Source organism: Acidovorax sp. ACV01, assembly GCF_014851495.1.
Classification (GTDB): Bacteria; Pseudomonadota; Gammaproteobacteria; order Burkholderiales; family Burkholderiaceae_C; genus Acidovorax; species Acidovorax radicis.
Genome location: NZ_JACUZT010000001.1, coordinates 453,322 through 684,007, shown reverse-complemented (window position 1 = coordinate 684,007; position 230,686 = coordinate 453,322). Strand labels below are relative to the sequence as shown.

Genomic DNA, 230,686 nt, shown 5'->3' with positions numbered 1-230,686 from the left:
GCTTTTACGAACAGTCGGCCCAGGTACTGGGGATGACGCCCAGCCACTACCGTGCAGGCGGTGCGGCGCAGGACATCCGGTTTGCCATTGGCCAGTGCTCGCTGGGTGCCATCTTGGTGGCGCAAAGCGACCGGGGCATCTGCGCGATCTTGCTGGGGGACGATGCCGACACCCTGGCGCGCGACCTGCAGGACCGGTTTGCGCACGCCAACCTGATCGGCGGCGATGCCGCGTTTGAAGCCCTGGTGGCGCAGGTGGTGGCGTTTGTCGAGGCCCCGGGCCTGGGGCTGAACCTGCCGCTGGATGTGCGCGGCACGGTGTTTCAGCAGCGGGTGTGGCAGGCGCTGCAAACCATTCCCCCGGGGCAGACCGCCAGCTATGCCGAGGTGGCCCAGCGCATCGGCGCGCCCACCGCCGTGCGGGCCGTGGCGCAGGCCTGTGCGGCCAATGCGCTGGCGGTGGCCATTCCCTGCCACAGGGTGGTGAAAAGCGATGGTGCGCTGTCGGGCTACCGTTGGGGCGTGGAGCGCAAACGTGCGCTGCTGACGCGTGAAGCCGCGCCAGAGCCCGCACAACCGCTGGCGGAGAAGGTGGCATGAGCGCTGTCCCGCTGTCCCACCAGCCCGGTCTGAAGAACGACGACTGGGCGCAGCGTGCGGCTGCCATCGACTGGTCAACAACCACCGAGGCCCTGCGCCAGCAAGGCAACGCGGTACTGCCGCAACTGCTCAGCGCCACCGAATGCGCCGCGCTGGCCCGCCTGTACGGCAACACGGATGAGAGCACCTTCCGCAGCCGCGTGGTGATGCAGCGCCACGGATTCGGCCAGGGCGAATACCGGTACTTCAGCTACCCCCTGCCCAGCCTGGTCGCCGGGCTGCGCGAGACGCTGTACCCGCACCTGGCGCCCATCGCCAACCAGTGGAACACGGCCATGGGCATCGATGTGCGCTACCCCACGCACCATGCCGACTTCATCGCCCGCTGCCACGCCGCAGGCCAGGTGCGCCCCACCCCGCTGCTGCTGCAGTACGCCGCTGGCGACTACAACTGCCTGCACCAGGACCTGTATGGCGAGCATGTGTTCCCGCTGCAGGTGGCGATTCTGCTGTCGGAGCCAGGGCGCGACTTCACCGGCGGTGAGTTCGTGCTGACCGAGCAGCGCCCGCGCATGCAGTCGCGGGCCGAGGTGGTGCCACTGCAGCGCGGTGACGCCGTGGTGTTTGCCGTACACCACCGTCCCGTTCAAGGCACACGTGGGCCCTACCGCGTGCAGATGCGCCATGGCGTGAGCCGTTTGCGCAGCGGGCAGCGGCACACGCTGGGCGTGATCTTTCACGATGCTGAATGATGTTCCCCCTGTGCCGCTTCGCGCCTTCCCCTCCGGGGACGCCAGTGGCGACGGCTGCGGGCAACACTGCCGCCATGGATTGCCACCTTTATGAGCCTCAGTCTTTTCGACGATCCACCCCAACCCATTCAGCCGCCAGAAGTGCTGGAGCCCGGCGCCATGGTGCTGCGCGGTTTTGCGCTCGCGCAGGCGGCCGACCTGCTTGCGGCTGTGCAGCAGGTCACGGCCCAGGCGCCCTTCAGGCACCTCATCACGCCCGGTGGCCTGCGCATGTCGGTGACCATGACCAACTGCGGAAAATTGGGTTGGGTCAGCGACCGCAGCGGCTACCGCTACGACCCCACCGACCCCGACAGCGGCCAGCCCTGGCCAGCCATGCCACCGCTGTTTCGCCAGATGGCGCTTGATGCTGCTGCGGCAGCAGGCTTCCCTGGCTTTGCGCCCGATGCCTGCCTGGTCAACCGCTATGCGCCCGGCACCCGGCTGTCGCTGCACCAGGACCGGGACGAGGGCAACTATGCGCACCCCATCGTGTCCGTGTCGCTGGGCATTCCGGCCGTGTTCCTGTGGGGCGGTGCCCAGCGGGCCGACAAGGCACGGCGCATTGCGCTGGTGCACGGCGATGTGGTGGTGTGGGGCGGCCCGGCACGGCTGCGGTTTCACGGCGTGCTGCCCTTGCCCGAAGGCGCGCACCCGCTGACAGGCGCGCACCGCATCAACCTCACGTTTCGCAAGGCGGGCTAAGAACCTGTTCAAAATCTTTTCGGGGATCGCATTGGAGTGCCATCGTGATGGACGTGGATGCTTCGGATGCGCCGCATGGGCTCGTGCCCATGCAAGCAGCCGGGGCTTCCAATCGCCCGATTTCACTCCAACCCTTCGGGCAAGTGCCTTGTCGGGCGGTCTGCTGTGTTGCGACGCTTGCCAATAGCCGAGCTATTGGCTGCACCCCGCGCCTTGCATCCCATCCCGGCAAGGCACTTGTGCGGCCCTGAAAAGATCTGGAACAGGTTCTAAGGGCGGTGAACTTCAGCGGATGGGGTAGCCCGTCCAGCCGCCGATGGACGCCAGCATGCGGTCGGCCTCCGCGCGCCCTTGCAGGTCCTGGGCGATGGTGATCTTTTTGCCGTTGCGCAGTGCAGCCTCGATGCGGAAATACACCTGGCGCCGGCCATTGGTCTCCACCGCGTAGCTCTCCACCACGTTCAGCCGGGCGATGTCGTGTGCGGGGACCTGGTGCCATTGCAGCATCAGGCCCAGCAGGCGCCGCTCGGTGCGCAGGCCGCCGTGGTCCAGCCGCACCCGCAGGCTGTTGGCCAGCGCATAAAAGCTGCTGATCAGCACCGCCCCACCCATGCCCCCAAAAAGCAGTCGGAACAGCCAGGGCGCCACATCCACCTGGGCCTCCTGTTCCCAGGGCACGAGCAGGCCCACGGCCAGAAACACACACCCGACCAACCCCAGGGCCAGCTTGAGCCCCCACCACCGCCCCGCCGGAAAATACATCTGCACGCCACCGGGAATGCGTTCCACCTTGCCGGGTGTGCCCCCAGCCACGGTGCGCTGCGGCGACGTTTTTCGCCCTGCCCGCGACGGCGCCCGCAGCAGGTGCACCAGCATGCCCACGCCAAAGCCACCAAACACCACCACAAACACCATCTGGAATGCCAGCAGGCCGGGCCGCAAGCTGCGGTCGATCACGGCCTCTGCGGGGTTGGAGGCACTCACCCAGATGGGCACCGGCTGCCCGTTCTGCAGCGCATGTTCCAGCCGCTCACCCAGCGCCTCCTGAAAGTCCCCCAGATTGTCCCCACCACTGCCGATGGCTACGCGGTCGCCTTCGTACTCGCGGCCCGCCACTTGGTACCGGTAGCGCGCCGTGACGTGATACGTGGTGGACTTGCTGCTGCGGCTTGTGTTGAGCTGCGCAGAGACCAGAGTAGCCTGCGCCGGTTGCCAGAACTGCATGCGCGACCAGTCGTACAAGGTGGGCAACACGCCCAGCAGTAGCATGCCCACGCCCACCGCGGCAAAGGGCAGTGCAAACAGGCCGAACCACCACGAGCCCGCCCGCTTGCGGTCCGAGCCAGAGGCAACAGGGGTTTCGTTGCGGGTGTTTTTGGAGGTGTTTCTTGCCATCGTTTTAATGGGTGGGTGCCATTGCGCTGAACCCGGCTGAACGGCCAACTCGGGCCACCTTATCTTGGCGGACTGGCAGGCAGACGAGGTTGCAGCCAGATTCTGCTGCGCACATTTCGCCTGTGCAATCCCTGGCACGATCCATGTTTTGAAGATAAATTTGGCCTCCAGCGCTTGTTGGATAAGCGCCATTAGCTACCAAAAATGTAGCATAACTCCACCATGTTGCACGCACCAGGTGGATGCCGGACATTGCGGTGTTTGCCAAAATGTCGCCATGGCACAACCCCATCCCGCTGCAACACCGCCCTCGGCGCCCTCGCCCCTGCCGGCCCGCCCCCCACGCTTTTGGCTCATGAAGTCGGAACCCGAGGAGTGCTCCATCGACGACGCCTTGTCTGCCCCGGGCGCCACCGTGCCCTGGACCGGTGTGCGCAACTACCAGGCCCGCAACTTCATGCGCGACGGCATGCAGGTGGGTGATGGCGTGCTGTTCTACCACTCCAGCTGCCCCGAACCAGGCATTGTCGGCATTGCGCGTGTGGCCAGCGGCACGCGGGCCGACCCCACGCAGTTTGACCCTGCGTCGCCGTACTACGACCCCAAATCTCCCGCCGACACACCCCGCTGGCTGCTGCTGGATGTGCAGGCGCAGCGCAAGACGCGGGTGGTCGGCCTGGCGGAGCTGCGGGAACACGCGGATCTGGCGCAGATGCGGGTGCTGCAGCGCGGAAACCGCCTGTCGATCACGCCGGTGGAACCCGTCGAGTGGAGCGTGATCCTGGGGATGCTGGAGCAGCCCGCGGCGGCACCCCGCGGCTAGAAGGGCCGGGGCTATCCTTGGCACCGGCTGGCGCTGCCTGCCCTCTCGTCCCGGCACCGTGGACTTGGTGCGGACGACACAGTCTGATGCGGGCCCTGGCACGCAGCGCACCGGTAGGAACGTACTGACGGGCCTCTGCTTTTCCGTCTGACATCCGTCAGGCCAGCCGACGCGCACTGTGGTTCCTTTCACCACCTAGGAGCACGAAATGCGCACAGCAAGCAATGAGCTCATCCAACTGGAAAAGAGATTCTGGCAATCGATGGTCGATGAGGACACGGACACTGCCCTCTCCATGCTCGACGAGCCGGCACTGATGGTCAGCAGCCACGGGGCCATGCAGTTTGACCACGCCACCTACCGGCAGATGGCGGAACAGGGCCCGATGGTGATCAAGTCCTTCGAGCTGAGCAACATGAACGTGCTGTTTCCCGACGAAAACACAGCCGTTCTGACCTACCACGCGCGGCAGGCCCTCACGCCCCGTGGAAAGCCGGAAGAAATCCAGCAGGAAATGACAGACTCGTCCGTCTGGATGCGCAAGGACGGCGGGTGGCGCTGCGTGATGCACACGGAAACGCCATTGGACGCCCAAAAGCACTGACCTCGCCACCCGGGAGCCCGCCACGCACCGCGCCGCGAACGGGCGGCCTACTAGGGTTGCTGGGGCGGCTCGGGTTGCTGTGGTTGCTGCACAGCGACCGCCGCGCGCGCCTGGGCGTGCAGCTTGGCCAGAAACTCCCGGTCCAGCAACAGCCAGAGCATCACGGGTGCCAACGCGGTAAAGATGAACAGATTGAAGTGGTACAAAAACGCCACCACGTCGGCCACCCAGCCGGGCAACCCCGTCTGCGCAAACACCTCGGGCCCAGCCCGGTTGAAGACATCGTTGCACCACTGCAGGGCCACATTGAGCGCCTGGATCGGCAGCATGGCCACAGAACCAATCAGCAGCTTGCGCACCCAGCCACGGGGAAACGAGGCCAGCACCAATGCCCACAGGATCACGATGCCGTAGCCCAGCAGGCGGTAGTCCACCAGGGGGGCGAGCTTGCCCGACTTGAACTGGCTGTTTTGCACGGAAACCACCTTGAGCGTGGTGTTCAACACCCCCGTGGTTTCTTTCTGGGTGTAGCTCAATGCCCAGTGAAACAGGGTGGAAGCCGCCTCGCCCGCCATGAAAAACACGGGCTTGGAGAGCTGTGGCGACAGGTAGTACCACAGCGGCATCAGGCACAGCAGGCTGACAATGGCAATGAGCAGGAAACGTCCGACCGAACTAAGCTGCATTTGGAATGGCGGGTTGGGGAGGTTGTTGTCGGGCGATCCAGCGGATCCAGAGCATCCAGACCACCAGCACATCCAGCATGATGAGTGCCTGCCAGAGGTACAGGTGGGCAAACTCGAACACGGTCATGTTCCACTTGCCCAGGTAATACAGGCTGATGATGCGCAGCAGGTTGACGACCTGCACCGCCGCAATGCCAATGGCGATGCCGGCGAGCTTGTGTTTCCAGTTCGAGGGAAACGCGATCATGCCGGCGATGAGGATGATCGCCGCCTCCACCCCGTTGCAGCCCGCCTCGATGGACACCGCAAAACCCGTAGCCTTGCTCATCAGGATGCGGCCGTGGTGCGCCACATCCGAGTCGAGCGGGGTCATGAGCGCCGCGCTGGCGGTTGCGAGCAGGCTGGTCCAGGGCTCGATGGCGACCCGTTGCACGTCATCGAGCATGTCGATGCGAAAGAGGACCGCCAATACGGCGATGAAAATCAGAAAAAATCGGACCATACGTCGATGAGAAGAACCTGGTGAAGCGCGCACCAAAGCGCCAGGAATGCGGCAGGCGGCAAGGCCGTGGGAATGCGGACCTGTTCACACAGGCGCCGCAAAGAATATCAGAAGCCACCGGCAATCCACAAAGCCTAAATGGCACTGGCAAGCGGCCCTGAGAACCTGTTCAAAGATTCGGAGCGGCGTACACCAGCACCTTGAGGGCGCGTTCCGGGTCCACGTCCGCAAACGCGGCCGGGTTGGCCACCCGTTCCACAAATTGCAGCTCAGGCGCCAGCTCCTGCATCTGCTCTTGCAGGAAGCCCACGCCCAACTCGGGCGCGTTCAGGCACAGCAGTGCGTGGCCACCGGGTGCCAGCAGGTCGGGCAGGCGGCGCATCAGCCGTGCGTAGTCCTTGGTGGCCACGAAGCTGCCCTTCTGGTAGCTGGGCGGGTCCACGATGACCAGGCCATACGGCCCGCTGCGGGTGATCTTGCCCCAGCTGCTGAAAATGTCATGCGCCAGAAAGCTGGCGCCGGTGGTGAGGCCGTTGAGCTGGTGGTTCTGCTGGCCCACGGCAATGGCGCCATGGCTCATGTCCACATTGACGACCTGCCTGGCCCCTGCCTGCAGCGCCACCACCGAGAACGCGCAGGTGTAGGCAAACAGGTTCAGCACCTTGAGGCCATAGCGGTCCGTGCTGCGTGCAGCGGCAAAGGCGTCCACCCAGCGGCGGCCTTCGGCCATGTCAAGGAACAGGCCGTGGTTCTGGCCGCGCAGCACATGCACCTTGAATGTCAGGCCGTACTCCGTCACCGCATGCGGCTCGGGCACGGCGCCCGCCATCAACCGTGTCTCGGTGCGGCCCTGGGTGCGAAGTTGTTCGTTGCGGCACTGGAACACCCAGTTCAGCGGCTGGCCGGGGGCAAGCTGCTCGCAGCGCGCGGCCAGTGCAGCGCCCACCGTTGCAAGCTGGGCTTCGGTGTCCTCGCCCGCAGGCAGGAAGCTGGTGAGCATGTAGACCGGCGGATAGGCGTCCAGCGTCCATTGCTCACAACCGGGGTGGCGCCCGCCCCGGCCGTGGAAGATGCGCTGTGCATCCGTGGGCAAAGGCATGTGGGCGATGGCGTCGAGCAGGGCTTGCATGGGGATCAAAGGCGTGTGTTGGGGCTGCGGCAGAGTGGCTTCGGCACATCGGCCGCCACGGGGCCGGCCAACGTGCGTTGCGAGGGTGCCGAGGTTACCCGCTTGTGACGCCCCCCTGCAGCATCAGCGCCACATGCAACAGCAGCATCACCGTCTTGCCGTCCTGGATGGTGCTCGCGTGGATTCCGGCGATGGCGTCGGCCAGGGGCATTTCAATGACTTCGATGTCCTCCCCTTCCTGGGCCAGGCCGCCGCCCTCGCGGATGCGGTCCTGCGGTGCGTACTCGGCCACAAAAAAGTGCACTTTCTCGGTGACCGAGCCTGGGCTCATATAGGCCTCGAACACCTTGCGCGGCTGGCGGATGCGGTAGCCGGTTTCTTCTTCCGCTTCACGGCGGATGCAGGTCTCGGGGTCGTCGCCATCCAGCAAGCCCGCGCAGGCCTCAATCAGATAGCCGTCGGCGCCTCCGTTGATGAACGCAGGCAGGCGGAACTGCCGCGTCAGCACCACGGTGCGGCGCTGCGGGTCAAACAGCAGCAGCGTGGCGCCGTTGCCCCGGTCGTAGGCCTCGCGGCTCTGGCGCTGCCACTGGCCGTCGCGGCGGCGCAGTTCAAACGTGATCTTGCGCAGCACATACCAGTCGTTGGAGAGCAGTTGCACATCCAGCAGCCGCACATGGTCTGCCTGCGCGGCGATGGGAGGTGGTGGTGGACGGCTCATGCGGCAGCTCCTTCGCCAGCGGCCAGCCGCATCGGAAGTTCATCCACGTGGTGGACCACGGGCAGGCCCCGCGCCCGGGCCCGCTCCACGTCCATGTCTGCGCCGCGCGATGCGCCGGGCAGCCGCAACACGGCGTCGCAGCGGGCCAGCAGCCGCTCGGCCACGGGGTATTGGTAGGCGTGGAACACCGCGTCGCCAGGCTCTTGCCCGCCCGCCGCATGGATGATGGGCAGGGCCAGCCACTCTCCCAGCAGCGGCAAATGGCCACGTTCGTAGATGGGCAGCGCTGCGGCTTCAAGCCGTTCGCGGTTGGCGGCGATCCGGGCGGGGTCGCCGGCGGTGCCCGAGAGATAAGGACCGGCGATCAAAACGAGCCAAGGAGAGTCGGCCGGGGGCGCAATGGACATGGTTTCTCCGAAAAATTACAATCGTGCAGTATCATGCACTTTCAGGCAGTTTCGCGCAACCACTGACACCCATCCGCACACAATACGGGCCCATATGCTCACCACCCAACGCAAGCAACTCATCCTCCACCGGCTTCAGCACGACGGCCAGATCGTGGCCCGTGCACTCAGTGAAGAGCTGGGCATCTCCGAAGACACGGTGCGGCGCGACCTGCGTGAACTGGCGGCCGAAGGGCGGTTGCAACGGGTGCATGGCGGTGCCCTGCCCGCTTCTGCCGCCGTGGGCAGCCTGCAAGTGCGCGCGCAACTTGCCACCGACGAAAAGCGTGAGCTGGGCCGCGCCGGGGCCGCGCTGGTGCAGCCTGGGCAGGTGGTGATCATCGATGGCGGCACCACATCGCTGCAGGTAGTGCAGCACCTTCCGCTGGACCTGCGCGCCACCGTGGTCACCCACAGCCCCAGCGTGGCCGTGGCGTTGGCGGACCACCTGCAGGTGGAGGTGTTGATGCTGGGCGGCCGCCTGTTCCGCCACTCGATGGTGAACGTGGGCGCCAGCGTGACCGAAGCCGCCATGAGGCTGCGCGCAGACCTGTACCTGATGGGCGTGACGGGTGTGCATGCCGACGCTGGCTTGACCACCGGCGATTTCGAGGAGGCCGCCGTCAAGCGCACGCTGCATGCGCGCGCCGCAGAAACCGTGGTGCTGGCCTCCATCGACAAGCTCGGAGCCGCCTCCCCCTTCGGCATTGCGGCGCTCAAGGAGCTGGCGACGCTGGTCGTGCCAGCGGCCACACCGGGCAAGGTTGTCGCCAGCCTGCGGGCGGCGGGGGCCAAGGTCGTCAGCGCCCGGCCGTGATGGCCGCCTGCCGGTGCTTGCTGCCGCTTGCGCGCAAATAGTCGACCAACGTCTGGGCAAAGCCTGAGCGCTCGGCCCCCTTGCGCACGCAGACCTGCAAGTCGCGCTGTGCCCAGGGTTCGTCCATCTCCACCACCACGGGCGGCTCGCTCAGGCCAGCCACCTGCATGGCTGCACCGCGTGGCACCATGCCAATCCCCACGCCCGCCCCTACCATGCGGCAGACGGCCTCGAAGCTGCGCACCTGAATGCGCACGTCCAGGTGCCGGCCCAGTGCGGCGGCGGCATTCATCGTGAAGGTATGGATGGCCGAGCCCGCGTGCAGCATGACAAAGGCGTGGTCGAGTACCTCCGCAAATCCCACCTTCGCACGCCCCGCCAGCGCATGGCCCACCGGGACGATGAGCACCAGGCGGTCCTGCCGGTAGGGTGACAACTCCACACCCGCACCCGTGCCACTGTCGGCCAGCACACCCACCTCGATCTCGCCGCTGGCCACTGCGACCACGATCTCTGCACTGGTGCGCTCCTCCAGGCTCACGCTGACCTGCGGATGCCGCTTCAAGAAACCCGCCAGGTCGTCCGGCAGAAAGGTGTGGGTGGCGTGCGTGTTGGCCCACAGGCTCACATGGCCGCGGATGCCGGTGGCAAAAGGCGACAGATTGGCGTGCATCTGCTCGATGCTGGCCAGCACCTGCCGCGCATTGCGCAGCAGCGCCTCGCCCGCGCGCGTGAGAGCAAGGCCCCGCGTCTGGCGCTCGAACAGTGTGGTGTTCAGCGCCTCCTCCAGCCGCCGCAGCCGGTGGCTGGCGGACGACGGCGCCAGGTAGGCGCGTGCAGCGCCGCGCGTGAGGTTGCGCTCCTCCGCCATGGCAACGAAGAGGCGCAGATCGGTGAGGTCGTAGTTCAAGGGCGGCCTGGCATCGTTCGTCTATGACGAACGTATGGTTGTGGGATGGGCAATTGTGCACGCCCTCCTGCCAAGGCACCATGCAGCCTCTATTCATTACATGCCGATCCAAAGCACGCACAGCGTTCGAATATCTCGCACGATCAGAGCGCGCTGCTTTGCCGCACAAATCCCCCATGCCCTGGAAGAACTGGTCCGCCGAACGCCTTGGTCTTGCCCTCGCCATCCTGGCGGCACTGGGCTTTTCGTTCAAGGCCATCTTTGTGAAGCTGGCCTACGCTGTGCCGCAGGCGGTACCGGTGGATTCGGTCACCTTGTTGTGTCTGCGCATGGCGTTTTCCGTGCCGGTGTTCGCCTGGGTCGGCTGGCGCGCCAGCCGCCATCTGGCACCCCTGAGCGGGCGCGACTGGCTGGCCATCGTCGCGCTGGGGCTGCTGGGCTACTACGGCGCCAGCATCCTCGACTTCATCGGCCTGCAGTACATCACTGCCAGCCTGGAGCGGCTGATCCTGTTCACCTACCCCACGCTCACCATCGTGATCGGTGTGCTCTTCATGGGCAAGCGGGCATCCCGCCGCGAAATGGGGGCGCTGCTGCTGTCCTACGCCGGCATCGGCCTGGCCTTTGCGCACGACCTGCAGATCGCGGGCGACACCCGCGCCGTGTTCCTCGGCGCAGGCTTCGTGTTCGGCTCGGCGGTGTCGTACGCGTTCTACCAGGCCGGCAGCGAGCCCGCCATCCGCAGGCTGGGCGCTGCACGCTTCACCGCCCTGGCCATGCTGGTCTCCACCGGCGCGACGCTGCTGCACTTCGTGGTGTCGCAACCGATGGGCGCCCTGGTGCAACCGGCGCCGGTCTACCTGCACGCGCTGGGCATGGCGGTGTTTTCCACCGTGCTGCCGGTGTTCATGACATCGGCGGCCATCCGCCGCATCGGCGCAGCCCAAACCGCGCTGGTGGGCACGCTGGGCCCCATCCTCACGATCTTCTTTGGTTGCTGGCTGCTGGACGAGCCGCTGTCCTGGCCGCAGATGGCGGGGGCCGCGCTGGTGCTGGCGGGGGTTCTGCTCATCAGCAAACGCGGCGCGCCGGCGGTGCTCCAAGCGAAAGAGGGATCGACTTCGCCCGCATCCGTTGAATCCACCGTCAGACCGACCTGACCCCTCGCGGCGGTCGGCTCCTAGGGGCGGCGCGCACTTCCTTCCAGTCAGCGCCTAGGCCGCAAAGGTGCCTGTGCCTGTGGTCACGCTCGCGGGCTTACTTCAACCCCAGCCGCGTCAGCTTCTTGATCAACCCCACCCGCGAGATCCCCAGCCGCCGTGCCGCCTCAGACTGGTTGCCCGCCACCGCCGCCATGGTGTCGCGCACCATGCGCACTTCCAGCTCCATCAGCGCCGCGTCCAGCGGGCCGGTGCTGCCGGGCGGGGCCAGCGGGGTGGTTTTGAGGTTCGCTGCGGTGTCGCTCACGTCGGGCATATCGCCGCTGGCCAGTTGCAGCAGCTCGGCATCCACCTCGCGCTGTTCGGGCATCAGCAGGGCCCCGGCGGACTCCACCACAGCCTTGAGCTCGCGCACGTTGCCCGGCCACTCGCGCGCCATCAGCCATGCCAAGGCGCTGGCCGACAGGCTGGCGCGGTGCGCCACACGGTGCAGAAACCGCGTGGCCAGCAGCGGGATGTCGGCGGGCCGCTCGGCCAGCGACGGGGTGCGCAACACCACGCCCTTGAGGCGGTAGAACAGGTCTTCGCGGAACGTACCGTCGCGCACCATCGCTTCCAGGTCGCGGTGGGTAGCGGCCACCACGCGGGTGTCGGCGCGCTTGGGCACACGTCCGCCCACGGGGACGAAAGTGCCCTCTTGCAAAAAGCGCAGTAGCTTGACCTGCATGGGCGGCGGCATTTCGCCCACCTCGTCCAGAAACAGCGTTCCGCCGTGCGCGGCCTCCACCAGGCCGGGCTGGTCGCGGTAGGCGCCGGTGAAGCTGCCCTTCATGTGCCCGAAAAGCTCACTCTCCAGCAGCTCGGCCGACAACGCGCCGCAGTGGATGGCGACAAAGGCCTCGCTGCGGCGGGCGCTGCAGGCGTGCAAGGCGCGGGCCACCAGCTCTTTGCCGGTGCCGGTGGGGCCCAGCACCAGCACGCTGACCTGGGTGGGCGCCACACGGCGCACCAGGGCGCGCAGTTGCACCGTGGCGGCCGCCTGCCCCACCATGCCCAAATCGTCCAGCGACTGCCCTGCGCGCAGGGCGGCCAGTTCGGCATCCAGCCGCGCCTTGCGCAGCCCGCGTGCCACCACAAACCGCAGCATGTCGGGGTCGATGGGCTTGGTCAGAAAGTCCCAGGCGCCCAGCTCAGTGGCGCGCAGGGCCAGTGCGTGGTCACCGTGGCCGGTCAGCACCACCACGGGCACGCGTGCAAAACGTGGAATCAGCTCCAGGCCGATCTCTGGGTCCATGTGCGGCGGCATGGCCAGGTCCAGCAGCACCAGTTCGGGCTGCTGTTTGGCAAACGCGGCCAGGGCCTGGTCGCCATCGCCCGCCAGCGTCACGGTGTGGCCCAGGTTGCGCAAAAAGGCTCCGCCCAGCCGCTGGAAGGCTGCCTCGTCATCGACCAGCAGCACATGGCCGTTCTGCGGCTCGCCTGCTGGCGCGGCGTCTTGCCCTGCATCTGGCTGGGCGTCGGCTGCGTTGTCTGTGGTGTTGGCGGTCATGGCAGTCGTTGCGTCGTCGTCAAAGGAAAGCGCAGCGTGAAACACGTGCTCCACGGCGGCCGCTCGGTCAGTGCCACCGAGCCACCATGCGCGGCCATGATGCGGGCCACGATGGCCAGGCCCAGCCCGGTGCCACCGGGGCTGCGGGATGCAAAAGGCTCGAACAGGCGGCTCTTGATTTCGTCGGGCACGCCGGGGCCGGCGTCGCAGATGTGCAGCAGCACGGCGTTGTCGGTGGTTTCCGCGTCGATGTGCACGGGGCTGTGTGTTGCCGGCGCTGCTTCAACGCCATCGGCCTCGGACGCCATCGCGATGCGTGCGTTCTCCAGCAAATTGGTCAGCGCCTGGTCCACGCGCCGGGGGTCGGCCTGCAGCACCAGCGGCTGGGCCAGGCCCACGCCCAGGGTCACGTCGGGCAACCGCAAGGCCGCGTTGCGCACGTGGGCTGCCAGGTCCAGCTCACGGGGCACCAGCTTCCAGGGCTTGGCAAAGTCCAGCAGGTCGTGCGTCAGGTTGGCAATGCGCGCCACCTGGTCGGCCACCTCGCGCCGCGTGTCACTGGGCGCCGCGGCCACGGCCATCGAGATGATGTTGAGCGGGTTGCGGATGTCGTGCGCCACCGTGGCGGCCAGCGCGCCCAGCTCGGCCAGCCGCGCCTGCAACTGGCGCTCGCGTTCGCGGGCGGCAAACTGCTGGGCCTGCTCTACGCGCGCTGCGGCTTCAGCCACCACCGTGCCAAACAGCTCGGCCACATGGCGCGGCCCGGGCGGTGCAGCGTCCCAGCCCTGCAGCGTGGTCTGCCAGCCTTGCTCGCCCGGGGTGCACACCAGCTGCGGGGTGCTGCCGGGTGGCGTTGATGGCGCTGATGACGTGGAGGGTGTTGTGGATGCGGATGGAGCGCCAATTTGCACCTCCACCTGCGTCCCAATGCGTGCACTCAGCAGCGTGGCGGCCTGCTGCGCCAGGGCCTCGGGCGTCTCCGCCGACAGCAACGCGTTGCGCCAGGCGCCCAGGTCGGCAATCGATACCTCGCCCCCCGGGTACACCAGCCGCTCGGCCACGCGGCGCACCGGGCCGTTGAGCGCCAGCACACTGGCCGCTACCGCCAGACCACCCAGCCAGCGCGACTCGAACGGCAGCAACGGCGTGAGCGCCAGCACCACCGCCCCCAGCGCCAGCAGCAGCGCCCATACCAGCGCGCGGCGTGCCCAGGCGTTGGCCACAAACACACCGTAGCGCAAGATGCCGTAGACCAGAATCAGCGAGTACAGCGGCAGGCCCAGCAGCGGAAACGGATAGATCGGCAAATCCAGCACCGCAATGCCGTAGCCCGCCAGGCACAGCAGGCCCCACAGGCACGACGCGGTGACGGCGGCGATCTGACGAAACTTCTGCCCGTCGCCCGACCGGCGCGCGCGCAGCAGTGCCAGCAGCAGCACCGCCACGCCGCCAATGCCCAGAATGACCCAGGCCATGCTGGCGATGGTGCCCACCGGGTCGGCCACCGCAATAAAGCCAATGTCGCGGTGATGAATCAAGTGCCCCGGCACCAGGATGATGGAAACCACCGACGCAGTCGCGCCCAGCGCATAGGCCACTGCGACACCCCAGCGCCCCAGGTCGACACGGCAAAACACCGTGCAGAAATGAAAGAACAGCGCAGAGGTAAATGGCGCCGTAGCCAGCAAGCGCATCGCCACCAGTTCGGTCTCAGGCCCCAGCCAGTTGGGCAGCTCGTTGCCCACCATCCACAGCGAGATGCCGATCAAAAACGCCGCCAGCAGCCGGGCACCCGCCACGCGGTCAGCCCAGGCCAACAGCAGGGCTGCCAGCACCAGCGTTTCGAGCACCGAGAACCCGAGGACGGCGTGGATCAGCATGGGCAGACGGTAGTGGTGATCATGGCGTGACCTGTTCCTGGCGTTAACGGTAGGGGCTGCGCGCACTGTAAACCAAGTATGCAGCCAGCTAAGCAAATTTCAATGAAATCAAGCACTTGCAGCGGCCGCAGAGGCTGGCCCGGGTTTCGCAATAGAGAGTGCAACCGCCACTCTTGCAAAGCCCGCCATGTTTGCCCTTTTCACCCCAGCGCCCCGCCACTGCACCGCCAACCCAGCACACGCAATGCCAGTGTTGGACTTGCCTGCCCTGGCCGGCGCCGCCGCCTGGGCGCGCTTGCCCGCCGCCGTGCAACGCCGCTTTGGCATCGCCCACGCCGACGTCAGCTACCACGGCCACATGGACCTGCGCTGCTCGCTGATCGGCCACGTCTACGCCGCGCTGACCCGGGCCTGGGGCGGCCCGCTGACCCACATCAATACCACGGCCCTGCCCGCCACAGTGAACGTCAGCCACAATGGGCGCGGCGGTGTGGTGTGGGAGCGGCGCTTTCACACCGGCACTGGCACCGATAACGGTACCAACAGCGGCACCGACAACGGCGCAGACCGCACCGTTCGGTCCACCAAGGAGCTGGGCACCGACGGCACCCTGCTGGAGCGCACCGACGGCGGCCTGGCCATGTCGCTGGACGTGCTGGAAGAAGACGGCGCGCTGGTGTTCCGCAGCCGCCGCTTCTGGTGGGTGGTGGCGGGCCTGCGCATCCCCGTGCCGACCTGGCTGACCCCCGGCACCTGCCGCGTCGCCCACACCGACCTGGGCGCAGGCCAGTTCCGCTTCACGCTGAGCATGGTGCACCCGCTGTGGGGCGAAACCTTCCACCAATCCGGCGTGTTCACCGATCCCGTCATCGATCCCATGACCGACGACTGCGCCGACCCCGCTGGCACCCATTCTTCTACCCACTGAGGCCTTCACACCATGACCGCCATGAACACCATCTTTCTGCTGCTCTCCATCCAGGCCGCCCTGGGCGCGTTTGACAACCTGTGGCACCACGAGCTGCAGGCCCGGCTGCCGCAGCGCACTTCCGCGCGGTACGAACTCTCGCTCCACGCCGCGCGCGAGGCCATCTACGGCGTCGTCTTTGTCGGCCTGGCCTGGTTTGAATGGCGCGGCGCCTTTGCCGCCGTGCTGGCGGCCCTGCTGCACGTTGAGCTGGGCATCACCCTGGCCGACTTTCTGGAAGAAGACCGCACCCGCCGCCTGCCGCCGTTCGAGCGTGTGCTGCACACCGTGCTGACCATCAGCTACGGCCTCTTCCTGGGCCTGATCGCCCCCGTGCTGTGGGCCTGGGTGCAGCTACCCACCGCCATGGTGCTGGCCCCGCACGGCTGGGTGTCGTGGCTGTTCACAGCCTACGCCATCGGCGTGTGGGCCTGGAGCGTGCGCAACGTGGCGGCCGCCATCAAGCTCTACCGCACAGCACCGCCAACACAGCCCAGCGCTTTGCACGCCCGTGGCCTCCAACCCCAGCCAGCCACCCTGGTCACTGGCGCCACCGGTTTTGTGGGCAGCGCGCTGGTCGCCGACCTGGTGCGCGACGGCCAGCGGGTGATCGTGTTGACCCGCGACGCCCTGCAGGCCCGCGCCAGCTTTGGCCCCAGCGTGTGGGTGGTGGACACGCTGGACGCGATTCCGTCAGAGACGGCCATCGACGCAGTGGTCAACCTGGCAGGCGCCCGCGTGCTGGGCATGCCGTGGACCCAGGCGCGCAGACGCCAACTGCTGGCCAGCCGTGTCGACACCACCGTGGCCGTCGTTAGCCTGATGCGCCGCCTGCAAAAGGCCCCACGCGTGCTGGTCAGCGCGTCGGCCGTGGGCTTCTACGGCGTATCACCCAATGCGTCGATGGAGCCCTTGGACGAAACCGCCCCACCCCGCCCGGGCGAGTTCCAGTCCGACCTGTGCGCGGCCATCGAGCACGAGGCGCGACGCGCCGAAGCCCTGGGCGTGCGGGTGGTGCGCATGCGGTTTGGTGTGGTGCTGGGGCACGGCGGTGGCGCCTACCCTATGCAAGCGCTGGCCGCACGCCTGGGCTTGGGCGCCGTGCTGGGGCATGGTCGCCAACCTGCGCCTTGGGTTCATCTGGCCGATGCGGTGGGGCTGGTGCGGTTTGCGATGGCGCACCAACCCCTGCAGGGCCCCGTCAATGCCGTGGCGCCTGAGGCGGTGACGCAGGCCACGTTTGCGCAGGCCCTGGCTGCATCGTTTGGGCGACGGGCCTGGCTGCGCATGCCGGGGCTGCCATTGCGGACCATGCTGGGAGAGATGTCTACGCTGTTGCTGGACGGGAAAAACGCCGTGCCGAGCGCTGCGCTGGGCCATCGCTATCCATTTGTGCACCCTCAACTCGGCGGCGCACTTGCGGTCCTTGCGCGGGCCAAAGTGACGCGATCTGCACCAGCTCTGCAAAATACTGGTCAAAACAGGCTCTAGCGCTTATTGGAAAAGCGCCATAAGCTATCAAAAATGAAGCACCCAGTGACGCCCCGCCAAGTACCGTCACCGCTGCAGCAACCGGCGCGGGTCCGGTCACACCTTGCTCACAAACAGGTTTGCCACTCTGGGCGTGTCTGGCTTGGCGTTGACCGCATCTCGCGCGGCCTCAATCGCCTGCAGCAAGCTCTTGTCCTCATCGCTACCCGGGCCCTGCTGCACCTCGTCCTGTGATCAGCACCACCCACTTGTCGACGGCGACAATGTGGAGCCCCCATCACACGGGGCTATGTGAAAAGACCAACGCTAGACAGGAAGCCCTCAATGAGCAAGGCAGGCATTCAATCCAATCGTGGAGATGGCTATCAGACGCTGGTTGCCTTTGAATGGGCACTCACCGTTCTCGATGATCCAACCTTTGAATGGCTTGAGGTCGATGCCGCGACGCTAAAGGTTGATGACGTAGTCATCGGCAAAACAGACGGTTCAAAGATTTGCTGCCAATGCAAAAAGAACCAAACAGAGCATCAGGCGTGGTCAGTGACGGATCTGGCTGGCGAACTTCAAAAAACCAGCCTCATGCTTGCCAGTGACCCGAAGACCTCTGTACGTTTCTATTCCCGAAGTCCCTTCGGGGAATTGGCAGCCTTGCGGGAGTTCAGCACCACCTATGCCGACGAGGCCAACTACCAAGCAAACTTGGGGCAGGCAACGGGGACGACAGATGCAAAACTGAAAACCCAGCTTGCGCATCACACGCCGACACTTTCCACCTACGACTTCCTTCGTCGCACCACATTTGAATCCAGTCCAGAGCTGGATCGCATGGAAGCACTGCTCCGCGAGCGCCTGCGTCGGTTGGCAAGCAACCCAGATGCTGCATTCAATGCCCTTTGGACGCGCCTTGACCAGCTCGGCTTTCGCGCTGACGGTCAGAACGGACAAAACGCCGCGGTACAACACCGCCTGACCAAAGCCGACCTTCAGTCCATCCTTCATGCTGCAGGTTCCATGCTGGCATTGCCCATGGATGTGGCCGAAGTTCGCTCTGCGTTTGGAAGCACGTCCTCCATCGGCAGAAAGTGGCGCCGAGATATTGCTGGCGAAACCGTTTCGACACCCTTAGTAGCTGAAATCCTGGCTGCGATTGAATCAAAGCCCTCGTCCATTTTGCTGACCGGCCAGCCAGGCGCTGGCAAAACATGCGTGATGCTGGCCTTGCAGGAAGCGCTTGAGCAGCAAGCCCAGTCCCGTTCAGATCGTTTTCCCATATTTATCCAATCCCGCGAATTTGCGGACCTAGACACTGCGCAAGATCGCCAGGCGCAAGGGCTGCCACAAAACTGGGTTGAGCGCACGGCACGCATGGCTGAAGAAGCCCATGTGGTGGTGGTCATTGATTCGCTCGATGTGCTTTCCATCGCCCGCGAACACAAGGTGCTGGACTACTTTCTTGCTCAGATGGATCGCCTGCTGAGGCTGCCCAATGTAACGGTCACAACCGCTTGCCGCGACTTTGACCGCCAATATGACAGACGGATTGCCCAACGGAAATGGAGCAACGAATTCAAGTGCCAACCGTTGAACTGGGAGACAGAAATTGCCCCTCTGCTCGCGAGACAAGGCATCGATACTTCCAGTTTGGATGACGCCACCCGGCAGCTGATTCAGAACCCGCGTGAACTGGCCTTGTATGTGGAACTGGCAGGCCAAGACGGTAGCTTCAACGTGGTGACCAGCCAAGCATTGGCTCAAAGGTACCTAGACACCATTGTTCAAGCCAACGATGAACTGGGTGATGCCGCCATGCAGGCTATCGAGGCCATCGCAACAGAAATGCTGAGGCATCGCAGCCTGTCAGTACCGCCGCAGCGGTTGGCAGCGTCCGATTTGGTCCGCAGGTCTCTACTGAGTCACAACGTCTTGCAGATAGCCCAAGACGGGAAACTGACCTTCGGGCACCAAACTTTGCTTGATGTACTAGTCATCAGTGATGCCCTACGTCACGGCAAGACATTGAATGCTTTTATTCAAGACTTGCCGCCAGTGCCTTTCGTGCGCCCCAGCATCCGCAGTTTTGTGGCCCAACTGGCCGCTGGTGATAGGAAGACATTTCGCAGCCAATTGCGTACCGCACTCACCCAGAAACATGCATTTCACATCCGTCGCCTAGTAGCGGAATGCTTCGCTGAGCAAATACCTCGGGACGATGACTGGCAGCTGATTCGCGATTTGCGAGCGCTACATCCAGAAGTCTTCCAAGTCATCTATACCAAAGCTATTCGACTGGAATGGCATCACTTCTGGATGAAGCATTTGGTGCCCGAGTTGAAACGTCAACGGGACAGTGAAGCAATGACAAGGCATGTTCACCGTGTCTCATTTTGGAAAAATGATGATGTGGGGGGAGTAGTGGACTTCTGGACAGAAGCGCTAGCGACAGATTGGGTGGACCGCGCGCACTTGGCTGACCAATTGACCTCTGCCATCGCAAGCATGGATCAAATGCATGAAGGTCAGATGTCTTCATTGTTGAAATCCTTGCTGAGCATGCCGAGGGGAAAACGCAGTTTTCTCGGCAAGGCTTTAGCCCGTTGTATTACCGCAGGAGGGCTCGACGACGAAGTACTGTGGAAGTACATCGCAGAGGAGGTCAGCAATGATGATTTGATGGGATACCAATGGGACAAGAATCTACATTGCGAGCCGCATGAATTTGGCAATTCGAATGATCGCTTCTTGCGGCGGCGTATGCGGGATTCTGTCTCCCTGCTGAACTTGGCCGTAGATGCTCTGGAGCGGTGGAGCCAAATTCAAGCATTGCGATACGGAAATCGAAGGTTTCGGACTAGCTTCTTGCGTGAAACGTCCTATGAGAACACTCATAGTCAGACCGGTCTTAGGCATGTTGGCAGCGGAAGGATCTTTATGGATGCCATCGAGGCAGCGGTAATCGACCATGCTGCGCTCAACTCGGATTGGTGGCAACGGAATCGCCACCGCCTTTGCTCCCATGCAGAAGGTTCACTGCGGTACTTCGCCATATTGGCTTGTACAGCAACGCCAATCAGCAATCTGGATGTAATCGGCCTTATGGTGTGCGATGCAGAACTTCTTGAATCCGAGTTGTCCTTCGAACTGGGAACGCTGATACAGACAACTTTCCATGAGTTGGACTCAGGCATCCAGGATGCAGTCGAGGCGCGCATTTTGGGTATCCCTCATGAAGACTCCAGCGAAACGGGGCATCCTATTTGGAGACTGCACCAACAAGCCCAATTGATTCTGTCCATCCCTGGGTACCTCCGAAGCCCTGCAAGCCAAGCCGTGGTGGATAAAGTCGAATGCTTGACCTGGCCTCTTGTAAGGCAGGCACGCATTGGCTCTGGTGGTGGATGGGTTGCACCACCATTTACCTTTGAGGTTTTCTTGAATTGCAGTGACCTGGCTGTACAGAAATTACTCGGCCACTATGACGGCTACCCAAAAAACACCTTCGATGACTTTTTGATTGGGGGGGAACGAGAGGTTGGAGTTCAACTTCAAGAAGCCTCAGCACGCAATCCATCCCGATTCATCGCCTTTTTACTTAGCTATTGGGGAAAAATACCCAAGAATTTCCGTGGCAGCGTTATGGATGGAGTTGCAAACTACCTTTCGATCCGCTATGGCAATTTGCAGCCTAGTGGAACTTGGGCACCCGTAGAAGAAGCTGATGCTGCGATGCTGATTCAATCCATGCTGAGTACGCTCGAAAAATACCCAGAACAATGGCATCACAGCCGTGAGGCGGCAAAAGCTTTGGAAGCCTGCGCGAATGTAGTTCGCGACACGTTGACAGCAGAAAGGCTGGTGGCATTAACCACCGGCTTTTTGGCAATGGTTGAGAAAGAATCCGTTTCGGGGGATTCAGTTGACTTGTTAACCATTGGTATCAATATGGCAAAAGGCAATGCTGTCGATGCCTTGATGATTTTGGCTACAACTCTTCAAGAAAACAACACCTCGTGGCCCCGACTTCTAGCGCCGACTCTAAGCAGCTTTGCGGACGATGCTCACCCTGCAGTTCGGGCAGTCATGCTTCGGCGCTTGCCCTATTTGCAAAGCCTTGCTCCGGAATTTGGCTGGCAACTGTTTGACATCGCCATGCAACAGACCGCTCCTGGGCTCTGGAAGATGGCTGAACCTTGTTTGTACTACGCATATCACCAGAGGTTTGAGATGGTCAAGCCTTGGCTTTCTCAGCTGGCTGCCACCGGCATTGGCAAAGATCTGGAAACCTGGGGTCGTATTGCTGCGCTCGCTGCACTAAGCGGCAAGTTGGATTTCAACCTGTTGCTTGAGCAGCTAAAAGCCGTGAATATGGTTGAGGCTTGGCGAGGCGCTGCAAGTGTGTGGAGCCACCCCGAGAATTACCATGGTCATTCACAGCAATGTTGCGTCGGTCTTGAAGTTGGCATGTCTCCAGAGAACCCAAATGCAGCCGCTGTTGCCCGCAAGTTGCGACACCTGTTCAGGGAGACTTCATCGTTGGTGGTCGTACCCCATTCGGTAATCAAACGCTGTTTTGAGCTTCTCGAAAAGGAAACTGAATCCAATCGGCCGGAACTATACGGGTTTGATGCATGGCTAAACGCGGTGTCTCACCGTGAGCCAGAAGTGGCGCTGGCAGTTAGCGAAATCTTCCTGGAGTTTGTGCAACGTACTAGGCCCCACCTGTACGACCACGAAAACAATCTTACTCAACTGCTGACCCATCTTTTTGCCCATGCAGAAGAGGTTGAGGAGTCGGATGGCGGGGCCATGATTCAACGCGTCGTAGCGCTCCAAGACAAATTACTTGCCATCGACGTGAATGGCATCAGTGAATGGCTGAAGGCAGCGGAAAGACAGTGACTGCCTGTGACAGTTCTATTGGGCACTCACAGTCTAAGCAGTCAAATGCTTGCAATTTCGACGGAGCGTTCAAGGCCGAAAGCTCAAGTGCCAAAGAGAACCGCCCGCCTTTGCACACCGGTCCGGCACCCAGAGAGCCCACTGGCCTCCCCTACGGCAAATTTTCCCGAAAAATCACCTGACTCCGCGTAGTCTCCACCCCATTCGTCGGCTCCCGCCCATCCCGCACATTCGCAAAAATCCGCACGCAGTTCATCACCGCGCCCTGCGGGTTCTGGGTGATCACCGCGTCCATCGTCCCATCGATCAGCAGCGCCCGCGTATCCGGCGTGAGGCCGTGGCCGATGAACACGATCTTGCGGTCCGCACCAGCCTCTTTCAGCGCCCGGCCGATGCCTTCCGCCCCGCCGCCGATGTTGTAGATGCCTGCTAAATCGTCATGCTGCTCCAACAGCGCGCGGGCTTGGCGGTAGTTGCGTTCGGCGTCGTCCTGGCCTTCGCGCACGCCCACCACCTGCACCAGGGGGAACTGCTCTTCAAACAGGTGCAAAAAGCCCGCTTCGCGCTCCTCGTGGGCGCGGTAGCGCAGTGATCCCACAATCATCGCCACATGCGCCTTGCGGCTGTGGGCCAGGGGGCCCATGAAGCGGGCGATCAAATAGGCGGCGGTGCGGCCTGCGGCGCGGTTGTCCAGGCCCACGTAGGCCACGCGGCGCGAGTTGGACAAGTCCGATATCAGCGTGACGGTGGGCACGCCCTGCTCTGCCAGCTGGGCCACGGCCTCGCGCACCACGGGGTGCTCCAGCGCCATGAAGGCGATGCCGTCGCAGCGCTTGCCGTAGTGCAGCAGCGCTTTGGCCAGCGCGTCGGGGTTGAAGCTCTCGATGTACGCCGCCTGGCAGCGCACGTTGAACGGTGCCCAGTGGTCCTGCGCGTAGCCGATCACGTCGCCCAGCATTTGCAGAAAGCGGTTGCTGCCCTCGGGGATCAGCACCATCAGGCGCAAGGGTTGCGGTTGCAGCGCTGCGTGCAGTTCGGCCTGCGGCAGGTAGCCCAGGGTGGCAGCGGCCTGCAGCACCCGCTGCGCGGTGGCGTTGCGCACGCCCGATCGCTGGTTCAGCACCCTATCGACCGTGGCGGTGGAGACGCCGGACAGCTGGGCGATGTCGGGGATGCGCGGGCTGCGGGGACTGCTGGGGTTGGACGGGTTTTGGGCCATGTCAATTCAATCAAAAACCATCATCTAGTTTGCTGGTATTTGATGGATTCCGCGGATAGTATCACTGGGCGTTCGGTGCTGAAAGGCATCAGAAACCATCAGTACAAACCCTAGGTTGTGACGGCTGGCACGCTCGCCAAGCCGATCACGCAGGAGACAAAGACATGCCTGGTATTTCCGCTCACGATCACGCTCGCCTGCGCCCACAGGGCAAGCCGCCAGCTTTTGGCCGCCGCGCCAGCACTCGCTGATTGACGCGCACGGCTGCCCCGCTCATGACCTACGAGTTCGACTTTGCCAGCGTGCTGGCCAACTGGCCCCAGTTTCTGGAAGGGGCGTGGATGACCATCCTGCTGTCCTTCCCGGCCACGGTGATTGGTTTTGTGGGCGGCACGCTGCTGGCCATTGGCCGCCGCAGCGACCAGCGCTGGCTTGTCAAGGCATGCGGTGCGTATGTGGAGGTGCTGCGCAACACGCCGCTGCTGGTGCAGGTGTTTCTGGTGTTCTTTGGCCTGGCCAGCCTGGGCTTCAAGGTATCGGCGTTTGCTGCGGCGCTGCTGACGCTGGTGATCAACGTGGCGGCCTACACCTGCGAAATCATGCGGGCGGGCATGGATTCGATCCACAAGGGCCAGATCGAGGCGGCCGAGTGCCTGGGCCTCACGCGCCGGCAGGTGTACTGGCACGTGGTGCTGCGCCCGGCGATGGAGAAGGTGTACCCCGCGCTCACCAGCCAGTTCGTGCTGCTGATGCTGGCATCGTCCATCACCTCGCAGATTTCGGTCGAAGAACTCACGGCCGTGGCGGCGCGGGTGCAGTCCGAGACCTTTCGCCCGTTTGAGGCTTACATCCTGGTGGCGGTGGCGTACCTGGCTTTGTCGCTGCTGATGCGGCTGGGGCTGTGGGTGTTCGGGCAGATGGTGTTCACGCGCCAACGCAAACTAGGGAGCGCCAAATGATCGACGGTGGCCTGAACTCCTATCACCTGCAGTACCTGATGTGGGGCGCGCTGTGGACCATCGGCCTGTCGCTGATTGCGTTTGTGGGCGGTGGCCTGGCCGGGGGCGTGATTGCGCTGTGCCGCGTCAGCCCGATCAAGGCGGTGCGCTGGGCGACCATTGCGTGGATCCAGATCATCCAGGGCACGCCGCTGCTGGTGGTGCTGTTCCTGTGTTACTTCGGCCTGTCCATTGCGGGCTTGGAGCTGCCCGCCATCGTGGCGGCCAGCATCGCGATGATTGTTTACGTCAGCGCATACCTGGGCGAGATCTGGCGCGGGTGCATCGAGTCGGTGCCGCGCACGCAGTGGGAGGCGGCCGAGTGCCTGGCCCTGTCGCGCACCCAGCGCATGCGGCTGGTGGTGCTGCCGCAGGCAGTGCGCATTGCCACGCCGCCCACGGTGGGCTTCATGGTGCAGATCGTGAAGAACACCTCGCTGGCGTCCATCGTGGGGTTTATCGAGCTGGTGCGTGCCGGGCAGCTCATCAACAACTCGATCTTTCAGCCTTTTACCGTGTACCTGCTGATCGCCGTCGTCTACTTTGCGATGTGCTACCCGCTGTCGGTGTGGAGCCGCAAGCTGGAGCAGCGCCAGCAGTTTGGAAACCGTGGCACAGCCACTGTGCCTGTGACCACCGCATGAAACGAGAAGACACCATGAACCTCGCCCAAGACGCTGCTGTGCACCCTTTTGCGCAAGCTGCTCTGTCTGCACAACAACTACGACAACGACAACAGCCCGTGGTTGAACTGAAAGACGTCCACAAGAGCTTTGGCAGCAACCAGGTGCTCAAGGGCGTGTCGTTTGCCATTCCCAAGGGCCAGGTGGTGGCCATCATCGGCAAAAGCGGCTCGGGCAAGAGCACGGCACTGCGCTGCATCGACCGGCTGGAGATCATCGACAGCGGCACCATCAACGTCTGCGGCCACGCGGTGCACGACCCCGCCATCGACCTGCGACAGCTGCGCCAGGACGTGGGCATCGTGTTCCAGAGCTACAACCTCTTCCCGCACCTGACGGTGGAGCAGAACATCACGCTGGCCCCCAAGGCCGTGAAGAACATGCCCGCGGCCAAGGCGCGCGAGATTGCCGCCCGCACGCTGCAGCAGGTGGGCCTGGCCGACAAGGCGCAGGCCTACCCCGAGCAGTTGTCGGGCGGGCAGCAGCAGCGCGTAGCCATTGCCCGGTCGCTGGCGATGGAGCCGCAGGTGATGCTGTTCGACGAGGTGACATCGGCGCTAGACCCGCAGCTCACTGGCGAGGTGCTGCGCGTGATCGAAGCCCTGGCCCAGGGCGGCATGACCATGGTGCTGGTCACCCACGAAATGGAGTTTGCCGCCCGGGTAGCCGACACCATCATCTACATGCACGAAGGCAAGGTGTGGGAGACGGGCCCGGGCGCGATGCTCAAGAACCCGCAGACCGCCGAGCTGCGCGACTTTCTTTCTCACGGGCTCTGAGTTTCAGCTTCAGCCCTGCCCCTTTCGATTCCGTATCCAAAAACCACCAGGAGACAACCACCATGACCGCTTCCCTCTTCTTCCGCCGCACCTTGCTGGCTGTGGGCGCCGCCGCCCTGTGCGTGCCCGCCATGGCCGAGCTGGCCGACATCAAGTCCGCCGGCAAGTTGCGCGTGGGCATCGACTTTGGCGCGCCGTTCTATGGCTACGTGGACGACAAGATGAAGCCCGTGGGCTCGGACGTGGAAGCGGCCGAGCTGCTGGCCAAGGACCTGGGCCTGACGCTGGAGATCGTGAACACGACGAACTCGGCACGCATCCCCAACCTGCTGTCCAACAAGGTGGACCTGATCATCTCGTCGCTGTCGATCACGCCCGAGCGCCAGAAGGCGGTGGACTTTTCCATCCCCTACGGCGCTATCCAGGCTGCAGTGGGCGCACCCAAGAGCCTCAAGCTCACCAGCATTGACGACCTGGCCGGCAAGACCGTGGCCGTGACGCGTGGTGGCCCGCAGGACAAGATCGTGACCGAGCGCGCGCCGCAGGCCAAGGTGGTGCGGTTTGATGACGAGTCCGCCTCCATCACCGCAGCTGCCACGGGCCAGGCCGACATCGTGGCCATCACGCCGCCGATCATCGCGGCCATCGCCAAGAAGAACCCGTCGCGCGACTTCGAGACCAAGTTCATCCTGCAGTCGTACCAGCTGGGCGTGGCGATGCGCAAGGGCCAGCCCGAGCTGATGGCCGCCGTGAACGGCTGGATCAAGACCAACCTGGCCAACGGCAAGCTCAACGACATCCATGTGAAGTACGCGGGCGTGCCGATCCCCAAAGAAATCATCGACGGCGCGAAGTAAGTAAATAAAGCAAGCCTGCAACCTGGGCGGCGCCTGACGGGCCCCGCCCGGCTGCGCCCTGCCCTGACGCATCACCACCAAAGGAAATTCTTATGAGCCGTCATTTCGGCGCCATCCGCCAACTTGGCTATGTGGTCCACGACATCGAAGCCGCCATGGACTACTGGAGCAAGACCCTGGGCGTGGGCCCCTGGTTCTACAACCCGAAGGTTCCGATCAAGAACTACGTTTACAAGGGCGAATCGTACGAGCCGCACAACTCGGTGGCGCTGGCCAACTCGGGCTATGTGCAGGTCGAGCTGATCCAGACGCGCAACGACGTGCCATCCATGTACCGCGACTTTCTGCAGGCCGGGCGCACCGGGTTGCAGCACGTGGCGTACTGGACGAGCGACTACGACGCCGACCTGGCGCGGCTGACGGCCCAGGGCTTCAAGACGGTGATGAGCGGCGAGGTGGGCGAAAAAGGCCGCTTTGTCTACTTCGATACCGAATACCACCCCGGCACGGTGATCGAGCTGTCGGAGGTGGCCGGCCCCAAGGGGCGCATGTTCGACCTGATCCGTTCGGAGTCGGAGACCTGGGACGGCACGACGGACCCGGTGCGGCCGTTCCCGGATCTCTCCAAGATCTGATGAAAGCCTGAAGAAGGTCTGAGTTTTGAGCCAAATTGGCCTCTAGCGCTTTTTCCATAAGCACTCTCAGCTATCAAAACAGTAGTAGCACACCCCATGTCCCCAGACCGCTTTGAAGCCACCTACCTGATCGAAACCCCGCTGGACCCGGCTCACGTGGCCGAAGTGCTGGCAGGCGAACAGTCGTGCGGCACCTTCACCCGGGTCGAGGGCGAGACCGACGCACTGCGCGAACGCGCCCGCGCCACGGTCGAATCGGTGGAGCTGCTGGACGTGGCGCCCGCCCCTTCGCTGCCCAACGGGTGGATGCAGCGGCGCGGCATGTTCGACACGCCGCAGACCTGGCAGCGGGCCCGGCTGCGCGTGAGCTTTCCGTGCGACAACATCGGGCCCAACCTGCCAACGCTGGCCGCCACGGTGTCGGGCAATCTGTACGACCTGGGCGAGGTCACCGGCCTGCGCCTGGAGTCGATGAAGCTGCCCAGCGCCTACCGCGCCCAGTTCGACATGCCCCGCCACGGCATCGCCGGCACCCGCGCGCTGACCGGCGTGCAGGGCCGCCCGCTGATCGGCACCATCATCAAACCCAACGTGGGCTTGTCGGCCGAAGAAACCGGCGACCTGGCGGGACGCCTGTGCGCTGCCGGGGTGGACTTCATCAAGGACGACGAGGTCTGCGCCAACCCCGTTCACGCCCCGCTGGCCGACCGCGTCAAGGCCGTGATGCGCCGGGTGCGCGCCCACCAAGACAAGACCGGCAAGCTGGTGATGGTGGCCTTCAACATCACCGACGAAACCGACGCCATGCGCCGCCACGCCGACCTGATTGCCGCCGAGGGTGGCAGTTGTGTGATGGTCAGCCTGAACTGGTGCGGCTACTCCGCCGTGCAAACCCTGCGCCGCCACACGCCGCTGGCGCTGCACGGCCACCGCAACGGTTACGGCGCGCTGTCGCGCCACCCGCTGCTGGGCTTTTCGTTCAACGCCTGGCAGACGCTGTGGCGCCTGGCGGGCGTGGACCACATGCATGTGCACGGCCTGCAGGGCAAGTTCTCGCAGACCGACGAGGAAGTGATCGAGTCGGCCCACGACACGCTGGCCCCGCTGTGTGATGGGCTGGACGACCGCGTGTTGCCCGCCTTCTCCAACGGCCAGTGGGCCGGCACCGTGCCCGCCACGTGGGACAGCATCCAGTCCAACGACCTGCTGTTCATGTCTGGCGGCGGCATCCTGGCGCACCCGGACGGCCCCGCTGCGGGCGTGGCCAGCCTGCAGCAGGCCTGGGACGCGGTGCAAAAGGGCGAGACCCTGGCCCAGCGCGCCACCCACGCATCCGAGCTGCGCCGGGCCATCGAATTCTTCGGCAAGAAATAAACGATGACGACGACGGCCCCTCTGTACGGCTGGTACGGCGACGACTTCACAGGCGCCACCGACACGCTGGCCGTGCTGGCCCAGGCCGGCCTGCGCTCGATGTTGTTCATGGGCGTACCCAGCGCCGAGGCCCTGGCCGCTGCCGGGCCGCTCGATGCGGTGGGCATCGCGGGCGCTGCGCGCGCCATGCCGCCAGAGGCCATGCGGGCCGAGATGTCCGCTGTAGGCCGCTTCTTTGAAAAGCTGGCGCCGCCGGTGCTGCACTACAAGGTGTGCTCCACCTTCGACAGCGCCCCGCATGTCGGCAACATCGCTTGCGGCATTCAGACCCTGCACCCGTTCGTGAACAACCGCTGGGTGCCCATCGTGGGCGGGCAGCCCAGCCTGGGGCGCTACTGCGCGTTCAGCAACCTGTTCGCTGCCGCAGGCACGGGCGGCGCCGTGCACCGCATCGACCGGCATCCCACCATGCGCCAGCATCCGGTCACGCCCATGGGCGAGGCCGACCTCCGGCTCCATCTGGCGCGCCAGGGGCTGGATGGCATCACCGCCCTGCACTACCCGCTGTATGACGCCACCAACGACACCGACACCACCACCACCGTCGCCCTGGACGCCGCCCTGCAGGCCCTGCTGGCGCATGGCGCAGCGGCCCACGCCATGGCGCCCACCTTGCTGGACCTGACCACGCCCGGCCAATTGGCCACCGTGGGCCGCCTGCTGTGGCAGCAGTCCCAACACGCCCGGTTGCTGGCGGTGGGCTCCAGCGCCGTGGCCCAGGCACTGGTAGCCCACTGGGGCAAGCCGGCGTCCACAGCCACTGCACCGCTGGCGCCCGCCAACGGGCCGGTGTTGGCCTGGGCGGGCAGCTTGTCCCCCCTGACTGCCGCGCAGGTGCAGGCCGCCACCGCATACCACCGCATCGCAGTGGACGCCCAGCGGCTGTGCAGCGACACGGCCTACGCGCAGGGTCTGCAGGACGCCCTGTGCGCAGGGCTGCAGAGCGGACAGAACGTGCTGGCCTTCACCGGCCCCACGGACGGCGCGCCGCTGGCCGCTGCGGCTTCGTCCACCGACGTCGCCCAGGCCAGCGCCGATCTGATCACCCGCGTGGTGCAAGCCCGCGCAGAACACGGCGCGCCACTGCGCCGCATCGGCATTGCTGGCGGTGACACGTCAAGCCACGCAGTCCAGGCGCTGCAGTTGTTGGGGCTGTCGTACAAGACCACGGTCTGCCCGGGCGTCACGCTGAGCAGCGCGCACAGCGCAGACCCGTCACGCCATGGGCTGGAGTTGATGCTCAAGGGCGGACAGATGGGGGGAGCGGATCTGTTCGAAAGGCTGCTCGGCACTGCCTGACGGAGACATCCAGGCGATAAAAAGCCCGCGCATGGCGGGCTCCTTATGGAAAGGCTTAGCGGCAGGCAAACCTGCAGCTATTCCTTTAAACGCGTGGAACGGGAGTTCCCGAGTTCACGCACAGCGCCAGGTTCAGCGCCTTGATGGCCGTCTTGTAGTCCTCGCGCTCGATCACGAACTGCATGTTCACCTGCCGCAGGGTCTGGGACACGCAGTTCACGTTGACCCGCGCATCGGCCAGCGCCTGTGCGGCCTTGGCCAGCACGCCAGGGATGCCGATGTTGGAGCCGATGGTGCACACAATCGCGCTGGGCTTGATCGTCACGATCTGGTAGCCCTCCTGCAGCTCCGCCACCAGCTCGGGCGTGACCTGGTTGTCCCACACCAGATGGGCGATGGAATTGGCGTTGGTCGCCTTCAGGATGTAGCTCACATCGTGCTTGCAGAACACGTTCATCAGGCCCGCATCAAAGCCCACCGTGCCCACCATGCTGGGGTCGTGGATCTCGATCAGCGTGACCTTGTCGGTGCCGGTCACGATCTCCACACGCGCGCGCTCACCCACGAAGTCCTTGGTGATCAGCGTGCCGGGGTGGTCGGGCTCGAAGGTGTTCTTGAGGCGGATGGGAATGCCCGCCAACTCCATGGGCTTGGCAGCCTTGGGGTGGATGGCTTCCATGCCCACGTCGGCCAGCTGGTCGGCCACGTCGTAGTTGGTGGCGCCCACCACGATGGCGTTTTCCAGGCCCACGAGGTTGGGGTCGGCGGACGACAGGTGAAATTCCTTGTGGATCACGGCCTCGGCGGGGCGCACTTCCACGGCGATCTTGCTGAACGTGACCTCGGAATAACCGCGGTCAAACTCGCGCATGATGCCTTCGGTGCCCTTGGTGTAGCCGGTGGCCACCACCACCTTGTCGCTCAGGTTGAGGCCCTTGAAGCTTTGCGCGATGCGCTCGTCGATGGTCCAGGCTTCGTTGTCTTCAAAGCCGGCCAGATCCATCAGGATGGCATTCACGCCGTTGGCCTTGAGGATCTCGACCGAGTTGAAGGCGCTGTGCGACTCGCCGATGGAGGCCAGCACTTCACGCGCAGCCAGCAGAACGTCGTGGCGGCTCAGGTAACCGCTGGCCAGCACGTGCTGCATGGCGCCCAGGTACTCGCGCGCCTGGCCGATGCGCTGGTCGATGAAGGCATCCGCCACATCGAGCGGCAGGCCAATGTCGGCGTAACCTGCGTTGAGATTTTTCAGGCTGACCGCCAAACCCGTCAAGGCATCCTGGTAACCCTTGCCTTCCGCAAACAAGGCATAAATGCCGCGCTCACCCGTCTTCTTGTGCTCCAGCAGCTGGTTCGTCACGCCTGAATAGGCCGACACCACGTAGATGCGGCCGTAAATGCGTTTGGGGTCGTGCAGCACGATGTGGCGCAGCACATCGCCAAAAGCGGTCATGGAAGTGCCGCCGATTTTCTCGACAGAGATCTTGGAGGAGTTGACGTCTGACATGGGCAAGCTCAGAGGAGCAAAAAAGATTGGGAGGCCGGGCGGATGTTCTGCCCCATGGATAGCGGCAGAAAACCCTCTATTTTCCACGACTTTTGTCGGGGCACTTTGGCGCGGGCCTGAAGGACCGCGCCTCAACATGAACGGGTTCTAAGGCCCATGTGTTTTACCGGGCCATCGCGTCCGCCTCGGCCTCAGGCCATAGCCTGGGAAACAAAAAGCGCAGCGCATGTTGCGGCAGCCCAAACCGCACCTTCCCTTGCGGCGAATCGGACACAAGCAGCCCGCGCCGCACCAGCGCACCCAACGCATCGGTGGCGCCCCGGTCGCTCATGCCCAGCATGGACTTGAAGTCGCCGCGCGCCATCTCTTCGCCGCTCAGAAACAGGTAGTGCAACCCGCGCAGCGACTCTTGCCGCGCGCCCGATTTTTCTACCGTGGCTTCGAACACCAGGCAGGCTTCGATGCGGGCCTTCAAGGTTTTGAAGTCCAGCATGTCAGTCATGAGGCCCACCTGGTCCTGACACACATCGAGCACATAGTCGGCCCAGGCGACCAGAGCCTGTTCGCTCAAGTTGCCGCGCCCGTCCAGATCGCCACGGCGCGCGCTGTCGGCGTCGGCAAGCAGCGCGTAATACTGCTCGGTGCTGCGTGCAAAACCTCGCAGGGGCGACCACAGCCCCCCGGTGTAGCCCAGCGCACTCAGCAAGGTATGCGTGTGCAACCGCATGACACGCCCATTGCCATCCACAAATGGGTGCACCCAGCCCAGACGCTGGTGCGCGCACGCCATGGCCACCAGCGCGGCTTCGCCCCGGCGCACACCGCTGTAGCAGGCCGCCCATCGCTCAAGAAACTGCGGCACGCTAGCCCAAGCCGGAGCCACATGCTGGCCCACCTGCACTTCGCGCTGGCGCAAGGCACCGGGTGCGATGGGTTCGTTTTCCGCCGTTACCAGGTCGGAGGATGGCAGCCGACCAAACAGCTCGCGGTGGAGCACCTGCCCCGCATCCACCGAATACAAGGCGCGAGCCCCCCCCACCCCGGCGTAACGTTGCTCCAAGGCGCTCTCCGCCTCTATGTGGGCCACGGCCAGGCGCTGCTTGGCGGCGAGCACTGCGTCTTGCGAAAAATCCTTGCGCAGCGCCTGCTCGATCTCGTGCGGACGCGTGTGCTGGCCCTCGATGCGGTTGGTGTAGTAGGAATTCATGCTGCGCAGCAGAGTGCGCAACTCGGGCGGCACCCGAGTGCCCGCCAACAATGTGGCGGCGCGGGACAGGTCGTGCGCCTTGGTCAGCAAAGGCTCCATCCGCGCATCGGATGGAAGCAAGGGCTCGAACTGATGGGGCGATGTGTACATGGCTGTATTTTGCCAACTTTATGACAATTACAAATGATTGATTTAATTAAATATTTATCAATTTATGCCAAGAATTTTGCCAACATTTAAGCCAACTAGAATTACCGCCACGCACCCCGTCAAAACAACGCGGCATAGCCAAAGAAAAGCCGCGCAGCCCTTTCGGAATCTGCGCGGCCAGCTACTGAATCAGTAGCAACCTCCAGGAGGGTCAGCTCACTTCTTTTGCGGCGGCACGTCCGTGCAAGAACCGTGCGCAATCTCCGCCGCCATGCCAATGCTCTCGCCCAGCGTGGGGTGCGGGTGGATGGTCTTGCCGATGTCCACAGCGTCGGCGCCCATCTCGATGGCCAGCGCAATCTCGCCGATCATGTCGCCGGCGTGCGTGCCGACCATGCCACCGCCGAGGATCTTGCCGTGGCCATGGGCTTCGGGCGAGTCGTCGAACAGCAGTTTGGTGACGCCTTCGTCGCGGCCGTTGGCAATGGCGCGGCCTGAGGCCGTCCAGGGGAACAGGCCCTTCTTGACCTTGATGCCCTGGGCCTTGGCTTGGTCTTCGGTCAGGCCGACCCATGCCACTTCGGGGTCGGTGTAGGCCACGCTGGGGATCACGCGGGCATTGAAAGCGGCGGCTGCCAGCTCCTTGTTGCCCTGCAGTTCACCCGCGATGACTTCTGCCGCCACATGCGCTTCATGCACCGCCTTGTGCGCCAGCATGGGCTGGCCCACGATGTCGCCGATGGCGAAAATGTGGGGCACGTTGGTGCGCATCTGGATGTCGACGTTGATGAAGCCACGGTCCGCCACGGCGACGCCAGCCTTGTCGGCGGCGATCTTCTTGCCGTTGGGCGTGCGGCCCACGGCCTGCAGGACCAGGTCGTACACCTGGGGCGCGGGGGCAGTGCCACCCTCTTCCGCGGCGGCAAACGTCACCTCAATGCCTTCGGGCGTGGCCTTGGCCCCCACCGTCTTGGTCTTGAGCATGATGTTGTCGAAACGCTTGGCGTTCATCTTCTGCCAGATCTTGACGAGGTCGCGGTCGGCGCCCTGCATCAGGCCGTCCATCATTTCGACCACATCCAGGCGCGCGCCCAGCGTGCTGTACACCGTGCCCATTTCGAGGCCGATGATGCCGCCGCCCAGAATGAGCATGCGCTTGGGCACTTCCTTGAGCGCCAGGGCGCCGGTGGAGTCGACCACGCGTGGATCGTCGGGCATGAAAGGCAGGCGCACGGCCTGGCTGCCGGCGGCGATGATGGCGTTCTTGAAGGCGATGACCTTCTTGGTGCCCGTCTTTTCTTGCGCGGTGCCGGTGGTTTCTTCCACTTCGAGGTGGTTGGCGCCGACGAAGCTGCCGTAGCCGCGCACGGTGGTGACCTTGCGCATCTTGGCCATGGCGGCCAGGCCGCCGGTCAGCTTGCCGATGACTTTTTCCTTGTGGCCGCGCAGCTTGTCGATGTCGAGCGAGGGCTCGCCGAAGCTCACGCCCAGGTCGGCCATGTGGCTGACTTCGTCCATGACGGCCGCCACGTGCAGCAGCGCCTTGGAAGGGATGCAGCCCACGTTCAGGCACACGCCACCCAGGGTGGCGTAGCGCTCGACGATGATGACCTTGAGGCCCAGGTCGGCCGCGCGGAAGGCAGCCGAATAACCGCCAGGGCCGCCGCCGAGCACGAGCACGTCGCAGTCCAGATCGGCAGTTCCGCCGAAGCTGGACGCTTCGAATTTAGGAGCTGCTGGCGCTTGCGTGGCGTGCGCTGGAGCCGATTTTTGTTCAGATACAGCAGGTGCTGCAGCAGGCGCAGGCGCAGGCGCCTGCGCGGCAGACGCCGCATCCGACGTTTCGAGCGTGAGCACCACCGAGCCTTCGGCGATCTTGTCGCCGAGCTTCACTTTCAGCTCCTTCACCACGCCGGCGTGGCTGGACGGGATCTCCATGGAGGCCTTGTCGGACTCCACGGTGATCAGGCTTTGTTCGGCCTTGATGGTGTCGCCGGGTTTGACCAGCACTTCGATGATTGCCACTTCGGCGAAATCGCCGATGTCGGGCACCTTGATGTCGATGATTGCCATGGTGTGTCTTGCCCTTCCGTTACATCACGATGCGGCGGAAGTCCGCCAGCAGCGAGGCAAAGTACACGTTGAAGCGCGCGGCGGCAGCGCCGTCGATCACGCGGTGGTCCCAGCTGAGCGACAGGGGCAGCATGAGGCGGGGCGCGAACTGCTTGCCGTCCCACTTCGGCTCGATGCTGCTCTTGCACACGCCCATGATGGCGACTTCGGGCGCGTTGATGATGGGCGTGAAGTAACGCCCGCCAATGCCGCCCAGCGAGCTGATGGAGAAGCAGCCACCGGTCATGTCGGCCGGGCCGAGCTTGCCGTCGCGGGCCTTCTTGGCCAGGTCGCCCATCTCTTGCGAGATCTGGACGATGCCCTTCTTGTCGGCGTCGCGGATGACGGGCACAACGAGGCCGTTGGGCGTGTCGGCCGCAAAACCGATGTGGAAGTATTGCTTGAGCACCAGCTGGTCGCCGTCGAGCGAGCTGTTGAACTCGGGGAACTTCTTGAGCGCGGCCACGGCGGCCTTGATCATGAAGGCGAGCATGGTGACCTTGATGCCGCTCTTCTCGTTCTCTTTATTGAACTGCACGCGGAAGGCTTCGAGGTCGGTGATGTCCGCGTCGTCGTGGTTGGTGACGTGCGGGATGACGACCCAGTTGCGGTGCAGGTTGGCGCCGCTGATCTTCTTGATGCGCGAGAGGTCCTTGCGCTCCACCGGGCCGAACTTGGTGAAGTCCACCTTGGGCCAGGGCAGCAGATCGAGGCCGACGCCGGAGCCACCAGCGCTGGCCACCGGAGCCTTGGCAGCCTGCGCCTTGGTCTGGGCGGCGCCGCTCATCACCTGCTTGGTGAAGGCCTGCACATCGTCTTGCGTGATGCGGCCCTTGTGGCCAGTGCCTTTGAGTTCTTCGAGTGGCACACCGAGTTCGCGGGCGAACTTGCGCACAGACGGGCTGGCGTGGGGCAAGCCGGCCGTGGGCGTACCGGGCTGGTGCGCGGGCACGGCGGCTGTGGCGGCCGCCGGGGCTGCGGCAGCAGCTACCGCAGGGGCCGGCGCAGAAGCGGCAACCGCAGGGCTTGCAGGAGCCACCGCTGCCGGGGCCGGAGCAGCTACGGGGGCACTGCCCGCCACGCCTTCCAGCATGGCCACCAGATCACCGATGTTGACGGTGTCGCCGATCTTGACCTTGAGCTCCTTGACCACGCCAGCGGCGGGCGAAGGGATCTCCATCGATGCCTTGTCGGACTCGACGGTGAAGAGCGATTGTTCGAGCTTGATGGTGTCGCCGACCTTGACCAGCAGCTCAATGACGGCCACGTCCTTGAAGTCGCCGATGTCGGGCACGCGCACTTCCACTGGGCCTGCTGCTGCAGCCGGGGCTGCAGCAGGTGCAGCAGCCGCCGGGGCTGGGGCAGCCTTCGATGCGGGGGCTGCGGCAGGTGCCGGCGCAGCCGATGCGGGGGCTGGCGCTGGCGCAGCGCCCTGCACTTCCAGCGTCAGCACCACCGAGCCTTGCTTGACCTTGTCGCCAATCTGTACGCGCAGTTCCTTGACCACGCCTGCGTGGCTGGAGGGAATCTCCATCGACGCCTTGTCGGACTCCACCGTGATCAGCGATTGCTCAGCCTTGACGGTATCGCCGGGCTTCACGAGCAACTCGATCACGCCCACTTCGTCGAAATCCCCGATGTCCGGGACTTGAATGTCTACCAATGCCATTGTTTGTCTCCGGTTCTGTTATGCGTACAGCGGGTTGATCTTGTCAGCCTGGATGTTGTACTTGGCAATCGCCTCGGCCACCTTGGTGGCAGGCAGCACGCCGTCTTCGCTCAGCGCCTTGAGTGCGGCGACAACGATGTAGTGGCGGTTGATCTCGAAGTGCTCGCGCAGCTTGCTGCGGAAATCGCTGCGGCCAAAACCGTCGGTGCCCAGCACCTTGTAGGTACGGCCCTTGGGGACGAACGGGCGAATCTGCTCGGCGTAAGCCTTCATGTAGTCGGTGGATGCCACCACGGGGCCGCTGCTGGCGCCCAGCTGCTGCGCCACAAATGGCACGCGCGGTGTCTCCAGCGGGTGCAGCAGGTTCCAGCGGTCGGCGTCCTGGCCGTCGCGGGTGAGCTCGTTGAAGCTCGGGCAGCTCCACACGTCGGCCTGCACACCCCAGTCGGAGGCCAGCAATTCTTGCGCAAAGAACGATTCGCGCAGGATGGTGCCCGAGCCCAGCAGTTGCACGCGGGGTGCGCTGGCGCTGTCCACACCGGGCTTGCACAGGTACATGCCCTTGATGATCTGCTCTTCGGTGCCGGGTGTGAGGCCCGGCATCGCGTAGTTTTCGTTCAGCAGCGTGAGGTAGTAGTACACGTTCTCCTGCAGCTCCACCATGCGCTTGAGGCCATGCTGCATGATCACAGCCACTTCGTGCGCGAAGGTGGGGTCGTAGCTCACGCAGTTCGGGATGGTGTTGGCCAGGATGTGGCTGTGACCATCTTCGTGCTGCAGGCCTTCGCCGTTGAGGGTGGTACGGCCCGAGGTGCCGCCCAAGAGGAAGCCGCGCGCCTGCATATCGCCGGCAGCCCACGCCAAATCGCCGATGCGCTGGAAACCGAACATCGAGTAGTACACGTAGAACGGGATCATGATCCGGTTGTTCGTGCTGTACGACGTGGCCGCGGCGATCCAGCTGCTCATGCCACCGGCTTCGTTGATGCCTTCCTGCAAGATCTGGCCGGCCTTGTCTTCCTTGTAGTACATGACCTGGTCCTTGTCGACCGGGGTGTACTGCTGGCCTGCGGGGTTGTAGATGCCAATCTGGCGGAACAGGCCTTCCATGCCGAAAGTGCGGGCTTCGTCCACGAGGATTGGCACCACACGGGGGCCCAGGGCCTGATCACGCAGCAGCTGCGTGAGGAAGCGCACGTAGGCTTGCGTGGTGGAGATTTCGCGGCCTTCGGGCGTAGGCTCCAGGATAGCCTTGAAGGTGTCCAGTGCGGGCACGGTGAAGCTCTCGTCGGCCTTCACGCGGCGGTGTGGCAGGTAGCCGCCCAAGGCCTTGCGGCGCTCGTGCAGGTACTTCATTTCCGGGGTGTCGTCGGCCGGCTTGTAGAACGGCAGCTCGGCAAGCTGGCTGTCCGGGACCGGGATGTTGAAGCGGTCGCGGAAGGCCTTGATGTCTTCGTCGCTGAGCTTCTTGGTCTGATGGACGGTGTTCTTGGCCTCGCCAATCTTGCCCATGCCAAAACCCTTGACGGTCTTGATCAGCAGGACGGAAGGCTGGCCGCCGTGGTTCTGCGCGGCATGGAAGGCCGCGTACACCTTTTGCGAATCATGGCCGCCGCGCTGCAGGTTCCAGATCTCGTCGTCGGTCATGTGCTCAACCATCTTGAGCGTGCGTGGATCGCGGCCGAAGAAGTTCTTGCGGACGTAGGCACCGTCGTTGGCCTTCATGGCCTGGTAGTCGCCGTCGTTCGTGTCCATCATGAGCTTGCGCAGCGCGCCGTCGTGGTCCTTGGCCAGCAGCGCGTCCCAGCCCTTGCCCCAGATCAGCTTGATGACGTTCCAGCCAGAACCGCGGAACTCGCCTTCAAGCTCCTGGATGATCTTGCCGTTGCCACGCACGGGGCCGTCCAGCCGCTGCAGGTTGCAGTTGATGACGAACACCAGGTTGTCGAGCTTCTCGCGCGCGGCGAGGCCAATGGCGCCCAGGGATTCGACCTCGTCCATCTCACCGTCGCCGCAGAACACCCAGACCTTGCGGTTCTCGGTATTGGCGATGCCACGGGCGTGCAGGTACTTGAGGAAACGCGCCTGGTAGATAGCCATCAGCGGGCCCAGGCCCATGGACACGGTGGGGAACTGCCAGAACTCGGGCATGAGCTTGGGGTGCGGGTAGCTCGACAGGCCCTTGCCATCCACTTCCTGGCGGAAGTTGAGCAATTGGTCTTCGCTCAGGCGGCCTTCGAGGTAGGCGCGGGCATAGATGCCAGGCGACACGTGGCCCTGGATGTAGAGCAGGTCACCGCCGTGGTTCTCGCTCTCGGCATGCCAGAAATGGTTGAAGCCAGCTCCGAACATGCTGGCCAGCGAAGCAAAGGAGCCGATGTGGCCGCCCAGGTCACCGCCCTCGGGTGGATGGTGGCGGTTGGCCTTGACCACCATGGCCATGGCGTTCCAGCGCATGTAGGCGCGCAAGCGCTGTTCGATTTCGAGGTTGCCGGGGCTGCGTGCCTCCATGCCGGGCTCGATGGTGTTCACGTAGCCGGTGTTGGCCGAGAACGGCAGGTCCACGCTGTTCTGGCGGGCATGTTCCAGCAATTGCTCCAACAGGTAGTGGGCGCGCTCGGCCCCCTCTTTGTCGATGACGGCGGACAGCGCATCCATCCACTCACGGGTTTCCTGCTGGTCGATGTCGGTGGCGGGCGCGTTACCGTTTCCGGCCTGGGGGTCGGGCTGAGCTGACATGCTTTGTCTCCTGTAGGTGTGGCAGCAATTTAGTACGTTGGCTCTAGTTTCGCATATTTTTCTGCAATTTCAAATGGTGCCCATGCATTTCATATTGCAAGAAAATGCTGCAAACGCACATTACCCATGGCCGCGATGGCGGGCCACGGCTCCCCTACACTTGGAGGATGGACTCCCTGCCCCCTCACCCCTCCTCCACGGCCATGGTCGTGGCAGCGCCCGCCCGCTGGTGGCGCAAGTGGTGGCGCGGGTTGTCGCCCACCCGGCAGGACCGGTTCGCGGCGCTGGCGCCCCTGGCCGCGGTGCTGATGTTTCTGGCTGCCATCGTGGCGGCGTTCTGGTATTTGCGCGCCGAAGAGGCCGAGCGCGAACAAGAAGCCCTACGGCGTGACGTGGAATACGCGCAACAGCGCGTGCGCCTGCGGCTGCTGGAGCGGCAGGAACAGCTCATGCGCATTGCACGCGACCTGTCGAACCAGGAGCTGGAACGCGCGGAGTTTGTAAGCCGTGCCGAGAGCCTGATCAGCCAATACCCCGAACTGCAGGCGATCACCTGGATCGACGAGCGCCGCCGCATCCGTGCCAGCCATGCAGCGCCCACGCTGGCCAGCAGCGAGTTGCGCATTGCCGGCGAAGTGCTCAAACCCGGCGACACGGCCGACACCTTTGGCCTGGCCCGCGACCTGCAACAGCCGGTGTACGCCCAGCCGGCCGCAACCTCGGGCGATTCAACCCCGTTGCTCCAGTTGCAGGTGCCTTTGAACAACCAGGGCAAATTCAGCGGGGTGGTGCTGGGCGAATACTCCATCGACAGCCTGCTGCGCTATGGCACGCCCACCGAGGTGCTGGCGCGCTACGCCGTCACGCTGCTCGATGGCAAGAACCAGGTGCTGGCCGGAACCCCTCTGGGCCCACGCAACACGGCCACCCAGCTTCTGCCGTGGACGACTCGCGCCAACGAATACGAGGTGCCCGTCTCTCCGGTGGGCAACGGGCTGGTGCTCAAGGCACAGGCCTACCGCACCTCGCTGGGCGTGGTGGGCAGCGGGCTGTTCTGGCTGGTGGGCACGCTTTCGGCCATGACGGCCTGGATGCTGATCGCCACCTGGCGCCACACCCGCCGCCGCATGCAAGCCCAGCAGGCCCTGGTTGCCGAGACGAACTTCCGCCGCGCGATGGAGAACTCCATCCTGACAGGCATGCGCGCGCTGGACATGGAAGGCCGCATCACCTACGTGAACGCCGCTTTCTGTCAGATGACCGGCTGGAGCGAGGCCGAATTGGTGGGCCTGAAAGCGCCCTTCCCTTACTGGCCCGACTCCGACCACGAGGCCTTGCACGCCAAGCTGCGCGACGAACTGTCGGGCAAAACCATCGTCGGCGGTTTTCAGGTGCGGGTGCGGCGCAAAAGCGGCACCCTGTTCGATGCGCGGCTTTATGTGTCGCCCTTGATCGATGCGCACGGCCAGCAGACGGGCTGGATGACCTCGATGACCGACATCACCGAGCCCAACCGCATCCGCGAACAGCTTTCCGCATCGCACGAGCGCTTCACCATCGTGCTGGAGTCGCTCGACGCCTCGGTCTCCGTGGCACCGCTGGGCAGCGAAGAACTGCTGTTCGCCAACAAGCTCTACCGCCAATGGTTCGGCTCGCAGACGGGTGGGCACCTGCAGCTGGTGGCGCAGGCCGGCGTGGTGCCCGTGGCGGGCACGGAGCACACGGGCATGGACGACGAAGACGGGCTCATGGGCCTGCCCACCGACCCGCTCACCAGTGCCCGCACCGAGAACGCTGAAATCTACCTGCCCGACCTGGGAAAGTGGCTCGAAGTGCGCTCGCGCTACCTCAACTGGGTGGATGGCCGCCTGGCCCAGATGGTGATTGCCACCGACATCACCCCCCGCCGCCAGGCCGAGGAACAGGCGGCGCGCCAGGCCGAGCGCGCCCAATCCGTCAGCCGCCTCATCACCATGGGCGAGATGGCCTCCAGCGTGGCGCACGAACTCAACCAGCCGCTCACGGCCATCAACAATTACTGCAGCGGCATGGTCTCGCGCATCCAGAGCGGCCAGCTGACCGAGGAAGCCCTGCTCACGGCGCTGCAGAAGACCGCCCACCAGGCCCAGCGCGCGGGTCAGATCATCCAGCGCATCCGGGCCTTTGTGAAAAAGAGCGAGCCCAACCGCACCCTGGCCGACGTGCATTCGATGGTCAACGAAGCCGTGGAGCTGGCCGACATCGAGCTGCGCCGGCACAACGTGCGCCTGACGCACTATGTGGCCGCCCGCTTGCCGCCCGTGATGGTGGACACCATCCTGATCGAGCAGGTGCTGGTCAACCTCATGAAGAACGGCGCCGAAGCCATCCAGCACGCCAACCGCCCACCTTCGGGTCGCAGCGTGGAGCTGCGCGTGGTGCCCAAGCACATCGAAGACCGCGAAGTGGTGGAGTTCTCGGTGCAGGACACCGGCAAGGGCCTCGCCCCCGAGGTGCTGGAGCGCCTGTTCGAAGCCTTCTTCTCCACCAAGGAAGAAGGCATGGGCATGGGCCTCAATCTGTGCCGCAGCATCGTCGAGTCACACCAGGGCAGGATGCTGGCGGAGAACCTCTACAATGGATCAGAGGTCACGGGCTGCAGGTTCTCCTTCTGGCTGCCGCTTGCCAAGCCTGCTGATGCCACTACAAATTCTGTAGCAAACAATCAAAAACCAAGGACAATTGCATGAGCTTGATTCCGAAAAAAGGCACTGTCTACGTTGTTGACGACGACGAGGCAGTTCGCGATTCCCTGCAGTGGCTGCTGGAAGGCAAGGACTATCGGGTGCGTTGCTTTGATTCGGCCGAGACGTTTCTCTCACGCTACGACCCGCGCGAAGTCGCCTGCCTGATTGTGGACATCCGCATGGGCGGCATGACGGGCCTGGAGCTGCAGGACCGCCTGATCGAGCGCAAGTCCCCCTTGCCCATCGTGTTCATCACCGGCCACGGCGACGTGCCCATGGCCGTGAACACCATGAAAAAAGGCGCGCTGGATTTCATCCAAAAGCCTTTTGACGAGGAAGAACTGGTGGGCCTCGTCGAGCGCATGCTCGACCACGCCCGCGAAGCCTTCGCCGGCTATCAGCAGGCCGCGAGCCGCGATGCCCTGCTGTCCAAGCTCACCAGCCGCGAAGCCCAGGTGCTCGAACGCATCGTGGCCGGTCGCCTGAACAAGCAGATCGCCGACGACCTGGGCATCAGCATCAAGACGGTGGAGGCGCACCGCGCCAACATCATGGAAAAGCTCAACGCCAACACCGTGGCCGATCTGCTCAAGATCGCTCTCGGCCAGAATGCCCCCAAGGGCTGATACTCATATTTTGATAGCTGCTAGCGCTTATCAATAAAGCGCCAGAGTCCAATTCGATTGATATTTTCTGACATGACAGCCCAACCCATCGACGGCAACGCCCTTTCCCGCCAACTGCGCGCCGACGTGGCGCAACGCGCCGCTGCCCTGGCGGCACGCGGCGTCAAGCCCGGCCTGGCCGTCGTCCTGGTGGGCGACAACCCTGCCAGCCAGGTGTATGTGCGCAACAAGGTCAAGGCCTGCGAAGACAGCGGCTTGTACTCCGTCCTCGAAAAGTACGAGGCCGACATGACCGAAGCCGCGCTGCTGGCCCGCGTGGAAGCACTCAACAACGACCCGGCCATCCACGGCATCCTGGTGCAGTTGCCCCTGCCCAAACACATTGATGCGCAGAAAGTGATCGAAGCCATCTCGCCCGCCAAGGATGTGGACGGCTTTCACATCGCCAGCGCCGGGGCCCTGATGACCGGCATGCCCGGCTTCTGGCCCTGCACACCCTATGGCTGCATGAAGATGCTGGAAAGCATCGGCTACGACCTCAAGGGCAAACACGCCGTGGTCATCGGCCGCAGCAACATCGTGGGCAAGCCCATGGCGCTGATGCTGCTGGGCCAGAACGCCACCGTCACCATTTGCCACAGCGCCACCCAGGATCTCAAGGCGCAAACCCTGCAGGCCGATGTGATCGTGGCCGCAGTGGGCAAACGCAATGTGTTGACCGCCGACATGGTCAAGCCTGGCGCCGTGGTGATCGACGTGGGCATGAACCGCAACGACGAAGGCAAGCTCTGCGGCGACGTGGACTTTGACGGCGTCAAGGAAGTGGCCGGCTGGATCACCCCCGTGCCTGGCGGGGTTGGCCCCATGACCATTACCATGCTGCTGGTGAACACCATCGAAGCCGCCGAGCGCACCGCAGCGCACTGACCTGGGTCAGTGCCGTCGATGCCGGCTGCTTTGCAACTTGAACCTGCGCCATCTGGCGCCATCTGATTTCGCATGAGCAACGCCCTTCTCGACTTCTCGGACCTCCCCCATTTCGACCGCATCACACCGCAGGACGTGGCGCCTGCGGTGGATGTACTGCTTGAGCGCGCCAACGCGGCGCTGGAGGCCGTCACCGCCCCCGACTTTCCGGCCCGCTGGGACGCGATTGCGAAAGTGCTGGATGTGGCCACCGAGCGACTGGGCACTGCCTGGGGCAGCATCAGCCACCTCAACAGCGTGGCCGACACCCCCGAACTGCGCGCAGCCTACAACGCCGCCTTGCCCCGGGTCACCGAGTTCTGGACGCGCCTGGGTGCCGATGAACGCCTGTACGCCAAATACAAGGCCATCGACCCCGCCACCTTGACGGCGGAACAGCGTCAGGCCCACCTGAACGCGGTGCGCAACTTTGTGTTGAGCGGCGCAGAACTGACCGGTGCCGCCAAGGAACGCTTTGCGCAGATCCAGGAGCGCCAGGCCGAGCTGAGCCAGAAATTCAGCGAAAACGCCCTCGATGCCACCGACGCCTACGCCTACTACGCCACGGCCGAAGAACTGGAAGGCATTCCAGACGATGTGCAACAGGCCGCGCTGGCCGCAGCACAGGCAGACGGCAAGGAAGGCTACAAGTTCACCCTGAAGATGCCTTGCTATCTGCCGGTCATGCAGTTTGCCGCGCGCAGCGAACTGCGCGAGAAGCTCTACCGTGCCTATGTGACCCGTGCCTCCGACCAGGCTGAGGGCGACGCGCGCAAATTCGACAACACGGCACTGATCAGCGAAATCCTGGCACTGCGCCGCGAAGAGGCTCAACTGCTGGGCTACGCCAATTTTGGTGAAGTGTCCGTGGTGCCCAAGATGGCCCAGTCACCGGCGCAGGTGATCACCTTCCTGCGTGACCTGGCCCGCCGCGCCCGCCCCTACGCCGAGAAGGACATCGCCGACCTGCGCGCGTTTGCCGCCGAACACCTGGGTCTTGCCGATCCGCAGGCCTGGGACTGGCCCTACATTTCCGAAAAACTCAAGGAAGCGCGTTACGCCTTCAGCGAGCAGGAGGTCAAGAAGTACTTCACGGCGCCCAAGGTGCTGGCGGGCCTGTTCAAGATCATCGAAACCCTGTTCGAGGTGTCCATCCGACGCGACACAGCTGCTGTCTGGCACCCGGCCGTCGAGTTTTACCGCATCGAGCGCGCGCATCCGGAAGGTACCCACAAGGGCCCCCAGCTGGTAGGCCAGTTCTACCTCGACCAGCCCGCACGCACCGGCAAGCGTGGCGGCGCCTGGATGGATGATGTGCGCACACGCTGGTTGCGCCCCGACACGGGCGTGCTGCAGACCCCGGTGGCGCACCTGGTGTGCAACTTCGCCAGTGGTGTGGACGGCAAACCGCCACTGCTCACGCACGACGACGTAATCACCCTCTTCCACGAGTTTGGCCACGGCCTGCACCACATGCTGACCCAGGTGAACGAGCGTGACGTCTCGGGCATCGGCGGCGTGGAGTGGGATGCGGTGGAGCTGCCCAGCCAGTTCATGGAGAACTTCTGCTGGGAATGGGATGTGCTCAAGCACATGACGGCCCATGTGGACACGGGAGAGCCCCTGCCCCGCGCGCTGTTCGACAAGATGATTGCCGCCAAGAACTACCAGAGCGGCATGCAGACGCTGCGCCAGATCGAGTTCTCGCTGTTCGACATGCTGCTGCACACCGAACACGACCCGGCCCAGGACATCATGCCCCTTCTGGACCAGGTGCGCCGCGAAGTGGCCGTGCTGCAACCCCCGGCATTCAGCCGCACTGCACACACTTTCAGCCATATTTTTGCGGGCGGGTATGCCGCTGGCTACTACAGCTACAAATGGGCCGAGGTACTGAGTGCAGACGCCTATGCTGCTTTCGAGGAAACCTCTGGGAGCGATGGCCTGCCCAGCATCGAAACGGGCCGCCGCTATCGCCAGGCCATCCTGGAAGCCGGCGGCAGCCGCCCTGCGATGGAATCGTTCAAGGCCTTCCGGGGCCGCGAGCCCAGCCTGGACGCCCTGCTGCGCCACCAGGGCATGGCCGAAGAGTCAACAGCCTGAACCGAACCATGGCCCTGGCGTGCACACCCTGCGCTCTAGGCCTGATGACCACGAAGGAGTGAGGAGAATGAACATGCACAAGCCGTTGACCGCCCCCCTGCTGGCGTCCTTGCTGATGACGCTGGCGTGCGCCAGCGTGCAGGCGCAAGGCGTTTACCGCATCGTCGGCCCGGATGGCAAGGTGACGTTTTCGGACCGCCCACCCGCCGACGCCAACGCGCAACCTGCCCGCGCGGCCACCGAGGCACCCGCTGCCGCCAACGGCGCGCTGCCCTACGAACTGCGCCAGATCGCCAACCGCTTTCCTGTCACGATCTACACCGGCAACGACTGCCCGCCTTGCACCTCCGCGCGCAACCTGCTCACTTCTCGGGGTGTTCCCTTCACCGAGCGCACCGTGTCCAGCAACGAGGACATCGCGGCGCTTCAACGGCTGAGCGGCGGTACCGGCCTGCCCTTTGGCACCATCGGCGGCCAGCAGCTCGCAGGCTTTTCTGAAGGGGAATGGGTCCAATACCTGGACGCGGCGGGTTACCCCAAACAATCGGCTCTGCCCAGAAACTACCGCCAACCTGCGCCCACGCCGCTGGTTGCCGTGAAAGCGACAGCAGAACCTGCAACGACTCCCGCATCGTCAGACCCAGCCACTCCCACAGCGCCTTCCAGGGCGCGTCCGCGTCCCCCCGCACCCGTCAACGATGGACCGACACCCAGCAATCCGGCGGGTATCCGGTTCTAAGCCACGCAATTCGCGGGAAACCTGCCAGCTCCAAACCGGGAACAAGCTGGCGTGGGCTGTCAAAACAAAGGGGCCTTTTCAGGCCCCTTTTCCTTTGCGCGCAAAATGTTTGCTGAAGCCAGGAATCAGTATGTGAGCGTCTTGACGCCTTGCGCCGTGCCCAGCAGGCAGACCGACGCCTTCTGGTGGGCAAAGACTCCCACCGTCACCACACCGGGCCATTGGTTGATATCGGACTCGAACGCCAGCGGATCTGTGATCGAGAGCCCGCGGACATCCAGGATGTATTGACCGTTGTCGGTCACCAGGGGCTGCCCGTCCCGCAGCCGCAACTGTGCCTGGCCACCCATCGCCGCAAAACGCCGCGCAATGTGGTTGGCCGCCATTGGGATCACCTCAACCGGCAAAGGAAACTGCCCCAACGCCTGAACCAGCTTGGATTCGTCGGCAATGCACACAAAGCGGCTCGCCAGTGCAGCGACGATCTTCTCGCGCGTCAGCGCAGCGCCACCGCCCTTGACCATATGGCCTTTGCCATCGATCTCGTCGGCACCGTCGATGTAGACCGACAGCGCTGGAACCTCGTTGGCATCCAACACTGCAATCCCCAGCGCCTTCAGCCGCTCCGTGCTGGCCACCGAGCTGGATACAGCTCCCTTGATCTGGTCCTTGATGGTGGCCAGCGCATCGATGAACTTGTTGACGGTGGAGCCGGTGCCTACGCCCACAATCTCGCCAGGCACTACATATTGCAGCGCCGCTTGGCCTACCAGGGTCTTGAGTTCGTCTTGGGTCAGGGAAGGAGTGGTCGTCATGGGAGAAAATCAGGGGTAATCCTTGAATTATCCCTCCATGTCCCTGATCCCCTACGCCCTCACCCGCCCCTTTCTCTTTGGCCTGGATGCCGAGACCGCCCACGAACTCACCATGGACATGCTGGCGCGCGGGCAGCGCACACCGTTGCAGTGGGCCTGGTGCAATGAAACCGTGGACGATCCCGTGGAACTGGCGGGCTTGACCTTTCCCAACCGCGTCGGGATGGCAGCAGGCCTGGACAAGAACGCCCGCTGCATCGACGCCCTGGGCGCGATGGGCTTCGGCTTTGTGGAGGTGGGCACGGTGACACCCAAGGCGCAGCCGGGAAACCCCAAGCCGCGCATGTTCCGCCTGCCCGAAGCCCGCGCGCTGATCAACCGTCTGGGTTTCAATAACGAAGGCCTGGACGCCTTCTTGCACAACGTACAGCAGGCGCGCTTTCGATCACATAGTCGCAAACATCCCCTCCTGTTGGGCCTCAACATCGGAAAGAACGCCACCACCCCCATCGAGAATGCCACCAGCGACTACCTGGCCTGCCTGGAAGGCGTCTACCCCCACGCCGACTACGTGACGGTCAACATCAGTTCACCCAACACCCAGAACCTGCGCGCACTGCAAAGCGATGCGGCCCTGGATGCCTTGCTGGGTGCTATCGCCGAGCGGCGTGAGGCTCTGGCAACACAGCATGGTCGCCGCGTGCCGGTGTTTGTGAAGATTGCCCCCGACCTTGATGAAGCCCAGGTGTCCGTGATCGCCGCCACACTGCAGCGCCATGGGATGGACGGCGTGATCGCCACCAACACCACCATCAGCCGCACTGCGGTACAGGGCCTGCGCCATGCCGGGGAAACCGGCGGCCTGAGCGGAGCCCCGGTGCTAGAGGCAAGCAACCAGGTCATTCGTCAACTGCGCGCCGCGCTGGGCAGCCGCTTTCCCATCATCGGCGTGGGCGGCATCATGAGTGCCGAGGATGCGGTCAGCAAGGTCCGCGCGGGCGCCGACGTGGTGCAGATCTATACCGGACTGATCTATGAAGGCCCTGCATTGGTGGTGAAGGCAGCAAAGGCCATCAAGGCCATGGGTTGAGTCCAGGCTGCCCCATTGACCCGGAAACAAAAAAGAGCCGCTGTGGTCAGCGGCTCTTTTCAATTTACGAGAAGCAGGCGCCTCTGAACAGAGGCATGCAGCACCCGCCTAGCGTCGGAGCCGCATCAGCATGGGCAGCACCACGCCCGCCCATCGGATCAGGCGGCGCGGCCCTGCCACCAAGGCAACCCCTGCCATGGCCGCAACTGCCAGGGGATGCTCCCGCGCGAACCCTGCGGCGCGAAGCACCAAGGATTCGTCAATGCCGCCCGCCCCCGGTTCACGCTGCACCAAGGCCAGCGACTGTGCCCGCGCAGCCCTGCGGGCGCGCAGGCGGTCTCGCTGCATGGCAATGCGGTCAAGAAGCCTCTGCTGTTCGGCAGTAGGCGGGGGAACGACGGGCTGAGGCGCTACGGAGGGGGATGGATGGGATGTCGCCATTACAAACGCTCCTTGATGTCACGCCAGTCCTGCGCGAGCTCGCGGCGCGTGAGAGCAAAGCCGTTGCCCGCCTTCTGCGCGACGGAAATGAGCGACATCAGTGTGGCAGCCCAACCCACGGTCCAGACAGCCGCAACCAGCCAGGCCACCAGGGTGCGATGGGGCGTATCCCAAAAATTCACGAGCACCGCCAACGAGAGCATGATCAATGCCACCACCGTGAGCCCTGCCACCACAATGGTCAGCACCAGCATCTGCTGCAGCCGCTGTTTCTGATCCTGCCACTCCAGCCGGGCGAGGTCCATGCGGTCTTCGGCAGCGATGGCGCCTTCGATCACATTGGCACGCCAACGGGCCACCAGTGACTCCAGCCCCAGAAGGGAAAGCCAGTTCATGCGCAGCCCCTGTGTTGTGCGACCGAGCCCTGCCAGCCAAGATCAGCGGCGCGCAAGCAGGAAGCCCACCAGCGCACCCACGGCCAGCGCGGCACCTGCCACGCGCCATGGCTCATCGTGTGCATAGCGGTCGGCCGCAAGGGCAGCGTCCTTGGCCTGGCGGGCGGCATCTTGCGCCGCACGCACTGCCGACTCGCGCACGTTGTGCATGCCATCGTCAAGGCGCTGGCGCAGCAGCTTGATTTCCGGGACCGCATCAAGATCTTTGTTGGCCAGGAGCCCACGCAGATCAGAAACCAGCTTTTCCAGTTCGCCCTGGGTCGTGGTGGTGTCGGAAGCAGTCATACAAGCCTTTCTTTAAGCAACAAAAAAATCAGTCAGCGCTGTCGGCATGGCCTAGCAGAGCACCGGTTCATCTTAGCCATCCGCCCTGTTCCCCTTCGTAGGACGGGGTCTCAAGAGGTTACCGATTGCAAATGGCTTGCCACAGATCAAACGAGTGCGGCCACATGTTCGGCAATCGCCAGAGAGCTTGTCAACCCCGGGGACTCAATGCCAAACAGGTTGACCAGGCCAGGGATGCCGTGGATTGATGGCCCCTGGATCACAAAGTCCGCTGCGAGCTCATTTGGGCCGTGAATCTTGGGACGTATGCCCGCATAGCCAGGTGCGAGCGCTCCATCGCGCAACGCGGGCCAGTACTTGCGGACTTCGGCGTAGAACGCATCCCCACGTGCGGGGTCTACCAGCAGGTCATCTGGCGAATCCACCCACTGCACGTCGGGGCCAAACTTGGCCTGTCCCCCCAGATCGAGTGTCAGATGCACGCCCAGGCCTGCGGCCTCGGGCACAGGGTAGATCAAACGGCTGAAGGGGGCCTTGCCAGACAGCGTGAAATAGCTGCCTTTGGCGTAGCGGGCAGGGGGCACCTGTTCGGCAGCCAACCCCACAAATCGGCGAGCCAGCCCAGGGGCATGCAGACCTGCTGCATTAACCACAGCGCGCGCTCGCAAGCGGGTGCCGTCCAATGCTTCCAAATTTATAGCATCTTGCGCGCATTCTGCTTGCGCCAGGGGCGAATTCAGCACCACAAGTCCCCCTGCGTGCTCCAGATCGCCCTGCAACGCGAGCATCAGGGCGTGGCTGTCCACAATGCCAGTACTGGGCGAAAACAACGCAGCAACACATTCCAGCGCGGGCTCCATGGCCTGGGCGTCATGGCGGCCCAGCCAACGCAGATCCGGCACGCCGTTGGCTTGGGCCCGCGCCTGGATGGACTCAAGGCTTGGTAACTGACCCGACGAAGTTGCCACCAGGAGCTTGCCGCAGCGGCGATGGGGCACGCTGCGCTCCGCACAGTAGGCATACAACATGTCTCTTCCACGCACGCACAGCGTGGCCTTCAACGAGCCGGTGGGGTAGTACAGCCCGGCATGGATCACCTCACTGTTGCGCGAACTGATACCCGTCCCGATCGCGTCCGCAGACTCCAGCACTATCACTTCACGCCCCTGCAAAGCCAGCGCCCGCGCTACGGCCAGGCCCACCACGCCGGCGCCGACCACCACACAATCCGCCTGATTTGTCATGGCCTTTCCTTTCAATGCGCTGCGCCCTCAGACCTGCTCGAACCCGTCAAGCACATTGACGGCGTTGGTGCCCAGTTCTGCGGCCGCATAACCACCTTCCAGCACAAAGACGGTGGGCAGGCCCAGCCGCGCGAGGCGCTCACCCAACCGGGTGAAATCGGCGGACGCCAGCGCAAACTTGGAGATGGGGTCGCCCTCAAAGGCGTCGAGCCCGAGGGAGATCACCAGGGCGTCAGCCCCCTGGCGGGCAATCCGCGCGCAGGCACTTTCCAGCGCATCGAACCAGGTGGCTGCACTGGTGCCCGCAGGCAGCGGCAGGTTCAGATTGAAGCCTGCGCCCTCGCCCACCCCGGTTTCGTCCGCATGGCCCAGATAAAACGGGTACTCGGTGCGTGGATCGCCATGAATGCTGATGAACAGCACATCGGCCCGGTCGTAGAAGATGCTTTGTGTTCCATTGCCATGGTGGTAATCCACATCGAGCAACGCCACACGCTGTGCCCTCTGGTTGCGCAGCACCTGTGCGGCCACGGCGGCATTGTTCAAAAAGCAATAGCCGCCCATGAAGTCCGGTCCGGCATGGTGGCCCGGCGGCCGTGTGCAGCAAAACGCCGCGCGGGCTCCTTGGGCCACCCGTGTCGCAGCGCTGGCGGCAGCATCGGCCCCCGCCTTGGCTGCAGCCCAGGTACCAGACGCCATGGGGGTGCCGTTGTCCATGGAGTACAGACCCAGACGGGCCACAAAGTTCTCAGGCTCCAGATCGCTGCGCAGGGTACGAACGGGCCAGACCGACGGGAACGGCTGCGCACCCGCATTGGCAGCGTCAAGTGCCAGCCATTGCTGCCAGGCCGTCTTCAGGAAGGCCAGATAACGCGGCGCATGCACCTGCGACAACACGGGGCCGCTGTCCAAGTCCGGGGCCATCAGGCCATGGCCACGCACCCGCAGCGCCTCTTCGACATAGTCCACGCGTGCCGGTTTCTCAAAACAGGGCACGCGTTCACCGCGAAAGAACTCATGGACGGGGGCATGCCCCTGGTGAAACGGGTTGTGGAAGGTGATCATGGGTCGGGGCGTATCGACAGCGGCAAAGAGGCCAGAGAACAAACAGCGCGGCGCCAGAAAACACAGCCGCCGTGGCATATAAAGTCTGACACTTTAGCCGCCCTGCAAGGTGCCGCCGCGGAAACAGCTGCCTATGCCCACGCCCATGAAAAAACCCCTGCAGACCAAAATCTGCAGGGGTTTTCAAATTGGTGGGTGATACATGGATCGAACATGTGACCCCTGCCGTGTGAAGGCAGTGCTCTACCGCTGAGCTAATCACCCGACGTTGGCACCCTGAAGCAGAGTGCTTTCGCAAGAAGTCAAAAGCGTGGTGGGTGATACATGGATCGAACATGTGACCCCTGCCGTGTGAAGGCAGTGCTCTACCGCTGAGCTAATCACCCGTGTCGCTGTGACAGCCTTCGATTATGGCACAGCTTTTCAGGCTGCCTGAACAGTTCGCCAAATTGTTTTGCCGCCACTGGCCTTGTCAATTTGCGCCAGGAGCTCCGCGTGGGCCGTCTGCTCCTGCTCGCTGGCGCGCAGGACAGGGAGGCTCAGCGCTCGCAGGTCGATGGCTGCGACCTTCAGGCCATCACCGCTGTCCTGCGCATCGTCGGCGATCAGCAGGGCATCCTGGCCGCGCGTGAGATTGATGTACACATCGGCCAGCAGTTCCGCATCCAGCAAGGCGCCGTGCAAGGTCCGGCCGGAGTTGTCCACGCCCAGGCGGTCGCACAGGGCATCGAGCGAATTGCGCTTGCCGGGGTACATCTCCTTGGCCATGGCCAGCGTGTCGGTGACGCTCTCCACATAGGTGCGGAACGCGGGGCGTCCCACCAGTTCCAGCTCCTTGTTCAGAAAGCCCACATCGAAAGCAGCGTTGTGGATGATGATCTCGGCGCCCTGAAGGTACTGCACGATGTCGCCCACAACTTCGGCAAATTTGGGCTTGTCCTTCAGGAACTCGTTGCTGATACCGTGCACCTTCAGCGCATCTTCGTGGCTGTCGCGACCCGGATTGAAGTACAGGTGCAGGTTGTTGCCAGTCAGCTTGCGGTTGAGCAGCTCCACGCAGCCCAGTTCAATGATGCGGTCCCCGCCTTCGGCCGAGAGGCCGGTGGTTTCGGTGTCGAGAACGATCTGGCGGGTCATACGTGTCCCCACGCTCGGCACTTCGTGGCCTCGCTGCCCCCCAAGGGGGCGCGAGCTTGCTTGGGGCGGCTCGGCGCTGCGCTCATCTAGTGGTTCTCCTTGGCGTGGTTGATCGTGTACTTGGGAATTTCCACGGTCACATCGGTTTGCGCCAGGATGGCCTGGCACGACAGGCGCGATTGTGGCTCCAGGCCCCAGGCGCGGTCCAGCAGGTCTTCTTCCTCTTCTTCCGCCTCGTTGAGCGAATTCAGCCCCTGGCGCACGATGACGTGGCAGGTGGTACAGGCGCAGCTCATGTCGCAGGCATGCTCGATGTTGATGTGGTTGTCGAGCAAGGCTTCGCAGATTGACGTGCCTGCGGGGGCCGTGATTTCGGTGCCTGCAGGGCAGTATTCGGGATGGGGAAGAATTTTGATGACGGGCATGGGGTGGCTTTTTGTTCGAAGAGATGCGTTCGGCGGGCTCAGAGGGCCTGCACGTTCTTGCCAGCCAGGGCCTGGTGAATGCCCCGGTTCATGCGCAAGGCGGCAAACGCCTCGGTACCCTTGGCCAGGGCATCGGTAGCGGCTTCGATGACAGCGGCATCGTCGGAATCGCGCTGGTGGCGCAGGGCCACCATCAAGGCATCGATGGCGGCGCGCTCCTGCGGGCTCAGCACATCGCCATCCGCATCGAGCGCGCTCTGGGTGGCGATGAGCATGCGGTCGGCGTCCACACGGGCTTCGACCACAGCGCGGGCTTTCATGTCCTGCGCGGCCGTTGCAAACCCGTCCTGCAGCATGCGCGCGATCTGGTCATCGGAGAGGCCATACGACGGCTTCACGTCAATGCGCGCCTCCACACCGCTGCCCTGCTCCTTCGCATTCACGCTCAGGAGGCCATCGGCATCGACGGTGAAGGTCACGCGGATGCGCGCTGCCCCTGCGGCCATGGGCGGAATGCCACGCAGCTCAAAACGCGCGAGGCTGCGGCAGTCTTGCACCAGGTCGCGTTCACCCTGCACCACATGGATCGCCAAGGCGGTCTGACCATCCTTGTAGGTGGTGAAGTCTTGCGCCTTGGCGGTGGGAATGGTCTCGTTGCGCGCCACGATGCGCTCCACCAGCCCGCCCATGGTTTCGATGCCCAGCGACAGTGGAATCACATCGAGCAGCAGCAGGTCCCCCGCCGTGTTGTTGCCCGCCAGCTGGTTGGCCTGGATGGCAGCACCCAGGGCCACTACCTCGTCGGGGTTGAGGTTGGTGAGCGGCGGTTTGGCGAAAAATTCCTCCACGGCGCGCTGCACCTGCGGCATGCGGGTGGAGCCTCCCACCATCACCACCCCCTGAACCTCGTCACGGGCCAGATGGGCGTCGCGCAAGGCACGGCGCACTGCGGCCATGGAGCGTGCCGTCAAGTCGGCCGTGATCGCCTCAAAATCCGAACTTTTGACATCCAATCGTGCTTCAGCGCTTGATAGTAAAGCGCCAAATGCTACCAAATCAGTAGCAGTCAAGGCTTCCTTGCAGGCGCGGGCAGCCATGCGCACGGCGGATTTGTCCGCTGCAGTGATCGCCTGAAGTCCCAGCTGTTGCAGCACCCAGTCGGCCAGCACGGCGTCGTAGTCATCCCCGCCCAAGGCCGAATCGCCCCCCGTGGAAATGACTTCAAAAACGCCCTGCGTCAGACGCAGGATCGAGATGTCGAAAGTGCCCCCGCCCAGGTCATACACGGCGTAGACCCCCTCGCTGGCATTGTCCAGTCCATAGGCAATCGCAGCCGCCGTAGGCTCGTTGATCAGGCGGAGCAGATGGATGCCCGCCAGCTTGGCCGCATCCTTGGTGGCCTGGCGCTGGGCGTCGTCGAAGTAGGCGGGCACGGTGATCACCGCGCCATACAGATCGTCATTGAAGGTGTCTTCGGCCCGGTAGCGCAGGGTCGCCAGAATCTCGGCGCTGACCTCGACGGGCGACTTGTGGCCATCCACCGTCGCAAGGCTGACCATACCCTCTGCGCCCTCGCCACCGGCGGTAACAAAGTCGTAGGGCAGCTTGCCCGCTTCCGCCACGTCTTTCAGGCCACGCCCCATAAAACGCTTGGCAGAGGCAATGGTGTTGCGAGCATCCTTGGCCTGCGCAGCCACGGCGTCGTATCCGATCTGGCGCCTGCCCTTTTCGAGGTAACGGACTACCGAAGGCAGCAGTACCCTGCCCTGCGCGTCGGGCAGGCATTCGGACACACCATTGCGCACGGCGGCAACCAAAGAATGGGTGGTGCCCAGGTCGATGCCTACGGCGATGCGCCGCTGGTGTGGGTCGGGGGATTGGCCGGGTTCGGAAATCTGCAGAAGCGCCATGAAATTTCGGGTCTCAACGTGGTGGGGCACACCATCACATCAGCAAGCGACATGGGGGCCCCAAGGGGAAAGCAAATCCGCTCTATTGTCCCAGTTGCTCTCGGCGGCGTTCAATATCGTCCGCAAATCGCGCAATGAACATGAGGGCTCTGACCTGGCGGGCCGCGCCTGCGTAGTCCTGCTGCTGGTCGATGAGTTGCTCGCACTGTGCCAGCGCGGCGCGGCGGGCCTGGGCGACACCATCGTCCAGCGCATCGAGTTCGCTCTCGGCGCGGGCATCTTCCAGCGCCTCGCGCCACTCCATCTGCTGCATCAAAAACGCAGCAGGCATAGCCGTGTTGTCCTCGGCGCGGATGGGCGCACCATGCAGTTCACACAGGTAGGCGGCGCGGCGCATCGGGTCTTTCAGGCGCTGGTAGGCCTCGTTGATGCGCACGGACCACTGCATGGCCACGCGCTGCGCCGCCGCACCCTGCGCCGCAAACTTGTCGGGGTGGGCTTCGCGCTGCAGCTCTTTCCAGCGCGCGTCGATGGCATTGCGCTCCTGCGCAAAGCGGCGCGAGATGCCAAACAGTTCAAAGTCGTCAGATTGCAGGTTCATGCGCGGAGCAACGGGGGGCGAAACATCCAAGAAAAAACCGCCAGCACGCAGCGCGATGGCGGTTTGACGGCACGAAGGCGGCAGGCGCTCAAACGCGGAAACTCTCCCCACAACCGCAGCGGTCACGCTCGTTGGGGTTGTTGAACTTGAAGCCCTCATTGAGGCCCTCGCGTACGAAGTCCAGCTCCGTGCCGTCGATGTAGGCCAGGCTCTTGGGATCGATCAGCACCTTGACGCCGTGGTTTTCAAACACGATGTCCTCGGGCTCGCTGTCGTCCACATATTCGAGCTTGTAGGCAAGCCCCGAGCATCCGGTCGTCTTGACCCCCAGGCGCACGCCCAGGCCCTTGCCTCGGCGGGACAAGTAGCGGTTGACGTGCCGGGCAGCGGCTTCTGTCAGCGTGATGGCCATATCTCTCTCGGTTGCTCAGGCAGCGGCTGTTGCAGTAGCTGCGTGCTTGGTCTTGTAGTCGAGCACGGCAGCCTTGATGGCATCTTCGGCCAGGATGGAGCAGTGGATCTTGACGGGCGGCAGAGCCAGCTCTTCGGCGATCTCGCTGTTCTTGAGGGCCGCCGCCTGATCCAACGTCTTGCCCTTGACCCACTCGGTCACGAGCGACGACGAGGCGATGGCCGAGCCGCAGCCATAGGTCTTAAAACGCGCATCTTCGATCACGCCGGTTTCAGGGTTCACCTTGATCTGCAGCTTCATCACGTCGCCGCAGGCAGGCGCGCCGACCATGCCGGTGCCCACAGAATCGTCACCCTTGTCGAACGAACCCACGTTGCGGGGGTTTTCGTAATGGTCAACCACTTTTTCTGAGTAAGCCATGATGTGTACCTCTTCAATTCTTTCAAAATCTTCAGGGATTCAGTGCGCTGACCACTGGATGGTGCTGATGTCGATGCCGTCCTGGTACATCTCCCACAGCGGGCTGAGTTCACGCAGGCGGGCCACGTTCTCACGGATGGTGGCAATGGCGTAGTCGATCTCTTCCTCGGTGGTGAAACGGCCGATGGTCATGCGCAAGCTGCTATGGGCCAACTCGTCGCTGCGACCCAGGGCGCGCAGCACATAGCTGGGCTCCAGGCTGGCCGAGGTGCAGGCTGAACCCGACGACACCGCCAAACCCTTGATCCCCATGATGAGCGATTCGCCTTCGACGAAATTGAAGCTCATGTTCAGGTTCTGCGGCACGCGGCGCTCCATGCTGCCGTTGATGTAGACCTGCTCGATGTCTTTCAGGCCGTCCAGCAGGCGTTGCTGCAGGGCCTGGGCCTTGGCATTGCTCTCGGCCATTTCTTCCTTGGCGATGCGAAAGGCTTCGCCCATGCCCACGATCTGGTGCGTGGGCAAGGTGCCCGAACGCATGCCACGCTCGTGGCCACCACCGTGCATCTGCGCTTCCAGCCGAACGCGCGGCTTGCGGCGCACATACAGGGCACCGATGCCCTTGGGGCCATAAGTCTTGTGGGCCGTCATGCTCATCAGATCGACGGGCAAGGTGGCCATGTCGATGGCAACCCGGCCCGTGGCCTGCGCGGCATCCACATGCAGCAGGATGCCCTTTTCGCGGCACAGCGCGCCGATGGCAGGAATGTCCTGGATGACGCCGATTTCGTTGTTCACGAACAGGATGCTGATCAGCACGGTGTCCGGGCGGATGGCGGCCTTGAGCGCATCCATGTTGACCAGCCCGTCGTCCTGCACATCCAGGTAAGTGGCCTCAAAACCCTGGCGCTCCAGCTCGCGCATGGTGTCCAGCACCGCCTTGTGCTCGGTCTTGAGCGTGATGAGATGCTTGCCCTTGCCCTTGTAGAACTGCGCAGCCCCTTTGAGCGCCAGATTGATGGACTCGGTCGCACCACTGGTCCAGACAATCTCGCGGGGGTCGGCTCCGATCAGGTCGGCCACCTGCACGCGCGCTTTCTCGACCGCTTCTTCAGCCTCCCAGCCCCAGGCGTGGCTGCGCGATGCCGGGTTGCCGAAATGTTCGCGCAACCAGGGAATCATGGCATCCACCACACGGGGATCCACGGGGGTGGTAGCACCATAGTCGAGATAGATGGGAAAGTGCGGGGTCATGTCCATGGCTGGCTCAGTGATGGTTGCTGGCTGGCAAACTCAGTAAGAAACAAAAACGAGGCTTGAAAACTGTTCAGGGCGGTGCCGACCCCAGGGCCGACACAAGCCCTTGGGCTATCAGGATTTGGCGAAAACGTTGCCCAGTGCGAACACGGAATTCGGAGCATTCACGCGGATGGGCTTGACCACCGGCGTCGTCGAGATGGCGCGGCGCACGACGGGCTTGTCTTCGATCTGCACGCCTTTGGCGATCTGCTCGTCCACGAGCTTTTGCAGGGTGACGGAATCCAGGAACTCCACCATGCGCTGGTTGAGCGATGCCCACAGCTCATGCGTCATGCAACGGCCGGCTTCGCCCAGGCAGTTTTCCTTGCCGCCGCACTGCGTGGCGTCAATGGGCTCGTCCACCGAGACAATGATGTCAGCCACCGTGATGTCACCGGCCTTGCGAGCAAGTGTGTAACCACCACCAGGACCACGGGTAGATTCCACCAGCTCATGGCGGCGAAGCTTGCCGAAAAGCTGCTCCAGGTACGACAGCGAAATCTGCTGACGCTGGCTGATGGCCGCAAGGGTAACGGGCCCATTGTTCTGGCGCAGGGCCAGGTCAATCATGGCGGTGACCGCAAAACGGCCTTTGGTTGTGAGACGCATCGCAAGCTCCTTGTGCTAAGGCTTGTTCGTTGTAGAAACCGCCTTCGCTGGCTGATGGCCAGCAAGGCACCGTCTCCGCCCCTTACTCCGAACAGTCGCCTGCCACGGAGCCCTTCATCGCTGGGCTGTTTTCTTGAGTATTTTGTAGGAGTATAACACAAATCCCTATCGATTCTGTCGGGTTAAAAAACCAACTAGTTTTAAATCGACTTGATAGTTATTTCCAATTGTTCACTCGCCCATTACAAGGCCACCGAATCATTGCCGTGTGCACCAAATGCCTGGTCCTTGAGCCGCGTGAGCTGGTCCCGTACCCTTGCCGCCTGCTCGAATTCCAAGTTGCGCGCGTGTTCCAGCATGAGTTTTTCGAGCCGCTTGATCTCGCGCGCCACATCTTTTTCTGACATGTCCTCCACCTTGGCGCGCTGCAGGGCTTCCTGCTCCAGCCGCTGCGCATCCTTTCCGGCCTTCTCGCTGTAAACCCCGTCAATCAGGTCTCTTACCCGCTTGACAATGCTGCGCGGCGTGATTCCGTGTGCCTCGTTGTGTGCGATCTGCTTGATGCGCCGACGTTCCGTCTCGCCCATGGCTTTTTTCATGGACTCCGTGATGCGGTCTGCATAAAGGATGGCCCGGCCATTGAGATTGCGCGCCGCGCGGCCAATGGTCTGGATCAGGCTGCGCTCAGCCCGCAGGAAGCCTTCCTTGTCGGCATCCAGGATCGCCACCAGGGACACCTCAGGGATGTCCAGCCCCTCCCGCAGCAGGTTGATGCCCACCAGCACATCAAAAGCACCCAGGCGCAGGTCACGAATGATCTCCACACGCTCCACTGTGTCCACATCGCTGTGCAGGTAGCGCACCTTCACGCCGTTATCCGTCAGGTAGTCGGTCAGCTGCTCCGCCATGCGCTTCGTCAGGGTAGTAATGAGTACGCGTTCATGCTTTTCGACACGAATGCGTATTTCTTGCAGCACATCATCCACTTGATGCGTTGCGGGCCGCACTTCCACCTCAGGGTCCACCAGTCCGGTGGGGCGCACCACCTGGTCCACGATCTGGCCGGAGTGAGTGCGCTCGTAGTCCGCGGGCGTGGCGGTGACAAAGATCACCTGCCGCATGCGCTGTTCGAACTCCTCGAACTTGAGCGGCCGGTTGTCCAGCGCCGATGGCAGGCGAAAGCCATACTCCACCAGCGTGGTCTTGCGCGAACGGTCGCCGCTGTACATGGCATTGAGCTGGCCGATCATCTGGTGGCTTTCATCCAGGAACATCAGCGCGTTCTTGGGCATGTAGTCGGTCAGCGTGCTTGGCGGGTCGCCCGGCGCGGCACCCGACAGGTGGCGCGTGTAGTTCTCGATGCCCTTGCAGTGCCCTACTTCGCTGAGCATCTCCAGGTCAAACCGCGTGCGCTGCTCCAGCCGCTGCGCTTCCACCAGCTTGCCGTCGGCCAGCAACTGCTTGAGGCGGTCGGCCAGTTCGATCTTGATGGTCTCCACGGCGGCCAGCACCTTGTCGCGCGGCGTCACGTAGTGGCTGCTGGGGTACACGGTGAAACGCGGGATCTTCTGCTTGACGCGGCCCGTGAGCGGGTCGAACAGCTGCAGGCTCTCGATCTCGTCGTCGAACAGCTCGATGCGGATGGCCAGCTCTGAGTGCTCTGCCGGGAACACGTCGATAGTGTCGCCCCGCACACGGAACTTGCCGCGCGAGAAGTCGGCCTCGTTGCGCTGGTACTGCATGCGGATCAGCTGGGCGATCACGTCGCGCTGACCCAGCTTATCGCCCGAGCGCAAGGTCATCACCATGCGGTGGTAGCTCTCGGGCTCACCAATGCCGTAGATGGCCGAGACGGTGGCCACGATCACCACGTCGGTGCGCTCCATCAGGCTCTTGGTGCACGACAGCCGCATCTGCTCGATGTGCTCGTTGATCGCGCTGTCCTTCTCGATGAACAGGTCGCGCTGGGGCACATACGCCTCGGGCTGGTAGTAGTCGTAGTAGCTCACGAAATACTCCACGGCATTCTTGGGGAAGAACTCGCGGAACTCGCTGTACAGCTGCGCAGCCAGGGTCTTGTTGGGTGCGAAGATGATGGCCGGACGCCCCATGCGGGCGATCACGTTGGCCATGGTGAAGGTCTTGCCAGAACCCGTCACACCCAGCAGCGTCTGGAAGGTTTCTCCGTCGTTCAAGCCTTCCACCAACTTGTTGATGGCCTCAGGCTGGTCGCCCGCCGGTGGATACGGCTGGAACAATTCAAAGGGGGAATTGGGGAAATGGACGAATTCGCCGTCTTGCTTTTCCGTTATGACTTCTGTGATATCCGGCATGGGTGCAGTCAACGATTGGGGGGTAGCGGCCGTTAAAATCGGCGGAACCCGGCACAGTACACCACGCCCGGATTCTTCGCTACTGACAACCTTTCAAGGATTTTCATGTCTCTTTTCACCGCCGTCGAAATGGCCCCCCGCGACCCCATCCTGGGCCTCAACGAGCAATTCAACGCCGACACCAACCCCAACAAGGTCAACCTGGGCGTCGGCGTTTATTTCGACGACAACGGCAAGCTGCCCTTGCTGCAATGTGTGCAGGCCGCAGAAAAGACCATGATGTCCACCCCCACGGCCCGTGGCTACCTGCCCATCGACGGCATCGTGGCCTATGACAACGCCGTCAAGGCTTTGGTATTCGGTGCGGACAGCGAACCCGTCACTTCTGGCCGCGTGGCCACCGTGCAAGCCGTGGGTGGTACGGGCGGCCTCAAGATCGGCGCTGACTTTCTCAAGAAACTCAGCCCCAACGCCAAGGTTCTGATCTCCGATCCCAGCTGGGAAAACCACCGCGCGCTGTTCACCAATGCCGGCTTCGAAGTCGATACCTACGCCTACTACGACGCCGAAAAGCGCGGCGTGAACTTTGAAGGCTTTCTGGCCAGCCTGAATGCTGCCGCCCCCGGCACCATCGTCGTGCTGCACGCCTGCTGCCACAACCCCACCGGCTACGACATCACGCCCGCCCAGTGGGACCAGGTGATTGCCGCCGTCAAGGCCAAGGGCCTGACGCCTTTCCTCGATATGGCCTACCAGGGCTTCGGCCACGGCATCGCCGAAGACGGCGCCGTGATCGGCAAGTTTGTGGCTGCAGGCCTGAACTTCTTCGTCTCCACATCTTTCAGCAAGAGCTTCAGCCTGTACGGCGAGCGCGTGGGTGGCCTGTCGGTGCTGTGCGCCGACAAGGAAGAAGCCTCGCGCGTGCTGAGCCAGCTCAAAATCGTCATCCGCACCAACTACTCCAACCCACCCATCCACGGTGGCGCAGTGGTGGCCGCCGTGCTGAACAATCCCGAGCTGCGCGCGATGTGGGAACAAGAGCTGGCCGAAATGCGCGTGCGCATCAAGGCCATGCGCCAGAAGCTGGTCGATGGCCTCAAGGCCGCCGGTGTGAAGCAGGACATGAGCTTCATCACCACGCAGATCGGCATGTTCAGCTACTCGGGCCTGACCAAGGACCAGATGGTGCGTCTGCGCAATGAGTTCGGCGTGTACGGCACTGACACCGGCCGCATGTGCGTGGCCGCGCTCAACAGCAAGAACATCGACTACGTCTGCCAGTCCATTGCGAAAGTGGTCTGAGTTGGACACTGAAGCGGCGCTCGCGCGCCGCTTTGTGAGCGAAACGCTCCAGAACCCGCACAACGCGGCCCTTCTGGGGCGTTTGCCGTTTCTGGGCCTGCCGGATGTCTGGCTGGTGGCAGGTTGTCTGTTCCAGACGGTGTGGAACCTGCATTCCGGACTGAATCCCACGGCGCACATCAAGGACTACGACCTGTTCTATTTCGATGCGTCGGACCTGTCCGAAGCCGCCGAACAGGCCGTGCAAGCCCGCGTCACCGCCCTCTTTTCCGACCTGCCGATCACCGTGGAAGCCAAGAACCAGGCCCGGGTACACCTCTGGTACGAACGCTGGTTTGGTTACCCCTATGCGCCGCTGCAGTCGGCCCGCAACGGCATCGAGCGTTTTCTGGTGCCCTGCACCTGCGTGGGCCTGCAGCCTGCCGCCGACCCGGGTGTTGAGGAGCCCATGCTCTACGCGCCCTACGGGCTTGAAGAGCTGTATGCGGGACTGCTGCGCCCCAACCCTGCCTGTCCACATCTGCCGCTGTTCCAGGCCAAGGCGGAAAGCTATTGCGGACGCTGGCCGTGGCTGACGATCCGGGCGGGTGACATGCCTGCCTGATCGGTGACGCCGCTAGTTTTCAAGCTTTTTTGGCCTCTAGCGCTTTATCCATAACCGCCACCAGCTATCAAAAAAGAAGCAATTCAAACAATCTGGCGCCCTACCCCATCACCCCCAAAGCACCGACCGCATCGAGATCGATGCCGACTGGTAGCCCGTGTTGAAGAAGCGCGGCATCTCGCTGGGCAACACGGCCCCCGCCGCGTACAACAACGGCAGATAGTGCTCGTGCGTGGGGTGCGCCTGTTTGGCCACGGCACCCAGTTTCTGGAAGTCCTGCAGGGCGCCGAGCTGGCCTTGCTTGATCTGCTCCTGTACCACGGTGTCGAACTCGGTGGCCCAGTCGTACGCCTCGTTGGCGGCCGTGCCACGGCGCGTGAGACGCAGGTTGTGCACCACATTGCCGCTGCCCACGATCAACACGCCCCGCTCACGCAGCGCCTTCAATTGCTGGCCCAGCGCGTAGTGCTCGGCCGGGGCGCGGCTGTAGTCCATGCTCAGCTGCATCACCGGGATCTGTGCCTTTGGAAACATGGGCTTGAGCACCGACCAGGTGCCGTGGTCCAGGCCCCATTCGCCCTCATCCACGCCCAGGGCGCCTCCGGTGGCGGGCGATTTGAGCTCCCCCGCCAGGCTGCGCGCCACCTGCGGCGCACCAGGCGCGGGGTATTGCTGGTCGAACAGTGCCTGCGGAAATCCACCAAAGTCGTGGATCGTCTTGGGGTTGGCCATGCCGGTCAGCTGCCAGCCGCCAGGCGTGAGCCAGTGGGCCGACACACACAGGATGAGCTGCGGCTGAACGGCGCGGGCCGCCAACTCTGCCCCCAAGGCCTGCCAGCTGCGTCGCCAGGCGTTGTCCTCGATGGCGTTCATGGGGCTGCCGTGGCCCACAAACAGCACGGGCATGCGGGGTGACTGCTTGAGCGCCTGCAAAGCGGGTGCCGTGGCGGCGCTGCTCAGGGACGTGGTCATGAAAGCTCCCGGAAAGGCGGCCAGGCCTGTGAGGGCGGCCAAAGAGGTTCTGCGTTGCATGGGTCAGGGAGCGTAACAAATTATGTATAACGCAGGGAGTGAGCCCGCGCGCCCTACGAAGTTCCAGCGCCGCACCTTCCATTCAAAACCACAACACCGAGACAACCCTGAGCCCATGACCACCGCCCTGCCCCAGCCCCTGCGCAACACCCGTGTCCTGAGCCTTGCGCTGAACCTGCCCGGCCCCGCCGCCCTGATGCGCTGCGCGCGCATGGGTGCTGAATGCACCAAGCTCGAACCGCCCCCGCCCCCCGGCTACCCCAGTGCCGACCCCATGGGCATCTACAGCCCGGCGGCCTATGCCACGCTGCACAGCGGCGTGCGTGTGGTGCATGCCCACCTCAAGACCACAGAAGGCCAGGCCACGCTGCACGAGGAACTGGCCCGCACCGATGTGCTGATCACCTCGTTCCGCCCCTCGGCGCTCACCAAGCTGGGCCTCTCCTGGGAGGCGCTGCAAGCGAAGTACCCGCGCCTGTCGCTGGTGCGCATCGTGGGCGCAGCGGCCGAGCGCGCGGAAGAGCCTGGCCACGACCTCACCTATTTGGCCGATGCGGGCCTGGTGACCGGCACCGAGATGCCCCCTACCCTTTACGCCGACATGGGCGGCGCCCTGATGGCCAGCGAGGCCGTGCTGCAGGCCCTGCTGGAACGCGCGCACACCGGCAGCGGCGCGTGCATTGAAGTGGCGCTGGCCGATGCCGCCGCCTGGCTGGCCCAGCCGCGCGACTGGGGCCTGACCACACCCGAGGGCGACGTGGGCGGCAACCACGCTGGCTACCGCATCTACCCGTGCGCCGACGGCCGTGTGGCGGTGGCCGCGCTGGAACCCCACTTTGCCGCCAGCCTGTGCGCCGCCGCAGGCCTGCCCGCCACGGGCGACCCGCAGGTGCTGCGCGCCCGTGCCACCCACACGGCTGTGGCGGCGTTCCTGCGCACACAGACACGCGCACAGCTGGATGCGCTGGCGGTCGGCCAGGACATTCCCTTGCACACCCTGGCCTGAGAACCCCTTTCGCCGATGCAGAAACAGGGCACCGTCATCCGCTGGGACGCCACCCGCGCCTTCGGCTTTATCCGCAGCCCGGACACCTCGGCCGATGTGTTCTTTCACGTGCGGGACTACCGTGGCAGCGCTGCGCCCCGCGAAGGGCTGGCCGTGGTGTACGAAGAAATCCATGTGGGCGGCAAAGGGCCTCGGGCCATGGCCGTGCAGCCCATGGCCCAGCAAGGGGCCGCACCCCAGCCCCGCCCATCGGCCAAATCACCCCCACTGCGGGCTCGACACGAACCGGCGCAGCGGGCTACCAAGCCGCGAACCCAACGCCATCGGCGCCCCGCAGACGCCAGCAGCCCGCCAACTCCCGCAGGCCCGGCGCTGGTGCTGATGCTGGGCTGGGTGGCGCTGCTGGCCTGGGGCTTCTGGGCCGGTCAGCTGCCATGGTGGGTGCTGGGAGCGGCCCTGGCCGTCAACCTCCTCACCTTTCTGGTCTACGCCATCGACAAAAGCGCCGCGCAAAACGGCCAGTGGCGCACCAAGGAAAGCCACCTGCACCTGCTGGGCCTGGCAGGCGGATGGCCGGGCGCATGGTTTGCCCAGCAATGGCTGCGGCACAAGTCCCGCAAGGTGGAGTTCCGCACGGTCTACTGGGCCACCGTGGTGCTGCACTGTGCGGCGCTTGGGGCCTGGGTGGGCGGGTGGCTTCGATAGATGCGCCGCAACTGGAAAATCGCATATCAATTTTGATAGCTGCTCGCGCTTTATGGATAAGCGCCAGAGGCTGTTTTAGTCATATTTCTGGCACTTCCCCTGCGCCGCAAGGGGCGCTGACGCGCAGATTGCCCGCTGGCCTACACCACGCGCCGGGGCCACGGTTTTCAATCGAAAAGGTCTGAAACACCTCGGGAGAAGCCCATGAAACCCCTCGTTCTTGATTCCACCATGACCAACATGGGCGGCGTTTTCTATCCCACCGGCCACGTGTTTGCGCTCTTCCCCGACGAAGACTGCGTGCGTCAGGCGGCCACGGCGCTGCAAGCCGCTGGCCACCAAGGCGAAACCGCCTACGCCAGTCCCGAAGTCATACTGCAGGAGATCGTGCACACGCTGGGCACGGCAGATGCGCCGCTTCCGTCGGTCGGTGCCGAAGGTGACATGGTGCGCCGCATTGCCGACCTGGCCAGCAAGGGCCACCACGGCCTGCTGATCGCCATGGCCGACAAGGACGACGCTGAGACCTTGGTCGCCGCCATTGCTCCCGAGGGCGCGGTCACTGCGTTTTACTACCGCACCTTCATCATCGAAGACCTGATCTCGCAGCCCCAAGACGACGGCCCGCAGTCCGTACTGGTGGGAACCCACGCTGCGGCGCCGTAAACATCGGCGTCAGCCAGACCGGGCAACACAAAGGCGGCGCCAGCGGTGGCCCGCCGTGCGCGGGTGCGCATCGGCATGGCGCCCATTCCCCGCAGACACGAGGGGTTGCCAAACTTTGCATGCGCTGGCAAATTGATCGCTATATAGTGGGCCGGAAGCGCCGCACCGCAGAATCAGCCACTGATTCCAGGACAACACTGGACCGCAGGCATTGACACAGTGTGCGGACACACCGATGAGGGCGCGCCGGATGGGGCCACCAGGCATCACTGGCGCACGCAGCTTGGCACGAGGCGAGGGACCCATCCATGGATGTATTGCAGCCGGTCGAGCGAAGGCCTGTGCCGTTGACGTTGCGGGTGACCTGGCCTTTCATCACGATGGTGTTGCTGCTGGCGGTGTGCGCCACGGCCAGCCTGCATGTCTTGTCCACGGTGCGTGCCTTCGTCGCCGGCGAAAGCCTGTGGACCAAAGGCCAGAAAGACGCCATCTATTTCCTGAACCAGTACGCCATCAACGGCTCCCCCCAGGCCTTTGAGGGATTCACCCGCGCCATGGAGATCCCGCTGGGCGACCGGGCAGCCCGGCTGGCCCTGGAGTCAGGCCAGGTGCAGATCGATGTGGCGCGCGACGGTTTTCTGCGCGGTGGCAACCACCCCGATGACATTGACGGCCTGATCTGGCTGTTGCGCTACTTCGACGACTTTGATCTGGTGAAGAAGCCGGTAGACCAATGGCTGGTGGGCGACGAGTACATCCGTGCACTGCGCGAGCTGTCGCACGAGATCCACCAGCGCAACACCGCCGGCACGGCGGATGCCCCGACGCGCGAACGGTGGCAGAACACCATCCGCGAGATCAACGCAGGCGTGACCCCGGCGGCCCGGAACTTCAGCGAGGCCCTGGGCGAAAGCTCACGCCACATCGTGCTCCTGCTGATGTGGACCAACATGGGCATGGCCCTGGTGCTGATCCTGCTGACCCTGTGGCACACGCGCACGTTGCTGGCCCAGCGCCAGAATGCAGAGCGCGCCCTGGAGGCCGAACGGGAACAGGCGCGCACCACACTGGCCGCCATTGGCGATGCCGTGGTGACGACCAACATCCACGGCGAGGTCACCTACATGAACCCTGCCGCAGAAACCTTGCTGGCCCGCCCGGCCGCCCAGGCGACCGGGCAACCACTGGCGCAGTTGCTGGTCTTTGAGGATGACGCGCCGCCCCTGTCTGCCGACACCCTGGTGCAGACGCTGCTGCTCAGCGATGGTGCCGCCAAGGGCAACATCCACCGCACGCTGGTGCGCCCGGACCAGAGCATCGTTCCGGTGAGGCTGGTGGGCTCTCCCATCCGGCACCGGGGCGTGCTGACCGGGGCGGTGCTGGCGCTGCACGACGTCACGCGCGAGCAGCATTATGTGGAGCAGCTCTCGTGGCAGGCCAGCCATGATGCGCTGACGGGGCTGGTGAACCGGCGCGAATTCGAGCACCGGCTCGAAGCCCTGCTCGGCCACCCGCGCCAGCCGGGCCGCGAAGGCTCTCTGCTTTACGTGGACATGGACCAGTTCAAGCTCATCAACGACACCTGTGGCCACCAGGCCGGTGACGAAATGCTGCGCGAGGTCTGTCGCATGCTGCAAAGCCATCTGCGCGAAGGCGACACGCTGGCGCGGCTGGGCGGGGACGAATTCGGCATTCTGCTCAAGGACTGCCCCGCGGGCCCCTCTGCGCGCATTGCAGAACAATTGCGCCAGGCTGGCCAGGACCTGCGCCTGGCCTGGGAAGGCCAGCAGCTCACCACAGGCCTCAGCATCGGCATGGTGCAGCTCATCCCTGCGCTCACCTCCATCCAGGAAGCCATGCGCGTGGCCGACATGGCCTGCTACCGCGCCAAGGAAGGCGGGCGCAACCGGGTGTTCATCTACCAGCCCGAAGACATCGAGATGACCCGGCGCGAAGGCGACATGGACTGGGTGCGGCGGCTGCGGCTGGCGCTCGAGCACAACCGCTTCCAGCTGCATGCGCAAGCCATCCGTGCGCTGCAAGGCACCGGCGAAGAGGGCCTGCACATGGAGGTGCTGCTGCGGCTGCGTGAGGAGGAAGGGGGCCAGCTGGTGGCGCCCGGCACCTTCATTCCGGCCGCCGAGCACTACGGGATGATGCCGTCCATCGACCGCTGGGTGATCCGGCACACGCTGCTGGCGCTGGCGCAGCACCAGCGCACCCCCGGAGCCCTGCCGCTGCACACCTGCGCCATCAACCTGTCGGGCACCAGCCTGGGGGATGACAGCCTGCTCAAGTTCATCCGCACCGCGCTCACGGAATCCGGGCTGGACCCCGCACTGCTGTGCTTCGAGATCACCGAAACCAGCGCCATCTCGCACCTGCCCAATGCGGTGCGCCTGATGAAAGAGCTGCAGCAACTGGGCTGCCGCTTCGCGCTCGACGACTTCGGCGCGGGCATGTCGTCCTTCACCTACCTCAAGCACCTGCCAGTGAACTACCTCAAGATCGATGGCGCCTTCGTCAAGGACATCTTGCTAGACCCCACCAACCATGCCATGGTGGAAATGATCCACCGCATTGGCCACGTGATGGGCAAGCAGACAATTGCCGAGTTTGCCGAGTCCGAAGCCATCGTGGACGCGTTGCGGATCATCGGTGTGAATTACGCCCAAGGCTATGCGGTGGCAAAGCCCGTGCCACTCTCGGAATGCCTGGCCGGGGGCTATACGACCGCCTGACCACCGCCCGGGCCTGGCGCGCGCCTGAGTCCGGCCACCCCGCCGATGCCGTTGGCGCGGCATCCCAGCCCGCCGTTTCAGCCTGCAGATGCAATGGGCAAATGGGCGCTTTGCCCGCCGCCACGCAGGCAGCGGACTATCGCGCTTTCTTGAACGGTTTGCCGCCAGCCGCCGGCTTGGCCGCGCCCCCGGTCACGCGCGGTGGCAGGCCCGTGTGTTGTGTCAGGATGCGGCCCTTGGTGGGCTGCTGCACCGTGCGCGATGCAGGCGCCACGGCGGGCTTGGCCCCGGTCGGGGTCGAGTTCTTGCGCCGCGCGCTCTGGTAGCCGCCGTCGGTCAGCGGCTGGAAGGTTGGAATCAGGTGGTGCTTGCCATTGCCGATGAGATCGGCACGGCCCATGGTCTTGAGAGCCTCGCGCAGCAGCGGCCAGTTGTTCGGGTCGTGGTAGCGCAGGAAGGCCTTGTGCAGGCGGCGGCGCTTTTCGCCACGCACAATGTCCACCGTCTCGCTCTCGCGCGTGATCTTGCGCAGCGGGTTCTTGTTGCTGTGGTACATGGCCGTGGCGGTGGCCATGGGGCTCGGATAGAAGGTCTGCACCTGGTCGGCGCGAAAGCCGTTCTTTTTCAACCAGACGGCGAGGTTCATCATGTCCTCGTCGCTCGTGCCCGGGTGGGCTGCGATGAAGTACGGAATCAGGAACTGCTTCTTGCCCGCCTCTTCGCTGAACTTCTCGAACATCTGCTTGAACTTGTCATAGCTGCCGATGCCCGGCTTCATCATCTTGGTCAGCGGCCCTTGCTCGGTGTGCTCGGGCGCGATCTTCAGGTAGCCGCCCACGTGGTGCTGCACCAGCTCTTTCACGTATTCGGGCGACTTCACCGCCAGGTCGTAGCGCAGGCCGGAGCCGATCAGGATCTTCTTGATGCCCTTGAGCGCACGGCCACGGCGGTAGATCTTGATCAGCGGGCCGTGGTCGGTGGTGAGGTTCTGGCAGATGCCGGGGTACACGCAGCTCGGCTTTCGGCAGGCCGCCTCGATCTCGGGGCTGCGGCAACCCAGGCGGTACATGTTGGCAGTGGGGCCGCCCAGGTCGCTGATGGTGCCGGTGAAGCCCTTGACCTTGTCGCGGATGTCCTCGATCTCCTGGATGATCGAATCCTCGGACCGGCTCTGGATGATGCGGCCCTCGTGCTCGGTGATGGAGCAGAAGGTGCAGCCACCAAAGCAGCCGCGCATGATGTTGATCGAAAACCGGATCATCTCCCACGCGGGGATCTTGGTCACGCCGTCATGGCCGCCGTTCTCGTCGGCGTAGCTCGGGTGGGGGCCGCGGGCATAGTGCAGGTCGAACACGTAGTCCATCTCGGCCGTGGTCAGCGGAATGGGGGGCGGGTTGATCCACACGTCGCGCGCCGTCACGCCCTCCCCGTGCGCCTGCACCAGCGCACGGGCGTTGCCTGGGTTGGTCTCCAGGTGCAGCACGCGGTTGGCGTGGGCGTACAGCACCGGGTCGCTTTTCACCTGTTCGTAGCTGGGCAGGCGGATCACGCTCTTGTCGCGTGGGGGCACCTTGAGCTTGGCCTTGAGCGCCGGGTTGGCCACGAACAGCATGGGCTGGATGGCGGGGTTGGGCTCGGCCGTTTTTGGGTCTTTTTGGTCCCCAGCGCTTGATCCACCTGCGCTACCAGCTACTGAATCAGGAGCATCATCCTTGCTGCAGGTGCTGCCCTGGGCGGCGGCCTGTTCGCTGGTGGTCATGTAGGGGTTGATGTGCGATTCCACGCGGCCCGGCTCGTCCACGCTGGTGGAGTCGATCTCGAACCAGCCCTTGCCGCTTTCGTCATCAGGCCGGCGCACAAAGGCCGTGCCGCGCACGTCGGTGATCTGCTCGACCGGCTCACGCGCTGCAATGCGATGCGCCACCTCGACCAGCGCGCGTTCGGCATTGCCATACAGCAGCAGGTCGCACTTGGCATCCACCACGATGGAGCGGCGCACCTTGTCACTCCAGTAGTCGTAGTGGGCGATGCGGCGCAGGCTGCCTTCGATGCCGCCCAAGATGATGGGCACGTCCTTGAACGCCTCGCGGCAGCGCTGGCTGTAGACGATAGCGGCGCGGTCGGGCCGCTTGCCGCCTACGTCGCCGGGCGTGTAGGCATCGTCGCTGCGGATCTTCCGGTCGGCCGTGTACCGGTTGATCATCGAGTCCATGTTGCCGGCTGTCACACCCCAGAACAGATTGGGCTTGCCTAGCACCTTGAAGGGCTCAGCGCTTTGCCAATCGGGCTGGGCGATGATGCCCACGCGAAAGCCCTGGGCTTCCAGCGTGCGGCCGATCACGGCCATGCCGAAGCTCGGGTGGTCCACATACGCGTCGCCCGTCACCAGGATGATGTCGCAGCTGTCCCAGCCCAGTTTTTCCATCTCCGCGCGGCTCATCGGTAAAAACGGGGCCGTGCCAAAGCGCTTGGCCCAGTACGGTCGGTAGCTGGCCAATGGCTTTGCGGCGCGCGCAAAAAAGGAGACGTCAACGGGGGCGTTCATGCAAAGGAGGGTCGCGGCCGGCCCAATGCGATGGGGCCTCGTGGGGCGCGGCTGTGGTGGTTAACCCGCGATTTTACGGCGGCATGCCCTTTTTGTCGCTGCTTGCGTGTTGCCCTTGCACGGTGGAGGTCTTGATAGGCATCAGGCATATACTTGCCAAAGTCAATTAATTGCATGACAAAGGCATTCATGACCACAATCCTCAATACCCCCCAGCCCACCCCCGCAACCGCGCTGCCCCCTGCCAGCGCCGTGAAGGCGGTGCGGCGCTTCAACCGCTTCTTGACCCGCCGCGTGGGTGTGCTGGACCCGTACCTGGGCAGCAACCTGTCGCTCACCGATGTGCGCGTGCTGTACGAACTGGCCCACCGCGAGGCGCCTGTGGCCAGCGAACTGGCGCGCGACCTGGGCCTGGACGGCGGCTACCTGAGCCGCATCCTGCGCCGGTTTGAAACAGCCGGCTGGATCACCCGCAGTGCCAGCGCCAGGGATGCGCGCCAGAGCGTACTCGCCCTCACGCCGCTTGGGCGCGACGTGTTCGAGCCGCTGCAGCAGCGCTCACGCGACGAGGCCGCTGCTCTGCTGGCCCCCCTGCCCCCTGCACGCCAGCAGGAGCTGGTGGATGCCATGGGACGCATCGAAACCTTGCTCGACCCGGCCTTGGCCAACCTATCGGGACCTCGCGTGGCCGTGCTGCGCGACCCGGTTCCCGGCGACATCGGCTGGGTGGTGCAGCAGCACGGCGAAATCTACTGGCGCGAGTACGGCTGGGACAGCCGATTTGAAGCCCTGGTGGCCGACATCGCCGCGCAGTTTGTGCGCAAGTTCCAGCCAGCGTGGGAGCGTTGCTGGGTGGCAGAGCTGGACGGCGAACGCGTGGGCGCCGTGTTCGTGGTGCGCAAATCGGCCACCACGGCCCAGCTGCGCATGCTGATCCTGTCGCCCAAAGCACGCGGACTGGGCCTGGGCGCACGCCTGACCGACGAGTGCATCGCGTTCGCCCGGGCCAAGGGCTACAAGAAGATGGTGCTGTGGACCAACAGTTGCCTGACTGCCGCACGTGGCATCTATGCCAAGCGGGGGTTCAAGCTGGCCAAGTCTGAACCGTATGAGGGATTTGGCCAGCAGCTGGTGGGGGAGACATGGGAGCTCAAGCTGTAAACCACTCCCAGCGGGCTGCATCACGCCACCCGGATGCCCAGCTCGCTGATCAGCATTGCGGCCTGCTCGGCCGAGAGAATGGCCCCTTTGAACGACTGTGCCAATTGGGCAATCCGCAGCCCGCCGAGATCCACCGAGCGCAGGTCGGCCCCGTCAAAGCGCGCATTCTTGAGGTGCGCATCGCGCAGGCTTCCGCCCTCGAAAACGGCATCGCGAAAATCGCACCCCGCCAGATCGGCGTCCGACAAGTCCAGCTGCTCCACCGCCTGCTTGCGAAACGAAATGCCGCGCAGGTCGGCCCCCACCAGCAACGAATCATGAAAACTCAGCCCCAGTGTTTCGGCCTCCCGAAAATGCGCGCCCGTGAGCTTGACCTCTGCAAAACATGCCGAAGCGAGGCTGGAACGGACCCACGACGTGTTGTTGAGATCGCAGCGATGAAAGCGCGCATCGGTCAGGTCCGCCAGGTGGAACTGGGTCTGCCCCGCGCGGCAGTCGAGCCAGCGCGTGCCTGCGAGGCCCGCCCTCTCCAGCGACACCTCCCGCAGCGAACAGCCGATGAACTGCGCACCCTGGAGCGCTAACCCTGATAAATCCGCGCCATCGAAGACACAGTGTTCAAAGTGCAAAACAGGATGCCCGTCGGCGCAAAGCGCCTGCAACTCTGTCCTGGACAAAGTCTGGCCAGTGATGCATTGGGGCTCGGTTGATGAAGTAAGTCTGAGGTTCATGGCAGTTGCTGGCAACGAATTGGGCGGTCGGCGGGATGAATCGGAACTTGGAAGCAGGGAAAACCACGCCGTTTTGGCGCGTGCACCGTCAATGGCTGACGCTTTTGGAACACAGGTTCACGACCAGTACGCCCGCCACGATCAACCCCAGCCCCAAGAGGGCGGGCAGATCCAGCCGCTGCCCGTAGTGCAGCCAGCCCACGGTGGATACCAGCACGATGCCCACCCCCGACCAGATCGCGTAGGCAATGCCCACCGGCAGGGTCTTGAGCGTGAGCGAGAGCAGGTAGAAGGACACGGCATATGCCACCACGGTGATCACGCCAGGCACCAGCCGCGTGAATCCATCGGAAGCTTTCAGCGCCGTGGTGCCCAGTACCTCCAGCACGATCGCAGTGCCCAGCAGCAGATAGGCGCTGGCGGATGCGCCCCCGCTCATGGCCGCCCCCCGCCGCAAAGCTTCAGAAGAATGTCCAGGATGGCAGCCTTGCGCGGCCCATCCAGCGCATAGACATCGAGCATCTGTGCAAACCAGAACCCATCCCCCGCCAAGCGGCAGGCCATCAACACGTTGGCTGCGTGTGGATCATCCCCATCAGCCTTCAACGCCACCGCCATGGCCGCATGCCACCGCTCCCGGCACGGCGCTGATGTGAGAGCCAGCAAGCCGATGGCCCGCTGGGTTTCCACCTGGTGGCTGTCCGAGCCACTGTCAAAACAGGTTCTGATGTAGGCCCGCGCGTGGCGCCCCGGCGTGTCGTCTTCCTGCTTCAGCGCTTTTTCGAAACTCTGCTCGAACTCCTCGAAAAGTTGGTCCGACAGGGCGTCGAGCAGTGCTTGTTTGCTGCGGTAGTGATGCTGCAGCCCGCCTTTGGTCACGCCCGCCCGCTGGGCGACAGCATCGAGGGTGACGGCGTGGAGGCCTTCCCTTACCAACAGCTCACGGACCACGCCCAGCAATTGGCTGCGGATGAGTTCAGGTTGCTTCTGTCTACGATGTGCTTCAGTCATTTACAAACCATCCAGATGGATTGTTTATTGTAGCAATGAGCCCATCACAAGGTGCACAGGAAGCCCTTATGCCAACGTGTGGACTTTCCTCGCTTGCATGGCCCGCGTGCACCTTAAAGCCGTGGCGTCTGAACAGGGCGGGTGGCATGGCCACCTGGCGCTGAATACATGGCCCACCCGTTCACGTGGGCCGCGGCTGGTAAGGGAGATGCGAGCTGAGGCTGTACGATCGCCAGTTGGCACCTTACGTCGGCAACTACACAAAGAAGAACGCATGCACCGCGCAGCCTGGCCTCCATTGATGAACTGAACGCCCGCAGCGTGAGCTGCCGCTGCGCTTTGGGCGCACGCGGTCGCAACGTTGCCCTTGCTGGCCCCCGCCCGGGCCAGCGCTTTGCTTTTCCCGTCGATTCCCGTTGCCCTGGTTCAATGCCGGGGCGCGGAGGACGGGAAGCCGCACGTTTTTCATTCTGGATACCGGTATGCAACTTCTCGACACACTGGTGGCGCGCGCCATCCCTTGGGTGCCTCGCGCACTGATCCACAAAATCTCTCGCCGCTACATCGCAGGCGACACCCTCGCCGAAGCCCTGGTGCGCGTGCAACAGCTCAACGCGCAAGGTTTCGCCGTGACGCTCGACGTACTGGGCGAAACCATCTCAACCCTGCCGGAGGCACAGGCCACGGCCGATGCCTACATCGAGGTGCTCCATGCCGTCCAGGCCCAGGGACTACAGGCCAACATTTCGATCAAGCCTTCTGCACTTGGGCTGCTGCTCGGTGCGCAGCAGTGCGAACAACTGATTCTGCGCATTCTTGAGATCGCGGAGCGCCATCAGAACTCCGTCTGCCTGGACATGGAGGACGCCAGTTGCACCCAAAAGGAAATCGAATTGTTCGGGCGCTTGAGGGCACGGTTTGGCAACGTCGGGCTGGCATTGCAGGCATATTTACTGCGCACCTACCAGGACATTGAACCGCTGATGCAAAGGGCCCACACCTTGCGCATCTGCAAGGGCATCTATGTGGAGGATCGCTCGCACCTCGTGCACGATGCATGGAACGACCGCAGCGCCATCAACGAGCACTTCCTGAAGCATGTCGTGCGCTGTTTCGAAGCAGGAAGCTTCGTCGGCATCGCCACACACGACGCTGCATTGATCGCGCGCATCGTCGAGCGGGTGCGCAGCGATGGCATCGACCGGAGCCAGTTTGAATTTCAGATGCTGCTGGGCGTGTGTGAACCCTTGCGCGACAAGCTGCGGGGGATGGGCTTCAATGTGCGCATCTATGTGCCCTTTGGCAAGGACTGGTACGGGTACAGCACACGAAGGCTGAACGAGAACCCCCGCATCGCAGGGCATATTGCCAAAGCGCTGATCGGACTCTGACGGTACCCCACAAAAAATGGTCCCTCAGGACCATTTTTTGTGAAGCGGTGGTGCGGCCACCACCGGCTGGCAGACGGGGCGGCTACCACTCCCCCACTTCGCGCACCCGCTGGGCCAGGTCCGGGATGGCATCGTCATCCGTGGCCGCAGTTGCCACCACGGGCGCAACCACCACATCCGCCACACCTGGCTGCACGCGCTGCGGCATGAAGCGGCCAAATACATGGCTGACAAGGGTGGCGGGCAACGGGGCGGAGAAAGGCGTGGCAAACATGGTGTTCCTCTTTTAATGGCCTGGGTGCTTTCAAATTGGTAGCACGAGCGTAGGCCACATCAACAAGCCGCCAGTGTAGGAACACAAGCCAATGCCATGTGTGACAGAACGCACAAACAACAGCCTGCGTTGGATCAACATTGTTACAAGACGCAGCGGGCGTGAATTCCGTCACGTTTTGGCCCCGCGGGCCGCGCCTTAAACTCGGCGCCCAATGCCCTACACCCTGGCTGTGCCTGCGCACAGTGAACTCATCATCAAGAAGAGCCGCTTCATCGGCTGCGTGCAGCCCATGGCCGACCGCGCCAGTGCTCAGGCGGCCGTGGATGCACTGTGGAAGCAACACCCCGGCGCCGCACACATCTGCTGGGCCTTGCTGGCGGGCGGCCAGTCCGCCGCGGTGGACGACGGCGAACCCGGCGGCACAGCCGGTCGCCCCATGCTCGACGTGCTTCGCCACCAAGACCTGGAAGGCGTGCAAGCGACCGTGGTGCGCTACTTTGGCGGCGTCAAGCTGGGCGCGGGTGGACTGGTGCGCGCCTACACCGACACCGTTGCCCAGGCACTGCTCACCGCCCCCAAGGCCACGCTGCAGCGCATGAAAACGCTGCAATGCCATGTGCCCTATGCGATGGAGGGCCTGCTGCGCCGAGAGATCGAAACGGCTGCTGCCGAGCTGGTAGGCGTACAGCACGGCACGCTTGTCACGCTGCAGCTACGGCTGCCCGAGGCCCGGGCCACTGCCTTTGTGCTGCGCATCAACAACCAGGGCCAGGGCCGTGTGGGCTGGACCGAGCCCGAGGCCTGAACCCGCCAGCAAAGCCCGGGCAGACCCGGGGCAGCGTCCAGAACAAATGCCTTTGCGCCTACAAGCACTCCCCCGGCAGGCCGCCACACTCAGAGTTTTACCGGGCTTCCAAGGAGAACCCCCATGAGCCAACCGCTCGACACCATCATCATTGGCGCAGGCACTGCAGGCTTGGCCGCCCTGCGCGAAGTGCGTAAACGCACGGACCGCTACCTCATCGTCAACGAAGGCCCCTGGGGCACCACCTGCGCGCGCGTGGGCTGCATGCCCTCCAAGGCGTTGATCGAGGCGGCCAACGCCTTTCACCTGCGCCACGCCTTTGAAGAATTCGGCCTGCGGGGCGCCAACGCCTTGACGGCCGACCTGCCCGCCGTGCTGCAGCGTGTGCGTGCCCTGCGCGACAACTTTGTGGCCGGCGCCATCAAGGCCACCGACGACCTGGGGAGCGCCCGCATTGCAGGCCGCGCAAGCCTCCTGGGGGCCAATTCCGTGGACATCGACGGCACCGCCTACCCCACCCGCAGCATCATCATCGCCACCGGGTCACGCCCCAGCGTGCCAGAAGAATGGCTGGCATTCGGCGACCGCATGCTCACCACCGACACCCTGTTCGAGCAACCCACCCTCGGCCCCCGCATTGCCGTGATCGGCATGGGCCCTATCGGCGTAGAGATCTCCCAGGCGCTGGCCCGGCTCGGATTGCAGGTGGCCGCCTTCACCACCAGCCACACCCTGGCGGGCCTGGGCAACCCCGTCCTCAACGCCGAATTGACGGCGCTGCTCAAGCAAGAAATGGTGCTGCACATGGGCGCCAAAGCACAACTGCGCGAAGTGCCCGGCGGCATCGAAGTGAGCAGCGGCCCCCACCGCGTTGTGGTGGACCAGGTCATCGCCGCCATGGGCCGGGTGCCCAATATCGAGCACCTGGGCCTGGACACTCTGGGCGTGCCACTGGACAAACGCGGCATGCCCTCCGTAGACCCACAAACCCAGCAGATCGGCAACCTGCCCGTGTTTCTGGCGGGAGACGCCACCACCCGTGCGCCCCTGCTGCACGAGGCTGCCGACGAGGGCCACATTGCAGGCATGAACGCCCTGGCCCCCACCCCCACTCGCTTTCGGCGCCGCACCCCGCTGGGCATTGTGTTCTGCGACCCCAACATCGCCACCGTGGGCCAGCGCTTTGCCGACATGGATCCCGCCCACACAGTCACTGGCACCACCAGCTTTGACAACCAGGGCCGCGCCCGCACATCGCAGCAGAACCACGGGCGCATCTGCATCCACGCAGACCAAGCCACCGGCCGCCTGCTCGGCGCCGAAATGTGCGCCCCGCAAGGTGAACACATGGCCCACCTGCTCGCGCTGGCCATCCAGCAAAAACTTACCGTGCACGACCTCCTGGGGATGCCGTTCTACCACCCCACGCTGGAAGAAGGCTTACGCACTGCGCTGCGGGATACAGCGCGGCAATTGCCCAAGGGGCGCGAGTCTGATTTGGCTGCGTGTACAGCCATTGGTGTGGCGGCACTGGAGTAAGTGCTACTGCGACGGCCCCAAGATGTAACACCCCTCAAGCCCGCTACCCAAACTGCCGATACCAATCCACCACCCCAAGGAATCACCATGGACGTCGCCCTTGCCAACAGCATCGTCAACACCGCCACCGCGCTGGCCAGTGCCAAGACGTCGGATGCCCTGAACATGGTGGTGCTCAAAAAGGCGCTCGACATGCAGGCCGTATCTGCCGCCACCATGATCGACGCCATGCAGCAATCCATGCCCCAGCCCGGCCTGGCCACCAGCGGGACCCTGGGCACCAACGTCAACACTTTCGCCTGAGCGCCTTTTCCCCAAGGCCCCAAGCATCCTCCGTTTGCGCAGGTAGATCAACGCAAACGCGCAGGCGAGAGCCCTTCCAGCACCACACCCTCGCGCACCAGCTCCTCGGCCAACGGCTCGCGGCGCAATAGCTGGCGGGCCAGCAGCGAGGCACCCGCCGCGCTTTGAATCCCATACCCGCCCTGCCCGGCCAGCCAGAAGAAACCGTGCACGTGATTGTCCCAGCCGATCACCATGTCCCCGTCGGGCACAAACGAACGCAGGCCTGCCCAGGTATGGGAGGGGCGGCGGATCTGGAAGATCGTTTTTTCCTCAATGTGATAGATGCCCGTGGCCACGTCCAGCTCTTCAGGCACCACGTCGTGCGGATGTGTCGGTTCGGCGTTGGCGGGCGAGCCCAGCAGCTGGCCCGCATCGGGCTTGAAGTAAAAACTCTCGTCAATGCCGATTACGGCAGGCCAGTGGGTGGCGTCCATGCCCTCGGGCACGGCAAACGTGAAGGCGGTGCGGCGGCGCGGCTCCAGGCCAATGGGTGGCACGCCTGCCAGGCCCGCCACCACGTCGGCCCAGGCGCCTGCGGCGTTCACGATGGTTGTGGCTTGCAGCACCCGGCCATCGGCCAGCGTCACCAACCAGCCGTCGCCCTCACGCTGCAGGGCCGTGACCTCGGCATTCGCCAGCACCTGGCCGCCGCGCTGGCGCAGGCCGCGCAGGTAGCCTTGGTGCAGCGCGTGCACGTCGATGTCAGAGGCTTCGGGCTCGCTCATGCCTGCGGCCACGGCCTCGGGTTTCAGGCACGGTAGCTGGGCCAGCAATGCGCCCTGTTCCACCCATTCCACGTTGGGGGAGATGGCATGGGCTTCTGCATAGGCCTGTTTCAGCAGGTCGAGCTGGTCAGGCCCGGCCACATAGACCACGCCACGGGGCGAGAGGATGGGGTCGGCGCCAAATTCGGGCGGCGGCGCGTCGTAAAACGCACGGCTCGCCCGCGTCAGCGCCTGGATGTTCGGCGTGCCGTAGGTGGCCATGTACAACGCTGCCGAACGGCCGGTGGTGTGATAGCCGGGTTGCGATTCGCGCTCCAGCAACAGCACGCTGGAGGCCTCACACCCAACGCTCTCTTGCACAAGCTGCCACGCCACCGAGGCCCCCGCAATGCCCGCGCCAATGACGATGGTGTCCACTGATTGCATGGTTTGTCTCCTGGCTCGATTTACACCGCTGACACTTGCACAGCCGACGCCGCCCGGTCATCGCGCGGCAGGCTGCGGGCATCACGTGGATCCGGAGCACCGGTCACGATGGAGGTCAGCGCGGGCTCGGCGTGTGTTTGCATCAATTTGGCCAGGTCAGGCCGTGGGCGGGCCAGCCCGGCAATGCCTTTGAAAGCTTGCTCCATCGCATGGCCCACGCCCAGCGTGTGGCGGTCGGCGCGAAAGCGCCCCACGATCTGCAGGCCAAACGGCATGCCCGCATCGTCCAGCCCACACGGCAGGCTCAGCGCCGGGTGGGTAGTGAGCGTGGTCACATAGGTCAGCGCCAGCCAGCGGTAGTAGTTGGCCTGCGGCTCGCCGTTGATGTGGCTGACAAACAGCTGGGTCCAGGCAAAGGGCGATACGGGCGTGGTGGGCGCCAGGATCACGTCGTAGTTCTCGTACAGCTTCTGGAAGCGCGCCAGGATGCGCGTCTGCTCGGCCTGCGCCCAGGCGCTGTCCAGCAGGGTCATCGCAGCGCCCATTTCGTAGTTGGCGCGGGTGTTGGGGCCCAGACTGGCAGGGTCGCGCTCATAGGCTTCGCGCGTGCTGGCCACAAAGGCTTCGGCGCGCAGCACGTCAAAGCAGCGATGCACGTCGCCCAGGTCGATGTCGATGGCGTCGCAGCGGGCAAACAGGTGCTTCATGGCCTGCACCTTCTGGCGGAACACGGCGCGGATACCGTTGTCCACCGCGCAGGCGCCAAAGTCCTCGGTGTATGCCACGCGCAGGCGGCTCAGGTCTACCGTGTCGGGCAGCAAGAAGCTCATCGGATCCAGCGGGTAGCTCAGCGGGTCGCCCGCCGACATGCCCGCAGTGGCGGCCAGTTGCAGGCAGGCTTCTTCCACCGTGCGGCCCATGGGGCCCACCACCGAAATCGGGGTCCAGCCCAGCAGCTTGCGTGAGCTGGGCACCACGCCGGGCGAGGGCCGGAAGCCCACCACCCCGCAAATGGATGCCGGGATGCGCAACGAGCCGCCCGTGTCCGACCCCGTGCACACCGGCAGCATGTCGCACGCCAGCGCAGCGGCCGAGCCGCCCGACGAGCCTCCGGCATTCAGATTGGGGTTGAACGGGTTGCCCGTGGCGCCCCACACCGTGTTGCGCGAATTGGCGCCCGCCCCCATCTCGGGGATGTTGGTCTTGCCCGCCACGATGGCGCCCGCCGCACGCAGGCGTGCCACCAGCACGTTGTCCTCCGCCGGTATGTTGCTGCGGTAGATCTCCGAGCCATAGGTGGTCAGCAGCCCGGCCGTGGCTTCGAGGTCCTTCACGCCCAGCGGCAGGCCATGCAGCAAGCCCAGCGGCTCGCCGCGCAATACCGCCTGCTCGGCCGCCTGGGCCTCCGTGCGGGCGCGGTCGTAGCAGGTGGCGGTGATGGCGTTCACATGCGGGTTGACGGCCTCAATGCGTTCAATGCACGCATCCAGCAGTTCCACCGGAGAAATTTCGCGCGTGCCGATGCGGTGGCGCAGTTCGTTGGTAGTCAGCTCGACCAGGGTGCTAGGTGCAGTCGTCATGTCGAATTTGTCTCCTTTTTCTTGCTGGCCTTGTGGGAATCGATCAGTCTGCCGTGATGGCCGCACGCTGCGCGACGGCGCGCATCAACGGCAGTTCCTTGTCGATCAGCTCGCTCACGGCTTTGGCGGAAGCATAGGTGGGTTCAAACCCCACGGCGATCAGTTTGTCGCGGGTTTCGGGGTCTGCCACCACCTGCGCCAGCGTCAGCTCCAGCCGCGCCTTCACCGCTGGCGGCAATCCGCGTGGCGCCATCATGGCCAGCCAAGTGTCCATCTCCACGCCGGGGTAGCCACTTTCGGCCAGGGTGGGCACCTTGGGCAGCAGGGCCGAACGCTTGCCCGCTGTCACGGCAATGGCCTTGATCTTGCCGTCCTTGAGTTGCGGCAGCGCGGCCGACACGGTGTCGACCGTGAACGGAATCTGCCCACCCATCAGGTCCACCATGGCGGGCGCACTGCCCTTGTAGGGCACGTGCTGAATCTTGAGGCCCGCCGCGTGGAAGAACATCTCGCCCGCAAACTGCGACGTGGTGCCCGCGCCATACGAGCCGTACGAGTACTTGTCGGGCGCGGCCTTCACCATGGCCACAAACTGCTTCACGTCGCTGACCGGCACATCCTTGTTGGCCAGCAGGATCAGGCTGGTGCGCCCTGCAATTCCGATGGGCTCAAAACTCTTGACCGGGTCGTACGGCAGCTTGGCGCGCACGGCGGGGTTCACGGTGAAGGTGGTGCCCGAACTCATCAGCAGCGTGTAGCCATCGGGCGCGGCCTTGGCCACATACGCCGCGCCAATGGTGGTGCCTGCCCCCGCGCGGTTGTCGATGACCACGCTCTGGCCCAGCTTGTCGCCCAGCTTCTTGCCGATGAGGCGGCCCAGCACATCCGTGGCGCCACCGGGCGGGAACGGAATCACCAGCGTGATGGGCTTGCTGGGAAAAACAGCCTCTTGCGCCACAGCTGGGCCCCACGCAGCGGCCCCCAAGGCACAGAGGATGGCGGACGACAAAAGCAGTTGCTTGCGGTTCATGGGGTTCTCTCCAAAAGGTGACAAAGGTTGGGGAATAGACGAATCGGGGAGATGAGAAAAATCAGCCTTGCGCAGCAAGCACGGCCCGCCCGCGCTGCACAAAGCCCTGGTACTGCGCATCGGGCACCAGCAGGCCGCCCGTGGCCCACACCAAGTGGGTGGTGTTGTGCAGCACCGCATCCACGCCGGTGCTGCGCAGCCAAGCCTGCCCAGCCGGGGTGCCCGTGAGCATGGCCGGGCCGCTGAAGCCTGCCGCAGCCGAGGGCTCGATGCGCTCGCCCAGGGCATCCAGCACCAGCACCAGCTGCGCAAACAAGGTGTCGTCGGCCACGGTGAATACGCCCGACAGCAGCGGCCGCATCAGCTCGGCCGCCAGCAGCGACGCACGCGGTACGGCCAGGCCATCGGCCTCGGTGCGGTTGGTCAGGCCCCAGTCGTACACCGAAGGGTGCTGCCCCACACCCTGCGTTGCATCGGCCAGCATCTGCACCAAAAAACACGGCGACTGCACTGGCTCCGCAAAAAAGCAATGCACATGTGGCCCCAGCAACTGCCGCAGGCCAAACGTGATGCCCGCTGGCGCGCCACCCACCCCGCAAGGCAGGTACACGATGAGCGGGTGCTCGGCATCCACCGCCACGCCCTGTTCTGCCAACTGTTTTTGCAGGTGCAGCGCCGCCGCGCTGTAGCCCAGCAACAGCGAGAACGATTGCTCGTCGTCCACAAAGTGGCACAGGGGGTTGTGGGCGGCCTCGGCACGGCCTGCGGCCACGGCGCGTTCGTAGTCGCCTGTGTGCTCCACCACCTGCACGCCGCGCTGGCGCAGGCGGTCTTTTTTCCACTCCTTGGCGTCGGCCGACATGTGCACCGTGGCCTGGAAACCCAGGGCCGATGCCACGACGCCGATGCTCATCCCCAGGTTGCCCGTGGAGCCCACCGCCACTTGGTAACGGCCCAGCACCTCGCGCGCCGCCGGGGTGGCCAGCGCGCGGTAGTCACCGCCGGGCAACACCAGCCCGTGCTCCAGCGCCAGCCGCTCGGCAAACTCCAGCACCTCGTGCATGCCACCCCGGGCCTTGATGGAGCCCGCCACGGGCAGGCTGTGGTCAGCCTTGATGAACAGGCAGCCTTGCGCTTCGGCCATGCCCAGTGCAGGCGCCAGCGCCGCAGCAGGCAGCAGGGGCGACTCCACCACGCCCCCGGTGGCCGCCAGCTCGGGAAAGACGTCCGCCAGCAACCCGGCAAACCGGGCCAGCCGGGTGGTAGCGGCCTGCGTATCATCCAGACTAATGCTGCGCCCCAGTGCCTGCAACGCCGCCGGGGGATGCGCCTGCCGGGCCGGGTTGGTCCACAGCGCGGGCTGGGCATTGCGCAGATGGTTGGCCAGCATCGCATCCATAGCAGGGGTTCGTTCAGCAGGCGTCATACAGATTCATTCAGTTCGTTGAAGTCTTGCCTGCATTCTTCGCCGGTCATGCCACTGTCACAAGCCATTTATAGTGAGCGCAGCATTAGTATTAATAATGGACATTCGCCTCTCCCCCTCCCTGCTGGCCTGGCTGCGCAGTTTTGATGCAGCGGCCCGCCACGGCAGCTTTACCAAGGCGGCAGCCGAGCTGTGCATCACCCAGGGCGCCGTCAGCCAGCAGGTCAAGCAGCTCGAAGACTGGCTGCGCCGCCCGCTGTTCTTGCGCACCCCACGCGCCCTGGTGCCCATGCCCGAGGGCAAATGGCTGGCCGTGGTGCTGCGCGAGAGCTTCGACGCCATAGAAAGCACCCTGGCCCAGATGCGCCAGCCACCCGAGGCCGCCACCGCCACCTTGAGCTGCTCACCCTCCTTCGCCATGAGCTGGCTCACGCCCCGCCTGGGCGACTTCTTTCGCCAGCACCCGCACACCGGCCTGCGAGTGTTTGGCGAATTCCACACGCTGGACCGCACCCGCATGGTGCGCGATGGCATCGAAGCCGCCGTGCGCTTCGACCTGGGCGGCTACCGCGACCTGAACGCCACCGTGTTCCTGGACGAATGGCTCATCCCCGTGGCCAGCCCCGAATTCCTGGCCCGCCACCCGCCCATCACCCAGCCGCAAGACCTGCACGGCGACTGGCTGCTGCACGATGGCAGCGCCTGGGACGGCGCCGACACGTATGAAGAATGGCAACACTGGTTTGCCCAGGTGGGCGCCACACCGCCGCCCTGGGCAGGCGGGCAGCAGTTCAACCTGTCGCAACTGGCCCTGGGCGCCGCCCTGGCCGGCCAAGGCATTGCCATGGGCCGCGCCGCGCTGGTGCTGCAGGACGTGAAGGCGGGGCGTTTGGTGCCGCTGCTGGGGCACAGCGTGTTGTCGCGGGCGGCGTATTCGTTTGTGACCACCGCACACCCCAGCCCGGTGATGGAACTGGTGCGGGAATGGTTGGGGGATGAGGCGCAGCGGTTTTGCCAGCAACGAAGCCAGACGCTGCCCGCACCCACCGAATGATTGCTTTCTTCCCGTGGCCTTTTTTCAACGCAGGCTGTCGTCAGGGAGTGACTTGCGAGGAAGTGCCTGCACCACCGTCGTCACCAGTTCCTCCACCGAAGCGTCTGAGCGCAGCTCGATAACAGGACAGCTTCGCGCCCCCAGCCAGGCCCGTTGCCTTGCCAGGCTTCTGCCCGGCAACAAGCCCTCATCGTACTGAGCCGCCCACTCCAGAAATGCGGGGTTCACATGGCCGAAGCGCTCCGTCTCCCGGCGCTGAAGGCGCGCAACGCGCGTCGGGGTATCCAGACAAAGGAAGACGATGAGATCGAAACAATCCTCCAGATCGCGCCCCCACTCGGCCACAGATCCGGCCAGCACAGCCACATTGCTGGCGCGAAGATCGTTCAGAAGCAGAGACAGGCGTTCGGAGCGATCGCGCTTGGTGGTGAACGGCGGTGACGTGGGCAGCCAGTAATAGTCATCGGATTCAAGATGCACCCCGCCCAGCACGGCAGCAAGGGCCGCAGCCAATGTGGAGGTGCCGGAGCCTGACGCGCCGGTGATATGGATGCGCAACATGTGAATGGTTCTCCGGAGCCAAGTAGGTCGGGTTAGCGAAGCGTAACCCGACGCTTTGGGCCTATGCGAGCTGTCGGGTTACGCCCTGCGGGCTAACCCAACCTACGGACCGCCAAGTGCGGTGCGGTGATGTGCGACAGAGCAAGCCATGCCCAGCGCACAGAATTTTGAGTTTTTTGGCCTCTATCGCTCGATTCAAAAGCGCTATCAGCTACATTTTTGATAGCATTTTCTTTTCAAAAAAAACAGGTACGCCGCCACTGCACAGGTTCAAAACCTCGGGGTCTTTCCGCTGAAGGACGGGTCGTACTTGCGCATTTGCGTCAAGTCGTCACGGTTGCGCACGCCACAGGTCTTGTACTGCTCGTGCAATATGGCCATGGCGCCACGGTCCAGTTCCACGCCCAGGCCGGGGGTCGTCGGCACCACCACCGAGCCTTTGTTGAAACGGATGCGCCCGCCCTTGACGACTTCTTCCTCTTGCCAGGGATAGTGGGTGTCACAGGCGTAGGTCAGGTTGGGGACGCTCGCTGCCACATGGGTCATGGCCATCAGGCTGATGCCCAAGTGGGAGTTGGAGTGCATCGACATGCCCAGCCCCCACAGCCGGCACATGCGCGCCAGCGTCTGGGTGGCGCGCAGGCCGCCCCAGTAGTGGTGGTCAGACAGCAGCACTTTCACCGAACCCATTTCGCAGCCCTTGCGAAAATCCTCCATGGTGGTGATGACCATGTTGGTCGCCAGCGGCAGCTTGGTGTGTTTCGCGAGTTCGGCCATGTCTGCAAGGCCCGGCGTGGGGTCTTCGTAGTACTCCAGGATGTCGTCCAGTGCCGGGGCCGCGGCGATGCTGGCCGCCAGCGACCAGTTGGCGTTCGGGTCCAGCCGCAGCGGCACGCCGGGGAAGGCCTTGGCAAGGGCCTGCATGCAGGCCACCTCGTGCGCGGGCTCGAACACGCCGCCCTTGAGTTTGATGCTCTGAAAACCATACAAGTCGATCATGCGCTGCGCCTGCGCCACGATCTGCGCGGGGCTGATGCCTTCGCCCCAGGCGTCGGGGGCATACGGCATGTCGATGTGTTCGGCGTATTTGAAGAACAGGTAGGCGCTGTACGGAACGGCATCGCGCACCTTGCCGCCCAACAGGTCCACCACCGGCGCACCAACAATCTGTCCCTGTAGATCGAGCATGCCGACCTCGAAGGTGCTGATCACTTTGGGTACGTTCTTGATGGCGTGGGAGCCCGGCGCCAGCTCAAACTCGATGGCGCCGGGCACCGCCTTGACGGTGGCGCGCACGCGCTCTTCCATGGTGTTGAGGGCGAAGGGCGACAGGCCGATCAGCAGCGGCGTGGCCTGCGCCAGGATCTGGAGCATCGGTTCATCGCCATAGGTCTCGGAGATGCCAACCCGGCCGTCGCTGGTTTCGATCTCGACGATGGCGCGCAACGCCCAGGGTTCGTGGATACCGGCTGCGTTGAGCAACGGACCGTCGCGAAAAGCGATGGGCGTGACCAAAACGCTGGTGATAGTGGTGTCGCGTGCCATGAAAACGTGTTCTTTCAACAGGGCTGGGTGGTTCGATCAAAAAAGCCGTGGAGCGACAGCTTTGAAGCGCCCGCACAATCGGTTGTGCTGTGCTGTGCGGCCGGGTTACTGGGCAACCGGCGCAGTCCGCGCAGCCTGGGGCGAGCCATCAATCGACGGTGGCGCCGACTTTCTGGACGAGGTCGCCCAGGCGGGTGACATCTTTTTGGGTGACGGCGGCCAGCTCGGCGGGGGTGCTGCCCACGACCTGCATACCGAACTGGGTCTCCAGCTTGTTCTTAAGTTCGGGGGCGTTCAGCGCCTTGATGATCGCGGTGTTCAGCCGGGTGATCACGTCCTTGGGGGTGCCCTTGGGCGCGTACACGGCCTGCCAGGACACCAGGTCCAGGCCGGGGAAACCCGCCTCTGCGGTGGTGGGCACGTCCGGTGCCAGCGGCGAGCGCGCCTTGGTGGTGACGGCCAAAAACTTCAGCTTGCCGGCTTTTACCAACGGCATGCCGGCGGTGAGTTGGTCAAACAGAAATGGCACGTTGCCAGCGGCCACGTCCTGCAACGCCTGCGGACTGCCCTTGTAGGCGATGTGCTGCATGGGCACCTTGATCAACTCGGCCATCTGCGCACCGGTCAAGTGGGTGGAGGTGCCCGCACCGGACGACGCATAGGAGGCCTTGTCAGGGTTCTTCTTGATCCAGGCCACCAGCTCTTGCACCGAGTTCACGCCCAGGTCGCTGTTGACCATCAGCACATTGGGAACATAGGCAATCAAGGTGATCGGCTCAAAGTCCTTCACCGGGTCATACGGCAGCTTCTTGTACAGCCCGGCATTGATGGCATGGGTGCTGATCGTTCCGCCAATGAGGGTGTAGCCGTCGGCGGGCGACTTGGCGACGGACTGAACGCCGATCACGCCGCCCGCGCCGGGGCGATTGTCGACCACCACCGACTGCTTCAAGGCCAGCGACAGCTCTTGCCCCACCACACGGGCCACTACATCGGTGGAGCCCCCCGCAGCGAAAGGAACCACCCAGGTGATGGGCTTGGCGGTAGGCCAGTCGGCAGCCTGCGCGCCGATGGCGGCCAGGCTAAGGGCGCTGCAGGCAGCAAGCAGGGTCAGGCGACGGCTGGCACGGTGCATGGTTTGTCTCCATAGGGATGTGGTTTTATCGGAGCATTAAAGCACTAATGTATTAGTGCGTCAATTTTGCCTCCCTCTAAAATCTCGCATCGGCTCTTATCCCCATGAAAACATTCCACAAGTTCGACCGGACCCGCCAAGCAGCCCCTCAGGTCTTTGAATGGCTGCGCGAGGTCATCCTCTCTCTGGAACTGGCACCGGGAACGCCGCTGTCGCGGGCCGAATTGGCCGAACGTTTTGCGCTGAGCCAGACCCCCGTGCGTGACGCCCTGATCAAACTGAGCGAGGAAGGCCTGGTGGACATCTATCCCCAGCACGCTACCTTGGTCAGCCGCATCGACATCGCATCGGCCACTCAGGCGCACTTCCTGCGCTGCGCCATCGAACTGGAAGTGGTTCGCACCCTGGCCTTGACCGACGATGCCGTGCTGCACGCCAAACTCTCCGCCCAGGTGGATCTGCAGGCGGCCTTGGCAACGGCCGATACCGAAGACTTCATCGCGTCGGACCAAGCGTTCCACCGCCTGATGTACGACGCCGCCGGGGTGCCGGATCTGTACGAACTGGTGCGCCAGCGCAGTGGCCACCTGGACCGGCTGCGCCGGCTCGATCTACCGTCACCGGGCAAAGCGGCGCGGGTGGTGCGCGACCACCGCGCGATCGTGGAGGCACTGGCCGCACACGACCCCGACGCCGCGCAGGCAGCGCTGCGTGCGCACCTCTCGGGCACCCTGGGCCATGTGGCCGACATCCGGGCACGGTATCCCCACTACGTGGCTGCGTAACTCCGTCGTCACCGCCTGGCTGATGCAGCACGCTCGCAGGCTTTGCCAAAGCAGCAGGCACTGGCAGCCCAATGCACGGTTCAACGCTCCCTGCGGGATGGGTCGGCTCGCATGACACAGGGCCGTCGAGCACTGGCCGTGACGCAACGAGGGGTGCCTCCCCGCTCTGTCGATTCCCAAGGCGAAAGGACCACAGCCTTCCCCTTCGCTCGTGGTGGTTTCTCAGAAGCCGAGAGCGCATTCAGCATGGAATTTTGATTATTAAAATACTCTTATTTAATAAAAAGAGTATAAATAGCATCATGTCTACTGATCTTGTCCCCACCCTCGCCGCCGCCCGCAAGGCCCACCAGATGACGCAGGCCCAGCTTGCCGAGAGCGCTGGCCTCAGCCGCATGACGGTGCAGCGCACCGAAGGCGGCGACCTGGACCCGCGCTATTCCACCCTGGCCGAGATGGCCCGCGTGCTGGGCATGGACATCATCGCCGTGCCCAGCAGCCTGCGGCCCAGCCTGGAGGCGTTCATCCAGTCGGGGGGCAAGTTTCTGGGCCAGCCGGAAGGTGTGGATGCACCGCCCTCGGTGGTGGACGGCCTGCGGCGCTGACCGTAGCGGCACCCCGCACATCCCTCCGGCCCGCACCCCATGAGCACCTCCATCCGCTACCTGCGCCTGTACCTGCACCGGCCTGCGCAGGCAGACGGCGCGCCGGGCGATTCAAGCACGACAGCAAGCCGCCGTGAGGCCATCGGCTACCTCTCGCAATATGGCGACATCCTGCGCGTGTCGTTTGACGACAGCTACATCCGCAACCCGCAGCGCCCCACCCTGTCGCTCAGCTTTCAGGGTGCCGACGAGGCGGCCACGCAGCAGATCCTGGCATCAGCACGCGATGCGCGGCTGGTGCGCACCGATGGGCGCTGGCCGGTGTATTTTCAGAACCTGCTGCCCGAGGGCCACAACCGCGAGCGGCTTGCGCGTGAGCGTGGCTGCAGCCCCGATGACGAGTTTGAGCTGCTGGCCGCCGCGGGCCACGACCTGATGGGCGCGCTGGAGGTGGAGCCCGTGCCCGCGAAAGACGGCATCCCGGACGTGGTGCGGCACTGGCACACCACCCAAGGGCTGGACGTGCTGGAGCCGGGCTTTGTCGAATTCCCCGTCGAAGACGCGGCGTCCCTGCCCGGCGCGGTCACCAAGTTCAGCGCGGTGCAGGACGGGCGCCGCTACACCGTGCACCGCCAGGGCGCGGCGGGCAGCGTGATCCTGAAGCTGCCCACCACCTCCCACCCCGACCTGGTGGCCAACGAGTTCACGGGCTACCAGCTGTGCAAGGCGCTGGGTCTGCACTGCGCCGACGTGCGCGTCATTACCCGCGCCGAGGCGGACCTGCCCGACACCGTGCCCTTCAACGAGATATTGGCCGTGCAGCGTTTTGACCACCTGCCCGGCGGCGCCCGCGTGCACATGGAAGAGTTCAACCAGGTGCTGGGCTACACCCCACGGCAGAAATACGGCAAGGGCGCTCTGCAAGACTGGGCCACCATGCTGCGCGTGCTCAACCGCCTGAGCCGCCAGCCGGTGCTGGACACGCGCGAGTTCCTGGCGCGCATGGTGGCCTTCATCCTGATGGGCAACACTGACGCCCACCTGAAGAACTGGGCCCTGGTGTACCCCGACGGGCGCGTGCCCCAGCTGGCGCCGGTATACGACCCGGTGTGTGTGGCCGCGTTTTTTGAGGGTGTGCCCGACCACCAGTACGCAGTGAACCGCGCCATCGACAAAACGCTGCGGGCGCTGACCTGGGATGACATGGAGGGCCTGATGAAATCCGCCGGGCTGCTGCGCGTGCCCCGGCACCTGGCCTTATTGCGCGATACGGTGGCGCGTGCCAAAGAAGACTGGCCGAGCCTGCTGGAGAACGCCCCGGAGTCTGTGCGCAACGTGGTGGCGCAGCGGCTTGCAGGCGGTGTTGCCTTGGCCCGGTGATGGCGGGCCACGCTGCAAAATCGGCAGGCCTGCGGGCAGGGTTCGGCCCGGGCCGCACCTTTTGACCCCGACCAGTTTTTGGATTCGTTGCACCCATGCTCCCCCACATCCCGCCAGCCACCACGCCACCTGCTTCTGGCTCCTTGCCGCCCGATGCGGAGAGGGGCGCCCTGCAGGTGCCACACCTCAAACGCTGCTGGTCACGCTGGATGGCCGCGCGCCAGGGCGTGGTGTTCGAGGGCGCCCAGGGAGAAGCCCACCGCACGCAGATCGTGCTGGCTGCGCTGGGCGTGGGACTGGAGCAGACCATGCACCACGTGCTGCGCGAGGCCCCGGAGTTCGCTGCCTTCGAGGACTGGATCGTGCGCACGGCGGGCGCGCCCAACGCCGCCACCGTGGCGCGGATTCAAGCGCTTGTGGATGGCGGGCCGCCCCCTGAAGCGGCGCTGCAGCTGCAGGCCCGGATCGACGCGATGGAACCCGTGCTGGATGCGGACGACCTGGCGCACTGGGACGAGCATGGCTATGTGGTGGTGCGCCAGGCCGCCACGCCAGAACACAGCGCCGCCGCCGCGCAGGCGGTGTGGCAGGCCGTGCGCGCTGACCCTGCAGATGCGGCGTCCTGGTACACCCACGCCCCGCGCAACACCATGGTGCAGCTGTTCCAGCACCCGGCGTTCGAGGCCAACCGGCGCTCCCTGCGCATCCACAAGGCATTTGCGCAGCTGTGGGGCACGGCAGACCTGTGGCGTAGCACCGACCGCTGCGGCTTCAACCCGCCGGAGCGCCCCGGCCACCCCTACGGAGGCCAGGGTATGCACTGGGATGTAAGCCTGCGCCCACCCATCCCCTTTGCCACCCAGGGCATCCTGTACCTGACGGACACGCCGCCCGAACAAGGCGCCCTCACCCTGGTGCCGGGCTTTCACCGCCGGGCGGGCGACTGGCTGGCCCACCTGCCCTCTGCTGCCGACCCACGCCAGCAAGACCTGCATGCGCTGGGCGCCACACCCGTCGGCGCAGGCGCGGGTGACCTGGTGATCTGGCACCAGGCCCTGCCCCATGGCCCCAGCCCCAACCGGGGCACACGGCCCCGGCTGGTGCAGTACATCAACCTGTCACCGGCCCACGTGCCCTGCCACGACATCTGGGTCTGAGAGGCTGAGAGTCTTTTATCCATGCCCGCCTTGCACGCCAAAACGCCCCGGCTCGTCGTTGCAAATGCTCGCCATAGCCCGAGCTATGGCTGTGCTTTGCGCCTAGATCCGAGCCGTTTTGGCGCGCCTTTCGGGCTCGGCTAAAAAACTCTCAGCCTCTGAGGTGCGGCGAGAGGTGGTGCACCGCCCCCAACAACCACAAAACTCATAGCAATAAAACCATACAGATAAAGCGCTAGCGGTCATTTCCGATTGAACCGGGCTTGCTAACTCACCGTGGCCGCTGTGCCTTGGCCTTTCGGCGCGCCTCGTAGCGCCGCATCAGCGGCGTCACCGACACCCCGTGCAGCAGCACCGACGCCACCACCACCGCCAGCGTGATCGCCAGCAGGCGCTGCGCAATCACCGGGTGCAGGTCGTGCGTGATGGCATACATGAGGTAGTAGATGGAGCCAATGCCCCGGATGCCAAACCAGGCGATGAGGCGGCGCTGCGAGCGCTCTACCTTGGCGCCCACCAGCCCCATATACACGGCGAGTGGGCGGATGACGAGCAGCAGCACGGGCACAAACCACAGCACCTCGGTACCAAAGTCCACCACCGAGAGCAGCGCGCCCACCACCAGCACCACGGTCACTTCGGCCAGGCGTTCCAACTGGGCGTTGAAGCGCTCGACCGATTCCATCATGTGGCCCGGCGCCTGTGCGGCCAGGGGGGCTGCGCCATCTGTATTGGCGCTTTGCGCAGGCGATGCCACGGATACCAGCGGCTCCGCCGCCGCGCGCCGCAGCGCCAGCCCGGCAGCAAACACGGCCAGGAAGCCGTAGGTGTGGCACAACAAGGCCACGCCATAGGCCAGCGCGATGAGCCCCAGCACCATGAACTCGTCCGGGCCCAATGCCTCGCGGTGGCGGATGCGCAGGTACAGAATGGCCCGTCCCACCGCCACACCCAGCGCGTAGCCGATCCCCAGGCCGCCCGCCACGGCCCAGAGCACGTCCACCGCCCACCAGCGCCAGCCACTCTCGCCCAGGTCGTGCAGCGACATCAACCCCAGGCCCAGCATCACCAGCGGAAACGCCGCCCCGTCGTTCAGGCCGCCTTCGCCCGTCAGGCCAAAACGCAGGCGGTCGCGGTCTTGCGGGTCTGACACCTGCACATCGGACGCGAGCACCGGATCGGTGGGTGCCAGGATGGCCCCCAGCAGCACGGCAGCGCCCAGCGGCAGGTGCAGCAGCCACACGCCCACGGCGGTGATGGCGCCCACGGTGATCAGCATCGAGACGGTAGCCAGCTGCAGCGGAATGCGCCAGCGCCGGTCCCGCAGCGGCAGCTCCAGCTTCAGGCCCACGGTAAACAGCGAGATGAGCACGGCGATCTCGGTCAGCCGCTCCAGCAGCGGGGCATCGCCCACCGGGTCCAGCACCAGCAGGCCCAGCCCCCAGGGGCCAATGCCCACGCCCACGGCCAGGTACAGGATGGCGGAGCTGAGCGGCACGCGCGCGATGAAGGAGCTGGTCAGCGTCATCACGACCAGCAGCAGGCCGACCAGCACAAAGCCCAGGGCGGGAAGCAGTTCAGCGGTCATGGGACACGGACTGAAGGTGGGAAGGGTGGCATTCGCATCCGGCCACTGTGCGCGCCACCCGCGCCCACCACTGCCGGGGTGCCGCCCCCCGGGCTGTCAGCGGATGTCGCCAATCGGGGCAACGTTTTTGTCGTGTCCCTTGGCATCCCATGAACTTCTGAACCCTCTTCAAGGCGTGGCTCCGTCGCCACCCTATTTACTTCAAAATTAATAGCTGCCAGCGCTTTACCATCCAGCGCCAGGCCCTGTTTTTATGAAAAATATTACATCTCTACAGGGCAACCCGGGGCTGGCGCGGCCAAAGTCTGGGTACCCTTGGCCGATAGGACCGCAGGTTTCGGGGTGAATACCTCGCCCCGAAAACCCCCTTCCCCGAACGACCGCCAAAAAGGACGCCCATGGCCAAGATCCTGGAAGTGAAATACGAGAACCAGGCCGACGCCCGCGTGTGCGAGGTCGCGCACGAGAGCCAGGCGGACCTGTGCTGGCACGAGGTGGCCTACGCCACGCAGGCCAGTGGTGATGCCATCTGGTTCTTTGTGGCCTATGCCAACCAGGCCAGCTTCAAGGTCTACCGCGTCAAGCACTCCAGCCAGGCAGACCTGAAGCTCTTCAAGGTGAGCACCCCGGAGCAGGCCGGCTGGCGCACCAAGGACCACCTGCTGATCGGCAAGCTGGGCAAATAAGCGCGGCCCATCCAGAGCCTGTTCAGGCGCTGCTGGCGCCGTTGCCGGGCGTTGCCGGATGGTGGCGCCTCATCCCCCCACGCACTTTTGCACCTGCTCACCCAGGCCCGTGGCGCCCAGGCGCATCACGTCGCCGGGCTTGAGGAACCAGGGTGTGGGCTTTTGCCCCAGCCCGACGCCTGCGGGCGTGCCGGTCAGGACCACGTCGCCCGGCTCCAGCGTCATGAACTGGCTGATGTAGGACACCACGGTGGGCACGCCAAAGATGAAGTTGCGGGTGCTGCCGTTCTGCACACGCTGGCCGTTCACTTCCAGCCACAGGTCGATGGCGTGCGGGTCGGGCACCTCGTCGGCCGTCACCAGCCAGGGGCCAAGGGGCGCAAAGGTGTCGTAGCCCTTGCCCTTGTCCCACTGGCCGCCGCGCTCGATCTGCCAGGCGCGTTCAGACACATCGTTGGCCAGCACATAGCCCGCCACATGCTGCAGCGCATCGGCCTCAGCCACCTGGCGCGCGCGGGTGCCGATGACGATGCCCAGCTCTACTTCCCAGTCGGTCTTGGTGGCGCCGGGCGGAATGCGCACGTCGTCATTGGGGCCGCTGAGCGCCGTCACGGCCTTCATGAACAACACGGGCTCGGCGGGCGGCTGCATACCCGCCTCTTTGGCGTGGTCGGCGTAGTTGAGCCCCACACACACGATCTTGCCCACGACCCCCACCGGACTGCCCAGTCGCGGCGTGCCGTAGACGGCCGGCAGGCGGCTCGCATCCAGCGCGGCCAGCGCAGACAGGGTGCGCGGGTTGAGCTGGGCCGGGCCCAGGTCGGGCAGGAGCATCGACAGGTCGCGCAGCGTGCCGGTGGCATCGATCAGCCCGGGGCGCTCTGCGCCGGGCTGGCCATAGCGGATGAGTTTCATGGCGGGAAATCCTTTGGGAGGTCGATAAAAGGTGGCAGCGGCCGCAAGCGCCGAGCTGCGCCGACACGCAGCATAGCGACACGCGCCCCTCTGCGCTGACGCCAATCACCGGCCCCGCCTTGCCGCAATGCGAGGCCCGCAACCCTGCGCAGGCCGCGTGGCCCGCGTAACATGGCGCGGATGCGCCGCACCACCGGCCGCGCATCTCAAAAACTCCTGATTCAATAGCTGCTAGCGCTTACCAGATAAGCGCCAGCGGCCATTTTTACCCACTTTCGCCATGGCCACTGCCACCGATCTTCCCTCCCCGCCCCCCGAATCCCCACACCGGCCCCAGCCCCGCAACCCGGCCGACCTGTTCTGGTCCTTCACCTGGCTGGCCCTGCAAGGTTTTGGCGGCGTGCTGGCCGTGGTGCAGCGTGAGCTGGTGGAGAAAAAGTGCTGGATGACGAACGAGGAGTTTGTCGAGGACTGGGCCGTGGCGCAGATCATGCCCGGGCCCAACGTGGTCAACCTCAGCATCATGATCGGCGACCGCTACTTTGGCCTGCGCGGCGCGTTCGCGGCGCTGGCGGGCATGCTGACGTTTCCGTTGGTCCTGGTGCTGGCCCTGGCCGTGGTCTATGCCGAGTTCTCCAGCCACCCGGCCGTGGCCGGTGCGCTGCGCGGCATGGGCGCCGTGGCAGCGGGGCTGATCGCCGGGGTGGGCATCAAGCTGTTTGTCTCGATCAGGAACCACCCCCTGGGCCGCCCGCTGTGTGTGGCGTTTGCGGCGCTGACCATCGTGGCCATGGCGTGGCTGAGGCTGCCGCTGCTCTGGATCCTGCCGGTGATCGGTGGTGCGGCCTGCCTGCTGACCTGGAGAAAGCTCGCGCCATGAACGCTGCCACCACCCTCACCACGCCGTTGCTGGCACTGAGCGCGGGCGACTGGCTCAACCTGTTCCTGTACTACATGTCGCTGTCGCTGCTGGCCGTGGGCGGCGCCATCGCCACCGCGCCCGACATGCACCGCTTCCTGGTCGAGCGCCAGGCTTGGCTGACCGACCCGCAGTTCAACGCGTCGATCGCCATCGCCCAGGCCGCACCCGGCCCCAACGTGCTGTTCATTGCCTTGCTGGGCTGGAACGTGGGCATCAACGCAGGCGGCCCCGGCCTGGCCGGCTGGCTGCTGGGCGCTTTGGGCATGGCGGTGTGCATGCTGGGCGTGATGCTGCCCAGCAGCCTGCTCACCTGGACCGCCACCCGCTGGGGACACCGCAACCGCGAGCGGCGCGGCGTGCGCGCCTTCAAGCAGGGCATGGCGCCGGTGGTCATCGGCCTGCTGCTGGCCACGTCGTGGGTGCTGGCCCGCGCCCACGGCGAGTGGACGACCGACTGGCCCCTGTGGCTGCTGACCGCCGTGACCGTGGTGCTGGTATGGCGTACCAAACTGCACCTGCTGTGGATGCTGGGGGCGGGGGCTGTACTGGGGGCGGTGGGATGGGTATGAAACGCTCCGCACGGCCAGGGGCATTGACATTGAGCGCAGCCCCCATTTTCGGACATGGCCCATGGTTTTTGCCCGCGGTGGCGCCCACCCGCCGTGTCGTGGAATGATCAGCAGCGGGGCCGCGAGGTGGTGAGCCCTGGCACGGCCCCGATTTCGCTTTCCAGGTAGTCCATGAAGGCTCTTGCACGCATGGGTTGGTATCGCCGCGAGGGATACACAAGACGCAGCGTCTGGGCCGCCGCCTGCCAGCGCGGCAGTATGCGTACCAGCTTGCCGTCATCCAGCAGGTCTTGCACCAGCCAGGCTGGGGTCATCGCTATGCCCCAGCCGTCGCACACGGACTGGCGAATCGACAAGGCACTGTTGATCGAATACCGCCCTCTCAATGCGACGTGGCGCGACCCGTCAGGACCAGCCACTTCCACGGTCGCGCCAGACTCCAACCAGGCAAAGCGGATGAACTCGTGCCTTTGCAGGTCGTCGATATGCTCAATCGCGCCGTGCTGCGCCAGGTAGTCGGGTGATGCAACGAAGAAGCGCTCCGATGTCGCCAGATCCCGCGCAACGGCACTGGCCGGCAGTGCGCCACCGAGGCGGATGGCCAGATCGACCCCCTCTTCCACCAGGTCGACGAAGCGGTCATTGAGGACCAACTCAACTTCGACTTTGGGGTGCAGGCGAACGAAGCATTGCGTTATCCGGTGGAGGTGCATTTCTCCCAGCCCAAGCGGCGCGTTGACCCGCAACAGGCCTGCCACTTGAGCGCTCAAACCGCAGGCGTCGGCGCGGGCATCGGCGTACTCTTCGAGGATCTGTTTGGCGCGCTCGTAGAAACGCAGGCCCGCCTCCGTGGGCGTGAACTTCGTGGTGGTTCTCTCGATCAGCCGCACCGCAAGGTCGCGTTCCAATGCCGCAATGATCTTGCTGACTGTGGGCTGGGTAACGCCCAACTCACGCGCAGCTGCTGACAGATTTCCCAACTCGATGGCGCGCACCATGATCTGCATGCTGCGAAAAACGTCCATGGTCATTCCATTTTCGAATGAGGCTAGGTCGATTTTATCTTCTACCCACTGCAGGCGAATGAGCAAATACTTTGTGGACGGTGCGCTTGAGACGCATGTTTTGAATCCACAAGGTGCATTGAATGAAATTCCACCCTCGCTACGCTCCGGTCATCTTTGGAGGCCTGCTGTCCACCATCATGGTGTCCGTCGTGTCGGGCCTGCTGTTGTTTCTGAACGAAGGCTTTCACCCAGGATTCGCGGCGGTATGGCTGAAAAACTTTCTGTCCACCTGGCCAGTGGTTTTTCCCACCGCCCTCGTCGTAGCACCCTGGGTGCGTCGCATCGTTGCGAACCTGACCCTGCCCATTCCTTAATCTTGACGCCGTGCCATGACACACAACCCTGAAATTTCCGCTGTTCCCGTGATCAGGAAACTCGCCCGCATCACTGGAAAACCGCAACACGCCGTCGCTTTGCGCGAGGCGCTGCAGACACTGGAAACCCACACCCGCACGGAGGTCGGTTGTCTTGAGTTCACATTCTTTCAGGCGCTGTCAAATCCCGATGCATTTGTGCTGATCGAGACGTTCTCGAGCCAGGAGGCGCTGGATCTGCACATGAGACTGCCCCATACGCAGGCATTCTTCAAAGCGCAGCTGGTGATTGGCGTTGATGTGGAGAGCCTGGGCTGATACCGCCCGTCGGAAACCGATACCTACCAGCTTTGCGACAAGCAGCTAGCTCCGGACAACCGGTATGACGGGGGAAGGGGTTGGCAGCGCCGAAGGCTGGCCAGGCGCTTGCGCTCCTGTCCAGCAGCACACTCAGACAACCCGCTCAGCTGATCCGGCGCCCGTTTTCCGCGTACACGGCGAGGTAGATCGCGTCCGAGCCAATGTAGGGCGCCTTGTTGCCAAAGCCCACGTTGAAGTCGCCAAACGACAGCGACCGGATGCTGGCCAGGCCTGCGCGCAGGCGGTCGCGCGTGAGGTCCTTGCCTGCGTTCTTGAGGCCCTCGATCATGATCTGGCCGTTGAGCCAGCCTTCGAGCGCGCTGCCGCTGTTCATGAACGCCACGTTCGCGCCCGTGGCTTTCAGGGTGCTCTGGAACCTGCGCACCACCACCGATTTCTGGGAGTTGGCATCCGGGAACACCTGCACCAGTGCCAGGCCACGCGTGGACGCGGCCAGCTTGGGCAGCTCGGAAGAGATCACCGTGACCGACAGGCCCGCCAGCGGCACGCCCTGCGCCTTGGCGCGAAAAGCCTGCACGAAGGTGGTGTTGGCCGTGCCCGTGGTGGCCAGCAGCACGGCGCCCGGGCGCTCGGCGGCCACCTTGTCGGCCAGTTCAGCGCCGTTCTTGCCGTCCACGGCCAGTGCAAACTCGCCGCCGCGCTCGACCTTGATCTCGTCCAGCGCGCGGGACATGTCCTTGAGCACTTCCTTCCCAAAGGGGTTGTCCAGGTACACCACGGCAATGCGCTTGAGGCCCATGTCCACGATCTGCTTGACCAGGCGCTGCGTCTCTTCGCGGTAGGTCGGCCGCAGGAAGAACACATGCCGGTTCTCGGGCGCACGCAGCGAGGTGGCGCCAGTCACCGGCCCCACGGTGGGAATGCCCTTGGATTCAATCAGCGGCAGGATGGCCGCGGTGTTGGCCGTGCCCAGCGGCGAGATGAGCGCGAACACAGATTGGGCCTCCACCATGTCGGTCACGTTCTTGAGGGTACGGCTGGCCACGTAGCCGTCGTCCTTGGGGTCCATGCGGATCTCGCGGCCGTGCACGCCACCGGCGGCATTCACCTCGGCGAACGCGGCCTTCATGCCCGCCACCTGCTCGATGCCAGCCTGGCCCAGGGGCCCGGTCAGTGCGATGGAACAACCCAGGTTGATGGTCCGGGCGGTCAACGCCTCTTCGGCCGCCACGGCGGTGTGGGCCCAGGCAGGCAGACCGGTGGCAGCAACGGCCTGGGTGGCACGCAAGAGAAAGTGACGACGGCTCATGATATGGGATGCCCCGAGAAAAGAACGATGGGGGAGCCTAGCGACACATTGGACATTTTGCTGTCAGTTCTGCGACAGAAAATGCACCAAAAAAGTGCAAAGAGATCCGGGAGCTACCTGGCAACAAACATCCAACGGCGCTCAGGGCCACCGGGCGGCACGGCCCCACCACGACGGATAGCCCACACACGCTGCACGCTCTCGGACTCACAGTGAGTCAGCAGATCACCCCGTAACACCGTTTGAGCTTTGCGTCGCTGCGCCCACCACAAAAAAAGGGGCGCTTACGCGCCCCCACCATCTGTGCCTGGTCCATTGCGATTGCGCGACCTACATGCCCTTGCGACGCATACCCAGGCCGACGATGACCATCAGCCCAGCCAGCAAGATCATCGCCCATTCGGAAAGCGTCGGGATGGAAGTCGTGGGCGGCACGAATCCATCCATGTTATTGGTGAAGGTACACGCGATAGCCGCCCCTGCTGCGGTGGCCGCAGCATCCAGCGTGACCGTGCGCGTCCCCAGGTTGTTCGCCTGTGTTCCACCTGCACCAAGGCCGGTGCAACTGATGGAGGCCAGGGTATAGCCTACCGGAGGCGCTGCTTCCGTGATCGTGGTGCTGGTACCTGCTGCAGCCAGTGTCTGCGCACTTCCAGATACGGCCACACCGGACATCACGGTCGTAATGGATTGGTTGGCAAACCCGTTGCTACCGCTGAAATCGAAGGTACCTCCACCACCGTTGGAGATCTTTGTGACCCGGATCACCGGCAAAGCAGCAGTTGGAGTGCATGCACCAGGGATGGCAATTGCATTCGCATTCGTGGTGACGGTACCGCCCGCAGCCAAGGCTCGGCCTGCCAAGGTAGCACCCGCGCCCATGGTGATGCCCGCAACATCAACGATTGTTCCGAAGAACGTGGAGTTCGCACCCAGTGTCGTCGCGGCGGTGGGCGCCCAAAAGACATCGCCCGCGCAAGCGCCATTCAGGGTGACAATGGATCCAGCAGCGGTGTTCAGCGCCGCAGTTGCAGCACCCGCTCCGGGTCTGAAGACATAGACACCGCCGCCATTGAGGGTCAGTGTTGACCCAATGCTCATGGCGCCCGTACTGGAATAGCAGCCAGGTGGGATGACGCCAGGCGTACCTCCGCCGACAACGGCCGCACTCAGATCCACTGACGAGCCAAGAGAGATGCATGTACCCAACTGCGCATCCAAATCCGCCAATGCGGTGTTTTGGTCGCTGATCTCTGTAGTGCACGGGGTCTTTGTAATGCCGCTGAAGGCAGGTAGTGTCCCAGAGGCGGTTGAGTAACACACCGAGCCTGTGACAACCGTCGGAGCGCCTGTGCCGGAGAGCGTACTGGAGACAATTCCGAAATTTGCGGCAGTTCCAAGCGGCGGCGCTGTCGCAGCCCATGCAACATTGCTGCACGCCATTGACAGCAGCGAAACAAGCCCCAGGCACAACAGCAAGGTGGGATTTTTTCGACCGGATTTGGACTGAAGGGGGGCAGCATCGCGTGTGGCGTACCCTGATTTGGTGAGGGTGGCAGTGCTGTCGGATGGCATGGTGTTAAACCTCTGTGGTGACTTCAAAGTCCTTGATCAACCAAGTAGTTACTTAGTCGGACCACAGTACTGCGCTTCGCTGCCCAGCGGTGCGATTTCCCAGACTTATGCCCGCTGCGCCCGTTATTCGGGCCATTGGCCTACACCCTTTCCCCGGTAGCGTTACAAATGGGCGCGACCTTGGGGAAGCCTTTCACGAATCGGTTCTGGTTGTGCCACAGCGATGCCTGAACCAAAACAGCGCGTTTGTTCAAAAAGCAATACGGTTCAACGCCGAGCGACTACCGCTATCAAACGCACTTGTGGCTTGCCGCCCAACATCAGCAAAATATGCATGCAAAGCCAGAGACTGGCAACATGCCCCTTTGAGGTATCAAGCGTTGATCATGCGTGCGAAGGAACAGACTGCTTGACTGGCCGCAGACTCATGCGGTGTATCTAAAGCGCCCACTCATACTGCATACACCTCGGCACGATGCCGGGAAAAATTTTGAGCAGCGGCTTAGGGACTGTGCGGTACAGCCACCCAGCCCCGTAAATCGCACAGGGGTTGGCACTTCGGTCCATCCAGACAATGAACCAGGGAGACCCACGCATGTCCGACGGACTACCCGCTTATCGCCGCCACAGTGCCCTTGGCGTCGTCATGGCATTGAGCGCATTTGTGGGGCTGGGTGCGGCTCCACAGGCCTGGGCGGAGGGCAGCCGTACGCTGTATCCGTCCACCTACCCTACCAGCGGCGGCACCTGCGCCAACACGCTCAACCGGGGATGCCGCGCCAATCTGGACCTGCAGCCAGGCAACCGCTACGTGGGCAAGGTCCAGCGCCGCACTTTCCTGTATGTCTACGTGGAGGCTGGCGAATACGTGCTGTTGGGCTCCAGCAACCGCACTACCGGGGGCGACATCCTGGTGTACAACCCGCAGGATTTCGGCACGCCGGGCGATGAGACCCTACCGGCCAACGCTGATTTTTCCTGTGCCTCCAACACACCGCCCTCGGGCAGTTTTGGTGGCGGCACCCTGGGTCAGCTGAACACGCGCACTCAGGAGCTGGCCGGGCCCCACAGCGCAGACGGCAGCGCCACAGTCACCAATGGGTTCGCACCCTGCGCCTACCGCGTTCCATCGTCCGGGGTGTACGGCGTGCAGTTCATGCCCGCCAGCAGTGGCCCCACCAACCTCAACGGCGACGTTTTCAACCCCCGCGTCAGCAGCAGCACTGCCGCTGCATGGGACGTCACGGTGCGGGCGTCCGCCAGCAGCCTCGGCAACCTCGATGGCCGCCTGTTCACTTACGCCTGGGTGGGCTTCACGGGGATCAACAACCGGCCCGTCTATTCGCGCCACGACTACGTGACGCTTGACGGTTACCGCTACTCGCAGGCACTGGCGGGGCTCGATCCGAACGGCTTTGCGCTGTACGCCAACCGGCTGGGGTTTCTGGACAACGGGCAGCCTCTTTACAAGGGCGTGCGCGGCAGCGATTCGTTTGTGACGAACCTGGCAGCAGGCCTGTCGGCCCAGCGGCCTGAGTTTCCGATTTTCTTCAGCAGCATTGCCCCGTCGGCCCCCCATGCAGCCGAAGTGGACAAGGTGCTCACGGCGCTGCGCATTCCGCTCACGCCCCAGCCTCCCTCGCTGTCGGCCGTCACATTCAGCGGACGCCCGCCCAGCGTCGGTTCACGCACCGTGCCGGGTTCAGGGGGCACGTTCCGGCTTTCGATCGCCGGAGCCTCCACCTTCCAGATCGTCGTGAGCCGTGATGGCGTGGACTTCAGCCCCTCCAACACGGCCAATGCGGTCATCACGGGCATCGCCGCCACGGGCACGCAGGATGTGCTGTGGGATGGCAACGATGCCTCCGGCACCGCCTTCCCGTCCGGTGCTGCGCCCTATGCCTACCGCGCGTTGGCGCGTGCCGGCGAGATCCATTTGCCCATGATCGATACCGAGAACAACGGCAACGGCACCAGCACCGCCACGGCGACCTTTGGCGGTGGCCCCACCATCACCAAGCTGAACGGACCGCAGGCGGGCAATACCACCGTGTATTTTGATGACCGGGGTTATGTCACCCAAAGCGGCACCCTTGTGGGCCAGCTGAACGGAACCCTCTGCCCCAGCTCACCGCCACCCGCCTCCACCCCTGCGCAGGCACTGGGCGGTGCGGATTCGACGCTGGCCTATGGTGCCTCGCCACAGCTGTACCGCTGGTGGCCCCCCGGTGCCAATGCCAACGCCGACTGTGCCGCCACCGGCGGGTGGGGGGATGCCAAGGGGCTGGACCTCTGGACCTACATCACGTCCCCGGCCGGCAATGGCGTGCTCTGGATTGACCCGCTCCTGCGGGACACCGCCGCATCCATCTTTGTGCCTGCTGCGGCAAGGCCGGGCAGCGTGGTGCAAGGGCGCCTGGCGTTTGCGAACCGTGGCGCGGACACGGCCACGGGGCTGCAATACACCCTGACCTTGGACCGCAGCTGTACCGACACCGTGGTGAGCTTTGCCAATCTGCCCACCGGCGCGTCCGCATCGTGCGTGGACACGCTGGGCCAAGGCCGCTACGTGTTCTCGGGCTTCCCGGCCACGCTCGCGGGTGGCGCGTCGGTGCTCGGTGCCGACCCTGCGGCGCCCCTGGTGTTCTCGTACGCCGCTCCGGCGGGAGGAACCGTGACCGCCGTCGCCACGGTGGCCGGCCCCGCGCCCGACGACGTGCCCGCCAACAATTCGGCCACAGGCACCACGGTGATCAGCCCGGTGGATGTGCAAACCACCGCCAGCGCGCCCCTGACGGCGCTCGCTGGCGAGTCGGTAACGGTCCTGGCAACGTTTGCCAACCTGAGCGGTACCGCGGCGACCCCCTGGACCCCCGCGATCGCCATCGGGGCTGCGCTGAACTGCCCCGCTGCCGTGCAACTGGTGAGCGCTCCGCCCGGGGTGACCATGGCCGGCTTCGACACTGCAACCTGTGCCGTGGCCCTTTTGGGCGTGCCCCCCACCTTGGCCGACGGGCAGATCCTGTCGCTGAGCTTCCGCTACCAGGCACCCGCCCTGGGGCAAGTGCCCATCACCACCACGGTGGCCACCCCGGGGGATGCACACACCGGCAACAACAGTGCCACGGCCACTACCACCATCGCGGTGGTGAACATGGTCATCAGCCTGTCGGGCATGCCTTTGCAAGCAATCTCCGGGCAGCCCTATTCCGGGACGTTTTCTTGCACCAATGCCGGACTTCTGGATGCCGTGGGCGGCACGCGCTGCGCAATCGACTCCGGGTTGCCCCCTGGCTTAAGCCAGACAGGCTGTGTGCTGGACCGCACGAATGCGGCCTGGTTGGCGGGGGACACGGTGCCGGCGGGCGCCACCGTGATCTGCCGCGTGGCGGGTACGCCCGTGACCATCGCGCAGATGGTGATTGTGGCCAGCACCGCCGCCGTGGGCGAGGCCATCCTGTCTGACAACACCGCCACCCAGGGCCTGGCCGTGGTGCCCTTGCAATCCATCCCTACACTCACGCAGCCTGCAACCATGGCGCTGGCGGCGCTGCTTTTCCTCATGGCGGTGCGCCTGCGCCCCCGGCGCAAAGAACAATGACCGGGCACTCCAGAAAGATGGGAGCGCCCCAGCAATTGAGGATGTGTCAGGTGCGCTGGCGCAGCGCCTCGTACAGGCACACGCCGCTGGCCACCGACACGTTCAGGCTCTCCACAGCGCCCTTCATCGGAATGCTGACCAGCTCATCACAGGTCTTGCGCGTGAGCTGGCGCATGCCGTCGCCTTCCGCGCCCAGCACCAGGGCTACGGGGCCTTTCAAGTCCACCTGGTAGACGGTCTTGGGCGCGTCGTCGCTGGTGCCGATGCACCAGATGTTGCGTTCCTTCAATTCGCCCAGCGTGCGCGCCAGATTGGTGACCATGAAATACGGCATGGTCTCGGCCGCGCCGCTGGCCACCTTGGCCACCGTGGCATTGATGCCCACGGCATGGTCCTTGGGGGCAATCACGGCATGCGCGCCCGCGCCATCGGCCACGCGCAGGCAGGCGCCCAGGTTGTGCGGGTCGGTCACGCCGTCGAGCACCAGCAGCAAAGGCTGTTCGATACCGGCGGCTTCAAGGTTTTCCAGCAATTCGTCGAGGGAGGTGACCTGGGCCACGGGCTCCACGCGCGCGGCCACCCCTTGGTGGCCATGGCTGCCAGCCAGCTTGGCGATGCGCACGCTGTCGGCTTCGATCAGGCGGGCACCGGCTTCGCGGGCGCGGTCGAGGAACTGGCGCATGCGGGCATCGCGCCGCGTGACCTCGTAGTAAATCTCGATGATGGATTTCGGCGCGGTCTTCAAACGCACGCCCACGGCGTGAAAGCCGAAGAGAACTTTGGGGCTGGACATGGACGGATTATCCGCTGGCGCAGGGCACTGGCTTTAGGAAACTATCAATTTGATAGCTATTAGCGCTTGATGGATAAGCGCCAGAGGCCAAAAACATTCAAAACCTGGCTTTCCCCATCCCTCTCAGCGCTGCAAATGGCGCTTACACCACCCGCCCGGCCTCGATGGTGATGCGCCGCTCGCACTGCTCGGCGATGGCGCGGTCATGGGTGACCAGCACCAGCGTTGTACCCTGTTCCCGGTTCAGGTCGAACATGAGCTTCATGATGGTCTCGCCAGTGGCAAAGTCGAGACTGCCGGTCGGCTCGTCGGCCAGCAGCACGGCCGGCTGGACCACAAAGGCCCGCGCCAGCGCCACGCGCTGTTGCTCGCCACCCGAGAGCACCTTGGGGTAGTGCGAAAGGCGCTGGCCCAGCCCCACGCGGGCCAGCATGTCGGCGGCGGCCTTGCGGGCATCGCGGCGGTTGGCCAGCTCCAGCGGCAACATCACGTTCTCCAGCGCCGTGAGGTTGCCCATGAGCTGAAAGCTCTGGAACACAAAGCCCACCTTCTGGGCGCGCAGCGCCGCGCGGGCATCCTCGTCAATGGCAAAGAGGTCATGGCCATCGAGCCGCACCGTGCCACGGCTGGGGGTGTCGAGCCCCGCGATGATGGACAGCAAGGTGCTCTTGCCAGAGCCCGAGGCGCCCACGATGGCGGCAGTTTCCCTGGCAGCCAGGCGGAAATCGATATCCCGCAGAATGTCGAGGGTTCCGGTGGAATCCGTCACCGACTTGAAGACATGCTCCACGGCAATGATGGGTGTGGCGGGCGGTGTCTTGGGCAATGGGGAGGATTCGGACATGAAAGGCTCTTTACTTTGATTCGATATCTGCAGCAACGGCGCCACTTTATCCTGAGCGCATCGGTCGGCCTGGTGGTGGGGCTTTCGGCGCCACACGCCTTCGCTCAGGCGGCCCCGAAGACGGCAGCTGCGCAGGCACGGCAGCCGGTGGTTCTGGTGCTGGGAGATTCGCTGAGCGCCGAATATGGCCTTGCGCGCGGCACGGGCTGGGTGGCCTTGCTCGAAAAACAGCTGGCCCAGGAAAAACTGACGGCCACCGTGGTCAACGCCAGCGTGAGCGGCGAAACCACCTCGGGTGGCCGCGCGCGCCTGGCGGCGCTGCTGGCGCAGCACAAGCCGAGCCATGTGGTGATTGAACTGGGGGGCAACGATGCCCTGCGCGGGCTGCCGCTCAAGAATACCGAGGAGAATCTGGTCTGGATGACCCAGGCAGCCCAAAACGCGGGGGCCAAGGTGCTGTTGGTGGGAATGCAGGTGCCGCCCAACTATGGCACCGACTATGCGAACCGGTTCGCGGGCCTGTTTACCACGGTGGCCAAGGCCCAGAAGGTAGCCGTGGTGCCTTTCTTCCTGAAAGGTGTGGCCGACGGGCCCGATCCGACCCGCCTGTTCCAGCCTGACCGCATCCATCCGCGCGCCGAGGCGCATCCGCAGATGCTGGCCAACGTGTGGCCGGAACTCAAAAAACTGCTGCGCTGAAGCGCAGCGGGCGCGTCAGCCGCCAGGGGCGCTTGCAGGCTGATCGGGTGCCCCCGCTTCGCCCGCTGGCTGGTCGTCTGCGGGCTGGTTACCCTGCGGATCGTCCGACCTTTGTTGTGTTTTGGATCTCAGCTTCTCTTCCTTTTTTTTCTTTTTGGCGAGTTCGCGCTGGCGTTTTTCGTATCCGTAGTTGGGTGTTGCCAAGGTAATTGCTTCCTGAAGTAGAGACTCACTGTAACAGGATGGGCCTTTTTCAGGCTCCCGCCGAGATGGTATTGGGTGGGGTTACTGATGCGCGGTACGCATGCCAGCTGGCAAAGCCCAGCACCGGGCCGGCCAGAAGCAGTCCGACACCCCAGAACCAGAGCGAAAGCGCCACGATGGTGGTGATGAGGGCTCCCCAGAGCAACATGACCAAGGGGTTCTCCAGCACCACACGCATGCTGGTAATGCCGGCGGTCAGGGCGTCGGTATCGCGGTCCAGAATCATCGGGATGGACACCACGGAGGTGGAAAATACCAGCGCGGCAAACATACCGCCCACCAAGGCGTACACCGCCACAAAGCTCCAGTTCTGCGGGTTGAAAATCGCTTGCAGCACGCCCGTGGTGGAGGGCATGCCGGTGTTGAAAAACACGGCAAACACCACCAGCGACGCGCGCCCCCACAGCAGCTCCAGCACCACCAGCACCAGCACCAGCATGCCCATGCTGCCCATGTGGCTGTCCCAGCACGTGAGCGACTCGCTCAGCGCGGGCTGGAGCCCCGCCTCGCGCCTGCGACTGGTGTCGTAAAGCCCCATGGCCAGAAAAGGACCGAGCAGCAGGCAGCCACTGGCCAGCGACATGGTGTATTCGGGCCGTGTGCGGAACACCCAGCCCAACACCAGCGCCATGCCCCAGAAGCACACGCCATAGAACACGGCAATGCCGGGGGCGGCGCGCACATCCTGCAAGCCCTTGGCCAGCCAGCGGAACGGATCGGCCAACCCCAGCCGCCGCAGGGTGGCGGGCTGGGCCGCCTGGGCATCCGGTGCAGGTGGCCTGGCCGGGTCGGCAGAGTCAGGAGCGGGGTTGGAGGGTGTGGCGTTCATGCAGGCGGGGCGTGGAAATGGCAGCGGCAAAACCGCTATCTCTCACACTAAGCCACCTCAGTGCCCTGCGCCACTGCGGAAACTACCACCCCGCCCCCAAAGACAAGACTCACACCACCGGAAAGGCGTGCTCCATGGCTTGCTGGAGATCCCGCCGCAGGTCCTCCACCGCTTCCAGTCCAATCGAAAACCGCACCAGCGTGCCTGGTTTGAGATGGGTGGGCGGGCGGCTCCGCATGCCAGCGATGTTGTAGGGCACCACCAGGCTCATGGGGCCGCCCCAGCTGTAGCCCAGCTTGAACAGGCGCAGGCCGTCACAGAAAGCATCCACCTGCTGCTGCGTATAGCGCGCATCGATCATCACGCTGAACAGCCCCGCCGCAGCGCCCTGCCCCGCACGCGCTGCACCGCACAGCGCTTTCCAGTGCGCGTGGCCAGGCGCTCCCTCCAGCGCGGGGTGCAACACCTGCGCGATGGCAGGCTGGTGCTGCAGCCACAGCGCCAGGCTGCGCGCCGCCTCGTCATGGGCACGGTAGCGCAGGCCGATGCTGGGCAGCGAGCGCAACACGGCTTCCACATCGTTCACGCCCACGCCCAGGCCCAGCCGCATGTGGGTGAGCTTGATCTTCATGTGCAGGCCCGGGTCCCGCGTCACGACACTGCCCATGAGCACATCGCCCCCGCCACTCGGGTATTTGGTGAGCGCGTGGGCAGAGATATCCACCCCAAGGCTGCCGTCACCGGTCAGGTCAAACGGCGCAAAGGCCAGCCCTGCACCCCAGGTGTTGTCCAGCGCCGTGACCACGCCCCGCGCGCGGCAGATGCGCACCTGTTCGCACAGGTCCGGAAACTCCATGCTGACGGAACCTGGTGCCTCCAGCCACACCAGCCGGGTGGCGGGCGTGATGCGGACCGCCAGGTCGGTCGGATCCAGCGGGTCATAGAACACATGGGTAATGCCAAAACGCGCCAATTCGCCGCTGGCGAGGTCCTTGCCCGGGCCGTAGGCGTTGTCGGGAATCAGCACTTCATCCCCGGGCTTGAGCAACGCCAGGGCCACGTTGGCAATGGCCGCCAGGCCGCTGGGCACGAGCAGGCACTGAAGGCCGCCCTCCAGTGCACACAGGCGCTCTTCCAGGATGAAGGTGGTGGGCGTGCCATGCAGCCCGTAGGTGTAGCCGCTTTTGTCCTTCCATTCGCGTGAGCGCATGGCCGCGACGTTGGGGAAGATGACCGTGGAGGCCTTGTAGACCCCCGGCTGAGGTGCTACGAACCCTGCAGGCGGAACGTAGTCGTGGTGGACGATGCGGGTGGCGAGGTCGGTGTCATGCTCTTTCATGCCAGCCATGGTAGCGCGCCGCCAGGGCGTGAACCCGGGCGGCGCGTGGCGTCTGCAGTGCGGACTGCAGCGCAGGGGCCGAGGTCAGCCCGCGTTTCAGCTGGCGCTCACCACCAGCTGGTTGTTCACAGAACTCACGCCATTCACGGCCTTGGCGATGCCTTCGGCGCGCTCACGGGCCACGGTGGAGGGTGCGGGGCCCTTCAAGGTGACACGGCCATTGGCCGTATCGACATTGATCTTCACCGCGCTCAGGTCGGGGTCCTTGGCAAGGCTGGCGCTGATCTGCGCGGTGATTTCTGCGTCACTCAGAAAAACCATGCCCTTGTTGGCGGCTTCCTTCACCGAAGATTCGGCGTTCGCAGCACCCTGCTCCACCTTGGTTTCGGCGTTCTGCATGGCGCTTTCTGCCTTGGCACGGGCTTCGGCGGCGGCCTGCTCGGTTTTTGCGACGGCAGAGTCCAGGCGCTGGCCCGCAGTGGGCTCTTCCTTCTTGCCGCAGGCAGACAGGCCCAGGGCCAGGGCGCTCACGGCCAGGATGGTTGCAATACGGTGTGCAGGACGCTGGGAAATCATCAGGTTGTTCATGCGGAAACTCCTTGCGGTAAAAACATGGCGAGACTGTAAACGCTGGCCGGGAGGCGCTAGGTCGGATGCGACCTAGGCGCCTGTAGGACGATGCCGACAATTTCGAGAATCTGGCAGCAGTGGCCCAGGCGCGACAATGTACCCATGTTTTTTTCCGCTGTGTCGTTGACCCGTTGGCTTCCGTTTCTTTCCTGGCCGCGGCCCGACCGCACCTTGATCAAAGGCGAATTCTGGGCTGGCATGACGGTGGGGCTGATGCTCGTCCCGCAGGGGGTTGCCTATGCGGCGCTGGCCGGCATGCCTTTGGTGACGGGCATCTATGCCTCCCTGATCCCCGCGCTGGTGGCGGTGCTGTTCAGCGCCTCCACACGCCTGGGCGTGGGCCCCACCGCGCTCACCAGCCTGCTGATTGGGGCCTCGCTCACCGGGCTGGCCGAGCCGGGCAGCGTGCAATGGGTGGCCATGGCGGCATGGATCGCCCTCCTGTCGGGGCTGCTGCAGCTGGTGATGGGGCTGGCGCGCTTTGGCTGGCTGCTCAATCTGGTGACGTCTCCGGTGCTCAGCGGGTTTACCCAGGCCGCGGCGCTGTTGATCCTGGGCTCACAACTGGCTGCACTCACCGGGTTGCGCTCAGACTGGGGGGCACTGCTGTCCACGCCCTCGCCTGGACTGTTTGATCTGACTGCGGCCGCCTTTGGCCTGGGCAGCCTGGCGCTGCTGATGCTGGCGCGCCGCTGGCGGCCGAACTTTCCTGCGGCCATCGTGGTGGTGGGGGCGGCTGGCGCGTTGAGCTGGGCGCTGGACTACGCCAGCGCTGGCGGGGCCGTGGTGGGCACATTGCCCTCGGGTCTGCCTGCCCCGTACTGGCCCGGTGCTCTGCCGTGGTCCAGCTTCTCCGCACTGGTGATGCCGGTGCTGGTTGTCACGCTGGTGAGTTTTCTGGAGACCGCATCGAGCGCCAAGGTAGAAAGCCAGCGGTCCGGCGAGCGCTGGAACGAAAACCAGGATCTGATCGGGCAGGGCTTGGCCAAGATCAGCAGCGGGCTGTGCGGCAGCTTTGCGACCAGTGCCTCGTTCTCACGCTCGGCCATCAACCTGTATGCGGGCGCCAAGAGCGGCTGGGCCACACTGTTTGCGATTGCCCTGGTGCTGGTGGTGCTGCTGTGGCTGACCCCGGCGCTGTATCACGTGCCGCAGTCGGTGCTGGCCGCCGTAGTAGTTACCGCCGTGACCAGCCTCATCAAACCAGGCACGCTGCTGCGCCTGTGGCGGGTTTCGCGGGTGGAGGCCGTGATCGGCGGCGTGACCTTCGCACTGACGCTGGCCACAGCCCCGCGCATGTACTGGGGCGTGCTGGTGGGCCTGCTGATGAACCTGAGCCACTTCCTGTACCAGCGGCTGCACCCCCGCATCATCGAGGTGGGCCTGCACCCGGATGGCAGCCTGCGCGACCGCCACCTGTGGCATCTGCCCGCCCTTGCCCCCCGGCTGCTGGCCCTGCGCATGGATGCCGAGCTGGATTTTGCGTCCGCCAGCGCCCTCGAGCGGCGTGTCACCGAACACCTGGCCAGCCATCCCGACGTGGTGCACCTGTGCCTGATGGCCCAGCCCATCAACCGCATCGACGTGACGGGCGTAGAGACTTTTGCGCAGTTGCTGGCACTGCTGCAATCGCGGGGTGGCACGCTGCACCTCAGTGGCCTCAAACTGCCTGCGGAGCAGGTGCTGCGCCAGGCAGGTTTGCTGGAGCCCAGCATCGGCCTGGCGATGTACCGCACGGACGGCGAAGCGTTGGTGGCGTTGCAGCAGTTGCCGCAGCCCGTGAAACGGGTTTGAAGCCGGGGCCTTCCACCCCCATTTTCCCAGCGCTGCTGCGGGTTTCACCTAGACCTGGGGCCAGGGGCTTTCTTACCGGCGCACTGGTACACTTCATCAACTTTCTTTGCTCCATTTGTGTCTGACTCTGCGGCCTCTCATCTGGTAGATCTGCGCGACCTTCGCCTGGATACTGCCCACGCGCTGGTGGCTCAGGCCGGCGGCAGCGAAGCAGCATTGCACCGCGAGGTGCCCTCGCGCTACCTGCAAGGCCTGATCGACGGCCTGTGCGAACTCTCCCTCAAAGACCCTCTCACCGGCCTGGCCAACCGCCGGCACTTCCGTGCCGTGCTGGAACGCGAAATCGACCGTGTCACCCGCTCGGGCGAGGCAGCGTTGCTGCTGATGCTGGACATCGACCACTTCAAGAAAGTGAACGACACGCACGGCCATCTGGCCGGCGACATCGTGCTGCAGTCGGTGGCGCGCACGCTCAGTGCCTGCGTGCGCCCCATGGACACGCTGGCGCGGTACGGCGGCGAAGAATTTGCCGTGGTGCTCCCTGCATGCCAAGCTGGCTTTGGCCGCGTGGTTGCCGAGCGCATCCGGCGCGCGGTTGCCAACACCCCCATCAAGGTCTCCGGCTCTGTGGAGCTCAATGTTTCAGTCAGCATTGGCGGTGCCTTTGCCATGCAGTGGATCCGCTCCACCACCTTGCTGTGGACCGACCGTGCCGACCACCAGCTCTACCAAGCCAAGGCAGAAGGCCGCAACCGCGTCAGCATCGAGGAGCAACCCGACAGCACGGTCAGTGCCGAAGAGAAAAGCCTGTTGTTTGGCCCGCTCTACACCCCCTCGGGTTGGGGCGACCTGCCCCCGCTGGACCCCAACCCAACAGGCAGCGCCTACTGAAAGTTAGATGATGAGCGACGCGCTGTCCCCTCCCCCACCCACATCGCCAGCAGCCCCTGCAGGCTTGGCCACGCCACACGTCCCCAGTCCTGGGGGGGCCCGCATCATTGCCGTCACCAGCGGCAAGGGCGGGGTTGGCAAGACCTTCGTTTCGGCCAACCTGGCAGCAGCCCTCACCCGGCGTGGCCAGCGCGTGCTGGTGCTGGACGCCGACCTGGGCCTGGCCAACCTGGATGTGGTGCTGAACCTGCACCCCAAGATCACCCTGCACGACGTCTTCACCGGCAAAGCCACCCTCGAAGAAGCCGTGATCCAGGCCCCGGGCGGCTTCGACGTGCTGCTGGCAGGCTCGGGCATGGTCGAGTATTCGCGCCTGACGCCTGAGGTGCGCAACCAGTTCCTGAGCGTGATCCAAGCGCTCACGCCCCAGTACGACGTAGTGCTGCTGGACACCGGCGCCGGTATCTCCGACGTGGTGCTGTTCTCCATTTCACTGGCCTCCGAGGTGCTCATCGTGGCCACGCCCGAACCCACCTCGCTGACCGACGCCTACGCCGCCATCAAGGTGCTGGCCATGCAGCAAAAACGCCAGCATGTGCGCATGGTCATCAACCAGGCCGCACGCCCGGGCGACGGCCGTGCCATCACCAGCCAGCTGCAGCAGGTGCTGGACCGCTTTGTGACCACCGAATCCGGCCGCCCCATGCGCCTGATTCACATGGGCGACATTCCGGCCGACCCTTCGGTGCGCGATGCCGTGATGCGCCGGCAGTTGCTGCTGCTGCAAACCCCGGGCTGCCCTGCGGCCCTGGCCATCGCCCAACTGGCCAACAAAATCGAAACCACGCTGCTGACACCGGCCGCCTGAGAAACCCGCAGGCACCGCCGCCGCACAGCGGCGCGGTGCGCTGCGCGGAACCCCAAGAAGTTGCCTTGATCCGAGTGGAAACGCGACCCCATTGCGCTGATTTGCCGTGAACCCCATCGACACCGTCCTGAACATCTCCTGCTACAAGTTCGTGCCTTTGCCCGATGCAGCAGCACTGCGCGAGGTGCTGCATGGGCGCGCCACTGCGACGGGCCTCAAGGGCACCATCTTGTTGGCCGAGGAAGGTATCAATTTCTTTCTGGCAGGACCGGCCGAGGCCGTGCGGGGTTTTGTCGATGCGCTGCGCACCGATGCCCGTTTTGCCGATCTGGAACCCAAGGAGAGCTGGTCGGCCACGGTGCCGTTTCGCAAGATGCTGGTCAAGGTCAAGCGCGAGATCATTCGCATGGACCACCCCACCATCCAACCCGCCCAGGGCCGGGCGCCGTCGGTGGACCCCGTCACCCTGCACCGCTGGCTGGCACAAGGGCATGACGACGAAGGGCGCGAGGTGGTGACGCTAGACACGCGCAACGCCTTCGAGGTGGACCGCGGCACTTTCGACAACGCCATCGACTGGCGCATCGACAAGTTCACCGAGTTCCCGCCCGCCCTGCGGGCACACAAGAGCGAGCTGCAGGACAAAACCGTGGTGAGCTTCTGCACCGGCGGCATCCGCTGCGAGAAGGCGGCGATCCTGATGCGCGAAGAAGGCCTCTCGCATGTCTACCAGCTCGAAGGCGGGATTCTCAAGTACTTTGAGCTCACCGATGGCGCGCACTACCACGGCGGCTGTTTTGTGTTCGATGAACGCAGGGTGCTGGGGGCAGACCTTTCGACCGACCCCGAGCCTGCCAGCAGCGAAAACGCTATTAATAAGTGAGCTATCAGCGCTTATCTATCAAGCGCCAGATGCCAATTTTGCTTGGAATTTCAAAAATTCAAGCCAACAACCTTGCCCAGGTCAGGCCTTGAAGCGGCGCTCCGGCAACGGAATCCACTCCACCTCGCCCGGCACCTGCCCCATGGCCTGCGCATCCCAGTCACTGGCCGCCTGCACGATGCGGTCCTTGCGGCTGGAGACAAAGTTCCACCACATGTGGCGCGGCGCATCCAGTGCATCGCCACCAATCACCATCAGGCGCACGGCGCTGTCACCCGCAGCAAGGTGTGTGGCCCGCCCTGGTTCCACCACTGCCAGAAGCTGTGGGTCCACTGTGTCCCCGTTGAGCTGGACCGGTGCATCCACGGTGTAGACCGCCATCTCCGGGACGAGCGCGGGGATCTCCAGTGTGGCGCCCGCAGGCAACTGCACATCGAGGTACAGCGTGCGCGAATAGGTGGCAACAGGAGAGGTCTGCCCGAAGGCTTCCCCAATCAGCACCCGCACGGTGGCATCTCCCACCTGCACCTGCGGAATGGCAGCGGCAGGCGTGTGCACAAACGAAGGATCGGCCTCTTCATGGGCCACCGGCAAAGCAGCCCACAGCTGGATGCCATGGTTCACATAGGCCTGGTTTGCGAGATTCTGCGGACGGCGCTCGGAATGCACGATGCCGCGCCCCGCCGTCATCCAGTTGATGGCCCCAGGCTCGATCTGCTGCACGTAGCCCAGGCTGTCGCGGTGCATGATGGCGCCCGAGAACAGGTAGGTCACCGTGGCCAGGCCGATGTGGGGGTGGGGCCGCACATCGTGGCCCGCATCGGGCTCCACCGTCACCGGCCCAAAGTGGTCAAAGAACAGGAAAGGCCCCACGGCCTGGCGCTGCACCGCCGGCAAAAGGCGCCGCACCGTGAAACCACCGCCCAGGTCCTTGGCGTGGCCCGAAAGACGCAGGGGCGCGTTCATGACAACACTCCCATCGCATCCATAGTAGGGACAAGGCAAAAACAGTGATTCATCGGGGGCTCCTTGAGGGCTGGACAACAACGTCGCCAGCCTACCAGCTTCAGCTGCCCAGCTTGGCGGCCATGTCCGCAACACGCTGGCCAAACTGCTTGCCGGTCTCCAGATCGCCAGGGAACATCTCGGCGGCCGAGGCATCCGACGGCGACTGCGACATGGCGCCACTGAAGGAACCAATCCAGTTCACGTCGTTGCGCGTGGCGGCCTTGGAGTTGGCGGGCATCATGCCGTTGCCCACCCAGACGCCGCCGTGCTGCATGGCCAGGTGGAACAGGTAGTCCAGCGTGATCTGCTTGTCGCCATTGGTGCTGGCGCTGTTGGTGAAGCCCGCAAACAGCTTGTTCTTCCAGGCCTGGCTGAACCAGGGCTTGGACGACGCATCGGCAAACTTCTTGAACTGCCAGCTAGGGCCGGCCATGTAGGTGGGGGTGCCAAAGATGATGGCGCTGGCACCTGCCAGCGTTTCCCAGCCGCCTTCGGGCAGGTTGCCCTCGGCACCAATGGCGATTAACTGGGCGCCAGCGCCCTCTGCCACGGCCTGTGCAAGGCGCTGTGTGTGACCGTAACCCGAGTGATAAACAACTGCGATGTGTGCCATGAGAGAACTCCTGTGGAAACAAGTGGGAACGAGGGAAAAACAGACCTACGGAAAAACGGATGGGACGCCTGCAGCGGCCGTCCCGCAGTCAACAACAGGCTCTTCGCCTCAGATCAGCGGCCAGACTGGCGCGCATCCAGGCTCCAGCCGCCCGCGCCAAACGCTGCGAGCGCCAGCAGGCCACCGGTCACGCCCACGTTCTTGAAGAACAGGAGCTGCTGCATCATTTGTTTGTCGGCGGGCAAATTCCAGAACGCATGGAAGAAGAAGCTCGCCACCAGCGTGAAGAACGCCAGTGCCAGGGCCGCAAAACGTGTACCAAAGCCAAAGATCAGTGCCAGGCTGCCCAGCACTTCCACCGCTGCGGCCACGGCGGCAGCCACGGTGGGCATGGGCAGGCCTACGGACGTGATGTAGCCGACGGTGCCAGCAAAGCCGGTGAGCTTGCTGATGCCCGCAGGCAGAAACAGGGCGGCCAGCAGCAAGCGCGATGCCAGGGCCAGGGGGTTTTGCAAAGATGTGAACATGGTGAAGAACTCCGGTGAAGGGGGTTGAAAAATGAATGTCGAATGTCAGGCGGCCAGATCAAACACCAGCACCTCGGCGTCGTGGCCATCGGTCAACGACAAGGCGGTTTCTTGCTCCATCAGCACGGCATCGCCGCCCGACAGCACATTGCCATTGGCCCGCAGCACCCCGCGCACCAGGTGCACATAGGTCTTGCGTGCCGGGTCCAGTGTCAGCGCGACAGCCTCTTCGCCATCGAGCAGGCCAGCATACAAGGCTGCATCGGCATGGATCGTCACCGAGTCTTGCGCCCCATCGGGCGAGGCCACCAGGCGCAGTGCGCCGCGTTTTTGCGCTTCGGCGAACGTCTTTTGCTCATAGCTGGGTGGAATGCCACGCACATTCGGCTCGATCCAGATCTGCAGGAAGTGTGTGGTCTGCCCAGCCGCGTGGTTGAACTCGCTGTGCTGCACCCCGGTGCCCGCGCTCATGCGCTGCACATCGCCAGGCGGGATGCCCTTGATATTGCCCATGCTGTCCTTGTGGGCCAGTTCGCCCGACAGCACGTAGCTGATGATTTCCATGTCGCGGTGGCCATGGGTGCCAAAGCCGGTGCCAGGGGCAATGCGGTCTTCGTTGATGACGCGCAGGTTGCCAAAGCCCATGTGGGCCGGGTCGTAGTAGCCGGCGAACGAGAAGCTGTGGAAAGAGTTGAGCCAGCCATGGTCGGCGTGGCCCCGGTCTTGCGATTTGCGAACAGTCAGCATGTGAGTGCTCCTTTCAAGCCCCGACTGTAGAACTGCAGGGTGCTGCGCGGGCGCTGATGAATTGATGGCAATGTTCAAATAATCTGAACTAACATGGCGCCACCATGCAAAACGCACGCGATGTCCTCACCCCCGATGCGCTGACCATGCTGCAGGTGATTGCGGAGGCGGGCAGCTTTGCCGCCGCCGCACGGCAACTGGGTTTGGTGCCCAGCGCCCTCACCTACCGCGTGCGGCAGATTGAAGACGCACTGGATGTGCTGCTGTTCGACCGCAGTGCACGCCAGGCCAAGCCCACCGAAGCCGGTGCGGAGCTGCTGCGCGAGGGCGTGCGGCTGCTGCAGGAGATTGATGCCGTGGCCCATCGTGTGCGCCGCGTGGCCACGGGCTGGGAGCCCCAGCTCACCATTTCGGTCGATGGCGCGGTCTCGCCCCACACCATGCTGGAACTGGTGGACGCGTTCTATGCCATGGCGCCCCCCACGCGGCTGAAGCTGCGCGACGGCATCATGACCGGCACGCTGGAGGCGCTGACCTCGGGCCGGGCCGACCTGGCCATCGGCGTATCGGTGCTCGGCGCCAGTGTGGCCGGCCTGCAGCAGGCGCCCCTGGGCGACCTGCTGTTCATCTATGTGGTGGCACCCCACCATCCCCTGGCCTCGGCGCCCGAGCCCATCACCGATGCCATGCTGCTGCAGCACCGTGCCGTGGCCGTGGCCGATTCGGCCACGCGCGGTGGCGCCACGATGGGCCTGCTCGGCGGGCAGGACGTGCTGACCGTGGACACCATGCAGGCTAAGGTGCGTGTGCAGCTGCGCGGCCTGGGCGGCGGCTTTCTGCCCGAGCCCATGGTGCGCCCCTATGTCGAAGCAGGCCGGCTGGTGGCCCGCCGCGTGGCCCGCCCTGACCGCAATGTGCGCGTGAACTACGCCTGGGGCGGCCCCGGCTTCACCGCACCGGGGCGGGCACTGCAGTGGTGGCTCAACCAGCTGCAAAGCCCGGCCACTCGCCGCGCTCTGCTGGAAAACCACCATCATTTCTGACCCAGCGCACGCGCCCGCACGCTGTGGCGCGTGTAGAGTGGTTCCTGTTGGTTTTGCATTGCATTTCACTTGCCGACCGTCACCGAAAGGCCTTCCATGAGCAAACCTGATCCTCTTCCCGCCAAACGGCTCCGACGCAACAGCGCCCCCATGCCTGCAGCCCCTGCGGCACCCACCGCGCGCTCCGGCAAGCCCCAGCGCCATTTCGCCATCATCGGCGCCGGCGTGGCTGGCATAGCCTGCGCACGCACCCTGGTGCAGGCTGGGCACCGCGTGACGGTGTTCGAGAAATCCTCCCAGGCCGGCGGCCGCACCGCCACCATCGACTCCCCTTTTGGCAACTTTGACGCTGGCGCCCAGTACTTCACCGTGCGCGACCCGCGCTTTGCCCGCGCCATCGACACCGTGCCCGGCATCTGCAAGCGCTGGAGCGCCAATTCCGTGCAGGTGCTCGACGCCGCAGGGCGTGTGGCTGCCGCGGGCCTGCCCCACCGCGAAGCGCACTGGGTGGCCAGCCCGGGCATGCAGTCCCTCGTGGGCGCCTGGGCCGAGCCGCTGCTGCAGGCCGGCCAGCTCATCACCCACACCCGTGTCACGGCCATCGAGCCCGATTCCCTGAATGCCCCCGGCTGGCAACTGCGCACCGAGGGACCTGCGGGTGCCCAGCGTGTCTATGCCGGGTTCGACGCGGTGTTGCTGGCCCAGCCTTCGGTGCCCGCACAGGCCCTGCTGGCCAGCTCCGCAGTGGACACCCCGTTGACCGATGCCCTCTCCAAGGTGGCCATTGCCCCGTGCTGGACGCTCATGCTGGCCTACCCGCACGCCGTGCGCCCCGGCCTGACCACGCTGGGTCCGCAGTGGAACGCCGCGCGCAGCACGCACCACCGCATTGCCTGGCTGGCGCGCGAGTCGTCCAAGCCCGGCCGCAACGTCGTGGAGCGCTGGACGGTGCAGGCCAGCCCTGCCTGGTCGGCCGAACACCTGGAAGATGACGAAGCCCGCGTGCAGGCCAAGCTCATCAAGGCCTTTGCCGAAGTCACGGGCATCCGTGCCACCCCCGCGCATGCCGACACGCGCCGCTGGCGCTATGCGCAGACGACCCACCCACTGGGCAAGAGCCACCTGTGGGACGCCACCATGGGCCTGGGCGCCTGTGGCGACTGGTGCCTGGGCCACCGGGTGGAAGATGCCTTCGTGTCAGGACTCGAACTGGCACTCGCCGTGGCATGACGGAGGACGGCGCGGCCTCCGGGGCCCGCTACATCGGACGGTTTGCGCCCTCGCCCACGGGTCCGCTGCACGCGGGCTCGCTGGTGGCGGCGCTGGCCAGCTGGCTGGACGCACGGGCCCAGCAAGGGCAATGGCTCGTGCGCATGGAAGATGTGGACGCGCCGCGCTGCGTGCCGGGTGCAGACGAATTCATCCTGCAGCAGCTGGCCACCTGCGGCCTGGTGCCCGACGCCCCTCCCCAATGGCAATCCGCCCGCAGCCCGCTCTACCAGCGGGCCCTGGACCAATTGGTGGCGCAGGGCCACGCCTACCCCTGCGCCTGCTCGCGCAAGGACATCGAAGACGCCCATACCGCGCAGGGCCACACCCGCGAGCGACATGCCGCACTGCCCTACCCGGGCACCTGCCGCCAGGGGCTGCGGGGCCGCACCGGACGTTCGTGGCGGTTCAACGTCACAGATTTCAAGCAAAAACAGGCCCTTGCGCTTTATGGCAATGCGCTGACAGCTACAAATACTGCAGCAAATCACCTGCTGCAATGGCACGACCGCCGACTGGGCGAACAACACCAGGATGTCACGCAGGCCGTGGGGGATTTCATCCTGCGCCGGGCCGACGGGCTCTGGGCCTATCAGTTGGCGGTGGTGGTGGACGACGCCGACCAGGGCATCACCGACGTGGTGCGCGGCGAAGACCTGGCAGACAACACCCCGCGCCAGATCCTGCTGCAGCAGGCCCTGGGCGTGCCCACGCCCCGCTACCTGCACACACCGCTGGTATGTGGCGACAACGGCGAAAAACTCTCCAAGCAGAACGGCGCACGCGCGCTGGACCTGGCCGACCCGCTGCAGGCCCTGGCCAGCGCCGCGCAGGTGCTGGGCCTGCCACCACTGCCAAATCCACACATTCGTTGCATCTCGGACGCGCTAACCCTGTGGGTCGCAGCGTGGCGACGAAACTACAATGGCGCACCGTGACCGAACTGACCACCGCTTCTGCCCCCACCGCTGCGCCCGCAGCAGCCCCCGCGACCACACCTGGCGGGGCTCCCGCTGGCGTGACCCATCCCAAAACCATCAAGAGCTTCGTGCGCCGTGCTGGCCGCACCACCACCGGCCAGGCCAAGGCCTTTGAAGACCTGGGCCCCCGCTTCGTGCTGCCCTATGTGCCCGCGCCGCTCGATGCCACCGCTGCCTTTGGTCGCACAGCCCCGCTGATTCTCGAAATCGGCTTTGGCATGGGCGAGGCCACGGCCCACATCGCCCGCGTGCGCCTTGGCGACAACTTCCTGTGCTGCGAGGTGCATGAGCCCGGCGTGGGCGCGCTGCTCAAACGCATTGGCGAGCAGGAGCTGGCCAACATTCGCATCCTGCAGCACGATGCCGTGGAGGTGATCGACCACATGTTGCCCGAGGGCAGCCTCGATGGTGTGCACATCTTCTTCCCCGACCCCTGGCACAAGACCAAACACAACAAGCGCCGCCTGATCCAGTCCCCCCTGGTGGCCAAGCTGGCGGCTCGCCTCAAGCCCGGCGGTTACCTGCACTGCGCCACCGACTGGCAGCCCTATGCCGAGCAGATGCTGCAGGTGCTGGGCGCCGAACCCCTGCTGCAGAACACCGCCACAGGCTTTGCCCCGCAGCCCGACTACCGGCCCCTGACCAAGTTCGAGAACCGTGGCCTGCGGCTGGGGCACGGCGTGTGGGATGTTGTGTTCCTACGACGACATTGACAACCAGCCCCCACTGCTCCACCGTACACCCCAATGAAGCCCATTCTCCAGAACCTGGTCGAAATGACTGGCCACCGCGACCACTTGCGGTTGGAGGTGTCGGTGCTGTCCACGCTGCAAACGCTCAGCAGCATTGTTGAAGTGCGTGCGCTGGAGCTGTTCACCGACGGTGGCGTGCCCCATGTGCGCCCCCGCAGCTGGGTTGAGGACGGGCAACTGGTGTCCACCGATTCCGAAGCCGCCGCAGACCCCCGCCGCGAGACACTGGACAAATACCCCGCCCTGCGCGATTGCATTGCCAACCACGGCGACAGTGCCCTGGCATCGCCCCGCCGGGGCCGCCATGTGCTCTGGCTGCCGGTGTGGATGCATGACAAGGTCAACACCTGCCTGGAGATCACGCAGTCCCGCTCTTTCTCGGCGCACAAGCTGGAAGTGCTCAAGGGCGTGTTTCAGGTTTACCAGAACTACCAGAGCCTGCTCGACTACAGCGAACGCGACGCCCTCACAGGCCTGTTCAACCGCAAGACCTTCGACGAACAGTTCTCGCGCCACGCGCTGAACGGTCTGGCCAGTGGCCGCTCGGGCACCGTGACCGAATCGATCGCCCCCGAAGAAGGCTCGTTGCCCGGGGAGCCGGTGCAGCAATGGCTGGCCGTGGTGGACATCGACCACTTCAAGCTGGTCAACGACCGCTTCGGCCATCTGTATGGCGACGAAGTGCTGATCCTGATTGCCAACATCCTGCGCAGCTCGTTCCGCAGCCACGACCGCATCTTCCGCTTTGGCGGCGAAGAATTTGTGGTGCTGCTGCGCTCCACCACACTGAGCACAGCGCACCGGGTGTTCAACCGCTTCCGGCTTGCGGTGCAGGAATACCACTTTCCGCAGGTCGGCCAGGTCACCGTCAGCCTGGGCTTTGTCAGCACCAACCGAGGCTCACCCGTGGAGATTCTGGGCCAGGCCGACCAGGCGCTTTACTACGCCAAGGAACACGGCCGCAATCAGGTCTGTTTTTATGACGACCTGGTGGCCAGCGGGCAACTGGCCGCCAAGGTGGCCAACGACGACGTCGAACTGTTCTGAACGCCCCGCCTGACGGGGCACTCGCATCGAAACGGGCACGAAACAGGCGCCACTGCCCGCTTTCAGCGCATCAGTTCATCGACGTCAGGATCGCCTCCACGTCCACCGCATCCCGCTGCGCAGCCGGCAGAAACTGCTCCGCATACTCCCGCCAGACCCCGCTGCGCAGGAAGAAGCGGAACACCTCAGCATCGATGTGGCGCTCTCGCACCATGTGGCCCATGATCTTGAGCGATTCGGACAGTGTCTTGGGCGGCTTGTAGGGCCGGTCTGACGCCGTCAGCGCCTCGAAGATATCGGCCAGCGTCATCACGCGGTCTGCCAGCGTGAGATCCGAAGCCTTCAGGCGCCGGGGATAGCCTGTGCCGTCCAGTTTTTCGTGGTGCGAGCCCGCAATCGACGGCACCCGCGCCAGATGCGGCGGGAACGGCAGGCCGCTGAGCATGACGATGGTCTGAACAATGTGGTCGTTGATCTTGAAACGGTCTTCTGCGGTGAGGGTCCCGCGCTGGATCGACAGGTTGTGCAACTCGCCCAGGTGGGCTTCCTGCGGTGGCAGCACCATGTCAAAACCCCAGAGATTGGCCGGGTTGCCGACCTCCACGGGCGGCTTGCGGGCGCCCCAGCGCACGATGTGCTCTGGCCGGTCCGCCAGCAGGGGTTCGTTGGCGGGCAAGGGGCGCACCGGCACGGGGGCCAGCCGCATCTTCTCGGCCGCCGACAGGCCCAGCCGGTTGTCAAAATGCCGCTGCCACACCTGCCGCCCGATGGTGGTCAGCCGCTGGATGTCGGCATCTGCCATGAATTCGCCACCCACATTGCTGCGGGCCACGAAGGCAAACTCTTCCTGCAGCCGGTCGCGCCGCTGCAAAAGCTCACGCTGCAGCCGCACCGGGTCCACGCCGGACACGTACTGCTTCCAGTAATCCAGCTCCGCATCGCGCCACAGCACTTCAAAGCGCATGCGCACCTCGTGGATGCGGTTGTAGAGCGCCTCCAGCTTGGTGGCCTTGTCGATGATGTGCTCGGGGCTGGTGACCTTGCCGCAGTCGTGCAGCCAGGCGCCCAGGCGGAATTCATAGCGCTCAGCATCGGTCATGGCCACCGGGGCAAACGGACCCTCCTCGGCCTCGCACAGGCGCTGCATCAGGGACTCCGCCAGCTGGGGCACCCGCTCGCAGTGCCCGCCGGTGTAGGGACTCTTGGCGTCGATCGCGTCGGCCAGCAGGCGGATGACGGCGTCGAACAGCTTCTTTTGCCCTTCGATCAGGCTGCGCGTCTCGATGGCCACCGACAGCGTGCCCGAGAGCTTCTCGACAAACGCCCGAAAGTGGACATCGTCCTGCTGCTGGTCCGCACGGTAACGGAGCACCAGCAGGCCCAGCGGCTGGCCGTCGCGCGTGCGCAACTGCACGCGCAGCACGGGCTGGGGGGTGGTCTGGTCGTCGTCTTCGTGCCGGTCGTCGTCCTGCGGCTCGGCAGGATTGATGAAAAACACCATGGGCAGGTGCTCCGGGTAGCGCGACTGCTGCTCAGGGTCTTCGCAGTACCGCGCCGTGCGCAGCAGGCCTGCGCGCTGCGCCTCCACCAGGTACACCGCACCGCCGGTGCAGCTGGTGGCGCGCACCAGTTCGTAGAGCACGCTCGACAGCATGAGGTCCATGCGCGACTCGGCGCTGATGTGGTGGGTGATGTGCAGGAACTCCTGGATGGTGTCGGACATGCGGTCCATCACCTGGCCCAGCGCACGCACCTCGCGGACCGGCGACATGCGGCGTTGCGCAGGCCGCCGAAAATCAAACCGCGCCAACGCCTGCGCCTGCGTGGCCAACCCCGACAGGCTGCGCCCCACACGCCTCCCGGCCAGCCAGCCAAAGGGCAGCATCAGCGCGATGAGTCCCAGGGACAGCCACACCTGGCGCTGCAGGTTTTCGTTCACGTCCGCCAGCAGCTCCCGGGTGGGGATGGCCATCAGGATGTGCAGCCCCTCCCAGCGCTGCGACTTGAGTGGCATGACCTTGGCCAGCCACTCCTCGCCACCCGCCACAAAGCGGCGCGAAGGCCCCTCCTTCACCCCGAAACTGCGCAGGGCCTGCAGGCTGGGCACCCCCAGGCCATCGAGCGTGCGCAGCTTGAGGCTGGGCTGGTTGCCGTCACGCACCAGCACGCGGGACATGTCCGGGTAGGCCAGCACGCGCTGGTCCTGGTCCACCACGGCGATCTCGGTGCGCGGCATCAGCCGCAGCTCACCAATCTCCCGGCCCAGGTCGGTGAGCGCCACATCCAGGCCGATCACGGCGCGGCCGTCCTCGCTGGGCTGGCTCAGCGTGATGCCCACCTCCTGTGTGGTGAAGAACACATAGGGTGCGGTGAGGACCTGCGCGTTCTTTTCGGCTGCCTCGGCATACCAGGGGCGCGACCGGGGGTCATATCGGTAGCCGGGGCGTACGGCGGAATCGAGCAGGTGCAGTTGTGCGTCGTAGTAGTTCCACCGTCCGACCAGGCCTGCTGGCCCCGCCGCGCTGCGCTCGCGCGCCATCGATTGCACCAGGAACGCAGCCTCCGCAGGCGCCTCCAGCCGCGCACGGAGCGCAGCGTTGCGCAGCGGGCGCATGAGCAAAAATTGCCCATCGGAATAGCCGATGAAGACCGCCGACAGCAACGGGTTCTGCTCTAGCAGACGCACAAACACCGGCAGGCGACGCAGCCGCGCCGGGAGGGTGGTGGCCGAAGCAATGGGATCAAACGCCAGCAACCGGATCGTGGCATCCGCCGGGTCCACGATGTGGTGCACCCGTTCGCTGATCAACAGGCTGATGTGCTGCGCACTGTCGTCCGACGCGGCGATGATGGCCTGCCGGGCGCCGGTGCCCACCTGGTACACCAGCAGCACCGTAAGCAGCAGCATGGCAGACACCACCACCGACGCAATCACCACTTCGAACGGAACGGTGATGCGCCGCCACCAGGGCAACTCGGCAGCCCCCGGATCAGACGAGCTCGGCCGGGTGCCATGGGCAGGCACCGGCTCTCGCGGGCTTTCGCGCAGGGGGTCCATGCGCTTGAATGTAGGGGGAAAGCCGGTTTTCCGTCATCCCCTTTTTGGCAGACAAGGCCACCAGCACATCAGTCACACCACAGCGGCCTGCGCCACTGTGACCCTGTGACGACCCGAACGTGTTTACGTTCTCAGGGGATCAGCCCAGTTGTTGCGTGACCCAGCCCGTCACCGAGGCCAGCGCCGCTGGCAGCTTGGAGGCATCGGTGCCGCCGGCCATGGCCATGTCGGGCTTGCCGCCGCCCTTGCCGCCCACTTGCTGGGCCACAAAGTTGACCAGTTCGCCGGCCTTGACCTTGCCCACGCTGTCGGCGGTGACGCCTGCAGCGATCTGCACCTTATCGCCGTCCACGGCGGCCAGCACGATGGCAGCGGTTTTGAGCTTGTCCTTGAGCTTGTCCATGGTGTCGCGCAGTGTCTTGGCGTCGGCGCCAGGCAGCGCGGCGGCCAGAACCTTGAGGCCCTTCACATCCACGGCCTGGTTCACCAACTCATCGCCCTGGTTGGAGGCCAGCTTGCCCTTCAGGGCCGCCACTTCCTTTTCGAGAGCGCGTGCGTTGTCCAGCGCCTGGCTGATGCGGCCATTGAGTTCAGCCACCGGCGCCTTGAGGGTGCTGGCGGCCTGGTTCACGGTGTCTTCCAGGTTCTGCAGATAGGCCAGCGCGTTCGCGCCCGTCACCGCCTCGATGCGGCGGATGCCCGCAGCCACGCCGCCCTCACCCACCACCTTGAACAGGCCGATGTCGCCCGTGCGCTGCACGTGCGTGCCACCGCACAGCTCGCGGCTGGTGCCGATGTCGAGCACGCGCACGGTTTCGCCGTACTTCTCGCCAAACAGCATCATGGCGCCGGTCTTCTGGGCCGATTCGATGTCCATCACGCGCGCCTGCGTGGGCTGGTTGGACAGGATTTCTTCGTTGACGCGGCGTTCGATCTCGCGGATTTCAGCCGCGGTGACGGCGCCGTTGTGTGTGAAGTCAAAACGCGTGCGATCGGCATTCACCAGGCTGCCCTTTTGCTGCACATGGCTGCCCAGCACTTCGCGCAGCGCCTTGTGCATGATGTGCGTGACCGAGTGGTTGCGCACGGTGGCTGCGCGCACGGCGGTGTTCACCTGGGCCTGCACCGTGTCGCCCACGTTCAGCGTGCCCTCTTCAAGCATGCCGTGGTGGCCGAACACATCGGCCTTGATCTTGAGCGTGTCGCCCACCGCAAAGCGGGCGGAGCCACTGGTGATGGTGCCTTCGTCACCTACCTGGCCGCCGCTTTCGGCGTAGAACGGGGTGGTGTCCAGCACCAACACACCGTTTTGACCAGCCTTTAGGGCTACAGCGCTTGTCCCATCTACGTAGATAGCTATGATTTTTGCAGTCTCAGCCAGATTTTCATAGCCGGTGAACGCGTTGGCTGCACCGGTGTACTCCAGCGCCTTGTCCATCTTGAACTTGCCGGCTGCGCGGGCCTGGGCCTTCTGCTTTTCCATGGCGGTCTTGAACCCGGCCTCGTCCACCTCGACGTCGCGTTCGCGGCACACGTCGTTGGTCAGGTCGAGCGGGAAGCCGTAGGTATCGTGCAGTTTGAACGCCACATCACCGGGCAGCACCTTGGCGCCGCCGTCCAGGGTGGCGTCCAGGATTTCCATGCCATTGGCCAGCGTTTCAAAGAAGCGCTCTTCTTCCACCTTCAGCACCTCGGTGATGCGCTGTTCCTGCTCGCGCAGGGACGGGTAGGCATCGCCCATCACACGCACCAGGTCGGCCACCAGCTTGTGGAAGAACGGCGTCTTCTTGCCCAGCTTGTAGCCGTGGCGGATGGCGCGGCGCACGATGCGGCGCTGCACGTAGCCGCGGCCTTCGTTGCTGGGGATCACGCCGTCGCTCACCAGGAAGGCGGTGGCACGGATGTGGTCGGCGATCACGCGCAGGCTCTTGTGGTTCAGGTCGGCCACGCTGGTCTCGCGGCCAGCGGCCTTGATCAGCGCATCGAACAGGTCGATCTCGTAGTTGCTGTGCACGTGCTGCAGGATGGCCGCCAGACGCTCCAGGCCCATGCCGGTGTCCACGCAGGGCGCGGGCAACGGGGTCACGGCGCCGGTTTCGTCCATGTTGAATTGCATGAACACGTTGTTCCAGATCTCGATGAAGCGGTCGCCGTCTTCATCGGGGCTGCCGGGCGGGCCACCGGCAATGTGCGGACCGTGGTCGTAGAAAATTTCGCTGCACGGGCCGCAGGGGCCGGTGTCGGCCATCATCCAGAAGTTGTCGGACTTGTAGCGGCCACCCTTGTTGTCGCCGATGCGGATCACGCGCTCGGGTGGCAAGCCGATTTCCTTGGTCCAGATGTCGTAGGCCTCGTCGTCTTCTTGGTACACCGTGGCCAACAGGCGCTCGGGCGGCAGCTTGTAGACCTCCGTCAGCAGTTCCCAGGCCCACTTGAGCGATTCACGCTTGAAGTAGTCGCCAAACGACCAGTTGCCCAGCATCTCGAAGAAGGTGTGGTGGCGCGCGGTGTAGCCCACGTTTTCCAGGTCGTTGTGCTTGCCGCCCGCACGCAGGCACGCCTGAACCGACACCGCACGGTTGTACGAGCGCTTGTCGGTGCCCAGGAACACGTCCTTGAACTGCACCATGCCCGAGTTGGTGAACATCAGCGTGGGGTCGTTGCCCGGCACCAGGGGACTCGACGGCACCACGGTGTGGCCCTTGGAGACGAAGAAGTCCAGGAAGGACTTGCGGATGTCAGCGACAGAAAAAGTGGGAGTGCTCATGGTGTTATGGAGTGGTTGCACGGAGCAGGCAGGCCGCAGGACCCGCGCCTGCGCGTTGCCTGTCGCTGCCCCTATGGGGACCAACCTTTCATTATAGGTTTGCAGTCTGGTGGTCCGTGGCTGGAGGGCGACAGGGCGGGGATAGACGCCACCAATCCACGTTCCAACGAATGCTGAAAAATCCGCTTGCGCACTTTAAATATCTTGTTAATATATTAATAACCACAACCCACCCACCGACCCAAGGAGCCCCTCGTGAACCCACAACCCCGCTGGCAAGGCATCTTCCCCGCCATCACCACCAAGTTCCACGCCGACGAGTCCATCGACGCCGAAGGCACGGCCCGCCACATCGACTTCCAGATCCGCAACGGCATCCATGGGCTGGTCACTTGCGGGTCGCTGGGTGAAGCCAGCACGCTCAGCCTGGAAGAAAAGCTGCAGGTCGCCAAGATTGCGCTGGAAGCTGCCGATGGCCGCGTGCCCGTGCTGGCCAATGTGTCTGAAACCAGCACCCGCGATGCTCTGCGCTACATCGACGGTGGCAACAAGCTGGGCGTGGCCGGCTACATGGTCATGCCCTCGGTGATCTACGTGGCCGACGCCCGCGAGGCCATGGCCAACGTGCGCGCCATGGCGGGCGCCGCCCAGCGCCCCCTGATGGTCTACAACAACCCCGTGGCCTACCGCGTGGACCTGAAACCCGAACACATGGTGGAGCTGGCCGACTGCGAGTGGATCGCCGCCATCAAGGAAAGCACCGGCGACATCCGCCGCATCACCGACCTGCGCAACACCCTGGGCGACCGCTACCAGCTCTTCCTGGGCGTGGACGACCTGGCCTACGAAGGCCTGGCCCTGGGCTGCGACGGCCTGCTGGCCGGCGTGGGCTGCGCCTTCCCGCGCGAAACCGTGGCGCTGTACGACCTGATGAAGGCGGGCAAATTTGCCGAGGCGTTGCCGCTGTACCAGTGGATGACGCCCATGCTGCACCTGGATGTGTCCAATAAGCTGGTGCAAAACCTCAAGCTCATCGACGCACTGGTGGGTGTGGGCACCGAACACATGCGCCGCCCACGCCTGCCGCTGGTGGGCGAGGAACGCGCATTTGTGGAGAGTGTGGTGCGCAAGGCCCTGGCCACGCGCCCTACAAAATACCAGTCTGTCGCCTGAGACACTGAGCGCCCTACTTCACCACCACCAGAGCACCATGCAACGCATCCACGTGATCGACTCCCACACCGGCGGCGAGCCGACCCGGCTTGTCATCGATGGTTTTCCGGACCTGGGCACTGGCACCATGGCCGAGCGGCGTGCGCTGCTGGCCGAGCGCCACGATGCCTGGCGGGCCGCCACCGTGCTGGAGCCGCGTGGCAGCGATGTGGTGGTGGGGGCCCTTCTGTGTGCGCCACAAGACCAGGCCAACGCGGCGGGTGTGATCTTCTTCAACAACAGCGGCTACCTGGGCATGTGTGGCCACGGCACCATCGGGCTGATTGCATCGCTCGCCTACCTGGGCCGCATCACGCCCGGTGAGCACCGCATCGAGACACCCGTGGGCATCGTCACCACCACCCTGCACGCCGATGGATCGGTCAGCGTGCGCAACGTGCCCGCCTACCGGCTGCACCACGCATTGGCCATCGAGGTGCCCGGCTACGGCCGCGTGGTGGGTGATGTGGCCTGGGGCGGCAACTGGTTCTTCCTGATCTCTGACCACGGCCAGCGTGTAGCCAGTGACAACCTTGAGGCGTTGATGAACTACAGCTGCGCCGTGCAGCAGGCCCTCAAAGACCAGGGCATTCGGGGCGACAACGGCGGCGAGATTGACCACATCGAGCTGTTTGCCGACGACGACCAGGCCGATGACCCCGCCGATAGTCGCAACTATGTGCTGTGTCCCGGCAAGGCGTATGACCGATCACCCTGCGGCACGGGCACCAGCGCCAAGGTGGCCTGCCTGGCGGCCGACGGCAAGCTGGCACCGGGCGCACTCTGGCGCCAGGCCAGCATCATCGGCAGCCAGTTCGAGGCCAGCTACACGCTGCAGGACGATGGCAAGGTCATCCCCACCTTGCGGGGCCGCGCGCACATGAGCGCCGATGCCACACTGCTCATCGAAGACAGCGACCCCTTTGGCTGGGGAATCCGGCTGTAATCCGCAGCTCGTTCCGAAACACACGCGCGCCATGCAACACACCGACGTTCTCGTCATTGGCGCTGGCATCGTGGGTGCCGCCTGCGCCCATGCGCTGGTGTTGGCCGGGCTGTCGGTGCGTGTCATCGATGCGCGCCTCGGCGGCGCCACGGCAGCGGGCATGGGCCACCTGGTGGTGATGGACGACAACCCGGCAGAACTGGCGCTGAGCCAGACATCGCTGGACCTCTGGCACGCCTGGGCGCCCCACATGGACGCGGGCTGCGCGTTCACCCCTTGCGGCACGCTCTGGCTCGCTGCCAACGATGCCGAACTGCAGGCTGCGCATGACAAACGCACCACCCTGCAAGCGCATGGCATCGCCTGCGAGATGCTCGACGCGGCCGCCCTGGCCCGCGCAGAACCCGCACTGCGCCCCCGTTTGGCGGGCGCGCTCAAGGTGCAGGGCGACAGCGTGGTCTACGCCCCGCGCGCAGCCCAGTGGCTGCTGGACCAGGCCGCAGCCCACGGGCGCCTTGTGTTTGAGCAAGCCGAAGCCCTGCAGATCGAGGGTCACACTGTCACTTTGCGCGATGGCAGCCAGCGCAGGGCAAGCGCCATCGTGCTGGCCAGCGGCATCCACGCCCCGCAGCTGTGCCCTGGCCTGCCGCTGCGCCCCAAAAAGGGCCACCTTGTCATCACCGACCGCTACCCGGGCACCGTGCACCACCAGCTGGTGGAGCTGGGCTATATCACCAGCGCCCACCACAGCGACGGTACCTCGGTGGCCTTCAACGTGCAGCCCCGGCCCACGGGGCAGCTGCTGATTGGCTCGTCGCGCGAGTTCGACACCACCGATCCTGCCGTCAACAACGCCGTGCTGGCACGCATGCTGCAACGTGCGCTCGACTACCTGCCCGGCCTGACCGACCTTAACGCCATTCGCACCTGGACCGGCTTTCGCGCAGCCACACCCGACAGCCTACCGCTGATTGGCGCGCACCCCGAACACCCGCACCTGTGGCTGGCCGTGGGCCATGAAGGGCTGGGCGTGACCACGGCGCCTACTACCGCGCAGTTGCTGGCGGCACAGATCGCAGGCGACACACCGGCGATCGACCCCACGCCCTATGCACCTGCACGCTTTGCGGGCCTGACCACACCATGACCCCCTTTGCCCCCACCCTTGTGCAGATCGTCGTGAATGGCACGCCCCTGCAGGTGCCCGCAGGGACCAGCGTCGCCGCCGCGCTCGCGCAGCAAACACCGGGCACCACCCGCACCTCGGTCACCGGCGAGGCGCGGGCGCCGCTGTGTGGCATGGGCGTGTGCCACGAATGCAGGGTGCGCATCCATGGCCGCACCCGTCTGGCGTGCCAGACGGTCTGCGTCGAGGGCATGCAAATTCACACCGATGTCGGTACAGCCCCTGGGAGTGCAACGCCATGACCGAGCAACACTCGAAGCACGAGCGCTGCGACATCCTCATCATCGGCGCAGGCCCTGCCGGTTTGGCCGCAGCCCTGGCTGCTGCGCCCAGCGGTGCGTCGATCACCATCGTGGATGACAACCCGCAGCCCGGTGGGCAGATCTGGCGCGCTGGCCCCCAGGTGGCCTTGCCCGCCCTGGCGCAGCAGCACCTCGCGGCCCTGGCCCGGCATACCAACATCCGCCTGCTGCCCGGCACCCGTGTGGTGGGCCTGGGGGGCACCCAACCCATCCAACCCGGCGGCAAGGCCCCTGCCCTGCTGCTGGAAGACGCCGACCGGGGCTGGACGCAGCACAGCCACCGCATCGTGCTGTGCACCGGGGCGCGCGAGCTGCTGCTGCCTTTCCCAGGGTGGACACTGCCCGGTGTGACAGGCGCGGGCGCTTTGCAGGCCCTCATCAAGGCAGGGCTCGACGTGCGCGGCCAGCGCATCGTCATTGCTGGCACCGGCCCGCTGCTGCTGGCCGCTGCTGCCACCGCCACCCAAGCGGGCGCCACCGTAGTGCGCCTGGCGGAACAAGCGCCATGGAGCGCGCTCGCAGGCTTTGCGGCGCAATTGCCGCGCTGGCCCGCCAAGGCCATGCAGGCCCTGACGCTGCTCCACACCCGTTTGCGTGCCAGTACCTATGTGCTGGAGGCACAAGGCACCACCCAGGTGCAGTCCGTGCGGCTGCGCAAAGGGCAGCACGCAGAAGAAACCATCGCCTGCGACCGCGTGGCCTGCGGGTTCGGGCTGGTGCCCAACACCCATTTGGGGCAGATGCTGGGCTGCGCCCTGGGCGGGCCGCTGAGCGGTGGCCAGGGCCTGGCCGTGGATGCCCACATGCGCACCAGCGTGCCCGGTGTGTTCGCTGCCGGTGAAAGCACCGGCTTTGGCGGCAGCGAACGTGCACTGGTTCAGGGCGCCATGGCAGGCCACGCTGCGGCGGGACAGGTGCCACAGGCCCAGGCGCTGCGCCCCCAGCTGGCGCGCTGGGAGGGCTTTGCACAGGCGCTGCAGGCCTCGTTCGCACTGAACGGGGCACTCAAGACACTGGCGCGGCCCGACACCCTGGTGTGCCGCTGCGAAGACGTGCCCTACGCCGCTCTGACCGGGCGCCAGGGCTGGATCGACGCCAAGCTCCACACCCGCTGCGGCATGGGCGCCTGCCAGGGCCGCATCTGCGGCGCGGCCACGCAGCACCTGTTTGGCTGGACGCCCGCGCCCCCACGGCACCTGCTGGCGCCCGCGCGCATTGGCACGCTGGCCGCGTGCACACCCGCGCCCACCAGCGAGCCCGTCACGCCCTCGGGCTGACGGGCGCACCGCCAGTTTTCCCACGCCATCCTTTTCAGGGCTTACCCGCACCCCGCAGGCATCTATTTTGCTTTTAAATATATTTGTTAGATATTAAACAACACGCGGTTGCTTCTTCCATCGGCAAGCCCTCCCCCCGGAACCACACCATGCCCACGCTCACCAGTCCACCAGCCCCGCAAGCTCCATCGCCGCCCGCCCCCGTCCGCTGGGTGCTGGCGTTGTCCACGCAGGTGTTGCGCGTCGAGCGGCACCTGCTTACCTCACTGATGACCCTGCTGGTGCTGCTGATCCTGCTCAACGTGGTCACACGCTACTCCGGCATGCCAATCTATTGGATTGACGAGGCGGCGGTGTACACCGTGGTCTGGCTGACGTTTGTGGGAGCCTCGGTCATGACACGCCTGCGCATGGACTTTGCCGTGGGCATGCTCACCGACCAGATGGGTCCCCGGGGTGCCAAGGTGGCCAAGGTGGTCGCTACATCTGGGGTGCTGCTGTTTGGCCTGGCCATGCTGGTGATGTGCTGGGTGTGGATGGACCCCATCGGCATTGCGCGCTACGGATTTGACGCCAAGGAGTTTGCGGCCGACAGCTTCAACTTCATCTACACCGAGCGCACCCAGACGCTGAACTGGCCCACCTGGGTGCTGCAGCTGATCCTGCCGGTCTTCTCGGCCACATTCAGCGTGCATGCGCTGGCCAACCTGCTCGAAGACCTGGGTGCTGCGGAGCGCGTGAAGCACGCAGGCTTTGACGTGGTCAACGCCGACGCCGTGAACTGACCCTCCGCCACACCCGCACCACCCGCCCGGAGCCCCACCATGATCACCACACTGTTCTTCCTCGCCGCCTTGTTGGTGGGTGTGCCCATTGGGGTGTGCCTGTGCCTGTCGGGCGCGGTGTACATCCTCAGCATCGGCAGCCCGGTGCTGTTCCAGTCGTTCCCCATGCAGATGTTTGGCGGGGTGGACAGCTACGGCCTCATCGCCATTCCGCTGTTCATCCTGATCGGCGAGATCATGAACAGCGGCGGCATCACGCGCCGGCTGGTGGACCTGTCGATGGCCTTCATCGGCTCGGTCAAGGGAGGCCTCGCCTACGTCAACATCCTGGCCAACATGCTGGTGTCTTCCATCATTGGCTCGGCCACCGCGCAGGTGGCCATCATGTCGCAGGTCATGGTTCCCGAGATGGTCAAGCAAGGCTATGACAAGACCTTTGCGGCCGGCCTCACGGTGTATGGCGGCATGCTGGGGCCGATCATCCCGCCCTCGGTGATGTTTGTGGTGTTCAGCGTACTCGCCCAGGTGGCTGTGGGCGACATGCTGATTGCGGGCATCCTGCCCGGCGTGCTGCTCACGCTGATGTTCTTCATCGTGATCGCCCTCATGGGCTTCATCTACGACTACCCCCGCAGCGAAAAGCGCACGCTGGCCCAGCGCGCACGCACCATCGTGCAGGCCAGCCCCACGCTGTTGATTCCCATCGTCATCGTGGGCTCCATCCTGAGCGGCCTGGCCAACCCCACCGAAGCCGCGGCCGTGGGCGCACTGGCCTCGGCCCTGGTGGGCCGCTATGTGACCAAGGAGTTCCGCTTCAGCGCCATGCCCGCCATCCTGCTGCGCTCGGCCATCTACTCGGCCATCGTGCTGTTTTTGGTGGCCGCTGCTGCGGTGTTCTCGTGGTTGCTGATCTACGGCAAGGTGCCCCAGATGGTGGCGGCCTGGGTGCAGACCGTGGCGCACGACCCGGTCACCTTTTTGCTGCTGGTCAACGTGATCCTGCTGGTCATCGGCACCGTCATCGACGGCATCCCCGGGCTCATCATGACCGTGCCCATCCTGCTGCCCATTGCCACCGACGTGTACCACATCGACCCACGCCACTTTGGCGTGGTGGTGGTGGTCAACCTGGTGCTGGGGCTGATGACGCCCCCGGTGGGCCTGAGCTTCTTTGTCGCGTCCGCCGTGACCGGGGCCAAGCCCGGAAAGATGTTCATCGTCACGCTGCCATTTTTCATCATCAGCTGCGTGGCGCTGGTGGTGCTGTCGTTGTTCCCCAGCCTGTCGCTCGGCTTGCTCAAGTAACCCGCCTTTGCGGCGCCGCATACCCCGTTCCCCTCCCGCTGCCCCCAACCCTCCCACCGTCCTTCTATCCGGAGATCACCATGACGACCACGCCCGCCCACACTGTCACCCGCCGCCATTTCATCCAGCGCCACGCCGTGGCCGCCGCCACCGTCACGGGGCTGGGCTTTCCGGCGCTGGTGCGCGCAGCCGATGCCAAGGAGTTCCGCCTCGGCCTGATCACACCCGCTGGCCACTCGTGGAACCGTGCCGCGCTGCAGTTTGGCGAAGCCTTGAAGAAGGAAACCGATGGCCGCCTGAGTGTCACGGTCTTCCACTCGGGCCAGCTGGGCAACGAGGCCGCCATGATGCAACAGCTGCAGTCGGGCGCGCTCGACATGGGCTGGATCCAGGCGGCAGAGCTGGGCTCGCGCGTGTCCAGCATCGCGGCCATCAATGCACCGTATCTGGTGCGCTCCACCCCCGCCGTGGCCAAACTGGTCAAGCACCCTTCTGCCACCAAGCTGCTGGAGGCGTTGCCGCGCGAGACTGGCACCATTGGCCTGGGCTGGGGCATCACCGGCATGCGCGCCGTGTTCTCCACCAAGGACATCACCGTGCCCACCGACATCAAGGGCATGAAGCTGCGCATCAACCCCACGCCCGTGTACCGCGACTTCTACCAGATGCTCGGGGCCGCCCCCACGCCCATCCCCACGCCCCAGGTGTTTGACGCGATGAGCAACGGCCAGGTGGACGGGCTGGAGGCGGACATCGAGTTCTCCTGGAACCAGCGTTTCGACAAGGTCGCCAAGACGCTGCTGCAGATGAACGCCCTCTTCATGCCGTTTGCGCCACTGGTGTCCGGCCGCATCTGGCAAGGGCTGGATGCCAAGGACAAAGAGATCATCCGCAAGCTGGTGGCCCAGTCGCTCGATGCGCAGATCAACGACATCGTGACCACCGAGGCGGGCCTGATCGAGAAGTTCAAGGGCACGTCCATCGCCTTCAAGACGGCATCGTCCTTCAACCCCGACGGCATCATCCAGGAGTTCGACAAGCTGTGGCTGCCCAAGGCGCCGCAGATTGCCGAGCTGCGCAAGGCGGGCGCCGGATTGGCGTGACTCCCCCTGAGTCGCCTTCGGCGCCTGCCCCCTCTCTCGCTGCGCGGGAGGGGGACGCACCCGGTGGCCCTGCAAAGCCGGTTCCACGGGTGCACTGGCTTATGCCGCGCCAGTTTCGCCGGGTACGGGGCATAGAAGAACGAGGGGCCGGGGGCCTTAAGATGCCGTGCGCAAGCCCCTGCCCTGATCATCAAACAACCCCGCCATGACACTCCGCCGCCCTTCCCCCCTGCAAGACCCCGCGCCCAAGCGGCGCGCGGCGGACGTGGCCTACGACGCCATCGAGACCATGATCTCCACGCTGCAGCTGCAGCCCGGCAGCCCCGTGGTAGAGGCCGAAATCGCCGAGAGCACGGGCCTGGGGCGCACACCGGTGCGCGAGGCGCTGCTGCGCATGGTGTCGATCGGGCTCATCGTGCAGCAGCCCCGGCGCGGGCTGCTGGTGTCGCACATCGACCTGGCCGATCACCTGGACGTGATCCAAACCCGCCGCGTGCTGGAGCGCCTGCTGGCCTCCAACGCCGCACGCCGCGCCACCGCGCCGCAGCGCCAGGCCATCGTGCGCTGTGCTGAAAACATGGTGCAAGCCGCAGCACGTGGCCACCTCGACGACTACATGCTGGCCGACCATGAGCTGGACCTCGTCACCCACCAGGCCAGCCAGAACCATTCCGCCGTCAAATGCGTGCAACCGCTCATCGTGCAGTGCCGCCGCTTCTGGTACGCCTACCAGCACGAAGGTGAGGTGTCGGAAGGCGCCCGCGCGCACATGCAACTGGCCCAGGGCATCGCCAGTGGTGACGAAGCCCAGGCCATGGCGGGCGCGGAGCAGCTGATGGAATACCTGGAGCGGTTTGCGCGGCGCATCATTGACCGGTAGTAACAGGCGCCGCCACAACAGCAGCAGCAGCAGGGGCAATTCGGGCTTCAGCGGGTTTAGCTATTATTTTTATAGCTACTAGCGCTTTACCAATAAGCGCTAGCGGCCAAAAGAACTTGCAAACTGCTGCTCCAACGGAGGCAGCGAGCCTATTCCGCCACCTGCTGGCCCAGCACGATGCGCTGCTCCAGAAAGCGCCATATGCGCTCGTCCTGGCTGAACGCCACGTTAAACCGCAGCCAGCCTGTGGGGCGCGGCTCCACCAGGAACAGCTGACCGGGGCCGAGCATGATCCCCGCACCCGTAGCCTCTTTCGACAGCTCGGCACTGTCGGGCAGGTCGGGGTGCCGGGCCCACAGGTACATACCCGCCTCGGGCTCGTGGAACAGCTCGAACCCCAGGTTCAGCAAGCGCCGCCCCACCGTGCGGTGCGCGTCGGCCAGGCGTTCGCGCAGCGACTTGAGGTGCTTGCGCCAGCGCCCATCGGTCACCACGCCAAAGGTGATGCGCTCGGTGATCTCTGACGAGGTCAGACCCGAGATCATCTTGAGCTGCACCAGCTCATCGAGCAGATCGCGCCGCGCCGCCAGAAAGCCGGTGCGCAGGTTGGGCGATATCGTCTTGGAGAAACTGCCCAGGTAAATCACGCGGTTGAGCTGGTCCAGGCTGGCCAGCGAGGGGCGCACGCCGGTGTCCATGTCGGCGTAGATGTCGTTTTCCACCAGCATGAAGTTGTGCTGCTCGGCCAGCTGAAGCAGCCGGTGCAGGTGCGCCACCGACGCCACCGAGCAGGTGGGGCTTTGCAGGCGTGGCTGGGTGAAAAACACTGTGGGCTTGTGCTCGGCCAGCAGGGCCTCCAGCGCCACCAGGTCGTAGCCTGTGGCCGTGCGTGGCACGCCCACAGGATGGCCCCCCGCAAAGCGCAGCATGAACAACAGGTTGGGGTAACCCGGGTCATCCACCAGCACGACATCACCGGGCTTGACGAGGCGGCGCGCCACCAGGTCCAGCGCCTGGCTGGAGCCCTGGGTCAGCAGCACCTGGTCGGCGTCCACGGCCAGGTGGTGTTCGGCCAATGACTCGGCCACCACCATGCGCAACGCCATGTGGCCGTGCGGCAGACCATAGCCGTCCAGCTCCGGGCCATCGGACGACAGCTGGCGCATGCTGCGTTTGACGGCATCGCCAAACAGCCAGTCGTGCGGCAGCCAGCCGCACCCTGGTTTCATCGGCAGGTTGCGGTTCTCGAAAATCTGCTTGAGGTACCAGCGCGCATCAAAACGGGGCACCGGCCGCTCGGGCGCACCAGCGCCGGGCGCGGCCCCTTCATCGCCCCGCCGCTTCACGAAAAAGCCTGCGTTGGCGCGCGACACCAGCCAGCCCTGTGCCACCAGGCGGTCGTAGGCCTCAACCACCGTGAACACGCTCACGCCGTGGGCGGCCGCAAAAGCTCGGATGGAGGGAAGCTTGGCGCCAGGTTTGAGCACCTGCCCAGCAATGAGGCCGCGCAAGCCATCAACGATCTGGCTGACCAGCGGTGTCTGAAGATCCGGGCTGAGAGTGAGCATCAAAAGAGCAAGAAAAGGGGCCAAATTGTGCACCGGACCCGCAGATCCCAGCTCAGGGATTGCGTGTACAGGACCGGGCACCTGCACAGCGCGCATCCTTCCGTGGTGCCGAGTGCCTGGAGGGACCGCGGGCAGAGCCCCCATCAGATCCCCTCCAACCTGCCTCTATTGTCCGCCAGCCTCGCATGCCCATCCCGGAGGCCGCCACGCGATTTTCCGGGCCGGTGGCAAGCGGCACATTGCGCAGTTTCAGCACGATGTTTTCAACCCTTGGGACCAGTCTGCAGGCGCCTTCAGCCCGGGTAGTCCCGCCGGCGAAAAGGCCTGTCCGATGTGAACGGTAGCGCAAGACCGACGGGCGGTATTCAGCCTTTTGTCACCAATAACGGCCATCGGATTGCGCCCACCGTCTGTCCTTTTTCGGCCTTCTGGATATGCACGCACACGTTCCCCAGCGATAGGCTTGCCCCCCAACCCGCCTGGCACCGATCACGCTGAGCCGGGTTTGAAAACCAACACCCAACACATTGAGGGACACCCATGCTGACACGGACGCCTGACCGAACTTCTTCACGGATTTTTCAGCCCAAGCCCTGGGCCCTGGCCTTGGGACTTTGCCTGGGCGGAGCCACGGGCCATGCACTGGCAGAAACCGCCCACACCCCACCGGCAGGCTACAAGCCCTGCGCCATCGAGGGGCAGAAATGCAGCTTCAGCGGCACGGCCAATGTGGTTTATGGAGCGGGCACCACCTGGACCAGCCCCCGCAGCTTCACCAACGGTGCGAACTGCAGCAACGCCACATTTGGCGACCCTTTGTGGGGCGTGCAAAAGGCTTGTTATGCCAGTGCCCCAGCGTCACCGCCAGCTCCTGCGCCGGTGCTGGGCGCGCCTCCATCGGGCTACACCTTGTGCGCCGTCGAGGGGCAGCAATGCAGCTTCAGCGGCACCGCCAAGGTGGTCTATGGGGCTGGAACAACCTGGACTGCCGCGCGCCCATTCACCAACAACGTGATGTGCAACAACGCCACTTTTGGCGACCCCCTGAATGGCGTGAAAAAGGCGTGCTACGCCAGCAGCCCCGTCCCAACACCAGCACCACCGGCTCCTCCGCCAACGCCCCCGGCACCGCCGGCTCCACCAGCGCCTCCGCCAGCACCAGCTCCCGGTGGCTCCGTAACGTATTACTTCTCGGACTGCCAGGCAGGCGCGGCCACCGGTTGCGTGCCGGGAAGCAATTCCAACCCCGGCACCCAAGCCGCCCCCAAGCAAAACCTCACAGGAATTAACGTCAACACCCTGCCTGCTGGCGCGGCATTGCGCTTCGCACGCGGTGGTGCGTGGGTGGTGGGCATCACCACGTTCGAGAACATGAACGTCCGCGCAGATGCCCCCCTCACGTTCGATGCATATGGCGCAGGGCCTGCGCCGTTGCTGACCACCAACAACAACGGGATTGCCCCCTTCGAGCTGGGAGGGCGATACAGCAACACATCGAACGATGGCGGGTATGCATTCCGCAATCTCCGAATCCACGGATCCAACAACTCGGCCTGGGGCTTCTGGTTGAACGGCAATGTCCGCGACGTCGTGATCGAGAACGTGGAGATATCCGGCTTCCAGATCGCCATCCACTCGCAGGCACGCGCGCCCCATGGCGTGAACAACGTATTGATCCGCAACAACCACATCCATCACAACGCCAGCATGGGCATCCTGGGCCAGTTCCGGAACAGCGTGATCGAGGGCAACCTGATCGAGGCCAACAACTTCAGCGGCAGCGGCTTCAACCACGGCACCTATCTCTCAGGCAGCAGCGGACTGAGTGGCACCAACGTCACCCTGCGTAACAACCGCTACATTCGCAATTCCGTGGTCAACGGCGTCTGCCAGGGGGGCAACATGACCTTCCACGGCCAGATGGACGGTGTGCTGATTGAAGGCAACCGGATCGAGCAGGATGCTGCGACGGACGGCTGCTGGGAGATGTCGATCACGCAGGGGTACGACTCGGCCGAGTGGTTCCGCAACTTCGTGGTGCGCAACAACAAGCTCATCAATGCCGGCAACACCGGCATGGCCGTGCAGTCGGCACCCGGCATCGTGATCGAGGGCAACGTCGTCATCAACACACAGACGACGTTTCAAGTAGCCATCAACGTGGGCCACACCGAATTCCAGAACGGTGATGTCCCCGATGGAAACGCCGTGGTGCGCAACAACGTAGCGTGTTTTCCGACACCCCACGCAAGCAGCACCGTGGTGCGCGTGATTGCACCGAACAGCGTGGTCACGAACAACACCGTGGTGACAGGAGTGGCTGCAACGACCGGGGTTTGCGCCCGGTAGAGGATAGCTTCGCGCCTCGGTGAGCATGGGCCTCGCAGCACGCTGCGAGGCCTTTTTTGTCTTCATGCACCATTTTGGAAGATGGCAAGCGGCCCGCCGCTGCATCCTGGCTCCAGACCCTCTGTCCTCTGAACGCCTTGGTTTGCCCACTGATCCGCGCTGGGAATTGCACTACGGCCGCGCAAACGGGGGCGCATTGTGCACCGACTTGGCGCGCGCCAGATCAGGGATTGCCTGTACAGGACCCAGGCCCTGCACAGTGCACGCAAAACAGCATGCCGGTGTACATGGACGATAGGTTGCGTGACTTTCAGAATTCACCCATTCCTTCATTTCGTGTTCATCACACATGTCCACCGCCATGCAGCAAGACCGCCACTTCACCAACGCCGCCCTCCTCACCCGCCGCCATGCCGCCGTGGCCCGTGGCGTCGGTCAGGCCCATGAAATCTTCGTCCAGAAAGCACGCAACGCCGAGCTGTGGGATGTGGAAGGCCGCCGCTTCATCGACTTTGCCGGGGGCATCGCCGTGCTCAACACCGGCCACCTGCACGCCGGCGTGATCGCCGCCGTGAAGGCCCAGCTGGACCTGTACACCCACACCTGCTTTCAAGTGGTGGCGTACGAGCCCTACGTGGAAGTGTGCGAGCGCCTGAACACCCTGGCGCCGGGTGCATTTGCCAAGAAGAGCCTGTTGCTGACCACTGGTGCCGAGGCCGTGGAGAACGCCATCAAGATCGCCCGCGCCTACACCAAGCGTGCTGGCGTGATCGCTTTCACGGGTGGCTACCACGGCCGCACCAACCTCACACTGGGCCTGACGGGCAAGGTGGTGCCGTACAAGACGGGTTTTGGGCCGTTTCCGGGCGAGGTGTACCACGCGCTGTTCCCCAATGCGCTGCATGGCGTCAGCGTGGAGCAGGCGCTGCACTCGGTGGAGCTGATCTTCAAGAACGACATCGAGCCCGAGCGTGTGGCAGCCTTCATCCTTGAACCCGTGCAGGGCGAAGGTGGCTTTTACGTGGCGCCACCCGAATTCATCACCGGCCTCAAGGCCCTGGCAGACCGCCATGGCATCCTGCTGATCGCCGACGAAGTGCAGACCGGGGCAGGCCGCACCGGCACCTGGTTTGCTTGCGAGCAATGGCCGGTGGCACCCGACCTCATCACCACCGCCAAGTCGCTGGCGGGCGGTTTTCCACTGTCGGGGGTGGTGGGCCGTGCCGACGTCATCGACGCCCCTGCGGCCGGTGGCCTGGGCGGCACCTATGCAGGCAGCCCCGTCGCCTGTGCGGCAGCGCTGGCCGTGATCGAAGCCTTTGAAAGAGAAAGCCTGCTGGCCCGCAGCCAGGACATGGGCGCTCTGCTGGTCAGGGCACTGAAAGAAATGGCCGCCAAAGTACCCGCCATCGGCGATGTGCGCGGCCTGGGGGCGATGGTGGCGATCGAGCTGTTCGAAGACGGCGATGTTCACCGCCCCGACGCCGCGTTAACCAAGAAGGTCGTTGCCGAAGCGGCCAAGCGTGGCCTCATCTTGCTGTCCTGCGGAACCTATGGCAACGTGATCCGCATCCTGGTGCCGCTGACCGCCTCCAACGAGCTGCTCGACGAGGGCCTGGCCATCCTGGCCGACAGCTTTGCCGCATTGAGCTGATATGCGGCCCGACCTTCATTCTGCTTACAAGGTGCCCCCGACCATGAACCCATCAGCAGAACCCCTGGTCCGCTTCAGCGGTGTACAAAAGACGTACGACGGTGAACAACTGGTGGTGCGGGCGCTGGACCTGGACATCCAGCGCGGCGAGTTTCTGAGCCTGCTCGGGCCCTCGGGCTCTGGCAAGACCACCACGCTGATGATGCTGGCGGGTTTTGAATCTCCCACTGCGGGCGACATCCTGCTCGATGGCAAGCAGATCACGCGCACGCCACCCCACAAGCGCAACTTTGGCATGGTGTTCCAGAACTACGCGCTGTTCCCGCACCTCACCGTGGGGCAGAACGTGGCCTACCCGCTCACCGTGCGCAAGGTGCCCAAGGCCGAGCAGGCCGACCGCGTGAAGAAGGCCCTGGACATGGTGCGCCTGACGGGCATGGCAGACCGCCTGCCCTCGCGCCTGTCGGGCGGCCAGCAGCAGCGCGTGGCGCTGGCGCGCGCCCTGGTGTTCAACCCCCAGCTCGTGCTGATGGACGAACCCCTGGGTGCCCTGGACAAGCAGCTGCGCGAACACATGCAGATTGAGCTGAAAGAGCTGCACCGCCAGCTCGGCGTGACCTTTGTGTACGTGACCCACGACCAGGGCGAGGCCCTGACCATGAGCGACCGCGTGGCCGTGTTCAACGAAGGCATCATCCAGCAGCTGGCCGATGTGGAGACGTTGTATGAAGCTCCGTCCAACCGCTTTGTGGCCGGTTTTGTGGGCGACAGCACGGTGCTCACGGGCACCCTGCAAGGCGCAGGCACCGAGGCGGCCATCCAGTTGCCCGGCGGCCACCTGCTGCCTGGCGTCAACGTGAACCAGGCCGCCCGGGGCGCCCCCGTACAAGCCTGCGTGCGGCCCGAGCGCGTGGTGCTGCACCCGCACTCGCAATACCCCAAGGTCTCAGCCGTTCCGGCGACTGTGGCGCGCACCATTTACTACGGCGACCACCAACGCCTGATGTGCGACCTGGGCCATGGCCAGGAGCAAGCCATTGTGAAACTGGCCCTCACCCCCACCGGCACGGGCATCCAGCCGCAGCCGGGCGATGCTGTGCTGCTGGAGTTCCCACCGGCCTCCACGCGCATCTATGCCGTGTGAACACCGCCCCATTCCTCTTTTCCGCTCCCCTGTACCCAAGTTCCCTTTCCCTGTTCCTCCACAACCCCAAGGAAAAACTGCACCATGAAAAAGAGCCTTATCGCCTGCGCATCCCTGGCCGCCTGCCTGGCACTGCCCAGCTTTGCGCAGCAGCAACTTACCGTCGTGAACTTTGGTGGCGCCAACGCCAACGCGCAGAAGAAAGCGTTCTATGAGCCCTACGAAAAGCTGGGCAACAAGATCGTGGCCGTGGAATACAACGGCGAGCAGGCCAAGGTCAAAGCCATGGTCGAGGCCAAGAAGGTGACCTGGGACGTGGTGGAGCTGGAGTCGCCAGACGCCGCACGCGGCTGCGACGAAGGCCTGTATGAAAAGCTCGACTACAGCAAGATCGTGAGCAAGGCCGACCTGCTGCCCGCTGCTGTGTCCGACTGCGCCGTGGGCATCTTCGTGTGGTCCACCGTCATGGCCTACAACGGCGACAAGCTCAAGACTGCCCCCACCAGCTGGGCCGACTTCTGGGACACCAAGAAGATCCCCGGCAAGCGTGGCATGCGCAAGGGCGCGCGCTACAACCTCGAATTCGCACTGATGGCCGATGGCGTGAAGCCCGCCGACGTGTACAAGGTGCTGGCCACCAAAGACGGTGCCGACCGCGCCTTCAAGAAGCTGACCGAACTCAAGCCCAACATCCAATGGTGGGAAGCCGGTGCCCAGGCACCGCAGTTCCTCGTGGCGGGCGACGTGGTGTTGACCACCGTGTTCAACGGCCGCATCGACGCCGCCAACCGCGAGGGCCGCAACCTCAAGATCTACTGGCCCGGCGGCATCTATGACCTGGATTACTGGGCCATCCCCAAGGGCACACCGAACAAGGACGCTGCGGTCAAGTTCATTGCCTACACCATGCAGACCGCCAACCAGGCCGCCTACGCGCAGAACATCGCCTACGGCCCGGCCAACACCACCGCCCTCGCCAAGCTGGACAAGAAGGTGCTGGACGACCTGCCCACCTCTGCCAGCAATGCCAAGGAAGCTATCCAGTTCGGCGTGAGCTTCTGGGCCGACCAGGGTGAGGCGCTGGAGAAGCGCTTCGCCGCCTGGGCCACCCAGTAAGTCAACTGCACCCGGAGCGCAAGACACCATGCAAGCATCTTCTGCCATCGCCCCTGCCGTCCTTGCCCGGGACGCACAAGCACCCGGCGCACTGCGCAAAGCGCTGTCGCGTGCCGAGGCACGGCGCAAATGGCGGGCCTTTGCCCTGACCCTGCCCTTGCTGGTGTTCTTGCTGCTCACGCTGCTGGTCCCCATTGCTGCGCTGCTGCAGCGCGGCGTGGAGAATCCCGAGGTGGCCAACACGCTGCCGGCCACCATCGAGGCGCTGCACGGCTGGGACCGCCACGAGGCACCGGGTCCGGCCGCCTATGCCGCGCTCATGAAAGACCTGGCCCGCCTGCCTGACAGCTCTGACGCTGGCGCGCTGGCGCGCAGGCTGAACTCGGAAGTGCCCGGCGCGCGCTCGATGGTGATGGGCGCCTTCCGCGCCCTGCCCATGCAAGGCGCACCCGAATCCATCCGCGACCAGCTGATCGACAAAGATGCGCGCTGGGGCGAAGCACCTTTCTGGCGTGCGATTGCCAAAAACGGCGCGCGCTGGACGCCCGACTACCTGCTCGCCTCGGTGGACCTGCAGCGCGATGCGCTGGGCCATGTCGAGCGCATGCCCGAGGAGCAGCGCGCGTTTGGCGGAATTTTGCTGCGCACCTTTCACATCAGCTTTGTGGTGACGCTGTTTTGCCTGCTGCTGGGCTACCCGCTGGCCTGGTGGCTGGCCTCACTGCCCGCGCGCCAGGCCAATGTGCTGATGATCCTGGTGCTGGTGCCGTTCTGGACGTCCATCCTGGTGCGGGTGGCCGCATGGATCGTGCTGCTGCAGTCCGAAGGCCTCGTCAATCGCGGGTTGATGGGCCTGGGCCTGATCGAGCAGCCACTTGCGCTGCTGTTCAACCGAACGGGCGTTGTGATTGCGATGGTGCACATCCTGCTGCCCTTCATGGTCTTGCCGCTGTACAGCGTGATGAAAAGCGTGCCCCCCACCTACCTGCGCGCAGCGGTTTCGCTGGGCAGCTCGCCCATCGCCGCGTTCTTTCGGGTGTATGTGCCACAAACCTACCCGGGCGTGGGCGCGGGTGCGCTGCTGGTGTTCATCCTGGCCATCGGCTACTACGTCACCCCCGCGCTGCTGGGCGGCGCCGACGACCAGATGCTGAGCTACTACATCGCCCGCTATACCAATGTGGAAGTGAACTGGGGCATGGCCTGTGCACTGGGCGCCCTGCTGCTGGCCGCCACGCTGGTGCTGTACGGCGTGTACCGCCGCATTGGCAAAGCCGAATTGAGTCTGGGCTGATCAATCCCTCCAAAGCCGAAAGTCGCTGACCATGTTTCGCCTGCCCCAATTCCCCCTGTACGCCACATTGGCCGACAAGCTCGGCTGGTGGGCCGTGCGCGCCCTGTGCGTCGCCGTGCTGGTGTTCCTGCTGGCCCCCATCCTGGTGATGGTGCCACTGTCGTTCTCCGAGAGTTCGTTCCTGGCCTACCCCATCCCGGGCTGGTCGCTCAAGTGGTACCGCAACCTGTTCGAGTCGGCCGAGTGGGCCCGCGCCACGCGCAACAGCTTCATCGTGGCGCCTGCGGCCACGTTGATCGCCACGGCCCTGGGCACGCTGGCGGCGGTGGGGCTGTCGCGGGCAGACTTCCGCTTCAAAGGCCTGCTCATGAGCATCCTGATTGCCCCCATGGTGGTGCCGATCATCGTGGTGGGCGTGGCGACCTACCTGTACTTCGCGCCGCTGGGCCTGGCCGACAGCTACTTCGGCCTCATCATCGTGCACGCAGCCCTGGGTGCCCCCTTTGTGCTGACCACCGTGCTGGCCACGCTGGCGGGTTTCAACCACAACCTGGTGCGCGCCTCGCTGAGCCTGGGTGAGACACCGTTCAACACCTTCTTTCGCGTCACGCTGCCGGTGATTGCACCGGGCGTGATATCCGGCGCACTGTTTGCGTTTGCCACGTCCTTTGATGAAGTGGTGGTCACCCTCTTCCTGGCCGGGGCCGACCAGTCCACGCTGCCGCGCCAGATGTTCAACGGCATCCGCGAGAACATTTCGCCCACCATTGCCGCCGTGGCCACACTGCTCATCCTCTTTACCACCAGCCTGCTGCTGGCGCTGGAGTGGCTGCGCACGCGCAGGGGCTGAGCATGCGCAAAGCTTTGATGAAGCACGCCCTTGGGGTGTCGTGTTGCCTGGTGTTGGCCGCGAGCCCCGCGCTTGGCCAGACGCTGACAGTGGCCAATTTTGGCGGCGCCAATGCCAAAGCCCAGCAATGGGCCTTCTATGCGCCTTTTGAAGCCACCCCCAACGCCAAGGGTGCCAAGGTGCAAGGCGTTGAATACACGGGCGACCTGGCCCAGGTGGGCGCCATGGTCCAGCGCGGCAAGCCTGAATGGGATGTGGTGGAGGTGGAATCCGCCGATCTGGCAAATGGCTGCGCCGCAGGACACTTCGAGCGCATTGACCGCACGGGCGTGCCCCACGCCAGCATGCTGCTACCCGGCACGGTGCAAGACTGCGGACTTGGGGCCTTCGTGTGGTCTACCGTGCTGGCCTTCGACAGCCAGCGTTTTGGCAAGGAAGTGCCCAAGAGCTGGGCCGACTTCTGGGACACCAAACGCTTCCCCGGCAAACGCGGCATGCGCAAAGGCCTGCGCTACAACCTGGAGATCGCACTGCTGGCCGACGGCGTGCACCGCCGCGATGTCTATGCCCAGTTGAACGGTGAGGCCGGCGTGGCACGCGCGCTCAAGAAGCTGGAACAACTCAAGCCCCACATCGTGTGGTGGGAGTCGGGTGCACAAGGGCCGCAGAACCTGCTCGACGGCACGGTAAGCATGACAACGGCCTTCAACGGGCGCGTGGCTGCAGCCAATGCAGCCACCCAGTCCTTGCGCCTGTCCATCGTCTGGATGGATGCGATCTACGAGATGGACTACTGGGCCATCGTGCGGGGCACGCCACGGCAGGCGATGGCGCTGGACTTCATTCGCTTTGCCACGTCGGAAGCCGCACAGCTCGCTTTTTCGCAGGCGATTCCCTACGGCCCCACCCACATGGGTGCCATCCTGCGCTATGAAGAAAATCGCCCCCGGTCTGCAGAACCGGCAGGAGGTGGCTCATCGCACACACCGTTGGTCGACCTGTCGATGGCCCCCAGCGACCTGCCCTCCGCCCCCGCCAACCTGCGCAGGTCCCTGGCCTTTGACGCCGGTTTCTGGCGCACGCAGGGCGCTTCGGTAGAGCGCCGCTGGGCGGCAGGCGCGCCATGATCCGAAAAACACTGCAGGCGGTCAGCGCCATGAAGGTCTGGGTGCGCCTGATGTGCACGCTGGGCTTGCTGCTGGCCCTGCTGGCGGGCGTGGGCCTTGTGGCGGCGCAGCGCATCCTGGTGCTCCATGAAACGCTGGACCACTACACACGCAACACCACGCCATCGTTGCAGGCCGTCAAGTCCTGGCAGGAGAAGCTGGCCGCCATCCGGATCCTGCAGGCACAGCACCTCATGACCGTCTCCGCCGCCGAGATGGACCCTCTGGAAAAGGGCATTGACGAAGCCCATGCCCAGCTGCGCAGCAGCCTCGCCGAACATGAACAGCGCCTGACGGGCGAGGAAGACCGGGCCTTGTGGATGGCGGTGGCCGACGTGACGCAAACGGCCATGGCCTACTGGGACAAGCTGCGCGCCGTATCGCGGGAGTCGCTCTCCGACCCCACCCGGGCAGAAGAAGCGCGGCGCCTGTTCACCGGCCGGTCGCAGCGCTTGTTTGTGGCCAGTGCAGCGGCGGTGGAACAGCAATGGCAGTTCACCACCGACGCGGCGAATGCGCTGGCCGCCAAAGGTCGGGCTACCTATGTGTTCTCCATGGCCCTGCTCGCGGGCAGCTGCACCTTGGCGCTGCTGCTGGGCACAGGCCTGGCCGCGATGGTCATCCGCTCCATCACGCGGCAATTGGGGGGCGAGCCGGTCGATGTGGCGCACATGGCGCTGACCATCGCCCAGGGCGACCTGAGCGCAGCACCCCCCGCCGGGTCGGCGCGCGCCCTGCCGGGCAGTGTCATGGCGGCCATGGCCACCATGCGCGGCCACCTGGCGGCCCTGGTCGGCGATGTGCGCAACAGCAGCGAGAGCATTGCCACCGGCTCGGCAGAGCTGGCCACCGGCAACCTCCACCTGAGCCAGCGCACCGAAGAACAGGCCAGCCACCTGCAGCAAACCGCCGCTGCCGTGTCCGTCTTGACCGATTCGGTGCGGGACAGCACGGTCAAGGCCGAGCAGGCCCATCGCCTCGCAGACGGGGCCTCTGGCGCAGCGGCAGACAGCGGACATGCCGTGCAGCAGATGGTGGACACCATGGAAGACATCTCCACCTCGTCCAAGACCATCAGCGACATCACGGCAGTGATTGACGGTATTGCGTTCCAGACCAACATCCTCGCGCTCAACGCTGCCGTGGAAGCCGCGCGCGCTGGCGAGCAAGGCCGGGGCTTTGCCGTGGTAGCCACCGAAGTGCGCTCGCTGGCCCAGCGCAGTGCCGAGGCAGCCCGAGAGATCAAGCGGCTCATTCACCACAACGTGGACAAGGTGGCGCAGGGCCACCAGCATGTGCAGCAGGCAGGGGCTTCGGTGCGCGCCATCGTCTCGCAGGTGCAGGAGATAAGCGCCATGATCGGCGACATGCACCACGCCATGGCGCGCCAGTACGAAGGCATCCGCGAGATCAGCGGCACCATGGCACGGCTGGACGAAACCACCTTGCAAAACGCGGCCCTGGCGGAACAAGGCACAGCCGCCACCCAGAGCCTGCAAGGCCAGGCGGCACGTCTGGCCGAGCTGGTCAGCATCTTTCAGCTGCCTCAGGGCCCTGCAACGCAGGCGACACCCGCCCGCACCGCCCGTGATAGCCTGCCCGTCGCCCCGCATCCACGCACCGCACTGCCCGCACTTTGGCGCTGACAGCGCCCTCTTTTTGCCGTTATTTCACCTGCATCCGGAGACCCCATGGACATGAAGACTTCCCCCCTCGCACTGCTCAACGACCCCACGCTGCTCAAGACCGACGGCCTCATCCATGGCCAGTGGGTGGCGGGCAGCAGCCGCTTTGACGTGAACGACCCGGCCACAGGCCTCAAGCTGGCCGATGTGGCCAACCTGGGCCCCGCCGACGCCGAGGCAGCGATTGCCGCGGCCAATGCGGCCTGGGGCCCCTGGAAGACCAAGACCGCCAAGGAGCGCAGCATCGTCCTGCGCAAGTGGTTCGACCTGCTGATGGCCAACCAGGACGACCTGGGCCGCATCATGACGGCCGAACAAGGCAAGCCGCTGGCCGAAGCCAAGGGCGAGGTCGCCTATGGCGCCAGCTTTGTGGAATGGTTCGCCGAAGAGGCCAAGCGCGTGAACGGCGAGGTGTTGCCCCAGTTCGACAACAGCCGCCGCCTGATGGTGCTCAAACAACCCATTGGCGTATGTGCCGCCATCACACCGTGGAACTTCCCGCTGGCCATGATCACCCGCAAGGTGGCCCCTGCCCTGGCTGCGGGCTGCACCGTGGTCATCAAGCCCGCCGAGTTGACACCGCTCACCGCCCTGGCCGCCGCAGAGCTGGCCCTGCGTGCGGGCATCCCTGCCGGCGTGTTCAACATCCTGCCCGCCGACAGCGACAACTCCATTGCCATCGGCAAGGTACTTTGCGCAAGTGATGTGGTGCGCCACATCAGCTTCACCGGCAGCACCGAGGTGGGCCGCATCCTGATGGCGCAATCGGCGCCCACGGTCAAGAAAATGTCGCTGGAGCTGGGTGGCAACGCGCCCTTTCTGGTGTTCGACGACGCGGACATCGACAGCGCCGTGGAAGGCGCCTTTGCCAGCAAGTACCGCAACGCGGGCCAGACCTGCGTGTGCACCAACCGTTTTTATGTGCAGGAAGGCGTGTACGACGAGTTCGTGGCCAAGTTCGCCGCCAAGGTGAAAACCGCCAAGGTGGGCAATGGCTTTGAAGCCGGCGTGAACCAGGGCCCGCTGATCGAGGAAGCCGCGCTGGCGAAAGTTCAGCGCCATGTGGACGATGCGCTGGCCAAGGGTGGCCAGGTGGTGGCTGGCGGCCAGCGCCTGAAAACGCTGGGCTCGGGCCAGTTCTTCGAGCCCACGGTGGTGGCCAACGCCACGGCCGACATGCTGTGCGCGCGCGAGGAAACATTTGGCCCCTTTGCGCCGGTCTTCAAGTTCAAGACCGAGCAGGAAGCCATCGACGCGGCCAACAACACCGAGTTTGGCCTGGCCAGCTACTTCTACAGCCGCGACGTGGGCCGCATCTTCCGCGTGACCGAGGCGCTGGAATACGGCATGGTCGGCGCCAACGTGGGCATCCTGGCCACCGAGCATGTGCCCTTTGGTGGCGTCAAGCAGTCGGGCCTGGGCCGCGAGGGGTCGCACTACGGCATGGACGACTATGTGGAGATCAAGTATCTGTGCCTGGGAGACATTCAGAAGTAATTGGGCCCCAGTCTTGCTACGTCACAAACGAAGCCGGGTACCTCAATACCCGTCTGGTCGTTCGATGGATGTCGCAGCCGTTCAACTGCACGGAAGAAATCTTCCATCGCAGCCCGAGAGATGCCTCTAAATTCATTGCGTATCGTTAGACGGCGGGCGCACTGGAGCCTTGGAGGTCAGCGTTAAAGATACGAAGCTTCATAACTAAACAGAAAGCCAATAATGATAAATATCGACTTGTGCAGGGTGGGAATTCTGGGGGCCACTATGGTCACCGCATTGCTTTCGGGCTGCGGTGGTGGCAGTGGCAGTTCTGCGGTATCGAATGCCGATGTGACCGCAGCCAGCTCAACTGCTGACGAGGCTATGACCCAGGCCAAAGCGGTTGCGGTCGCGACGTGGAATCCCCTGGCCAACGAAGGGGCCTCGTTCACGGTGACAGGCCCGCAAACCGTGCGATACGGGGCAGGCACGCTCTGGGTGGAGAAGATCCTGACGGGCACCGGGCAATGTACCAATGCATTCTTCGGCCGCGACCCGGTGGCAGGCACCAAGAAGTTGTGCCAGGTGCTGGTGGGCGATATTCCACCGACCGGTTTCAACCTGTGCGCAGCGGAATCAAAGAAATGTGAATTCAGCGGGTCGGCCCAGGTGGTTTACGGCGCGCGCACCAGCTGGACCAGCCCCCGCAGTTTCTCCGGCGGCGCGGCCTGCAACAACACCACTTTCGGCGATCCGCTGCGGGGTGTGGTCAAGTCTTGTTACTTCCAGGCGGCTGCAGCCCCCGTGACCTGGGCTCCCATCGCATCCGAAGGACAGACCTTTTCCGTCAGCGGCACCAAGGTCGTTCGTTTTGGCGTGAGCTGGGCCGGAGTGTGGGTAAGCAAGAACGTTACCGGCGCGGCCACGTGCGATGCGACCTTCTTCGGCAATGATCCGAAGCCGGGCAATGCCAAAACCTGTGAAGTAAGTTCCGAGGTGGTACCTGTCCCTTCGCCTGCGCCGGCAACGCCCGCCATCACCTGGGCCCCCTTGGCCACGGAAGGCCAGGCCTTCACGCTCAACGGTACGAAGGTGGTGCGTTTGGGGGTCGCGTGGGCCGATGTATGGGTCACCAAGACCGTCACAGCTTCCGGCACCTGCAGCACGACGTTTTTCGGCAGCGATCCCAAACCCGGCAGCGGAAAAACCTGCGAGGTAAGTTCCCAAGTGGTCACAGACCCCACGCCAACGCCCACACCTGTGCCGCAACCCCCCTCCCCCCCGGCATCCGCCCCCACGCCAATGAACCCTGGTCTCGTGACGGTGAACACCAGTCTGATTCCCAAGGGCACGTTCGCCGGGTGGGACAAGGACATGCTGATTCCCACCACCGAACAGCCGACGCCATCGGACATCGGCGCGTTCCGCACCGGCTGCCAGTTCTCGCACATGGCTTTTGATGACCCGATCGTCTACCCCGGGCAGCCCGGCAAGTCGCATCTGCACACGTTCTTCGGCAACAAGCTGACAAATGCGAACTCCACCGCCCAGAGCCTGGCCACCACCGGCAACAGCACCTGCCGCGGAGGCACGATCAACCGCTCGGCATATTGGGTGCCGTCGATGATCGACACACGCGACGGCCGCCCGCTGACGCCCATGTTCGAGAGCAACTTCTACTACAAGACTGGATATGGAGTGCCAGCATCGTCGATCCAGGCCATGCCGTCGGGCTTACGCATGGTGGCAGGTGATGCAAAGGGCAATCCTGATCTGCCCAGTGGCGCGGCCATGTACGCCTGCATATGGGAGGGAGGCAACTCCAACTGGTCCAACTCCATCCCCTCATGCCCCAAGACAGGCACCTCCTGGCTCGTCCAAGGGGTTGACTTTCCGCAATGCTGGGACGGCGTGAACCTGGACTCGCCGGACCACAAGAGCCATATGGCCAACCCAGTCGGCGTAGGGGCTAACAACACCGGCCACTGCCCGGCCACCCATCCTGTGGCAATTCCAGCGATTGCATACCAGATCCTGTACGAGGTCAAAGTGTCCGGCGAAACCAAGTACTGGCGCCTCAGCAGCGACGACTACGACCTGACCAAACCGGCCGGCTACAGCGGCCACGGCGACTGGTTCAATGGCTGGAAGTCCGAGATCGTGGACGTCTGGGTAAAGAACTGTGATCGCGCGCAGAAAGACTGTCACTCTCACCTTCTGGGCGACGGGCGTGCCATGGTGATCCCCTGATGCCGGGTAGCACTACTGCATCTGGCGTTTGCTGGGCAGCAGCCCTGTGCATCGCCGTCGCGTTGCAGACATCGTCCGCTGCCGGTGGCGGCGCATCCGGCACGGTGCGCGCTGCGCCCGATGCCGAACTGCAACGTGCTGTCGCCCGCGCTGACTTGTGCAGTGCAGGCAACGCCAAGGGCGTGGGATTGCGCGGTATCTACTTCGAACGCGCCCTCGACCAAGGCCTGCCCTTGTTGGTGCGCACCGACGGCACGGTGGATTTCGACGCTTCGTTCGATTGGCTGCCCCAACAACCGACCGGTCGTCGCCCCGCCTCAGCGCGTTGGCAAGGCTGGGTCAAGCCCATGGTGTCGGGCCACTACCGATTCCATGCGGACCAGCCAACCGCCAGTATCACTGTCGCGCGCCAGCCCCTGGCGGGGCCCAGCGCCAGCGCCGACGCGACGATCGAATTGACCGCCGGACGCTTCTACCCGATCACTCTTGAGGTGCAGCACCTGGACCACATCAACGGCCGTCTGCGCCTTGAGTGGACCACGCCGTACGGCGCGCGATTCGTGGTGCCGCAGGCTCTGCTGTTCATGCCCACTGAAAGCGTGGCTGCTACTAATTTTGATAGCAAATAGCGCTTTCTGGATAAGCGCCAGCGGCCAAAAACACTTAAAAAAATCCCAACATCGTCAGCGAAACAGTACCGCCTTCACACGCAGGCCCGCCCACACCGCGAAGAACACCGCCGCCCCAAACACCCAGCCCGACAGTGCCCCAGCCATGCCGCCGGACAACAGCGTGCCAATGGTGCAGCCCAGCCCCGTCATCGCACCCCAGCCCAGCAACACGCCGCCCGACAGGCCGCGCACGGCGTCGCGCCACGTGGGCCAGCGCGGCGCAAACTGGTGGCTGGCCAGGGCAGCTACAAACGCCCCCGTCACCAGCCCCGCCAGCAGCAAGGCATTGGGAGTGAACCAGGTGGACTGCGGCGCGGTGGCGCAGCCCGCAAAACCGTCGAGCCCATCGAGCCGATCAGGAATCCAGCCCTGCCCCTGCGCCCACTGGCGGGCCGCACTGCCCAGCGTGGCCGTCACGCCCAATGGTCGCATGCGGACAACCGCGAAGGCGCCCATCAGCCCCACGGCCAGTCCTCCAACCCAGTAGTGCCAGCGCCCTGTCCACAGGTTGCGCCACACGGTGCCTAACCCGGGCACGGCAGGCCCGATACCCGGTGCCGACGTGATGGCGGCGTCCCGTGCAAAGCCACGCCACAGCCAGGCAGCCACCAGGGCCAACCCGCCAAGTTGCACCAGCAAGGCACCGCCATACCCCAGGTGGGCGGGCAACCAGACCACGGGCGCATCGGCAACACTCAGGCTGTACAAGGGGTTCCAGGTCTTGAAACCCAGGATGAAGCCCAGCGCCGACCCGACAAGCGCAAACGGCGACACCGTTGACCCCTCGGCCAGTCGGTACCAGTGCGCGCTGATGCACGAGCCCGACACCACCATGCCCGCGCCAAACGACAGCCCAGCCGCTACCAGCACCCAGCTCACGGGGCCGATGTGCATGTCAGGCGGCAGCTTGCCCGGCTGGGGCACCGGCAGCCAGCTGCCCAGCACCACGGTATAGCCCACCACCCCCACTGCCAGCGCCAGCACAATCGCCAGCAGCCCGCGCGGGTTGCGGTCTTCCAACCAGTCGCGCGCATGGCAGTAAAAGCAAAAGCGCGAGCGCTGCAGCACCAGCCCCAACACCGCACCCGTGACCAGCGCAAAAACGAGCGTGCGCCCGCCGGGCAGGTCCCGCAGTGCCTGGGCCGCCCAAACCAATACCGCCAGCAGCGCCAAGCTTCCTGCGTGAGAGAAATTGATCTTGTATGTCATTGCACCTCACCCATAAAAAAGCCCGCACAAGGCGGGCTGTAAAGGAGACCCCCTACCAAAAATCAAAAACTCTCTTTGTTCTGCATTGCACCTTCTTCCCAAAAGGTTCTGTCGGTCAACCCATTCACTTCGCAGCCCAGATGGTGCCCGTCGGGTTGGTGATGGGCACGCCCACCGAGTTGCCGTATTCCGTCCACGAGCCGTCGTAGTTCTTCACGCTGTAGCCCAGGATCTTGGACAGCGCAAACCAGGTGTGGCTGGAGCGCTCGCCGATACGGCAGTAGGTGATGATGGGCTTGCTGCCGTCCAGGCCTGCGCTGGCGTAGAGCTTTTTGAGGTCTTCAGCCGACTTGAAGGTGCCGTCTTCCTTGACTGCCTGGCCCCAGGGCACGTTGGCCGCGCCAGGGATGTGACCGGCGCGGATACTCAGCTCGGGCACACCCGCCGGGGCAAAAATCTTGCCGGAGTATTCGTCGGCCGAGCGGATGTCCACCAGCTTCGCGTTGCTCTTGCCTTCGGCGGCTGCCAGTGCGTCCGACAGGCGGGCGCGCAGGTCGGTATTCACCTTGGTCACCTTGTAGCTGGTGGCTGCCAAATCCGGTACGCGGTTATTCAGCGGCTGGTTCTCCGCCTCCCACTTCTTGCGGCCGCCGTCGAGCAGCTTCACGTTCTTGACACCATAGATGTCAAACACCCACGCTCCCCATGCTGCAAACCAGTTGTTGGTGTCGCCGTACAGCACCACGGTGGTGTCTTGCGATACACCCGCCTTGGACAACAGCGCCTCAAAGGCCTCCTTGCCCACGATGTCGCGGCGCACGCGGTCGTTCAGATCCTGGTGCCACGAGAAGTTGACCGCACCCGGCACATGGCCGCGCTCATAAAGGCCAGGGTTCACGCTCACTTCGACGATGCGCACCTGCTGGTTATCGAGGTTCTGTGCCAGCCACTCGGTGGAGACCAGGGGTCCTGCGGGAATGGGGGTGGCGGCAAATACCGCACTGCAGACCAGCATGGCGCTGCCCAGCGCGGAGGCGCGGAGCCACGTGCGCGCCGTTTGCGCAAAAGTGGTTGTGGATGGTGCGGTGAGCATCGTCTTCCTTTCCGTGTCGTTGAAATGCCGGGGCTTGCGGCACCCGGTACACGGAATTTAGAAGGGCCCAGTCCTTGGCCCAACCAAACAAAACGACTATGAATATGCGGAATCAACGCTTGCTGGCGAAGCGCCACATGATGGCAGGCAACCCGCGCAATACACGCAGTGCGAAGAGATAAAGCCGGAGGGGAGTTGGGGAAAAGCTGGTCAGCCTGGGAGGGCTGGAGCGGGTGAAGGGAATCGAACCCTCGTATGAAGCTTGGGAAGCTGCCGTTCTACCATTGAACTACACCCGCCTTCTGTAACCCGTTGATTGACAACGGTATTTCAGTCTGGCCATTGAAGACATCCGGTGGGCCTGCGCCGCTTCAGAGTTTCAACTGCAGCCGTATTGTAGCCACGCGGCAGCATGCCCGGACCGGGCTTGGCCGAAGGTGTGCAGCCCCGGGTTTCCACGGCCATCGGCAGGCATCAGACCGGAGGCAGCACAATGGAGCCCTTCACAACTCTCAGCGAAAGAAGGAAAGACCCCATGCAACTGAGCGACGACCGCACGCAGGCCACCCTGGCAATCAACAAAACGCTCACAGCGCCGGAGATCGAAAATCTGATTCGTGAGCTGGCCATGTTGCGCTCGCAGATGACACCCGAAGTCACCCCAGCCCCCCAAGACAGCAGTGGGAGCGGAGTCCCGGTGATGTCGCAGGACAACCCGACTCTCGCCATCCAGTACCCGCTGGAAGACGCCCATGTCACCGTGTACCTGCGCAGCATTGGCTTGGGCTGGACCGCTTGGCGGCTACACCCCGATACCCAGCGGGCGCTGGCCGAATTCTTCAATTCGCGGCTTCCGAAAAGCGCTCCAGCAAAGGGCAAGCCCATTCCGTTTCGCTGATCCTGCCGTGGCAAAGCCGCCCGCAGCCCGCAGCCCGCGGGCGTTTGGCCGTCTAGGCCATTCAGCCGGAAATTGCCCGGTTGCGGGAGGCCCCACCCGCCAGGGCTGGCAAACCGGTGCTGGCACCAGCACCCCCCAGGTTGAACTGCGCAATCGCAGACACCATCTGGTGCGCCTGCGTCTGCAGGCTGCTGGCCGCAGCAGCCATTTCTTCCACCAACGCGGCATTCTGCTGCGTGGTCTGGTCCAGTTGCGTCACCGCTTCTCCCACCTGGCCCACACCAGCGGTCTGCTCGCTGCTGGCGGCGCTGATTTCGGAAACCATGTCGGCCACGCGCTGGATAGAGCTGACAACCTCCTGCATCGTGGTGCCCGCCTGATCGGCCAGCACCGAGCCCTGCTGCACCATGGCGTTGCTGGCACCGATCAGTTCCTTGATGGCCTTGGCTTCTGCGGCCGTGCGCTGGGCCAGGTTGCGCACTTCGGCAGCCACCACGGCAAAACCACGCCCCTGCTCGCCCGCACGCGCGGCTTCGACTGCCGCATTGAGTGCCAGGATGTTGGTCTGAAAGGCAATGCCATCAATCACACCGATGATGTCGGCAATCTTCTGGCTACTGGTGTTGATGTTCTGCATGGTGCTGACCACTTTGGACACCACGTCACCGCCCTGGGCGGCCACTCGGCTGGCACCCACGGCCAGCTGGTTGGCCTGGCTGGCGCTGTCGGCGTTGTGGCGGATGGTGGCACCCAGCTGCTCCATGCTGGCCGCCGTTTCCTCCAGCGAGCTGGCCTGGCTTTCGGTGCGGCCCGACAGGTCCTGGTTGCCCTGCGCGATTTCAGTGCTGGCGGCGGACACACTTTCGGCGCTGGTGCGCACGGTGCTCAGGCTATCGACCAAGCGAACGCGAAAGCCCTCCATGGCCTGGGCCAGACTGCCGATTTCGTCACGGGATTTCAGGGACACGGCGTGCGTGAGGTCGCCCTGCGCCAGGTAACCCAGCGCCGTGCTCAGTTGTTGCACGGGTGCCCCCACCAGGCGGCGTGTGGCCACCACGAGCACCACGGCGAGCAATACCAAGGCCACCAACACCCCCAGCCACAACCAGGTCAGCACACTGCGGGCTTCGCCCATCATTTCAGACTGCGGCGCCTCGGCCACGATGGCCCAACTCCAAGGCTTGTAGCGCTGCACCGCCACAAAACGCGTGGCATTGTCGCCATCGCCGCTGCGGCGTGGCGACCAGGCCGATTCAAAATCCCCGCTTTGCTCCACGCCCGTCAGCGACGCCAGCCAGGCTTTGGCATCGTCCACTTTCTCATCGATCTTGGGTGCCGCATTGGCGCCCGGCAGCCCGAAAACACTGCCCCGTGCAGGGCCAGAGGAAATGTTGACCGCGTAGACAGCGCCTGTGGCAAATAGTTTTTGCCCCGCCATCACGGTGTTGAGTTTGCCCAGGATGGGGGCGATGTCCGAACCAATGAACAGGATGCCGATGGTCCGATTGCCCTCGCGAATGGGCTCGTACACCGTCATGTACTCACGGCCGAACAGGTTGGCGCGGCCGATGAAGGTTTTGCCTTCGTTCATCAACTCATAGGCAGGGTGTTTGCGGTCGAGCAGGGTCTTGTAGGCACGGTCGCCGTCCTGCTTCTTGAGCGAGGTGGTCACGCGGATGAAGTCGTCGCCCGAACGCGCGAAGATGGTGGCTACCGCGCCCATGCTGTCCTTGGAAAACCGGTCCACCACCTCGAAATTTCCGTTGACCGAAGCACCCTGAAACGCCAGCGTCGCCTCAGGCTTGCCGTCGGCCCCGGGTACCTCGCTCAGCGAGAAATTGCCCGGGAAGTTGGCCTTGAACAGCGTGAAATCCCGCTTGGCCTGCTCTTGTGCGGTTTCATCGAACATCTGCACCAGCGTACGCAGCTGGGCCGCGTATTGCTGCGCATCACCACGCGCAAGGTGCCCAAAGTTCTGCCAGAGCAAGGCGCTGACGATGCCCATCGTGATGATGAGCACCAGAAGAAGGCTGAGCAGTGCCGTCAGCGAAAGCTTGAACGCGACCGAGCGATGGGGTGTGGTGGGGTTCACTGTTGTTTTCATTTTTCAGCTCCCAGGCCCTCTGCCCAGAATGGGTAACCAAGTTACCTTATCTGTGTTCAAAACCAAAATTCCACCCAATGCCCTGCCCGCGCAAGGGACTCCCGGAATGGGCGGGCATGCGCCAACAGCGGTGATGTGGCCTAAGCCGGCAAATCGAGCCGCTGCGCGCTCTCAAACGCGCGGGGTTCGCGCGTGACAGGGTCCATGAACTCCAGCGACCGCGCCAAAAGCTGCAGCGGCCGCGAATAATCTCCTTCAGGCGGATCGTTCACGACCGGATAGAACGGGTCGTTGCGCAGCGGCAGCCCCAGGGCCGCCATATGCACGCGCAACTGGTGGCGCTTGCCCGTGACGGGCGACAGGCGATAACGCGCCCAATCGCCTGCGCTGGCCACCTGCAGCACGTGCATCTGCGTGTGGCTGTTGGGTTCGCCAGGTACTTCCTGCATGCGGAAGAACTGCGGGCTTTCCTCCAAACGGCTGAGGTGCTCGCGCGGAAACAGAAGGTCTTCGCGCCAGGGCGCTATCGCGTCGTAATGTTTGGTGATCTGGCGGTCGCGGAATAAGGCCTGGTAGGCCCCGCGTGTGCGCTGCTGCACCGACAGCAGCACCAGCCCCGCCGTATCCCGGTCAATGCGATGCAAAGGCGACAGTTCTGGTAGCCCCAGATGACGCTTGAGGCGCACCAGCAGTGTGTTGTGCAGATAGCGGCCGGACGGTGTTACCGGCATGAAATGGGGCTTGTCAGCCACCACGAGATGCTCGTCCTGGTACAGCACCGTTTCTGCGAACGGCAAGACGGGTTCGGCAGGCAGGCTGCGGTAGTAGTACACCCGCAGGCTGCCTTCAAACGGGCGCCCAGGCGCCACGGGTTCGCCACGTTCGTCCACCACGTCGCCCGCCTCCATGCGTTGCAACCATTCGTCGCGGGTGACCACCGGCAGACGCTGCGCCAGAAAATCCAGCATGCTGCCGTGCCCGTGGGTGGGCAGCACCACGCAGCTGGGCCCCACGCCATCGCGCATGGGCGGGGCGTGGGCATGGCGGGGGTTGTGCATATTGCGCGGATTTTAGGGCGCGCTGGCGCGGGTATCGCCCTGTAGGACAAGGGCGGCAGTTGCTGCTACACCGCCACATCGCACGCCGATGCGGGCTAGCATGAACCCAAGAGGCCCTGTGCCGCGTGAGCCAACGCTGCACCCACGCATTCCCCGTGCAACGAATCGTTCTGCGGAACGCGGCCATAACCCATTCGCCTTTCATGCCATCACCACCTGCCCCGCCTTCTGCCGATCTGCCGAGCGCTGCCGCGACCATCGGCCACACCGTGCCTGCCCCGGGCGTTGGGCAACGTTGTGCACGGTGGGTGCTGATGGCTCTGGGGCTGGTGGCGGTGTTGCTGCTGGTCCTCGGCGCCTTGCTGGCCGTGATCGACTGGAACCGCGCAAAACCCTGGGTCAACGACAAAGTCAGCGAAGCCACGGGCCGGCACTTTGCCATTGAGGGCGACTTGTCGGCAGCGTGGCGCTGGCCCCAACCCCTGGAAGAAGGATGGCACCGATGGATACCCGGCGTGACGGTCAAGGCCGAGCGCCTGGTGATGGATCACCCCGTGGGGTTTGCGCCGCCATTTCAGCGCGCCGATGGCAAAGCACCTTCCAAGGGCAAAGCGGATCTGCCTGATGCCTCCAGCATGGCCCGCATTGGCAGCGCCACTGCCACGGTGCGCCTGCTGCCCCTTCTGGGGCGGCACCTGTCGATCGACACGGTAGCACTCATCGACCCCCAGGTGGCGCTGGCCCGCACGGCCGATGGCACCAACAACTGGACCTTTGAGCGCAAGGACGGACCCAGGAGCGGGTGGAGCGTTGATGTAGACCAGCTGGTGGTGCACCAGGGAGTGCTGGCCTATGCCGACGCCCTCAAAGACCTGGACCTTAAGGCGCGTATTGACACGACGGGGCCCGTTGCCCCTGCAAGTGCGGTCGCAAGGGCCCCGGCCAGTGCGGCCGATCAGGCTGCAACACCACCTGCAGTCGCCGCCACAGAGGCCACACCCTATGGCCTGCGCTTTGAACTGCAAGGCCGCTATGCCCAGGCCCGGATCGAGGGACGGGGACGAGCGGGCCAGGTGATCAGCCTGCGCAACAAGGTGGTGAATTACCCGCTGCAGATCGATGCCAGCGCAGGCAGCGTGGCACTCTCGGCCGAGGGGGTGCTGGCCAACCCCGGGGCGCTCTCGGGGCTGGATTTTCAGGTGTTCCTCAAAGGCGGCAGCATGGCCGACCTGTACGACCTGACCGGGCTGGTGCTGCCCAATACCCCGGCGTTCGAAACACGCGGACGGCTGACCGGCAGCCTGGCGCCCGAACGCGCGGTGTGGGAGTACAGCGATTTTCGCGGCAAGGTGGGCCAGAGTGATCTGCAGGGGTCGCTGAAATACACCTCGGGCAAACCACGCCCCCGGCTCACCGGCACCATGACATCCAACCAGCTGCGCCTGGCAGACCTGGGGCCGACGCTGGGCACCCGCCAGTCCGGCAACACACCACGCAGCCGCAGCCAGGGCGGCAAGGTGCTGCCAGACTCGCAATTTGCGGCTGAGCGTTGGAATGCCATGGACATGGACATCGTGTTCAAGGGCCGCCACATCATCCGCCCCGAGAGCCTGCCGCTGCAGGACTTGAGCACGCGCGCTGTGATGGAGAACGCGCAGCTCAGGCTGGCGCCCCTCACGTTTGGCGTGGCAGACGGCAAGATCGAATCGCAGGTCACCATCGATGGACGCACAGCCCCCCTCAAGGCGCAGATACGCGGCACCGTGCAGGGCTTGCAACTGTCTGCGCTGTTCCCCAAGGTGCAGCTCATGAAGAAGAGCCTTGGACGCATGGACGGAGCCATCGCCCTGGAGAGCACCGGCAACAGCATGGCCGGGCTGCTGGGCCACGGCACGGGCGAGATGCGCCTGTATGTGCGCGAGGGCACGCTGAGCAAGCAGATGCTGGACCTGGCCGCCCTCAACGTGGGCAGCATCATTGTGGGCAAGCTCTTTGGCGAAAACAAGGAAGTGCACCTGCGCTGCGCGGTGGCGGACTTCACCGTGGTGGACGGCCTGGCCACCACACGCATCGTGAAGATGAGCACCGACGATGCCGTGGTGGAGGCCACGGGCACCATCGACCTGGGGACCGAGGCCCTGGACCTGCGCATCAAGCCCGAGTCATTGCAATGGAAGTTCTTTTCGCTGCGTTCACCCCTGTATGTGAGGGGCACGTTTGGCAACCCGGATGTGGGCGTCGAAGCCGGCCCGCTGCTGCTGCGCGCGGGCGCTGCGGTGGTAGCCGCCGTGGTGGCTCCCGCCGCGCTGGCCCTGGTACCCATCACCGTGCCTGCAGCGGACGACGACACCCATTGCAAGCCGCTGCTGAACCTGGCCCAGCAGCCTGTCAAGCCCGGCGTACAGGGGGCAGCCGGCACGGCCTCGCAGCCCGCGCGGCAGGCCGCCAGCAAGACAGCCCCTTCGCGCTGATCGGTATCGGCTACAACGTTGGGGGCGCGGAATAATCGCGTTCATGAAAATTGCAAAGATTCTGGGCCTCACCCTGCTGGCGGCGCTCGTGGCGGGCCTGCTGCTTCCGGAGCGTATCCAGATCCCTGTGGCCGGGGCATCGGCGAAGGACTGGCACCCCCAGTCCTTCTGGTTCGAGCCCTGGGGCAGCTCGGGTGTGCACAAGGGCATCGACATCTTTGGCCAGGCGGGCATGCCGGTGCTGAGCACCACGGACGGCGTCGTGCTGTTTACAGGGGAGATCGCCAAAGGCGGCAAGGTGGTGCTGGTGCTCGGGCCGCGCTGGCGGCTGCATTACTTTGCGCACCTGGACTCGATCCGAACCGGGGCCCTGTCCTTCGTGGCGTCTGGTGAGGCGATTGGCACGCTGGGCGCCAGCGGCAACGCGCAGGGCAAACCGCCTCACCTGCACTATTCGATCGTGCGCATGCTGCCCGCACCGTGGAAGGTGGATGGCGCAACGCAGGGCTACAAAAAAGCGTTTTTCATCGACCCCCACGCTTATCTGCGCGAGCGGTAGCCGCTGGAGTCAGGCCTCTGATCTCAACACCTTGTTTCGCAGCGCTTCGCACACATCGCAGACAACCAGCGTAGCCGCTCAGGGGGTTGCCACTTGCCTTCAATGAAAGTCCCGGCTGCCCTGCAGTGCCTGGGCCATGCGCCCAAGCAGCGGGGTGAGGTCCTTGAAACGCTGGGCCACCAGGTGGCGGACCACCGTCGGCACCGGGTTCTCTGAGGGAGGCGATGGGGTGCGACCGGGGGTGGCATCCCCCCCCTCCGGCGCGCTGCACTGCCACATGCCTTCCACCGCCAGCAGCTGTGAGCGCAGCAGCGCATTGCGCCAAGTGTCCACCAGCGCAGGCCACACGATCACGTTGACGGGGCCCGTCTCGTCTTCCAGCGTGACGAACATCGTGCCTTTGGCGGTACCGGGGCGCTGGCGCACGGTGACGATGCCGCAGGCGCGCACCTTGCGGCCGTGGGGCACGGTGTTCAACTGCAGGGCGGTCTGCAGGCGCCAGCGGTCCAGGCGCGGGCGCAGCAGGGACAGCGGGTGGCGGCGCAGGGTGAGACCGGTGGCGGCGTAGTCGAACAGGATTTCCTCCCCTTCGGGCGCGGCTGGCAAGGCAAGCGGCGCTTCGTGCACGGGCACATCGCGCAGCAACGCGGGTGCGGTGTGCTGCGCGGCAGCGTCCCACATCTGTTGGCGCCGGTGGCCCGAAAGGCTGGCCAAGGCATCGGCAGCGGCCAGGGCCTGCAGGTCTTGCTGGCTCAGGTGGGCACGCAGGGCCAGGTCTTCGGTATTGGCAAAGCCAGGGCCTGCGACGCGGACTTGCACTAGGCGTTTGGCAGCCTCTTCCTGCAGGCTGCCCACCAGCCGCAGGCCCAGGCGCACGGCAGGCTGCGGTAGCAGTGGCGTGGGCAACCCCTTGGCAGGCCGCAGGTATTCAGCCGGGCCTTCCAGCGTGCAATCGTGGTGGCTGAGGGTCACGTCGATGGGCAGCACGCGCACGCCGTGGCGGCGCGCATCCTGCACCAGTTGCGAGGCGGTGTAAAAGCCCATGGGCAGCGAGTTGAGCAGCGCCGCCAGAAAACACGCGGGCTCGTGGCATTTGAGCCAGCTGCTGGCATAGGCCAGCAATGCAAAGCTGTGGGCGTGGCTTTCAGGAAAGCCGTATTCGCCGAAGCCCAACATCTGCTGGAAGATACGGTCGGCGAATTCGGCGGCATAACCATGGGCGACCATGCCGTCTTTCAACGGCTTTTCAAACCGGTGCACGCCCCCTTTGCGCTTCCAGGCCGCCATTGAGCGGCGCAGGTCATCGGCTTGGCCCGGCGTGAAACCGGCGGCATCGATGGAGATCTGCATCACCTGTTCCTGGAAGATAGGCACACCCAGCGTGCGTTCGAGTGCGTTGCGCAGCTCCGGGTACTCCAACGGAAAAGGCTCCGTGCTGCCCGCACTGCGCATCTGCCGCTCGACCTCTCGCGCCTTCAGATAAGGATGCACCATGCCACCCTGGATAGGCCCGGGCCGCACGATGGCCACCTCCACCACCAGATCGTAGAACTTGCGGGGCCGCAGGCGCGGCAGCATGCTCATCTGCGCGCGGCTCTCGATCTGGAACACGCCCACAGTGTCGGCGGCGCAGATCATGTCGTAGGTGGCAGGGTCTTCGGGCGGAATGCCCTTGAGGTCCCAGCGCTCACCGCGCAAGGCATCGCGCAGATCCAGGCAGCGGCGCAAGGCACTGAGCATGCCCAGGGCCAGCACATCGACCTTGAGCAAGCCCATGGTGTCCAGGTCATCCTTGTCCCACTGGATGACGGAACGATCCTCCATGCTCGCGGGCTCCACCGGCACCAGGCGCGTGAGCTTGCCCTGCGTGAGCACAAAACCGCCCACATGCTGGCTCAGGTGGCGCGGAAAGCCTTTCAGGTCCGCCGCCAGTTCCAGCCACAGCGTGGCCGTGTGCCGGTGCAGCGGTGCGCCCAGGCTTTCAGCCAGTTCCTGCAGCCGGTCCGTGGCGAACTGTTCGTCAAACCAGTGGTGGTCCTTGGCAAAGGCATCGACCAAGGCCGGCGCCACACCCAGTGCCTTGCCCACATCGCGCAGGGCACTGCGCGTGCGGTAGGTGGTGACCACCGCAGCGATGGCGGCGCGCTCGCGGCCGTATTTTTCGTAGATGTACTGGATGACCTCCTCGCGCCGGTCGTGCTCGAAGTCCACGTCAATGTCGGGCGGCTCTTTGCGCTCTTTGCTGATGAAGCGCTCGAACAGCAGGTTGGTGTTCTCGGGCGGGACGGCCGTGATGCCCAGCATGTAGCAGACCACCGAATTCGCAGCCGAGCCACGGCCCTGGCACAGGATGTTCTGGCTGCGTGCGTAGCGCACGATGTCATGCACCGTGAGGAAGTACATCTCGTACTGGCAGTGTGCGATCAGATCCAGCTCTTTGCGGATCTGCACCCACACCTTCTCTGGCGCGCCTTGCGGGTATTCGCCCTGCACGCCCACATCCACCAGCCAGGCCAGGGCCTGTGCGGGTGTCATGCCGGCGGGCACCGTCTCCAGCGGGTACTGGTACTTGATTTCATCCAGGCGGAAAGTGCAGCGCCCCGCCACCGTGAGCGTGGCGTCCAGCAACTCGGGCGGGTAGATGCCCGCCAGCCGCACGCGCCGGCGCAGGTGGCGCTCGGCATTGGGCTGCAGCGCAAAACCACATTCACCCACGCTGCAGCCCAGGCGCACGGCGGTGATCACGTCCTGCAGCGGCTTGCGCGAACGGGCGTGCATGTGCACATCACCCGCTGCCACCAGTGGCAAGCCCAGCGCCGTGCCCGCACGCTGCAGCGTGGCCAGCCACAGGCTGTCGTCCGGGGCCAGGTGCAGCTCGACCGCCAGCCAGAGGTGGCCGTCAAAATATGAGTCAAATTGGCCCCTAGCGCTTGATAGACAAGCGCTAACAGCTATCAAATCAGAAGCATCAAAGCCATGCCGACATGGGGACAGCAACAATTCGCACCCCTTCAAGGTCCCCCATGGGCTGGCCGCGCCCACGTGGTACTGCCCCTTGGGTGCGGCCGCGCGGGCAGCGGTGATGAACTCGCACAGATTGCCCCAGCCCTCGGCATCCCGCGCCAGCACCACCACCCGCAGATCGCCCCACACAAACTCGCTGCCCACGATGAGGTGCAAGCCGCATTCCAGGGCCGCTTCCCAGGCGCGTACCACGCCTGCCACCGAGCATTCGTCCGTCAGCGCCAGGGCCTGGTAGCCCAACGCCAGTGCGCGCTCCACGAGTTCTTGGGGGTGCGATGCCCCCCGCTGGAAGCTGAAGTTGGACAGGCAGTGCAGCTCGGCATAGCCCGGCAGTACGGCTGGAGTCGGCCGCCCAGGCGGGGCCGCCGTGGAACGCCCCGCCAAGGCAGTTGCAGAAGATGCGGAAGATGCAGAGGACGGTATCAGCCCCATAAAAGCTCCGCTGGCATCACCCAAACACCCCATGCAGGAACCAGCGATGGGGCCGCACGGCGGCTGGGGGGCCATCAGACCCGGCTGGCTCCGGCGCCAGCCGCTCGCGGAACACCCACACCAGCCCCGCGACGTCGTTGTGCGCCACAAAGTAGTCGCGCAAGGCCAGCGCCCCCCCACCGGGGGCTGGGCCTGCGCCCTCCTCGGCCGCAGACCACCAGCCTGCCTCGAAGCGGTGGGGCCCGGCGAGCAGGCGCAGCAGGCCATGGTGGCAGGGGCGGTTGCCCTGCACGGCCAGCCGCCGGGGCGGGTTCAGCAGCCAGGTGGGCAGCAGCAGGGCATCGGGGGCCGCATCGAGGAGCCTGTCAGAAACGCTGGTGAGGGCATTCCGGGCTGCAGCGTGCTTTGTCACCGCTGCCGTGAGACGCAGCACCTCGGCCGCAGGGCGCCATTGCTGCATGCATTCGGGGCGGTGGTCGGCCTGCAGCACCGGGGCCTGCACATGGTCAGTCCCCAGGCGGGCTGACAGGCGCTCCAGCAGCTGGTGCAAGGCCTCACCCTGAACGCCGGTGGGATCACCACCGCCAAGATCATCGGGCGGCAGCAGGCTCGCGCTGCGGTGTGGAAGTGGTGCCGCCTCCAGCAGGCGCAGCGTGATCTGGTTGGCTGGCGCGGCCAGCGTGGTGCGTGCTAGGTTCTCAGACAGCAGGCGCCGCAGGTGCCCCATGTCCTGCGTGGCCTGGGCCGTGCGAACCTGCAGCGCTTGCGTGGGGGCGATGTCCACGCCATCGATGCGCCGCAGGTCGTGGCGCCAGGCCAGTTCCAGGCCCAGCACGCCCTGCTGCCGCGCTTGCAGCCAGCCTTGCAGGGCGCAAAGGCAGCGGCTGGTACTCCAGAGCAAGGCATCGGCCGACTCTGCCAGCGCCGGCAGCTCGCCCGTCAGCACAAACTGCTCAGGCAGCTCCACCCAGGCGTGGGCCTCGGGGGCATCCCCCAGGGCCTGGTCCAGCACCCGAAGCACCGCCGCACCAAAACGCCGCGACACCCCGGCGCGCGGCAGCGCCCGCAATGCCCCCCAGGTGCGGCAGCCCATGCGCTCCAGGCTGGCCACATGCGGGCGCACGGCCGTCAGCGTGTGCAGGGGCAGGCCCAGCGGCCCCTGCGCAGAAAGCGCATGCCCCGCCAAGGCCATCCGCAGCCGGGCGTGCGCCACCAGGGCTGTGGGGCCACTGCCCCAAGCCACCGGCGCGCCAGGCGGTTGGGCGCCCGCCACCAACCCTGCTCCTGCAGGCCCACGTTCGACTGCGCCCTGGGTAGCTGTGGGGTCCATGCCCCTGGCAGATGCCTCGGCCCAGGCCTGCAGCACCTGGGCCAGCAGCACCTCGCGCCCACCCCACAGCCGCTCGGTGGAGGACACCTCCAGCAGCACGGCCTCTGCATCCACCAGTGCCACACGCGGGGTAAAGCGCAAAGCCCACCAGCCTGCCGCGGCAGCTTGCACCGACGCCCCGGGCGGCAGTGAAGACTCATCGCACCAGGGCCATGGCAGCGCGATCCAGTGCATGCCCCCTCCCCTCTGGCCTTATAGCCAGCTCCCCCAGCGCCCCCAGCGGTGGGCGCATGGCTAACACCCCGGGGGCCTTGGCTGCGGGGAAAGTGCTGGCCACCACCTGCGCTGAGCGTCGGCGCTCGGCCTGTGCCGCCAGCACCTGGGCCAACCGGGAATGGCAACCCGGCAGATCCAGACCCTGCGCCAGGGGCGGCCCCCGGCGCTTGAGGATGTGCACCTGCATACCGGGGAATGTGGATACACCTCCCGGCATGGCCATCCCCAGCACCTGCAGCCGCAGCAAGGCTGGTGAGGCCTGGTGCGCAGCACTGGCCGGGCGAAACACCCACAGCAGTTGCCGTTGCTGTGCTGCTGCCAGTTGCAGCCTGCGCAGGGCTGCGGGCTGCACCTGCGGCAGCCAGGCCATCACGGCCAGCACCTCCCGGCAGCGCAGCGCCTGTTCTGCAGCCCACAGTGCGGTGGCGGCATCGGCCCGCACCACACACAGCCGGTCGGCCGCCAGCCCCTGGGCCTGCAGCGCGGGTCCAAAAGGCTCACAAGGCGGCGCGACCACCACCACCGCACCCGAGCGCCGGGCCGTGGCCTGCACCAGGGCGGGCAGCACCAACTGCCATTCGTGCAGGCCCGCCACGGGCTGCAGCACCTCGTTCAGCGCCCCGACCGGCCAGCCCCCGCCAGGCAACTGCGCATCCAGAGGACCATAGCCCGTGGACTGCGCCGACTGCTGGCCCGCACCCAATGCGTCCGCATGCCAGACACCGGGCACGGCGAATGGCAGATCGGACGCGACAACCCGCAGGGAGTGGCGTGGCGCAGACATGGTGAAGACAAAGAGGAGAACGATTTGAATACTGTAAATATAACCAGTATTTTGAAGCCATGGGGTACCTGGCGAGGAAGACTTTGGGGTGAGAGGCTTTGCACAGCGGTGCATCCCCGGCCATATAAATCTGGGCCAATGCACGCCACGCTCCCTACAATGGGCCGGACAAAAAAAGAGAGGGTCCGTTGAATGAAAACAATCCAATCGGCAGCAGTCGCCCTGTTGCTGCTCCTGTCCGGCAACACGTTCGCAGCCTATACGCTCTACTTTTTTGAAAGCGGTGGCAATGTGGTCGCCAGTGGCAACGGGAGCATGAATCTGGGGGCCCTCTCGCCTGCGGGCAGCGGGCCTCTGTTCCCCGGAGTCATTGCCTCGGCTGGGTTGGTCTTCACCGGCACGGCAGGTACCGTGGACGCCTACCTGGGGATATCCGGCCCGCCAGCGTTCGGAGGCGGAGGCCCTGTCGGGGCGGATGCAGGATCTGGCAACATGGTGGGCCTGGACAGCACAGGGCCCGGTTTTGTCTTCGCCCCGACAGGCTACGTCTCGGGCTCTGCGCTGACGTCCTCGGCCACCTGGACTGCGACCTCACTCGCCAGTCTGGGACTCACACCGGGCACCTATCTCTGGACCTGGGGCACGGGCCCGACAGCGGATTCATTCACGGTCCACATCGGCATCGCGCCACCCGCATCCATTCCCACGCTCTCTGAATGGGGGCTGCTGATTCTGGTGGTGCTCATGGCTGGTTGGGCGACGCGCCATCGACTCTCGCGGCGAAACGTAGTGGGCTGACCACTCTCTTCAAAGCCTCCGAACGGCCCAATCACACCAATCCGCCACTGCCGCATCTGCCGGCGTGGCGCGGTCTGCCAGTTGCGGCCAGCGGCGATGGCTGGCATTCAGGATGCTTTGCAGTTGCCACAGCGCTTCTCTCCCCACCAGCGCCACTTCGGCCATGCCGATGGCATCACCCTGCAACTGGGCCATGAGCTCGCCCTGCTGCCGGGGATGTGAGCCGGCCTCCAGCAAGGCCTTTTGCAGAGCCAACAGCCGCGCGTCGAGGAATACAAAGGCGCTTCCCGGCAGTGCCTTGGCGCTGGTTTCGGGGGGCAGTGCGACCTTGAGCTGGTCCCAGCATTCAAAAGCTTCGGCCAGCAAGTCGATCTGGCGCGAGGCGTCGTTGCCCAGCGGCATGAGGGCGGACTCCCGGGCGACCTCTTCCTGCAGCAGGGGCAGGATGTGCGCCACCAGGGCCGCAGGGAACTTGCGGTGGTTCAGCCGCAGCACCAGCGACAGGCGCTGCGCGGGCATGTCTTCGTATTTTTCGTAGAACGCAGCCACCACCTCGGCCAGCAGCAAGATACGTCCCAGGGCGGAGATATCGGCACCTGCCAGGCCACGCGGGTAGCCGCTTCCATCCATGCGCTCGTGATGCTCCAGCACAGCGACCTCAACGGCCTTGGGGTAGACCTGGGTATCGCGAATCATGAGCATGGCGGTGATGGGGTGTGCCACCAGATGCTTGCGCTGCGCACCAACCACCTTGTGGTCGGGATCGATCCAGGCCGGGTCCATGTGCAGCACACCCAGGTCATGCAGCAAGGCCGCAGCGGCGAGGTTGGCGCAATCGCGCTCCGCCAGTCCGCTCTTGATGCCCAGAAACACGGCCACGGCCATCATCTGGAGGCTGTGCTGAAAAAGCTCGGGCCGCTGGTCGCGCATCACGGTGAGCTTGCAGGCCATGGATGAAGGCAAGGGCAGCGAACGCAGCGGCGCCAGCAGCCGGGCTGCAGAACCCAACGCTTCTGCCAGCAGATTGAACAGCACTTCCTGCTCGCTCATGGCCTGCCCTGCCGCCAACAAAGCGGGTACGTCTACGGGATTCTCGATGGACAGATGGCGGTCAATGGGCTCGCGCAGCTTGTGCTGCACCAGGCGGTCGTACAGCCGGCTGTCAATGCGTGCGCCTTTTTCAACCAGCTTGATGCCGTTGTCGGTGTAAATGGCTGCGTCAGCGACCACGGTGCGCTGGTCAGCCATATCGGTCAACGCACGCAAGTAGTGGGGGCTGTCCGCAACGTCGATGCCCGCGGGCACAAGAGGATCTGTCATGCAGGAAACACAAAAGCTTACCTTGGACTATATGACGTTCCCCTTCGAAGCATCCACGAAAAATGCCAGACACATACGCAGCCTTGAGCCAGATCAAGACCTCGGCAACAGCCCACTGATCACCCAGGCCAAGGACTCAAAGATCAGGCATTTACCTGTGCTGGTCATTTCCAAAACGATTGAGCACTATTTCTGATAAACGCCCCATTCATCGGATGCAAAAGATGCCCCAGGCCCCGGTTTGCCATTTTTATTTGGGTAAACCCTAAAGATCGCCGAGAAGATTGTTTCCAATACTGGAACAGTTAGTTTGCGACCCGGTGGTTTTTCTTCCGCTTCCACCCGCGTACAGTTCAACCCATCGATGAGCCGAACCCGCAAGGCGACTCACCGAACCCGGTTTGAAGCAGCTTTCCTCTCTCGCTCTTTGTTCCGGTTTTTTTGAGACGCTTTTTTAACTTCAAGGATTTTCATCATGAACAACACCGCACGTTTCCTCTCCATCGCCGCCGTTGCCGCTTTCGCTTCTTTCGGTGCCCAGGCTGACGAAGCCGATGCTTCGCAGTTCGCCACCAAGTTCGACACGAACCGCACCCGCGCTGAAGTGGCTGCTGAAGCCGCTACCGTGGCACAGACCCGCTCCATTGAGCCTGCTGGCTCGCGTGTGGTGACTTACAAGTCCACCGCTGACCGCGCTGCTGTGCGCAGCCAGGCTGCGGATGCCGTGCGCACCGGCCAGATCCCTTCGGGTGAGCGTGGTTGATTCTTGTTGAATCCACGGTTCACACGTTTTCGTATTCCCAAGTACCTCGTCCCCATTTTTTGAATTTCACTGGAGTTTCACCATGAACAAGACTGCACGTTTCCTCTCTATCGCCGCCGTTGCCGCTTTCGCTTCTTTCGGTGCCCAGGCTGACGAAGCCGATGCTTCGCAATTTGCCACCAAGTTCGACACGAACCGCACCCGCGCTGAAGTGGCTGCTGAAGCCACTACCGTGGCACAGACCCGCTCCATTGAACCTGCTGGCTCGCGTGTGGTGACTTACAAGTCCACCGCTGACCGTGCTGCGGTGCGTGCCCAGGCTGCTGAAGCCCTGCGCACGGGCCAGATCCCTTCGGGCGAATTCAGCGCCATGTAAAGAATGCGGGCCTTCCCGTGGCGGTGGCATTTCACGGTCGTGGATGCCGCCACCATGTGGAAGTGTTTCCCCACACACGACGTGCAACGACGATTGCATGCATAAAAACGGGCTCCCATGTGGGAGCCTGTTTTTTTGGGCGCGCGCCGCTGGCTGTCGTCCCAAAATAGAAGAACACCTGTTGGTGCTGCCCACACCTCCAAGCCCTATGGCCCTAGCAGCGCCTGAAGCAGCGGCATTTTCCACACATGGGAAGCCGTTTCGTAGATACCGAAACCAGCAGAAAAATCTCCATACACCCAGGAAAACCCGCGCTCCTCGGCGGCCTGGCGCACCAGGCGGGCGTGGCGAGCACGAAGTTCGACAGGGATGTCCTGGTAGGACACAAAATCCCGCACCCATACGGGGTACCTGTTTTCCAGTGACCAGGTTTTTGCAATATCCAGTGGCAAAGCCATCAACTGCAATTCCTGGGCGCTGCAGCAGGTCGTTCCACGCCACTGCTCAGCCCCGGAGATACCGGGAACCCCTTGGCGGGTGAAACGAAACGGCTCGACATGGGTGATGCCCACAATGAGGTGCCTGTCGCCCGGTACCTCCAACTGGGGCAGGCCAATGGCATCGGCCCAGCCCAGCACCAGGACCCGCGTTGGATTGCTCTTGCGAATGGCTTTCAAGAGTGACGTTGCTTGCCTGTTTTTCAGCGTGCTGGCAGCGCCCTGCGCGAAGGAGACTTCAAACAACAATCGCTGGGGACGGCTGGCATAGCGCCGGGCCAGGTGCTGCCAGATCAGCACGGACTGGCGATGCCTGGCCTGTGCGGCTGACAAGCTCTCTTCCCGCATCTGCGGGCTGCCTGCGTGCTCCGTGCCACCATCCTGCACGCCGAGCACCACGTGCAGCCCCCGTGCGAGCAGCGCTTCGATGGTTTCGTCCAGCAAGGCGAGACGCGATTCCTGGCTGGATTCCACCATCCAGGCTGCATGCAGCGAGGACTGCGGCACCGTCAACCGCACCGTCCGGAACCCGGCCCTGGCAATCGTCTCGGCGGTGGAACTGCTCTCCGAAAGCGAGGTGGAGGTTTCCAGCGCGGCGTCGAGCCTGATTCCCCGCGACAAGGCGGCTGCTGCCACCCATGCCTGCCGCGAAGCACCCGACTGCGTCCCCAGCGGATACGGCGGCGGGCCGGAAGGCAGTGGTGCTTGTGCGTGCCCGACCCCACACCAAAGCATCGCCAGCAAAAAACCCCAGCGTGCCCAGGAAGAAGGAATCAGGACCATGTTCAAGGCCCCAGCAGCGCATCCAGCAGGGAGCGATGCCATTGGCGCTTCACCACGTCGTAGATACCCGAGTCCAGGGGTGGATCCTGCACATTGAAGTTGGCTGCAAAATCTGCATGCGACCAGGACATGCCACGGGCTTCCGCCGCGTCGCGCATCTGGCGAAGATAGCGGGCCCGCGAGTCCATGGGCGCCGTACTGGCCGCACCGAAAGACCCAAGCCAGACGGGATAGCGGTGCACGTCGGACCATGCTTTGGCGCGATCCAGGTTGCGCGCCAGCTCCAGGCGCTGCCGCTCGTTGCAGCACGGGGTTCCCAGCCATTCCTCGGAACCTGCAAACCAGGGAGAGCCCTGGCTTGTGAACGTCTGCGGTTCGCGGTTGTGGATCGTGACCATCAGGTGGGCATCACGGGGCAATGACAGGTACGGCAGATTCGCAGCATCGTTACGCATGGGTGCGATGACAATGATCCGGCTGGGATTGCTTTGCCGGATCACGGCCACGGTCACTGCAGCCAGGCGGTTCCACTCCTGCGCATCTCCCTGCGGTGCGTTGTACAACTCGAACAGCAAGCGGTCGGAGCGATGGGCATGGCGCTGTGCCAGCTGCCTCCAGATATTGACGAAGCGTGTGCGGACAACGGCCGCAGCCACGGGGGTTTCCCCTTCGTGCAAGGCCCAGCCGTTGAGCTGGCTGTAGAAGCTCATGTTCATCACGACCCGCAAATCGTGGGCCAGCAAGGCTTCCACCACACGGTCAATGCGCCGGGCAAACGCCTCGTCGAGAACAGCTTGCGGCCCTGCAGAAGCATGGTTGCTCCAGCGCACGGAGAGGCGCACGCTGCGAAAGCCGGCTTTGGCGAGCGTCTCGATCCACTGCTCGTCCATGCGCAGTCCCCAGTCGCCCTCGCGCGGGGCCGCAAAGACAGCCAGGTTGACACCGCGTGACAATGCCGCCGCAGCGGCCCAGGCCTTGCGGGACCCCCCGCGCTCCACCCCCAGCGGCGGGAAGACAGGGGATGATCCAATGGACGCACGATCCGCCTGAGCACTTGCCAGTGACGCCGTCGCGCACAAGAGCAGCAAGGAGCACAGCAGCGCCTGGAAAGCCCCCCGCAGTACGGAGTGCGGCTTGTCCAGCATACGCACAGGTTTCACGCGCTCGGGCATGTGTGAAGCACTTGTTGCATCTCAAGGACACGTGTGGCATCAGGCAGCAGTGGATCCCCCGTCCAGCGTGGCAGCATGGGTTGGAGCCGCTCAAGGCTCCGCCGAAAATGATTGCATGCCAGCGACCAATCGGGTGGGATGGGGTCGGCAAGCGCATTGGCGGACGCTGGGGTCCGCTCCATCAGCGCCTTGCCCAAGGCATAACGAGCGGAAGCATGCCGAAGCTGCCCCCTGCGATCGCCGGAAAGGCCCGGCTCCAGAGCGTCCATGGCCAAGACCGCTGGGGCCAAGGCCTGCACCGCCCGGTCGGCCGACCCAGCAGCCAACAGGAGTTCTCCAAGCGACTGAGAGGCCTCTGCCCAATGCAACTGCAACAGGCGTTGGTCTGGAGCACCTTTCAACAGGGTGTGCAGTAAGTCCCGTGCACGCTGGCCGCTTACCAAGGCATCAGCACTCCTCCCGGCCCGCCAAAGTGCTTCGCCCAGGTGGCGATGTACCAGCGCCAGGTCCAGCTGCAGGTGAACACTGCGCGGTTGTGCCTGCAGGAGGATTTCCAGCAGCCCGCGTCCTTTTCCGAAAGCACTTGCCGCCTGCTCCACACTGCGTATGGCTGGCAGATCGGCGTGCAAGAAACGCTGGCCACGCCGCACGTGGTTGTCCGCCAGCGCCTGGGCCACCATCCCATCTGAAGGACGCTCCTCATGCATCAACTCCAGCAGGTCCCGAGAAGATTGAAGGGCATCCTCCATCGCTGGCCCCTCTTCTTTCAGGCTGAGGGTGTGAGCCATATCCAACTGCGTGCTGGCCAATAACCAGCGCCCCTCCCAGGAGCCAGGATCTTCCTGGCTGACCTCCCGCGCCTCGACCAAGGCCTGGCCAGCCAGCACCCGTGCTTCCAGCGGCCGGCCCTCCTGTGCCAACAGGCGCGCCCATGCGCCGCGGGCTGCGGCTCTGGAATGGCGAGCCTGGCGCAGCGCTTTCCCAGTCAAACCCAGGTGCACGGCGCGATCCACCGCCGCAACCGCTGCACCATAACTTCGCATCGCACCAACACGGTCATCCAGATGCACGCCCTGCGGTCCGCCCTGCACCCGCGCAATGCGCAGATGGGAACGCCCCAACTCGGCATGCAATGCAGCGTCGGCACCAGTGGCCTTCGCTGCCAGCCCACTCACTTGGTCCAGGGCCATCCGGACCAGCGCCTGCTGCCCTTGGGCAGAGCCCAATGGCTCTTGCCCTGCCTCCATCCGCACCAGTACCGCTTCGAGCCCGTTGCGGGCACTGGTGAGCAACTGCATCTCCACGCTTGCCTTGCGGGTTGCCTCAGACCAGGCATGCCAACCCCACCACAGCCCCCCAAGTCCCATCAGAACGGCTGCCACCCATGCCCCTGCCCACATCCGGGGGTTGCGATGGGTAAAGCTGGCCGTACGCCCAAGCCTCTGTCGCTGTGCCCCCGCCAGCAGGCTTTCCATATAGCGACGCAAATCCTCGGAGAGCACTTGCGCGCTCGCATGGCGTTGCGCAGGTTCTTTGCTCAGCGCCTTCATTACCATCACATCCAGACTCCCTTTGAGCGCTCGGCGAACGGCACCGGCGGTGGCCAGGCTGGGACGAAGGGGCGGGGTCTCGCAGATCGCCTTGCGCACCTCCAGATCGTCGGCGCAGTCATCCAGCCGATAAGGAGTCCGCCCCGTCAGCAACTGGTACAGGAGTACACCGAGCGAATACACATCACTGGCAGGCGTGATTTTCTGGCCTCGCACTTGCTCAGGGCTGGCACATGCCAGGGTCATGACCCGTACCGTGGTGGCCGTGCCTGCCACAAGTGGATCGCCCAGGTTTTTGGCGATACCGAAATCGACCAGCTTGACATCCCCTTGATCGGTGACCAGCACGTTGTCCGGCTTCAAATCCCGATGGACGACACCTTGTCCATGCGCATAGTGCACGGCATGGCACAGAGTCCTGAACAGTTCGATTCTCTGGACCAGCGTCAATTCGTGATGCCTGCAATAGACATCAATCGGCACCCCCTGAACCAACTCCATCACCAGGTACGGCACGCCGTCGGCAACACCGCCGTCCAGCAGTCGTGCCAGATGGGGGTGTTCGAGCCTGGCCAGTATCTGGCGCTCTGCCAGAAAGCGCGATGCCAAGGCCCCGTCCACCAGCCCGTCTCGCATCAGCTTGACGGCTACATCCGGGCTCGGGTAGCCGTCCAGATGCTCTGCGCGATACACCTGCCCCATCCCTCCGCGGGCAATCAGTTCGACGAGACGGTACCGGCCTACCTCGCGCCCCAACCAACCGACCCCGAACCGGGCAGCCACTGCCTCCGCCAGGAACACGCCGGATCCGGCATCGAGAAGTCGGCTCTCCGCATGGCCTGCGGCACTCAGGGCCTGCAGCTCCAGAAGTTCTTCGGCATCACCTGCGTGCCGCTGCAAAAACGCCTGCTGTTGCTCGGCAGGCAGCTCCAGCGCGTCGGCCAGGATGACCTTCATGCGCTGCCAGCGCAATGCTTGCGCTGCAGTACCCCGCTCCGCCACACCAGTCACGGCTTCAGTTCACGCAGCAGCCAGGCGCGCGCTGTAGACCACTCCCGCTTGACCGTGGCCTCGGACACTTTCAGCGCCTCGGCGGTCTGCTCCACCGACAAACCACCAAAGAAACGCAATTCCACCACCCGGCCCTGCCGTGCATCCAGTTGCTCCAGGCGCACCAGCGCCTGGTCGAGGTGCAGCAGGCTTTGCCACTGGTCGCCCGAGGGGCAAGTCAGCATTTCATCGGGCGATTCCTCCTGCATGGAATCCAGGCTCTTGTCCGTGGCGCCGAAGCCACGCTTCATCGCATCGCGGCTCCGGGCATGGTCCACAAGAATGCGCCGCATCAACGTGGACATCCAGCCAAAAAATTGGCTGCGCGAGGACCACGCATTGCCGCGTTGCTCGCCCAGTCGCATGAAGGCCTCGTGCACCAGTGCGGTCCTCTGCAGCACATGGTCGTCGCGTTCTCCCCGCATGTGAAACTGGGCGATGCGTTTCAGGTCTGCGTAGACCAGCGGGACCAGCTTCTCCAACGCCTGGTCCTTCCCTTCGGACCAGGCATTCAGTAGCTGCGTAATAGGAGGATGGGACAAGGCAATCGTTGGCATGGCGAACCCGGATTTGTTCGGCGCGATCATAGGGGTGTTTTCAGCCCTCTTTTCTCGATCACGATTTGATGCCTTCAAAGCCGCAGCCTGCCGGGGCGGCCCTCAACAAGCCTAGGGCCTGCGCCACAGATTGAGCGCGAACTTGCCCAGAAAAACACCGACTGCAAGGACAAGAAAGCCTGGAAAGAAGATTCCACCTCCATCGGCCTCCACACCTGCAGCCTTGTAGCCAGGCATGCCAGCGGAACCAGGAGCGTACTCAGGCCCCCAGTAGAGCCCAGCGGCTGCGGCGAGCAGCCAAAGGGCAGCGCCAAGACATGCCAGAGCTATTGCACCCATAACCAAGGCCATCATTCGCATGGGATGACTTCTCTCGCAGCAGGAAGGGAGACGCCGCCAGAGCGACACGGCCGTCTTTGCACCGTAGCGTCCGACAGCAGCCGCGCCGGTTTCATGGGCTGCGGGTGATACACAGCGCGATGGAGCACTGAAATTTTCGGATCATGGAATTTCGGCCACAGCCATGGGATGCTAAAAAATGAACTCCGCACAGTCTCCTATGTTGTTGTCTGCACATGCAGGCGGCTCGACTTGCAGCGGTGCAAGGCGTTGTAATACTCCAGGCGCCGGCCGTTGGCGCCATAGGCGATGGACTCTATGCGCAGCAGCGGTTCGGGGTCCTCGAGCTGCAGCAGCCCGCAAGTCTCGGCGTCGGGCAGCACGGCGTCGATCCAGCGCTCGGCGCGCACCAGGCGCACGCCGTACTGGCGGCGCAGCACGTCGTACAGTGAGCGGTCGTCTAGGCGCATGCGGTGCAGGCCGGGCGCGAGGTCCGCGGGCACCACGGTTTCCACCAGCAGGCGCAGTTCACCGTCGACGCTGCGCAGCCGCTTGAGCGCGACCACCTGGGTGTCGTCCGTGAGCCCCAGCGCGCTGATCTCCTGTGGTGTGGGGTCACGCAGCTGTTGCACGAGGACCTGGGTGCGTACCGAGCGGCCCTTGCGCTCCATTTCGTCGGAGAAGCCGAGCACGGTGGAGACGAAATCCTCGTCGCGCTCGCGCGCCGCAACAAACGCGCCGCGGCCCTTGATCTTGTAGATCAGGTTGTTGCGCACCAGGTCGGCCAGCGCCTCGCGTACCACGATGCGCGAGATGCCGAACTGCTCGCCCAGCTCCGCTTCGGAGGGCAGCTTGGCCCCAATGGCCAGTTCGCCCTGCAGTATCTGCAGGCGCAGGGCATCGCGGAACTGCGCCCACAGGGGCGATTCGGAGTTGCGGTCGAGCAGGGGCTGGAGTTCGGTCGGTGAATTCACGTCAGGTCGGGCTCAGGGCCGGGTGCTTGGTCAATGATGCATGGAAAGCCAGCGCTGCATCGGAATCGGGGACTGCGGGGGCCAGGCGCACGCCATGGCGCTCGCGCAGTGCGGTGGTGCAATTGTGCAGTTCCTGCTGTTCGCGCTCCGCATCCCAACCCAGCGCCTGTGCGGCGATGCCCGCCATTTCGGCCAGTGCCGCGTCCGTGACGAGGCCGCGAATGGCCTGCAGCGTGCGCCGGATCACCAGGTCGTCGAGGTGGATTACGCCGGTTTCGGTGCACAGCCAGGCCACCTCCGCCGCCGAGTAGTCGGGTGCATGCTGCAGCGGCACGTCGCCGGCCACCTTGAAATGCTGGGCCATGCGCAAGGCCTGGGTGCCGTAGCGGCGCAGCAGTGCCTGGGCGCGGACACGGCCCAGGCCGGAATCCTGGGCGATACGGTCGATGAAGCGCTCCGTTGCTTCCGCACCCTGCGGCATGTCCGTTCCACCGCCAATGGGCAGCTGCCGGGTCGAAGCCGTGCGCCCGCGCCCCAGCAGGCGCAGCACCTCGTCGGTTGCCTCCTCGGCCAGCGCGCGAAAGGTGGTCCACTTGCCCCCCACCAGACCCACGACCGGGATATCGCGCAATGGCGAGGGAGGGTCGATCACCACCGAATGGTCGCGCGAGATCTGTCCCGGCTTGTCGGCGTCCGAGCGCGCCAGCGGCCGCACGCCCACATAGGTGTAGACCACGTCGCGGCGGCCGAAGGCCAGGTTGGGAAACACCTCGCCCAGCACCTCGAGCAGGTAGTCCACCTCGGCCGGTTCGGTGGTGATCTGGTCCGGGTCGTCCACGGGGATGTCGGTGGAACCGACCAGCACACGGCCGAGGAACGGGTAGACGATGCACACGCGCCCGTCGAGCGCTTCGAAGTACGCCATGCGCCCACAAAGCGCGTCGCGCAGCGCCGGGTGGTCGAGCACCAGGTGCGAGCCCTTGGTGCCCATCACGCGCGGCACGGCGCCGCCGAGCAGCGCGGTGCTGCGGTCCAGCCACGCACCGCTGGCATTCACTACGCTGTCAGCGGTGACTTGCACGACCTCGCCCGTGATCTCATCGCGCAGCGTGATGGTTTTGCCCGCACAGCCCGTCACGCGGCAGTGGTTGGTGGCGGCCGAACGCGGCTCGTCGCGGCAGGCGTCGCGCATCAGCTCCAGCACCAACCATTCGGGGTGGCTGATCCAGGCGTCGAAGAAGGTGGCCGTCCAGCGCACCGCCGCGCGAAACAGCAGGCGGTCCGCCGGCTGCACGCGGCCGATGCGGTGGTTGGGCATCACACGCTGGCGCCGGCCCAGCAGGTCGTACAGGCGCAGACCCGTGGCCACCGCCAGCAAGCCGCGCGTGCGCTGGGGCGGTGTGCGGCCCAAAAACTTGAGTGCGCTGCTCATCAACCCGCCAAAAAAGCTCGATAGCGGCACCACGGTCATTAAAGGCTGTACCAGATGCGGCGCGTTGCGCAGCAGCAGGTTGCGCTCGCGCGTGGCCTCGGCCACCAATGAGAAGCTGCCGCTCTCCAGATAGCGCAGGCCGCCGTGGATCATGCGCGAAGGCGCGCTGCTGGCACCGGCGCTGAAGTCGCCCTTGTCGACGATGAGGCAGTCCACGCCCTGCAAAGAAAGATCTCGGAACACGCCCACGCCGTTGACGCCGGCGCCGACGATCACGGTCGAGAAATGCCGGCCCGCCACGGCGGCCGGGCGCACGAAGGGCGATGGGGAGAAGCTGCTGGCGCTGTTCATGGCAACACCTCCACGCTGGGCGAGGGTGCCGCCGCGCGCTGCGGTGGTGTTTGCTGTGGCTGCGGCAACGGCGGCGGGGCTGCGCTGCCCGCCCGGTGGCCAAACACGGGCGCCATGGTGTCGATCAATTCGTTGAAGGCAGCGTTGTAGTCCGCATGGGCCCGCGCCTGGCGGGCATCGGGTTCGACCGTGTCGCAGGGCGCGCGCAAAGGCTCCGTATCCATACCGCGCGACATCGCTGCGTAGATCGCCGCGCCGCGCGCACCGGTCTCATCGTCGGCGCAACGCTCCACCGGCCGCCCGAGCAGGCCGGCCAGCAGGCGTACCAGGCGCGTGTCGCTGGCGCCACCACCCAGGATGGTGGACTCCGACACCGCAAGCCCCGCCGCCGCCAGGCGCGCCGTGTGGCGCACATGCAGCGCCGCCGTGGCATCGACCACCGCGCGGGCCATGTCGCCGCGCGTGTGGTGGCTCTTGAGGCCGACAAACCCCGCGGTGACACCGCCACCGCCGTTCACGAAAGGCAAAAATCGCAGTCCGCCCGCGCCCAGCGGCACCGACATCGCCAGGTCGACCACCGCCCGCGCATCCGGCAGCCCCAGCACACCGGCCAGCCAGGCGATGTTGGCCATCGACGAGGGGCTGTTCTCCATGTACAGGCGCCGGTTGGTGGGGCCGAAGTTGACGGTGCCAGCCACGCGGGGCTGTGGCTCCATCACCGGGCCGATGACAGCGTTGACGCACCAGGTACCCAGCACCGACACCGTGCGGCCGCGTTCTTCGGCGCAGATGGCGGTCATCGAGGCCAGCAGGTCGATCGCGCCCATGGCCACGGGGATGCCCGCGGGCAGGCCGTGCGCCGCGGCCGCGAGGGGTTGTACCGTACCGATGGGCTTGCCGCTTTGCACCAGCGGCCCAAAAGCCTGCGATGACAAGCCAGCAATGCCCGAGGCGGCAAACGCCGTCGATGACCAGGTACCCGTTGCCAGCGAAAGCAGCCCTGCCGTGCTCGCATCGCTGGCATCGGTGGCGATCTCGCCCGTGAGCAGAAAGCCCACGTAGTCCTTCGCGAACATCAGGCGCTGCACGGCGCCGCTGCGCACCGCATCGCTGCCGAGCAGCTCGGCCGCAATCACGGTGGGCTGGCCCGGCCAGGGCTGGCAACCGACATCGGCCAGCAGCCGCTCGCCATGGCTGCGCGCCAGCGACTGCGCCCGCGCGTCGGCCCGCTGGTCAGTGGAGGCTACGGCCCGGCCGCCCACCAGTTCCTGGTCAGTCCCCAGCGCGTACAGCCCCGCGCCGTGCCCGGTGCAGCCGATGGCGCGGACATCGCCCACGCGGTTGCCCAGCTGGTGCGACACGTCGCGCAGCACGGTGGCCAGGGCCGAGCGGATCACGGGGGCGGGCACCTCGCACCCGCCCCCAGGCAGGCGGTTGTGCAGCAGGGGCATGCGGGACAGGGCCACGGTGCGGCCGGTCGCGGCCTCCAGGGCCAGGGCTTTGAGGCTGCTCGACCCCAGGTCGATGCCGATGAGTATGTTGGTCTTCATGTCATAACAGCTTCTGCCGGATCAGGCGGTAGTTCCAGTAGTGTTTCCCCTAACTAGCTGGTGAATCGATCCATGATTACATTCTACCTGTCATAACAACTGTCGTGACACCAAGAACCCGACGCTGCTGTCAATGAGCAGCATCGCAAGCTGTGCACTCAACAAAGAGGAGACAAAACATGAGGCGTAATTTCTTGAAGTCCGCGGCCGCTGCCGGTATCGGTCTGGCCGGTACCACCGCATTCGCGCAGCAGCAGGCAGCCGCCGCACCCGCAGCGGGGGCCGGCCTGCGCGGCAACGCGAGCGACGTCTACGTGATGAACGTGATGGTCTCGGGTGTGGAGTACTGGTTTCCGGTCTACGAAATGATGAAGCAGCTCGGCCGCACGCTGGGCGTAAAGACCCGCTACACCGGCACGCCTGAGTACGACGTGAACAAGCAGCTGGCGTCGTTTGAGCAAGAACTGGCCCGCAAGCCCGCCGGCATCCTGCTGCACCCCATGAACCCCGACCCGTTCATCGAGCCCATCAACCGCGCAGCGGCCATGGGCATCCCGGTGGTCACGTTCGCGGCCGATTCGCCCAACTCCAAGCGCACGTCTTTCATCACGTCGGACAACGACCGCGAGGGTGCGCAGGCCGCCGACGCCATTGCGGCATCGATGGGTGGCAAGGGCGAATTCGCCGTGCTGGAGAACCCCGGCCAGGACAACCACGACCGCCGCATCGCCGCATTTGTCAACCGCATGAAGACCAAGCACCCCGGCATGAAGCTGGTGGGCCGCGCCGCCAGCAACCAGGACCCCAACAAGGCCTACCAAGCCGTGCAGAGCTTGGTGCAAGCCAACCCCAACCTGGGGGCCTTGTTCATGCCCGAGGCCAATTCGGCACTGGGTGCGGCGCAAGCCAAGGTGGAGTCCAAGAAAAACATCAAGGTGATGTGCTGCGACGTGAACGCCAAGATCCTGGACATGATCAAGTCCGGCGACGTGTTCGGTGCCATCAACCCCAACCAGGGCATGCAGGGCTACATGGGGATGATGATGTTGTTCCTGGCCAAGAACCCCGGCCTCATCGACCCGATGAACGATGCCAAGCGCAACGGCGCCAACCCCATGGCCGTGCCCTTCCTGGACAACGGCCTGGCCGTGGTCAGCAAGGCCAACGCCGACGACTTCTATTGGGACAAGTACCTCACCCGCCGCGGTACCAAGGGCATCAACGAGTGAGCAACAACGCCATGGGCTCTTCATTGCTCGAGTTGCGCGGCATCAGCAAGCGCTTCGGCGCTGCGCATGCGCTCTCGGGCGTGGATTTTTCGCTGCACAGGGGCGAGATCCATGCACTGTGCGGCGAGAACGGCGCGGGCAAGTCCACGCTGATGAACATCATCGATGGCATCCACCAGCCGGACGCGGGCGAGATCGTGCTCGAAGGCCAGGTGGTGACCATCGATGGTCCGGCCCAGGCCATGCGCCTGGGTATCGGCCTGGTGCACCAGGAGATCGCCCTGTGCGGCGACGCCACCGTGGCCGAAAACATCTTCATGCCGGAGATCAACGCCGGCAAACAGGCGTGGATGGACTACGGCAGCCTCAATGCACGGGCCGCAAAGGTGCTGGCGCGCCTGGGCCAGGACATCGACCCCGCTGCCCGGGTGAGCGATCTCTCCATCTCCAGCCAGCAGCTGATCGAGATCGCCAAGGCACTCACGCTCGACTGCAAGGTGCTGATCCTCGACGAGCCAACGGCCGCGCTCACCGACAACGAGTCGGCAGCGCTGTTCCGCGTGCTGCACGACCTCAAGGACCAGGGCATCGGCATCATCTACATCAGCCATCGCATGGCCGAAATTTTTGCGCACTGCACCCGCGTAACCGTGCTGCGCGACGGACGCAATGTGCATTCGGGCCCGCTGGCCGAGCTGAACGCGGACGACCTGGTGCGCCGCATGGTCGGCCGCGACCTGGGCAGCTATTACCCACCCAAGCAGCAGGATGCCGACCGCGGCGAGCATGTGCTCGAAGTGGCCGACCTGGCTGACGGAGAGCGGGTGCACGGCGTGTCTTTCACCCTGCAGCGCGGGGAGATTCTGGGCATCGCCGGGCTCATGGGCGCCGGGCGCAGCGAACTGGCGCAGACCCTGTGTGGCCTGCGCCCTGCCACGGCCGGCAGCGTGCGCCTGCGCGGCAAGCCACTCACCGTCCGCAAATACAGCGATGCGCTGCGCGCCGGCATCGCCTACCTCAGCGAGGACCGCAAGGCGGCAGGCGTGTACCTGGACCTGCCCATCGCCCAGAACATCGCGGCGATGGCGCTGGCGCGCGTGAGCTCGCGATTCGGCCTGCTGCAGCGCGCGGCCGAGCACCGGCTGGCGCAGGAGCTGGGCACGCGCCTCAAGCTCAAGTCCGACGGTGTGCAGATCGAGGTGGCCAGCCTGTCGGGCGGCAACCAGCAGAAGGTGGCCATTGCCAAGCTGCTGGCCACCAACCCGGCGGTGCTGCTGATGGACGAACCCACGCGCGGCGTGGACGTGGGCGCCAAGTCAGAGATCCACCACATCCTGCGCGACCTGGCCTGCCAGGGCGTGGGCGTGGTGGTGATCTCCTCGGAGCTGCCCGAGATCATCGGACTGTGCGACCGGGCCCTGGTGATCCGTGACGGCCGCATCGCGGGCGAGGTGCAAGGCAAAGACATGACCGAAGAGGCCCTGCTGCGGCTGGCCTCTGGACTGGAACGACAAGAGGAGATGGCATGAATCACCCCGCACAACTTGACGCCGGCATCGTGGCCGGCCTGCAGCCCCCGCGCGAGGCCCCGGGAGGGCCCGGGAAACCCGGCGGCACCAAGCTCACCAGCATGCGCGAGATGGGCCTTCTGGTCATCATCGTCGCGCTGTGCGTGGGCATGAGCTTCGCGTCGCCGTATTTCCTCACGTGGGACAACATCCGCGCCATGCTGCTGTCGTTCTCCATCGAGGGCATCGTGGTGGTGGGCATGACCATCTTGCTGATCGTTGGCGGCATCGACCTGTCGGTCGGCTCCGTGGTGTGTTTTTCCATGGTGGTCACAGGCAAGCTTTTCCTGATGGGGTTCGACCCGTGGACGGCCGGGCTCATCGCGATTGCCGCCAGCGCGCTCATCGGCGCCATGATTGGCGGCTGCGTAGTGCGCATTGGGCTCAACCACTTCATCGCCTCGCTGGCCTTCATGGTCATCGTGCGCGGCCTGTGCCTTGCGCTCACGCAGGGCACGCCCCAATCGCTGTTCTCGCTGCCCGCCGAGTTCAAGTTCATCGGCCAGGGCACTTTGTTTGGCATTCCGGCGGTGATCCTGATCTTCCTCACCATCGTGGTGGTCAGCGACTTCGTGCTGCGCCGCGCGAGCCTGCTGCGCCGCGTGTTCTACACCGGCAGCAACGAGAAGGCGGCGCTGTACTCCGGCATCCGCGTAGGCCATGTGAAGTTCTGGGTCACGGTGCTGTGCGCAGCCTCGGCCGGCCTGGCCGGCGTGATCTACACCGCGCGCTTCGGCGCAGCCACGCCCACCTTTGGCGTGGGCATGGAACTCAACGTGATTGCGGCGGCCGTGATCGGCGGCGCCAGCTTGAAGGGCGGCTCGGGCACGGTGCTGGGCGCCGTGCTCGGTCTGGCCCTGCTCTCGGTGGTGACCAGCTCGCTGATCTTGCTCGACGTATCGCCGTATTGGCAGGACGTGATCAAGGGCCTGATCCTGCTGGCCGCCGTAACCATCGACCACCTCATGAACACCCGAAAGACTAAGCGATGAATGCCGTGCTGAACGCAGAGATGAAGACCACCACCCTCGGGCCCTCGGGCATTGAATGCTCGGCCATTGGCCTCGGAACCTGGGCCATGGGCGGATGGATGTGGGGCGGGCAGGACAGCGCTGCTGCCACCGAGGCCATTGCCGCTTCGCTCGACGCCGGTGTGACGCTGATCGACACTGCGCCCGCCTATGGCCTGGGCGCTTCCGAGAACATCGTCGGCGCCGCGCTGAAGGGCCGCCGCCACGAAGCCGTGATCGCCACCAAGTGTGGGCTGGTGTGGCACACCCAAAAGGGCACGCACTTCTTTGATGAAGACGGCCACCCGGTGTACCGCTACCTCGGCCGCGAGTCGATTTTTCATGAGGCCGAGGAGAGCCTGAAGCGCCTGCAGACCGACTACATCGACCTGTACATCACGCACTGGCAGGATGCGACCACTCCGGTCGAGGAGACCATGGACGCGCTGCTCACCCTCAAGAAGCAGGGAAAGATCCGCGCCATCGGCGTGAGCAACGTGAGCGCCGAGACGCTGTCGGAATACCTGCGCTATGGCCCGGTGGACGCGGCGCAGGAGCGCTACAGCCTGATCGACCGCGAGATCGAGCACACGCTAACGCCCCTGTGCAGCCAACACAACGTGGCGATGCTCGGTTATTCCTCCTTGGCGCTGGGCCTGCTGGCCGGCCCCATCGACCCGGCGCGTGTGTTCACCGGCGACGACCAGCGCGCCACCAACCCGCGTTTCAGCACGGCCAACCGGGCCAAGCTCAAGGCATTCTTTGAGGAGCTTGAACCCGTGCGCAACCAGATCGGCTGCTCGTTCGGCCAACTGATGATTGCCTGGACGGTGGCCAGCGGCAATGTGTCGGTGGCGCTGTGCGGTGCCCGCATACGCCAGCAAGCCGTGGAGAACGCGGCGGCCGGCGCCATCGACATCCCGCGCGAGGCCGTGCAGCGCATCGACGATGCCGCAGCCCGCCACCTGCGTGCGCTGGGCTGATATCGCCCGCTTCTCTTTCCCCGTCTCTCTTTCCAATTTCACAAGGACCTCTTCGTATGCCGAAGGACAAGACCGCGCGCCTGAACCGTTTGCTCACCAACGGGCGTTGCCTGGATATCGCGCTCGACCACGGCGTCTGCAACGAACCCTCGTTCCTCAATGGCCTGGAGGACATGCCCCAGGTGATGGATAAGCTCGTGGCCGCCGGGCCCGATGCGATCCAGCTCAACTACGGCCAGGCCGACCTGCTGCAGGACCGCCCGGGCCGCGACAAGCCCGCGCTGGTGATGCGCATCGACATGGGCAACCCCTACAACGCCACCGCCCACCGCGTGATGTGGGCCGTGCTGCAGAACGAGCACGACCCTGTCCTGCCCGCCGTGCAGCGCGACGCCGCCTGTGTGGTGGTCAACCTGTTCATGCTGCCCAACGAGCCCGACCTGTTTCGCCAGTGCGTCGCCAACATCGCCCGCGTTCGCGCCGACTGCGACCGCTACGGCATGCCGCTGATGATCGAGCCGCTGGTCATGCGCCCGCACAGCGACCAGGGCGGCTACATGGTCGATGGCGACGCCGAGAAGATCGTCACCCTGGTGCGCCTGGCGCGTGAAATGGGCGCCGACATCGTGAAGGCCGACCCCACTACGGACCCCACGGACTTCCACCGCGTGGTGCAAGCCGCGCGCTGCCCGGTGCTGGTGCGTGGCGGCGGCCGCGAGGACCTGCAGCAGGTGTTTGCGCGCTCGCGGGTGCTCATGGACCAGGGCGCCTCGGGCATGGTTTATGGACGCAACGTGTACCAGCACGCCAACCCCTCGGCGGTGGTGAATGCGCTGATGTCCATGATCCACCGCGGCGCCAGCGCTGCCGAGGCATGGCGCCTGTACGAATCCACGCCGGCCTGACCCTCCATGAAAACGCCCTGGATCCTCGCAGCAGCGCTGTTTTCGGCGAGCGCACTGGCACAGGGTACGCCGGTGCGTATCGGGGTAATCGGCCCCTTCACCGGCGGCTCGGCCGATGTCGGCACCACCATGCTCAACGGCATCCGCATGGCTGTGGACGAGATCAATGCAGTGGGCGGCTACCTGGGGCGCCCGCTGGAACTGGACATCAAGGACGACTTCGCAGACCCCGAAAAGGGGTTGACGGCCGCCAAAGAGCTGGTGGCCCAGAAGGTGGTGGCCACCATCGGCGTGTGCGACAACGGCGTGGGCATGAAGGTGGTGGACGTCTTCCAGCAAGCGAAGGTGCCGCTCGTGATCCCCTGTGCCACGGGCACGCCGCTCACCGCCAAGGTTCCGCCGGCGCAGAGTTTCATCTTCCGCACCTCCGCTCGCGATGCGATCCAGGCGTCGTTCATCGTCGACGACATTCTCAAGCGCGGCTGGGGTCGGGTGGCTGTGTTTGCCGACACCACGGACTACGGCAGTGCCGGTTTGCACGACGTCACTCAAGCCCTGGCGCAACAGGGCGTCAAACCCGTATACGTAGCGCGCGTCGCAGCCAGCGCAAAGGAAGTGACGGCGCAGCTGGCCGAGGCCAGGGCAGCCCACGCCAACGTCATCCTGAGCTACGCCGCAGGCCCTGAGGCCGCCACCATTGCCAACGGCCGCAAGACCCTGGGCTGGAAAGTTCCTCAGGTGGGTGCCTGGCCCCTCTCGTTTCCGAACTACATTGACGGCGCCTACGGCGGCGCGGAGGGCTCGCTCATGGCGCAGACCTTTATTGCCGAGCCGAGCAACGAGCGCCGCGCCGCCTTCCTCAGCACCTATGCCCGCAAGTTCAGCATGTCGCGCATCCGCGTGCCCGTGGCAGCGGCCCAGGCGTACGACGCGACTTACCTGCTGACCTACGCCTTGCTCGGCATCCACAACGGAGACCTGAGTGGCCCGGCAGTCAAGCACGCGCTGGAGACGATTCCCCGCGTCTTCTACGGAGTGGTTGCCACGTACGAAAAGCCCTTTTCGCCAGAGGACAAGGAGGCCATCAGCCAGAACATGCTGGTAGTCGGGCTGGTGCGCAATTCCGTCGTCACCTTCGCCTATCCCGAGGATGCGCGCCGCAACCTGTTCGTGCAAAGAAAGAAGTAAGTCCCCCAGCGCGCCCGGCCGTCTGGTCCTGGGCGCCCCTGGCGACCGGTGCCGTAACAGGCACACCGTGGGCCTGTCCCGCCACCGCAATGGGTAAGAAGAAAACAAGAAGAGAGGGAGCGAGGGAGAAGAAAGAAAAAGAGCCCTGCGGCCGGTGGCACATGCGCCATCGGCCGGGAGCGCCTGCGCGGGTTCGCGTGCGCTCGAGCTACAGCGGCCTGTCGGAAAGACCGAGAAAAAAGGTCCGGTGAGGACCCACCCTAACCAGGAGACAACGATGAAGATCCGGTACTACTTGCTGGCACTGTTGCTGCCGTTCGCCACCTTGATGACCCACGCGGCGATCACGGGCGTGAGCCCGATGACCACCTTGAACACGATGGTGACCACGGTCACGCGGGCCGGCGAGGCGACGCTGGCGCTGCAAGGCCCGGGCCTGGGCAACCTCACCTACACCTCGGCCGAGCTCTTCAAGCCGGTCTCCATGATCACCCGCGCCTCGGGCGATGTGCCGGCCACCTACCCGGGCCGCAAGGACTACGGGTTGAACGTGGGCATCATGCTCAACGGCTACTTCCTCACGTCCTTTGCGCCGGACAGCGGGCTGGGCCCTGGGGGCTTTCTGCTGTACGACGTGTCCAACCCGCGCGCCATCGTGCTGGTAAAAAAGATCTACGAGCCCGAGGGGCGCACCAAGGAGTTCCGCGAGGCACACTCCTTCGGCACCGCGAAGATCGGCGGCAAGCAATACGTGGTGGTGCCCAGCATCAAGGGCGTCGAGTTCTGGGACTTCACCGACATCAACAACATCCAGCAGGTCAAGAAGCTGGCGCTACCCACCGTGAACGGTGGCGACTACGCCAACGTGGCCTGGCAGCTGTGGTGGCAGGCGCCGTATCTGTATGTGGCCTCTGCCAACGACGGGGTATACATCGTGGACGCCAGCGACCCGGTCAACGCCGTGATCGCGAACCGCGGCGCCGGCAAGCCCAACCCCGTGCCCACGGGCGAACTGGGCGGTTTTCGTGTGGGGCCCATCTTCACCATGGGCAACCACATGGTGCTGACCTCGATGGACAACACCGATGGCTTTGCCAGCCTGGATATTTCCGACCCGCTCAACCCCAAGGTGCTCGACACCGTGGGCTCCAACCCCAACTACTACGCCACCTGTTTTGATGGCAAAAACCTGCACGCATCAGCACGCGGCAATGGCGCCAAGATGTACAGCTATGACCTGTCCGACCGTACACAGTTCGTGGTGGAAGACAACCGGCTCGTGATCGACGAGCAGCTGTACTGCGGCACGCAGGACCACTACGTGTTCCAGGGCGCGCAGTTCAAGGTGCACAAGGTGGACGTGAGCAACCCGCTCAACCACGTCGAGGTAGGCCAGGGCAGCCTGTTCGCCACCAACCATCCTGACTACTCACACTCCGACCACGGCCAGGTCGCGCCCATGGGCAACCTGCTGTTCATCGGCAACGACCACGGTTCGGGCAGCGGTTTCGTCGTGCACCAGACGGCGCGCGACACCACGCCACCCGCCGTCAAGCAGACATCGCCCACGAACGGCGCCAAGCAACAGGCACTGACCTCGCGCATCGGTGTGGGCCTCACCGACAGCATCCTGCCCGAGAGCGTGACCGCCAGCACCTTCATCGTGCGGCCGGTCAACGGCAACACGCTGGCCGGCACCTACAGCGTGCAGCTGGGCATCATCAATTTCCACCCTGCACAGCCCCTGGCAGCTGGCACCAGCTACGAAATTCTGCTGACGGCCGGAGGAGTGAAGGACTATGCGGGCAACGGCATCGCTACAGAGTACAGGGCTGTTTTCCACACCGGCAACGCCACCGACATCAGCCTGAGCAACCACTGGCCGCTGACCAGCGCGCTGACCGATGAGATCGGTGCGAACAACGGTACGGCCTCGGCGGCCGACCGCTTCGAGGGCCTGGGCCTGAACTTCGCGCAGCGCACAGGCGGCGTCGCGCTCAAGAACGACAGCGTGGCCACTGCCCTGGGCGGCACGGCATCGGTCGCGTTCTACATGAAGACCACCCAGGCAGGCTCGGTGAGCCCCTGGACCGCGCCAGGCATTTTTGGGCGCGACCAGGCCAACGGCGCCGACGACGTGTTCTGGGGCTGGCTCGACAACACCGGGCGCGTGAACCTGTCGGTGGGCAACGTCGCGGCCAACAACCCCGGCACACGTTCCACCGCCCCGGTCAACGATGGCGCCTGGCACCATGTGGTGATGACACGCGACGCCGCGTCGGGCGCGCAGACGGTGTACATCGACGGCACCAAGACCAGCTCGACCGGGCTCACCGGGACCAAAGGCCTGTCCAACAAGTTCACGCTGCTCGGGCAGATACAGGGCAATGCCGACTTCTTCCGCGGCAGCCTGGCCGACGTGCGGGTCTATGGCCGCGTGCTCAGCGATGCCGACGTGGCGCAACTGCGCTCGCAGGCCATCATTGGCGACGTTGCCGTAAGCGGTTCCCCGCAGCTGGTCAATGGGCAGCTGAGCTTCGACCCGACCCGCCTGGGCGGCGGCACGGGCCTCACCTACCGGTGGAATTTTGGCAACGGCACGCAGACCAACTTCTCAGCCCAGGCCAATGCGAGCTACGCCTACAACCGCCCGGGCCACTACACCGTGACCCTGACGGTGCGCGACGCGGCGGGCCGGGAGACCTTCTACACCTACAACGTGACCGTGGTCTTCCCGGTAACGGCCACGGCACCAACGCACTCGAGCAACATCGTGGGCGACGCCAACAGCGTGTATGCGGTGAACCCAGACAGCGGCACGGTGGCCGCCATCGATGCGGTGTCGCTGGCCAAGCGCTGGGAAACGCGTGTGGGCGACGAACCCAAAACCCTGGCGCGCGCGCCGGATGGCCGCATCTGGGTCGCGGTGCAGGGAGAGGACAAGCTGGTGGCGCTGAACCCCGCGGACGGCAGCATTTCGACCACGATCACGCTGGCCTACGGCAGCGGACCGTACGGCGTGGCCTTTACGCCCAATGGCGCCAAGGGGCTGCTGACGCTGGAGAGCAAGTCCACGCTCATTGCCTTCGACCCCGCCAACGGCAACACCACGGGCACGCTCGCGCTGGAAGGCGATCTGCGCGGCGTTGCCGTGGCGGCTGATTCGCAGACGGCGTACATCACACGCTTCAAGTCCAGGATGACGGGCGGGCAACTGCACAAGGTGGGCCTGAGCAGCATGGCGCTGGTGTCCACCATCGTTCTACCAGTGGACACCACCACGGTCGACACCGAGAACAGCTCGCGCGGCGTGGCCAACTACCTGAGCCAGGTGGTGATCTCGCCCGACGGCGGCCGCGCGGTGCTGCCGGGCAAGAAGGACAACATCGTGCGCGGGCGCTTTCGCGACGGCAACGACCTGCCACACGACCAGACCGTGCGCTCCATCCTGTCGCAGGTGGACCTGTCGCAGGGCACGCATTTGCTGGCCGAGCAGATCGACTTCGACGACCGGGCACCGGCGCGTGCGGCCCTGTATTCCCCGGTGGGCGACTACCTGTTTGTCGCGCAGATGGAGGGCAACAACATCGCCATCGTCGATGCCTACACCCGCGCCGTGCGCGGCGAGATCAATGCCAGCAGCGCGCCGCACGGACTGTACCTGGATGCCTCGCGCAAGCGGCTGTTCGTGAATAACTTCCTCGCGCGCTCGGTCACCGTGCACGACGTGGCCGATGTGCTGGCATCGCGCAGCGCGGCGGCGGTCTTTGTGCAGAACGTGGCCACGGTGGCGCAAGAGCCCCTGGCGGCCGCGGCACTGCGCGGCAAGCAGGTGTTCTACAACGCGGCCGACCGGCGCATGAGCAAGGACAACTACATGTCGTGCGCAAGCTGCCACGCCGATGGCGGCGACGACGGCATGGTGTGGGACTTCACCCAACGTGGCGAGGGCCTGCGCCGCACCATCAGCCTGCAGGGCCGGCGCGGCCTGGGCCACGGCAAGCTGCACTGGAGTGCCAACTTCGACGAGGTGCAGGACTTCGAGAACGACATGCGCAGCGCGTTTGGGGGCACGGGCTTTTTGAGCGACGCCGACTTTGCCGCCACGTCCGACCCGCTGGGCGCGCCCAAGGCCGGGCGCAATGCGCAGCTCGACGACCTCGCGGCTTACCTTACTTCGCTGAACAAGTACATGCGCAGCCCGGCGCGTGCGGCCGACGGCAATCTCACGGTAGAGGCGGCACGCGGGCAGACCCTGTTTGGCAGTGCCAACTGCGCCAGCTGCCACGCGGGCGGCACGCTCACCGATGGGCTGCGGCATGACGTGGGCACGATCCAGCCATCGTCCGGCAAGGGCGGCAACCAGCCGCTGGCCGGCCTGGGTTTTGACACGCCCACGCTGATCGGCAGCTGGGCCGCCAAGTCCTACCTGCACAACGGCCAGAAGGCGAGCGTGCTGGAAGTGATGGCGGGGGGCCACGGCAATGCCGGCAGCCTGCCTGCTGCCGACCGGCAGGCGCTGGCCGAGTACGTGCGCTCGCTCGATACGGCGACGGACTTCACCACGCGCCTGCGCTCGGCCCACAGCACGCTGTGCGTCAACATCCGCGGCGCGTCACCCAACAGCGGTGTGGTCGCAATCCAGTGGCCTTGCGGCACGGCGGCCAACGAGACCTTTACGATGCGCACCGTGGCGGGCGGTTTTGTACAACTGGTGGCGCGGCACAGCAACCTGTGCCTGGCACAGGACAGCGCGGCGGCGAGTGGTGCTGGCGTGGTGCAACTGGCTTGCAGCACGGGCAACACGGCGCAGTGGAGCATGGTGGGGTCGACGCTGCGCAACCGCGCATCGGGGGCCTGCCTGGATGTGCCCAACAACTCGACGGCGCAGGATATTCCACTGGTCACCTGGACCTGCAACGGCGGCAACAACCAGAACTGGACCCAGTTGCCCTGACCAGGCGGCGCTGCAGCGCCGCCCCAAGGTCCGGCCTGCGAGGCCCGCAGTCGCCAAGCGACTGCGGGCTTTTTTTGTGCGCGCCAGTTCCGCACCAATATTTCCAAAACTGGAACAGTCAGTTCGCGACCAGATGGTTTTTCTCTGAACACCTCAGGCGTACAGTTCAACCCATCGATGAGCCGAACCCGCAAGGCGACTCACCGAACCCGGTTCAGAGAGGTTTTTGTCCCGGTTTTTGAGACGCTTTTTTGATCTTCCAAGGATTTTCATAATGAACACGACTGCACGCTTCCTCTCCATCGCCGCTGTTGCTGCTTTTGCATCGTTCGGCGCCCACGCCGATGAGGCCGATGGCTCGCAATTCGCCCTGAAGTTCGAGACCAACCGCACACGCGCCGAAGTCGCTGCCGAGGCCTCAGTGACGGCCCGCACGCACAGCATGGAACCCGCTGGTTCCCGCGTGGTGACTTACCAATCGACGGCAGACCGCGCCGCGGTGCGTGCCCAGGCTGCCGAAGCCCTGCGCACCGGCAAGATCTCGTCGGGCGAAGCAAGCTACCTGTAATCCGCACCGCCCCGCACCAAGCCCCCTACCCCATTTGATCGGAGAATCACCATGAACAACACCGCACGTTTCCTGTCCATTGCCGCCGTTGCCGCTTTCGCCTCCTTTGGTGCCTATGCCGATGAAGCCGACAACTCACAGTTCGCCCTGAAGTTCGAGACCAACCGCACCCGCGCTGAAGTGGCTGCCGAAGCCGCTGTGGAGGCCCGCACACACAGCATGGAGCCTGCCGGCTCCCGCGTAGCGACCTACCTGTCGAAGGCCGACCGCGCCGCCGTGCGCGCCGCTGCGGCCGAAGCCGTGCGCACTGGCCAGATCCCTTCGGGCGAGATCGGCGTTCTGTAATCCACGCAAGGCAACGCTGCAGACCGCACTGCAGCCTCCATGCAAAAGGCCGGAGCCCCTCACGGTGCCCCGGCCTTTTTTGTATTGTTCGCCGCGCGCCCGTGAAGGGCGCGGCAGCACACCGATCACTGCAGCACGGTCACGCCGGTCTTGGCCTGCAGCGATTCGAAGCTCACGCCGGGTGCCAGCTCCACGAGCCTGAGGCCTTCGGGCGTCACGTCCAGCACGGCCAGGTCGGTGATGATGCGGTCCACCACGCCCACGCCTGTGAGGGGCAGCGTGCACTGGGGCAGGATCTTCATGTCTTCCGTGCCGTCTTTCTTCTTCGCAACATGCTCCATGAGCACGATTACGCGCTTGACGCCTGCCACCAAGTCCATCGCGCCGCCCATGCCCTTGACCATCTTGCCGGGGATCATCCAGTTGGCCAGGTCGCCCTTTTCGCTGACCTGCATCGCACCAAGGATCGACAGGTTGATCTTGCCGCCACGGATCATGGCAAACGACTGGTCGCTGCCAAAGATCGACGAGCCCTTGATCGTGGTAACGGTCTGCTTGCCAGCGTTGATGAGATCCGGGTCCACCCTGTCTTCGGTGGGGAACGGGCCGATGCCCAGCATGCCGTTCTCGGACTGCAGCCACACTTCCTTGCCACCGGTGAAATTGGCCACCAGCGTGGGGATGCCGATGCCCAGGTTCACATAGAAACCGTCTTCGAGTTCTTGCGCCGCGCGGGCGGCCATCTGGTCTTGGGTCCACGGCATGTTCAGGCTCCTGCTTTCTCAGTGATCGTGCGTTTTTCGATGCGCTTTTCGGGGTTGGCATTGAGCACGATGCGGTGCACATAAATGCCGGGCAGATGGACGTCGTCTGGGGCAAGTTCGCCAACTTCCACAATGCGCTCCACTTCCACAATGCAGACCTTGCCGGCAGTGGCCGCCGCAGGGTTGAAGTTGCGCGCGGTGAGGTTGAAACGCAGGTTGCCGGACTTGTCGGCCACATCGGCCTTGATGAGCGAGACCTCGGGCACCAGCGAGCGCTCCATCACATAGGTTTCGCCGTCAAATTCGCGCAGTTCCTTGCCATCGGCCACGATGGTGCCTACACCCGTCTTGGTAAAGAAAGCCGGGATGCCAGCGCCGCCAGCGCGCAGCTTCTCGGCCAGCGTGCCCTGGGGCGTGAACTCCAACTCCAGTTCGCCCGCCAGGTACTGGCGCTCGAACTCCTTGTTCTCGCCCACATAGGACGAAATCATCTTTTTGATTTGTCGAGTCTCCAGCAGCTTGCCCAGGCCGAAGCCATCCACACCTGCGTTGTTGGAGATCACGGTGAGGTTCTTGGCGCCGGAGTCGCGCAAAGCGTCGATCAGCGCTTCTGGAATGCCACACAAACCGAAGCCACCCACGGCCATGAGTTGGCCGTCTGCAACCACGCCCTTCAAGGCTTCGGCTGCGGAGGGGAATAACTTGTTCACCACGATCTCCTTGTGAATTTGGATGCGCTACGATACTACGTACCCGATTAAGTAGTATTCCGTAAAGACTTGCACTATGGACGTTGATTACCGACTCGCTTTTGACATGGCCCCCGTGGGCCTGGTGCTGTCACGCAATCGCACCATGGTCGATTGCAACCGCCAGGTCTGCGAGATGTTCGGCGCCTCGCGCGAGGTGCTCATTGGCCAGTCGTTCCAGGTACTCTACCCAAGCGCCGACGAATACGAACGCCTGGGCGCACACATGGAACCCATCCTGAACGCCAAGGGCCACTACGCCGACAACCGCATCATGAAACGTGCCAACGGGGAGGTGTTCTGGTGCCATGTTTCAGGCCGTGCGCTCAATCGCGACGCTCCCCATGAATCGGGCATCTGGAGCTTTGAAGACCTCAGTTCGCAGCGCCCCGTCAAGGCCGAGCTGACGGGCCGCGAGCGCGAGGTGGCCGCACGCTTGCTGGAGGGCTTGACCTCCAAGGAAATCGGCCGGGCGCTGGAGATCAGCCACCGCACGGTGGAGATCTACCGTGCCCGCCTCATGCGCAAGTACAACGCGTCCACCGCAGCGGACCTGGTGCACAAACTGCTCGCGGGGGGCTGAAGGCGGCGACTGGGTTCAGCCCTTCTTGGGCCCGTCGATCACCTCAGCCGCTGTACGGAACGCCTCCACGGCCGTGGGCAAGCCACAGTAGATGCTGGCGTGCAGCAGCACTTCCTGGATTTCTTGCGCGGTGGCGCCGTTGTTGAGTGCGCCGCGCACATGGCCCTTGAGCTCGTGTTGCTTGCCCAAAGCGGTCAAGAAAGCCACGGTGATCAGGCTGCGTGTCTTCAGGTCGAGCCCCGGACGCTGCCACACATCGCCCCAGGCATTGCGGGTGATGAACTCCTGAATCGGCTGGGTGAATTCCGTGGCGTTGCCAAAGGCTTTGGCCACGAAGTCCTCGCCCATGACCTGCTTGCGCGTGGCCAGGCCTTTGTCGAAGTCCTTGGTGGATGGGGGTTGCGTCATGCGGGCTCTCCAATACGGTTGGGGCCGCCATGTTAGCCGCAGCGCCTGGGCAAAAAGCACAACGCCACTTGCCGTCCCCCACGTGGGGCAGGCAAGTGGCGCGGTCAATGGCTCCGCCGTTGGCTTATGCAGCCGCGAGATCGAAACGATCAAGGTTCATGACCTTGGTCCAGACGCACACAAAGTCCTGCACGAACACCGCCTGCGCATCGCTGCTGCCATACACCTCGGCCAGGGCGCGCAGTTGCGAGTTGGAGCCGAACACCAGGTCGGCCACCGTGCCCGTCCACTTCGGGGTGCCGCCGCTGCGGTCCACGCCTTCCAGCACGCCGGGGGCCGAGGCAGACTTCTGCCACTTGGTGCGCATGTCCAGCAGGTTCACGAAGAAGTCGTTGCTCAGGGTCTGCGGGCGCTGCGTGAACACACCGTGCGCGGCGGACGACGCCACGTTCGCCCCCAGCACGCGCAGGCCGCCGACGAGCACCGTCATCTCCGGCCCGGTCAGCGTGAGCTGGTTGGCACGGTCGATCAACAACTCGGACACGGCGCCTTCCAGGCCCGGCTTCACGTAGTTGCGGAAACCATCGGCCACAGGCTCCATGACTTCGAACGATGGCACATCGGTCTGCTCTTGCGATGCATCGGTGCGGCCCGGAGTGAACGGTACCGTCACGTCCTGCCCGGCCTTCTTCGCTGCGGCTTCCACCGCGGCGCCACCGGCCAGCACAATCAGGTCGGCCAGCGAGATCTTCTTGCCGCTGCCGCTGGTCTGTTGCGCTGCATTGAACGCCTGCTGAATCGCTTCGAGCTGGCCCAGCACCTTGGCCAGTTGCGCGGGCTGGTTCACCTCCCAGTCCTTTTGCGGCGCCAGGCGGATGCGGGCACCGTTGGCACCGCCGCGCTTGTCGCCACCCCGGAAGGTGGAGGCCGAGGCCCAGGCCGTGGACACCAGCTCGGCGATCGACAAGCCCGAGGCGAGCACCTTTGCCTTGAGCGCCGCAACATCCTGCGCGTCGACCAGCGCATGGTCCACATCCGGCACCGGGTCTTGCCACACCAGCACTTCGGCCGGCACGTCCGCGCCCAGATAGCGCGAGCGCGGGCCCATGTCGCGGTGGGTCAGCTTGAACCAGGCGCGGGCAAACGCATCGGCGAACTGCTCGGGGTGCTCGAGGAAGCGGCGCGAGATCTTCTCGTAGGCCGGGTCGAAGCGCAGCGACAAATCGGTGGTCAGCATGGTGGGCAGCAGCTTCTTGGACGGGTCGTGCGCATGCGGGATGGACGCTTCGGCATTCTTGGCCGTCCACTGGTGCGCGCCGGCAGGGCTCTTGGTCAGCTCCCATTCAAAGCCGAACAGGTTCTCGAAGAAGTTGTTGCTCCACTTCGTGGGTGTGGTGGTCCAGGTGACTTCCAGGCCGCTGGTGATGGCGTCGCCACCAAAGCCGCTGCCGTGCTTGCTGATCCAGCCGAAGCCCTGATCCTCGATGCCGCCGCCTTCGGGCTCCAGGCCCACCAGGGCCGCGTCGCCTGCGCCGTGGGTCTTGCCGAAGGTGTGGCCGCCGGCGATCAGCGCCACGGTTTCTTCGTCATCCATGGCCATGCGGGCAAAGGTGTCGCGGATGTCGCGCGCTGCGGCCAGGGGGTCGGGGTTGCCGTTGGGGCCTTCGGGGTTGACGTAGATCAGGCCCATCTGCACGGCGGCCAGGGGCTTGGCCAGGTCGCGCTCGCCGCTGTAGCGCTTGTCGCCGCCGAGCCATGTGGTCTCTGCGCCCCAGTACACGTTTTCATCGGGTTCCCACACGTCGGGGCGGCCACCGGCAAAGCCGAAGGTCTTGAAGCCCATGGATTCGAGCGCGACGTTGCCGGTCAGGATCAACAGGTCGGCCCACGAGATCTTGCGGCCGTATTTTTGCTTGATGGGCCACAGCAGGCGGCGGGCCTTGTCCAGGTTGGCGTTGTCGGGCCAGCTGTTCAGGGGCGCAAAACGCTGCTGCCCTGCTCCGGCGCCACCCCGGCCATCGGCCAGGCGGTAGGTGCCGGCGCTGTGCCAGGCCATGCGCACGAACAGCGGGCCGTAGTGGCCGAAGTCGGCTGGCCACCAGTCCTGCGAGTCGGTCATCAGCGCGTGCAGGTCGGCCTTCACCGCGGCCAGGTCCAGGCTCTTGAACTCCTCGGCGTAGTTGAAGCCGTCGCCCATGGGGTCGACAAGGGGCGAGCTTTGGTTCAGGGGGCGCAGATTCAGCTGGTTGGGCCACCAGTCGGCGTTGCCACGGCCCTTGGGCGCGGCGGCCTGGGTGTGATCGAAGGGGCACTTTGCGTCTGTCGTCATGGGTCACTCCTTGTTATGGCTGATGAACGGCTCCGATCCTAAGAAATGCGCACCCCATTGAAAAGACAATCATCTTCATCAAGGCGATAGTTTTTATTGAAAACTGGCGAACTTCAGCGGAGCTTCAGGCACCCCGCAACCACAGGTATCGAACAGCACGGAGCGCACCCAGCGATGCCCCGCGGAGCGGTGGGTACGTTCGTGCCAGGCGGCAGTTTTCACGAATCCCGGTATGGCCACCGGCGGCTCCATGACGACCAGCCCCGGCGCATCGGCCACCACCCGTTGCGGCACAACCGCGATCAGGTCGCTGGTGCGCAGAATCTGCGGCAGCACCAGAAAGCTGGTGATCGACAGCGCCACCCGGCGTGACCGGCCCAGGCGTGCCAGCGCCTCGTCCGTCACGCCGCAGAAGCTGCCGCCGGTGTACGAGATGAGTGCATGGTCCAGCGCACAGAAACGGTCGAGCGACAGCACACCAGCCTGGGCATCCGGATGCCCTTCGCGCATCACGCAGACATAGCGCTCGTCGAACAGGTGGCGGGCGTACAGGTCGGGCGCCGTGTTCTCCGGGCTGATCAGGGCCAGCTCGATGTCGCCGCGCTCCAGCCGCTCGTACATCGGCAAGTGCTGGGCGGGCACCACGGCCACACGCACGCCGGGCGCATGCCGCCGAAGCCGGGCCAGGAACGGCACGACCACCACCTGCAGCGCATAGTCGGTGGAAGCGAGGTGGAGGGTCATCTGCGCCGTTGCCGGGTCGAACGCCCGCGGCTGCAGCAAGGATTCGATCCCGCCCAGCAACTCCTTGACGGGCGCGGCCAGCTCCTGCGCCCGCAAGGTGGGCGTGATGCCGCGCTGCGTGCGCACGAACAGCGGGTCATCAAAACTCTCGCGCAGCCGGGTCAGCATGCCGCTCACCGCCGGCTGGGTCAGGGACAGGCGCTGCGCGGCGCGGGTCACGCTGCGTTCGTCCAGCAGCGCATCCAGGGCCTTGAGCAGATTGAGGTCCATGGATCTGATATCTATTTTCATGATTTCAAAAATAAGAAATATCGATTTGGTTTATGGCTGGATCGTACCCACCATCCTCACCGTGCGTGGCCACTGCGTCCTTTGGCCCTCCCTTCTTCACTCCCTTTTTCCATCGCCTACAAGAAAGAAAGCTGCATGTCTGCCCTGTTCACCCCGTTCCAACTTAAGAGCGTTACCCTGCGCAACCGCATCGCCATCCCGCCGATGTGCCAGTACAGCGCCACCGACGGCCTGACCAATGAATGGCACCAGGCGCACTACGCCGGCCTCGCACGCGGCGGCGCCGGCCTGGTCATCGTGGAAGCCACCGGCGTGTCGCCCGAAGGCCGCATCACCCCGGCCTGCACCGGCCTGTGGAACGACCAGCAGGTCGAAGGCCTGGCCCGCATCGCCGCCAACATCAAGGCCGCCGGCGCCGTGCCCGGCATTCAGATCGGCCACGCCGGCCGCAAGGCCAGCGCCCAGCGCCCGTGGGAAGGCGACGACCACATTCCCGAAGGCGATCCGCGTGCCTGGCAGCCCATCGCCCCGTCCGCCATTGCCTATGGCGGCGACCTGCCCCGCGTGCCCAAGGCCATGACACTGGAAGACATTGCCCGGGTGCAGGCCGACTTCGTCGCCGCCGCCCGCCGCGCGCTGGCCGCCGGCTTCGAATGGCTGGAACTGCACTTTGCCCACGGCTACCTGGCGCAAAGCTTCTTCTCGCCCCACAGCAACCAGCGCACCGACCAGTACGGCGGCAGCTTCGACAACCGCGCGCGCTTTTTGCTGGAAACCGTGGAGGCCGTGCGCAAGGTCTGGCCCGCACACCTGCCGCTCACGGCCCGCTTCGGCGTGATCGAATACGACGGCCGCGACGAGGAGACCGTGGCCGAATCCATCGAGCTGGTGCGCCAGATGCGCGAGCGCGGCCTGGACATGGTCAACGTGAGCGCGAATTTCGTGATCGCCGAGACCCAGATCCCCTGGGCCACGCCGGCATTCCTGGCCCCGGTGGCCCAGCGTGTGCGCCAGGAGGCCGGTCTGCCCGTGGCTTCGTCCTGGGGCATCGATGATCCTCAGGTCGCCGAGCGCTCAGTGGCCGACGGCCAGATGGACCTGGTGATGATCGGCCGCGCCCACCTGTCGAACCCGCACTACACCTACCATCTGGCGCAGGTGCTGGGCGAGCCCAAGCCCGAATGGACCACGCTGCCCGCGCCGTATGCCCACTGGCTCTCGCGCTACCGGGGCGCGGCCAAGGTCGCTGCAGTGCAATAGCCCGCAAAGACGGCGCGTACCCCTCCCTACCGCCGTCCCGGCCGCCCTGTGCCGCCGCCCCTCAGCGCGCGGCCAGGCGGTGTAGCGGCAGACCCGGCGCATCCAGCTGCGCGCGCAGCACCTGGCCGTGGGTCGAGTTGGTGACGTAGACCGTGCGGCCACCCTCGCCGCCAAAGGCGAGGTTGGTGGTCGACGCCCCCGCCGGTCCGCGCAGCACCAACTCGGGTTCGGCCCGGTGGTTGAGCACCCAGACATGGCCCAGGCCCGGGTTGGCCACCAGCAACCGGCCCTGCGCATCCACGGCCAGCCCATCGGGGCCGCTGGGCCCGTAGGACGTGAAGAACTGCCCCACCTTGGCCACGCTGCCGTCGGGCAGCAGCGGCACCCGCCACACGCAGTTGCCGCGCGTGGCGGCCAGGTACAGCACGCGCCCGTCGGGCGACAGGGCCACGCCGTTGGGGCTGGGCACATTGGCCAGCAGCAGGTCGAGCTGGCCGTTCGGGCGCAGGCGGTACAGGCGGCCGCTAGGGTCGTGCAGGCCGCTCTGGCCCTGGTCGGTGAAATACAGGTTGCCGTCGGCGTCGAAGATCAAATCGTTCACGCCCTTGAAGCGCTCGCTGTTGCGGCGCTCCAGGTGCGGCGTGACGGTGCCGGTGGCCACATCCAGGCGCATGAGGCCGTTCTTGTAGTCGGTGATCAGCAACGTGCCGGCGTCCATGAACTTCATGCCGTTGGGCTCGCCGTCGTACTCGGCCACCAAGCTCCAGGCGCCCTGGGGGTCTATGCGGAAGATGCGGCCCCAGGGGATGTCGGTCACGTACAGGTGGCCTGCGTCGTCGAACACCGGACCCTCCAGAAACGAATCGGTGACGGTGCCGCCGCGGTTGGCGTCGGCCCACTCGCTGCGCTCGCGGCGGCGAAAGTGGTCGGGCATGGAGGTGAACACATCCAGGTCACGGACCTGGGGTGGTTGCAGCAGAAACATGGCGGTGTCTTTCTTGTTGTTCAGGCAGGAGAGCCGAAACCATACCGCCGCGCCGGGTTGTCGACGAGGCGGCCCCCACCGCATCCATGCGGCATGGCATCGCGCAACGGCAGGACCATGGGCGATCAGTCCAGCTTGATGTTGCCCTTGCGCACCACATCGCCCCACTTGCTGTCTTCCTTCTTGAGGAAGGCAGCGAACTCGGCGGGCGTGGAGCCCACGGGCTGCGCGCCCATGTCGGCCAGGCGCTGCTTGAGCTCGTCTTCCTTCATCACCTCCTGCACCGCTTGGCGCAGCTTGGCAGCGATGGGTTCGGGCGTGCCTGCGGGCAGGAACATGCCGTTCCATTCATATGCTTCGTAGCCAGGGATCACCGTCTCGGCCACCGTGGGCACGTCGGGCAGGCGCTTGGACCGTTCGGGTGCCGACACGGCCAGCGCGCGCAGCTTGCCGCCCGACACGTGCGGGTAGGTGGCCGCCACGGTACCGAACATGAAATCCACCTGGCCGGCCATCACGTCGGTGATGGCGGGGCCGCCGCTCTTGTAGGGCACGTGCACCATGTCCAGGTTCAGCTGCTGGCGCATCAGCTCGGCCGCCAGGCGCTGCACCGTGCCGCTGCCGCCCGAGGCGAAGTTGAGCTTGCCCGGCGCCGCCTTGGCCCGGGCGACCAGGTCGTTGATGTTCATGAGCGGCGAGTCCGCCTTCACGATGAGCACGTTGGGCGCCAGCAGCACCAGCGACAGCGGCTGCAGCGCGTTGGCGGCATATGGCATCTTGGGGAACAGGTGCGGGTTGATGGAGTACGGCGTGGCGTCGTACAGCACCGTGTAGCCATCAGGGCTGGCCTTTGCCACGTAGCTCGCGCCGATGGTGCCGCTGGCGCCGGCCTTGTTGTCCACGATCACGCTGGTGCCCAGCCTGGCACCCAGGCGCGTGGCCAACACGCGGGCCACGGCGTCGGCCGCACCGCCGGGCGCATACGGCACGACGATGGTGATCGGGCGCTCGGGGAACGCGGCATGGGCCAGGCCGGCAGCCAGGGCGCAGGCGGTGATCAGGGGTTTGAGAAAACGCAACATGTCTTGTCTCCGATCCATCGTTCATGCGGGCATTCAGCCCAAATGCTATCAATAACATAGCTATAACCGCTTGATGGACAAGAGGTAGAGGCCATTTTTTATTAAAAATCTTGTTCGCCGGGCTTTCCCTGCCATGCCTACGCGGCACGCATCGCTGGCGTCTCGCGGGCCAGCACTGCCAGCAGGTTCGTGGCCGCGCCCACGCCCATGTTCACGTAGGCGTCGCTCGTCACGCCGCCGATGTGCGGGCTGAGGATGAAATTCTTCTCGCCCTGGAACGGGTGGCCGGCCACCATGGGCTCCACCGCAAAGCTGTCCAGGCCCGCCGCCATCACCTGGCCCGAGCGCACGGCTGCGAGCAGCGCGGCTTCGTCGATGAGGCCACCGCGGGCTGTGTTGACCACGATCACGCCGCGCTTGCACTGTGCGAGCGTGGCGGCGTTGAGCATGCCGCGGTTGTCGTCGGTCAGCGGGCAGTGCAGGGACACGGCATCCGCCTCGCGCCAGATGGTCTCCAGGCTCACGCTCTGCACGTAGTCGGGCAGATTCTTGGCGAACGGGTCGAAACCGATCACGCGCATGCCCAACGCATCGGCCATCTTCGCAAAGCGCAGGCCGATGGCGCCCAGGCCCACCAGGCCCACCGTGCGGCCGCCCAGCTCCAGGCTCTTGTGCGTGGCCTTGTCCCAGTGGCCGGCATGCATGCGCGCATCCAGCTGTACCACGGACTTGGCGCAGGCCAGCAGCAGCGCCAGCGCCTGCTCGGCCACGGCCGCGGCATTGGCGCCCACGGCGGCCACCACCTCGATGCCGCGCGCCTTGGCCGCCACCTTGTCGATGGTGTCGGTGCCGCTGCCGTGCTTGGAGATCACCTTGAGCGAAGGCGCCGCGTCCATCACGGCCGGGCCCACCTTGCCGTAGCGCACGATGATGGCCACCGGGTCGTGTTGCTTGGCCAGGGCGACCATGTCGTCTTCGGTCGGCGTCTTGCCGGCGTAGATGACTTCATAGCCGGTGAGCAGGCCGAGCGCCTGCTGCGCCAGGTCGGCGCCCGTGACGATGATGGTGGGGTTGGTGCTCACAGCGATTCCCCTTCCGCCAGGACACCCGCCGCACGCAGCGCTGCGGGCAGCCACTTGGAGGCCGTGTCGCCACGGGCGATGGCCTCAATGCGGGCGGCCTCGTCGGCCACCTTCTTGTCGGCCAGGGCCATCATGCCGGGGGCCTTGGCGCGCTCGATCACGACCACGCCGTCGGCATCGCCCACCACCAGGTCACCCGGGTTCACGGTCGCGCCGCCGGCAGAGATGGGGTGGTTGATGCGGCCGGGCACGTACTTGGTGGGGCCGGCAGGGTTGAAGCCCGCGCTGAACACCGGGAAGTCCAGCTCCAGGATCTCCAGCTTGTCGCGGATGGCGGCGTCCACGATCACGCCGGCCAGGCCGCGCTTCTTGCAGGCGCTGAGCATCAGCGTGCCCATGAGGGCGGCGGTCAGGTCGCCCTTGCCGTCGATCACCAGCACGTCGCCCGGCTGGGCCAGCGCAATGGCGGCGTGGATCATGAGGTTGTCGCCGGGGCGCACTTCCACGGTGAAGGCAGGGCCTGCCACCTTCATGCTCTGGTGCACCGGCGCCACGCGGCCGTGCATCGTGCCGCGGCGGCCCGCCACGTCGGCCAGGATGGCGGCCTGGAAGGTCGCGGCTTTGCTCACGACGTCGGCGCTCACGCGCTCGATGTCGCGGATGATTTCGGGGAGTTGGCTCATGGTGAATTCCTTGTAGAGAGCACGAAAAACGGTGGGGCCTGCGCGGCGGCGGCGATGAAAGCCGTGGCCACTGCGCAATGCCCACGCCGCAGCGCGACCGCGGAGGTAGTGAGGCTGCAGGCGTTGCGCCTGGAAAAATGGGCAGGTAACGCGTGGTACGCGGGTGTAGGGCGCGGGTCGTACAAACCCTGCGGCTGTCGATTTCCCCGGATTGGCATTCCACCGGAAAGCTGGGCGGGGAGCCGCAGGCAGTGCTGTACACGGCAAGGCTCCCCGAGGACTGGGTCTGTTGAGGGCAAAGCCGTATCAGTCCAGGCTGGCGCCCGAGTCCTTGACGATCTTGCCCCAGCGCGGCACTTCGGTGCGCAGCAGCTGGCCGAACTGATCGGCCGAGCCGCCCAGGATGTCGCCGCCTTCGGAGCGCAGCTTGTCAGCCACTTCGGCATGCTGCAGTGCCTGGTTGATGGCCTTGTTCAGCTGCGCCACGATGGGTGCGGGCGTGCCGGCGGGCGCCAGCATGCCGAACCAGGTCACGGCCTCGAAGCCCTTGTAGCCGGACTCGGCCAGCGTGGGCACATCCGGCAGTTGCGACGAGCGCTTGGCCGACGTGATGGCCAGCACCTTGAGCTTGCCGTTGCGCACCTGGCCCAGCAGCGTGGGCACGGAGGACATGTACAGATCGATCTGCCCGCCCACCAGGTCGGTCATGGCCTGGGCCGCGCCCTTGTAGGGGATGTGGCGCAGCTTGATGCCCGCCGCGTTCTCGGCCAGCTCGCCGGCCAGGTGGGCCACCGTGCCGTTGCCCGAGTAGCCCAGGGTGAGCGCGTCAGGCTTGCCCTTGGATGCAGCCACCACGTCGGCAAAGGTCTTGTACGGCGAATTGGCCGGCGCAGCGATCACGATGGGCGACGACGACACCAGTGCCACGGGCACCAGGTCCTTGATGGGGTCGTAGGGCAGCTTGGGGTACAGCGTGGGGTTGATCGCCAGGTTGCTGGTCTGGCCCATGACCAGCGTGTAGCCATCGGGGGCCGACTTGGCCGCGGCGTCCACGCCCAGGTTGCCGCCTGCGCCGGGGCGGTTGTCCACGATCACGTTCCACTTGTTCTGGTCCGTGAGCTTTTGCGCCACGGTGCGCGCGATCATGTCGGTGCCGCCACCGGGTGGGAACGGCACGATCAGGCGGATGGGCTTGTTCGGGTAGGCGGCCTGCGCCAGGGCTGCGCCAGCGGGTACGGCCAGGGCGGCAAGGCCCAGCACCGCGTGGCACAGGTGCGCGCCGACGGCACGCGAAAGCGATGGAAAAGCTGGCATGGATTTGTCTCCGTTTTATGGTGGTTCGTCACGCCGGTCTGCAGAACCTGCGAGGGCCCGGCGCCGTGGCCGCGACTTTACGCAGACGTTTCAACCCATACAATGGCGTTGCGCACAATGGAACGAATGGCACCATGAGCAACAGCCCCAGCAAACCCGCGCGTCCTGCAGCCCACCGAGCACCGGCGCCCAAGCCACCGGCCCCGGTGCCAGCGCCAAAGGCCGCAGAGGCCGCAGACTCCGAGCCTGCGACGGGTGTGATCGCCGTCACCCGGGCCCTGCAGGTGCTGGAGGCTTTTGCCCTGGGCGAATCCAGCCTGCCGCTGGCCGAGCTGAGCCGCCGCTGCGGCCTGCACAAGACCACGGTGCTGCGCTTGGCGCGCACGTTGGCGCAGTCGGGCTTCATGGTGCAGCGCGAGGACGGCGACTGGCGCCTGGGCCCTGCCGCGGGCTGGCTGGGCGCGCGTTACCAGGCGGGCTTTGATGTGCAGAACGTGCTGGAGCCCGCGCTGCGCGAGCTGACCCACGCCACGGGCGAAAGCGCGGCCTTCTACGTGCGCGAAGGCCAGGTGCGGACCTGCCTGGTGCGCGTGGAGGGCCCGCAGGCACTGCGCCACCACGCCCGCATGGGCGAAGGGCTGCCGCTGGACAAAGGCTCCCCGGGCCGCGTGATCCTGGCGTTCTCGGGCGAGCCCGGCAAGGCCTATGAGGACATCCGCAAGAAGGGCTACCACTGGTCCATCGGCGAACGCGAGCAAGGCGTGGCCACGGTGTCGGCGCCGGTGTTCGGCATGCACTGGCGCCTGATGGGGTCCGTGTGCATCTCGGGCCCCGCATCGCGCCTGCCCGCTGAAAAACTCGAAGCCCTGGCCCAGACCGTGATCGCCGCGGCCACGCAGCTGTCGTATGCGCTGGCGGGCAACACGGCAGCCCCTGCGCAAAGCCCGGTGCGGGCCACGCACTGGCATCCTTGAGCTCCCCCTGAGCCGCCTGGCGGCGTCTTCCCCCGGAGGGGGACGCACCCGGTGGACCGGCGAAGCCGGATCCACGGGTGCACTGGTGGGGGCGGCGCCAGTTTCATGCGCGCAGCGCAACGCGGTGCATCGCGGATACTGGCATCCACGACACAACACAGCCAAGGAGACCTTCGTGAGCCGCTATCCCTTCCCTGACCTGAACACCCTGCCCGAAGACATCCGCGCACGCATCGTGGAAGTGCAGGAAAAGGCCGGCTTCATCCCCAACGTGTTCCTGGCGTTCGCGCGCCGCCCGGCCGAGTGGCGCGCCTTCTTTGCGTACCACGACGCGCTCATGCTCAAGGAAGAAGGCAGCCTGACCAAGGGCGAGCGCGAGATGATCGTCACCACCACCAGCGCCGCCAACCAGTGCCTGTACTGCGTGGTGGCCCACGGCGCCATCCTGCGCATCTACGAGAAAAAGCCGCTCATTGCCGACCAGGTGGCGGTCAACCACCGCAAGGCCGACATCAGCCCGCGCGAGCGCGCGATGCTCGACTTTGCGATGAAGGTGTGCCAGCGCTCGCACGAGATCGAGGACGCCGACTTCGAGGCCCTGCACCCGCACGGCTTCGACGACGAGGACATCTGGGACATCGCGGCCATCACCGCGTTCTTCGGACTGTCCAACCGCATGGCCAGCTTTGCCGGGATGCAGCCCAACCCCGAGTTCTATCTGATGGGTCGCGTGCCCAAACAGAAGTGAGTGCTGCGGGCCATTTACTATCGATTTAATAGCTTCCAGCGCTTATCCATTAAGCGCCAGAGGCCAATTCCATTCAAATTTTCAGTCCGCCGTGACCAGCACCCGCATCCAGTCCGGCAAGGGCGCTGCTTTCTGCTGCGGAAAGTCCACCCAGATGGTGGTGGCGCCACCCGCTGCGCAGATGACGCCCGGCTGGTCCACCCGCTCCATCGTGCCCCAGGTCTCGAACGTGGTGCGGCCCGGGTCGCTCACGTAGAGCTTGAGCAACACGTCGGCCGGGTATTCGAGCTGCTTGTAGAAATTGCAGAACGCATTGACGATGACCGGCCCCTGTCCGCGCGGGTCGGGGTTGCAGCCCACCGAGACCATCCAATCGATGCGCGCGGTTTCCAGGTAGCGGAAGTACACCGTGTTGTTGACATGGCCCATGGCGTCCATGTCGCCCCAGCGCACGGGGAACCGCATCTCAAAGACCAGCTTCTTGATTTCGGGAATTTCAAGCTTCATCGGTAGTCCAGGTTGTTGGCACGTCCACGCGCTCCGCAACTGGCACGCCCCAATGCCAGTGCCACCGTGGAACTGGCTCTGCCAGGCCACCGGTGGCGTCCCCTTCGGGGGATGGCGCGCAGCGCCTCAGGGGGGCATCCTATACAGCAAAGCCGTCGTCCGCCGCAATCACCGCACCATTGATGAAATGGCTCTGGTCGCTGGCCAGCATGACCAGCAAGGCATCCAGGTCTTGCGCGTTGCCCACGCGCTTGCGGGGCAGCATGTCGATGAGCTTCTTGCCCTGCTCGGTTTGCCAGTGGTGGTGGTTGATCTCGGTATCGATGTAGCCAGGGCATATCGCGTTCACGTTGATGCCAAACTTGCCCCACTCCATGGCCATGGCGCGGGTCATCTGCACCACGGCGGCCTTGCTCATGCAGTAGGCGCCGATCTGCGGCAGCACCTTGAGGCCTGCCATCGAGGCGATGTTGATGATGCGCCCCCCCGTGAAGCTGCCCGGCGCGGCACCGCGCGAGCGAGCCAGCATGCGCTTGCCGACCTCCTGAGCCACGAAGAAGGCGCCCTTCACGTTGGTGTCGAAGATGAAGTCGTAGTCCTCCGGCGTCACGTCCTGGATACGCTGCGTGGTGCTCACGCCCGAGTTGTTGACCAGGATGTCGATGGAGCCCATCTCGGTCTCGGCGTGTGCCACGGCGGACTTGATCGAGTCGTGGTCGGTCACGTCGAGTTCGATCACATGGGCGTCACCGCCCTCGCCTTCGATGCGTGCACGCAGCTCCTTGAGCTTTTCGACCCGGCGGCTGGCCAGCACCACGCCGGCGCCCGCGCGGGCCAGCGTACGGGCAAACTGTGCGCCCAGGCCGCTGGAGGCACCTGTGATGAAGGCCACGCGGCCGGACAAGTCGATGCTGTATGCCATTTAGAGTCTCCCTACTGGATCAAAATAGAACGGTCGTTCGATTGTCTGTATTCCGTGAATACAATCAGTCGCCAGCCAGACAGGGCATTGCACCCTGCTCTGTAGAAAATAGCCCATTATCAAACGCCCGACGAGAAGCCCATGACCAATGAAGAAATCCTCGCCCAATACGGCCCCCGCGAATCCATGGAATACGACGTCGTCGTCGTCGGCGGTGGCCCGGGCGGCTTGGCCACTGCGATCCGCCTGAAGCAATTGGCGGCTGAAAAAGGCCAGGATGTCTCGGTCGTGGTGCTGGAAAAAGGCTCCGAACCCGGCGCGCACATTCTCTCGGGCGCCATCATGGACCCCAAGGCGCTGACCGAACTGATCCCCGACTGGAAAAAGCGCGGCGCTCCGCTGAACCAGCCCGTGACCGACGACGCCTATATCTTCCTGGGCGAAAAATCGGGCTTTCGCGTGCCCAACATGTTCCTGCCGCCGTTTGCGCACAACCACGGCAACTACATCATCAGCCTGGGCAACCTGACCAGGTGGCTGGGTGAACAGGCCGAAGCCCTGGGCGTGGAAATCTTCCCCGGGTTCACCGCCGCAGAAGTGCTCTACAACGACAACGGCTCCGTCAAGGGCGTGGCCACCGGCAATCTGGGCATCGGCAAGGATGGCGAGCCCACCGAAAACTTCCAGCTGGGCATGGAGCTGCTGGGCAAGTACACCGTGTTTGCCGAAGGCGCACGCGGCCACCTGGGCAAGCAGCTGATCGCCAAGTTCCACCTCGACAAGGACCGCGACCCGCAGAGCTTCGGCATTGGCGTGAAGGAACTGTGGGAGATCGACCCCAAGAAGCACCAGCCCGGCTTTGTGATGCACACCGCCGGCTGGCCCATGGAGAACGACACCTACGGCGGCGCCTTCCTGTACCACCTGGAGGGCAACAAGGTGGCCCTGGGCTTCGTCACGGGCCTGGGCTACACCAACCCGTACCTCAGCCCGTTCGAGGAATTCCAGCGCTGGAAGACCCACCCGAACGTCCGCTACTACTTTGAGAACGAAAAAGGCGAGATCACGGCCAAGCGCCTGTCGTATGGCGCACGCGCCATCAACGCCAGCGGCATCAACGCCCTGCCCAAGACGGTCTTCCCGGGTGGCGCCCTGGTGGGCTGCAATGCGGGCTACCTGAACGTGGGCCGCATCAAGGGCAGCCACGCCGCCATCAAGACCGGCATGCTGGCCGCCGAGGCCGCTTACGACGCCATCGTGGCGGGCCGCCAGCACGACGAACTGACGGCCTACCCCAAGGCCTTCGAGGAAAGCTGGCTCTACACCGAGCTGAACAAAGACCGCAACTTCAAGAACTGGTTCAAGTACGGCCTGACCACGGCCACGCTGATGAACGGTTTCGAGCAGTTCGTGCTGCGCGGCCACATCCCCTGGACCCTGCACCGCGACAAGCCCGACCACGCGTATCTGAAGCCCGCGGCCGAGTGCAAGCCCATCGTCTACCCCAAGCCCGATGGCAAGCTCACGTTCGACCGCCTCTCCAGCGTGTTCATCAGCAACACCAACCACGAAGAGAACCAGCCGGCCCACCTCACGCTCAAGGACGCGAGCGTGCCGGTCAACATCAACCTGGCCAAGTACGCCGGCCCTGAGGCGCGCTACTGCCCCGCGGGCGTGTACGAGTTTGTGCCCGACGTGGCCAAGGGCGGCGATGCGCAACGCCTGCAGATCAACGCGCAAAACTGCGTGCACTGCAAGACTTGCGACATCAAGGACCCGACGCAGAACATCGTGTGGGTCACGCCCGAAGGTGGCGGTGGCCCGAACTACGCGGGCATGTAGTCACATCAAAATTCATAGCGCCTGGCGCTTTATGGGCCTGCGCTGCAGGCCTTTTTTATTGAATTTCTTGGATCAAACCGCTGCACGAACGAGCTGAAACTGCCCCATGGCACCGGCCAGGCGGTGTGCCTGGTCCTTGAGGCTCTGGGCCGCGGCAGCGCCCTCCTCTACCAGCGCGGCGTTCTGTTGCGTCATGTGGTCGAGTTGGTCCACGGCCTGGCTCACCTGGCCGATCTGCGTGCTCTGTTCGCTGCTGGCCTCGTTGATCTCGGACATCAGCGTGGTCACGCGCTCCACGCTCTGCACGATGTCGCCCATGGTGGAGCCTGCCGTCACCACCAGCCTCGCGCCGTCGCTCACCTTCTCGACGCTGGTGGAGATCAGCGCCTTGATCTCGCGCGCCGCGTTGGCGCTGCGCCCTGCCAGCCCCCGCACCTCGCTGGCCACCACCGCAAAACCGCGTCCCTGCTCGCCTGCGCGGGCAGCCTCGACGGCCGCATTGAGCGCCAGGATGTTGGTCTGGAACGCAATGCCATCGATGATGCCCACGATGTCGGCAATCTTCTTGCTGCTGGCGTTGATCTCTTCCATGGTCTTCACCACCTGGCTGACCACCTCGCCGCCCTTGCTGGCCACTTGTGTCGCATTCAGGGCCAGCGCATTGGCCTGGCGCGTGCTGTCCGCATTGGCCGCCACCATCTGTGCCAGCTGGGCAATGCTCGCCGCCGTCTGCTGCAGGTTGCTGGCGGCATGTTCGGTGCGTGCGCTCAGGTCGGTGTTGCCCGCCGCCACCTCGGAACTGGCCACGTGGATGGACTCCCCCGAGTCACGCACCTCGGTCACCACGTAGTGCAGGGACTCGACCATCTTGTCCAGCGCCGTGAGCAACTGGCCGATTTCATCGGTGCGCTGCGTCTGCATGCGCACGGTCAGGTCGCCATGTGCCACCAGGTCCGCAGCCTCGCAGGCCTGGCGCAGCGGCAGCACGATGGAGCGCCGCAATAGCCAGCCAAACAGCGCCGACAGCCCCACCACCACCAGCACCGCGATGGCACTGATCCACTGTGCGCGCGAGGCGTCGCTGATCATGGCGTCCGCCGCCTGGAGGGACGCCTGCTCGGACGCCCCGAGCAACTGATCAATGGCCCGCAGGTATTGCGTCAGTGCGGCGGCGTGGTCCTGCAGCTCCTTCTGGCTGATGATCTTGGCCTCCAGGGCGTTCTGCACCAGGGCGTCGCGCAGCGCCGCGTATTGCTGCCGCTGCGCCTGGGCCTCGGCCCACAGGGGTTTGGTGTGCTCGGCTGTGGATGCACCTGCCAAAGCCTCTTCGATGCGCTTGCGCATCGCGTCTTCGGTCGCCAGTTGCTTGCGGATCTCTGCCACCAGGGGAAATACGTCGGAGGACACCGTGGTGCGCAACGCAATCTGGCCAATGGTGACCGACTGCGTCTTCCAGTCGCGCACCGAGCGTTCAATGGGCAGTTGCTCGCTGGCAAGCAACGTGGCCTGGCGGCGGGTGCCCTCGCCGGTCATCCACGTCATCGCTCCCAGCAGTGCCACGGCGCAGCCCAGCAGGCCAAAGCTGGCCGCAAGCTTCTGCCCCACGCTCAGGTTGCGTCGGCCACCAGCGGGCGCAGCCTCTGCCGATGCAGGGCCGGAGCGGGAAGCGCCTGCAGGCGCATCCGACGCAGAGGCGCCGCTCGCCGTGGGGGCCGTACGCGGCTGCGCGTACCGTTCGGCATGGGAAGTGGCTGGCAGATAGTTCATGAATTTCTCCTGGTTGCATCCCACTGACCGCAAAGCAGCATGGGAAAGAACGCAAACGCCGTGCCACTGCGCAGGGCCGGAGGCAACGCGCCTCCGGCTTGCGCGTCAATGCACGGCGCACTCTTCACCGTAGCCGCCACCACCGGGAGTCGATATCTCGAACACATCGCCGGGCTCCATCAGTGCCGCACCGATATGGCCCAGTTCTTCCACCTGGCCGTTGGCACGCAGCACACGGTTGGCGCCGGGCCGGCCGGGTTGGCCGCCTGCCATGCCAAAGGCGGGGTTAAGCCGGCCGTTGGAAAGGATGCTGGCCGTCATGGCCTCCAGAAAGCGCACGCGCCGCACGCCGCCATCGCCACCCGCCCAGCGGCCTGCTCCGCCAGAACCGCGCTGGATCTCGTAGCTGTCGAGCACCACGGGGAAGCGGAACTCCAGCACCTCGGGGTCGGTCAGGCGCGAATTGGTCATGTGCGTCTGGACCACGCTGGTGCCGTCAAACCCGCGCACCGTGCGGCCTGAAGCATCGAACACCGCACCCGCACCGCTGCCGCCGGCAATGGTTTCGTAGTACTGGTACTGCGCATTGCCAAAGGTGAAGTTGTTCATGGTGGGCTGGCTGCCCGCCATCACGCCCAGGGCGCCGAACAGCGCATTGGTGATGCAGGTGGAGGTCTCGACGTTGCCCGCCACCACCGAGGCCGGCGGATTCGGGTTGAGCATGGAGCCCTGCGGGATGATCACCTGCAGCGGCTTCAGGCACCCGGCGTTCAGCGGAATGTCGTCGTCCACCAGCGTACGGAACACGTACAGCACCGCGGCCATGCACACCGCACGCGGCGCGTTGAAGTTGTTGGTCTGCTGCGCGCTGGTGCCCGCAAAGTCGATCACCGCGCTGCGCTCGGCCACGTTGACCTTCACGGACACGCTGATCTGCGCGCCGTTGTCCAGCGGCAGGGTGAACTGCCCGTCCTTGAGCTGCGTGATCACGCGGCGCACGGACTCTTCGGCGTTGTCCTGCACATGGCGCATGTAGGCCTGCACGACATCCAGGCTGAACTGGTCCACCATCTTCGAGAGTTCCTGCACGCCTTTTTCGTTGGCGGCGATTTGCGCACGCAGGTCGGCCAGGTTCTGCTGGGGGTTGCGGCTGGGATACGACGTGGTGCCGCCGCCCGTCGTCAGCAGGCTGCGCACTTCTTCTTCCAGAAAGATGCCCCGGTCCACCAGCTTCACGTTGTTGATCTGCACACCCTCTTCGTCGATGCGCGTGGAGAACGGTGGCATCGAGCCCGGCGTGGTGCCGCCGATGTCGGCATGGTGGCCCCGACTGCCCACATAGAACGTGGGCTCGGAGCCCTCGGCCACGTACACCGGGGTGATCACCGTCACATCGGGCAGATGGGTGCCACCGTGGTACGGGTCGTTGAGCATGTACACATCGCCCGGGTGCATCTTGCCCGCGTTCTCGCGGATCACGGTCTTGATGCTCTCGCCCATGGAGCCCAGGTGCACCGGCATGTGCGGCGCGTTGGCAATCAGGTTGCCGGTGGCATCGAACAGCGCGCAGCTGAAGTCCAGGCGCTCCTTGATGTTCACCGAGTACGCCGTGTTCTGCAGCTGCAGGCCCATCTGCTCGGCGATGTTCATGAACAGGTTGTTGAACACCTCCAGCAGCACCGGGTCCACCGTGGTGCCGGCCGCGTATTGCACCTTGCGGGCCGTGACGCGGTCCAGCACCAGGTGATCCAGGTCGGTCAGGCGGGCGGACCAGCCGGGCTCCACCACCGTGGTGGTGTTCTTCTCGGCAATGATGGCCGGACCGGGAATCACATCGCCGGGGTGCAGGTCTTCGCGCACCACCAGCGCGGCGTCGTGCCACTCGCTGCCCGAGTACATCTTTACCGTTTCGCGCAGCGGGTGCTTGCGGTGCGGGTGCACCGCCAGGCGCGGCTCTGCAGGAGCGTCGCCTGCAATCATGGCCTCCACCGAGACGGCCTCCACCACCAGCCCTTTGCCCGCCATCAGGAAGGCAAAGCGCTGGCGGTAGGCCGTCTCAAAGGCCGACTGGATACTGGCCATGTCGCCAAACGGCACCACCAGGGCTGAATCGGTGCCTTCGTAGCGCACATGCACGTTGTGGCGCACCTGCACCGGGTTGACGCTGACCTGCTGGCGCTCCAGCTCGGCCTGGGCTGCGGAGCCCAGGGTGTCCAGGCGTTCGGCAATCAGCGGCAGCGACGCGGTGGCCAGCGGCATCTCCACCGCTTGCTCGCGGATCACGGTCTGGTCGGCCAGGCCCATGCCGTAAGCGCTCAACACCCCGGCCAGCGGATGGACGAACACACGGGTCATGCCGAGGGCATCGGCCACCAGACAAGCGTGCTGGCCACCCGCACCACCAAAACACTGCAGGGTGTAGCGCGTCACGTCGTAGCCCCGCGCCACGCTGATTTTCTTGATGGCGTTGGCCATCTGCTGGACGGCAATCTGGATGAAACCCTCGGCCACTTCTTCGGGTTTGCGCTGGGTCTGGGCGGCGATGGCTTCAAACCGCGCGCGCACTGCGTCGGCATCCAGTGTTTCGTTGGCTGCAGGGCCAAACACGCTGGGGAAGTAACGTGGCTGCACCTTGCCCACCATCACATTGGCATCGGTCACAGCCAGTGGCCCGCCCCGGCGGTAGCTCACCGGACCCGGGTTGGCACCCGCACTTTCAGGGCCTACGCGAAAACGGGCACCGTCATAGGCCAGCACCGAGCCGCCGCCGGCGGCCACTGTGTGGATACTCATCATGGGCGCACGCATGCGCACACCCGCCACATGGGTCTCGAACTCGCGCTCGAACGCACCGGCGTAGTGGCTCACATCGGTGGACGTGCCGCCCATGTCAAAGCCAATGACTTTTTCGTGCCCCGCCAGCCCTGCAGTGCGCGCCATGCCCACAATGCCGCCCGCGGGGCCAGACAGAATCGCGTCCTTGCCCTGAAACGTTCCGGCATCGGTGAGCCCACCCGAAGATTGCATGAAGAACAGCTTCACACCCGGCATCTCGCTGGCCACCTGCTCCACATAGCGGCGCAAGATGGGCGACAGGTAGGCATCCACCACTGTCGTGTCGCCCCGGCTCACGAACTTCATCATGGGGCTGGTTTCGTGCGAGGTGCTGATCTGCGTGAAACCCACTTCCCGGGCAATGCGCTGGGCAGCCTGCTCGTGTTGGGTGTAGCGGTAGCCGTGCATGAAAACGACGGCCACGCTGCGCAGGCCACGCGCGTAAGCCGCCAGCAGGTCACCCCGCAGGCTGGGCTCATCCAGTGCCTGCAACACGTCGCCATGGGCGCCCACACGTTCGCGCGCCTCGATCACCTCGGTGTACAAAAGCTCGGGCAACTGGATATGGCGGTCGAACAGGCGTGGGCGGTTCTGGTAGGCAATGCGAAGCGCATCGCGAAAACCGCGCGTGGTCACCAGCAGTGTGGGCTCGCCCTTGCGCTCCAGCAGCGCATTCGTGGCCACGGTGGTGCCCATCTTCACGCATTCCACCAGCGCGGGTGTAACAGGCTCACCGGGTTTGAGACCCAGCAGGTGGCGGATGCCCGCCACGGCGGCATCCTTGTACTGCTCAGGGTTTTCCGACAGCAGCTTGTGGGTGGTCAGCGAGCCATCGGGCCGCTTGGCCACGATGTCGGTGAATGTGCCCCCACGGTCAATCCAGAACTGCCAGCGGGGGATGTGGGTGGAGGGTGCAAGTTGGGTCATGGTGTGATGGTTTGCAAAGGTGAAAAGAAAGTGTTCGGTGCGCCGCTCAGGCCGCCAGGGCCAGGGAGGAAGGGGCCAAAACCGGTGTTCGGGCCAACGCCTCCAGCACCGCATGCACCGAAGGGATGGAAGGTGCCGTCGCTATCGCCCGGTCTGCATCGCACCAGGGGCGGTCCAGCGCCGCGATCCAGGGCATCACGACATGGATGTCCGAGGGCGGCAGGGTTTGCATGCTGTCCAACACGATGTTCAGCTCCTGCGCCAGGCGCGTACCCGGCGCAAAGCGCCAGTGGTACTGGCCGCAACCCAGGCGCACGGCGCGGCTGTCTTTTTCTGTCATGGCCACGAGCCAGGGGCAGTGAAACTCCGAGCACGCGGGATCCGGAGGATCGGCGAGGCAGAAGCTGTAGACGTTTTCATAGGTGCGGCCAAAGTGGCGCACCAGGGTTTCGGCAATGGCGTCGCGGCCGTGGGCCACGGGCGGAAAACCCATGTCGCCCTGCCGCACATCCATGCGCAACAGTGCGCCGCCAGCGAAGGCCCGCTCCATCAGGTGGGGCCGGTTGCCATCCTTGGCCAGCAGATACATCTCAATGGTGTCTGAAGGGGTTTGCATGGTGATTCCTTGGTGATTGCCGTGTGCTTGCTGGATGATTCCTGCGACGACCTAGCGCTGCGTGTAGTACGGGATGAAGAGCTGGTTGGCCTCGCTCCCCACGGACCGCACCCATTCGCGGGAAAACCGCTCGCCCAGGCGTTTGAGCTCGGTGTCAAGCACGGCCGAAGGGGGTTCGACCTTGATGCCCTTGCGCTGCAGCTCGGTCACCGATTCCTCGGCCACCGCAGCGCTCATCGTCCACCCCCGTTTTTCGGCCTCGGCCGCAGCCTGACTGACGGCCTGGCGTACCGGGGCGGGCAGTGCATCAAACGCCTGCTGGTTCACAAAGACGATGTTCTTGGGGAACCAGGCGTTGATGCCGTAGTACTGCTTGATCTGGCCCCAGACCTGGTTTTCCACGCCAGTCAGGGCCGAGGTGATCATCGAGTCCAGCTTTCCGGCCGCCAAGGCCTGGTTGACCTCGACCATGGGCACATCCACCGGCGTGGCACCGAGCAACTCGGCAATGCGCACCGTGCCCGGGTTGTAGGTGCGCATGCGGGTGCCCTTGAAATCCACCGACGAACGCACCGAGGCCGTGGTGAACAGCCCCTGTGGGGGCCAGGGCACGGCATACAGTGCCTTGAGCCCCTTGCGCGCCATGTGCACTTCGATCAGCGGACGCTGCACATCCCACATGCGCCGCGCGTCGGCATAGCTGCGCACCACAAAAGGCACGGAATCGGCCCCTGCCAGGGGAATTTCGCGCACCAGGCTGGTCATGATGGTCTCCCCCGCCTGGGCCTTTCCGTCCTGCACCGCCTGCGGGATTTCCCCCAGCTTGAACAAGGCATTGTTGGCATGCACCTCGATGCGCAGTGCGCCTGCCGAAGCACGCTCCACATCCTGCGCAAACTGGACAACGTTGCGCGTATGAAACGACTCAGCACGGTAGCCCGTGGCCAGCTTCCACTGGGTCTGGGCGTGCACCACCGGGGCCACGGCAAGCGCGGCCAACAAGACCATGTTCTTCATGGCAAGCTCCTGAAGGGGGGGAAGTGGACGCCAGCGCAGACCGGGTGCGCTGGAGGGCACAGTGAAAAGCCGGGTGGCTGGCTACTTCGACTGCCCCATGACAAGGTCAGGGACGATGGTGACGATCTGCGGGAAGGCCGTGATCAGGCCGATGCAGACCACCAGGCACAGGAAGAACGGTATGGCCGCCTTGGCAATGAGGTTGCTGTCCTTGCCCGTCATGTTCTGCAGCACGAAGAGGTTGAAGCCCACAGGTGGCGTGACCTCGGCGATCTCCACCAGCAGGATCACGAAGATGCCAAACCAGATGAGATCAAAGCCCGCCTTTTCGATCATGGGCATGACCACGGCAGCGGTCAGCACGATCATGCTGATGCCATCCAGCGCGGTGCCCAGGACCAGGTACACCCCCACCAGGCAGGCAATCAGCGCATAGGGCGACAGGTGCATGGAGTCCACCCATTCGGCCAGCTCGCGTGGGATGCCGGTAAAAGCCATGGTCTTGGTCAAGAAGGCAGCACCCGCCAGGATGAACATGATCATGCAGCTGGTGCGGGCCGAGCCCGCCAGGCCTTCCTTGAAGTTCTGCCAGGTCAGGGCCTTGCACCATGCGGCCAGGGCCAGTGCCCCCACCACGCCATACGCAGCACATTCCGTGGCCGTCGCCCAGCCGGCCACCAAGGACCAGCAGATGAACACGATCAGCAGCGCGCAGGGAATCAGGTTGCGCGACAGGTGCAGCTTTTCGCGGAACGTGGTGGGTGGTTCGTCCACAGGCATGCGTTCCTTGTTGCGCACCGACCACCAGGCGATGTAGCCGGAGAACAGCAGCATCAGCAGCAGCCCTGGCAGAAAGCCAGCCAGGAAGATGCGAATGATGGAGGCATCGGCCGCCACCGCATACACCACCATGGTGATGGACGGGGGAATCAGAATGCCCAGAGTACCGGCGGTGGCCAGCGAACCGATGGCGATGCCCTCGTCGTAGCCGCGTTTCTTGAGCGCAGGCAGCGAGACCTTGGCAATGGTGGCGCAAGTGGCTGCCGACGAGCCCGAGACCGAGCCGAAAATGCCGCAGCCCAGGATGGTGGTATGGAACAGCCGCCCGGGCACCTTGCCCAGCCAGGGGGCCAGCCCAGTGAACATGTCTTCACTCAAGCGGGTGCGAAACAGGATTTCACCCATCCAGATGAACAGGGGCAGCGCGGCCAGTTCCCAGCTGGCATTGCTCTCCCAAAACGCGGAGAAGAGGTTCAGCCCGGGCTGGCTGTTGGTGAAGTAGGCCTGGCCGACCCATCCGCAGATGGCCAGCGTCATGGCGATCCAGACACCGCCGGACAGCATGAGGAGCATGAGCAGCAGCAGGAAAGCGCCGATGGAAAGAATGTCCATGGTGATGCTCCTTAAAGGTCCGAAGAAAAGTCACCCTTGGCGTGGCGCTCTTCCACCAGCCGCACAAAGGTAGGAATGCCGCCCCGCACCACGATCCACCATTCATCGATGACAGCCACGAAGAACAGCAGGGAGCCCAAGGCAAAGCTCAGTTGCGGGATCCAGATGGGGATCGCCCACAGCCCCTGGGCCAGTTCATGGAACTGCCAACTCTCATAGGTGAAGATGCAGGCCCACCAGGTCAGGTAGCCGATGGCTAGCGCCGCGATGCTCAAGCAGGCCACTTCGTATTTGCGGCGCATGCCGGGCGAGAGCTTTTCCAGCACCAGCGTCACGCGCACGAAATCGCCGTGCTTGAAGGCATGCGCCATGGTGAGAAAAGCCGCCGCCGCGCACAGCCAGGCCACCACGTCGTTGATGGCGCCAGTGGGAAACCCGAACTGGCGCCCCAGGGACTGCACCACCATCAGCACGCAGATGACCGCAATGCAGGCGGCACCCACGGCACCGGCGGCAAGGTAGGCACCGTCCAGCATGCGCCGCAGCAGGTGCGGCGGCATCTTCACCGTGGCCGCATCGCCCACGGCCAAAGGGGTTTGAGACAGGATAGACACGTCCATCTCACTTCTTGTTGTAGGCGTCGATGACAGCCCTGCCCTCATCGCCAGCGGTCTTGATCCAGTCCGCGGTCATGCGCTCACCGACGGCCTTGAGCTCTGCCTTCAGGCTCGTGGCGCTCACATCCACCTGCATGCCCTTGGCTGCCAGTTCCTTCAGATATTCCTGGTCTTTCTTCTCGCTCATGGCCCAACCCCGTTGTTCGGCCACGGCAGCCTGGGCCAGCAGGGATTCCTGGGTGGGCTTGTCCAGCGCGTCGAACGCCTTCTGGTTCACCACCACGGCATTGCGGGGCAGCCAGGCCGCCACACCGTAGAAGTACTTCACGGTCTCGTACAGCTTGCTGTCCACACCACTGGCGCTGGAGGTGAGGAAGTTGTCCACCGTGCCCGTGGCCAATGCTGCGGACAGCTCCGCCAGCTGGATGGTGACGGGCTGCGCACCCACCGCCGTGGCGATGTACGAGGTGGCTGGGTTGTAGGCACGCATCTTCGTGCCCTTGAGATCCTTCAACGCCGTGACGGGCTTGACCGAGTACAGACTCTGTGCAGGCCATGGCACGGTGTACAAAAGCTTCATGCCCTGTGCACCCAGCGTCTTGACCAGCAGCGGGCGCGAGGCCTGGTCCAGGCGCTTGGAGTCCGCATAGCTCGTCGCCAGGAACGGAATGGAGTCCACGCCGTAGACGGGCGCCTCGTTGGCAGCGCCCGACAAAATGAACTCACCCAAAGCCACCTGGCCGGACTGCACCGTGCGCTTGATCTCGTTGGCCTTGAACAGCGAGGCATTGGGATGCACCGCGATCTTGAGCTTGCCCCCCGTCGCCTTGTCCACGTCCTGCACGAACTGCTGCAGGTTCTGCACCTGGAAGGTGTTCACGGCATAGCCGGACGGCAGATCCCACTTGACCTGGGCCTGCGAGAGTCCCGCCAAGGCAACGGCGCAGAGACCAAAAGTAATTTTTTTCATGGGGTAGCTCCTTGTTTAAAAACTGGCAAGTTGGTGGTTGAGAAGGTCTGTGACCAGCATGCAACCCGGCGCATGCGTGATGCAGAACGCGGGCTGGGCGTTCAAGATGGCCGATTGCGGTGTCACGCCGCAGGCCCAGAAAACAGGGATCTCACCGGGCATCAGCGCTACAGCGTCCCCGTAGTCGGGATGGGCCAGATCGGCGATGCCGATCAGGGCGGGGTCACCGATATGCACAGGGGCTCCATGCACATTGGGAAAACGCGAGGTGACTTGCACGGCACGGATCACCTCCGCGGCGGGCATGGGACGCATGGTGACCACCATGGCACCGCCGAAGGGGCCGGCGGGCTCGGTCTGCAGGTTGGTGCGGAACATGGCCACGTTCTTGCCTTCATCAATGTGGCGCAGGCGGATGCCTGCTTCGATCAACGCCGATTCGAACGAGAACGAGCAGCCGAGAATGAAGGTGACCAGGTCCGGCCGCCAGAGGCTGGCAATGTCCGCCACCTCCTCCGACATTTCACCGTGGCGCCAAACACGGTACAGCGGCACATCGCTGCGGATGTCGATGCCTTTGCCCAGCGAAGGCAGGGCGAACTGGCCAGGCTCGCTGACCGCCAGCACGGGGCATGGCTTGGGGTTGCGTTGGCAGAACCGCAGGAAGTCACTGGCAAGCACCTCGGGCAGGATGACCACGTTGCCTTGAACATGGCCGTCTGCGAGACCGCTGGTGTGCGATGTCCACAGTCCTTTTCGGATGGTGTCGCGGACATGGTTCGGGTTGCTGGTGCCCTCAGGGCCAAACACCGCGAGCGAATTTTCTTGAGCTAAGTCCACCGTATTTCCTTGCATTGAGAAAAGTCAATTGCATGACGTTGGACGGATTGTGTTGGGGTGTAACTGCGCTGGCAAATTCAAAAAATTTCTCTCAGCTCATCGATTTTTTCGATGCACTTCATTGGGGCGAGGCAAACCAACTTGGTGCTTAGGGTTAACCCTTGTGATTGCTGCAAGGGTTAACCCGGGCCCTTGAAAGGAGCATCTGAACCAGCGCAGTCGCACGGAACCCCGCACGCATTTCAATGCGAAGTCCTCAATGCGGAAGCGGAAATGCAGACAGCGCAACGGAAGTGCGCGCAGCAGAAAAAAGGAGCGTGCGTGGTCCTCGCGCTCAGGCGCGGGCCTTGCGCGTCTTGGGCTGCGGTGGTTGTGCCTCGATGAAGCTGAGCGCGGATCGCACGATCGCCTCCATTGCCGGGGATGAGGGGTCCTCGCGGTAGCTCACATGAATGGGCAGTGGCCGCAGGACGATGTCGCAGGCCAACGCGCGCAGATCCGGGAACGCCAGCATCCGCTCCACCGCCAGGCGCGGCAGGGTGGCCACACCAAATCCACCCTGTACCAGCTGCACCATGGCGGAGATCGAGGAAATGGTGTGCACGCAGCGCGGCTCCACCTGCGCCTGGCGCAGCGTGTCCAGCAGGTACACATGGGGCTGGGAGCCGCGCTGAAAGGTCAGGATGTCGGTGCCGGCAAAGTCTTCAGGCGCATAGCGGCGCTTGCGGTGGATCTTGCTGTTGCCGACGAACACCATTTCCATGGGCGTCAGCGCCTGGCTGCGGATACCGTCCGCCGATGCGGGCAGGGCCGCAAACACGGCATCCAGCGTGCCCCGTCGGATCTGGTCGAGCAGCACGGGCGTGGACTCGACCGTGAGCTCCAGCTCCAGCAGCGGGTTGTCCTTGCGCAGTTGTTCCACCCAGGGGATGAGCCACGAGTGGAGCACCGACTCAATCGCGCCCAGGCGGATCGACACTTCCAGCGGGCCGCCCGAGCCCATCTCGGTCTTGAGCTGGCGCTGCAGTTCCAGCATGCGTTTCGCATACGTGAGAAACCGGGTGCCCGCCACGGTGAGCTTGAAATGTTTGTCGCGCCGGTCCAGCAGCAGCACACCGAGTTCTTCCTCCAGCGCCGCCACGCGGCTGGACATGGCCGACTGGGTCAGAAAGAGTTTTTCCGCCGCGCGCGTCACGCTCTTGAGGGAGGCAACCCAATAAAAGGCTTCGACAAAACGCAGGTTCATGGTGGTGGTTCTCCGGCCGTGCTGGCACGCTTCAAGCCCTCTGGCTGCGCACCGTGGTGGTGCAACCCACCGAAACCAGCGCAAAAGGCGGGGCCATTCTGCCGTTGATCTGCATGCCCTACAGCCTCTGAACCGCAGAGACAGAACGCGGCGGGTGTTCCTTGATGCCTGAGCGTTGGAATTGGCACCTGATGCAGTTACTATTAAACTGATAGCTATTAGCGCTTTACAGACAAGCGCCAACGGCCATTTTTAATCAAATTCATCCCACAAAAAGGGGGAGGTCCGCCTTCTTGAGCGTGCGCAGTACAAAACTGGAGCGGCTGTGCCGGATGCCCTTGATCTTGTAGAGCTTCTCACGCAGCAGGCGCTCGTAGTCGCGCGTGTCCTTCACGACGATGCGCAGCAGGTAGTCGTAGTCGCCCGACACCAGGTGCGCCTCGATCACCTCGGGGATGCTGGCCAGCGTTTCGCCGAACTTTTCGAGCGTGTTGTCGGAGTGGCTGTCGAGCGTGACCTGCACCAACACCGTGTCGGCCAGGTCCAGCGACTGCGGGTTGATGCGCACGGTGTAACCCTGGATCACACCCGCCTCTTCCATCTTCTTGATGCGGCCCCAACAAGGTGACGCGCTCAAGCCCACGGCCTGCCCGATCTCTTGCAGGCTGGCGCGGGCGTTGCCCTGCAGCACAGCGAGAATTTTTCTATCCAGTCGATCCATCAGGTGGATTATTCACTGATTCCTACAAATTCAGAAAATTATTCTTACATTTGACTGTTTCAAAGAGAATTCAGCAAATTCATCTCATCCCTGCAGCGCATACTTCTTCCATCAAGGCGCTCTTACCGGAGTGCACAAACTGACAAGGCCCCGGCTGGTTACCGCCAGCACGGGGCCCTTGGCATTCAGGGGGCGAAAGCCAGGCTCACTGGCGGCACGCCTTTGCCCCCCACTACCAGCCCTTCCAAAAATACGGTCGGCCTCACCACGGAACACATCTCCACGCAGTTAATAAGCACGCTTACCAGCACAAACCCGGATGCCTGTGCCATGTTGCAGCGCCATAATTTTGCGAGCACGCGGCCACTAGGTGCTGCGGCGTCCGCTGCATCCGGCGCGGACACCCACAATCACAGGAGACACCATGCAACTGCACCCCCTCGTCGCCACTCTGGGACTGGCCCTTGGCTTCTGCGCCTCCGCGACCGCACAGACCACCACGTTGAAGATTGGCTACGCCACGACACCGGAATCCCACTACGGCGTGGGCGCCAAGGTGTTCTGTGATGAAGTCGAAAAGGGCACGCAGGGGCGCTACAAGTGCCAGCATTTCCCCAATTCGGCCCTGGGCGGAGAACGCGAGCAGATCGAAGCCATCCAGCTGGGCACACAAGACCTGGTGAACACCTCCACCGGCCCGGTCGGCAACTTCGTTCCTGAAGTCAAGATCGTCGACATTCCCTTCCTCTTTCGCGACTACGACCACGCTCGCAAAGTGATGGACGGCCCGATCGGCCAGGACATCCTGACCAAGTTCCCCAGCAAGGGCATCATTGCGCTGGCCTGGACGGAAAACGGCTTTCGCCACATGACGAACAGCAAGCGCGATATCGTCAAGCCAGCGGATGCGGCCGGCCTGAAGATGCGCACGATGGAAAACAAGGTGCACATGGATGGCTACCGCACCTTCGGCATCCTGCCCACGCCCATGGCATTCCCTGAGCTGTTCGGCGCCCTGCAGCAAGGCACTGTGGACGGCCAGGAAAACCCGATTCCCGTGATCCTCTCCTCCAAGTTCTCACAGGTGCAGAAACACCTGTCGCTCACCGGCCACGTGTATTCGCCCGCGCTGCTGCTGCTTTCGCCCAAGGTCTGGAACAAGCTCAGCGATGCTGACAAGAAGGTCTTCACCGATGCGGCCAAGACGGCTGGTGCCGCCCAGCGCAAGAAGGTGAACGATGACGAGAACAACGGCATCGCCATGCTTGAATCTCAAGGCATGAAGGTCACCAAGGTGGTCGATGGCAATGCGTTCCGTGAAGCGCTCAAGCCTGCCTATGTGGGTTACGCCAAAGAGTTTGGCGCGGACAACATCAAGAAGATCCAGGACGTGCGCTGATACGCCCCACGGTCCAGTCCCTCGCCCGCGCGCCCGGCAGCCCCTGCAGCGCCGGGCGTTTTTTCGTTGATTCAGCCCCCTGCCCATGAAAACCCTGGAACGCCTTCTCATTGCCACCAACCGGTGGGCACTGATCCTGCTCCTGGCCGCGATGTCGATCATCATCTTCACCAATGTGGTCATGCGCTACACCACACACAACTCGCTGGAATGGGCCGAGGAAGTGTCCCGGCACATGATGATCTGGCTCACCTTTTTGGGTGCGGGCCCGGTGCTGCGCTACGGCGGACACATCGCCGTCGAGAACCTTCAGGATGCCCTGCCCCGCGCGGGCGCCATTGCCGTTCGTGCCTTTGTGGCGGCGCTGCTGTTCGCATTTTTCGGTTTCATGGTCTGGTATGGCTGGCTTTACATGCAGCGCACCATGTTCCAGATGACCGCCGTCACGCAGATCCCGTTTGCCTATATCTACAGCGCCATGTTGATCGGCGGGGTGCTGCTGATTGCGCATTTCCTGTTTGTGGTGCGCGGATACGTGCTGCGGCGCGAGTTCGCTTCTGATGCGCACTTCGACGCGAATGCGAGCGCATCCCTATGAGCGCGTCGATCATTCTCATCGTCTCGGCCTGCCTGTTCCTTGCGATCGGTGTGCCCGTGGCGTTTGCGCTGGGCCTGGCCACAGCGGCCACGCTGATCCTGGCCGAGAGCTACCCGCTCATGGTGCTGCTCAAGGAGACCTTCACCGGCATTGACAGCTTTCCGCTGATGGCCGTCCCGTTCTTCATCCTCGCGGCCGAGCTGATGAGCGGCGGATCGCTGACCGAAGTGCTGCTCAAGTTTGCAGGCCAGTTTGTGGGGCATAAGCGGGGAGGCCTGGGCTACACCAACGTGGTGTCGCTCACTTTTTTCTCGGGCATCTCAGGCTCTGCGCTGGCCGATGCTGCCGGGCCAGGCTCCATGCTGATCCGCATGATGGACAAGGCAGGCTACGACCGCTCGTATGCAGCGGCCCTCACGGCGGCCACGGCCATCGTGGGGCCGATCATCCCGCCGTCGATCATCATGATCATCTATGCGCTGCAGGACGATTCGGTATCGGTGGGTGCGCTGTTCGTGGCGGGCCTGCTGCCGGGTCTGCTCATCGCGGTGGCAATGTGCGTGGTGAACTTCCATGTATCGAAGAAGCGCAACTACAAGGGCGACGGCAGGATGCCCCCGCTGGCCGATATCCTGCAGACCACCTGGAAGGCGCTGCCGGCCATCCTGCTGCCGGTGGTGATCCTGGGCGGCATGCGCGCAGGCTGGTTCACGCCCACCGAGGCGTCGGTGGTGGCGGTGTTCTATGCGCTGTTGTGTGGCAAGTTCGTGTACCGCACGCTGCAGTGGAAGGCGCTGCCCGACATCCTGGCGCGTTCGGCGCTGCTCTCGGCCTCGGTGCTGATCATCATCGGCCTGTCCGCATCTTTCGCCTGGGTGCTGACGATTGAAGGCGTTCCCCAGCAGATGGCCGAATGGCTGATCTCCATGCAGCTGTCGCCCTGGATGTTTCTCATCATCGTGAACATCTTCCTGCTGCTGTTCGGCATCTTTATCGAGCCGCTGCCTGGCGTGATGGTGCTCGCGCCCATCCTCGCACCGGTGGCCTTCAAGCTGGGCATCGACCCGGTGCACTTCGCAATGGTCGTGATCTACAACCTCACGCTGGGCATGATCACCCCGCCGGTGGGCGGCTTGCTGTTCGTCACTTGCAACGTGTCGCGCGTGCCCATGACACAACTGGTGCGCGAGCTGGCGCCGTTTCTGTGGGCCCATGGCGTGGTACTGGTGCTGCTGACCTTCGTGCCCCAGCTGTCCACCTGGCTGCCACACGTGCTCGGTTTCATCAAATAGAGGGTGCCGACGGTACCTGCGGATATACTTGCGCCCGTCAGGAGAGAGCCCTTTGCAACGTTTGCCAAAAGGGCCGCCGAAGGCGCAGGCAGCAGCCGAACGCTCAGGCAAAAGGACTGGCAACCGCCCGCAGTGATGCGGGCGTTCCCTTGCTGGAGAGAGATGGTCCACCGCATCGCGTGATGAGGCCATCCACCGAAGGAGCAAACCGCATGGCCAGCCAGGGCGCTGCGGTGAATCTCTCAGGTAAAGCGGACAGCAGGGCAAATCCCGTGGCCACCTTTGTGGTCGCGGCCCCTATTTGCCCGGAGTCCGCCATGTCATCCCCTGCCACATCCTCGCCCCTGCTCACCACGCCCCTGAACGCCCTGCACATCGAGCTGGGCGCCCGCATGGTGCCGTTTGCCGGCTATTCCATGCCCGTGCAATACCCTGCGGGCCTGATGGCTGAGCACCAGCACACGCGCAGCGCGGCAGGATTGTTCGATGTCTCGCACATGGGCCAGCTCAAGCTCGTCGGCCCTGACGCCGCAGCGGCGTTTGAAACCCTGATGCCAGTGGATGTGATCGACCTGCCCGTGGGCAAGCAGCGCTACGGGCTGCTGCTGACCGACG

General features: G+C 64.7%; 198 protein-coding genes, 3 tRNA genes and 2 riboswitches (2 of these 203 running past the window's edge). Of the genes, 100 read left to right on the top strand and 101 right to left on the bottom strand.

Annotated elements, in window-relative coordinates; genetic code table 11:
* The 3 genes from ada to alkB form a co-directional block, all read left to right on the top strand.
* Window positions 1–599, top strand: the 3' portion of a protein-coding gene (gene ada, locus IB243_RS03130) for a bifunctional DNA-binding transcriptional regulator/O6-methylguanine-DNA methyltransferase Ada (protein WP_192425375.1). Its footprint begins 535 nt before the window's first position; only the last 599 of its 1,134 coding nucleotides appear in the window; the start codon falls outside the window, past its left edge; it ends in the stop codon at window positions 597–599.
* The gene (locus tag IB243_RS03125) at window positions 596–1,351 is read left to right on the top strand and encodes a 2OG-Fe(II) oxygenase (protein WP_192424911.1); all 756 of its coding nucleotides are present in this window, start codon (window positions 596–598) and stop codon (window positions 1,349–1,351) included. The genes ada and IB243_RS03125 overlap by 4 nt, the downstream gene beginning before the upstream one ends.
* Before the next feature lie 90 nt (window positions 1,352–1,441).
* Window positions 1,442–2,095 (top strand): DNA oxidative demethylase AlkB, encoded by a 654-nt coding sequence (gene alkB, locus IB243_RS03120; protein ID WP_192424910.1) that lies wholly within the window; start codon window positions 1,442–1,444, stop codon window positions 2,093–2,095.
* Between the two features lie 285 nt (window positions 2,096–2,380).
* Here the strand turns inward: alkB and IB243_RS03115 are convergent, their stop codons facing one another.
* The gene (locus tag IB243_RS03115; protein WP_192424909.1) at window positions 2,381–3,490 is read right to left on the bottom strand and encodes a DUF3592 domain-containing protein; all 1,110 of its coding nucleotides are present in this window, start codon (window positions 3,488–3,490) and stop codon (window positions 2,381–2,383) included.
* A gap of 355 nt (window positions 3,491–3,845) precedes the next feature.
* On the opposite strand from IB243_RS03115, the gene IB243_RS03110 reads away from it, so the two are divergent.
* Window positions 3,846–4,313 (top strand): EVE domain-containing protein, encoded by a 468-nt coding sequence (locus IB243_RS03110; protein WP_192424908.1) that lies wholly within the window; start codon window positions 3,846–3,848, stop codon window positions 4,311–4,313.
* Between the two features lie 208 nt (window positions 4,314–4,521).
* Window positions 4,522–4,917, top strand: a complete 396-nt coding sequence (locus tag IB243_RS03105; protein ID WP_192424901.1) for a nuclear transport factor 2 family protein — start codon at window positions 4,522–4,524, stop codon at window positions 4,915–4,917.
* 50 nt (window positions 4,918–4,967) lie between these two features.
* Here IB243_RS03105 and IB243_RS03100 read toward each other — a convergent pair whose 3' ends face one another.
* From IB243_RS03100 to IB243_RS03080, 5 genes are all read right to left on the bottom strand, one after another.
* The gene (locus IB243_RS03100; protein WP_192424899.1) at window positions 4,968–5,603 is read right to left on the bottom strand and encodes an exosortase H-associated membrane protein; all 636 of its coding nucleotides are present in this window, start codon (window positions 5,601–5,603) and stop codon (window positions 4,968–4,970) included.
* Window positions 5,593–6,105, bottom strand: a complete 513-nt coding sequence (gene xrtH / locus IB243_RS03095; protein WP_192424897.1) for an exosortase H — start codon at window positions 6,103–6,105, stop codon at window positions 5,593–5,595. The genes IB243_RS03100 and xrtH overlap by 11 nt, the downstream gene beginning before the upstream one ends.
* Before the next feature lie 169 nt (window positions 6,106–6,274).
* A complete protein-coding gene (locus IB243_RS03090; RefSeq protein ID WP_192424895.1) occupies window positions 6,275–7,234 on the bottom strand; it encodes a class I SAM-dependent methyltransferase in 960 nt (319 codons plus the stop codon).
* A gap of 94 nt (window positions 7,235–7,328) precedes the next feature.
* A complete protein-coding gene (locus IB243_RS03085; RefSeq protein ID WP_192424894.1) occupies window positions 7,329–7,955 on the bottom strand; it encodes an NUDIX domain-containing protein in 627 nt (208 codons plus the stop codon).
* Window positions 7,952–8,362 (bottom strand): DUF4406 domain-containing protein, encoded by a 411-nt coding sequence (locus IB243_RS03080; protein WP_192424893.1) that lies wholly within the window; start codon window positions 8,360–8,362, stop codon window positions 7,952–7,954. The genes IB243_RS03085 and IB243_RS03080 overlap by 4 nt, the downstream gene beginning before the upstream one ends.
* A 94-nt stretch (window positions 8,363–8,456) precedes the next feature.
* Between IB243_RS03080 and IB243_RS03075 the strand changes: the two genes are divergently transcribed.
* A complete protein-coding gene (locus IB243_RS03075) occupies window positions 8,457–9,218 on the top strand; it encodes a DeoR/GlpR family DNA-binding transcription regulator (protein WP_192424892.1) in 762 nt (253 codons plus the stop codon).
* Here IB243_RS03075 and IB243_RS03070 read toward each other — a convergent pair.
* Window positions 9,202–10,128, bottom strand: coding sequence for a LysR family transcriptional regulator (locus IB243_RS03070; RefSeq protein ID WP_192424891.1), 927 nt, complete (start codon window positions 10,126–10,128; stop codon window positions 9,202–9,204). The two genes, IB243_RS03075 and IB243_RS03070, sit on opposite strands and share 17 nt — an antisense overlap.
* A 176-nt stretch (window positions 10,129–10,304) precedes the next feature.
* On the opposite strand from IB243_RS03070, the gene IB243_RS03065 reads away from it, so the two are divergent.
* Window positions 10,305–11,288: a DMT family transporter gene (locus IB243_RS03065; RefSeq protein WP_192424890.1), complete on the top strand. Its 984-nt coding sequence runs from the start codon at window positions 10,305–10,307 to the stop codon at window positions 11,286–11,288.
* A 97-nt stretch (window positions 11,289–11,385) separates the two neighbouring features.
* On the opposite strand, the gene IB243_RS03060 is transcribed toward IB243_RS03065, so the two are convergent.
* Window positions 11,386–12,837, bottom strand: a complete 1,452-nt coding sequence (locus IB243_RS03060; RefSeq protein ID WP_225584678.1) for a sigma-54 dependent transcriptional regulator — start codon at window positions 12,835–12,837, stop codon at window positions 11,386–11,388.
* Entirely contained in the window at window positions 12,834–14,717 is a 1,884-nt protein-coding gene (locus IB243_RS03055; protein WP_192424889.1) for a HAMP domain-containing sensor histidine kinase, read from the bottom strand. The genes IB243_RS03060 and IB243_RS03055 overlap by 4 nt, the downstream gene beginning before the upstream one ends.
* Before the next feature lie 244 nt (window positions 14,718–14,961).
* Here IB243_RS03055 and IB243_RS03050 point away from each other — a divergent pair, with 244 nt between their 5' ends.
* The 3 genes from IB243_RS03050 to IB243_RS03040 all read left to right on the top strand — a co-directional run bounded on the left by IB243_RS03050 (window position 14,962) and on the right by IB243_RS03040 (window position 22,071).
* The gene (locus tag IB243_RS03050) at window positions 14,962–15,645 is read left to right on the top strand and encodes a DUF4166 domain-containing protein (protein ID WP_225584677.1); all 684 of its coding nucleotides are present in this window, start codon (window positions 14,962–14,964) and stop codon (window positions 15,643–15,645) included.
* 12 nt (window positions 15,646–15,657) lie between these two features.
* Window positions 15,658–17,175: a TIGR01777 family oxidoreductase gene (locus tag IB243_RS03045; RefSeq protein ID WP_192424885.1), complete on the top strand. Its 1,518-nt coding sequence runs from the start codon at window positions 15,658–15,660 to the stop codon at window positions 17,173–17,175.
* Window positions 17,176–17,499: 324 nt separating this feature from the next.
* Window positions 17,500–22,071, top strand: a complete 4,572-nt coding sequence (locus IB243_RS03040; protein WP_192424883.1) for an NACHT domain-containing NTPase — start codon at window positions 17,500–17,502, stop codon at window positions 22,069–22,071.
* A 151-nt stretch (window positions 22,072–22,222) separates the two neighbouring features.
* Here IB243_RS03040 and IB243_RS03035 read toward each other — a convergent pair whose 3' ends face one another.
* The gene (locus IB243_RS03035) at window positions 22,223–23,290 is read right to left on the bottom strand and encodes a LacI family DNA-binding transcriptional regulator (RefSeq protein ID WP_192424881.1); all 1,068 of its coding nucleotides are present in this window, start codon (window positions 23,288–23,290) and stop codon (window positions 22,223–22,225) included.
* Between the two features lie 275 nt (window positions 23,291–23,565).
* Between IB243_RS03035 and IB243_RS03030 the strand changes: the two genes are divergently transcribed.
* From IB243_RS03030 to IB243_RS03000, 7 genes are all read left to right on the top strand, one after another.
* Window positions 23,566–24,249, top strand: coding sequence for an amino acid ABC transporter permease (locus IB243_RS03030; RefSeq protein WP_192424879.1), 684 nt, complete (start codon window positions 23,566–23,568; stop codon window positions 24,247–24,249).
* Entirely contained in the window at window positions 24,246–24,932 is a 687-nt protein-coding gene (locus IB243_RS03025) for an amino acid ABC transporter permease (protein WP_192424877.1), read from the top strand. The genes IB243_RS03030 and IB243_RS03025 overlap by 4 nt, the downstream gene beginning before the upstream one ends.
* 14 nt (window positions 24,933–24,946) lie before the next feature.
* A complete protein-coding gene (locus IB243_RS03020) occupies window positions 24,947–25,750 on the top strand; it encodes an amino acid ABC transporter ATP-binding protein (protein ID WP_225584676.1) in 804 nt (267 codons plus the stop codon).
* A gap of 62 nt (window positions 25,751–25,812) precedes the next feature.
* Complete coding sequence (locus IB243_RS03015; RefSeq protein ID WP_192424875.1) at window positions 25,813–26,607, top strand: transporter substrate-binding domain-containing protein; 795 nt, start codon at window positions 25,813–25,815, stop codon at window positions 26,605–26,607.
* Window positions 26,608–26,699: 92 nt separating this feature from the next.
* Complete coding sequence (locus IB243_RS03010; protein ID WP_192424873.1) at window positions 26,700–27,242, top strand: VOC family protein; 543 nt, start codon at window positions 26,700–26,702, stop codon at window positions 27,240–27,242.
* Between the two features lie 96 nt (window positions 27,243–27,338).
* A complete protein-coding gene (locus IB243_RS03005; protein ID WP_192424871.1) occupies window positions 27,339–28,616 on the top strand; it encodes a ribulose-bisphosphate carboxylase large subunit family protein in 1,278 nt (425 codons plus the stop codon).
* 3 nt (window positions 28,617–28,619) lie between these two features.
* A complete protein-coding gene (locus tag IB243_RS03000) occupies window positions 28,620–29,975 on the top strand; it encodes a four-carbon acid sugar kinase family protein (protein ID WP_192424869.1) in 1,356 nt (451 codons plus the stop codon).
* Window positions 29,976–30,060: 85 nt separating this feature from the next.
* Here the strand turns inward: IB243_RS03000 and IB243_RS02995 are convergent, their stop codons facing one another.
* From IB243_RS02995 to aceE, 5 genes are all read right to left on the bottom strand, one after another.
* Window positions 30,061–31,482 (bottom strand): aspartate kinase, encoded by a 1,422-nt coding sequence (locus IB243_RS02995; RefSeq protein ID WP_192424867.1) that lies wholly within the window; start codon window positions 31,480–31,482, stop codon window positions 30,061–30,063.
* 163 nt (window positions 31,483–31,645) lie between these two features.
* On the bottom strand, window positions 31,646–32,839 hold the full coding sequence (locus IB243_RS02990) for a Fic family protein (RefSeq protein ID WP_192424865.1): 1,194 nt from the start codon (window positions 32,837–32,839) through the stop codon (window positions 31,646–31,648).
* Window positions 32,840–33,055: 216 nt separating this feature from the next.
* Entirely contained in the window at window positions 33,056–34,912 is a 1,857-nt protein-coding gene (gene lpdA / locus IB243_RS02985; protein ID WP_192424863.1) for a dihydrolipoyl dehydrogenase, read from the bottom strand.
* A gap of 19 nt (window positions 34,913–34,931) precedes the next feature.
* Complete coding sequence (gene aceF / locus IB243_RS02980) at window positions 34,932–36,620, bottom strand: dihydrolipoyllysine-residue acetyltransferase (protein ID WP_192424861.1); 1,689 nt, start codon at window positions 36,618–36,620, stop codon at window positions 34,932–34,934.
* Between the two features lie 18 nt (window positions 36,621–36,638).
* A complete protein-coding gene (gene aceE / locus IB243_RS02975; RefSeq protein ID WP_192424859.1) occupies window positions 36,639–39,359 on the bottom strand; it encodes a pyruvate dehydrogenase (acetyl-transferring), homodimeric type in 2,721 nt (906 codons plus the stop codon).
* 167 nt (window positions 39,360–39,526) lie between these two features.
* Between aceE and IB243_RS02970 the strand changes: the two genes are divergently transcribed.
* The 5 genes from IB243_RS02970 (at window position 39,527) to IB243_RS02950 (ending at window position 46,519) form a co-directional block, all read left to right on the top strand.
* Window positions 39,527–42,088, top strand: coding sequence for a PAS domain S-box protein (locus IB243_RS02970; RefSeq protein WP_010458399.1), 2,562 nt, complete (start codon window positions 39,527–39,529; stop codon window positions 42,086–42,088).
* Entirely contained in the window at window positions 42,085–42,711 is a 627-nt protein-coding gene (locus tag IB243_RS02965; RefSeq protein ID WP_007848524.1) for a response regulator transcription factor, read from the top strand. Before IB243_RS02970 ends, IB243_RS02965 begins: the two co-directional genes overlap by 4 nt.
* A 72-nt stretch (window positions 42,712–42,783) precedes the next feature.
* On the top strand, window positions 42,784–43,638 hold the full coding sequence (folD, locus tag IB243_RS02960; protein WP_057224265.1) for a bifunctional methylenetetrahydrofolate dehydrogenase/methenyltetrahydrofolate cyclohydrolase FolD: 855 nt from the start codon (window positions 42,784–42,786) through the stop codon (window positions 43,636–43,638).
* Window positions 43,639–43,710: 72 nt separating this feature from the next.
* Window positions 43,711–45,780, top strand: coding sequence for a M3 family metallopeptidase (locus IB243_RS02955; RefSeq protein WP_192424857.1), 2,070 nt, complete (start codon window positions 43,711–43,713; stop codon window positions 45,778–45,780).
* A gap of 67 nt (window positions 45,781–45,847) precedes the next feature.
* Entirely contained in the window at window positions 45,848–46,519 is a 672-nt protein-coding gene (locus tag IB243_RS02950; protein WP_192424855.1) for a glutaredoxin domain-containing protein, read from the top strand.
* Window positions 46,520–46,644: 125 nt separating this feature from the next.
* On the opposite strand, the gene rpiA is transcribed toward IB243_RS02950, so the two are convergent.
* Complete coding sequence (gene rpiA, locus IB243_RS02945) at window positions 46,645–47,334, bottom strand: ribose-5-phosphate isomerase RpiA (RefSeq protein ID WP_057271696.1); 690 nt, start codon at window positions 47,332–47,334, stop codon at window positions 46,645–46,647.
* Window positions 47,335–47,371: 37 nt separating this feature from the next.
* Between rpiA and IB243_RS02940 the strand changes: the two genes are divergently transcribed.
* Entirely contained in the window at window positions 47,372–48,424 is a 1,053-nt protein-coding gene (locus tag IB243_RS02940; protein ID WP_192424853.1) for a quinone-dependent dihydroorotate dehydrogenase, read from the top strand.
* Window positions 48,425–48,532: 108 nt separating this feature from the next.
* Here the strand turns inward: IB243_RS02940 and IB243_RS02935 are convergent, their stop codons facing one another.
* From IB243_RS02935 to uvrB, 16 genes are all read right to left on the bottom strand, one after another.
* Window positions 48,533–48,865, bottom strand: a complete 333-nt coding sequence (locus IB243_RS02935) for a hypothetical protein (protein WP_010458408.1) — start codon at window positions 48,863–48,865, stop codon at window positions 48,533–48,535.
* Complete coding sequence (locus tag IB243_RS02930; RefSeq protein ID WP_192424851.1) at window positions 48,865–49,260, bottom strand: phage holin family protein; 396 nt, start codon at window positions 49,258–49,260, stop codon at window positions 48,865–48,867. Before IB243_RS02930 ends, IB243_RS02935 begins: the two co-directional genes overlap by 1 nt.
* A 42-nt stretch (window positions 49,261–49,302) precedes the next feature.
* Entirely contained in the window at window positions 49,303–49,605 is a 303-nt protein-coding gene (locus IB243_RS02925; protein WP_010458410.1) for a DUF883 family protein, read from the bottom strand.
* 146 nt (window positions 49,606–49,751) lie between these two features.
* The gene (locus tag IB243_RS02920; protein WP_192424849.1) at window positions 49,752–50,849 is read right to left on the bottom strand and encodes an NAD(P)/FAD-dependent oxidoreductase; all 1,098 of its coding nucleotides are present in this window, start codon (window positions 50,847–50,849) and stop codon (window positions 49,752–49,754) included.
* A gap of 27 nt (window positions 50,850–50,876) precedes the next feature.
* Entirely contained in the window at window positions 50,877–51,914 is a 1,038-nt protein-coding gene (locus IB243_RS02915; protein ID WP_192424847.1) for a histone deacetylase family protein, read from the bottom strand.
* Window positions 51,915–52,103: 189 nt separating this feature from the next.
* Window positions 52,104–52,178 (bottom strand) — tRNA-Val (locus IB243_RS02910).
* A 47-nt stretch (window positions 52,179–52,225) separates the two neighbouring features.
* Window positions 52,226–52,300: transfer RNA gene (locus tag IB243_RS02905), tRNA-Val, on the bottom strand.
* 37 nt (window positions 52,301–52,337) lie between these two features.
* The gene (gene dnaQ, locus IB243_RS02900; RefSeq protein WP_192424845.1) at window positions 52,338–53,051 is read right to left on the bottom strand and encodes a DNA polymerase III subunit epsilon; all 714 of its coding nucleotides are present in this window, start codon (window positions 53,049–53,051) and stop codon (window positions 52,338–52,340) included.
* Window positions 53,052–53,137: 86 nt separating this feature from the next.
* Window positions 53,138–53,476, bottom strand: coding sequence for an ISC system 2Fe-2S type ferredoxin (gene fdx, locus IB243_RS02895; protein WP_010458418.1), 339 nt, complete (start codon window positions 53,474–53,476; stop codon window positions 53,138–53,140).
* Window positions 53,477–53,514: 38 nt separating this feature from the next.
* Window positions 53,515–55,386 carry a Fe-S protein assembly chaperone HscA gene (gene hscA / locus IB243_RS02890; RefSeq protein ID WP_192424843.1) on the bottom strand — a complete coding sequence of 624 codons (1,872 nt, stop codon included), beginning with the start codon at window positions 55,384–55,386 and terminating at the stop codon, window positions 53,515–53,517.
* Between the two features lie 82 nt (window positions 55,387–55,468).
* Window positions 55,469–55,987 carry a Fe-S protein assembly co-chaperone HscB gene (gene hscB, locus IB243_RS02885; RefSeq protein WP_057271701.1) on the bottom strand — a complete coding sequence of 173 codons (519 nt, stop codon included), beginning with the start codon at window positions 55,985–55,987 and terminating at the stop codon, window positions 55,469–55,471.
* An 88-nt stretch (window positions 55,988–56,075) separates the two neighbouring features.
* A complete protein-coding gene (gene iscA / locus IB243_RS02880) occupies window positions 56,076–56,399 on the bottom strand; it encodes an iron-sulfur cluster assembly protein IscA (protein WP_008904781.1) in 324 nt (107 codons plus the stop codon).
* Between the two features lie 15 nt (window positions 56,400–56,414).
* Window positions 56,415–56,819 (bottom strand): Fe-S cluster assembly scaffold IscU, encoded by a 405-nt coding sequence (iscU, locus tag IB243_RS02875; protein WP_010458426.1) that lies wholly within the window; start codon window positions 56,817–56,819, stop codon window positions 56,415–56,417.
* Between the two features lie 39 nt (window positions 56,820–56,858).
* Window positions 56,859–58,079 (bottom strand): IscS subfamily cysteine desulfurase, encoded by a 1,221-nt coding sequence (locus IB243_RS02870; protein WP_192424841.1) that lies wholly within the window; start codon window positions 58,077–58,079, stop codon window positions 56,859–56,861.
* Window positions 58,080–58,190: 111 nt separating this feature from the next.
* Window positions 58,191–58,727 carry a Fe-S cluster assembly transcriptional regulator IscR gene (gene iscR, locus IB243_RS02865; RefSeq protein WP_008904778.1) on the bottom strand — a complete coding sequence of 179 codons (537 nt, stop codon included), beginning with the start codon at window positions 58,725–58,727 and terminating at the stop codon, window positions 58,191–58,193.
* Between the two features lie 242 nt (window positions 58,728–58,969).
* Complete coding sequence (gene uvrB / locus IB243_RS02860) at window positions 58,970–61,060, bottom strand: excinuclease ABC subunit UvrB (RefSeq protein ID WP_010458434.1); 2,091 nt, start codon at window positions 61,058–61,060, stop codon at window positions 58,970–58,972.
* A gap of 105 nt (window positions 61,061–61,165) precedes the next feature.
* Here uvrB and IB243_RS02855 point away from each other — a divergent pair, with 105 nt between their 5' ends.
* Together IB243_RS02855 and IB243_RS02850 are read left to right on the top strand one after the other, a co-directional pair.
* The gene (locus tag IB243_RS02855) at window positions 61,166–62,362 is read left to right on the top strand and encodes an amino acid aminotransferase (protein WP_192424839.1); all 1,197 of its coding nucleotides are present in this window, start codon (window positions 61,166–61,168) and stop codon (window positions 62,360–62,362) included.
* 1 nt (window position 62,363) lies between these two features.
* On the top strand, window positions 62,364–62,966 hold the full coding sequence (locus tag IB243_RS02850; protein WP_225584675.1) for a nucleotidyltransferase family protein: 603 nt from the start codon (window positions 62,364–62,366) through the stop codon (window positions 62,964–62,966).
* Between the two features lie 108 nt (window positions 62,967–63,074).
* Here the strand turns inward: IB243_RS02850 and ygiD are convergent, their stop codons facing one another.
* Window positions 63,075–63,980, bottom strand: coding sequence for a 4,5-DOPA dioxygenase extradiol (gene ygiD, locus IB243_RS02845; protein WP_192425369.1), 906 nt, complete (start codon window positions 63,978–63,980; stop codon window positions 63,075–63,077).
* A 133-nt stretch (window positions 63,981–64,113) separates the two neighbouring features.
* On the opposite strand from ygiD, the gene IB243_RS02840 reads away from it, so the two are divergent.
* The 4 genes from IB243_RS02840 (at window position 64,114) to IB243_RS02825 (ending at window position 69,116) form a co-directional block, all read left to right on the top strand.
* Entirely contained in the window at window positions 64,114–65,004 is an 891-nt protein-coding gene (locus IB243_RS02840; RefSeq protein ID WP_192424835.1) for a CoA transferase, read from the top strand.
* A 15-nt stretch (window positions 65,005–65,019) separates the two neighbouring features.
* Window positions 65,020–65,709, top strand: coding sequence for a cold shock and DUF1294 domain-containing protein (locus IB243_RS02835; protein WP_192424833.1), 690 nt, complete (start codon window positions 65,020–65,022; stop codon window positions 65,707–65,709).
* A 204-nt stretch (window positions 65,710–65,913) separates the two neighbouring features.
* Complete coding sequence (locus IB243_RS02830) at window positions 65,914–66,375, top strand: hypothetical protein (protein ID WP_192424831.1); 462 nt, start codon at window positions 65,914–65,916, stop codon at window positions 66,373–66,375.
* Window positions 66,376–66,683: 308 nt separating this feature from the next.
* Window positions 66,684–69,116, top strand: coding sequence for an EAL domain-containing protein (locus IB243_RS02825; RefSeq protein WP_225584674.1), 2,433 nt, complete (start codon window positions 66,684–66,686; stop codon window positions 69,114–69,116).
* 136 nt (window positions 69,117–69,252) lie between these two features.
* On the opposite strand, the gene IB243_RS02820 is transcribed toward IB243_RS02825, so the two are convergent.
* Window positions 69,253–71,661, bottom strand: a complete 2,409-nt coding sequence (locus IB243_RS02820) for a YgiQ family radical SAM protein (RefSeq protein WP_192424829.1) — start codon at window positions 71,659–71,661, stop codon at window positions 69,253–69,255.
* Window positions 71,662–71,850: 189 nt separating this feature from the next.
* Between IB243_RS02820 and IB243_RS02815 the strand changes: the two genes are divergently transcribed.
* Window positions 71,851–72,822: a bifunctional helix-turn-helix transcriptional regulator/GNAT family N-acetyltransferase gene (locus IB243_RS02815; RefSeq protein ID WP_192424827.1), complete on the top strand. Its 972-nt coding sequence runs from the start codon at window positions 71,851–71,853 to the stop codon at window positions 72,820–72,822.
* Window positions 72,823–72,842: 20 nt separating this feature from the next.
* On the opposite strand, the gene IB243_RS02810 is transcribed toward IB243_RS02815, so the two are convergent.
* The 3 genes from IB243_RS02810 to IB243_RS02800 all read right to left on the bottom strand — a co-directional run bounded on the left by IB243_RS02810 (window position 72,843) and on the right by IB243_RS02800 (window position 74,564).
* Complete coding sequence (locus IB243_RS02810; RefSeq protein ID WP_192424825.1) at window positions 72,843–73,553, bottom strand: pentapeptide repeat-containing protein; 711 nt, start codon at window positions 73,551–73,553, stop codon at window positions 72,843–72,845.
* 88 nt (window positions 73,554–73,641) lie between these two features.
* Complete coding sequence (locus IB243_RS02805) at window positions 73,642–73,992, bottom strand: SMR family transporter (protein ID WP_010458450.1); 351 nt, start codon at window positions 73,990–73,992, stop codon at window positions 73,642–73,644.
* Window positions 73,989–74,564, bottom strand: coding sequence for a TetR/AcrR family transcriptional regulator (locus IB243_RS02800; protein ID WP_192424823.1), 576 nt, complete (start codon window positions 74,562–74,564; stop codon window positions 73,989–73,991). The genes IB243_RS02805 and IB243_RS02800 overlap by 4 nt, the downstream gene beginning before the upstream one ends.
* A gap of 482 nt (window positions 74,565–75,046) precedes the next feature.
* On the opposite strand from IB243_RS02800, the gene IB243_RS02795 reads away from it, so the two are divergent.
* Window positions 75,047–75,955: a proline dehydrogenase family protein gene (locus tag IB243_RS02795; protein ID WP_192424821.1), complete on the top strand. Its 909-nt coding sequence runs from the start codon at window positions 75,047–75,049 to the stop codon at window positions 75,953–75,955.
* A gap of 82 nt (window positions 75,956–76,037) precedes the next feature.
* Here the strand turns inward: IB243_RS02795 and IB243_RS02790 are convergent, their stop codons facing one another.
* Entirely contained in the window at window positions 76,038–76,229 is a 192-nt protein-coding gene (locus IB243_RS02790; RefSeq protein ID WP_192424819.1) for a hypothetical protein, read from the bottom strand.
* A gap of 214 nt (window positions 76,230–76,443) precedes the next feature.
* Here IB243_RS02790 and IB243_RS02785 point away from each other — a divergent pair, with 214 nt between their 5' ends.
* From IB243_RS02785 to IB243_RS02775, 3 genes are all read left to right on the top strand, one after another.
* The gene (locus tag IB243_RS02785; protein ID WP_192424817.1) at window positions 76,444–77,037 is read left to right on the top strand and encodes a YigZ family protein; all 594 of its coding nucleotides are present in this window, start codon (window positions 76,444–76,446) and stop codon (window positions 77,035–77,037) included.
* A 123-nt stretch (window positions 77,038–77,160) separates the two neighbouring features.
* A complete protein-coding gene (locus IB243_RS02780; RefSeq protein ID WP_192424815.1) occupies window positions 77,161–78,576 on the top strand; it encodes a dihydrolipoyl dehydrogenase in 1,416 nt (471 codons plus the stop codon).
* Between the two features lie 87 nt (window positions 78,577–78,663).
* Entirely contained in the window at window positions 78,664–78,879 is a 216-nt protein-coding gene (locus tag IB243_RS02775) for a YjfB family protein (protein WP_010458461.1), read from the top strand.
* 47 nt (window positions 78,880–78,926) lie between these two features.
* Here the strand turns inward: IB243_RS02775 and IB243_RS02770 are convergent, their stop codons facing one another.
* From IB243_RS02770 to IB243_RS02755, 4 genes are all read right to left on the bottom strand, one after another.
* Window positions 78,927–80,072, bottom strand: coding sequence for an FAD-binding oxidoreductase (locus IB243_RS02770; protein ID WP_192424813.1), 1,146 nt, complete (start codon window positions 80,070–80,072; stop codon window positions 78,927–78,929).
* 20 nt (window positions 80,073–80,092) lie between these two features.
* Window positions 80,093–81,652, bottom strand: coding sequence for an amidase (locus IB243_RS02765; protein WP_192424811.1), 1,560 nt, complete (start codon window positions 81,650–81,652; stop codon window positions 80,093–80,095).
* Window positions 81,653–81,695: 43 nt separating this feature from the next.
* A complete protein-coding gene (locus IB243_RS02760) occupies window positions 81,696–82,682 on the bottom strand; it encodes a tripartite tricarboxylate transporter substrate binding protein (protein ID WP_192424809.1) in 987 nt (328 codons plus the stop codon).
* A 61-nt stretch (window positions 82,683–82,743) separates the two neighbouring features.
* Window positions 82,744–84,108 carry a D-serine ammonia-lyase gene (locus IB243_RS02755; protein ID WP_192424807.1) on the bottom strand — a complete coding sequence of 455 codons (1,365 nt, stop codon included), beginning with the start codon at window positions 84,106–84,108 and terminating at the stop codon, window positions 82,744–82,746.
* Window positions 84,109–84,205: 97 nt separating this feature from the next.
* Between IB243_RS02755 and IB243_RS02750 the strand changes: the two genes are divergently transcribed.
* Window positions 84,206–85,162: a LysR substrate-binding domain-containing protein gene (locus IB243_RS02750; RefSeq protein ID WP_192424804.1), complete on the top strand. Its 957-nt coding sequence runs from the start codon at window positions 84,206–84,208 to the stop codon at window positions 85,160–85,162.
* 24 nt (window positions 85,163–85,186) lie between these two features.
* On the opposite strand, the gene IB243_RS02745 is transcribed toward IB243_RS02750, so the two are convergent.
* From IB243_RS02745 to IB243_RS02735, 3 genes are all read right to left on the bottom strand, one after another.
* Window positions 85,187–85,723: a hypothetical protein gene (locus tag IB243_RS02745; RefSeq protein ID WP_192424802.1), complete on the bottom strand. Its 537-nt coding sequence runs from the start codon at window positions 85,721–85,723 to the stop codon at window positions 85,187–85,189.
* 270 nt (window positions 85,724–85,993) lie between these two features.
* Window positions 85,994–87,268, bottom strand: coding sequence for a glucarate dehydratase family protein (locus tag IB243_RS02740; protein WP_192424800.1), 1,275 nt, complete (start codon window positions 87,266–87,268; stop codon window positions 85,994–85,996).
* A gap of 148 nt (window positions 87,269–87,416) precedes the next feature.
* Window positions 87,417–88,403: a tripartite tricarboxylate transporter substrate binding protein gene (locus IB243_RS02735; RefSeq protein ID WP_192424799.1), complete on the bottom strand. Its 987-nt coding sequence runs from the start codon at window positions 88,401–88,403 to the stop codon at window positions 87,417–87,419.
* 104 nt (window positions 88,404–88,507) lie between these two features.
* On the opposite strand from IB243_RS02735, the gene IB243_RS02730 reads away from it, so the two are divergent.
* The 4 genes from IB243_RS02730 to IB243_RS02715 all read left to right on the top strand — a co-directional run bounded on the left by IB243_RS02730 (window position 88,508) and on the right by IB243_RS02715 (window position 92,330).
* Window positions 88,508–89,188, top strand: a complete 681-nt coding sequence (locus tag IB243_RS02730) for a GntR family transcriptional regulator (protein ID WP_192424798.1) — start codon at window positions 88,508–88,510, stop codon at window positions 89,186–89,188.
* Between the two features lie 302 nt (window positions 89,189–89,490).
* Window positions 89,491–89,793, top strand: coding sequence for a helix-turn-helix transcriptional regulator (locus tag IB243_RS02725; RefSeq protein ID WP_057271721.1), 303 nt, complete (start codon window positions 89,491–89,493; stop codon window positions 89,791–89,793).
* Between the two features lie 39 nt (window positions 89,794–89,832).
* The gene (locus IB243_RS02720; RefSeq protein ID WP_192424797.1) at window positions 89,833–91,173 is read left to right on the top strand and encodes a type II toxin-antitoxin system HipA family toxin; all 1,341 of its coding nucleotides are present in this window, start codon (window positions 89,833–89,835) and stop codon (window positions 91,171–91,173) included.
* A gap of 95 nt (window positions 91,174–91,268) precedes the next feature.
* Window positions 91,269–92,330, top strand: coding sequence for a phytanoyl-CoA dioxygenase family protein (locus IB243_RS02715; RefSeq protein WP_225584673.1), 1,062 nt, complete (start codon window positions 91,269–91,271; stop codon window positions 92,328–92,330).
* Window positions 92,331–92,601: 271 nt separating this feature from the next.
* On the opposite strand, the gene IB243_RS02710 is transcribed toward IB243_RS02715, so the two are convergent.
* Entirely contained in the window at window positions 92,602–93,918 is a 1,317-nt protein-coding gene (locus IB243_RS02710; protein WP_192424796.1) for a sodium:proton antiporter, read from the bottom strand.
* Window positions 93,919–94,316: 398 nt separating this feature from the next.
* Between IB243_RS02710 and IB243_RS02705 the strand changes: the two genes are divergently transcribed.
* Window positions 94,317–94,604 (top strand): DUF6150 family protein, encoded by a 288-nt coding sequence (locus IB243_RS02705; protein WP_010458504.1) that lies wholly within the window; start codon window positions 94,317–94,319, stop codon window positions 94,602–94,604.
* A 69-nt stretch (window positions 94,605–94,673) separates the two neighbouring features.
* Here IB243_RS02705 and IB243_RS02700 read toward each other — a convergent pair whose 3' ends face one another.
* Complete coding sequence (locus IB243_RS02700; RefSeq protein WP_192424795.1) at window positions 94,674–95,519, bottom strand: fumarylacetoacetate hydrolase family protein; 846 nt, start codon at window positions 95,517–95,519, stop codon at window positions 94,674–94,676.
* A 280-nt stretch (window positions 95,520–95,799) separates the two neighbouring features.
* On the opposite strand from IB243_RS02700, the gene IB243_RS02695 reads away from it, so the two are divergent.
* Both IB243_RS02695 and IB243_RS02690 read left to right on the top strand, forming a co-directional pair.
* Window positions 95,800–96,399 carry a chromate transporter gene (locus IB243_RS02695; RefSeq protein ID WP_192424794.1) on the top strand — a complete coding sequence of 200 codons (600 nt, stop codon included), beginning with the start codon at window positions 95,800–95,802 and terminating at the stop codon, window positions 96,397–96,399.
* A complete protein-coding gene (locus IB243_RS02690; protein WP_057271725.1) occupies window positions 96,396–97,010 on the top strand; it encodes a chromate transporter in 615 nt (204 codons plus the stop codon). Before IB243_RS02695 ends, IB243_RS02690 begins: the two co-directional genes overlap by 4 nt.
* Before the next feature lie 107 nt (window positions 97,011–97,117).
* On the opposite strand, the gene IB243_RS02685 is transcribed toward IB243_RS02690, so the two are convergent.
* Window positions 97,118–98,035, bottom strand: a complete 918-nt coding sequence (locus tag IB243_RS02685; RefSeq protein WP_192424793.1) for a LysR family transcriptional regulator — start codon at window positions 98,033–98,035, stop codon at window positions 97,118–97,120.
* Between the two features lie 122 nt (window positions 98,036–98,157).
* Here IB243_RS02685 and IB243_RS02680 point away from each other — a divergent pair, with 122 nt between their 5' ends.
* Both IB243_RS02680 and IB243_RS02675 read left to right on the top strand, forming a co-directional pair.
* A complete protein-coding gene (locus tag IB243_RS02680) occupies window positions 98,158–98,391 on the top strand; it encodes a DUF2798 domain-containing protein (protein ID WP_192424792.1) in 234 nt (77 codons plus the stop codon).
* Between the two features lie 15 nt (window positions 98,392–98,406).
* Window positions 98,407–98,709, top strand: coding sequence for a putative quinol monooxygenase (locus IB243_RS02675; RefSeq protein ID WP_225584672.1), 303 nt, complete (start codon window positions 98,407–98,409; stop codon window positions 98,707–98,709).
* Between the two features lie 145 nt (window positions 98,710–98,854).
* On the opposite strand, the gene IB243_RS02670 is transcribed toward IB243_RS02675, so the two are convergent.
* Window positions 98,855–100,021 (bottom strand): ABC transporter substrate-binding protein, encoded by a 1,167-nt coding sequence (locus IB243_RS02670; protein WP_029412962.1) that lies wholly within the window; start codon window positions 100,019–100,021, stop codon window positions 98,855–98,857.
* Between the two features lie 330 nt (window positions 100,022–100,351).
* A complete protein-coding gene (locus IB243_RS02665) occupies window positions 100,352–101,596 on the bottom strand; it encodes an IPTL-CTERM sorting domain-containing protein (RefSeq protein WP_192425363.1) in 1,245 nt (414 codons plus the stop codon).
* Between the two features lie 595 nt (window positions 101,597–102,191).
* Between IB243_RS02665 and IB243_RS02660 the strand changes: the two genes are divergently transcribed.
* Complete coding sequence (locus IB243_RS02660; RefSeq protein ID WP_192424791.1) at window positions 102,192–105,197, top strand: hypothetical protein; 3,006 nt, start codon at window positions 102,192–102,194, stop codon at window positions 105,195–105,197.
* Window positions 105,198–105,243: 46 nt separating this feature from the next.
* Here IB243_RS02660 and rlmB read toward each other — a convergent pair whose 3' ends face one another.
* On the bottom strand, window positions 105,244–105,990 hold the full coding sequence (gene rlmB, locus IB243_RS02655; protein WP_010458522.1) for a 23S rRNA (guanosine(2251)-2'-O)-methyltransferase RlmB: 747 nt from the start codon (window positions 105,988–105,990) through the stop codon (window positions 105,244–105,246).
* A gap of 142 nt (window positions 105,991–106,132) precedes the next feature.
* Window positions 106,133–106,834: an ABC transporter ATP-binding protein gene (locus IB243_RS02650; protein ID WP_192424790.1), complete on the bottom strand. Its 702-nt coding sequence runs from the start codon at window positions 106,832–106,834 to the stop codon at window positions 106,133–106,135.
* Window positions 106,835–106,849: 15 nt separating this feature from the next.
* Here IB243_RS02650 and IB243_RS02645 point away from each other — a divergent pair, with 15 nt between their 5' ends.
* Window positions 106,850–107,533 (top strand): arylesterase, encoded by a 684-nt coding sequence (locus IB243_RS02645; RefSeq protein ID WP_057224191.1) that lies wholly within the window; start codon window positions 106,850–106,852, stop codon window positions 107,531–107,533.
* A 15-nt stretch (window positions 107,534–107,548) separates the two neighbouring features.
* Here the strand turns inward: IB243_RS02645 and IB243_RS02640 are convergent, their stop codons facing one another.
* From IB243_RS02640 to IB243_RS02625, 4 genes are all read right to left on the bottom strand, one after another.
* On the bottom strand, window positions 107,549–107,737 hold the full coding sequence (locus IB243_RS02640; protein ID WP_081474547.1) for a hypothetical protein: 189 nt from the start codon (window positions 107,735–107,737) through the stop codon (window positions 107,549–107,551).
* A gap of 49 nt (window positions 107,738–107,786) precedes the next feature.
* The gene (locus IB243_RS02635; RefSeq protein WP_192424789.1) at window positions 107,787–108,626 is read right to left on the bottom strand and encodes a DUF2189 domain-containing protein; all 840 of its coding nucleotides are present in this window, start codon (window positions 108,624–108,626) and stop codon (window positions 107,787–107,789) included.
* Between the two features lie 109 nt (window positions 108,627–108,735).
* Window positions 108,736–109,974, bottom strand: a complete 1,239-nt coding sequence (locus tag IB243_RS02630) for a PLP-dependent transferase (RefSeq protein WP_192424788.1) — start codon at window positions 109,972–109,974, stop codon at window positions 108,736–108,738.
* Window positions 109,975–110,061: 87 nt separating this feature from the next.
* The gene (locus IB243_RS02625) at window positions 110,062–110,553 is read right to left on the bottom strand and encodes a BON domain-containing protein (protein ID WP_010458530.1); all 492 of its coding nucleotides are present in this window, start codon (window positions 110,551–110,553) and stop codon (window positions 110,062–110,064) included.
* Between the two features lie 144 nt (window positions 110,554–110,697).
* Here IB243_RS02625 and IB243_RS02620 point away from each other — a divergent pair, with 144 nt between their 5' ends.
* From IB243_RS02620 to IB243_RS02605, 4 genes are all read left to right on the top strand, one after another.
* Window positions 110,698–112,389 (top strand): SulP family inorganic anion transporter, encoded by a 1,692-nt coding sequence (locus tag IB243_RS02620; protein ID WP_192424787.1) that lies wholly within the window; start codon window positions 110,698–110,700, stop codon window positions 112,387–112,389.
* Between the two features lie 117 nt (window positions 112,390–112,506).
* Complete coding sequence (locus IB243_RS02615; protein ID WP_057224186.1) at window positions 112,507–113,280, top strand: GGDEF domain-containing protein; 774 nt, start codon at window positions 112,507–112,509, stop codon at window positions 113,278–113,280.
* 10 nt (window positions 113,281–113,290) lie between these two features.
* Entirely contained in the window at window positions 113,291–114,148 is an 858-nt protein-coding gene (locus IB243_RS02610) for a MinD/ParA family protein (protein ID WP_192424786.1), read from the top strand.
* A 115-nt stretch (window positions 114,149–114,263) separates the two neighbouring features.
* Window positions 114,264–115,031 carry a sulfurtransferase gene (locus IB243_RS02605; protein WP_192425361.1) on the top strand — a complete coding sequence of 256 codons (768 nt, stop codon included), beginning with the start codon at window positions 114,264–114,266 and terminating at the stop codon, window positions 115,029–115,031.
* An 81-nt stretch (window positions 115,032–115,112) separates the two neighbouring features.
* On the opposite strand, the gene IB243_RS02600 is transcribed toward IB243_RS02605, so the two are convergent.
* The 4 genes from IB243_RS02600 to IB243_RS02585 all read right to left on the bottom strand — a co-directional run bounded on the left by IB243_RS02600 (window position 115,113) and on the right by IB243_RS02585 (window position 117,926).
* A complete protein-coding gene (locus IB243_RS02600; protein ID WP_192424785.1) occupies window positions 115,113–115,997 on the bottom strand; it encodes a pirin family protein in 885 nt (294 codons plus the stop codon).
* A 100-nt stretch (window positions 115,998–116,097) separates the two neighbouring features.
* Window positions 116,098–116,652 (bottom strand): flavodoxin family protein, encoded by a 555-nt coding sequence (locus IB243_RS02595; RefSeq protein ID WP_192424784.1) that lies wholly within the window; start codon window positions 116,650–116,652, stop codon window positions 116,098–116,100.
* A 113-nt stretch (window positions 116,653–116,765) separates the two neighbouring features.
* Window positions 116,766–117,179: a DoxX family protein gene (locus IB243_RS02590; protein WP_010458542.1), complete on the bottom strand. Its 414-nt coding sequence runs from the start codon at window positions 117,177–117,179 to the stop codon at window positions 116,766–116,768.
* Between the two features lie 45 nt (window positions 117,180–117,224).
* Complete coding sequence (locus IB243_RS02585; protein WP_192424783.1) at window positions 117,225–117,926, bottom strand: pirin family protein; 702 nt, start codon at window positions 117,924–117,926, stop codon at window positions 117,225–117,227.
* A gap of 104 nt (window positions 117,927–118,030) precedes the next feature.
* Between IB243_RS02585 and IB243_RS02580 the strand changes: the two genes are divergently transcribed.
* The 5 genes from IB243_RS02580 (at window position 118,031) to IB243_RS02560 (ending at window position 123,017) form a co-directional block, all read left to right on the top strand.
* Entirely contained in the window at window positions 118,031–118,969 is a 939-nt protein-coding gene (locus IB243_RS02580) for a LysR family transcriptional regulator (RefSeq protein WP_192424782.1), read from the top strand.
* 150 nt (window positions 118,970–119,119) lie between these two features.
* Window positions 119,120–120,199, top strand: coding sequence for an NAD(P)/FAD-dependent oxidoreductase (locus tag IB243_RS02575; RefSeq protein ID WP_010458547.1), 1,080 nt, complete (start codon window positions 119,120–119,122; stop codon window positions 120,197–120,199).
* On the top strand, window positions 120,196–121,176 hold the full coding sequence (gluQRS, locus tag IB243_RS02570) for a tRNA glutamyl-Q(34) synthetase GluQRS (protein WP_192424781.1): 981 nt from the start codon (window positions 120,196–120,198) through the stop codon (window positions 121,174–121,176). The genes IB243_RS02575 and gluQRS overlap by 4 nt, the downstream gene beginning before the upstream one ends.
* Entirely contained in the window at window positions 121,173–121,931 is a 759-nt protein-coding gene (gene trmB / locus IB243_RS02565) for a tRNA (guanosine(46)-N7)-methyltransferase TrmB (RefSeq protein ID WP_192424780.1), read from the top strand. The genes gluQRS and trmB overlap by 4 nt, the downstream gene beginning before the upstream one ends.
* A gap of 33 nt (window positions 121,932–121,964) precedes the next feature.
* Window positions 121,965–123,017, top strand: a complete 1,053-nt coding sequence (locus IB243_RS02560) for a GGDEF domain-containing protein (protein WP_010458550.1) — start codon at window positions 121,965–121,967, stop codon at window positions 123,015–123,017.
* A gap of 70 nt (window positions 123,018–123,087) precedes the next feature.
* Here IB243_RS02560 and IB243_RS02555 read toward each other — a convergent pair whose 3' ends face one another.
* Together IB243_RS02555 and alaS are read right to left on the bottom strand one after the other, a co-directional pair.
* A complete protein-coding gene (locus tag IB243_RS02555) occupies window positions 123,088–126,075 on the bottom strand; it encodes an HD domain-containing phosphohydrolase (protein WP_192424779.1) in 2,988 nt (995 codons plus the stop codon).
* A 139-nt stretch (window positions 126,076–126,214) separates the two neighbouring features.
* Window positions 126,215–128,842 carry an alanine--tRNA ligase gene (gene alaS, locus IB243_RS02550; protein WP_192424778.1) on the bottom strand — a complete coding sequence of 876 codons (2,628 nt, stop codon included), beginning with the start codon at window positions 128,840–128,842 and terminating at the stop codon, window positions 126,215–126,217.
* A 255-nt stretch (window positions 128,843–129,097) separates the two neighbouring features.
* On the opposite strand from alaS, the gene IB243_RS02545 reads away from it, so the two are divergent.
* The 9 genes from IB243_RS02545 to IB243_RS02505 all read left to right on the top strand — a co-directional run bounded on the left by IB243_RS02545 (window position 129,098) and on the right by IB243_RS02505 (window position 137,838).
* Window positions 129,098–130,015 (top strand): dihydrodipicolinate synthase family protein, encoded by a 918-nt coding sequence (locus IB243_RS02545; protein WP_192424776.1) that lies wholly within the window; start codon window positions 129,098–129,100, stop codon window positions 130,013–130,015.
* 37 nt (window positions 130,016–130,052) lie between these two features.
* Window positions 130,053–131,000, top strand: coding sequence for a 4-hydroxyproline epimerase (locus IB243_RS02540; protein WP_192424774.1), 948 nt, complete (start codon window positions 130,053–130,055; stop codon window positions 130,998–131,000).
* Between the two features lie 31 nt (window positions 131,001–131,031).
* Window positions 131,032–132,147, top strand: a complete 1,116-nt coding sequence (locus tag IB243_RS02535) for an FAD-binding oxidoreductase (protein ID WP_192424772.1) — start codon at window positions 131,032–131,034, stop codon at window positions 132,145–132,147.
* Window positions 132,148–132,167: 20 nt separating this feature from the next.
* The gene (locus IB243_RS02530) at window positions 132,168–132,428 is read left to right on the top strand and encodes a 2Fe-2S iron-sulfur cluster-binding protein (RefSeq protein ID WP_370540311.1); all 261 of its coding nucleotides are present in this window, start codon (window positions 132,168–132,170) and stop codon (window positions 132,426–132,428) included.
* Window positions 132,425–133,765 carry an FAD/NAD(P)-binding oxidoreductase gene (locus IB243_RS02525; RefSeq protein WP_192424768.1) on the top strand — a complete coding sequence of 447 codons (1,341 nt, stop codon included), beginning with the start codon at window positions 132,425–132,427 and terminating at the stop codon, window positions 133,763–133,765. Before IB243_RS02530 ends, IB243_RS02525 begins: the two co-directional genes overlap by 4 nt.
* Window positions 133,766–133,914: 149 nt before the next feature.
* Window positions 133,915–134,550, top strand: a complete 636-nt coding sequence (locus tag IB243_RS02520; RefSeq protein ID WP_192424766.1) for a TRAP transporter small permease — start codon at window positions 133,915–133,917, stop codon at window positions 134,548–134,550.
* 39 nt (window positions 134,551–134,589) lie between these two features.
* Complete coding sequence (locus IB243_RS02515) at window positions 134,590–135,855, top strand: TRAP transporter large permease (RefSeq protein WP_192424764.1); 1,266 nt, start codon at window positions 134,590–134,592, stop codon at window positions 135,853–135,855.
* An 80-nt stretch (window positions 135,856–135,935) separates the two neighbouring features.
* The gene (locus IB243_RS02510) at window positions 135,936–136,958 is read left to right on the top strand and encodes a TRAP transporter substrate-binding protein (protein ID WP_192424763.1); all 1,023 of its coding nucleotides are present in this window, start codon (window positions 135,936–135,938) and stop codon (window positions 136,956–136,958) included.
* Window positions 136,959–137,163: 205 nt separating this feature from the next.
* Window positions 137,164–137,838, top strand: coding sequence for a GntR family transcriptional regulator (locus IB243_RS02505; RefSeq protein WP_192424761.1), 675 nt, complete (start codon window positions 137,164–137,166; stop codon window positions 137,836–137,838).
* 149 nt (window positions 137,839–137,987) lie between these two features.
* On the opposite strand, the gene IB243_RS02500 is transcribed toward IB243_RS02505, so the two are convergent.
* Window positions 137,988–139,406, bottom strand: coding sequence for a PLP-dependent aminotransferase family protein (locus tag IB243_RS02500; protein ID WP_192424759.1), 1,419 nt, complete (start codon window positions 139,404–139,406; stop codon window positions 137,988–137,990).
* Between the two features lie 540 nt (window positions 139,407–139,946).
* Between IB243_RS02500 and IB243_RS02495 the strand changes: the two genes are divergently transcribed.
* The 11 genes from IB243_RS02495 to IB243_RS02445 all read left to right on the top strand — a co-directional run bounded on the left by IB243_RS02495 (window position 139,947) and on the right by IB243_RS02445 (window position 155,022).
* Window positions 139,947–141,755: a right-handed parallel beta-helix repeat-containing protein gene (locus IB243_RS02495; RefSeq protein ID WP_192424757.1), complete on the top strand. Its 1,809-nt coding sequence runs from the start codon at window positions 139,947–139,949 to the stop codon at window positions 141,753–141,755.
* Between the two features lie 361 nt (window positions 141,756–142,116).
* Window positions 142,117–143,409 (top strand): 4-aminobutyrate--2-oxoglutarate transaminase, encoded by a 1,293-nt coding sequence (gene gabT, locus IB243_RS02490; protein ID WP_192425359.1) that lies wholly within the window; start codon window positions 142,117–142,119, stop codon window positions 143,407–143,409.
* A 43-nt stretch (window positions 143,410–143,452) separates the two neighbouring features.
* Complete coding sequence (locus IB243_RS02485) at window positions 143,453–144,553, top strand: ABC transporter ATP-binding protein (RefSeq protein WP_192424755.1); 1,101 nt, start codon at window positions 143,453–143,455, stop codon at window positions 144,551–144,553.
* An 84-nt stretch (window positions 144,554–144,637) separates the two neighbouring features.
* Complete coding sequence (locus IB243_RS02480; protein ID WP_192424753.1) at window positions 144,638–145,669, top strand: ABC transporter substrate-binding protein; 1,032 nt, start codon at window positions 144,638–144,640, stop codon at window positions 145,667–145,669.
* Window positions 145,670–145,697: 28 nt separating this feature from the next.
* A complete protein-coding gene (locus IB243_RS02475; protein WP_192424751.1) occupies window positions 145,698–146,963 on the top strand; it encodes an ABC transporter permease in 1,266 nt (421 codons plus the stop codon).
* Between the two features lie 31 nt (window positions 146,964–146,994).
* Entirely contained in the window at window positions 146,995–147,813 is an 819-nt protein-coding gene (locus IB243_RS02470) for an ABC transporter permease (RefSeq protein WP_192424749.1), read from the top strand.
* Window positions 147,814–147,830: 17 nt separating this feature from the next.
* Window positions 147,831–148,940 (top strand): ABC transporter substrate-binding protein, encoded by a 1,110-nt coding sequence (locus IB243_RS02465; RefSeq protein WP_225584671.1) that lies wholly within the window; start codon window positions 147,831–147,833, stop codon window positions 148,938–148,940.
* Window positions 148,937–150,625, top strand: coding sequence for a methyl-accepting chemotaxis protein (locus IB243_RS02460; RefSeq protein ID WP_192424745.1), 1,689 nt, complete (start codon window positions 148,937–148,939; stop codon window positions 150,623–150,625). Before IB243_RS02465 ends, IB243_RS02460 begins: the two co-directional genes overlap by 4 nt.
* Window positions 150,626–150,670: 45 nt before the next feature.
* Window positions 150,671–152,161 carry an NAD-dependent succinate-semialdehyde dehydrogenase gene (locus IB243_RS02455; protein WP_304503438.1) on the top strand — a complete coding sequence of 497 codons (1,491 nt, stop codon included), beginning with the start codon at window positions 150,671–150,673 and terminating at the stop codon, window positions 152,159–152,161.
* 267 nt (window positions 152,162–152,428) lie between these two features.
* Window positions 152,429–154,393, top strand: coding sequence for a DUF1996 domain-containing protein (locus IB243_RS02450; protein ID WP_192424741.1), 1,965 nt, complete (start codon window positions 152,429–152,431; stop codon window positions 154,391–154,393).
* Entirely contained in the window at window positions 154,393–155,022 is a 630-nt protein-coding gene (locus IB243_RS02445) for a PA14 domain-containing protein (protein ID WP_192424740.1), read from the top strand. The genes IB243_RS02450 and IB243_RS02445 overlap by 1 nt, the downstream gene beginning before the upstream one ends.
* Window positions 155,023–155,076: 54 nt before the next feature.
* Here the strand turns inward: IB243_RS02445 and IB243_RS02440 are convergent, their stop codons facing one another.
* The 3 genes from IB243_RS02440 to IB243_RS02430 all read right to left on the bottom strand — a co-directional run bounded on the left by IB243_RS02440 (window position 155,077) and on the right by IB243_RS02430 (window position 157,665).
* A complete protein-coding gene (locus IB243_RS02440; RefSeq protein ID WP_225584670.1) occupies window positions 155,077–156,273 on the bottom strand; it encodes a YeeE/YedE family protein in 1,197 nt (398 codons plus the stop codon).
* A gap of 124 nt (window positions 156,274–156,397) precedes the next feature.
* A complete protein-coding gene (locus IB243_RS02435) occupies window positions 156,398–157,366 on the bottom strand; it encodes a sulfurtransferase (protein WP_192424738.1) in 969 nt (322 codons plus the stop codon).
* Window positions 157,367–157,591: 225 nt separating this feature from the next.
* A tRNA-Gly gene (locus IB243_RS02430) sits at window positions 157,592–157,665 on the bottom strand.
* A 236-nt stretch (window positions 157,666–157,901) separates the two neighbouring features.
* On the opposite strand from IB243_RS02430, the gene IB243_RS02425 reads away from it, so the two are divergent.
* Window positions 157,902–158,264: a hypothetical protein gene (locus tag IB243_RS02425; protein WP_192424736.1), complete on the top strand. Its 363-nt coding sequence runs from the start codon at window positions 157,902–157,904 to the stop codon at window positions 158,262–158,264.
* A gap of 61 nt (window positions 158,265–158,325) precedes the next feature.
* Here the strand turns inward: IB243_RS02425 and IB243_RS02420 are convergent, their stop codons facing one another.
* Window positions 158,326–160,368, bottom strand: a complete 2,043-nt coding sequence (locus tag IB243_RS02420) for a Cache 3/Cache 2 fusion domain-containing protein (RefSeq protein WP_225584669.1) — start codon at window positions 160,366–160,368, stop codon at window positions 158,326–158,328.
* Between the two features lie 140 nt (window positions 160,369–160,508).
* Window positions 160,509–161,426, bottom strand: a complete 918-nt coding sequence (locus tag IB243_RS02415) for a pseudouridine synthase (RefSeq protein ID WP_192424734.1) — start codon at window positions 161,424–161,426, stop codon at window positions 160,509–160,511.
* Between the two features lie 203 nt (window positions 161,427–161,629).
* Here IB243_RS02415 and IB243_RS02410 point away from each other — a divergent pair, with 203 nt between their 5' ends.
* Together IB243_RS02410 and IB243_RS02405 are read left to right on the top strand one after the other, a co-directional pair.
* Window positions 161,630–163,897, top strand: coding sequence for an AsmA family protein (locus IB243_RS02410; protein ID WP_370540297.1), 2,268 nt, complete (start codon window positions 161,630–161,632; stop codon window positions 163,895–163,897).
* Between the two features lie 43 nt (window positions 163,898–163,940).
* Window positions 163,941–164,456 (top strand): M23 family metallopeptidase, encoded by a 516-nt coding sequence (locus IB243_RS02405; protein ID WP_192424732.1) that lies wholly within the window; start codon window positions 163,941–163,943, stop codon window positions 164,454–164,456.
* A 99-nt stretch (window positions 164,457–164,555) separates the two neighbouring features.
* On the opposite strand, the gene IB243_RS02400 is transcribed toward IB243_RS02405, so the two are convergent.
* The 3 genes from IB243_RS02400 to imuA are packed head-to-tail and all read right to left on the bottom strand — an operon-like array spanning window position 164,556 to window position 170,302.
* On the bottom strand, window positions 164,556–167,912 hold the full coding sequence (locus IB243_RS02400; protein WP_370540296.1) for an error-prone DNA polymerase: 3,357 nt from the start codon (window positions 167,910–167,912) through the stop codon (window positions 164,556–164,558).
* A gap of 16 nt (window positions 167,913–167,928) precedes the next feature.
* The gene (locus tag IB243_RS02395) at window positions 167,929–169,476 is read right to left on the bottom strand and encodes a DNA polymerase Y family protein (protein ID WP_192424728.1); all 1,548 of its coding nucleotides are present in this window, start codon (window positions 169,474–169,476) and stop codon (window positions 167,929–167,931) included.
* The gene (imuA, locus tag IB243_RS02390) at window positions 169,439–170,302 is read right to left on the bottom strand and encodes a translesion DNA synthesis-associated protein ImuA (RefSeq protein WP_192424726.1); all 864 of its coding nucleotides are present in this window, start codon (window positions 170,300–170,302) and stop codon (window positions 169,439–169,441) included. Before imuA ends, IB243_RS02395 begins: the two co-directional genes overlap by 38 nt.
* Window positions 170,303–170,494: 192 nt before the next feature.
* Here imuA and IB243_RS02385 point away from each other — a divergent pair, with 192 nt between their 5' ends.
* On the top strand, window positions 170,495–171,100 hold the full coding sequence (locus IB243_RS02385; protein ID WP_192424724.1) for an IPTL-CTERM sorting domain-containing protein: 606 nt from the start codon (window positions 170,495–170,497) through the stop codon (window positions 171,098–171,100).
* Window positions 171,101–171,109: 9 nt separating this feature from the next.
* On the opposite strand, the gene IB243_RS02380 is transcribed toward IB243_RS02385, so the two are convergent.
* Window positions 171,110–172,420, bottom strand: coding sequence for an HD-GYP domain-containing protein (locus tag IB243_RS02380; protein WP_192424722.1), 1,311 nt, complete (start codon window positions 172,418–172,420; stop codon window positions 171,110–171,112).
* Here IB243_RS02380 and IB243_RS02375 point away from each other — a divergent pair.
* From IB243_RS02375 to IB243_RS02365, 3 genes are all read left to right on the top strand, one after another.
* On the top strand, window positions 172,419–172,616 hold the full coding sequence (locus tag IB243_RS02375; RefSeq protein WP_192424720.1) for a hypothetical protein: 198 nt from the start codon (window positions 172,419–172,421) through the stop codon (window positions 172,614–172,616). The genes IB243_RS02380 and IB243_RS02375 overlap by 2 nt on opposite strands.
* Before the next feature lie 279 nt (window positions 172,617–172,895).
* Window positions 172,896–173,183, top strand: coding sequence for a hypothetical protein (locus IB243_RS02370; protein WP_010465399.1), 288 nt, complete (start codon window positions 172,896–172,898; stop codon window positions 173,181–173,183).
* 82 nt (window positions 173,184–173,265) lie between these two features.
* A complete protein-coding gene (locus IB243_RS02365) occupies window positions 173,266–173,559 on the top strand; it encodes a DUF4148 domain-containing protein (protein WP_192424719.1) in 294 nt (97 codons plus the stop codon).
* Between the two features lie 206 nt (window positions 173,560–173,765).
* On the opposite strand, the gene IB243_RS02360 is transcribed toward IB243_RS02365, so the two are convergent.
* The 7 genes from IB243_RS02360 to IB243_RS02330 form a co-directional block, all read right to left on the bottom strand.
* On the bottom strand, window positions 173,766–174,839 hold the full coding sequence (locus tag IB243_RS02360; protein WP_192424718.1) for a glycoside hydrolase family 5 protein: 1,074 nt from the start codon (window positions 174,837–174,839) through the stop codon (window positions 173,766–173,768).
* 2 nt (window positions 174,840–174,841) lie between these two features.
* Entirely contained in the window at window positions 174,842–175,999 is a 1,158-nt protein-coding gene (locus tag IB243_RS02355; protein ID WP_192424717.1) for a cellulase family glycosylhydrolase, read from the bottom strand.
* Complete coding sequence (locus IB243_RS02350; RefSeq protein ID WP_192424716.1) at window positions 175,996–178,518, bottom strand: serine/threonine-protein kinase; 2,523 nt, start codon at window positions 178,516–178,518, stop codon at window positions 175,996–175,998. The genes IB243_RS02355 and IB243_RS02350 overlap by 4 nt, the downstream gene beginning before the upstream one ends.
* Before the next feature lie 50 nt (window positions 178,519–178,568).
* On the bottom strand, window positions 178,569–179,198 hold the full coding sequence (locus tag IB243_RS02345) for a sigma-70 family RNA polymerase sigma factor (RefSeq protein WP_225584668.1): 630 nt from the start codon (window positions 179,196–179,198) through the stop codon (window positions 178,569–178,571).
* 527 nt (window positions 179,199–179,725) lie between these two features.
* Entirely contained in the window at window positions 179,726–180,481 is a 756-nt protein-coding gene (locus IB243_RS02340) for a GntR family transcriptional regulator (protein ID WP_057224118.1), read from the bottom strand.
* Window position 180,482: 1 nt separating this feature from the next.
* The gene (locus IB243_RS02335; RefSeq protein WP_192424714.1) at window positions 180,483–182,264 is read right to left on the bottom strand and encodes a glycerol-3-phosphate dehydrogenase/oxidase; all 1,782 of its coding nucleotides are present in this window, start codon (window positions 182,262–182,264) and stop codon (window positions 180,483–180,485) included.
* Window positions 182,261–183,814 (bottom strand): FGGY family carbohydrate kinase, encoded by a 1,554-nt coding sequence (locus IB243_RS02330; protein WP_192424712.1) that lies wholly within the window; start codon window positions 183,812–183,814, stop codon window positions 182,261–182,263. Before IB243_RS02330 ends, IB243_RS02335 begins: the two co-directional genes overlap by 4 nt.
* A 179-nt stretch (window positions 183,815–183,993) precedes the next feature.
* On the opposite strand from IB243_RS02330, the gene IB243_RS02325 reads away from it, so the two are divergent.
* The 9 genes from IB243_RS02325 (at window position 183,994) to IB243_RS02285 (ending at window position 196,567) form a co-directional block, all read left to right on the top strand.
* The gene (locus IB243_RS02325; protein ID WP_057224113.1) at window positions 183,994–185,043 is read left to right on the top strand and encodes a substrate-binding domain-containing protein; all 1,050 of its coding nucleotides are present in this window, start codon (window positions 183,994–183,996) and stop codon (window positions 185,041–185,043) included.
* 11 nt (window positions 185,044–185,054) lie between these two features.
* Complete coding sequence (locus tag IB243_RS02320; protein WP_192424710.1) at window positions 185,055–186,572, top strand: sugar ABC transporter ATP-binding protein; 1,518 nt, start codon at window positions 185,055–185,057, stop codon at window positions 186,570–186,572.
* A complete protein-coding gene (locus IB243_RS02315) occupies window positions 186,569–187,603 on the top strand; it encodes an ABC transporter permease (protein WP_192424708.1) in 1,035 nt (344 codons plus the stop codon). Before IB243_RS02320 ends, IB243_RS02315 begins: the two co-directional genes overlap by 4 nt.
* Window positions 187,600–188,604 (top strand): aldo/keto reductase, encoded by a 1,005-nt coding sequence (locus IB243_RS02310; RefSeq protein WP_192424706.1) that lies wholly within the window; start codon window positions 187,600–187,602, stop codon window positions 188,602–188,604. Before IB243_RS02315 ends, IB243_RS02310 begins: the two co-directional genes overlap by 4 nt.
* 56 nt (window positions 188,605–188,660) lie before the next feature.
* Window positions 188,661–189,509, top strand: a complete 849-nt coding sequence (locus tag IB243_RS02305) for a class I fructose-bisphosphate aldolase (RefSeq protein ID WP_192424704.1) — start codon at window positions 188,661–188,663, stop codon at window positions 189,507–189,509.
* Between the two features lie 6 nt (window positions 189,510–189,515).
* Window positions 189,516–190,697, top strand: coding sequence for an ABC transporter substrate-binding protein (locus tag IB243_RS02300; RefSeq protein WP_192424702.1), 1,182 nt, complete (start codon window positions 189,516–189,518; stop codon window positions 190,695–190,697).
* Window positions 190,698–190,974: 277 nt separating this feature from the next.
* Complete coding sequence (locus tag IB243_RS02295) at window positions 190,975–195,654, top strand: LamG-like jellyroll fold domain-containing protein (RefSeq protein WP_192424700.1); 4,680 nt, start codon at window positions 190,975–190,977, stop codon at window positions 195,652–195,654.
* Window positions 195,655–195,928: 274 nt separating this feature from the next.
* On the top strand, window positions 195,929–196,222 hold the full coding sequence (locus tag IB243_RS02290) for a hypothetical protein (protein WP_057224105.1): 294 nt from the start codon (window positions 195,929–195,931) through the stop codon (window positions 196,220–196,222).
* A 51-nt stretch (window positions 196,223–196,273) separates the two neighbouring features.
* On the top strand, window positions 196,274–196,567 hold the full coding sequence (locus IB243_RS02285; RefSeq protein WP_192424698.1) for a DUF4148 domain-containing protein: 294 nt from the start codon (window positions 196,274–196,276) through the stop codon (window positions 196,565–196,567).
* Window positions 196,568–196,692: 125 nt separating this feature from the next.
* Here the strand turns inward: IB243_RS02285 and IB243_RS02280 are convergent, their stop codons facing one another.
* Both IB243_RS02280 and IB243_RS02275 read right to left on the bottom strand, forming a co-directional pair.
* Entirely contained in the window at window positions 196,693–197,331 is a 639-nt protein-coding gene (locus tag IB243_RS02280) for a 3-oxoacid CoA-transferase subunit B (RefSeq protein WP_192424696.1), read from the bottom strand.
* A 2-nt stretch (window positions 197,332–197,333) separates the two neighbouring features.
* Window positions 197,334–198,041 carry a CoA transferase subunit A gene (locus tag IB243_RS02275; protein WP_010465436.1) on the bottom strand — a complete coding sequence of 236 codons (708 nt, stop codon included), beginning with the start codon at window positions 198,039–198,041 and terminating at the stop codon, window positions 197,334–197,336.
* Between the two features lie 76 nt (window positions 198,042–198,117).
* Here IB243_RS02275 and IB243_RS02270 point away from each other — a divergent pair, with 76 nt between their 5' ends.
* Window positions 198,118–198,663: a PAS and helix-turn-helix domain-containing protein gene (locus IB243_RS02270; RefSeq protein ID WP_010465438.1), complete on the top strand. Its 546-nt coding sequence runs from the start codon at window positions 198,118–198,120 to the stop codon at window positions 198,661–198,663.
* Between the two features lie 15 nt (window positions 198,664–198,678).
* On the opposite strand, the gene IB243_RS02265 is transcribed toward IB243_RS02270, so the two are convergent.
* From IB243_RS02265 to IB243_RS02255, 3 genes are all read right to left on the bottom strand, one after another.
* Window positions 198,679–199,071 (bottom strand): carboxymuconolactone decarboxylase family protein, encoded by a 393-nt coding sequence (locus tag IB243_RS02265; RefSeq protein ID WP_192424694.1) that lies wholly within the window; start codon window positions 199,069–199,071, stop codon window positions 198,679–198,681.
* A gap of 124 nt (window positions 199,072–199,195) precedes the next feature.
* The gene (gene katG, locus IB243_RS02260) at window positions 199,196–201,400 is read right to left on the bottom strand and encodes a catalase/peroxidase HPI (protein WP_192424692.1); all 2,205 of its coding nucleotides are present in this window, start codon (window positions 201,398–201,400) and stop codon (window positions 199,196–199,198) included.
* 93 nt (window positions 201,401–201,493) lie between these two features.
* Window positions 201,494–202,435, bottom strand: coding sequence for a LysR family transcriptional regulator (locus IB243_RS02255; RefSeq protein ID WP_192424690.1), 942 nt, complete (start codon window positions 202,433–202,435; stop codon window positions 201,494–201,496).
* Between the two features lie 135 nt (window positions 202,436–202,570).
* Between IB243_RS02255 and IB243_RS02250 the strand changes: the two genes are divergently transcribed.
* Window positions 202,571–203,695 (top strand): NADH:flavin oxidoreductase/NADH oxidase, encoded by a 1,125-nt coding sequence (locus tag IB243_RS02250; RefSeq protein WP_192424688.1) that lies wholly within the window; start codon window positions 202,571–202,573, stop codon window positions 203,693–203,695.
* A 61-nt stretch (window positions 203,696–203,756) separates the two neighbouring features.
* Here the strand turns inward: IB243_RS02250 and IB243_RS02245 are convergent, their stop codons facing one another.
* From IB243_RS02245 to IB243_RS02225, 5 genes are all read right to left on the bottom strand, one after another.
* Entirely contained in the window at window positions 203,757–204,680 is a 924-nt protein-coding gene (locus tag IB243_RS02245) for an SMP-30/gluconolactonase/LRE family protein (protein ID WP_192424686.1), read from the bottom strand.
* Window positions 204,681–204,805: 125 nt separating this feature from the next.
* The gene (locus tag IB243_RS02240; RefSeq protein WP_192424684.1) at window positions 204,806–205,762 is read right to left on the bottom strand and encodes a tripartite tricarboxylate transporter substrate binding protein; all 957 of its coding nucleotides are present in this window, start codon (window positions 205,760–205,762) and stop codon (window positions 204,806–204,808) included.
* 137 nt (window positions 205,763–205,899) lie between these two features.
* The gene (locus IB243_RS02235) at window positions 205,900–206,844 is read right to left on the bottom strand and encodes an NAD(P)-dependent oxidoreductase (RefSeq protein ID WP_192424682.1); all 945 of its coding nucleotides are present in this window, start codon (window positions 206,842–206,844) and stop codon (window positions 205,900–205,902) included.
* Window positions 206,841–207,527 (bottom strand): RraA family protein, encoded by a 687-nt coding sequence (locus IB243_RS02230; protein ID WP_192424680.1) that lies wholly within the window; start codon window positions 207,525–207,527, stop codon window positions 206,841–206,843. The genes IB243_RS02235 and IB243_RS02230 overlap by 4 nt, the downstream gene beginning before the upstream one ends.
* Before the next feature lie 306 nt (window positions 207,528–207,833).
* The gene (locus tag IB243_RS02225) at window positions 207,834–208,841 is read right to left on the bottom strand and encodes a tripartite tricarboxylate transporter substrate binding protein (protein WP_192424678.1); all 1,008 of its coding nucleotides are present in this window, start codon (window positions 208,839–208,841) and stop codon (window positions 207,834–207,836) included.
* 134 nt (window positions 208,842–208,975) lie between these two features.
* On the opposite strand from IB243_RS02225, the gene IB243_RS02220 reads away from it, so the two are divergent.
* Together IB243_RS02220 and IB243_RS02215 are read left to right on the top strand one after the other, a co-directional pair.
* On the top strand, window positions 208,976–209,815 hold the full coding sequence (locus IB243_RS02220; protein ID WP_225584667.1) for an IclR family transcriptional regulator: 840 nt from the start codon (window positions 208,976–208,978) through the stop codon (window positions 209,813–209,815).
* 175 nt (window positions 209,816–209,990) lie between these two features.
* A complete protein-coding gene (locus IB243_RS02215) occupies window positions 209,991–210,563 on the top strand; it encodes a peroxidase-related enzyme (protein WP_192424676.1) in 573 nt (190 codons plus the stop codon).
* A gap of 81 nt (window positions 210,564–210,644) precedes the next feature.
* On the opposite strand, the gene IB243_RS02210 is transcribed toward IB243_RS02215, so the two are convergent.
* Both IB243_RS02210 and IB243_RS02205 read right to left on the bottom strand, forming a co-directional pair.
* Complete coding sequence (locus IB243_RS02210; RefSeq protein ID WP_192424674.1) at window positions 210,645–211,070, bottom strand: thioesterase family protein; 426 nt, start codon at window positions 211,068–211,070, stop codon at window positions 210,645–210,647.
* Window positions 211,071–211,209: 139 nt separating this feature from the next.
* Window positions 211,210–211,992, bottom strand: a complete 783-nt coding sequence (locus IB243_RS02205; RefSeq protein WP_192424673.1) for an SDR family oxidoreductase — start codon at window positions 211,990–211,992, stop codon at window positions 211,210–211,212.
* 141 nt (window positions 211,993–212,133) lie between these two features.
* Between IB243_RS02205 and IB243_RS02200 the strand changes: the two genes are divergently transcribed.
* Entirely contained in the window at window positions 212,134–213,834 is a 1,701-nt protein-coding gene (locus IB243_RS02200; protein ID WP_192424672.1) for an electron transfer flavoprotein-ubiquinone oxidoreductase, read from the top strand.
* 72 nt (window positions 213,835–213,906) lie between these two features.
* Here the strand turns inward: IB243_RS02200 and IB243_RS02195 are convergent, their stop codons facing one another.
* The 10 genes from IB243_RS02195 to IB243_RS02150 form a co-directional block, all read right to left on the bottom strand.
* A complete protein-coding gene (locus tag IB243_RS02195) occupies window positions 213,907–215,601 on the bottom strand; it encodes a methyl-accepting chemotaxis protein (RefSeq protein ID WP_192424671.1) in 1,695 nt (564 codons plus the stop codon).
* Between the two features lie 105 nt (window positions 215,602–215,706).
* Window positions 215,707–219,363 (bottom strand): hydantoinase B/oxoprolinase family protein, encoded by a 3,657-nt coding sequence (locus tag IB243_RS02190; protein WP_192424670.1) that lies wholly within the window; start codon window positions 219,361–219,363, stop codon window positions 215,707–215,709.
* Between the two features lie 46 nt (window positions 219,364–219,409).
* Window positions 219,410–219,979, bottom strand: a complete 570-nt coding sequence (locus IB243_RS02185; protein WP_192424669.1) for a hypothetical protein — start codon at window positions 219,977–219,979, stop codon at window positions 219,410–219,412.
* 51 nt (window positions 219,980–220,030) lie between these two features.
* Window positions 220,031–220,996: a TRAP transporter substrate-binding protein gene (locus IB243_RS02180; protein ID WP_192424668.1), complete on the bottom strand. Its 966-nt coding sequence runs from the start codon at window positions 220,994–220,996 to the stop codon at window positions 220,031–220,033.
* Window positions 220,997–221,077: 81 nt separating this feature from the next.
* The gene (locus IB243_RS02175; RefSeq protein WP_192424667.1) at window positions 221,078–222,388 is read right to left on the bottom strand and encodes a TRAP transporter large permease; all 1,311 of its coding nucleotides are present in this window, start codon (window positions 222,386–222,388) and stop codon (window positions 221,078–221,080) included.
* 11 nt (window positions 222,389–222,399) lie between these two features.
* The gene (locus IB243_RS02170; RefSeq protein WP_192425349.1) at window positions 222,400–222,948 is read right to left on the bottom strand and encodes a TRAP transporter small permease; all 549 of its coding nucleotides are present in this window, start codon (window positions 222,946–222,948) and stop codon (window positions 222,400–222,402) included.
* 61 nt (window positions 222,949–223,009) lie between these two features.
* Window positions 223,010–223,975 carry a TRAP transporter substrate-binding protein gene (locus IB243_RS02165; protein ID WP_192424666.1) on the bottom strand — a complete coding sequence of 322 codons (966 nt, stop codon included), beginning with the start codon at window positions 223,973–223,975 and terminating at the stop codon, window positions 223,010–223,012.
* Between the two features lie 15 nt (window positions 223,976–223,990).
* Window positions 223,991–224,830 (bottom strand): putative hydro-lyase, encoded by an 840-nt coding sequence (locus tag IB243_RS02160; protein WP_081474685.1) that lies wholly within the window; start codon window positions 224,828–224,830, stop codon window positions 223,991–223,993.
* A 319-nt stretch (window positions 224,831–225,149) separates the two neighbouring features.
* The gene (locus tag IB243_RS02155) at window positions 225,150–226,061 is read right to left on the bottom strand and encodes a LysR family transcriptional regulator (protein WP_057224070.1); all 912 of its coding nucleotides are present in this window, start codon (window positions 226,059–226,061) and stop codon (window positions 225,150–225,152) included.
* Between the two features lie 262 nt (window positions 226,062–226,323).
* Window positions 226,324–226,782, bottom strand: coding sequence for an Lrp/AsnC family transcriptional regulator (locus IB243_RS02150; RefSeq protein ID WP_010458688.1), 459 nt, complete (start codon window positions 226,780–226,782; stop codon window positions 226,324–226,326).
* A 424-nt stretch (window positions 226,783–227,206) separates the two neighbouring features.
* Between IB243_RS02150 and IB243_RS02145 the strand changes: the two genes are divergently transcribed.
* From IB243_RS02145 to gcvT, 4 genes are all read left to right on the top strand, one after another.
* On the top strand, window positions 227,207–228,181 hold the full coding sequence (locus IB243_RS02145; RefSeq protein ID WP_192424664.1) for a TRAP transporter substrate-binding protein: 975 nt from the start codon (window positions 227,207–227,209) through the stop codon (window positions 228,179–228,181).
* A gap of 85 nt (window positions 228,182–228,266) precedes the next feature.
* Window positions 228,267–228,779: a TRAP transporter small permease gene (locus IB243_RS02140; RefSeq protein WP_010458684.1), complete on the top strand. Its 513-nt coding sequence runs from the start codon at window positions 228,267–228,269 to the stop codon at window positions 228,777–228,779.
* Window positions 228,776–230,071, top strand: a complete 1,296-nt coding sequence (locus IB243_RS02135) for a TRAP transporter large permease (protein ID WP_192424662.1) — start codon at window positions 228,776–228,778, stop codon at window positions 230,069–230,071. Before IB243_RS02140 ends, IB243_RS02135 begins: the two co-directional genes overlap by 4 nt.
* Before the next feature lie 28 nt (window positions 230,072–230,099).
* Window positions 230,100–230,200, top strand: a riboswitch (glycine riboswitch).
* A 13-nt stretch (window positions 230,201–230,213) separates the two neighbouring features.
* A riboswitch (glycine riboswitch) is annotated at window positions 230,214–230,340 on the top strand.
* A gap of 48 nt (window positions 230,341–230,388) precedes the next feature.
* Window positions 230,389–230,686 carry the 5' portion of a glycine cleavage system aminomethyltransferase GcvT gene (gene gcvT / locus IB243_RS02130; protein ID WP_192424661.1) on the top strand. The gene runs 842 nt beyond the window's last position, so the window shows 298 of its 1,140 coding nt (coding positions 1–298); its start codon is at window positions 230,389–230,391; its stop codon lies off the right edge, out of view.

Bases quoted from the DNA above. Each gene is read 5' to 3' on its own strand.
- IB243_RS02540 (WP_192424774.1), top strand. From the start codon at position 130,053: ATGCAACGCATCCACGTGATCGACTCCCACACCGGCGGCGAGCCGACC.
- IB243_RS02160 (WP_081474685.1), bottom strand. From the start codon at position 224,830: ATGCAAGGAAATACGGTGGACTTAGCTCAAGAAAATTCGCTCGCGGTG.
- IB243_RS02760 (WP_192424809.1), bottom strand. From the start codon at position 82,682: ATGAACCGCAAGCAACTGCTTTTGTCGTCCGCCATCCTCTGTGCCTTG.
- aceE (WP_192424859.1), bottom strand. From the start codon at position 39,359: ATGTCAGCTCAGCCCGACCCCCAGGCCGGAAACGGTAACGCGCCCGCC.
- IB243_RS03055 (WP_192424889.1), bottom strand. From the start codon at position 14,717: ATGCTGATCCACGCCGTCCTCGGGTTCTCGGTGCTCGAAACGCTGGTG.
- IB243_RS02420 (WP_225584669.1), bottom strand. From the start codon at position 160,368: ATGAAAACAACAGTGAACCCCACCACACCCCATCGCTCGGTCGCGTTC.
- IB243_RS02230 (WP_192424680.1), bottom strand. From the start codon at position 207,527: ATGAGCCAACTCCCCGAAATCATCCGCGACATCGAGCGCGTGAGCGCC.
- IB243_RS02950 (WP_192424855.1), top strand. From the start codon at position 45,848: ATGAACATGCACAAGCCGTTGACCGCCCCCCTGCTGGCGTCCTTGCTG.
- IB243_RS02270 (WP_010465438.1), top strand. From the start codon at position 198,118: ATGGACGTTGATTACCGACTCGCTTTTGACATGGCCCCCGTGGGCCTG.
- IB243_RS02165 (WP_192424666.1), bottom strand. From the start codon at position 223,975: ATGAAAAAAATTACTTTTGGTCTCTGCGCCGTTGCCTTGGCGGGACTC.
- IB243_RS02180 (WP_192424668.1), bottom strand. From the start codon at position 220,996: ATGAAGAACATGGTCTTGTTGGCCGCGCTTGCCGTGGCCCCGGTGGTG.
- IB243_RS02445 (WP_192424740.1), top strand. From the start codon at position 154,393: ATGCCGGGTAGCACTACTGCATCTGGCGTTTGCTGGGCAGCAGCCCTG.
- IB243_RS03075 (WP_192424892.1), top strand. From the start codon at position 8,457: ATGCTCACCACCCAACGCAAGCAACTCATCCTCCACCGGCTTCAGCAC.
- IB243_RS02675 (WP_225584672.1), top strand. From the start codon at position 98,407: ATGACACACAACCCTGAAATTTCCGCTGTTCCCGTGATCAGGAAACTC.
- IB243_RS02290 (WP_057224105.1), top strand. From the start codon at position 195,929: ATGAACACGACTGCACGCTTCCTCTCCATCGCCGCTGTTGCTGCTTTT.
- IB243_RS02225 (WP_192424678.1), bottom strand. From the start codon at position 208,841: ATGCCAGCTTTTCCATCGCTTTCGCGTGCCGTCGGCGCGCACCTGTGC.
- IB243_RS02285 (WP_192424698.1), top strand. From the start codon at position 196,274: ATGAACAACACCGCACGTTTCCTGTCCATTGCCGCCGTTGCCGCTTTC.
- IB243_RS02590 (WP_010458542.1), bottom strand. From the start codon at position 117,179: ATGTTCACATCTTTGCAAAACCCCCTGGCCCTGGCATCGCGCTTGCTG.
- alkB (WP_192424910.1), top strand. From the start codon at position 1,442: ATGAGCCTCAGTCTTTTCGACGATCCACCCCAACCCATTCAGCCGCCA.
- hscA (WP_192424843.1), bottom strand. From the start codon at position 55,386: ATGGCGCTTCTGCAGATTTCCGAACCCGGCCAATCCCCCGACCCACAC.
- IB243_RS02970 (WP_010458399.1), top strand. From the start codon at position 39,527: ATGGACTCCCTGCCCCCTCACCCCTCCTCCACGGCCATGGTCGTGGCA.
- IB243_RS03040 (WP_192424883.1), top strand. From the start codon at position 17,500: ATGAGCAAGGCAGGCATTCAATCCAATCGTGGAGATGGCTATCAGACG.
- IB243_RS02245 (WP_192424686.1), bottom strand. From the start codon at position 204,680: ATGTTTCTGCTGCAACCACCCCAGGTCCGTGACCTGGATGTGTTCACC.
- IB243_RS02450 (WP_192424741.1), top strand. From the start codon at position 152,429: ATGGTCACCGCATTGCTTTCGGGCTGCGGTGGTGGCAGTGGCAGTTCT.
- IB243_RS02555 (WP_192424779.1), bottom strand. From the start codon at position 126,075: ATGGACCCCCTGCGCGAAAGCCCGCGAGAGCCGGTGCCTGCCCATGGC.
- IB243_RS02375 (WP_192424720.1), top strand. From the start codon at position 172,419: ATGCAGGAAACACAAAAGCTTACCTTGGACTATATGACGTTCCCCTTC.
- IB243_RS03125 (WP_192424911.1), top strand. From the start codon at position 596: ATGAGCGCTGTCCCGCTGTCCCACCAGCCCGGTCTGAAGAACGACGAC.
- IB243_RS02660 (WP_192424791.1), top strand. From the start codon at position 102,192: ATGTCCGACGGACTACCCGCTTATCGCCGCCACAGTGCCCTTGGCGTC.
- IB243_RS02175 (WP_192424667.1), bottom strand. From the start codon at position 222,388: ATGGACATTCTTTCCATCGGCGCTTTCCTGCTGCTGCTCATGCTCCTC.
- IB243_RS03080 (WP_192424893.1), bottom strand. From the start codon at position 8,362: ATGTCCATTGCGCCCCCGGCCGACTCTCCTTGGCTCGTTTTGATCGCC.
- IB243_RS02465 (WP_225584671.1), top strand. From the start codon at position 147,831: ATGAAGCACGCCCTTGGGGTGTCGTGTTGCCTGGTGTTGGCCGCGAGC.
- IB243_RS02650 (WP_192424790.1), bottom strand. From the start codon at position 106,834: ATGTCCGAATCCTCCCCATTGCCCAAGACACCGCCCGCCACACCCATC.
- IB243_RS02405 (WP_192424732.1), top strand. From the start codon at position 163,941: ATGAAAATTGCAAAGATTCTGGGCCTCACCCTGCTGGCGGCGCTCGTG.
- IB243_RS03015 (WP_192424875.1), top strand. From the start codon at position 25,813: ATGACCGCTTCCCTCTTCTTCCGCCGCACCTTGCTGGCTGTGGGCGCC.
- IB243_RS02840 (WP_192424835.1), top strand. From the start codon at position 64,114: ATGACCACCGCCCTGCCCCAGCCCCTGCGCAACACCCGTGTCCTGAGC.
- imuA (WP_192424726.1), bottom strand. From the start codon at position 170,302: ATGTCTGCGCCACGCCACTCCCTGCGGGTTGTCGCGTCCGATCTGCCA.
- IB243_RS02735 (WP_192424799.1), bottom strand. From the start codon at position 88,403: ATGCACCGTGCCAGCCGTCGCCTGACCCTGCTTGCTGCCTGCAGCGCC.
- IB243_RS02255 (WP_192424690.1), bottom strand. From the start codon at position 202,435: ATGAAAATAGATATCAGATCCATGGACCTCAATCTGCTCAAGGCCCTG.
- IB243_RS02610 (WP_192424786.1), top strand. From the start codon at position 113,291: ATGAGCGACGCGCTGTCCCCTCCCCCACCCACATCGCCAGCAGCCCCT.
- IB243_RS03025 (WP_192424877.1), top strand. From the start codon at position 24,246: ATGATCGACGGTGGCCTGAACTCCTATCACCTGCAGTACCTGATGTGG.
- IB243_RS02790 (WP_192424819.1), bottom strand. From the start codon at position 76,229: ATGTTTGCCACGCCTTTCTCCGCCCCGTTGCCCGCCACCCTTGTCAGC.
- IB243_RS02585 (WP_192424783.1), bottom strand. From the start codon at position 117,926: ATGCTGACTGTTCGCAAATCGCAAGACCGGGGCCACGCCGACCATGGC.
- IB243_RS02830 (WP_192424831.1), top strand. From the start codon at position 65,914: ATGAAACCCCTCGTTCTTGATTCCACCATGACCAACATGGGCGGCGTT.
- uvrB (WP_010458434.1), bottom strand. From the start codon at position 61,060: ATGCCGGATATCACAGAAGTCATAACGGAAAAGCAAGACGGCGAATTC.
- IB243_RS02525 (WP_192424768.1), top strand. From the start codon at position 132,425: ATGACCGAGCAACACTCGAAGCACGAGCGCTGCGACATCCTCATCATC.
- IB243_RS02580 (WP_192424782.1), top strand. From the start codon at position 118,031: ATGCAAAACGCACGCGATGTCCTCACCCCCGATGCGCTGACCATGCTG.
- IB243_RS02835 (WP_192424833.1), top strand. From the start codon at position 65,020: ATGCAGAAACAGGGCACCGTCATCCGCTGGGACGCCACCCGCGCCTTC.
- IB243_RS02295 (WP_192424700.1), top strand. From the start codon at position 190,975: ATGAAGATCCGGTACTACTTGCTGGCACTGTTGCTGCCGTTCGCCACC.
- IB243_RS02370 (WP_010465399.1), top strand. From the start codon at position 172,896: ATGAACAACACCGCACGTTTCCTCTCCATCGCCGCCGTTGCCGCTTTC.
- IB243_RS02300 (WP_192424702.1), top strand. From the start codon at position 189,516: ATGAAAACGCCCTGGATCCTCGCAGCAGCGCTGTTTTCGGCGAGCGCA.
- IB243_RS02920 (WP_192424849.1), bottom strand. From the start codon at position 50,849: ATGACAAATCAGGCGGATTGTGTGGTGGTCGGCGCCGGCGTGGTGGGC.
- IB243_RS02935 (WP_010458408.1), bottom strand. From the start codon at position 48,865: ATGGCGACATCCCATCCATCCCCCTCCGTAGCGCCTCAGCCCGTCGTT.
- IB243_RS03000 (WP_192424869.1), top strand. From the start codon at position 28,620: ATGACGACGACGGCCCCTCTGTACGGCTGGTACGGCGACGACTTCACA.
- IB243_RS02480 (WP_192424753.1), top strand. From the start codon at position 144,638: ATGAAAAAGAGCCTTATCGCCTGCGCATCCCTGGCCGCCTGCCTGGCA.
- IB243_RS02680 (WP_192424792.1), top strand. From the start codon at position 98,158: ATGAAATTCCACCCTCGCTACGCTCCGGTCATCTTTGGAGGCCTGCTG.
- IB243_RS03045 (WP_192424885.1), top strand. From the start codon at position 15,658: ATGACCGCCATGAACACCATCTTTCTGCTGCTCTCCATCCAGGCCGCC.
- IB243_RS02965 (WP_007848524.1), top strand. From the start codon at position 42,085: ATGAGCTTGATTCCGAAAAAAGGCACTGTCTACGTTGTTGACGACGAC.
- IB243_RS02395 (WP_192424728.1), bottom strand. From the start codon at position 169,476: ATGCACTGGATCGCGCTGCCATGGCCCTGGTGCGATGAGTCTTCACTG.
- alaS (WP_192424778.1), bottom strand. From the start codon at position 128,842: ATGAGCACTCCCACTTTTTCTGTCGCTGACATCCGCAAGTCCTTCCTG.
- IB243_RS02155 (WP_057224070.1), bottom strand. From the start codon at position 226,061: ATGAACCTGCGTTTTGTCGAAGCCTTTTATTGGGTTGCCTCCCTCAAG.
- IB243_RS02795 (WP_192424821.1), top strand. From the start codon at position 75,047: ATGCAACTTCTCGACACACTGGTGGCGCGCGCCATCCCTTGGGTGCCT.
- IB243_RS02485 (WP_192424755.1), top strand. From the start codon at position 143,453: ATGAACCCATCAGCAGAACCCCTGGTCCGCTTCAGCGGTGTACAAAAG.
- IB243_RS02620 (WP_192424787.1), top strand. From the start codon at position 110,698: ATGTTTTTTTCCGCTGTGTCGTTGACCCGTTGGCTTCCGTTTCTTTCC.
- IB243_RS02635 (WP_192424789.1), bottom strand. From the start codon at position 108,626: ATGAACGCCACACCCTCCAACCCCGCTCCTGACTCTGCCGACCCGGCC.
- IB243_RS03010 (WP_192424873.1), top strand. From the start codon at position 26,700: ATGAGCCGTCATTTCGGCGCCATCCGCCAACTTGGCTATGTGGTCCAC.
- IB243_RS02460 (WP_192424745.1), top strand. From the start codon at position 148,937: ATGATCCGAAAAACACTGCAGGCGGTCAGCGCCATGAAGGTCTGGGTG.
- IB243_RS02170 (WP_192425349.1), bottom strand. From the start codon at position 222,948: ATGCCGCCGCACCTGCTGCGGCGCATGCTGGACGGTGCCTACCTTGCC.
- IB243_RS02700 (WP_192424795.1), bottom strand. From the start codon at position 95,519: ATGAAACTCATCCGCTATGGCCAGCCCGGCGCAGAGCGCCCCGGGCTG.
- IB243_RS02360 (WP_192424718.1), bottom strand. From the start codon at position 174,839: ATGGTCCTGATTCCTTCTTCCTGGGCACGCTGGGGTTTTTTGCTGGCG.
- IB243_RS02510 (WP_192424763.1), top strand. From the start codon at position 135,936: ATGACGACCACGCCCGCCCACACTGTCACCCGCCGCCATTTCATCCAG.
- IB243_RS02820 (WP_192424829.1), bottom strand. From the start codon at position 71,661: ATGAACGCCCCCGTTGACGTCTCCTTTTTTGCGCGCGCCGCAAAGCCA.
- rpiA (WP_057271696.1), bottom strand. From the start codon at position 47,334: ATGACGACCACTCCTTCCCTGACCCAAGACGAACTCAAGACCCTGGTA.
- IB243_RS02240 (WP_192424684.1), bottom strand. From the start codon at position 205,762: ATGTTGCGTTTTCTCAAACCCCTGATCACCGCCTGCGCCCTGGCTGCC.
- IB243_RS03110 (WP_192424908.1), top strand. From the start codon at position 3,846: ATGAAGTCGGAACCCGAGGAGTGCTCCATCGACGACGCCTTGTCTGCC.
- IB243_RS03100 (WP_192424899.1), bottom strand. From the start codon at position 5,603: ATGCAGCTTAGTTCGGTCGGACGTTTCCTGCTCATTGCCATTGTCAGC.
- IB243_RS02280 (WP_192424696.1), bottom strand. From the start codon at position 197,331: ATGCCGTGGACCCAAGACCAGATGGCCGCCCGCGCGGCGCAAGAACTC.
- IB243_RS02495 (WP_192424757.1), top strand. From the start codon at position 139,947: ATGCTGACACGGACGCCTGACCGAACTTCTTCACGGATTTTTCAGCCC.
- IB243_RS02345 (WP_225584668.1), bottom strand. From the start codon at position 179,198: ATGATCGCGCCGAACAAATCCGGGTTCGCCATGCCAACGATTGCCTTG.
- IB243_RS02305 (WP_192424704.1), top strand. From the start codon at position 188,661: ATGCCGAAGGACAAGACCGCGCGCCTGAACCGTTTGCTCACCAACGGG.
- IB243_RS02190 (WP_192424670.1), bottom strand. From the start codon at position 219,363: ATGACCCAACTTGCACCCTCCACCCACATCCCCCGCTGGCAGTTCTGG.
- IB243_RS03090 (WP_192424895.1), bottom strand. From the start codon at position 7,234: ATGCAAGCCCTGCTCGACGCCATCGCCCACATGCCTTTGCCCACGGAT.
- IB243_RS02195 (WP_192424671.1), bottom strand. From the start codon at position 215,601: ATGAACTATCTGCCAGCCACTTCCCATGCCGAACGGTACGCGCAGCCG.
- IB243_RS02315 (WP_192424708.1), top strand. From the start codon at position 186,569: ATGAATCACCCCGCACAACTTGACGCCGGCATCGTGGCCGGCCTGCAG.
- IB243_RS02955 (WP_192424857.1), top strand. From the start codon at position 43,711: ATGAGCAACGCCCTTCTCGACTTCTCGGACCTCCCCCATTTCGACCGC.
- IB243_RS03060 (WP_225584678.1), bottom strand. From the start codon at position 12,837: ATGACCGCCAACACCACAGACAACGCAGCCGACGCCCAGCCAGATGCA.
- IB243_RS02995 (WP_192424867.1), bottom strand. From the start codon at position 31,482: ATGTCAGACGTCAACTCCTCCAAGATCTCTGTCGAGAAAATCGGCGGC.
- iscR (WP_008904778.1), bottom strand. From the start codon at position 58,727: ATGCGTCTCACAACCAAAGGCCGTTTTGCGGTCACCGCCATGATTGAC.
- IB243_RS03085 (WP_192424894.1), bottom strand. From the start codon at position 7,955: ATGAGCCGTCCACCACCACCTCCCATCGCCGCGCAGGCAGACCATGTG.
- IB243_RS02265 (WP_192424694.1), bottom strand. From the start codon at position 199,071: ATGACGCAACCCCCATCCACCAAGGACTTCGACAAAGGCCTGGCCACG.
- IB243_RS02770 (WP_192424813.1), bottom strand. From the start codon at position 80,072: ATGCAATCAGTGGACACCATCGTCATTGGCGCGGGCATTGCGGGGGCC.
- lpdA (WP_192424863.1), bottom strand. From the start codon at position 34,912: ATGGCAATCATCGACATCAAGGTGCCCGACATCGGCGATTTCGCCGAA.
- IB243_RS03020 (WP_225584676.1), top strand. From the start codon at position 24,947: ATGAACCTCGCCCAAGACGCTGCTGTGCACCCTTTTGCGCAAGCTGCT.
- IB243_RS02200 (WP_192424672.1), top strand. From the start codon at position 212,134: ATGACCAATGAAGAAATCCTCGCCCAATACGGCCCCCGCGAATCCATG.
- IB243_RS02560 (WP_010458550.1), top strand. From the start codon at position 121,965: ATGAAGCCCATTCTCCAGAACCTGGTCGAAATGACTGGCCACCGCGAC.
- katG (WP_192424692.1), bottom strand. From the start codon at position 201,400: ATGACGACAGACGCAAAGTGCCCCTTCGATCACACCCAGGCCGCCGCG.
- IB243_RS02805 (WP_010458450.1), bottom strand. From the start codon at position 73,992: ATGAGCGGGGGCGCATCCGCCAGCGCCTATCTGCTGCTGGGCACTGCG.
- IB243_RS02730 (WP_192424798.1), top strand. From the start codon at position 88,508: ATGAAAACATTCCACAAGTTCGACCGGACCCGCCAAGCAGCCCCTCAG.
- IB243_RS02670 (WP_029412962.1), bottom strand. From the start codon at position 100,021: ATGAGCCGTCGTCACTTTCTCTTGCGTGCCACCCAGGCCGTTGCTGCC.
- IB243_RS02575 (WP_010458547.1), top strand. From the start codon at position 119,120: ATGCCTGCAGCCCCTGCGGCACCCACCGCGCGCTCCGGCAAGCCCCAG.
- IB243_RS02435 (WP_192424738.1), bottom strand. From the start codon at position 157,366: ATGCTCACCGCACCATCCACAACCACTTTTGCGCAAACGGCGCGCACG.
- IB243_RS02400 (WP_370540296.1), bottom strand. From the start codon at position 167,912: ATGGGGCTGATACCGTCCTCTGCATCTTCCGCATCTTCTGCAACTGCC.
- fdx (WP_010458418.1), bottom strand. From the start codon at position 53,476: ATGCCCGTCATCAAAATTCTTCCCCATCCCGAATACTGCCCTGCAGGC.
- IB243_RS02745 (WP_192424802.1), bottom strand. From the start codon at position 85,723: ATGTTGCGCATCCATATCACCGGCGCGTCAGGCTCCGGCACCTCCACA.
- IB243_RS02765 (WP_192424811.1), bottom strand. From the start codon at position 81,652: ATGACGACTGCACCTAGCACCCTGGTCGAGCTGACTACCAACGAACTG.
- IB243_RS02940 (WP_192424853.1), top strand. From the start codon at position 47,372: ATGTCCCTGATCCCCTACGCCCTCACCCGCCCCTTTCTCTTTGGCCTG.
- IB243_RS02750 (WP_192424804.1), top strand. From the start codon at position 84,206: ATGGACATTCGCCTCTCCCCCTCCCTGCTGGCCTGGCTGCGCAGTTTT.
- IB243_RS02855 (WP_192424839.1), top strand. From the start codon at position 61,166: ATGTCTCTTTTCACCGCCGTCGAAATGGCCCCCCGCGACCCCATCCTG.
- IB243_RS02725 (WP_057271721.1), top strand. From the start codon at position 89,491: ATGTCTACTGATCTTGTCCCCACCCTCGCCGCCGCCCGCAAGGCCCAC.
- IB243_RS02205 (WP_192424673.1), bottom strand. From the start codon at position 211,992: ATGGCATACAGCATCGACTTGTCCGGCCGCGTGGCCTTCATCACAGGT.
- IB243_RS02715 (WP_225584673.1), top strand. From the start codon at position 91,269: ATGCTCCCCCACATCCCGCCAGCCACCACGCCACCTGCTTCTGGCTCC.
- IB243_RS02815 (WP_192424827.1), top strand. From the start codon at position 71,851: ATGACCACAATCCTCAATACCCCCCAGCCCACCCCCGCAACCGCGCTG.
- iscU (WP_010458426.1), bottom strand. From the start codon at position 56,819: ATGGCTTACTCAGAAAAAGTGGTTGACCATTACGAAAACCCCCGCAAC.
- IB243_RS02755 (WP_192424807.1), bottom strand. From the start codon at position 84,108: ATGACGCCTGCTGAACGAACCCCTGCTATGGATGCGATGCTGGCCAAC.
- IB243_RS02740 (WP_192424800.1), bottom strand. From the start codon at position 87,268: ATGGCACGCGACACCACTATCACCAGCGTTTTGGTCACGCCCATCGCT.
- IB243_RS02780 (WP_192424815.1), top strand. From the start codon at position 77,161: ATGAGCCAACCGCTCGACACCATCATCATTGGCGCAGGCACTGCAGGC.
- hscB (WP_057271701.1), bottom strand. From the start codon at position 55,987: ATGAACCTGCAATCTGACGACTTTGAACTGTTTGGCATCTCGCGCCGC.
- IB243_RS02915 (WP_192424847.1), bottom strand. From the start codon at position 51,914: ATGATCACCTTCCACAACCCGTTTCACCAGGGGCATGCCCCCGTCCAT.
- IB243_RS02185 (WP_192424669.1), bottom strand. From the start codon at position 219,979: ATGCAAACCCCTTCAGACACCATTGAGATGTATCTGCTGGCCAAGGAT.
- IB243_RS02220 (WP_225584667.1), top strand. From the start codon at position 208,976: ATGAGCAACAGCCCCAGCAAACCCGCGCGTCCTGCAGCCCACCGAGCA.
- IB243_RS02470 (WP_192424749.1), top strand. From the start codon at position 146,995: ATGTTTCGCCTGCCCCAATTCCCCCTGTACGCCACATTGGCCGACAAG.
- IB243_RS02140 (WP_010458684.1), top strand. From the start codon at position 228,267: ATGAAAACCCTGGAACGCCTTCTCATTGCCACCAACCGGTGGGCACTG.
- IB243_RS02440 (WP_225584670.1), bottom strand. From the start codon at position 156,273: ATGACATACAAGATCAATTTCTCTCACGCAGGAAGCTTGGCGCTGCTG.
- IB243_RS02695 (WP_192424794.1), top strand. From the start codon at position 95,800: ATGGCCACTGCCACCGATCTTCCCTCCCCGCCCCCCGAATCCCCACAC.
- iscA (WP_008904781.1), bottom strand. From the start codon at position 56,399: ATGGCCATCACGCTGACAGAAGCCGCTGCCCGGCACGTCAACCGCTAC.
- IB243_RS02630 (WP_192424788.1), bottom strand. From the start codon at position 109,974: ATGGCTGGCATGAAAGAGCATGACACCGACCTCGCCACCCGCATCGTC.
- aceF (WP_192424861.1), bottom strand. From the start codon at position 36,620: ATGGCATTGGTAGACATTCAAGTCCCGGACATCGGGGATTTCGACGAA.
- IB243_RS02595 (WP_192424784.1), bottom strand. From the start codon at position 116,652: ATGGCACACATCGCAGTTGTTTATCACTCGGGTTACGGTCACACACAG.
- IB243_RS03105 (WP_192424901.1), top strand. From the start codon at position 4,522: ATGCGCACAGCAAGCAATGAGCTCATCCAACTGGAAAAGAGATTCTGG.
- rlmB (WP_010458522.1), bottom strand. From the start codon at position 105,990: ATGTCCAGCCCCAAAGTTCTCTTCGGCTTTCACGCCGTGGGCGTGCGT.
- IB243_RS02410 (WP_370540297.1), top strand. From the start codon at position 161,630: ATGCCATCACCACCTGCCCCGCCTTCTGCCGATCTGCCGAGCGCTGCC.
- IB243_RS02210 (WP_192424674.1), bottom strand. From the start codon at position 211,070: ATGAAGCTTGAAATTCCCGAAATCAAGAAGCTGGTCTTTGAGATGCGG.
- IB243_RS02330 (WP_192424712.1), bottom strand. From the start codon at position 183,814: ATGAAGACCAACATACTCATCGGCATCGACCTGGGGTCGAGCAGCCTC.
- IB243_RS02250 (WP_192424688.1), top strand. From the start codon at position 202,571: ATGTCTGCCCTGTTCACCCCGTTCCAACTTAAGAGCGTTACCCTGCGC.
- IB243_RS02665 (WP_192425363.1), bottom strand. From the start codon at position 101,596: ATGCCATCCGACAGCACTGCCACCCTCACCAAATCAGGGTACGCCACA.
- IB243_RS02385 (WP_192424724.1), top strand. From the start codon at position 170,495: ATGAAAACAATCCAATCGGCAGCAGTCGCCCTGTTGCTGCTCCTGTCC.
- IB243_RS02475 (WP_192424751.1), top strand. From the start codon at position 145,698: ATGCAAGCATCTTCTGCCATCGCCCCTGCCGTCCTTGCCCGGGACGCA.
- IB243_RS02320 (WP_192424710.1), top strand. From the start codon at position 185,055: ATGGGCTCTTCATTGCTCGAGTTGCGCGGCATCAGCAAGCGCTTCGGC.
- IB243_RS02685 (WP_192424793.1), bottom strand. From the start codon at position 98,035: ATGGACGTTTTTCGCAGCATGCAGATCATGGTGCGCGCCATCGAGTTG.
- IB243_RS02785 (WP_192424817.1), top strand. From the start codon at position 76,444: ATGCCCTACACCCTGGCTGTGCCTGCGCACAGTGAACTCATCATCAAG.
- gabT (WP_192425359.1), top strand. From the start codon at position 142,117: ATGCAGCAAGACCGCCACTTCACCAACGCCGCCCTCCTCACCCGCCGC.
- IB243_RS02310 (WP_192424706.1), top strand. From the start codon at position 187,600: ATGAATGCCGTGCTGAACGCAGAGATGAAGACCACCACCCTCGGGCCC.
- IB243_RS03065 (WP_192424890.1), top strand. From the start codon at position 10,305: ATGCCCTGGAAGAACTGGTCCGCCGAACGCCTTGGTCTTGCCCTCGCC.
- IB243_RS02720 (WP_192424797.1), top strand. From the start codon at position 89,833: ATGAGCACCTCCATCCGCTACCTGCGCCTGTACCTGCACCGGCCTGCG.
- gluQRS (WP_192424781.1), top strand. From the start codon at position 120,196: ATGACGGAGGACGGCGCGGCCTCCGGGGCCCGCTACATCGGACGGTTT.
- IB243_RS02425 (WP_192424736.1), top strand. From the start codon at position 157,902: ATGCAACTGAGCGACGACCGCACGCAGGCCACCCTGGCAATCAACAAA.
- IB243_RS02925 (WP_010458410.1), bottom strand. From the start codon at position 49,605: ATGACTGCTTCCGACACCACCACGACCCAGGGCGAACTGGAAAAGCTG.
- IB243_RS02800 (WP_192424823.1), bottom strand. From the start codon at position 74,564: ATGACTGAAGCACATCGTAGACAGAAGCAACCTGAACTCATCCGCAGC.
- IB243_RS03005 (WP_192424871.1), top strand. From the start codon at position 27,339: ATGTCCCCAGACCGCTTTGAAGCCACCTACCTGATCGAAACCCCGCTG.
- IB243_RS02500 (WP_192424759.1), bottom strand. From the start codon at position 139,406: ATGCTCACTCTCAGCCCGGATCTTCAGACACCGCTGGTCAGCCAGATC.
- dnaQ (WP_192424845.1), bottom strand. From the start codon at position 53,051: ATGACCCGCCAGATCGTTCTCGACACCGAAACCACCGGCCTCTCGGCC.
- IB243_RS03030 (WP_192424879.1), top strand. From the start codon at position 23,566: ATGACCTACGAGTTCGACTTTGCCAGCGTGCTGGCCAACTGGCCCCAG.
- IB243_RS02150 (WP_010458688.1), bottom strand. From the start codon at position 226,782: ATGGATCGACTGGATAGAAAAATTCTCGCTGTGCTGCAGGGCAACGCC.
- xrtH (WP_192424897.1), bottom strand. From the start codon at position 6,105: ATGGTCCGATTTTTTCTGATTTTCATCGCCGTATTGGCGGTCCTCTTT.
- IB243_RS02810 (WP_192424825.1), bottom strand. From the start codon at position 73,553: ATGAACCTCAGACTTACTTCATCAACCGAGCCCCAATGCATCACTGGC.
- IB243_RS02145 (WP_192424664.1), top strand. From the start codon at position 227,207: ATGCAACTGCACCCCCTCGTCGCCACTCTGGGACTGGCCCTTGGCTTC.
- IB243_RS02135 (WP_192424662.1), top strand. From the start codon at position 228,776: ATGAGCGCGTCGATCATTCTCATCGTCTCGGCCTGCCTGTTCCTTGCG.
- IB243_RS02775 (WP_010458461.1), top strand. From the start codon at position 78,664: ATGGACGTCGCCCTTGCCAACAGCATCGTCAACACCGCCACCGCGCTG.
- IB243_RS03050 (WP_225584677.1), top strand. From the start codon at position 14,962: ATGCCAGTGTTGGACTTGCCTGCCCTGGCCGGCGCCGCCGCCTGGGCG.
- IB243_RS02350 (WP_192424716.1), bottom strand. From the start codon at position 178,518: ATGAAGGTCATCCTGGCCGACGCGCTGGAGCTGCCTGCCGAGCAACAG.
- IB243_RS02380 (WP_192424722.1), bottom strand. From the start codon at position 172,420: ATGACAGATCCTCTTGTGCCCGCGGGCATCGACGTTGCGGACAGCCCC.
- IB243_RS02825 (WP_225584674.1), top strand. From the start codon at position 66,684: ATGGATGTATTGCAGCCGGTCGAGCGAAGGCCTGTGCCGTTGACGTTG.
- IB243_RS02335 (WP_192424714.1), bottom strand. From the start codon at position 182,264: ATGAACAGCGCCAGCAGCTTCTCCCCATCGCCCTTCGTGCGCCCGGCC.
- IB243_RS02710 (WP_192424796.1), bottom strand. From the start codon at position 93,918: ATGACCGCTGAACTGCTTCCCGCCCTGGGCTTTGTGCTGGTCGGCCTG.
- IB243_RS02515 (WP_192424764.1), top strand. From the start codon at position 134,590: ATGATCACCACACTGTTCTTCCTCGCCGCCTTGTTGGTGGGTGTGCCC.
- IB243_RS02990 (WP_192424865.1), bottom strand. From the start codon at position 32,839: ATGTACACATCGCCCCATCAGTTCGAGCCCTTGCTTCCATCCGATGCG.
- IB243_RS02870 (WP_192424841.1), bottom strand. From the start codon at position 58,079: ATGGACATGACCCCGCACTTTCCCATCTATCTCGACTATGGTGCTACC.
- IB243_RS02535 (WP_192424772.1), top strand. From the start codon at position 131,032: ATGCAACACACCGACGTTCTCGTCATTGGCGCTGGCATCGTGGGTGCC.
- IB243_RS02415 (WP_192424734.1), bottom strand. From the start codon at position 161,426: ATGCACAACCCCCGCCATGCCCACGCCCCGCCCATGCGCGATGGCGTG.
- IB243_RS02365 (WP_192424719.1), top strand. From the start codon at position 173,266: ATGAACAAGACTGCACGTTTCCTCTCTATCGCCGCCGTTGCCGCTTTC.
- IB243_RS03115 (WP_192424909.1), bottom strand. From the start codon at position 3,490: ATGGCAAGAAACACCTCCAAAAACACCCGCAACGAAACCCCTGTTGCC.
- IB243_RS02520 (WP_192424766.1), top strand. From the start codon at position 133,915: ATGCCCACGCTCACCAGTCCACCAGCCCCGCAAGCTCCATCGCCGCCC.
- IB243_RS02455 (WP_304503438.1), top strand. From the start codon at position 150,671: ATGGACATGAAGACTTCCCCCCTCGCACTGCTCAACGACCCCACGCTG.
- IB243_RS02705 (WP_010458504.1), top strand. From the start codon at position 94,317: ATGGCCAAGATCCTGGAAGTGAAATACGAGAACCAGGCCGACGCCCGC.
- IB243_RS02600 (WP_192424785.1), bottom strand. From the start codon at position 115,997: ATGAACGCGCCCCTGCGTCTTTCGGGCCACGCCAAGGACCTGGGCGGT.
- IB243_RS02325 (WP_057224113.1), top strand. From the start codon at position 183,994: ATGAGGCGTAATTTCTTGAAGTCCGCGGCCGCTGCCGGTATCGGTCTG.
- IB243_RS03035 (WP_192424881.1), bottom strand. From the start codon at position 23,290: ATGGCCCAAAACCCGTCCAACCCCAGCAGTCCCCGCAGCCCGCGCATC.
- folD (WP_057224265.1), top strand. From the start codon at position 42,784: ATGACAGCCCAACCCATCGACGGCAACGCCCTTTCCCGCCAACTGCGC.
- IB243_RS02625 (WP_010458530.1), bottom strand. From the start codon at position 110,553: ATGAACAACCTGATGATTTCCCAGCGTCCTGCACACCGTATTGCAACC.
- IB243_RS02690 (WP_057271725.1), top strand. From the start codon at position 96,396: ATGAACGCTGCCACCACCCTCACCACGCCGTTGCTGGCACTGAGCGCG.
- IB243_RS02930 (WP_192424851.1), bottom strand. From the start codon at position 49,260: ATGAACTGGCTTTCCCTTCTGGGGCTGGAGTCACTGGTGGCCCGTTGG.
- IB243_RS02505 (WP_192424761.1), top strand. From the start codon at position 137,164: ATGACACTCCGCCGCCCTTCCCCCCTGCAAGACCCCGCGCCCAAGCGG.